The organism is Adhaeribacter swui (genome assembly GCF_014217805.1).
Taxonomy (GTDB): Bacteria; Bacteroidota; Bacteroidia; order Cytophagales; family Hymenobacteraceae; genus Adhaeribacter; species Adhaeribacter swui.
Genome location: NZ_CP055156.1, coordinates 692,059 through 922,744, shown reverse-complemented (window position 1 = coordinate 922,744; position 230,686 = coordinate 692,059). Strand labels below are relative to the sequence as shown.

Genomic DNA, 230,686 nt, shown 5'->3' with positions numbered 1-230,686 from the left:
GAAAAAGGCGAAGCCTTTACTAAAACCGTACCCGCCGAAACGTATTACAAAGGCCTTTGGAACACCATTACCAGCGAGTTTGTGGAGAAAGCCGATTTTATTAAGCTGCGTTCCATTAACATTGGCTACACCTTGCCGTCGGCGTTGCTCGCGAAAACGCCTTTCCAGTCGGCGAATATTTCGTTTGTGGGCCGGAACCTGCTTATTCTATACCGCGCCACCAAAAACATCGACCCGGAATCGAATTATAGCAGCGGTAATGCGCAAGGCCTCGAAAACTTTGGTTTGCCATCTACCCGCACCTACGGCATTAACTTAAGCGTGCGCTTATAAAAACAGATTTAGGTAATTACTTTATCCAAAATGATTTAGAAAAATATGAATAATATAAAACGTAAAATAGCTGCTTTTACTTTTAAAACCGGCTTTTTAGCAGTTTTCTTCTTAACCTCCTGCGATAAAGGTTTCGAAGAAATGAACATTAACCCGAACTCCTTTACCGAGCCGGCCATTGAACCTTTGTTTACCAATAGTATTATCCGCACCGTGGGCACCGGTACCGCCGACCGTAACCGGACGAATATTAAATATGCATCGGGTATTATGCAGTACCACGCTACGCTGCAAAATTTTTGGTATGGCGAAAAAGGCATTGTAAACGCCCAAACCGGTAATTTCTTCGAAACGGTTTATACTTCGCATTTGCGGGAACTGATGATTGTAATCCGGGAAACAGAAGGCAATCCGGAATTGGTAAATCAAAATGCCATTGCTAAAATCTGGAAAGTATATGCCTTGCACCGGGTTACCGATGCGTACGGCGATGTACCTTATAAACAAGCCGCCGGCGCGCCCGAAGGTATTTATAAACCCGCCTACGATAAGCAATCGGAGATTTACCCGTGGATGCTGCAGGATCTGGAAGCGGCTTTAAACCAGATGGATGCTGCTAAACCTACTTTTGGCGCGGCCGATGTTATTTACTCCGGTAATGTGCCCAAATGGAAAGCCTTTGGTTATTCTTTAATGCTGCGTTTAGCCATGCGCTTAACCAAAGTAGACCCGGCTCTGGCGCAAACCTGGGCGCAGAAAGCCATAGCCGGTGGCGTGATGCAAAGCAATGCCGATATTGCCAAACTGGTGCATATTTCGGCTAATGAAAACACCTGGAACTGGGATGCCCGCGAATTAAAAAGAGAAAGCTTACCCGAAGGCAACCAAGGCCTGGGTTTAGTAAAAATGGGTAAAACTTTCCTGGATTTACTGCAGGCCAATCAAGACCCGCGCATACCGTTTTACATGACTTTGTGGGAAGGCAACATCGACGCCAAACAAGGCCAGGTGATAACGCAAACTACCGCTGCCGAACTGCAAAAAGCGTTGCCCAATGGTTACGATCCAAACACGATTAGTACGGTTATTCCGAACTGGAAAAACGAATTGCTGCGCGAATACTCCGAACCCAATACGGCTACGGTGGCTAACTTTTCGGCGCCTTCCATTATCCTGAGCTATTCCGAGGTAGAATTTTTATTAGCTGAGGCGGCCCTACGCGGTTGGGAAACCGGCAACGCCCAAGACCATTACCATAAAGCTATCCGTGCCAATATGGAGTCGTCTACTTTATACCCGAATAGCAGCGTGGCCAATGTAGCCATTACTCCCGCCGAAATTGATACCTACATTGCAGCGCACCCGTTAACCAGCGGCATGCCCGAAATGATGGAGCAAATTCACACGCAGTTTTACCTGGCGCACTACATGTACCTCGACTTTTTTGAAGCCTGGTCGAACTGGCGCCGCACCGGAATTCCGGCTTTGCAACCGATTAATTACCCGCTTAATGCCACCGGCGGTACTCCGTTACGGCGCTTAATGTATTCGTTTGAAGAAAAATCTTTGAATGCAGCCAGTGTAGAAAATGCCATCCAGAACCAAGGCCCCGATTTATATACTACCCGCGTTTGGTGGGACAAGGAATAACCAGGCAAGTAGCTTTCCGGATTAAAGAAAGCGTTTTAATCAAATTTTTAAAAATTTTCTGTTTCGCTAAAATTTAAAAAAGTAGCATTATGAAAGATAACCGCAGAAATTTTATCAAGAAAAGTGCTTACCTGGCGGCCGCCTTGTCTATAGGCAGTACAGCCTCGACTATGGTTAACCCGCTGGTGACCAAAGAAAAACCAAATAAATTAAAAGCCTTTGCCCGGGATGCCGGAATGAAATTCGCTTTGGCCATGAGCCCCGATTCGCCGCGGGTACCATTTGCCAAGCAAATAGATGTGATGCATGCGGTTTCGGGGATTATTCGAAATCCTAACCTAAAACCCTGGGACCCGGAAGCCATTAAAGCCACCAAAGCCGCTTGGGATAAAGAAGGCATAAAATGGACCGTGGTAGAAGGACCGCCTTCCTTGGGCGAACAAACCAAATTAGCATTATCGGGCCGGGATGAAGAAATTTCCAACTTCATCACCTTTATGAAAAACCTGAAGCAATACGGCGGCGTGGATGTGATCTGCTATAACTGGATGCCGGTAATTAGCTGGGCGCGTACCACCATGGACCGGCCGGGCCGGGGAGGAGCTTTGGTCACTTCTTTCGATAACGATGATATTAAAAACAGACCGGTCACGCAGTATGGCCAGGTTTCGAAAGAAGCCATGTGGAAGAATTTAGAGTATTTTCTGAAAGCCGTGGTGCCCGAAGCCGAGAAAATAGGCATGAACTTGTCGCTGCACCCCGACGACCCGCAGGTACACAGCATTCAGGGTATTTCCCGGATTATGAATACCGTAGAAAATTTCGACCGCATGCTCAAAATCATGCCCAGCAAATACAGCGGTTTAACCATGTGCCAGGGTAATTTTTCCTTAATGGGAGCCGATATTCCAGCCCTGATTAGAAGATGGGGCAAAGCCGGTAAAATTAATTTTGCGCACTTCCGGAATGTGCAGGATTTAAGCGGCGTATTGCCCAGTACTAAATTTACCGAAACTTTTCACGACGAGGGCCAGATTGATATGCACGCCGCCATGCAAGCCTACTACGACATTGGTTTTAAAGGAACCATTCGCCCGGACCACGTGCCTACCATGCACGGCGAAGAAAATACCCGCCCCGGTTACATGACTTTAGGTACTTTATACGCCATTGGTTACATGCGCGGTTTAGCCGAATCCGTTGCCAAAGCAAACGCCAAAGCTTGATTTTTTTAAGGTTCATCTGATTTAATCCCCAGCATACCGGGTGCTTTTACCCAAAAGTACCCGGTATGCTTCTTTCGTTCATTTTCTCACCTATTAAAATGATTAAACATGAAAGATAACCGTCGCGATTTTTTAAAAAAAAGTACCGCTTTAGCTGCGCTTTCAGTGGTAGGCCTAAGCGGCTGCAGCTCTTCCGGCAAAGAACCTGCTGAAAATGGTAGGGCAGTTCTTACCGGCAGCGCCAATAATACCAAAGGTGCCGAATGGCCCATTAAAATAGGGGAGAACCAGCCCCGGTTAACGTTAGGGGTTTCCAGTAAGGCTACGGTAGCGCAAATGCGGCAGATTAAACAATTAGGCGTGGATTACGTGCTGATGGGCGGGCCACCTATTCCCTGGACCGTGGAAAGCCTCCGGGAAATAATGGATCGTTTTAAAGACGAAGGTTTAACCGTAATAAACATGATGATTGGGGAACACCCCAATGCCATTTACGGGCGGGAAGGCCGCGACGAAGAAATTAAAAAAATCCAGGATTCGTTAGTAGCCGCGGGTCAGGCGGGTTTACCGGTGGTAGAATATAACTTTTACGCCCACCGGCTCCTGGAAGGCTACTACGAAGAAAAAGCCCGGGGCGGGGCCAGCAATACCAGTTTTGATTACGAAAAAGGTAAAAACTTACCCACCGATCCCAAATTAGGTACGCCGCAAACCGCCGAAATGCTCTGGAATAATTTAACTTATTTTCTGAAAGCCATTATTCCGGTGGCCGAAAAAGCTGGCGTGCGCATGGCTTTGCACCCCAACGATCCGCCTATTCCGGTTAGTCACGGGCACGACCAGATTATGGCCACCTTTAAAGACTGGCAACGACTTTTGGAAATTGTAGATAGTCCTGCTAACGGTATGACCTTCGATTGCGGCGTTACCCGCGAAATGGGCGAAGACCCGCTAGAAGTGCTGCGCTATTTAGGTTCCCGGGACCGGATTAACCACATGCACTACCGCAATGTTACGGTAGAGAAGCCCTACGTAAAATATTCCGAAGTTTTTATCGACGAAGGCCAGGTAAATATGTTCGCGGTAATGCAGGAAGTATTTAACCTCGGTTATAAATTTGGTATTTATCCCGAACATCCCCGCGCGTTGGATTACGACCGGGAACACCCTGGCGGTATTAAAAGTATGTACCCGGGCGGCGGCGGGTACGCTGCCGAAGCCTATAATGTAGCCTATACCAAAGCCATGATGCAAGCCGTGGTTTCGCTAAAAGAAACGGGGGTAAATGCCTGAGTTATATCTGGATTTAGGTTGATAAATTGCCTTGTTTTTAGTAAAATGCGGGATTAAACAAGTAAATAATGCAAAAGTTACCCCTGATTTAACCAGCAGCCAGGTTTACGAACGCCTGAAATTTATTTTTAAAATTTTTAAATTATTGAGTTATGAAAGACAATCGTAGGGATTTTATTAAAAAAAGTGCTTCCCTGGCTGCCGCCTTTTCAATGGGTGGCTTGGGTACGGCGGTAGCTAATGCGGGCTTAGAAAAAGCAAAAGCGAATGTAGTTTTAAACTCCATGGCCAAAGATGCCGGCATGGAAATGAGTACCGCTTATTTTTCGGGCATTGAGGCTAATCGGCAACTAATAGAATTGGCGAAGCAAATGGATGCCTTGGGCGCCGTAGCCGGCATCGATAGCCGCATTACTGGCTTAACCGACGTAAAACCCTACGAGTATAAGGCCATTGCCGCCGTAAAAGAAGCCTGGAAAAAAGTAGGTTTAAATTATACCGTAGTAGAAGGGCCGCCTTCGCTCGGCGAAAAAACCAAATTGGGGCTGGCTGGCCGCGACGAAGAAATTGCCAACTTCATCACGTTTATGAAAAATTTAAAAAAAGCGGGCGTAAACGTTATTTGCTACAACTGGATGCCGGTAATTAGCTGGGCCCGTACACAAATGGACCGGCCGGCGCGGGGTGGCGCTTTGGTTACCGCTTTTGATTACGACGATATTAAGAATAAACCTTTGACCAAATACGGCGAAGTTACTAAAGAAACCATGTGGAAGAACCTGGAATATTTCCTGAAAGCCGTAGTTCCCGAAGCCGAAAAAATAGAAATGAAGCTGGCTTTGCACCCCGATGACCCGCAGGTGCACAGCATCCAGGGCATTTCCAGGATTATGAACACCGTAGAAAGCTTTGATCGCATGTTAAAAATTATGCCGAGCGATTTTAACGGTGTTACCCTATGTCAGGGTAATTTTGCCTTAATGGGCACCGATACTCCATCGTTGGTGCGGCGCTGGGGCAAAGCGGGTAAAATTCATTTTGTGCATTTCCGGAACGTGCAAGACTTAAGCGGTAAACTGCCCAGCACTAAATTCACCGAAACTTTCCACGACGAAGGCCAGATTGATATGTACGAATCCATGAAGGCGTACTACGAAATTGGCTTTAAAGGCGCTATTCGTCCGGACCACGTACCCACCATGGCCGGCGAACAAAATACCCATCCGGGATATATGACCTTGGGCAATTTGTTTGCTATCGGCTACATGCGCGGCTTAATGGAATCGGTGGTAAAAGGTGCTCGCAAATCGTAATCTGTAATTATTTTCTGCTGAAGAAATTGGCAGATGGCGTAAAATTTAAAAAATAGCTTCAGAATACAAAGTAGTATATGGCCGGACAGGTTTCTGAAGCTATTTTTTAAATTTTTACTTTTTGGCATGTGCTGATAAATGTCTGTAAGTAAGTTGTTTATCAGAAAAGTTAATCTAAACCCATGTTTCTCCGTAAATACAGCTAAAAAAAGGTAACATGGCCGAGAGTAAATTAACGCAAGACGAATTTTTAGCCTTAGTGCTGCAAAACGTACCCAAGGAGCAACAAGCCGATTGGCTTAATAATAACAGCGTGCAATCAGCGCCAGCGCTGGCCGATGGGTGGGAGATTGTGCCAAAAGACCGGAACTTGCCTAATTACCGTAACCTCGACGATTTTCAGGATTACGAACATGCCCGGGAAATTGAGTAAATTCCCGCCGTTATATCCATAACCAAACCCATGAGCAACGAATATTTTGCCATACCCGTTACTTACAAAGGCGAAGAACGCGACTTTACTACCCGGCTGTTAACTTCGGGCTATACCCATAAGTTAGAAGTAGAAATAGATGGCCACCTGGTTTCTTTTGAACCCGACGAAGACCAGAACTACCGCGCTGTTTTAAATGAAACGCAGTTAAACAAAAATTTAAAAATTGATATTGGCCTGCTTCAAGCCATTGCCCAGGTAATAGAATCTACCCTAAAATAAGATTAATTTTGCCGTGTTGTACAAAGCTTTTTAAATCAAGAAAGCCGTATTGACCTGCCTGTTCTCTAAATAATTTTTCCTCTTGTTTTTATTGTTTAGGTATTTAATAAATTGATTTGTTTTAAGTTAACTAACAGCTTATTTGTAATATAAATCTGTGTTTTAGGATATGTCTGGCCGGTAGCAATTGATACATTATTTAAATATTAAAATTTGTATATAATTGAGAATATGTAAGTTAAAACATGGTAAAAATTATTGTTAAATTAAGATTGGGATTGTATATTATTATCTAAAATTACAGGAACTATCCATTTGCAAACAAGTGTTTCGCATTTTTATAAACTTTGTTTAAAATTGTACTAAACAATTAAGTTAATCTAAGTATTAGAATTTATAAAGGTCTGTATCATGTTTGCAAATACCTTCCAACAAACTAAAGAATTAGCAAAATCTGCCCTGCAATCGCCGGTTTACGTGAGCGGGGATCAATTACAAAATTTATTTCCGGCCGACCCTGCTACCGATGTAAGCCGTTTGTTAGCCTTCGGGTTAATTGGTCACCGACCACTGGAACGCACAACCGAAGATAAACTAAGCTATTTTTGCAACCAAAACGGCATTACTTTCCGGGCTTACCACGAAAACAAACATTTCGTTATTTTTAAGCCCCAGCCGGTAAACGCCTAATTTTATTGGTATAAAACAAAAAGTGGTTCCACGATCTAAGCATTGTGGAACCACTTTTTATTTTGTAATGCCCCAACTCTATTGTTTAGTTTCTATCCCTAAACAGGCTTTGATCATCTAAATACTTCTAGTTAACGTTTCAGACAAAATTACCTCCTAGAAATTCCAAAAGGAACAGCAAGAAAATTTACCACCCCTGCCCCTCCTAAAATAGGCGGGGAGCTTTACTACCTTTAATTATATCCTTAGTCTGTCCTCGTACTTATAGATCTATAAAGCCGTAGCTAAGTGTGACTGACACCAGTTTGGCTGTTGAGGGCCTTCTAAGGTTCCGGTGGGGCGTTAAGCCACATTCCGCAGCGGAGCGAGGAAAGGAAGCTTAGACCGCCCGAGAGAGCCAAACGAGGCCCGCCGGCCATGAGGCAATCTCAGCCCGTTCCAATAAGATGGAACCTGGGCATGGAGACTTGAAAAGGCTCCAAAGAAAAAACTTACTCTAACATCTTAACTTAATTTCCCAAATTTTGCATTAATCTACTTATTCCCTAAATACTAAAAGGCAATTCACCGATACAAAAATCCTATTTACCGATACATGATTGTAGCCGGTACCTGGTTTACGCACATTTGTATAACCAAAAAGTAAACCCATTAATGTAATTGTAATATGGAAAGAAAAAGCTTTTTAAAGAGTTTGCTCCTCGGCACTATTGCTACCCCCGTGGTATTATCAGCCTGCGATAAAGATTCTGATACCGTCACCCCATCTACCGATACCAGCGGCACCGGTACGGGCACCGGCACAGATTCCGGCAGTTGCACGGTAGCCCCTTCCGAAACCGAAGGACCTTTTCCTACTAAAAGCCCGGCTTCTTACGTGCGCAGCGATATTACCGATGGCCGCACCGGTTACAAGCTAACAGCTAAAATTACCATCGGCAACGTGAATAACGGTTGTGCTGGTTTGGCCAACGCCATTGTGGATATCTGGCACTGCGACGCCGAAGGCAATTACTCGGAGTACGGCGGTACCGGCATGCAATCCACGAACCTGCAATCGGTGCATTTTTTACGGGGCCGGCAGGTAACCGATGCCAACGGACTGGTAACCTTTACTACTATTTTCCCGGGCTGGTACAACGGTAGGGCTACCCACATTCACGTGCACATTTATAACGCCAGCGGCACCTCGCTAAAGGTAACCCAAATTGCTTTTCCGGAAGGTAGCAACAGCGCGTTGGTGGCCGTAAACGGCTACAAAAAAGGGCTGAGTGGCTATACCTACAACGCCAAAGACAACGTGTTCAGCGACGATACAGCCGGAGTAGAAATTGCCACCGTAACCGGCAACACCACGGATGGTTTTGAACTAGCCATTAAACTGAACGTAGCCGCTTAAAATTTAAAAAAATTTAAAAAAAAGAAGACGCTGAAGTTTTGCCTTTAGCGTCTTACTAAATTTTTAAGATGCCGAACCGCTTAATTACTTTATGTTACCGGAAAATAGTAGATGCGAATTCCACTAAACCCTGGGAAAAGCTGGTTTTTGAGGATAGTTACACCGAATTTAAAATGCAGGCGCAACTGTATAACCAGGAAAAAAAGTATCGTAGCTTTGCCGAGTTGAAACAACACGTGCCGGGAGCGGATAAATTGCATTTTCTGGTGAGTGCCGCCGTACTGGGTTACCTGCAGCAATTAAATAATATGGTGCCCGATATCCTGAACAACCTGGGGCAACATTTCCTCAAATTTGATCAATTTCAATTTCAAATTATTAACTCCGATATATTGGATAAAAGCAAGCACCAGGTGGCCATTAAATTTTACTCTCAACCACTGATCTGGCACGATACCTTAAATCAATATTTGTTGGTATCCGAATCAGCTAATAGTGGCGAACCAGCGCTTACGCATTTATTGGCCATTCAACCTTATTTAAGTATTTATTCTTTGCAAACCCAAGCCAGCCAAAATCATGAAACAAACCCCGGGTAAAATATACCTCGCCGACCAGCGGGGGCAACTAAGCACGCATCAGTTTCAACGGTATAGTACTTTTAACTTTGGTACTTTTTACCAGGAACATAAAACGCCCTTGGGCGATTTGTGCGTGGTAAACGAAGAATTAGTTGCCCGAGGGCACCACGTAGATTTGCCTGTAGACCATTCGGCGTATGTGCTTATTATTCCCCTCACGGGAGCCGTTCGGGTAGGCACCTTGTTGAATAGCGACGTAATGGTAGAGGCCGGTGAGGTGCTGGTAATTTCGGCCGCAGCTAATAGTACCATCGAGGTGCAAAATTTATTTCCGGCAGATACCATTCAATTTTTACACCTCCAGATCCAAGCCCAGGAGCCGCTTCTTGCCCCCTCCGTGCAACGGATAGCCTTTAACCTGAATGAATTTAATAATCCTTTAGTAAAAATTATTTCTGCGAATAAAGCAGAAGCAACGTATCCGTTCTCGTTGAACTTAGGGCGATTTGCTGGTCGCCAGGAAGTAATTTACCTCTTACCAGATCAAATGTCGCTTTTCTTTGCTTTTGTAATTGCCGGGGCTTTTGAGGTAGAAGGCCGTTTACTCCACGAAAAAGATGGCTTAGCTTTATGGAATACCACCGAAGTAGAACTGGAAGCTCTCAGTAATAATGCCTTGCTTTTAGTTTTAGAACTAGACAGTAGAAAACTCCATTCTTAGTGTAAAAACGGTAATTTTTTTAAAAATTTACCTAAGAAACCTTCTGGTTCCAGTCTTGAATAAAACTGATGTAAGAATCGCTGATGGGTAACTCTTTGCCGGAAGTAAGCTGTGCTTTGCGGCTCTGAATGGCCGTAACTTTGGCCAGGGGTACGATAAAACTCCGATGAATTCTTTTAAATTGTGTGCTGGGTAACTTTTCCAGCACCTTTTTCATGGAAAGCAAAGTAAGAATAGGCTTAGCGTTCGTCACGTGAATTTTGATGTAATCCTCCAGGCTTTCGATGTATTCTATGTCGCGCAGGTTTATCTTTATCAGGCGATACTCTGAACTCACGTACAAGCTTTCTTCGAGGTTCGCTTTGGCCTGGTTCTTATACTCCATAAAGTCCAGGGCTTTGTTTACGGCTTTCAAAAACAAGTCAAATGCAATGGGTTTTAACAAATAATCAATTGCCTCCAGTTGAAAGCCTTCGTAGGCAAAGTTTTTATAAGCGGTAGTAAAAATAACGAGCGGTTTTTTCTCCAGCGAGCGCACCAAATCAATGCCTGTGATATCAGGCATATTAATATCTACGAACAAAATATCGATGGCAGTGGTCCGCAAAAATTCAGATGCCGCTATGGCATCGTCGAAAGTTTGCACCAAAGTTAAAGCTGGTATTTTGGCCACGTAAGCCGAGATAACATCCAGAGCCAAAGGCTCATCATCTACGGCGACACATCTTACAAGCGCGTTTTTCACGGTAAATTTTTAAATTTTTACGATTATAGCTCTTAGTTCCTAAGTGTTAAACCGGTAAGGTAAGTAATAAGGTAAAAAGCTGGTTTTCGGTGGATATGGTCAGTGCGTGGTTGTTGGGATACAGGTGTTGCAGCCGTTCGCGGGTATTAGAAATACCAATGCCGGTCCGTTCTAAAGTTGTTTGGTGCGGGAAAATAGGGTTCTGGCAGTAAAAAGTAATTTTTTGCTCTTCTATCTGCAAGCGAATAATAAGGTGCGATGCCTCCCGGTTGCTGATGCCGTACTTAAAAACATTTTCGATGAAGGGAATAAAGATAAGCGGGGCTATTTTTTTATTTTCGAGGTTGCCGGCAACCGAAAAATCTACTTGTACTTTTTTGCTTAAGCGCAGTTGTTGCAAAGCAATGTAATCCTGCAAACTGGCCACTTCCGCTGATAAAGCTACGTAGTCGGCAGTTACTTCGTCGGTTAAATACCGCATTAAGTTCGATAATTTAAGAATAGCATTGGCGGTGTTTTCGTTTTGGGTTATGGCGAGCGAGTAAATACTATTTAAAATATTAAACAGGAAGTGCGGATTAATTTGCGCTTTCAGAAACGAAAGTTCGGCCTTTGCTTTTTCAGCTTCAGCCAGCAGAGCGCGTTGTTGCGTAGCGCGGAGTCGTCGGGTAACTTCTATGGCCAGGCTAAGCGCCACAATCATGATAAATAAAAAAATACTCACGATATCTACCCGCATCTGGCCTCCACGCGGTGGGCCCATGCGTCGGCCTGGGCCGTTAAACGGCGGAGCGGCCCGACGATCTGGGGGTGGACCGGGTCTTAAGCCATCCGGTTCCCGGTTTGGGTTGCGGTTAAGATCGGCGGTGCGGCTAATTTTGGTAATTAAAGTATCGAAAGGTTTTAAGAAATAGACCCCGGTTAAGAGCAGTAACAGAATGCTACCGTAGGCCACATACTTTTTCCGGAGGAAAAAACGCGGTAACAGAACATACCCGTGCAAGTAAAAAAGCAGGATGTAACAACCATAAAATAACCAGTAAGGTCCGGTTTTAAGAATATCCGTGAATAGCTCCGATTCGGACCGCTGATTTATAAAAAGCACCGGGATGCTAAAAAAGAACAGCCAGCAAATAGCATGGGTAAAAAAGGTAAAGGCCTTAGAGCGAAACATAAACAAAGAAACTAATTTCCGAAGCAACCTTTATTTATTTGCCGGTAATTCCGGTAAATGTATCGACGAACGCCTGATATGTAGTGCTTGGTAAATTTACTGGTAATAACCACTTGTACATCAAGTTATAAAATGTTTCGGCTGCTACTTTAAATCGATTAGGTCTTGCCAGGATGACTAGAGGAGTAGAACTGCCAACAGAATAACAACAAATAAAGCCGCCTTCCGGATGATTTTTAAGATAAAGATTTATCCGGAAGGCGGCTTTATTTGTTGTTATTCCTAGATCATTTCTCTGGGGTAAACTCTTTTACGGCTTCGCTTAAGTCGTAAACGGGTTGATTTTTAATTTTGCGGGTGATAATAGAAGCTCCGGCCGCGGAGCGGTAGCCACCAGCGCAATGAACCATAATGGGCTTATCGGTGGGGATTTCGTTTATCCGTTCGCGCAGTTCCGGCAAAGGGATGGGCAAAGCAGCCGGGAACAGTTTGCCTTCTTTTAGTTCGTTGTGGTTCCGGATATCAATAATGGTATACGCCTCCGGATTATTTTTAAAATTTTCTAAATCGGTTATATCGGATTTTTCAATTTGATTGTCGGGGGCAATCAGGCCGCCTTTAATATTGCGTTCGTACCCAATTTTAGCAGTTTTAGCGATTACCTGCTCCAAGGCTTCTTCCGAATCGGCTACTAAATAAAACTTTTCCTGCGGGCCCACTACGGCTCCCAGCCAGGTTTCAAATTTTAAGGCGTCCTGCAGGTTAATAGCATCGGGTAAATGGCCCTGTTTAAATTGTTTCTCGGGGCGCGTATCAATAATTAAGGTGTTTTTATCTAAAGCGCAATGCGGCGGTAAATAAGGCACCTGCGAAACACTATGCCGGAAAGTAGGCGCTCCGTGTTTATTCAGGTCAACAGCAAACGGGAAATATTTGGGTACAAAAGGTTGGTCGGCGAGCAAATATTTTAAAAAATCTTCTTCCGACATGGGCTGCAAAGCCGGATTGGTCTTTTTTTCGGTTCCAATAGAGCTTTGCTTGGCTTCGCTCATGCCTTTACCGCACAAAGAGCCCGCACCATGGGCAGGGTATACGGTAACGGTATCGGGCAAAGGCATTATTTTTTCGCGGGTAGAGTAATACATTTGCCGGGCCAGCTCTTCGCGTTTAGCGGTAATGCTGCCGGCGGTTTCCCGCAAGTCGGGCCGGCCTACATCACCGATAAACAACGTGTCGCCGGAAAAAAGAGCTACTGGTTGTTCATTTTCGTCTTTTACCAGCACCGAAATACTATCGGGCGAATGCCCCGGTGTGTTGATAGCGTGCAAAGTTACCTCGCCAATCCGGATGCTATCGCCTTCGTCAAAAGCTTGGTACGGGTAAGCAGCGCCGGTGAGTTTGCTGGCGTAAATGGTAGCTTCTTTGGTTTGCGCAATTTCCTGGTGGCTGCTCACAAAATCGGCGTGCGGGTGCGTTTCAATTACGGCCATCAGACAGGCATCGTGCAGGTTGGCATACTCATAATAAGGCTGCGGATTACGGGCCGGATCTATTACGGCCATTTGGCCTTCGCTGCTGATAATGTAGGAGAAATGAGCTAACCCTTTATCCTCAAATTGCTCTATTTTCATATAGTATCCGGTTAAATTACCAGCCGCAAGTTACGAATTAAGAAAATAACTTGCCGAACAAGCTTTTTTGTTCTTCTATTTTAAAGCCGGCTTGTTTTACCTTTTCTATTACTTCGGGGGCGGTAACGGCTTCGCCTTTCACGGTTAAAATTTTTTCGGGGTTAGCGGTATCTACTTCCCAGGTAGTTGGTTGGGGCAAGGTATCCAGAAAAGGTTTGGCGGTGGCTACACAATTACTGCAGTTAATATTGGTTTTAAATTTTAAAGTTTTCATGATTTTTACTGATTCTTAAATTTTACACTACAAAAATAAAGCGTAACAGCCTGCTTGTGTTACAAGGTTTTTACGGAATTGTGTAAAATTTTATCGGATAAACCGGCTAATTGCTTTTAATCACAAAACGCTATTTTAAAAAATTTTAAAAATAGCGTTTTGTGTTGCCGCGTAAGTTGCTGTTTAATGGCTTTTTGCTGGTTTTTATTGATGACTTACCTACAAAATAGCCTGATGGAGACATGTAGGGTCAAAGTTTTAAACAATATATAATAATTATTATATATTGTTTAATTAATGTAAAAAATGCTTCTAAATTTGCATCTCTGAAATACGAAGCAAATTGAAAGCAAACATAAAAAGGCGAGAACCAAAAACCGATATTCTGCGCGCCATAGCTATTACGTGTATCATTTTAGGCCATAGTAAACCCAACAGCATTATATTGGAGATAAGAAACTTTAATGTGGTATTAATGATGCTGTTGCTGGGCAATTCTTTTTACCTCAGCAGCCAGAAAAAGAATTTCTCTTATCTGGACTATGTAAAAAAGCGTTTCCAACGGTTAGTAGTGCCCGCCTGGATGTTTCTTACTTTCTTTTTCTGCTTTTTCTATCTTGTTTCTGTTATCGCGGAAGACAAGTATTATTTCAGCTTTTCTAAGATTATTACTTCTTATAGTTTAACCAGTGGCATTGGCTATGTCTGGATAATTAAAGTATCTTTTCTGGTAGCTATCCTGAGTCCGTTTATTTTAAAATTAAGCAATAAGGTAAAAAGCAATTTCTGGTATTATTTACTGCTTGTGGCCGGTTACGGGGTTTACGCTTTGCTATTGTTTATCCACGACCAGTTACATGGGTTTTACAGTGCTTTAAATAATATTAACCATTATTTAGATGGTGCAGTGCGAACCTTGTTTACCGAGTTTATATTTTACGGCTTAAGTTACAGCTTAATTGCCGCCTTTGGGGTACGGTTGTCCCGTTTAAGTCGTCGCGAAATTGCCGGCGCCTGTCTGCTGTTCCTGGGTATTTTTTTGTTGCTTGGTTACCAGAACAATCACCTGGCTGTTCAGGCATTTAAATATCCGCCGCAGTTGTATTACATCTCGTACGGCGTTTTTGTGAGTTTACTGCTTTACCAACTCTTGGATTATTCAGTTTTTAAAAATTTATTTAATAACCAACTGGTTTTGTTTCTTTCTAAAACTTCGGCCTGGGTTTATTTTTGGCACATTGTTTTTGTATACGTTCTAAGTTTATTCCGGAAATCGTTGCCCGTTGTTATTGCCGAAACAAGCCTGGGCCGGTTTTTATTTATTATGATATCGGCGGTGGTAGTAGCTTTTATTCATCAGCGGCTAAAGGCCGGATTTAAAACTTACGATAATAAAGGAGACATACCAGTTATACCGCCCATATCCCAAACCAGCCACGTTTAAGCCTATTTAAAATAAAAAACCTGCGCCATCCCCGGAAGAGCAGATTTCTGTTAAATCTATCTTGTAATATAGTAACGCAGATACCCGGGATAGCTTTAAGGGTAAATTTTTAAATTTTTACAATTTGCACCATTAGGTTGCCTTGGGCATTTACTACCGCTTTAATAGAAGTAGGGGTAAGGTAAATATTATCGGGGGTAAACGAGCGGATCGTGCCTTTTAATAAGATATTGTCATTTAGGTGTGCCGATTGGTCCAGGGATTTTTGCAATAAAGTACGGGCTTGCTCTAGTTGCGTTTTTACCGGAAAATTTATCTGCTCTTCCAGGTTATGAATAAACCGGCCTTTTGCCAGCCAACTGGCCGTTTTTAGCAATTGATCTTTGGTTTTTAAATCGTAATCTACCTCCCTTATCCGGATACTGCTGGTTTGGGCATCGTAATACGGGATGGCTTTTAAAAATACCTGTCCCACAATTTTCTTGGTAAACAAACCGGTTTTAGCCTGACCATTTACATCCAGCATTACTACTAATTTGTCGCCGCTACCGCTAATTTCGGCATTGTTCACGGTAATTTGCTGCTTGCCGTTTTCAAATTTAAAAGTTTGGCCAGTTACCTGCTCTTTTAACAATTGCGTGGCATGGGCAAAAGGCACTTCGCCAATTAAACCAATCTGCACATTATCCGTCAGGCGGTTATCCGTAATAAGTTTAGGCAATGTGGGGTTTACTTTTACCTGGGGTTTGCCGTTGGTTACTGTTTCGATAAAAGAATTAAAGCCAATGCGCAGATTCAATACGCCATTGGCGGCTTGCAGCGGTGAAATGCGAATATCCTGCGGAGTAACGGTTAGCCAGGCATTATAGGTTTTATCCAGTTGAATCGGTTCCTGTAATTTCAGCCAGGCTTCCTGCACGTATTGCCGGATGTTTAGCCGGTTCTGAATTTCCTGGTCCAGCATCCCAGATAACCGACCCATCTGATCCTGTATAGCGGGTTCTACAAAACGGGCTAATCCAATTTGCAATGGGCCAATGGTTAAAGTAGGTTTAGTAGCACCCCAATCAAAATTACTGGTAGTGGTGGTTTTAACTTTATAATCTTGGGTAAACGAGAGTAAACTTTCGGTTTTTACTACTACATCAAACTCGGTGCTTTCAGTTTTATCAATTTTGGGGCATATTTTACAGGGTTCCCATTTCCAGCGTCCTTTAGCAAAAATATGCAGCGGTACGGTAAAGTAAATCTTGTTTTGCTCGGCTCGGATACCTAGTTTACCGATTTTGCTTACGGTAACCGCCAGATTATCATCATCCAGGTTATCGTCTTTGTATAAGATGCCGGTTAGTTCCTGGTTCAGTTTATTTTCCAGGCTGGCTGCCTGAAAAGAAACGGGTACCGTAATGGTAGAAATTTTCCGTTCAAAAGCTGGCGCAGCAGCTACGGGCTGGTTCGGAGCGGAGGCATTAATAGTGGTAGTTTTCTGGCAACTGGCAAAAAGGAGAATGCCAGCAATAAAAGCAAATAACCGGTTATATAGATTAATGGAAGAAAGCATAAATTTTTAAAAAAACGCCCTAAAATTAAGAATGAACTAAAGTAATGCAGGCGAAATTAAAGCTGTAACGTGTATAAGTGGCGGATAGTTTATTATCAACCAGTTTGTGCCGGGGTAGAAAGAAATAAACCAGGGTAATAGCTCAATAAGGTATGAAGAAAAGATTAATTTTAAACCAACTACCTGCATTTATTGATACTGAAGCTGTTTAGGATCCTAAAATCGAATAATTAAAAGTGCCAATTAGAAGCATGCAGGAGTAGTATTTTGTTGCTAAATCCCGTTTTGGTGATGGAGAAATCCCCAATGACGAAGGTTGCCTCTGGTTTTATAAAGGCTAAACAGGTTCACAGTATAAAGTAATTTTATAAACGAAAACTTAGTTTTGTTATAATTGCGAATATTGCTATAACAGTAATAAGTGTTAATTAGACAATTCCCAGGATACAGTTCGGATGGGAGCTTTACGTAAAGCCAATGCTAGTTCTTCTTCTGATTGAAATTGTAGTTGGGCCAAGTAAGAGGCCTCTACCATTATTGTAAAATGGCTCTGGGTAAATGGCCAGGGAGTTACCTTAATTTGGCCATTTTGTAATTGGCATACATCATAACGTTGCCCATCAGGACCAATGCTAATTTCCAGGACGCGTTCTGCTTCGGGTAGTTCCCGGCGGCACAATATTAAAGATAAGCGATCGCACCATTGCATTAAATTATAAGCTTTTTGCGCTTCTTTTTTGGTTACCTTCAAAGCTTTTCGCCATGCAGCCTGATTTTGCGTTTGTTTGTCCAGGAAAGCATCGGTATTGGAGTTTTGCCCGCGTAATCCATTATATAAAAAAGACAGGTGCATGGAGGTAAGTAAAGAGCGCCATTGCCCCTGAAACCGGGCTTCTTCCATTACCTGTTGCGCTTGTTCCAGCGAAAAAGGCAACATAGTAAAATTAGCCGGCGCTCCAGCCGCGGTTAAACCTATCTTACCTGCCCAGTAGCGTTGGCCGTCGTCGTGCTGGGCAATTGCAGCTAACGTGTCTACCCACCGCGTGGGCCGATCTAATTTGCGCCAGTTAAAAGCAATTTCGGCCGCTAATAAAGCGTGGGCCTGCTGGTAAATAATTTCCCAACCTTCTTTAACCAGGTTTACAATCATAGTAAAATAAGTAAATACGGGTTATTTACCTGATTAATGCCCCGAAAGTTTTAACTGCTTTATAAAATAGTTAATGTTAAGCAGTAATTGCAAAATTTTGCCTTAGCGCCACGATAAAGTTTAAAATAAGCAAATATAGATCAATATAAATTCATACTTAAATTTATGTATCAACATTTATATAATTTATTATTTATCAATTGTTTATGATTTTTTTTTAAAATTTTGAGTAAAAAGTAAGCTGGATAAAAGCGTTTTTTTACTAAAGTAATTACGTGTTAAAGCTTGCTTAAAGGTTAAAGCAAGTAGGATGTACGCATACTAGTTAGTATACTTATTGAAAATGATATAAGTTATTTTGACACTTATTAAAATTATTAAAATGATTAAATGATGGTATTGAAATTATGCTATTTTTTTAGGGCTGTATTGTATCTGTTCCAAAATTGGAGTACGTTTATTCCGGCTATTCCCGCTTGTTTCGGGTTAGTAAATTATTGCCTAATGCATAGCATTTATTTGTTTTTACCTACACTTTAACTATTTAAATTATGCAACAACTATTACTAAGGAACCTGAAGTATTTTATTCTGCTTCAAATTTTGTTACTCTCTTTTTCGGACTCCTGGGCACAAGGGTTCACTGTAAAGGGGAGAATAACTGGCGACGATGGGGAAGGATTACCTGGCGTAACTGTGTTATTAAAAGGAACTTCTACGGGGGCCACTACCGATCCGGAGGGTAATTATTCTTTGGGTTTACCAAGTGGGGCTGGTACTTTAGTTATATCTTTTATTGGTTTTCAAACTCAAGAAGTAGCGGTAAATAATCGTGCTTCCATTAATATTTCTTTAAAACCTGATACTAAAGCTTTAGACGAAGTAGTAGTAGTAGGATACGGTACTCAAAAGAAAGAAACGGTTACGGGGTCTGTGGCCACAGTTAAAGGTGCTGAACTGGTAAAATCACCAGCGCTTAACGTTTCCAATTCTATTGCTGGCCGGATGCCGGGTGTAATTGCGGTAAACAGAAGTGGTGAGCCTGGTTATGATGGGTCCGCTATCCGGATTCGGGGTTCAAATACCTTAGGTAATAACGATGCTCTGGTTGTTATTGATGGTGTACCCGCACGTCAAGGCGGTATCGAGCGCTTAAACCCAGCTGATATCGAAAATATATCGGTATTAAAAGATGCTTCGGCCGCTATTTATGGTGCCCGGGCCGCGAATGGGGTAATTTTGGTTACCACAAAACGTGGTAAAACCGGTAAACCAGAGCTTTCTTATTCTTTTAACCAAGGCTGGTCGCAGCCTGCTATTATTCCTAAGCTAACTGATGCTGCCCAATTTGCTGAATTAAGAAATGAACTGGAAATTTTTAACTTACCCGTTGGGGAATGGCAAGCCGCTTCGGAAGCATTCCGGCAAAATGGCAGCTATACCCGGGCTAATGGTTCTACCATTAATGCCCCATTCAAACCAGACGATTTTCAGAAATTCCGGGATGGTTCTGACCCCTGGGGGCATCCCAATACAGATTGGTACAAAGCCACTTTAAAGTCGTGGTCACCACAATCGCGGCATAATATGCAACTAAACGGTGGTACCGATAATCTGAAATATCTGGCTTCAATAGGATACCAGAACCAGGATGCTTTCTATAGAAACTCGGCTACCGGTTACAAGCAATATGATATGCGGGTAAACCTGGATGCGAAGGTTAACAAATATATATCGGCACAAGTGGGCGTATTAGGCCGTCAGGAAAACCGGGAGTTCCCGACTAAACCAGCAAGTACTATTTTCCGGATGCAAATGCGGGGCAACCCAACCCAACCGGCATACTGGCCTAATGGCTTACCTGGCCCAGATATTGAAAACGGAGAAAACCCGGTAACCATTACTACTAACCAAACTGGTTACGACCGCGATACCCGTTATTATTTCCAGAGCAACGGACAAATTGAAATTACCAATCCCTGGATTGCCGGTCTAAAATTAACGGCCAATGCGGCTATTGATAAATACATCCAGCGTACAAAAAGATGGGAAACACCATGGACTTTGTATACCCGGGGCAGCGGTTTTGAAGCTGACGGTGTAACGCCTAAGCTGGTAGCAGGTAAACGGGGGCCAGCCGAACCAAGATTGCGGTTAGGTAATGAAGACCAGTTAAATATTTTATTGGGTACTTTGTTATCCTACGATCGTACCATCGGGAATCATACCTTTACTTTACTGGCTGGTGCTAACCGCGAAACCATCAACAATGATAATTTCTATGCTTTCCGCCGGTTCTTTATTTCGCCCGCTATAGATCAATTATTTGCCGGTGGTGCTCCGGAGCAGGATAACGGCGGTAGTGCCTGGGAAAGAGCCCGGATGAATTATTTTGGCCGGGTTGCCTATAATTATAAAGAAAAATACTTAGCAGAGTTCTTGTGGCGTTACGACGGTTCTTACATGTTCCCCGAAAATACGCGTTATGGATTCTTCCCTGGGGTAATGTTAGGCTGGCAGATTTCTGAAGAAGATTTCTGGAAAAATAACATACAGGCAGTTAATTATTTAAAATTACGTGGTTCATGGGGCCAAATGGGTAACGACCAGATTTATTATAATGGTACTTTACAAGAGTATCAGTATTTGGGTACTTACGGCTTTGGTGAATACATTATTAATAACCAGCGGCAAAAAACCTTAATCGAAAGCCGCGTACCAAACAACACAGTAACCTGGGAGGTAGCTAACAACTCTAATATTGGTTTAGAAGGTCAGTTACTTAATGGAAAAATATTCTTCGAAATTGATGCATTCCTAAATAAGCGTACTAATATTTTGTGGCAAAGAAATGCTTCTATCCCACAAACTACGGGTATGACTTTACCTGCCGAAAACATTGGAAAAGTAAATAACAAAGGCTGGGATCTAAGAATTGGTTATAATGGCCAAGTTGGTGAGTTCCGTTACAATGTTGCGGTAAACGGGGGCTATGCTAAAAACGAAATTAAATTCTGGGATGAAGCACCAGGTGCACCAGATTGGCAAAGATCTACCGGAGCGCCCATGAATACCAACCTGTACTACCAATATGATGGCGTGTTTAAAGACCAGGCTGATATTGATGCAACTACGGCTGTTTTGGATTACTCCGCTATTACAGGTACGCTTCGCCCCGGCGACATGAAATACAAAGACTATAATAACGACAAAGTAATAAATCCGGATGATCGGGTACGGATTGATAAAAACAATACTCCTCGGTTCCAGGGTGGTTTAAATATTGGAGCTAATTTTAAAAATTTCGATTTAACTATCTTATTCCAGGGGGCAGCTGGTGCTCTGTTGCCTATTAGCACCGGCGAAATGGGAAGTATAGGTAATTACCTGCAGGATATTTACGAAAATCGTTGGACAGTAGCCAATCCAAGCAGCGAGCATCCACGCATTGCTGACCGGGGTAACCAATACTACTCCAGCGGTAATACCTACTGGTTGCGGAATAACGATTATCTCCGTTTGAAAAACCTGGAATTGGGCTATACTTTACCTACAAGCTTCGGCAACAAAATTGGAATTGGTAGCTTACGGGTATATGTAAATGGCTTAAACCTGTTAACCTTTACTAAGTTAGAAGGCTTTGATCCGGAATCAGACAACTCACTTGGTCAGTATTATCCACAATCCAGAATTCTTAATACTGGGGTTTCAGTTAGTTTCTAATAATTGTTTAAAAGAAAAATGAATAATAAAATAAAAAATATTTCTCTAAGCCTTATTACTGCTGTATTTCTAGTAACTGGCTGTGATGACGACTTTGTGAATACTAAACCTTTAGGGGAAGTGCAAGCCTCAGAAACCTGGAAAGATCCGGCACTTGCTGAAGCCTTTATTACCGAAATTTATAATGGTTTAGGGCAGGGTGGTTTTGATGAACAAATGATGGCTTCTTTAACCGATGAAGCTATTTTTACCCACCCCGGTCGTGGTATTAACACGATTACAGAATCCCGCTCCAACCCAGCTGATATTGGCTGGATGAATGGAACCCGTGATTGGGATGATTTATACCGGCGAATCCGGGCTTGTAATTTAGCCTTGGAAAATTTGGCAACCCCTCAGTTTGATAACCCGTCTTTGGCTGACCGTTTAAGGGGAGAAACAAAATTTATGCGGGCGTATTATTACCATCAGTTAGTTCGGTACTATGGTGGTGTGCCTATTGTAGCGGAAGCATATGAGTTAGGCCAGCCAGATTATACCATTGCCCGGAACACGTTTGAAGAGTGTGTTAATTTTATAGTAAAAGATGCCGAAGAAGCAGCTCAGCTTTTACAAGGTAAAAACATGGTAAAAGGCCGGGCTACCCAAGCAGCGGCATTGGCGCTGAAGTCCCGCATATTAACTTATGCCGCTAGTGATTTGTATGACGCTTCAACGGCTAAATCTAAATCCAGTGTAATTTCTGCCTTCCAGAATGCGGCATTATTGGGTTATGTAAGCGGTGACCGGATGGAGCGTTGGCAAAAAGCCCGGGATGCTGCCAAAGCAGTATTGGATTTACCAGGTTATGGTTATGAGCTAAACTTAACCGCTCCGGTATCTCCCGCTCAGGGAACCGAAAACTATAAAATTATTGCCATGGGTGGTGGTAGCGCCACCGTGCCTAAAGGTGGTGAAAGAGAAATATTGTTTGGTCGGTATTATATCAATGCCCGCGATGAAGCCGGAGGCTGGGTAGGTCGGAATAACGGACCGAATGGTTACCATAACTGGGCGGGTAATACTCCTACCCAAAACCTGGTAGACGATTATGAAATGATGGATGGAACGCCATTTAACTGGTCTGATCCAGCTAAAGCGAGTGCTCCTTATCAAAACCGCGATCCGCGTTTTTATGCTACCATTTTGTACGATGGAGCTAATTGGAAACCACGTACCCCGGATGTACAAGCTAAAGACCCGAACAATCAAATTCAGACTGGCCAGTATCAGATTGGCAGTGCCAGTAATCCGGTGTCTTATTTTGGCCTCGATACCCGCAATAGTTCGGTAGAAGATTGGAACGGAACCCGGACTGGCTATTACATGCAAAAATTTGTTGATCCAAACCCGGCTATTCAGGATCAAAACACCCGTCAGGAAATTCCATGGCCTTTCTTCCGGTATACAGAGGCCTTATTAAATTATGTGGAAGCTTGCATTGAATTGGGTCAGGAAGACGAGGCAAGAACCTGGTTAAACAAAGTTCGTTTTCGGGCTGGTATGCCGGCTGTAACGGAATCAGGCGATGCCTTAAGACAACGGTATCGTAATGAGCGTGAAATAGAACTGGTTTACGAAGAGCATCGCTTCTCAGATGCCCGCCGCTGGATGATTGCTCCAGAAACATTGGGTCAAAAAGTAGGTATTATTAGTATAACCGGTACCTTAAAACCTGGCAAATCCGTTGATGTATACAAGTATGATCCGGAGACTTACAACTATACTTACCGTCCGTTAACTATTGATCCCGGTATCGAAAACCGGCAATGGCAGGATAAAATGTATTTCTTCCCTATTCATCGCGATGAAATGAACCGGAATGATAAATTAGTTCAGAACCCAGGTTATTAAGAATTTGTTTTTTTTGTAAATTTAAAATCTATGCTGGTCCCAACCGGCATAGATTTTTTTCTTTATATCCCAGCTATTTTAATTTTAAAAAATTGTTGCCATCTAAGTTTGCTTTTTTTGTTATACTACTAACTATGCTGGTATTTGCTTGCCAGCCAGATTCTTCCAAAAAAGCTACAAGCAGGGTGCCCGACCCGGTAACTGCTCCATTATTTACCCTTTTACCGCCCGAAAAAACCGGGGTAACTTTTGCCAATACCCTCACCGAAGGCTTAAACACCAACGTGCTGATGTATGAATATTTTTACAACGGGGGCGGCGTGGCTGTAGGGATATTAACAACGATGGTTTGCAGGATCTGTATTTTACCAGTAACATGGGCTCCAACCGGCTCTACTTAAATAAAGGTAATATGCAGTTCTCGGATATTACTTTACCGGCAGGTGTTACGGGCCGTGAAGGCCCTTGGAAAACCGGCGTTACCATGGTAGACATTAATGGTGATAACCTGTTAGATATTTTTGTTTGCTATTCGGGTAACGTACGTCCAGAAAAGCGTGTAAACCAATTTTTTATCAATCAAGGGCCAGATGCCAATGGTGTTCCACGGTTTACTGATCAGGCTGCGCAATTAGGACTTACAAACCCAGCTTACACTACCAATGCTTCTTTTTTTGATTACGACCGTGATGGCGACTTGGATATGTTTCTGCTGAACCATAATCCCAAACCTTCGCCAGTGCTGGATGAAGTGTTAACTGCCGCCACTTTAAAAGAAGTAAATACCGAAATTGGAGTCCGGCTTTTGCGGAATGATGCAGGCCAATTTATAGATATAACCGAAAATGCCGGCATACAAAGTTCGGCTCTGACGTATGGCTTAGGCGCCGGTATTTCTGATTTAAACAACGACGGTTGGTTAGATATTTATATATCCAACGATTACACCATACCCGATTTTCTTTATATCAACAACCAGAACGGTACCTTCCGGAACCAATTACAGGAAAGTGTCGGCCACACTTCACAATCATCTATGGGTAACGAGATAGCCGACATTAATAACGATGCATTCCCCGATATATTTAGCCTAGATATGTTACCGGAAGATAACCAGCGGCAAAAACTTTTGTTTGCTCCGGATAACTACGAAAAGTTTGACCTGAATTTGCGCTCTGGTTTTTATTACCAGTATATGCGGAATATGCTGCAGGTAAACAATGGCGATGGTACCTTTAGTGAAATTGGCCAGTTGGCTGGTGTCTCTAATACGGATTGGAGCTGGGCGCCATTACTGGCCGATTACGATAACGATGGCTGGAAAGACTTATATATTACCAATGGCATTTTGCGGGATTTTACAAACATGGATTTTGTAAAGTTTACGGATAGCTATGCCCAACAAAAAGGTGGTTCTTTAAAACGCAATGACTTACTGGACTTGGTACATCAAATGCCAGCCTCCAATGTAACAAACTATGCGTACAAAAATAATGGAAATTTAAGCTTTAAAGATACAAGTGCCTCTTGGGGCTTAAAGCAGGCCTCAAGCAGCAACGGTGCCGCCTACGCCGACCTGGATAACGACGGAGACTTGGACCTGATAGTTAATAACATAAACCAACCAGCTTTTATTTATCAAAATCAGGCCGACCAGCAATTTAAAAACCAATATTTGCAGATTAAACTACAAGGTGCCAGTAAAAATACCCTGGGCTTGGGTACCAAAATAACTCTTTATAGCAAAGGGAAACAGCAATACCTGGAGCAAATGCCTACCCGCGGATATCAATCGAGCGTTTCGCCGGTATTGCACTTCGGTTTAGGTTCCGCCACCGTGATAGATTCTTTACAAATACGTTGGCTTAGTGGGAAGCAACAAGTGTTGCGGCAGGTACAAGCCAATCAATTGCTTACTTTAAAAGAGCAGGATGCTAAAATTTTAAAAAATCCCATTATTAAGAAATCAGTGCCTGTTTTTTCGGAAGTAAAAGCGCCGGTAGCTTTTGCCCACCAAAAACAAAATACCAACGATTTTAAACGCCAACCTTTGTTGGTAAGCCCCTTGTCGTTTGCCGGACCTTGCCTGGTAAAAGCCGATGTAAACCAAGATGGCCTGGAAGATGTGTACGCCGGTGGTAGCGGAGGGCAGGCTGGAGTATTATACCTGCAGCAAAAAGGCGGTAAATTTATTTCCAAAACCAACCCGGCTTTTGCCGCCGACAAAGCCCACGAAGACGTAGACGCCTTGTTTTTTGATGCCAACGGCGATTCGAAGCTGGATTTATACGTGTGCAGCGGTGGCTACGGTAATTTTATGCCCGATGATCCTTTACTGCAGGACCGGATTTATTTAGGCGATGGAAAAGGAAATTTTTTAAAAAATGCCGAAGCTTTGCCCGCCATGCTAACCAGTACCAGTTGCGTGCGCGCTACTGATATAAACCGCGATGGCTACGTAGACTTGTTTGTGGGTGGCCGGGTTATTCCGGGCCGCTACCCCGAAGCACCGCGCAGCTACGTGTTGCTAAACAATGGTAAAGGCAAATTCACCGACCAAACCGCCGCGGTTGCACCAGCGCTACAAAAAATTGGGATGGTAACCGATGCCGCTTGGCAAGATTTAAATAATGATAAAACCCCCGAACTCATACTAGTAGGCGAGTGGATGCCGGTAACAGTGTTTAGTATGAACAAGGGTAAATTGCAGGAATCGACTAAAACGTATTTTAATAAAGCTTACCGGGGCTGGTGGAATAAAATTTACATCAGCGATTTTAACCGCGACAATAAACCCGACTTAGTACTGGGCAACGCCGGTTTAAATTCTCAGTGTAAAGTTTCGGATAAGCAACCCGCCGATCTGTTTTACAAAGATTTCGACGATAATGGCTCCGTAGACCCGATTTTGTGTTTTTACATGCAGGGCAAAAGTTACCCTTACGTGAGCCGCGACGAATTACTGGAACAAATGAGCATCATGCGTACTCGTTTTCCGGATTATAAAAGCTATGCCAACACTACCTTAAAAGATATTTTTAAACCCGAAGAACTGGAGGGCGCCCAAAAACTTTCCGCTAATTACCTAAATACAGCTTATTTTCAAATGGGTAATGCGGGCAAATTCGTAGAAAAGTCCCTTCCGGTACAGGCGCAGTTTTCGCCGGTTCATGCCATTGCCGCCTTAGATTATAACCAGGATGGTCATTTAGATTTGCTTTTGGGGGGCAACAGCAACCAGGCTCGTTTACGTTTTGGTAAATCCGACGCCAACTACGGTACCCTGCTGCAAGGAAACAGCCAGGGCACTTTTACCTACGTGCCGCAACTGCAATCAGGCTTGCAAGTAAAAGGCGATGTGCGGTGCATTCTACCTGTGAATCAGTTTATTTTATTTGGCCGGAATCAGCAACCAGTAGTAGCCTATAAAAAGACACGGACGAAATAAAGACACGGACGAAATAAAATGTAATGGATTGCATTTAAATACAACATTAATTAAAGTAAAGGCCGGAACACATCTCCGGCCTTTACTTTTGGTTTATCTTAATTTTTACTTCGGTACGGATTATAGCTTAAGGAAATTTTTTAATTTTTGGCTGCTGGTAAACAATTCCGAAATCAGCTATGTATCGCATAATAAACTTGAAATTTTAAAAATTTACCAGTAATACTGCTGCTGTTCGCCGAAAATAATTTACTCCCATCCTTTCTTCTGCTCATTAATTCTGGCGATTCAAAGAAAATTTTTGCTGGTATAATTCGTTCTTAAACAGCTAATAAGCTAGTAAAAGCAATACTTCTGATCCGGTGTGATTTTTGCAATGCAACCATTGCGGCCGATAAGAGGTCTTATAAAAAAGTTCTTTAGTAATTAGATGAAGAAGTTTATGCGTTGGCTTTTAAATATGGTTTTTGTTATATTATTACTGATTACAGCGGCTTTTACGGCTCGGTACATTAAAGCCGAAACATTTCCGGCGAGTAAGCAAGTTTCGTGGCGATCCGCCACTCCCGATATTAGTACCAGATAATTTACATAAAACAAAAAGCGGGCTTAAAGGCCCGCTTTTTGTTTTTTAAGGTTTTCCAACATGTCCTGCGTCATGCGGGCTAAATCGTAACTGGGGCGCCAATTCCAATCTTGTTGCGCCGCTGAGTCATCAATCGATTCGGGCCAGGAAGCCGCAATTTGCTGCCGGTAATCCGGTTTGTACGTAATTTTAAAATCCGGAATGTGTTTTTGAATAGAAGCTGCTATTTCGGCGGGCGAAAAGCTCATGGCGGTTAAGTTATACGACGAACGGACCTTAATATTCTCCGTAGGAGCGTGCATTACCTCCAGCGTAGCTTTTAAAGCATCGGGCATGTACATCATGGGCAAATACGTGTTTTCGGCCAAATAACATTCAAAAGGCGCATCTTCTAAAGCTTTGTGGTAAATATCCACGGCGTAATCGGTGGTACCGCCGCCCGGCAGCGCTTTGTAACCGATCAAGCCGGGATAGCGCAAACTGCGGATGTCTAGATTATAGCGGGTAGCGTAGTATTCGCAGAAGCGTTCGCCGGTTAGTTTACTAATGCCGTACACGGTGTTTGGGTCCATGATGGTGTGCTGGGGCGTGTGCTGCCGCGGGGTACCGGGCCCGAAAACCGCGATAGAACTAGGCCAGTATACTCTCTGGATGCCTTTCTCCAGTGTTAAATCCAGAATATTTTCCAAACCTTTCATGTTTACTTTCCAGGTAAACTTGGGGCGTTTTTCGCCGGTAGCCGATAACACCGCCGCTAAATGGTAGATTTGCGTAAACTCGTGTTTATAAGCTAAATCGGCTAAATGATGGCGGTCGAGCACATCCAGAATTTCAAAAGGCCCCGATTCGGCCAACTCTTTTTGTTTGGGTACGGCAATGTCGGCTGCAATGACCTGAGCCTCGCCGTAAATCTTTCGTAATTCTAAAGTAAGTTCGGAACCTAACTGGCCGCAGGCGCCAGTAACCAGAATTTTATCTTTCGTGGGAGTCATGGTTTATTTGGAATCAGGGGGCTTTGGTGCAGCAAAACTGATCGCTAAAGCCGGGGTCAAAGTTAGGCGGGATTTAATATCTTTGCAAAAAGTAAAACCACAGGTATGATTTTGCCGGTGTGCTCAGTTTCGTGGGTAAAGGCTGGCATGAAGCTGATTTTTTAAAATTTTTACTTTTTTGAACTTCTATTTCTGTAGCATATGACCTTTGAGGAAGACCTGACCAAACGACGAATAAACGTAGCCGCTTTTGCTGCCGGCGACCCGGAAAGATATGCCGCCTGGCGGATGCTGTACGAGCAGGTTCACCCCAATACTTTTTATACTTCCGTAAAAATGGTGATTAACGAGGTGCGCCGGCAATTTTGGTTAGCCGAAGTGCCTAAGCCGGCGGTAGCTACTGCTCCAGCAGCGGCTAAATCGGTCGTACGCCGGGCGACCGGAACGGTACCCAGCACGGCTTCGGCTATTCCGGATGAGCCTTCGCTGAGCGTAGATCGTACCCCGGAGCCCGCACCGCGTACCCGGCCGGTAATTCGTAAGCCTACGGCACCTCCAGCCACTGCATCCGACGAAACAAAACCAGAACCACAAACTCCAGTAACTGCTACGGAAAAAGAGGTCAGTAACCCGGAAACGCCTAAACCTGGTCGTGCCCGCCCGGTATTTAAGCGACCAACTACGGAACCTACTAATGCGGCCGATGATAGTAAACCAATACCGCAAACAGAACCACCCGTAAACCCGGCAACCACGAGCCCGACAGTACAACCAGCTAAGCCACCGCGGCCCCGGCCAGTTTTCCGCAAGCCCACTGCTCCGGAAAACGACACGACCAACCCCCATACAGCCGAGCAGAGTCCCGCGGAAACAAAAGCTACGTCCTTACCCGAACCCAGTAATGTAAATCCAGCGGAAACTCCCAAACCTCCGCGTCCGCGACCTGTATTTAAGCGGCCTGCCTCCGCAACTACGCCTGAGCCGGAGCAAACCGCTGCTACGCCGGAAGCACCCGTTAACCCGGTAACAGATTCCGTAAGTACCCCGGAAGAAAATCCAGTTGAAGCCATTCCGGATGCTCCCAAGCCACCTCGGCCACGGCCTGTTTTTAAACGGCCCATTAGCACGGCTACAACGGAGCCAGCCAAAGAACCAAGTGCTGAACCCGAAGGTTTAGTTGAAAATAACTCCACTGAAGTACAGCCGGAAAAAACAACTGAGTTATCACCGGAACCGGTAAAACCACCAAGGCCACGGCCGATATTTAAGCGACCAGGCACCACCGCGCCAGCACAAAACGCAGCAGAACCAACTCCGGAACCATCGGTAGACAATACGGCCGAAAGTGCTCTTGTGCCGGATACGCCTAAGTTTCCGCGGCCACGGCCGGTTATGAAGCGGCCGGTAGCTTCTCCGGAATCACCAACTCCGGAACCCGCACCAGAGAGCTTGCCAGAAGCCAGGCAGCCGGATCAGGAAGTAAAAAATTTAAAAAAAGATGCACCAGAGCCGGCTGATACGGAAGCTGGTAGTCTGGTAACTCCTGCAGAGGATGTTCCGGAGGTGCCTGTACCACCGAAAACGCCTCGGCCTCGACCAATTTTTAAACGGCCAACAAAGCCAGATGCGCCAGAAAATACAAATAGCAATATTCCTTCACCAGAATAGTTAGATGTAGGAGCAAGATGCTTGAAAACTTATTTTAATTAAGATAGGTGCTAAATTCGAGATATTACTCAGAGCACTATTACAGAATAGTAATCTTATTAAATAACTTAAATCTATGGTCCGTGGACTAACGACTAACTAATATGTACGAAACCTTAAAACCTGATTTGGAGCAGCAGCTCGCTGAAATAGAAGAAGCTGGTTTATATAAAAAAGAACGCATTATAACCACGCCCCAGGGAGCCGTTATTCAAACTACCGAAGGCAAAGAAGTTTTAAATTTTTGCGCGAATAATTATTTGGGCTTGTCGTCGCACCCCGTTGTGATTGAAGCCGCTAAGCGCACCATCGATACGCACGGTTATGGTTTATCGTCGGTGCGGTTTATCTGCGGTACCCAGGATATTCACAAAGAGCTGGAAAAGAAACTAGCGGAGTTTTTGGGTACCGAAGATACCATTTTGTACGCCGCCGCCTTTGATGCCAACGGGGGCGTGTTTGAACCGCTTCTGGGCGAAGATTCTGCCATTATCTCGGATGCACTAAACCATGCTTCAATTATCGACGGGGTACGTTTGTGCAAGGCGCAGCGCTTCCGTTATAATCACAACGATATGGCCGATCTGGAAGCTAAATTGCAGGAAGCGCAAGGTGCCAAACACCGCATTATTGTAACGGATGGTTCTTTTTCGATGGATGGTACCATTGCGCAACTCGATAAGATCTGTGACCTCGCCGACCAGTATAAAGCTTTGGTGATGGTAGACGAAAGCCACTCATCGGGCTTTATTGGCAAAACCGGCCGCGGTACGCACGAGTACCGGAATGTAATGGGGCGCATTGATATTATTACCGGTACTTTAGGCAAAGCCTTGGGCGGCGCCATGGGCGGTTTTACCTCGGGGCGCAAAGAAATTATTCAGATGCTGCGGCAGCGGTCGCGGCCATATTTGTTTTCTAACTCACTGATGCCGGCCATTGTGGGGGCTTCTATCGCGGTACTCGATATGCTTTCCGAAACTACCGAACTGCGCGATAAACTGGAATGGAATACCAAATACTTCCGCGACAACATGACGGCCGCTGGTTTTGATATACGCCCCGGCGAACACCCCATTGTGCCTATTATGCTGTACGAAGCTAAACTGGCGCAGGAGTTTGCCGCTCGTTTATTAGATAAAGGCATTTACGTGATTGGTTTTTACTACCCGGTAGTGCCCCAGGGCAATGCCCGCATCCGGGTACAATTATCGGCCTCCCATAACCAGGAACACCTGGATAAAGCCATTCGGGCCTTTACCGAAGTAGGGCGCGAACTGGGCGTATTAAAGTAAGCCTACCTCGTACATTTAGAATAGAAAAAGCCACTCCTTACCGAAGTGGTTTTTTTGTTATTTCCCTTTTAATGCTTCTACCGCCGCTATTTTCCTTATTTTGGTAGTTCCGGAAATCTGAATTTTTAAAAACTTAGTTTTTCGGAGCCACTCAGTAAAAAAAATAATTTCAAAAATAAAGCATTGCTAAAATTAAAATGTAATTTACTCACGTGTAATTACTTCCGGATTTAAAACTGCGTTTATGGTGCCGGACCATGCCACCTACGCGCTACCTATTCCTTAAAACTAATTTTTTGCCTTTACCTTTTTAGAAGATGTTTCAGCTTTGTTACCGATAAGCTTAGCTCATATCGGTTAGCAGTTTGCCTTCTAACGCGTTGCTCTTTCTGGTTTAAACTATATTTTTCACCTAAATGCTAAGGCTATGCGCTCCAAAATCACACTCCTTTTTAGTAGTTTATTGCTGTTAATGGGTACTACCGGGTGCCAGGAATTTTTCGACATTGTGGAGGACCTAAAACCGATGCCTCCCAAGTCCCGGATTTTTGTAACCGGTTTAACCGCTCCTTTGGGCCTGGAGAGCGATGCCACCGGGCAGTTATGGGTAACGGAAGCGGGCACCGGCACCGAAAACGACGGGGAGCTTGCTTTTATTAACCAGCAAGGAGTGGTGTATCCGGTAGTGCAGGGCTTTACCTCGCTGGCGAGCCCCGAAGGCGCTATTTTTGGTTTAAACCATTTGCTTTTGAAAGATAATGTATTGTACATGCTGCATGGCGTGGAAGGCCGGCTGTATAAGTTGGATATTTCTGATTATAAACCCGGCAATAAGCCCCGCCAAGCGGCCGAGCTGGAGTACGAAGATGTAGGATCTTGGGTGAAAAAGCACCTGAAAACAGATGAAACCGATATTTTTAACTTAACCGTAGGTCCGGAAGGAGATCTGTTTATTGCCGATGCGGCCGCTAACGCTATTATTCGGCGGGATAGTAAAACTAAAAAATTAAGCGTATTTGCCACCATTCCGCCCATCGATAATCCCGAGGGAGAGCCCGCCCAGGTAGAAGCCGTACCTACCGGCATTACTTTCGACGGCGAAAAGTTTTTGGTTTGTACTTTTACCGGTTATCCGTACCCAGCCAAACAAGCCGTTATTTATCAGATTGACTTAGCCGGAAATACTTCGGTATACCAAAGCGGCTTGTCTATTTTAACCGACATGGAATTAGGAGTTGATCAAAAACCAGTAGTATTGGAATACGGCACCTGGACCGGTGAGACATTCGTCCCTCATTCGGGCCGGATGGTATTATCTACTTCCGGCAAGAATATTCCCTTGTTAAATAATTTAAACTTCCCGAATTCCATCGAGAAGAGCGGCCCGAAAACTTTTTACATCGCCGAGACTTTCGACGGTACGATTGAAAAAGTTAATTTTTAAAATTTTTGCTTCTAACCGGACTGTTTGCCGGGGACTTAAAAGGGCAAGCCGTACTTTTCGAGGTACGGCTTGCTTCCGTATTTGCTTTTTATACTCTCTGCTGGAGTGGTCGAAATTCAGGCATTTACTTCCATAGCAAGTTCGGAATTAAGGGGAACATCTACCTAAACCAGTTCTGGGTTGCAATCCAGAAAAGTAAAATATCTTTGCTGGACGGAGCGTACAAGTTCTGGGTTTAATTGTTCTTCCGGATTAAATAATTGCCAATCCAAAGTTATTTTCTGTTTTTTTATTATTGGTTTCCAGGTACCTACTACTTTGCCGTTTAACACCACAATGGGTTTAAAAATACCATTACCCGTAATGGCTTCTTTAGCGCGCGATAAATCCAGCGCTGCCGTGCGATCTTTGTAGCTCACCATAAACTCATCGAAAGCAGGAAGTAGATACAAGCTTTCGGAGGTAGAATTTAAAAATCCGGCTTGTTCTCCGAACCAATAAGTCTGACCCGCCATAGTTTCGGAAAGCAGATAGGTTTTGGCTCCTTCTAAGCCTAAGCGGGCATCTGTTAAATTTAAGCCGCTCCACCAGGCAAAATCGGGTAATGTGGCCGGACCGTGGCTGGTAAAGTAACGCCTGGCTAGTTCCGCTAAAGCTTCGGGGCGGGTAAACGTTTGGGAACCGGGTGGAACTTTCTCGTCCAGGAGGGCATAGGTAAACTGTTTGTTGCGCCGGGCGCCGTTACACACCAAACCTTCTATCTCCGCCTGAAACATGATGTGCGAGCTACGCAGTTCATCTGTCCGGATACCGGCTTGTTGTAAAATAAGCATGAGCTCCGGCCGGCTAAGTTCTTGTTGGTTGGCCAAAGCTTGGGTGAGTAAATCAAAAATTTTTAAAAAAAGCGGCGTATCCAGTTCTAATTTCCGGTTATAACCAGCTGCTATTCTTTTTAAATGCGGAGCCGTAAGTTCGAGCATCCACCGGATATCGCTTGCCGCTACCAAATGCCAGGTAGGTCGTAAAATATGCGTCCGGATAATGTGGCCGTTATTCAGTGCGGCTTCTATTTGCTCATTGGTGCTGCCGGGCAGCCGCAGTCCCACTGCCCATTTAGCCATGTTATAATCCTGAGCCTGCACCGCCCCCAACCAATGCACCATTTCCGAAGGAGTGGTAAAATTGGTGTTGGTTATTTGTTGATTCTGAAGTCGGAGCGGGGCAATGTCGGAGAGGTGCATACACTAATTTAAAATTGGGGGTTGGTTACCTTTACACTTTATTTGAATAAATCAGTAGTTCCGTATTTTGGTCGTTGTCTATGCGCCGGGAAATAAGCTGTAGGCCTAGTTTTTCGAGAATGCGTCGCGAAGCCAGATTAACTTCGGTGGTAATACCGTAAACAATTTGCAGACCTAATTGAGTTTTGCCGTATTCCATTATGGCCGTGGCAGCTTCCAGGGTATAGCCTTTGCCTTCGTAGGTCGGTAAAATGGCGTAGCCAATATCCACCGAATCCAGGTAATCTCTTTTTAAAAATCCGCAAATTCCAATGGGCTCGTTGGTGGGTTTTAAGAGTACTTTATACAAGCCAAAGCCTTTCTCCTGATAGCTTTTTATTAACGAGTTGCGGATGTAGTTTTCGGCGTCCTGCACGGTTTTTATGCCCCGGTCGCCGATAAATTGTAGCCAATTACGGCTGTTCAGCAGCGCAAAGAAAAATTCTTTGTCGGTGAGAGCAGCCGGGGCAATTGTTAATCTTTCGGTTTCCAGAATAACCATTTTTTTATTGGCTTATAATAGCAGTTAAATGGATAAATTTAAAAAACTGATGGCTAATTACGTTTATTTTAATTTTTGGCAAAGTCACGTACAGCTTGAAAAAGAACTGGCGGATTAATGGGTGCTTTAGCTATAAAGTAAGATTAACTATCTAATTCTAAGTTAATCCGGTCCGTTTCTATTAACTGCTTTAGTTCTTCTTCTTTGGGCAGGTATAAAGCGGTATTTACTCGCAAAGAGCTGCTCGTTTTCGGCCAGTACCGAGTATTTTACAATGGTTTCGTCTTTTTCCGTACACAAAATAATACCAATCGTGGGGTTATCGCCTTCGCTGCGTTTCAGGTCGTTGTACATGCGCACATACATATCCATCTACCCAATGGCGGCATGCGTGAGCTTGTCGGTTTTCAGATCAATCAGCACAAAGCATTTAAGGTAATAGTTGTAGAAAACCAGATCAATGTAAAAATCAGACGTATCGGTTACCATATGTTGTTGCCGGGCTACAAAGGCGAAACCTTTACCTAACTCCATTAAAAATTGCTGCAAATGATTAATAAGGGCTGTTTCTATTTTGTTTTCGCTTACAGCCGTATGGTTAGGCAATCCTAGAAACTCAAAAATGTACGGATCTTTAATAAAGTTTCGGGTTTCAACGGATTTATCGTCCGTTTGCGGCATTTCGAGTAGGCGACCTAAGTACTGGCTTTCGATGTTACGTTGTAAGGTGCGCGTATTCCAGTTTCCTTCTATGGCATACTGCACGTATTGTTTCCGAAGACTTTGACTTTCAATGCGACTTAAGATGCGGTAATGCGTCCAGCTTAATTCGTGACGCAGTGCGTCACGAATTGGAAAAGCCAAATAAAACTGACGGATATTCCGTAAGTTACTTTCGTCATAACCTTTGCCAAATTCGAGGGTAAGCTGCCGCGAAAGATTCTTGAGTGTTTCTTTGCCGTAGGTAGCTTTGGCCCGGCCTTGCTGCTCGTCCTCTACAATCAGTTGACCAATTTGCCAATACATCTGCAGCAGAATGGAATTACTGTTTCTAAAAGCCAGGTTTTTAGCCTGAATAATAATTTCTTTTACCGCAGTTAACAGTTCCTTGCCTGTTTGGATGGTACTCATGTTATATTTTTTAATTATTGCGCTAAATACCAACGAAAAGTTATTATTAGCTGAACCAGCCAATAATTAGATTAATAATAGCAAATACAAATAATACGAAGGGTAGAAAATTAAAAACTACGCCACCGGTACCGATTTTTCGCCGGCAGGAGCGGCCGTAGATTTAGGCTCGATGTCGAAGAGGAAGTGGTTGAGTTTAGAGCGTAAATCGGCTGCGGCCAGGTTGCGGTACACCTCGCCATTACGCACCAACGAAATTTGCCCGGTTTCTTCCGATACCACCAGTACCACGCTGTCGGTTACTTCGCTTAGGCCAATGGCGGCCCGGTGCCGCAAACCCATGGAAGCCGGCACGTCGTTGTTTTCGGTTACGGGTAAAATGCAGCGGGCTGCTTTAATACGGTTATTAGCTATAATAACGGCCCCATCGTGCAGCGGACTGGTTTTATTAAAAATAGAAAGTATTAGCCGTTTCGATACCACGGCATCAATCAAGTCGCCGGAGTCGGCGTAAAATTTAAGCTCAGAACTGCGGGCAAATACAATTAAAGCACCGGTATTTTTACCCGCCAACGATTTGGCCGCTTCGATAAAAGGGGTAAGATTGATGCGATTTTCACTTTCAGTTTTACGCCACGGAAAGCCCAGGAAAAAATTATCTTTATTCAGCGGTGAGCTTTTGCCAATCATCATCAGGAAACGCCGGATTTCCTGCTGAAACAGAATAATCATGGCCAGCACCCCTACGCCCATAAACTGCCCCAGAATAATGGTCAGCAACTCCATGCCGGCGGCTTTTACCACCAGGTACAACAAATAAACTGAAAGCAAGCCCACAAATATTTTTAAGGCTACGCTGCCGGTAAGCACCTTGTATAATTGATACAGCAATACCGTTACCAGCAAGATATCAGCAATATCGAGCCAGTTTATTTCCAAAAATCCGATGGTAAATAACGGTATCAAATCAAGTTTCAGGTTACAGGTTGCAAGTTACAGGTTGATTTTTTTAAATTTTTAAATTTTAGCCGGTTTTCAATCAAAAAATTAGGTAACGTCTATTTTTAATATTTATTTCTAAATTATATCGTCAGTTCTTTATTTTTAAAATTTGCTCAGTTGTAAAACATTTAAAAATCGCGGCTACATGCCAGTACACCAGCTAATCAATAAATGAGTTGCCAAACTAGAATTTGCAACTTTCAACTACAACTTAATACCTGAAACTTGCAACCTGTAACCTTCAACTTCACTCAACCTGCAACTTTACTTATCAGTTTTATGGTTTGCACGGCTTCTTTTACATCGTGTACCCGCAAAATACTTGCTCCTTGTAACAAGGCAATAGTGTTCAGGGCAATAGTGCCCGGCAAGGCTTCCGAGGCTTCAATGCCCAGGGTTTTATACGTCATCGATTTGCGCGACAAACCCACCAAAACCGGCAACTCCAGTAAATCCAAATCGGCCAAAGAGCGCAGCAAAGCAAAGTTTTGCTCGGTATTTTTAGCGAAGCCAAAGCCTGGGTCTATAATAATATCTACTACGCCGGCAGCCCGGAGTTGCGCTATTTTCTGCTCAAAATAGGTAACCAGTTCTACTATTAAATTATCGTAGTGGGTTAACTGTTTCATGGTTTGCGGCGTGCCGCGCATGTGCATTAAAATGTACGGCACCTTTAATTCAGCCGCTTTCGCAAACATGTTTTCGTCCAGGGTACCGCCCGAAATATCGTTGATGATCGAAGCTCCCGCTTGAACTGATGCTTCGGCTACCTCGGCCCGGAACGTATCTATCGACAGAATAGTACCCGGAAACGCTTTCCGGATAGCTTCAATGGCCGGTATAACGCGCGCTTTTTCTTCTTCCGCCGAGATATCCGTAGCGCCCGGTCTGGAGGAATAACCGCCAATGTCCAGAATGGTTGCCCCATCAGCCAACATTTTTTCGGCTTGCGCTACTATCTGTTCCAGGGTAGTGTAGCGGCTGCCCTCGTAAAAAGAATCGGGGGTTACGTTTAAAATCCCCATTACTACGGGGGTAGCCAGCGAGAGGATTTTTCCGTGGCAGTTGAGTGTACTCTTTTTGTAAAAAAACGTATCTTTCGCCTTCAAACCGGGATATCTGTTTACGAATCCTCTAAAATAAGCCTAAAAAGTTGATTAATCAAACGCTGTCGGAATATAAACGGGTAATACGGGCCTGCCACGAAATATTTATTAAAAAAACTGTTGACTACGGTACGGCTTGGCGCATTTTGCGCTTGCCTTCTATTACCGACCAGATTTTCATCAAAGCCCAGCGCATCCGTTCCATCCAGGAAAAAGGCGTGCAGAAAATTGCCGAAGATATTACCTCGGAGTTTGTGGGCATTATTAACTACTGCGTAATTGCTTTAATGCAAATGGACTTAGCCGGCGAAACACAACTGGAAATTCCGGCCCCGCAGGTAGCTGAATCGTATAATGCGCACATCAATAAAAACATTGAACTGCTCCTGGCTAAAAACCACGATTACGGCGAAGCCTGGCGCGATATGCGGGTGTCGTCGATTACCGATATTATTCTGATGAAGCTGTACCGCACCAAACAAATAGAAGATAACCAAGGCCACACCTTAATTTCGGAAGGGGTAGAAGCCAATTACCGCGACATGATTAACTATGCCGTTTTTGCACTTATTAAACTAGATTTTGCTGCCGATGAAAGTAATTAGCAAGTTAAGCTGGCTTTTTGTGGGCGGGCTATTCATTTTTTCGGGGTTAATTAAAATTAACGACCCGGTAGGTACCGCTATTAAGCTCGAAGAATATTTTGAAGTTTTCGCCACCGATTTTGCCTCGTTTTTTTTAATTTTTAAACCGTACGCGCTCTACTTATCTATTCTGCTGAGCGCTTTGGAGATAATTTTGGGCGTAGCCTTGCTGCTGCGCTGGCGCTTGCGGCAAATTCTGGTAAGCTTACTCGTGCTGATGGTTTTCTTTACCTTCCTGACGTTTTATTCGGCGTATTTTAACAAAGTAACCGACTGCGGCTGTTTCGGCGATGCCATTAAATTAACGCCCTGGCAGTCGTTCTCGAAGGATATTATTCTGCTCATTTTAATCTTTATTTTGCTGGCTACCCGCCGGTATTTACCCGAAACCAAAGCCAAGATTGCCGGAGTACTTGTGGCCGTTACGGCACTCATTTCGTTTGGTATTGGCATTTACGCGTACAACCACGAGCCCTTTGTTGATTTTCGGGCGTACAAAGTAGGCAACAACATTCCGGCTTTGATGAAACCATCGGCTCCGCTGCGCTACAAATACATTATGGCAAAAAACGGCGAAGAAAAAGAATTTACCAATTATCCTACCGACTCGACCTGGAAATTTAAAAAAATGGTGCCGCTTAACCCCCAGGATGGCCCTAAAATCACGGACTTCAACATCTGGAACGACGAAGGCGATTTTACCCAGGAAGTATTTAACGGCAATAAGTTAGTTATTCTGGTGCAAGACGTTAGTAAAGCCGATCAAAAGGTATTTACGCAAATAAACCAATTAGTCGCGGCAGCCGAGAAATCAAGCAAAAACATTAAACCCGTAGTGATTACGGCCAGCAGTAGCCAGGATTACGACGTCTTCCGGCACGAAACCAATTTAAGTGCCCCGTATTACTTCGGCGATGCTACCGTTTTAAAAACCATGATGCGTTCTAATCCTGGAATCATGCTTTTTAAAAACGGACAAGTAGTAGGAAAGTGGCATTACAACGATACGCCGGATATTAACACCGTAGAGCAGCTTTTATGAGTTTGCTGCGCTTCGTGGGGCAAAGACTGTTACACGGCCTGCTGATTATGGTGGGCGTAGTAGTAACAGTCTTTTTTTTGTTTAACGTTTTGCCCGGCGACCCAGTATCTATGTTGGCCGGGCAGCGCAACGACATTGCCACCCGCGAAGCCATTATCTCGGATTTAGGTTTAGATAAACCTTTACCGGCGCAATTACTCTATTACCTCAACGATGTTTCGCCGGTTTCTATCCACCCGGATACACCGGATAACCAGCAGAAATACCACTACCAACGCTTATTTACCCTAAACAACAAAGCAATAGTGCTTAAAGCGCCATATCTGCGGCGTTCGTTCCAAAGTAATAAACCGGTTACCGCTATTTTGCTGGACCATTTGGTGGGTACTTTGTGGCTGGCCGGAGCCGCTATGTTGCTGGCAACCGTGCTAGGTATTTTCCTGGGCATGGTAGCGGCACTTAAACCACATAGTTTTCTGGATCATGCCTTGGTAACCACTTCGGTGCTGGGTATTTCGGTGCCCTCATTTGTGGCGGCTATTGTTATTGCCATGACGTTCGGTTTTTACTGGAGCAGTTTTACCGGATTGAGTTTAACCGGCCAACTCTACGAAATAGATGCTTTTACCGGAAGGCACCTGGTGTGGCAAAATTTAATTTTACCCGCTTTTGCTTTAGGCATTCGGCCCTTGGCGGTAATTATGCAGCTTACCCGCGCTTCCATGATCGAAGTTTTGTCGCAGGATTTCATCCGGACGGCACGAGCCAAAGGTTTATCGTACCGGCGGGTAATCTGGCAGCATGCCTTTAAAAATGCTTTAAATCCGGTTATTACGGCCGTATCGGGTTGGTTGGCTTCGCTCATGGCGGGTGCTTTTTTTATTGAGTATATTTTTAACTGGAAAGGCTTGGGTTCCGTAACCTTGCACGCCGTCGAGAACTTGGATTTTCCGGTAGTAATTGGGGCTACTTTGCTCGTTGCCTTTTTATTTGTGCTGATTAATATTCTGGTGGATTTGCTGTATGCTTTTGTCGATCCACGGGTTAAGTTGTAGGGTTGTGTAACGCCAGTTTATTATCGTTCGCACACTATGGCGCGGATTTACTTCCGTGACTTTCGAATAATCAACTTAGCTTAAAAAGTTCTCGTTCGCATAGCCGCTGTACTAGCTCTGATTGCTAGTTGAAGTTGTTTCATTGCTCGCTTCTTGTTCTCTTTGTCTTGATACAAAAAGAACCAAAAAAATCAAGACGCTAAAAACTCGCTGACCGCTCGAACAGTTTAGCGTCACCTTTTGCACCCGGCTATTGTTGTTTGTTGCATGGCCGGCTCATAAAAATTTAATTTCTTAAAATTTTGTCATTCAGCAGGAACCTTGTTGGCTACGAAGCAGCTACATTGAAATTAAAGTAGTGTACCCTTATAGGAAAGTTGAATTTTAAATTTTTCTAAATTTCAGCCTTGTAAAACAGTAAAAAACGACTAGCTAGCAAACTAAAAAAACGGCTAAGAATAAATGACACCAGTTTGGCTATTGAGGGCCTTCTAAGGTTCCGGTGTGGCATAGCCACATTCCGCAGACGCAGTCGAGGAAAGGAAACTTAGACCGCCCGAAAGAGCCAAACGAGGCCTGCCGGCCATGAGGCAAACTGGTTACTTATCAAGCTAGGTAGCACCTGAGCATGGAGACTGGAACAGACTCCAAAGAAAAACTTTAAAAATCTAATTATTTATACCATCCAGCCCCCACCTAACAGTTAAAGAATAAGCTACTTAACCCTAAGAACTAAAACTAATGCCGTTCTTTCTGGCATGCTACAGAAAGTCTTAATACTTTTGTTGCAGTATTTAACTTTTTTGTGTGACGGATAATCGTATTTATTTGGTTGGCATGCCGGGTTCGGGCAAAACCACACTGGGCCGCCAACTGGCTACGCACCTGCAGTTGCCTTTTATTGACCTCGATCATTACATCGAGCGGAAAGAAGGAAAAAGTGTGCGGAAAATTTTTGAAAAAACCGGGGAATCGTGGTTTCGGAAAACCGAAGCCCTGGCGCTGCGGCAAGCTACCGAAGAATACGACCAGGCCATTATTGCTACCGGGGGCGGCACGCCGTGCTTCGAAGGCAATATGGATTACATTAACCGGCATGGCATTAGCGTGTACATTGAAGTACCCATTACCGAAATATTATCCCGGATGAAAGCCGAAGGAATTGCGGTACGTCCGTTGTTGGCGGGCAAGACCGATGCGCAGCTACATCAGTTTTTTTCTGAAACATTAAGCCATCGTAAACAGTTTTATACGAAAGCTACCATTACCTATGCCAGTTTAAATCCCAGCGCCCACGAATTATGCCAGTTAATAGACCAATGGCTGGTTAAAAAATAATACCCATGCAACTTTAATTAAGTAAACCTAATCTTTATTTTAGCAGTAGTTTAATCAATTGTTTAAAACAAGTTTATAACAGATGAAACCAAATCATAAAGGCACGGCACAAATTTTTAAAAATCCTGTTCTGGAGAAATTTACCCGTACGCATATTGCTGTACCCATTGCTATTTTTATAGTTATTGCCGCCGGCTTAATTTATTACGGATTAATGCACGGCTTTATTACGGTATTATCGGCTTTAGGGCTTTTCTTTGTGGGTTGGTTTATGTTCACGTTCGTGGAGTATATGGCACACCGGCACTTGTTTCACATGGATACCGATACCGAAATGAAGAAAAACATCCAGTATACCTTCCATGGCAATCACCATGATTATCCGAAAGATAAGTCGCGATTGGCTATGCCGCCCATCGTGAGTTTATTTCTGGCTTCGTTTTTCTTTTTTGTGTTCAAACTAATTTTTGGCTCAGCGGTGTTTGGTATTTTGTCCGGATTTTTGTTTGGTTATGCCATTTACTTGTTTGTGCATTACGCGGTACATGCCTACGCGCCACCCAAGAATTTTTTAAAAATCCTATGGATTCACCACAGCATTCACCACTACAAACACGACGATAAAGCGTACGGCGTATCGTCGCCATTGTGGGATTGGATTTTGGGTACCATGCCTCCCGAGAAATCGAAATAATTTAAAAATTTAGTTACTAATAAAAAAAAGCTCCTGCATAGGAGCTTTTTTTTATTAACCAGAAGTACAAATAATAATTTCTTACATACGCGGACCACGCATTTTACGCACGAGCCACAGCACAAAAAATACAATTAAAATAATCCCGATAAAGGCCGTCCACATACCGGCTTTAAAAATGTCGCCGATAACTTCGCAACTGGTTACGGTTAGGGCCAGAAATACCAGCAATATCGAGAAATAGTATCTGAAGCTTTTCATAGTTTTAGTAATAAGAGTGTAAGTAAAAAATAAACCCGGAAACTTAGTGTAGTAACTAAACTTACCGGTATATAGGTGTGATACTATGAATAGCAAAAAAGGTTGGGTTAATTTAAGGGAGCGCCCAAAAGTTTATTTTTCGAGGTGCGCTGCTAAGCGGTTATTACAGTCAGGTTTACTTTTAAGTAGAATAAAAACAAAGGCATACCGCTTACAAGCTTACGTCAGGATAATTTTTAAAATAAGCCTGTTTTTAATAAGCCGCAAATTGCTCGTCGGGAAAACACCAAAGCCAGCGTTCGCCGGGCTCCCCGGAGCTGATAACCGGATGTTCGGTGGCCCGGTAATGTTTAGACGCGTGTTGGTTGGGCGAGTCGTCGCAGCAATGCACTTTGCCGCAGGTTTGGCAAACCCGTAAATGCACCCAGGTGGAGTTGGTTTTCACGCATTCTTCGCAATAATTCTTATCAGCCGGTTTTATCTCGTCCAGGGCTTGCAGGTGGGAGCAAAGTTTGGTTTTCATAGGTTCGTGCTGTTTGCGTGTATTGTATTTTCCGGAAAGCTAAAAATTTAAAAAATTTAATTCGCTGAAAAAAATTAAGGCAGTTGCAAGTCGAAATTAATTTCGCGCATACATTTAAAATGTCCCTGCGGACATTTACGATAACCAATTTTAGAGCAAGGCCGGCAATACAGGTTGGGCCGTTCCCATACTTCAAACTCTGTTTTATAGGGGTACATGCCAAACTCCGGCACCGTATTGCCCCAAATCGAGTAAATCTTCTTTTTAAAAGCCGCCGCAATGTGCATTAAACCTGTATCGTGGCTAAAAACCGCAATAGCCTGCTTTACCAGCGACGCCGATTGATTTAAGTTATACTGGCCGCAGGCGTTGTAAATGGTTGTTTGTTGCTCGTTACTGATTGGTTGGTTTTGGAAGTAGTTGGTGATTTCGGCGGCTACGGGTTGGTCTTCTTTGCCGCCTAACAAAATAATGGGCGCATTTATTTTCGCGCAAAGTTCGATGATGCGTTCGGTGGGCAGCCTTTTGGTGTAATGTTGCGCCCCAATGGCAAACGCGTAATAGCCGTTTTGGTGCGTGGCTGGTAAACTGCTTAACGCTACTTCATCTTGCACCGGAATAAAATAATCGAGTCCCTGGCCGTCATTAACTACACCTAAATCAGCGGCAGCGGCCAAATATCGGTCTACAATGTGTACGTCCGGCAGTTTATTTACTTTAAAGCGTACCAAGAGCCATTTTTTTAAATTTAATTTATGGAAGCTTTTGTTGGGTACGCCCAATTTAAATTTAATAACGCTGGTGCGCAGGTTGCGGTGCAGGTCCACGATGTAATCAAATTGCTCGGCTTGCAGTTCTTTAATAAAGTCGTTCAGGTTATCGCGCAAATAATGCACCCGGTCGATGTAGGGATTCGATTCTACTATACTCCGGAAGTTGTACTTGGTAGCATAGTGGATTTGAGCCGCGGGCAATTGCTGCTTTAAGGCGCGCACTACCGGTGTAGTAAGCACAATATCGCCGATAGAAGAAAACCGCAGAACTAGTATTTTCTTCATTTAATTGCCGCAAGCGCTTTTATCCGGCGCTCTTCAAAATACTTACTTACTTTTTCTAAAGGCCAGGCATTAAAAGTCATTTCTTTGGTAAGGCCCCCTTTGCGGGCTACCTGCACGCCGTAATGCATGTCGTGGTAACCGGCGGTGCTATGGGCATCCGGGTTAATGCTTAGCAAAACGCCCTGGCTTAAGGCGTATTCTACCCAGCGCCAATCTAAATCCAAGCGCCACGGGTTGGCATTTATTTCAATAATTACCTTGTAAAAAGCGCAGGCATCAATCACGGTTTTGTAGTCGATGGGATATCCTTCGCGTTGCAGAAGCAATCGGCCGGTAGGGTGGCCCAAAATAGTTGTAAACGGATTTTGAATAGCACCCAGCAAACGCTCAGTAGCCTTTTTCTCTTCCATTTTTAAATTACTATGAATCGAGGCAACCACGAAATCAAAACTACTCAGCACCTCGTCGTTGTAGTCCAGGGAGCCATCGGCCAGAATGTCGGCTTCAATGCCTTTAAAAATTTTAAATGGCGCTAATTCGCGGTTTAAAGAATCTATTTCGCGGTGTTGTTCTTTTACCCGGTGCTCTATCAGGCCATTGGCGTAAAATGCCGCTTTGGAATGGTCGCAGATGCCTACGTACTGGTAACCATGGTCGCGGCAATAAGTGGCCATGGTGGCTAAGGTATTGGCGCCATCGCTGTACGTGGTGTGGTTGTGCAAAATGCCTTGTAAGTCATCGTCGGTAATTAAAACGGGCAGCCGGTTTTCGCGGGCCAGTTCAATTTCCTGGGTGCCTTCGCGCATTTCGGGCTCAATGTATGCCAAGCCGGCTTTTTCGTAAATTTCCTGTTCCGAAGTAAATACTTGCTGATTTGCTAATTGCAGTAAACTAGCCGAATCGTTGTAAGTAGCGTTTAAGTGAGCGGGAGCGCCGGAATAAATAAATAAATTATTGTAAAACGAGGCCGGCACCACCGTTTTTATTTCTACCTGCACGCCGGTTTGCGTTTCGTGGCCGCGCCAAGTAAAGGGGCCGGATTTCTCTAGGTCGGGTTGTAACTCCGGGCGTTGTGCTAACAATGCGGGTATTTGCAAGGGCTGATCGGTGCCTACTACAAATTGCATGGTTTGTATGATTTCCAGCCGCCGCCGCACTTCGCCGGCTGCCGCTACCAGGTCGGTATTTAAGTTATTTTTTAAAAAAGTAACTAGTTCTTCGGTGTATTTTTCTACGGTAGCGTAGTGTACTTTACCCTTGCTCGACTCGGAATAAAGTAAAGCGTTTTTGATAGTTTCCTGGGTTTTGGCCCCGAAACCTTTAAGGGCGGCAATCTGGTTGTTTTCGCAGGCTTGCAGCAAATCTTCGGTAGTTTCTACGCCCAGTTCTTTCCAGATGGCGCGTATTTTCTTGGGGCCAATGCCTTTAATCTGCAGCATGTTTACCACACCGGGCGGGGTTGCGGCCAGCAAAGCATCCAGTTCCGGAAAACTACCAGTTTGGTTTAATTCAAAAATTTTACTCGCAATGGATTTGCCGATACCTTCCAGATGTTCCAGTTCGGCCACTTTTAAACTTGCCAGCGGCACTTCTAACCGTTCCAGGTTAGCCACGGCATTGCTGTAGGTGCGAATTTTAAAAGGGTTTTCGTCGTGTAGCTCCAGCAACGAAACCGCTAAACGGAAGCTCCGGATGATATCTTTATTTTTCAAGGCGACCAATTTTTTTACAAAGATACACTTTTCTGGAAGCAGCGGCGGCCGAAATTCAGGCAATTTGGTTAGACTTTACCCAGCCGGACCTACTGGACTTGCGGTGTTTTACTAAATTAAAAGAAATAAAATTATCTTTGGTGCGGCAATTTTTATTCTAAAATTTAAAAAATACATGCAGTACTGGCTCGTAAAATCAGAACCGGAGGCTTATTCCTGGGCCGATTTAGTAAAAGATGGTAAAACTTCCTGGACTGGCGTGCGCAACTACCAGGCCCGTAACAATATAACGCAAATGAAAACCGGCGACCTGGTTTTGTTTTACCATAGCGTATCCGAAAAAGCCGTGGTGGGGGTAGCCCAGGTAGACCGCGAAGCTTACCAAGACCCCACTACCGACGATGCCCGCTGGCAAACCGTAGACCTGGTGCCCAGCCAGGATTTTAAAAAACCGGTAACTCTGGATCAAATTAAAAAAGACGAACGGCTCGAAAACATTGCTTTGCTGCGCCAATCACGCTTATCGGTAATGCCCCTTAAACCCGAAGAATACGATATAATTCTAAGCTTGGGTAATTAAGTAGTTAATCGTTTTTAGTTGTTCGTTGTTGGGTTTGTAAATATTTGACTTTTAGAGATTTGTCTTTAAGTGTATGGCTGCTTAATTTTGGCTAAAAATCTGTTTAGCAATCTAAAATGTAATAATAAAAGGTACCAATTAGAAGCATTTAGGAGTAGTATTTTGTGGAGCTATCCCGTTTTGGTGGTGCAGACACCCCCAAAGGCGAAGGTTGCCTCTTTTTTATAAATACTAAACAGCTTCTAAATCTTAAAACAATAAATTAATAATTTAAAGAATAGCCGGTAAGCTATTGCGGAAGCCTGATTTGATTAGGCAATAAGCTATTTTAAAGAGATAAATTTTTAATTTTTAAAATTTTTTAACCTGGTTCGGCTTGCTTCTGTAAAGTGGAACCAGGTTTTTCTTTGCCTTAACAATGCTATTGGTAATTTTCTCAGGTAAGTTGTACCGGCGGTAAATATTTTTTCAAACTAACCTGCACTCGTTGCATAAGTGCCGTATAAGTCATAGATTAAATATTGTTTTCTAAATCGCGTCTCACTACGTCCAAGTAATAGGGGTTTTAATGTTGCAAACTAGGTGGTTTTTACTAGTCGTTTTTTGGATTTTTCAGTCTTACATTGCTTATAGCCAGGAGCCGGTTCAGCCAAGCCGCGTGGAGTTTGAAGCTAGCACTTCGGATTCGCACTTCGAAGTGTATCCTTTACAAGACAGCACCTTGTTTGTGTACGCGCACGATTACTCGGGTTTAAGTACCCGCGAAAAGTTTGTTTTTTCGCGCTTCGATCAAAATTTAAATAAAATCTGGTCCGGCGAAATTCCCATTCAGGACGATTACTCGCTGCAACACATTTACGCCGACCGGAATTACGTTTACCTGCTTTTTCTTACGTACCGGCCCTGGGAATTCGTTTTTTTAAAAATTAATAATTTAAACGCATCGTACTCCGAAGTTACCTACGATTTGCGCGACTACGATTTACCCGCCGATTTAAAAATTGACCGGTTTAAAGTGCTGGACAACAATGCATATTTTATTGCCTACGATCTGCGGCATTTAATTGTGCTGAACCTGGATTTACAAACCGACCAGATTAAAACCATTCCGGCGCTGTACGATAAACCCGATGCACTCGCCACTTTTAACGCCGATACTGCTACGCAACGCGCTGAGTTTGTATTATCCGAATCCAATGGCAAAATTGGGCGGCTCCAGGTAAAACGGTTTTCGCCGGAAGGTAATTTGCACAGCATTAAAATTCTGCAATCTAAACTAAACCGCAGTTTAATTACCGGCCAGTTAAGCCCCGGCGATAGTATTGCCAAAACCTTAGTGGGCACTTATTCGCTGCGCGACATGCGGTACGCGCAGGGCATTTTTACCAGCCAACTGTTCAACGACCAAACCGACATTATTTATTACGATTTTAAAAATTTCCGGCATTTCTTCGATTACATGCGCAAAGGCCGCCGCGAGCGCCTTTACCGCAAAGCGGCTCGCTTTAAAGCCAAGGATAAAGATTTCCGGTTGCGCTACCGTATTTTGTTGCACGACATTATTTACTACGACAAAGGCATGTTGCTGGTGGCCGAAGCATATTACCCGCAGTACAGCAGTTCCAGCACCTACAGTTACGGCTTAGCGCCTTTGGCCCGGGTGTTCGATGGTTACCGGTATACGCATACTATTGCCTGCGCTTTTGATAAAGAAGGAAAGTTAATCTGGGATAACAGCTTTACCCTGAAAGACGCCATGCAGGAAAATTTGGTCGAAAATACCCAACTTATCCGGAGTGGCGATAAAATTATTATGGCCTACAGCGACGAGAAAAGCATCCGCTACAAAATCATCCACCAAGACAGCGTTACCCAAGACAATAGCAAAGTAGCCGTACAACCTAACGACCCCACCGAAAAAGTAACCGAAGCCGAAAAAACCGGATTGCTATCGTGGTACAATAACGTTTTTATTGCCTACGGTTACCAGCGCGTTCGTCCGGTAGGAGGCCCCGCCCGCAATGTATTTTATTTGAATAAGGTGGTGTTTAAATAGTCCATAGTCTATGGTCAATAGTCCATGGTCCATTGAATTTTTTAGTTTAATGGGTTGTGTTTCTAACTTAAAGGGAATGAACGATTTCTATAGTAGACAGACCAACTGGGGTTACATCTTATTAAGTATAAGTTCTATAATTTTGGCAGAAACAATTTTTGGTTTTGCTTGGGATGGTAGTTATGATAAATCTACTTTAAAGTTGTTTGCCGGGATCGTTTTCGGGATAAATGCTTTGAACAGCTATTTCTTTTTTAAAAATTTAGCTAATGGAAATAAGAATATCAGAAGCGGATTTGCTGGAGGAATAACTGTAATAGTGGTTGTTTTTGCTCTATTATTAAGTTTCGTTATGTTGTTTCTTTAATTACAAAGTTGATTGTAAGTTAAGGCTATAATTTACTAACCATCCTTCTCTGCTAAAATGCAAAAACTAATTTTTAATCCGTGGACTATGGCCTATCGACCGTGGACTAAGAAAATTTCTGTGGACGATGGACTGTGGTCTATCGACTAATTACCTATCTTTGTCCGATATCTCTGGTTGAAATGCAGAAAAGATTAATCGTTAGTAATCAGTTGCTCGAAATTATGCTGGAACGCCTGGCGCAGCAATTGATCGAAAACCATCATGATTTTTCGAATTCAGTTATCCTGGGTTTGCAGCCCCGGGGCGTATTTGTGGCAGAGCGCCTGCAACAAACCTTGCAACGCATTATTGGCAAACCCGTTCGTACTGGTCGCCTGGATATCACCTTTCACCGCGATGATTTCCGCCGCCGCGAAAGTCCGCTCACGGCCAACGCTACCCAAATTGATTTTATTATTGAAAACCAGCAAGTTATTCTGGTAGACGATGTGTTGTATACCGGCCGCTCGGTGCGCGCCGCCCTCGATGCTATGATTGCTTATGGCCGGCCGCAGAAAGTAGAACTGCTGGTACTCATCGACCGGCGCTACAGTCGCGATTTACCCATCGAGGCCACCTACGTAGGGCAATCTGTAAACTCCTTATCATCGCAAAGGGTACTGGTGGAGTGGCGTTCTGCCGAAACAACCGAAGATAACATTTGGCTCATTACCAAAACCGAAGAAAAGTAATCCATGCAAGCACTCAGCGTTAGGCATCTTTTAGGAATTAAAAACATTACCCCCGCCGATATTCAATTGATTTTTGAAACGGCGGATAATTTTAAAGAAGTTCTTAACCGCCCTATTAAAAAAGTACCTTCGCTCCGCGATATTACCATTGCTAACGTTTTTTTTGAAAATTCTACCCGCACCCGGCTGTCGTTTGAGCTGGCCCAAAAACGCTTATCTGCCGACATCGTTAATTTTTCGGCGAGCGGCAGTTCGGTAAAAAAAGGCGAAACCTTGCTGGATACGGTCAACAACATTCTGGCTATGAAGGTGGATATGATTGTGATGCGCCACGCTAGCGCCGGCGCCCCGCATTTTTTATCCAAACACATAAAAGCCAATATTGTAAATGCTGGCGACGGTACCCACGAGCATCCTACGCAAGCTTTACTCGACGCCTTCTCTATCCGGGAGCGTTTAGGCGATGTGGCCGGAAAAAAAGTAGCTATTATCGGCGACATTCTGCATTCGCGGGTAGCGCTTTCCAATATTTTTGCTTTACAAAAGTTAGGCGCCGAAGTAATGGTATGCGGTCCGGTTACTTTATTGCCCCGCTACATCAGCGCTTTAGGCGTAAAAGTAGAATTAAACGTGCGTAAAGCCTTGGAGTGGTGCGATGTAGCCAACGTATTGCGCATTCAACTGGAGCGGCAGCAAATGAAATATTTTCCTTCGTTGCGCGAATACACCTTGTACTACGGCATTAACAAAAAACTGCTCGATAGCCTGGATAAAGAAATTGTAATTATGCACCCAGGGCCCATTAACCGGGGCGTAGAACTAAGCAGCGATGCTGCTGATTCCAAGCAAGCTATCATTCTTAACCAAGTAGAAAATGGCGTTGCTATCCGGATGGCGGTTCTGTATTTATTGGCTTCGCAGGTTTAAAGGAGAAGTTAATCTGTATTTAAAACTAAAATATTTAGTATTTAAAGTAACTTAATTTAAAATATGCTAGTATATTTAGCAAATAATAGCCTTTATTTGCTAAATACGCATGCAGATACTTACTACTTATTTCCCGACTAGTCACTCTACATCGGCACCCGTGCGGCTTTACGAACACACGGTACCCGCTGGTTTCCCTTCCCCGGCTGCCGATTTTACCGAACGGACTTTAGATTTAAACGAGTATATCGTAAAACGCCCGAGTGCTACTTTTTTTGTAAAAGTAATGGGCGACTCCATGCAAAATGCCGGCATGTACGATGGCGATATTATTGTGGTAGATAAATCCTTAAGGGCGGTAAATGGTAATATTGTATTGGCCATGGTACAAGGCGAGTTTACCGTAAAGCGACTGCAACACGAGGGGAAAAGAGTATTCTTATGGCCCGAAAACGCGAAGTATCAGCCTCTGGAGATAACTCCCGAGATGGATTTTATGGTGTGGGGCGTAGTTATTCACGTATTGCATAAACTATACGGCCATGATCGCGCTGATTGATTGCAACAACTTTTTTGTATCGTGCGAGCGGGTGTTTGAGCCTTGGCTCAATGGCAAACCGGTGGTAGTGTTATCGAATAACGATGGCTGCATTATTTCGCGGTCGCAGGAAGCGAAGGATTTAGGCATTAAAATGGGCGAACCTTTATTTAAAGCAAAACCGCTGATTGAGTGCGAAGGCGTGCGGGTATTTTCGTCTAACTTTATGCTCTACGGCGACATGTCGCGGCGGGTAATGCAAATTTTAAAAACGTTTGGCGAAGTAGAAGTTTACTCCATCGACGAAGCCTTCGTGAACTTGGATCATGTTCCAACTGCTGATTTAGAGAAAAAGGCAATTTCCATCCGGGAAACCATTTGGCAATACTTAAACCTGCCGGTTTGCGTTGGCATAGCTCCTACTAAAACGTTAGCAAAAGTAGCCAATCATTTAGCTAAGAAAAATGCCGCTTATAACGGGATAGCTTTGCTCGATACTCCGGAAAAGCAAGCTGCTACCCGCCGGCATTTAGCCGTTGAAAATATTTGGGGAATAGGCCGGCGATACGCCGTTAAATTACACCAGCACCAGGTTTACACCGCGGCTGATCTGGTAGACCGCAGCGCCGCTTGGGTATACCGGCACTTGGGTGGGGTAGTAGGGGTGCGTCTCCGGCAGGAATTATTGGGTAATCCGTGCCAGGAACTGGATTTAACCGAAGACCCATCGCGCAAGAATATTGCCTGCACCCGCTCTTTTTCGCGATACATTACCACCCTCGACGAATTGCAGGAAGCCGTGGCCACGTACACCACCCGCGCGGCCGAAAAATTACGACTGCAACGTAGCGCCGCCAAAGCCATTACGGTATTCATTCGGACTAATAAATTTTCGGTGCACGCGCCGCAGTACCACCGGGCTACTACTATCGCTTTGCCCATGGCGTCTGCCGATACGGGTGAGTTAATCCGGTACGCGTTGCAGGGTTTGCGGCAGATATTTCAAAATGGATATGCGTATAAAAAAGCCGGGGTTATTTTATCGGAATTTACGCCGGAAAGTCAACTGCAAACCAACTTGTTTGATACCACCGACCGGGATAAAAGTAAAAAGCTAATGATGGCCCTGGATAAACTAAACGCCAAAATGGGTAAAAACGAGTGGGCCGAAAATGTAATTAGTTACGCTGCCGGGGGTACGGATAAAAATTGGAAAATGACTCTTTCTCAAAAAAGCGACCGATATTCTACGCACTGGAAAGAAATTTTAAAAGTTAAAATCTGATAATGAGATCGGCTGTGAAAAGGATAGCTATGATAATAAAATTTAAAATTTTTGATTAACTCAAACCTTAAAATTTAGAGACGGTTCGCCTTCTTTTTACCGGTAAGCAAGAATTACTTTTTGGGGTTTGCTTTAACTAACTCCCGGATAGGCGTTTCGCCGACCAGAACATCTTTTAAAACGGCGCTGCCATTTTTAATACTTACCAGGGCATAAGTTATTTGGGTGGTGTCGTTCTGTAGTTGCTGGTATAATTTCTCCGCATCGGCCGCCTTCGATTCTTCCATGTAATAACGATCAAACGGAAAGTCAATAACTGCTTGTTGGGGTTTATCTTCCGTTACATAACGCACCGTGGTTTTAAAATACGCTTCGGTGGTAGCAGGTTCCTTTTTAGAAATAGCTTTTATGCTAGCAAAACCGGCCTGATCGGTAATTACCGAAACGTAAGCAGTTTCGCCGGGTAACCAATTTTCATTTTTTAGAATTTTAACGGTGTTTCCGGCAAAGTTTAACGTAATGTATTTTCCCCGGAAAGGATCGTAGGGATCAACAGGAGCGGTTTTAAATTTAAATTCTTTACCGGTGGCTAACACTTTTTCCTGATCCAGAATCATTTTGGCCGGAACGTACACCTGAACTAACGCAACCAGCATAAAGGTGGAAATCAGCAGTTTTTTAGAATTCATGGTTTTTTCTCTTTTTAAGTAGCCCGTAATTGGCCAGGAAAAACCCGAGGCCTACCGAAACAAACAAAATACCTCTGATAACAAAACTCAAGTCGGTGTCGAAAAAACGGCAAATGACTAAAGCGGAAATTAACAGCAAACCCAGGTTAAGTAACCCTAAATGATTTTGCCGGGCCCCGTCTTTAACAATTAATACGCCAATCAATAAAATATAAATATTAACGAGCACCACTGCCACCGGCGAGAAAAGCCCCAGCAAAAACAGGAATATAAAAAGTAAAAACGCAGGTGCTATGGGCTGTAAGCGGCTTATTGGTTTGTTTTTTAGGTAAGCGTAAAAAAGTCCGGTAGCTGCTAAGGAGGTTAAAACGGAGGCGTAAAATTCGGGGGCGTTAATTAGTTGGTTAACCGAAAAAGCTTGTTTTATTAAACTTTCCCAAAACCAATTAAAGCTTAAGGCGAGTAATAACGCCACCGTACCCAATGCACCGATAACCTTATAGCCGTTGTTTTTTAGTTTTTGCGTTTTTAAAAAAATTAAATTTCCGAAAAGGTAAAAAGCACCGAAAAGGCTGAAATAAGCGATAAACAATAATTCATCGGCTTTTTGGGCCACCGTTCCCAAAGCAACAGTTACTGATGCCGGAATGAGCCAATGATGAAAAATAATGAAATTGCCCGTGGGTTTGCGCCGGTATAATTGGTAATAATGGGACAGAATGCCCATCAGCAGAAGCCAATACAAATAAGGCGGCGGGGACTTGTAAGACCAGTAACCTAGTTCGGCGGCATAATAGGTAATACCACAAATATACAGTAACGAAACCACCGAAGACGGCATGATATACACCAAAGGCAGCCCCAGCAGCATCCAGGTGAGTAAGAATGTGCCCGTGCCACCCGGAATGTTATAAATCTGGCTTACCAACGCTATGCTGGCACCCACCGCCAGAAACAAAAAAGTAGCCGCACTTTCGCGGTATGCCGTACCCACCTGTTTCTTAATAAGCCCATACCCGCAAAGTACTTGCCCTATCAGCAGCGGTAAAAAAGCCAGCAAAGTTTTGGTTATCCGGGAAAGTTCGTCCCAGTTGTGCGCCAGAATTAAAATAATGCCCAGCCCGATTAACAAAGCTCCCAAAATACCAAAAACAACCAGCAGAGGGTTGGCCGATGAAGTGTTTTTGCTTTTATAATAATCCCGTATCCGGTCGGCTGTTTCGGGCGTAATTACTTCGGCATCCAGCAGTTCGGGTAAGTCTTTGAGTAGGCGCATTATTTTTTAAATTTTTACTTATCCTGGCAGAAGGTAACCAGAGTAAAACGCGCTTAATTTAAAAAATGTATAGCAATATAAGTATATAAAGTGCTTGTATTAGCTACTTCAATAAAAATTATTCTGCAGTTAAATGCCCCAAAACCTTGATTTTTAAAATTTTAAAATTCTGACACCCGCTGATATGCTTAGAGACTACTTACGCCAACTCTACGCATCACAGATGAGAAATCCTGAAATTAGCTCTTATAGCTGTTTAACTTGCTCTACTTTTTGCTATTATAACTCTTTTTCTTTAAAATAGGATTAGGATCCAGGACAACTAAACAGGCTTAACAAATTAATATTAGAAATAACTTCTATGAAGAAATTTAGCGTCGTCCTTATTCTTGCTTTGGGGTTTCTTTCCTTTACCATGCCTGATACTTGGATTAGTACTTCCGGTGATTCAACATTTCAAGTAAGCGCTAAAAGTCTTTTCAATGGCAAAGATCTAACCGGCTGGCACGTGGATGTACCCCAATTAGATAAAGATACGAAGGCTAGAAACCCGTTTGTTGTACGTAATGGTTACTTGGTTAGTCTGGGAACACCGGAAGGGCACCTTATTACGGATGCTATCTACCAAAACTACCGGCTCGAACTAGAATATCGGTTTACCGCTAAACCAGGTAACTGCGGAGCTTTGGTGCATGTGTCTACTCCCAGGGCGCTTTACGAGATGTTTCCTAAATCCATTGAGGTACAGATGATGCACCAGAATGCGGGCGATTTCTGGTGTATTCAGGAAGACATAACGGTACCGGATATGGAAAAGCGCCGGGGACCAAAGAAAGATTGGGGCGTAAACGGCGATAAACTGCGGCGCATTCCCAATTTAACAGATGGTTCTGAAAAGCCTTTGGGCCAATGGAATGCCTTAACGATCGAATGTCTGAACAGGGAGATAAAAGTATGGGTGAATCAGGACTTAGTTAATCATGGTTACAATGCGACCGCCCAACAAGGCCAGATTGCCCTGCAGGCAGAAGGCTCCGAGGTGGAATTTAGAAAAGTACTACTAACTCCCATCACTAAACTTAGCGAATAAAAAAGCTTACAAGCCCAGTAACAGTAGTCGAGTTCCAAGTAATGGCTACAAGCAGTGATTCTCGGTTTCGCTAATATATAAAGAGCAAAAAAACTACTACAAACAAAAAAGCTGCGCCAGCTTATTCGCCACGCAGCTTTTAATTTTTTAAATTTTTAAGACACCGTACCGCCGTTTTTCACTACTGCCGAAGGCTGTACAAAGGCCAAGGAACCATCAGCATTTTCGGCCATCAGAATCATGCCTTGGCTTTGGATGCCTTTGATTTCGCGGGGAGCTAAGTTTACCAGTACCGCTACCTGCTGCCCAATAATGGCTTCCGGGATAAAATACTCGGCAATGCCGCTTACAATGGTGCGTTGATCGATGCCGGTATCAATTTTTAATTTGAGCAGTTTTTTGGTCTTGGCTACTTTCTCGGCTTCCAGGATGGTACCGATGCGGATGTCCATTCTGGAAAAATCATCGAACGTAATGTTTTCTTTGGCTGGGGCGGCTAACGAGTTGGCGAGTAAATTAGCTTGTTTGGTATCCAGTAATTTCTGCACCTGGGCTTCTACCGTAGCATCTTCTATTTTCTCGAACAACAGTTTGGCTTCGCCCAGCGGATGGCCCGGAATGATAAACTCGGCCATGCCGGCTTCGTACCATTTGCCCAAATGAATGTTGAGCATATCGGCCAGTTTTTGCGCCGACGTAGGTAAAAACGGCTCCACCAAAATGCTTAAAGAACCGGCAATTTGCAGGGCAATGTTTAAGATGGTTTTTACCCGGGCTTCGTCGGTTTTAATGAGTTTCCATGGTTCGGTATCAGCGAGGTACTTATTGCCTAAACGTGCCAGGTTCATTACTTCCTGTAAGGCCTCTTTAAAACGGTATTGCTCCAGGGCTGCCGCTACTTTATCCGGGTAGGTTTCAAACTGGCTTAAAACTTCGCGGTCAAAATCGGTTAAAGCATTTTTCTCCGGAACCTGACCGTTAAAGTATTTGTGGGTAAGCACCAGTGCCCGGTTCACAAAATTGCCGAAAATAGCCAGCAGTTCGTTATTGTTGCGGGCCTGAAAATCTTTCCAGGTAAAATCGTTGTCTTTGTTTTCGGGCGCGTTGGCACACAAAACGTAGCGCAGCACATCGGCTTTACCCGGAAAATCCTGCAGGTATTCGTGCAGCCACACGGCCCAGTTGCGCGACGTAGAGATCTTATCGCCTTCTAAATTTAAAAATTCGTTAGCGGGTACATTGTCGGGTAAAATATAGTCGCCGTGTGCTTTGAGCATTACCGGGAAAATAATGCAATGGAACACAATATTATCTTTGCCAATAAAATGCACCAGTTTGGTTTCCGGATCTTGCCAGTAGGTTTTCCAATCCGGGGTTAAATCTTTGGTAGCCGAAATATAGCCAATGGGCGCATCGAACCATACGTATAAAACTTTGCCCTGCGCTTCTTCTAAAGGAACCGGTACGCCCCAATCTAAATCGCGGGTAACGGCGCGGGGTTGCAAACCGCCATCGATCCAGGATTTACACTGGCCGTACACGTTGGTTTTCCAGTCGTTTTTGTGGCCCTCTACAATCCATTCGCGCAACCAGTCTTCGTATCCATCCAGGGGCAAATACCAGTGTTTGGTTTCTTTAAGCACCGGCTGCTCGCCGCTCAGCATACTTTTAGGGTTAATTAGCTCCGTCGGGCTTAAGGAAGAACCGCATTTCTCACATTGGTCGCCGTAAGCATTTTCGTTGCCACAACGCGGGCACGTACCCACAATGTAACGGTCGGCCAAAAATTGCTGGCTTTTTTCGTCGAAGTACTGCTGCGAAGTTTTTTCTTCGAATACGCCTTTTTCGTATAGGTTGGTAAAAAAGCCGGAGGCGGTTTCGTGGTGCGTTGTGTTGGAAGTGCGGGAATAAATATCGAAGGAAATATTAAACTCGGCGAACGAATTTTTAATTATTTCGTGGTATTTATCTACGATTTGCTGCGGCGTAATACCTTCTTTTTGCGCCCGGATGGTAATGGGCACACCGTGTTCGTCGGAGCCACATACAAATTTTACGTCGGCACCTTTCGAACGCAAATAGCGCACGTAAATATCGGCGGGAATATATACCCCGGCTAAGTGGCCAATGTGCACCGGCCCATTGGCGTAAGGTAAAGCGGCGGTTACGGTATATCGTTTATATTCTGTATTCATTTTTTCGGGGGTTGGGGTGCAAATATAGAAAATTGCTTCGTGATTACGTGGAAGCTACACCGGAACCAAAACAAAAGCCAGTTCCCGGGGTATAATTAGTTGCAGAATTTTAAAAAATTAACAATAATTTAATATCTGATAAGCTGCTTTTTAAGTATAAATTAATGCGATATTACGTGGCTTAACTTTGCGGTAAGGCTACGTATTTTAAAAATAATTTAAGCGCTTTAACTATTATGAAAAAAACGGATAAGAAGAAATCAAGTAAGAAAAAAACAACGGCCAGCAAGAATAAAAAACTGCCCTCGAAAGAATTACAACGTGACTTTAACAAGCGCATGAAAGCTTTGGTGCGCGACGTTAAAAAAGAAACGCAAGCCACCATTAAAAATGTATTGAAAGAAGCTAAACGCAAAATTCACGAAGGTTCGGAGTTTGTGATGAATGATGTGTTAAATTCGATTGTATCTACGGTAGAAAATGCAGAAGAAGCCGTAATGGGTAAAAAAGAGCAGAAAGCTAGCAAAAAAGAAAAAGCGAAAGGTGCTGAAAATACTACCGAGAATAAAGTTAACGATGCTGCTCCGGAATCCGAAACCGCTACTGCTCCCGTTGCCGCGGAAGTAAAACCCGCTCCGGTTCGCTCAACCCGTTCGGCCAGTAAAGCAAGCGCTGCCCCAACTTCTAAAAAGCCAGCTACATCCCGGGCCAGCAAACCGGCCGCAGTACCAGTAGTGGCACCCACCGCCGCAGAAGCAACAACTCCGGAATAATTTAGAAATGTTCTTGTTGCAGCTAAATTTTTAAATTTTATCGTTTTTCCGTCGGTAAATACCGGCATTGCTGGTTACCGGCGGAAAAACGAAATTCTTGAGCTATTTAACCGGATGAAACTGCGTAATATCCAGGGTGCCGTCGCAGAAAGAATATTCGTGGGCAATGTTGGAGCAAACCACTACCAGCCGATTTTTTCGGTTTTCGGTTACGTGCTCGAGGTACCAGTTAATGCCTGTCTGGTCTAAATTAGTGGTGGGTTCATCGAGGAGCAAAAGGGGAGCATCGGTGTAAATGGCCAAACCTAGTTTTAAGCGCTGTTTCATGCCCGACGAAAAATCCTTCACGAATTTATGCCGCGCTTTCTCCAGGTACATGCGCTCAATTAATTGGTTGGGGGTAAGTTGGCGGAGTGGTTTAAATCGGGTATGAAACTGCAATAATTCTGTTAAAGTAAATTCCTCTACTAACTCCAGGTAGGGCGCCGAAAAAGAAAGATACCGGTAAATTTCGTCTACGGGTATTGCCTGTGAATTATTTTGGTACGCAATAGAACCTTCGCTGGGGAGTATACTGCCCGATAAGGTATTCATAAAGGTGGATTTTCCGGAGCCATTGTACCCCAAAATAGCATAGGCTTTACCAGAAACAAATTCGTAGGAAAGGTGCCGAAAAATCCAGTCGTAATTATAGCGTTTGCCAAGCTTGGTCAGCTTAATCTGCATCTTTTTGCGAGTAACCCCGGATAACGCCCCTCTCCGAAGTCCGGAAGAAATTAATGATTTCGTCGCGTTCGTCGCTGGGTACCATTTCTAACTCAATTTTATCTAAAGCCGCCGCATAGTTTAACCCACTTAGGAATATGATGCGGTAAATCTGCTGAATTTCGTTAATTTGTTCATTGGTATAACCCCGCCGACGTAAACCAACTGAATTAATACCAGCATAAGAAAGCGGTTCGCGAGCGGCTTTTATAAAAGGAGGAACATCCTTCCGGACCAAAGAACCACCACCTACCATGGTATGGGCACCAATTTTTACAAATTGCTGCACGGCCGTGGTACCACCAATAAATACAAAATCCTGTACTTCAATGTGGCCGGCTAATTGCACTGAATTAGCAACAATTACATTATTACCAATAATGCAATCATGGGCTACGTGCACATAGGCCATAATTAAACAGTTATTGCCTATGTTGGTGGTGTTTTTATCTAAGGCTGTACCCCGGTTAATGGTAACACATTCCCGGATAACGGAATTGTCGCCTATATATACGGTGCTGGGCTCGCCTTTATATTTTAAATCCTGAGGTGCAGCAGATATAACACAACCCGGGTATAATTTGCAGTTTTTGCCAATGCGGGCACCCTCCATAATAGTAACGTTGGGGCCTACCCAGGTGCCTTCTCCAATTTCTACATTTTTATATATGGTTGAAAATGGCTCTACTACTACATTTTGGGCAATTTTGGCTTCCGGGTGAATATAGGCTAATGGTTGATTCATTCTTTCTGTTAAATTAAAAATTATGAATTAAAAATTAGAAATTATATAGCCAGGATAATTGCAACGTTGCTGTCTGGCCATTTTTAATAAGAATTAGTTAATCAAAAAGAATGCTAGTTGCATTATCTGAAATTTCTAATTCATAATTTCTAATTCATAATTCTTTTACACCCCTTCCTTCCGGACGATGCTCGCCGACATTTCGGCTTCCATTACTACTTTACCGTTTACAAAAGCTTTGCCTTCCATTTTGGCAATACCCCGTTTAATAGGTGCCAAAAGCCAGCATTTAAAAATAATGGTATCGCCCGGAATAACTTTGCGCCGGAAGCGGCACTTGTCTACTCCCATAAAATACGTCCAGTAATTTTCCGGATCAGGTACGGTGCTTAATACCAAAATACCGCCGGTTTGGGCCATGGCTTCAATTTGAATAACTCCTGGTAAAACCGGGTTACCCGGAAAGTGGCCTTGAAAGAACGGTTCGTTCAGCGTAATATTTTTCACCCCGATCACAGTATTTTCGTCGAGGTAAATAATTTTATCAATCAGCAGGAATGGGTAGCGGTGCGGTAAAGTTTGGCTGATTTTATTAATGTCCATTACGGGTTCCTTGGTAGGATCGTAGGTGGGCACGTTTTGAATAGCCGCTTCCTGCATTTGTTTTTTAATTTTTTTGGCAAAAGCTACGTTGGCGGCGTGGCCCGGACGAGCCGCTAAAATCTGGCCTTTTAAGGGCCGGCCTACTAAGGCTAAATCGCCAATTAAATCGAGCAGTTTGTGGCGGGCCGGTTCGTTTTTATAACGCAATTCTACGTTATTTAAAATTCCTTCTTTTTTTACCGCTACTTTGGGTTTATTTAAAAGCGTGGCCAGGTTGGATAGTTCTTCTTCGGTAACTACCCGGTCTACTACCACAATGGCGTTGGCTAAATCGCCGCCTTTAATTAAATTTTGCTTGTAAAGGGCTTCCAGTTCGTGCAAAAAACAAAAAGTACGGCTGGAGGCAATCTGATCCCGGAACTGTTCAATATCAGTAATAGAAGCATGTTGGCTGCCGAGCACCGGGGAATTATAATCCACCATAACGGTTACGCGGTAATCATTTAGGGGCAAGGCCGCTAATTCTACTTCGCGTTCGCTGTCTTTGTAATGAATACCCTGCGGAATTTCAAAATAGTTGCGCAGCGCGTTTTGTTCTTCCAGGCCGGCTGCTTCCAGAGCATGAATAAATTCAATAGAAGATCCATCCATAATGGGTGGTTCCGGACCATCCAGTTGAATGAGCACATTATCAATTTGCAGACCTACCACGGCTGCCAGCGTATGCTCCACGGTGTTTACCCGCGCGCCATTTTGTTCAATGGTAGTGCCCCGGGATAAATCTACCACATTATCTACGTCGGCGGCCACAATGGGCTGGCCCGGCAGATCAACGCGTTGGAATTTGTATCCATGATTTACCGGCGCCGGTAAAAAAGTCATGTTGGCCATTACGCCCGTGTGCAAGCCAATGCCCGATACTGTAACCGGCGACTTAATGGTGTGTTGTTTATCGTTCATTTACAAAGTACGCGTAACGTTTTTAATGAGACGTATAACGTTATAATTAATTGAAGTTCAGTTAAAATGCAACTGTTACTGGCGTGTATTACCCGGTTATTTCTTTACTTAAAAGCCGCGCTGCAAGTTAAATTTTTTCTTTGAGTTCGTTTAATTGTTTTTCTAATTCGGGCAAGCGCCGCAATACAGCCAGAGCACGTAAGTTTTGTTTATAATCAAAAGCCGGCGAACCCTGAATAAAAGTACCTTCTTCTTTTACCGATTTAGAAACGCCGGATTGGGCGCCGATGGTTGTTTTATTGGCTATGGCTATATGCCCCACAATGCCTACCTGCCCGGCAATAACGCAATTATCCCCGATTTTGCTGGAGCCGGAAATGCCGGATTGTGCTGCTATAACGGTATTTCGGCCTACTTCTACGTTATGAGCCAGCATTACCAGGTTATCGATTTTAGTGCCTTCGCGCACTACGGTAGAGCCCATGGTAGCGCAATCGATGGTAGTGTTGGCGCCAATGTTTACTCTATCTTCCAGAATTACATTGCCTAATTGCGGAATATCGCGGTAGGTACCATCTTTCTGGGGCGCAAAACCAAAACCCGGACTGCCAATAACCGCTCCCGCATGAATAATACAATCGTTGCCAATCACACAATCGGCGTAAATTTTAGCGCCGGCAAAAATAGTGGTGTTGTTGCCAATAGTAACATTATCGCCCACATAGGCTTGCGGGTAAATGCGTACATTATCGCCGATGCGGCAGTTATGGCCAATATACGAAAACGCGCCCCGGTAATGAGCTTCGCCAATAATAACGTTTTCGCCTATAAAACTAGGGCTTTCTACGCCCTGCATTAAACGGCCTTTTAATTTCTGATATTCTTCCAGCAGTTGCGTAAAACTCAAATACGGATCTTCTACCCGGATGAGGGCCGCCTGGGTTGGTAGCTTTAACTCTAGTTGATGCGATACAATTACCGCTGTAGCTGCTGTGGTATATAAGAAATGTTCATATTTTAAGTTCGACAAAAAAGCCAGAGAGCCTTCCCGGGCTTCTTCAATTTTTTCCAGTTTATATACGGAAGCTGCTGCATTGCCTTCTACTGTTCCTCCCAATAACTCAGCTATTTGTCCGACGGTAAATTTCATGGCTCAAAAATAATAAAGAATTTAATTAAAGTGCCATTTCTTTAAGGTTGGCGGGTTAATATTGTTGCTAATTGAACAGATATCAGCTGGTAAATTGGATTAATATGCGGTATGTGGTTCATTATTAGGTAATTATTTTTGCAAGCTGTAAAATCTTGTCTGTTGAGCCAGATGTTATTCTTTTGGAAGATAAAAACGAAAAAGAAAGCCGGATTTAGCTTGGCAACAAGGTTTTTATTTAAAGATTTAAAATAAGACTTAGGATTTGCACTAGCGCAGCAAATTAAAAAGCCACCATTTTTTAAAAAAAGGGCCGCCGCACCCCTGATCTTAATCAGGTTTGGGCAAAGTTGCCGATGTTTGGCGGGGATAAAAGCATTTTGTTCGTAAAGTAAGTTTTATAACCTTTTTGCTTTTTAGGGGAGTAAACGCCTTTGGCTTTAAGCTTAAAATAACAAAAATTTAAAAAATTTAGCTTCAGGCTGCCATTGGCTACAAAACCATCCAGAAGCGCATTGATATCCCGGGAAAGCGGGTTGGCTATGGTGCCCGTGTAAATAAATGGTATCGAACCGGGTTTACCTTACGTTCCGGAAATTCCCTAAATTAATATAATCAGAAAACCAGCGCCAGCGCTGGGTTAATTATGCTTTTGGGGAGTAGCAACTTAGCCAGAAATGTAAAAAAATTAAAAAGGACCAGTTGCTTGCAACTGGTCCTTTTTAATGATAGGAAAGTTTTTAAGATTAACCTTTTTTTAAATATTGCGCGGCTTCTTTCGCAAAATAAGTCAGGATGATATCGGCTCCCGCCCGTTTCATGCTCATTAAGCATTCCATCATGGCTTTTTGACCGTCAATCCATCCATTTTGGGCAGCGGCTTTTACCATAGCGTATTCGCCGCTTACGTTATAGGCCGCAATGGGCAAATGCGAGTTATCGCGGAGTAATTTAATTACATCCAGGTAAGCCAGGGCGGGCTTTACCATTAAGTAATCGGCTCCTTCGGCGGTATCTAGTTCAGCTTCCAATAAAGCTTCGCGGCTGTTAGCGGGATTCATCTGGTAGGTTTTTTTATCGCCAAACTTTGGCGCCGAAGCTAAAGCATCGCGGAACGGGCCGTAAAAAGCGCCGGCGTATTTAGCGGTATAGCTCATGATGGCTACATTCTGAAACCCGTTCTGATCGAGCTTTTCCCGGATAAAACCTACCCGCCCATCCATCATATCGGAGGGCGCAATAATGTCGGCGCCGGCGCGGGCTTGTTCCAGGGCCATTTTACCAAGAATTTCTAGTGTCGCATCGTTCAGGATTTCGCCGTTGTCTACAATGCCATCGTGCCCATCCGAAGAGTAAGGGTCCATGGCTACATCGGTTACCAGTACTACCTCCGGAAAATTCTTTTTTACTTCCCGGATAAACGAAGGAAACAAGCCTTCGGGGTTAAAGCTTTCGGTAGCAAAACGGTCTTTTTGACTTTCGGGAATGTTAGGGAAAGGGGCAAAAGCTTTTACGCCTAAGTCTACGCAAGCCGCAATTTCATCGAGCATCCGGTCGGTAGAATAGCGTGCAATGCCCGGCATGGAGGTAATTTCTTCTTTTTTGTTTTCGCCCTCCAGTACAAAAATAGGATATATAAAATCGTGAACGGTAAGGTTATTCTCCTGCACCAAATTCCGGATTACCTCGGTTCTCCGGTTACGGCGCGGACGTCTGGTTAAGTTCATGGGGTAAAATTTAAAATTTTTAAAATTTCGGTTTTAATTAACCGCCTACTTATACCACAAAGTTTAGACTTGTGCCGTTCCCTTGCAAGTAAATAACTTAATTCTTTTGATTGCTAACAAGCCGTATCTTTATAGCCTTAATTTTATTTCTCGGAGTCAGAATAAATGTTAGCTGTTTTGGCGATGGTAATATCTGGTTAGTTGCCAAACGGAACAAAACAAAAAAAGCCAGCTATGCTGGCTTTAAGTAAATTTTTAAATTTTAATATTCTAGCCTGGCAGTTTTTCTCCTTCTTTAAAGAAATTATTCAGGATAGCTATTACCTGGGGCATTTCCAGGGGTTCATCAAAAGCTTCTGAAGCGGCATTGGCACTTACTAGGTTCGCAATATTTACGGTAGCTTGCGTGGTAGTTTCTTCGCCGTCGTAAATAGGTTGCGTAAACTCAGGTAGGTTGCCCCTGTCTTTTAAGGTAATCCAGGGTTTGTTGTTTTCTAAGTTTTGGCCGTCGCCGCGCAGGCGGCGGAAATAAGCTGCGTGCCGGGCTTCTGCCGAATGGATTTGCAAAGCCGTTTGCAAAATGGCGTCGTTGGCCATGATGGCGGGTTTAGGCGCCTGGCCTTTATACGCCCGAATGCCGGTGTCTTCGAAAGCTTGGCCCAAGGCTAAAATAGTTGGATAATCCGCAAACGGATCGTTTATTTTGCCGCCAGCAGTATAATCTAACCGCGATTCTGCTATAACAACGGGAGTGCCACCTAAATCCTGAATGGCTTTTTTTAGCGTTTCTACGTGCCCTAACTCATTGTCCCGGATAATGGTTAAGCCTGTTTTAAATTCGGCGGGCAGGTTGGGGCTATTGGCATCTAATACCTTGCTGTAATAAGTAGAGTCGGTTAGCTCGGCCGTTAAAGCAAAGTTTAGAATGGCAATAATATCGGCATTGTTGCTGGTTTGGCCATACGCTTTATTAAATACCGCGCCAAAAGCTACTGGTACCGCGGCCGCAGCCAATTTCTTACCAAAACCACTCATGTGTTTAAATACTTGCCGACGGCTATCGAAGCGTTCGTATACCTCCGGATCTACTTTTTCAATTTCTGAAAATATATTAAAAATATTCATGATGTTTTATCTTAATTAACTGGTTGGCAAACTACTGGCATTTATATCATTTTTGATGAAAGGCTTCGCTAAGGCCAGCACTTCGTTTGGCATTAAGGCTAAGTCTAAACCTTTATCGTTTATAATATTTTCGTCGCCGGGTTTAGGTGAAGCTCCTCCCCGGGCGGCAAACGTGTTTTGTTTCAGCATCTCCCGGATTTCGGCCGCGTGGCGGGCTTCTACCGAAACAATTTTACCGGCTAAAGCCAGGTTGGTGGCCATAGTTAATAGTTTGCCGGCTCCGTTATAGGCCGCTACGCCTACGTCTTCAAAAGTGCGGGCCGCCATTAAAACAACATTCCGATCAGCCATGTTTACCAAAGAAAAATCGGGGGTTAAAGCCGGAATAGCGGCGTTTCCGAGTACCGATTTAAAAAAGTCGCGGTGAGCTACTTCGTGGTCGCGGATATCGGTTAATACTGCTCGTTCGGTAGCATTAGTAAAAGTAGTATTAAACGTCGTGCTCTTCACCAACATATCGTAAAACGCCGCTTCTAATTGCTCCAGCGCGTAAGCATAATTTAAAATTCCGGTATCGCCGGAGCCCAGGTTAACTGCCGGTATTTCGTTCGGGTTAGGAGGCGGGGTTGGGGGCTGATACACTACGCCGTTAAATTTGCCATCGTCGTCGTCGTTGCAACCAGAAAGAATAAGCGCCGATAAAGCTGCTCCCGCACCAGCGTATTTTATAAAAGATCTTCTTTGTAAAGGAGAAGATATATCAAGGGTATTATCCGCTTTTTTGTCTCGCGGATTTATAATTTTTGACATATTTTAACAATAAAGATTAAACTACAATTAATAAAATTAAAATGTTGATGCGCGCTAATCTTTAAAGGCCTTTAAGAGTGCTTTGGCATTTGGATTTGCTTACGGGTTCCTGTAAAAAAAGGATTTTAACGTAACTGCAATAGCAGTAATTATACGGACAAGGTAAATACAGGGTAAATAGAATTATACCTTAATTTAGTGGATTGTTTTTCTTATTGTATTGAATAAAAATAAGATGGAGCAAGAATAATATTTGCAAAATTTCCGTATAAATACTTGATTCACTGACTTGGGATGTTGAGTGTGATTTGTATTTTTATTATAAAGCCGCATAAAACAATTTTAGCATGCAAATGTTTGGCATTTCATTAAAAATATAACGGGTTTTATTGTATAGGCTAATAGTTATTCTTGTATTTTAATGAGTTGATCCGGCTGATGCGCTTAATTCCTGGAATAAGAATTTAGAGTAGGCAAGTCAAAAAGTAAGGTATTGACTGGAGATGTTACCCACCAGAATTTTAAATTTTTAAAATTCTGGTAAAAGGCGCTAGCTGGTTAAACTATAAACCAACCGGAATGACGACTCCGCCACTTAATAAAGTGGCTTTAAGTGTTCTGCTTTTAAGCCAGAATTTTAAAAATAACTCCGGGAGCTATGCAACATAAGCCAATAATAGTACTACGAACCAGGCAAAGTTAGTGCTTACTAAACTTAAGAAATATGGCGCGTGCGAGTACGGGTAAATGAATTACGGGTAAATGAATTTGGTGCGGTAAACCTAAAAAGCAGCAATTGTTTTTTGAATAATGTTGCAGCATTCGTGTAGTTGGTTTTCGGTAATTACAAGGGGTGGCGCAAACCGGATAATGTCGCCGTGGGTAGGTTTAGCCAATAAACCATTTTCTTTTAAAGCTAAACATACATCCCAGGCGGTACGGCCATCCAGCGTGGGTTTAATAACAAGGGCGTTGAGCAAACCTTTGCCGCGCACCAATTGCACCACTTCCGGATATTGTTGCTGAATTTGCCGCATGCGTTCCCGAAAAATTTCTCCCAGTTTAAAAGCATTTTCAATTAAGTTTTCTTCTTGCATTACTTCCAAAGCGGCCACAGCTACGGCACAGGCTAAAGGGTTGCCGCCATACGTAGAACCATGCTGTCCTGGTTTCAGGCACAACATAATAGCATCATCGGCCAGCACCGCCGAAACCGGTAATACGCCCCCCGACAAAGCTTTGCCCAGAATCAACACATCCGGACGAATGTTTTCGTAATCCGAAGCCAATAATTTTCCGGTGCGGCCAATCCCTGTCTGAATTTCATCGGCCATAAACAACACCCGGTATCTTTCGCAAAGCGCTTTGGCCTGGCTTAAATATCCTTTGGAGGGCACGTATACGCCGGCTTCTCCTTGGATTGGCTCTACCAGAAAACCGCATACGTGCGGATTTTGCAAGGCTTCTTCCAAGGCAGCTAAATCATCGTAAGGCACCACTTTATAACCAGGCATAAAAGGGCCAAACCCACTGGTGGAATCGGGGTCGGTAGAAAACGAAATAATACCGGTGGTACGGCCATGAAAGTTATGTTCCACCACCACTATTTCGGCCTGGTACCGGGGAATGCCTTTTTCTTCGTAGCCCCATTTACGGGCTAGTTTAATGGCCGTTTCCACCGCTTCGGCGCCCGAGTTCATGAGTAAAGCTTTTTCAAAACCAAAATAGTCGCAAATGTATTTCTCGCATTCTCCCAGTTTGTCGTTGTAAAATGCCCGGGAGGTAAGAGTAAGCACCTGCGCTTGCTCCGTTAAAGCCTGAATAATTTTAGGATGGCAATGCCCTTGGTTTACCGCGCTATAAGCCGACAAAAAATCGAAATATGGTTTGCCTTCTACGTCCCACAAATACACGCCTTGCCCACGTGCCAATACCACCGGCAGCGGGTGATAGTTATGCGCACCGTATTTTTCTTCGAGGTCGATGGCTTGTTGGCTGGAGGTAATGCGGGTGGTATTCATAGGCGAAACTTTCATAATGGTACATCTGCTTTAAACTAACAGGTACGGACATTGCTGCTTAACAGGTTAAAATTACCGACAACTCTTGGTTAAATCAAAAGCAGGATATAACCAGGAACGTGTACCTTTGCCCCGTAAATTTAAAATTTTTAAAATTTTTGAAGCCTGACAAATTACCGTCTTTAGAACCCGGCGATTTTTATTTTAATGAGCAAGGCTATATGGTATTTACCGCTGCCTATCATTTAAAGCGGGGCTTTTGCTGTAAAAACGGCTGTAAACATTGCCCTTATGGTTTTAAAAAAAAGAGTAAGTAAAAGCCGGTTATAGAAGCGTTGTTATACTGTTTTAACCAACTTTGTATTGGCGATTTAAGGATGAGAAGTTGGTGGCAAAAGCAATTTTTTAAATTTATTTATTTCTGAGGTTTGATATTCTGCTATTTTTTCGGATATTTGCGTCCCTTTTAAGATAAACGATTTAGATAAAGATAAAAATGGCCAGAGTTTGTGACTTAACCGGAAAAAGACCACAGGTTGGTAATAACGTATCACACGCTAATAATAAAACCAAGCGTAAGTTTTACCCTAATTTACAGAAAAAGAAATTTTACGTACCGGAAGAAGATGCCTGGATCACTTTAAAAGTATCTACCTCGGCTATCCGTACCATCAATAAAAATGGTATCTCTGCGGTACTGAAAAAAGCAGTAGCCGACGGTTATATCGTTTACTAGTTTTTTACATCAATGCGGGCCATCCGGCTTCTCCTGCTGTTAGCAGGAATTAACTGGGGTGTTGTTGCTTGGGCGCAACCCGTAGTTACTCCGGAGAAACCTACTGATTTTCTAGATAAAAATTTTCACCGGCAACGGAGAGAGCTGCTTATTAAACAATTGCCAGCTCACTCCGTTGCTGTTTTTTTTGCCAATCCGGTGCGAAATCGCGCCAATGATGTGGATTATCATTACCATCAGGATCCGGATTTCTATTATTTAACTGGTTACCGCGAACCCAACGCGGTTTTGTTGTTGTTTGCCCAGGAACAAAACATTGCTGGTAAACCCACCCGCGAAGTAATTTTTGTGCAGCCCCGCGACCCCAAGCAAGAACAATGGAATGGCAAACGGCTCGGGGAAAAAGGTGTCATGGAGGAGCTGGGTTTTCATTCTGTTCTGCTGAATGCGGCTTTCGCTAACTTTAAGCTGGAGCCTGCGGCTTTTACCGGCGGCATTTTAACAAAAGAATTACCAGAAGATGTTCGTGATGATGTGCGCGACCAAGCTGATTTATTTAGCTTAATTCAACAGTTTAAACAAAAGGTGCAGTATCCAGGCAATAAAATGGTAAATAACACCATTGTACCCATGCTCCTGACGCGCATGCGGGAAGTAAAAACCCTGGAAGAATTAAAATTACTGCGAAAAGCCATTGCTATTTCGGCAGTAGGGCAGCAAGAAGTAATGAAGGCTATGCGCCCGGCTATGTCGGAAACCGAAGTACAGGGAATACACGAATTTGTGTACAAAAAATATGGCGCGAAATACGAAGGCTATCCGTCTATTGTGGGAGCGGGTAACAATGCCTGCGTGTTGCATTACATCGAAAATGATAAGCCGCAACTAGGTAATAATAGCTTAGCGTTAATGGATTTAGGCGCCGAATACCACGGTTATACCGCCGATGTAACGCGTACTATACCCGCCTCTGGTACTTTTAACATGGAGCAAAAGCAACTTTACCAATTGGTATTGGAAGCACAACAAGCCGGTTTCGAGCAATGTCGGGTGGGTAATGTTTTTGCTGCGCCGCACCAGGCGACACAGCGGGTTATTGCCCAAGGCTTAAAAAAGTTAGGAATAATTAAAAAAGAAGAAGATGCCTTGTTGTATTTTCCGCACGGTACATCGCATTATTTAGGCTTGGACGTGCACGATCCGGGTACCTACGGTCCGCTGCAAACCAATACGGTAATTACCGTGGAGCCGGGCATTTACATACCCGAAGGTAGCCCTTGTAACAAAAAGTGGTGGGGCATTGGTATCCGCATTGAAGACGATATCTTAATAACCGAAAATGGTTGGGAAAACTTATCAGTGGCTGCCCCCCGCACCATTTCGGATATCGAAGCTTTAATGGCTAAACCCAGTGCCCTCGATGATTTTATTCTTCCTGAACTAAAGTAAATAGCAGTGACGAGTAGTTATACCTTAATCCAATGAAGCTGTTTACTCGTGGCTTACTTTCTTGGTGGCAAAGGAGCTAATCTGCCTTACAATATTCCGGAAACCAGCATACAGCACAATATCGGTAAACATTTCAAATTCTTTTTTGTAGCCGGCTACTAAGCCAATCTTTTTAGATTTATACGTGTTGGTAGCCGACCAGGGCATCCAGCCAACGTTGCGCTTGTGCTTTTGCATGTACAGGTTAATGGCCAGTTCTACCTGGTAGCGATTTACTTCCTGGTTAAAAACCTTCAATAAGTCTTTTTTCTTTACAATCCGTTCGCCCGATAACAAGATATCTCCTCGGTCGAATTTAACGAACCAGGGCGCATTAATGCGCCGCAGAATAAGCATATCCAGATTATGTAAAGTGATTGCTTGAATAGCTTTTTCTATTTCAGATTTGTCAATGTCGCGCAGGTCGGCGTCCATTAACAAAATGTTTTCGTGCTTGGCTACTTGTAAGCCATGCCGGATGGCCGCCGCTTTGCCTTGGTTATAAGGCAACCTAATAAGCTCTACCGATGGCCAGTAATCCGAAATAATATCGGCGGTATCATCTTCAGAGCCATCGTCAACGCAAATAATCTGCGTGATATTTTTAATTTGTGTAACAACTTCCAAAACCTGAAAAACCCGAAATTCTTCGTTGTAAAAAGGGATAATACAAGTAGTTTGGGTGGTTGCGTGCATAATGAGTAAGCAGTTGAGTCGGTAAAGTTAAAGTTTATTATTAATTTAAAATTGTCAAGAAATTCAGTAATTAATCCAAATACGGAAAATGCAATAAAATGGGTGCCGTGGTTAAATAAAGTTGCCCCGGAATTTAAATTATTTAAAATAAAGCCTACTTTTTCTGCTGAATAGACTATAATAGTAGCCTTTTTCTATTTTGCGGATACAAGTAAAGCGGCTGTACTTGGTAAGCCCAGGAACAATCCTCTGGCCTGCATAGCATATCGGATTTTAAGCGTGCGAGTTTAAAAAATACCTTTAAAACAACATTATTTGTTAGTAATACGGAATGCTTTAGAAGGGCGACAGAAAGTTATTCGTATTTTTACGGAGAGGGCCGCCAGGAACTTGCCCGAATTATCTAAATTTTTAATAATTAGAGCTTGTAATTTAAAGTTAAACCGACTAAATTTGCAGTCCTAATTCAAAATACAGTTGAGATGGCTAAAAAAGGAAACCGCGTACAAGTAATAATGGAATGCACCGAGCAAAAGAACTCCGGCGTTCCGGGTACTTCTAGATATATTACTACCAAAAATCGTAAAAACACACCGGAGCGGTTAGAATTAAAAAAATTCAACCCGAACCTGAGAAAAGTTACTGTACACAAAGAAATTAAATAATCATGGCTAAGAAAGTAGTTGCGACCCTTAAGACCTCCACTGGTAAAGATTGGGCTAAAGTTATTAAAGCAGTAAAATCACCTAAAACCGGTGCTTATACTTTTAGAGAAGAAATGGTGCCTGTAGATAAAGTACAGGAGTTTTTAGCCGCTAAATAATTGCGGTTATTGCTTTAACATAATACCAGGAAGTCCCACAGTCGTTGTCGGGACTTTTTCTGTTTATAATTACTCAGAATATATTACGTTTATCGTTCAGAAGGAATAACCACTATGGGACTTTTTGACTTCTTTAGTAAAGAAAAAAAGGAATCGCTGGATAAAGGCTTAGAAAAAACCAAAACCAGCTTTTTCGATCAACTCAGTAAAGCCGTTGTTGGGAAATCGAAAGTAGACGAAGAAGTACTGGACGATTTAGAAGATACGCTGGTGCACTCGGATGTAGGGGTGCAAACCACTATTAAAATTATTAAGCGTATCGAAGACCGGGTGGCCCGGGATAAATACGTGGGCACTTCGGAGCTGGACCGGATTCTGCGCGAAGAAATTGCGGCATTACTCGAAGAAAATAATTCCGGTAAAGCTACTGCCGAGTTTGTACTGCCCGCAAACATTAAACCTTACGTAATTATGGTAGTGGGCGTAAACGGCGTTGGTAAAACCACTACCATTGGAAAACTGGCGGCGCAGTTTCATAAAGCCGGCAAAAAAGTAGTGCTGGGCGCAGCCGATACTTTCCGGGCCGCCGCGGTTGATCAATTAATTATTTGGGGCGAACGGGTAGGGGTGCCGGTAATTTCGCACGGCATGAACACCGATCCGGCTTCGGTAGCTTTTGACGCCGTAAAGAAAGGCGTAGAAATGGATGCTGATGTGGTAATTATTGATACGGCTGGTCGGTTACATAATAAGGTAGGCTTAATGAACGAGCTTTCTAAAATTAAGCGCGTTATGCAGAAGTTTATTGAGCAAGCCCCGCACGAAGTATTGTTGGTGCTTGATGGCAGTACCGGCCAAAACGCTGTAATTCAAGCCCGCGAATTTACTAAAGCTACCGATGTAACTGCTTTAGCCATTACCAAATTAGATGGTACGGCCAAAGGTGGCGTAGTAATTGGGATTTCGGATGAATTTAAAATTCCGGTGAAATACATTGGGGTAGGCGAAAAAATTGATGACTTGCAGGTTTTTGATAAGTACGAATTTGTAGATTCCCTGTTCTCTAAATAAAAATTTAAAAAATGCGGCCATTATCATAACTGGTTTTAAGTTAAGAGTAGAGGTAGCGTAGAGAGCAGTTGCAAAATCAATAGTATTTTAAAAATTAGCTTTTTAGCAATTCATTATAATACTTGTTCAATGAGGTTATTAGTTAATCAAGGTTTATTAGCCTTGGGTTATCTCTTGCTTTAAAAACAACCTAGTGCTTGTGGGGCTAATACAGGCCCATGTACCAATAGCAACAAATTTTTTTAAATTTTTTCTTTTTTACGGATTAACACTAGATACCCTCTTTTTAACTGCCCCAAAATAACGGGAGTGTTTAGTTTTCTAAACTAATCGTACCTTTGCAAACCGTTTTAAAACGAACCATTCTAATTAAAAGACGGTTTTCGTTTTACATTATTCAAGCACATTCCTATTCGTGAAAGTAAGAACATTAAAAAAAGATAAGGTAAACGTTATTACGCTGGGTTGCTCTAAAAACCTGGTGGATTCAGAAGTATTGATGGGGCAGTTGCGCAGCAACGATTTTGCCGTAACCCACGAAAGCGAGAAGAACGATGCCAACATTGTTATTATAAATACCTGCGGCTTTATTGATAATGCCAAGCAGGAATCCATTGATACCATTCTGCAATACGCCGACGAGAAAGAAGCCGGTAATATTGAAAAATTATACGTAACCGGTTGTTTGTCGCAGCGCTATAAAGATTCTTTGGAAGCCGAAATTCCGCAGGTAGATGCGTATTTTGGTACCCTGGAAATGCCGCAGTTGCTCAAAACCCTACAAGCCGATTACAAACACGAACTGGTAGGCGAACGCCTGTTGACGACCCCAAAACATTACGCTTATTTTAAAATTGCGGAAGGCTGTAACCGGCCTTGTTCTTTCTGCGCCATCCCGCTCATGCGCGGCAAACACGTAGACCGCCCCATCGAAGATTTAGTGAAAGAGGCCAATCGGTTAGCTTCTATGGGCACGAAAGAGCTTATTTTAATTGCCCAGGATTTAACTTACTACGGTTTGCAACATTACGGCGAACGCAAGCTAGCCGACTTACTACGTAATTTATCGGATGTGCCCGGTATTGAGTGGATTAGAATGCAATATGCTTACCCTTCGCAGTTCCCGATGGAGGCTTTGGATGTAATGGCGGAGCGGGCTAATATCTGCAAATACCTGGATATGCCTTTGCAACATATTTCGGATAACATGCTGAAAACCATGCGTCGGGGCATTAGCAAACGCCGTACGGTGGAGTTAGTAGATACTATCCGGCAACGGGTACCCGATATTGCTTTACGCACTACTTTAATTGCGGGCCATCCCGGCGAAACGCAGCAGGATTTTGAAGAATTGTACGATTTTGTAGAAAAAACGCGTTTCGACCGGTTGGGTATCTTCACGTACTCGCACGAAGAAAATACGCATTCGCACACCTTAGGCGATACCGTGCCAGACGAGGTAAAACAAGAACGCGCCGATGCCATTATGGAATTGCAGCAAGGTATTTCGCTGGAACTAAACGACGCGCGCGTGGGGCAAACCTACAAAGTGTTATTCGACCGGAAAGAAAGCGGTTACTATGTGGGCCGTACCCAGTACGACTCGCCGGAAGTAGACAACGAAGTGCTGGTACCCGCCAGCAACCAGTACATCCGGATTGGTGATTTTGCCCCAGTTAAAATTGTAAGCTGCACCGACTTTGACTTGTATGGCGAAGTAGTACCCGAAGCTACCCCTGTAAATAAGATGCAACTAACGCACTAAAAGCCTATATAGATAAATAAAATTTAAAAAAGACGCTAACAAGGCGTCTTTTTTCATATAGCTCAAAAAAATAATTCCTTAATAAAAAACGGCAAGTAAACGCAACCGACACCAGTTTGGCTCCTTGGGTTTCGGTGCCGCAGGCATTCCGCAGACGAAGTCGAGGAAAGGTGAAAGTAGAAATAGCAGCATTTCCTCCCCTGTTTTTAGGGGAGGTGCCACAGGGGGAGGGGTTAACGAGGACCGTCGGCCACGAGGCAAAACTTGAAGCCAGCCAGTTAGATAGCACCAATGCCTGTAGACGGGAACTGGCTCCAAGTAAGTAAAGTTAAATAAGCTTTACCTTTATTCTTAAAATTTACAATTACAATAGTTTTTGATCGCTTATGAAAGCCGATGATGGTTCCGGCTTATGGCCGGAGTAAAGTCAGAGGCTTTACCTTGTAGGTAGACACAAGTTAGAAAACTTGCGCCAGAATAGAAGATAAATAGTTAATCCTAAGTTTTTGAAACATGTGCCGTAGTCAACAGTGATGCTGCGCTAAACACGGGCGCCCTTTCAATGGGTAAATTTTTCCAGCATGTAACTGGTTTCACCAGAAAACACGTTAGCATATAAAATAACTATTTGGGAGGATTTTTGTTACTCTACTTTAAATTATCAAAACTTACCTAAAGTAGCGTTAAAACTGTTTTCCGTTAAAATACCTACCAAACTAATAAAATAACATGTTACTTTGCGATTCGGCGCCAGCCGACCACCAAAATTGCCTCCGAATGAAAATTTCGCAAATAGATTACAGTGCCACTCATGCTTTTTCGTCGCTCGTAATTGATTATTTACAGCAAAATTCCAAGTTAGCTCCTTTCTATCATCGTTTTCCGACACCCGAAAACCTGAAAGAACAACTAGCCGAAAAGCAGTTTACGCCGGAGCAACGGATCTTACTTTGTCAGGAACTGGAAAGCCAATACGCTTCTTTGCCTGAACTACCGGCTAACGTCCGGAAGAACCTGGATTTACTGCAACAGCCAAATACCTATACCATTACTACCGGTCACCAATTAAGTTTATTTACCGGGCCGCTGTATTTTATTTATAAAATTATCAGCGCTATAAAAACGGCCGAGCAGCTGCAAGAACAGTATCCCGATTACAACTTTGTGCCGGTTTACTGGATGGCCACCGAAGACCACGACTTTGCTGAGATTAACCACTTTAGTTTATTTGGGAAGCCGTACGCCTGGGAAACCGACCAGAAAGGTGCCGTAGGTCGATTTAAAACCGATTCTATTTTTTCGTTAATCGAATCGTTACCCGAAAACTATCCGGTTTTTGAAAAAGCGTACACCGAGTTTGATACTTTGTCGGCAGCTACCCGTTTTCTGGCGAATGAGTTATTTGGCGCGTATGGTTTAATCAGCATCGATGCCGATGCTCCAGCCCTGAAACAAGCCTTAAAGCCGGTTATTAAAAACGAGTTAACGGATCAAATCGCGTACAAATTAGTAAATGCTACCAACGAGAAATTAGCCGCTGCGGGTTATAAAACGCAAGTAACCCCGCGCGAAATTAACTTGTTTTACCTGGATAATGGCGTACGCGAACGGCTGGTTTTGGAAGCAGATCATTACCGCATTTTAAATACCGATTTAACTTTTACCCGCGACGAAATTTTAAATTTAGCTGAAACGGAACCGGAAAAATTTAGCCCCAACGTAATTTTACGTCCGCTTTACGAAGAAATATTGCTGCCTAATTTGTGTTACATTGGTGGTGGCGCCGAGATTGCGTACTGGTTTCAGTTAAAAGATTTATTTGACTATTATCAGGTACCATTTCCGGCTTTAATGTTGCGCAATTCGGGGTTATACATTGCCAAGAACCACGTAAACCGCATGCAGAAATTAGGGCTGCAAGCCACCGATTTGTTTAAAGATTTGCCTACGCTTAAAAAACAAGTTACCGCGGCTTACCAAGACGAAGGTTTGCACCTGAACGAAGAGAAAAAACAAGTAGAAGCCGCCTTTGCGCAAGTAGAAAAATTAGCCGCTGCTATTGATCCCACGTTAACTAAAACCGTGGCGGCCGAAGCGCAAAAAGCCTTTAATGCTTTAACCGTGCTGGAAAAGAAAATTGTAAAAGCTAACGACACCAAGTACGAAACCATCTATAACCAGCTTACTGCCTTAAAAGATAAGTTATTTCCGAATGGTACCTTGCAGGAACGCATCGATAACTTACTGACGTACCAGACCAACAATCCGGATTTTATTCAGCAGTTGTACGAGGCTTTTGAGCCTTTTGCCGCCAAGTTTACCATTCTGGAAGAAGAGTAAAAATGCTAAAAGCCGCTTTGCGCTTACAAATGCTGCAAAAACGCCAAGGTTATTTGCCCACCGAGGTAGATCGGCGCAGCCAGCAGATTTGTGAGCAATTTTTTAAATTTTTTCTGGTTAAAGACCTGCGGGTAGTCCACGTTTTTTTACCGATTGCGGCTAAAAACGAAGTAAATACCTGGTTCATTATCCGGCAGTTACAAGCTGATTTTTCCGGGATTAAGATTGCGGTACCAATTGCCGATGTAACTAATAATGCCCTGTCACATTACTTACTTAGCCCGGATACTAAGCTGGTAATTAATAAATGGGGCATTCCGGAACCAGTAAATGCCACCCCAATAGCGGAAGCAGCTATAGATGTGGTATTAGTGCCTTTACTGGCTTTTGATGAACAAGGCCACCGCGTGGGTTATGGCAAAGGGTATTACGACCGTTTTTTAAATATTTGCCGTCCGGATACGCTTACTATTGGCTTATCTTTAGAAGAACAACCCGTGCCGTTTATCCAGGATTTATACAAAGGCGATAGCGCTTTACAGTTTGTAGTAACGCCATCTAGTGTTTACCAATTTAAGTAAATAAGCGCCACTAACTCGGTTAATAACAAATTTCCGTTAAAAGTCGAGAGATGAAACTGGATCAAATTTTTAAATATTTAACTTTTGTGATTGTATCGGGTACAATGCAGTAAAACTAATCTCTGATAATGAATAATATAACCTTGTTTTACGTCTACGATGCCTTATGTGGTTGGTGCTACGGGTTTGGGCCGGTAATAGAAAAGTTGCACCAGAACTACGCTGATAAGATAGATTTTCAGGTATTAAGCGGGGGCATGATAACTGGTGGCCGGGTTGGGCCGCTTACGCATATGGCTGCTTACATTAAACAAGCCAGCCCGAGAGTAACGGAACTAACCGGAGTACCTTTTACGGAAGCTTACTTAAATGGGGTGCTGGAAGATAGTACGTATATTGGTGATTCTACGCCGCCTGCTATTGCATTAAGTATTTTAAAAGAAGCTCAACCTGATATGCAGGTAACTTTTGCCCGGGGTATCCAGAAACTTATGTTTCAGGAAGGTAAAAAAATTAACGAAGCTCCGGCTTATTTAAACTTAGCGGAACAAGCCGGCATGTCGGCAACTGATTTTACGCAGAAGTTTGCGGACCCAACTTATTTAGCCAAAGCGCAAGAAGAATTTGCCCTGGTGCAGAATTGGGGTATTTCGGGCTTCCCGGCGGTAGTTGTGCAAAAACAAGATCAGTTGTATTTAGTGGCTAACGGCTTTGTGCCTTACGCAAAATTAGCAGCTACTATCGATAAAGTACTGGCTTAAAATTTAAAAATTTAAAAAAACGAAAACATTGTACCAACATTTGTTGTATATACAAATATTGGTAATATCTTTGGCTCATTCTTATCACTAGTAACCAGTCGTTTTGAAACTCGAAGAAGAAATAAAACAGAAAAGCTTTAAATCGCCGTACCACCGGATGATGGTAAACATTATGTTTACGGGCAACTTTCTGCAAAAACGACTGCTCTGCATGATGCGCGAATTTAACATTTCGCCGCAACAGCATAATGTATTAAGTATTCTGCGTGGCCAACATCCCAATCCGTGTTCGCTGGGCGATATTCAGGAACGTATGCTCGACCGCATGAGCAATGCCACCCGTTTGGTAGATAAGCTGCTCGAAAAAGATTTGGTAGTGCGTTGCCAATGCCCTAATAACCGGCGCAAAATAGAAATAACCATTACCAATGCCGGATTAAACTTATTAAGCCAAATCGAAGCTAAAGTGCCGTCTTTTGAAGAACTGTTTCCGGCTATTAGCCCCGAAGAAGCTACTACGCTGGCGCAGTTACTGGATAAATCGCGGGAATAAAAAAATTTAAATAAAAACTTGTATATACAATTATTGTAGTAACATAAATTTAAAAATCGGTAATAAAAACATGGAAAATCAACCACTTTTAACTCCTTATCAATTAGGAAATTTATCTTTAAAAAACCGGGTAGTAATGGCTCCCATGACCCGGAGCCGGGCCGATAACCCCGACAACGCGGCTACCGAATTAACCGCCCAGTATTACCGGCAACGGGCTTCGGCGGGTTTAATTATTACCGAAGGTACCCAGGTAAGTCCGCAGGGCGTGGGTTATATTAACACCCCAGGTATTTACTCCGAAGCCCAGGTAAAAGGCTGGCAATTAGTAACCGAAGCGGTGCACGCCAAAGAAGGTAAAATATTTGCCCAATTGTGGCACGTAGGCCGCATCTCGCATCCCGATTTTCATAACGGTGCGTTACCGGTAGCGCCTTCGGCCATTAACCCGAACGATAAAGCATTTACCCCGCTGGGCTTTAAAGATACCGTAACCCCGCGCGCCCTGGAAACCCACGAAGTACAAGCCATTGTGCAGGATTTTAAAAAAGCCGCCGCTAACGCCGTACAAGCCAATTTTGATGGAGTAGAACTGCACGCCAGCAACGGTTATTTATTTCACCAGTTTTTTAGTAAAGTATCTAACCAGCGCACCGACCAGTATGGCGGCTCCATCGAAAACCGGGCGCGTTTCTTGTTCGAAACCCTGGACGCTGTAAAAGAAGTAATCGACTTAAGCCGGGTAGGGGTGCGGCTAAACCCATCGTTGCACGGCATGAGCGGCATTACTGTGGACGAAGAAACGATCCCGACTTTCGAGTACATTGTAAAACGCTTAAACGACTATAATTTAGCCTACGTGCATTTATCGGAGCCGTTTACTCCCGTAGAAGGCGTGCCTTATGCTGTAACCGAAATAGCCAAGCATTTCCGGCCTTTGTATAACGGAACCCTGATTATTAACAAAGGCTTTAACCAGGAAACCGGTAACCAGATTATCGCGGATGGTTTAGCGGATTTAGTAGCATTTGGGGTGCCCTTTATTGCTAATCCGGATTTGCCGGAGCGTTTCGCTCAGAACGCCGGCTTAAATACTCCGGATAAAAATACGTTTTACGCGGGTGGCGTTAACGGTTACGTCGATTACCCGGCGTTAACCGAAGTAGCAGTTAATTGATTTTTGTTTTTGTTTTATGTTCCCAGCCGGCCGGATTTTCCGCCGGCTTTTTTCTTAAATTCTTAAAGTTAAAAACCAGTTTTGCGTCTTACAGTTAAACAATCCTAATCTTTAAAAGTATTAAGATGAATAAATTGTATAAAGGCTAAATTTTAAAAATTTAAAAAATCAAAAAAATGAAATACAACTTATTAGGTAATACGGGCGTGCTGGTATCGGAACTATGTTTTGGTACCATGACTTTCGGCGGACAAGGTCACTGGGAAGCCATTGGCCGGCAAACCCAGGACGAAGCCAACCAGCTCTTAAAAACGGCGGTAGATGCGGGCATTAATTTTATTGATACCGCCAACGTGTATTCTTTCGGGCAGTCGGAGCAATTGCTGGGGGAGGGGTTAAAGCAAGCCGGCTTGTCGCGGAACGAGTTGTTTATTGCTACCAAGGTGCGGGGCCGGATGGCTGCTGGCGTAAATCAGCTTGGCTTATCGCGCTACCACATTATGCAATCCGTAGATGAAAGTTTGCAGCGTTTGCAAATGAACCACATTGATTTGTTGTATGTGCACGGGGTAGATGCGGCTACGTCGGTGGAGCAAGTGGTACATACGCTGCACGATGTGGTAACCAGCGGCAAGGTGCGGTACGTGGGCGTGTGTAACTGGCCGGCCTGGCTGGTAATGAAAGCTTTGGGTATCGCTAAAAAACACGGCTGGCACGAGTTTGTAGCTATGCAGTATTTTTACGCCGCCGCTAACCGCGATGTAGAACAAGAGCTAATTCCGCTGGCCCAGGAAGAACAGTTAGGTTTTATGCCCTGGAGCCCCTTGGCGGGAGGTTTCTTATCCGGTAAATTTACCCGCAACCAAACCAATACCGGCGGCCAGTCGCGGCGCGATACCTTTGATTTTCCGGTGATTGATAAAGAAAAAGCCTACGATATTATTGATGTTTTAATTCGTTTGGGCGAAAATTATAACGTGTCGGCCGCTGAAATTGCTTTGGCCTGGGTGCGCCAGCAACAAGGCGTTACCAGCACCATTATCGGGGCCAAAACGTCGGAACAACTGGCTTCCAACATTCACTCTACCACTTTCGATTTATCAACGGCGGAGTTAGAAGAATTAAACGCCGTTAGCCAACCGGAAAAAAGATACCCGGGCTGGATGGTAGAGCGGCAAATGGGCGACCGGTTACCCGCCCCCGATAAAAAACAAAAAATTTAAAAAAAGAAGGTCCAGAGTAATTCTCCGGACCTTCTTTTTTAATAACCAAACCAAATCTGGCTACTTACTTATTATCAACTTTATCAAGGTTAATTATTAAAAATAAAATTATTAACCCAACAAAAGTCTAATATCTAGTGTCTAGTGTCTAGTGTCTAGCGTCTAACTCAAGGATTAGTCGACCACATGCCGGCTTCTTTAATAAATACCCGGCGGTTTAGTTTTAGTTGGGCAATTACCAGTTCGGCCAAATCTTCGGGTTGCATTACTTTTTCGGGGTTGCCGTCGGTGAGTTTGTTGGCAATGGCTAATTCGGTGGCTACCGTGCTGGGCGTTAAAGCACTTACCCGGATATTATGTTTCCGGACTTCCTGCATCAGCGATTCGGTTAAACCCATTACCCCAAATTTAGACGCGCTGTAGGCACTGGTAACGGCCGCTCCCCGCTGGCCCGCCGTCGACGAAATATTAATGATATCGCCGGTTTGGCGTTCAATCATGTCGGGCAATACGGCGCGGGTCATGTAATACACGCCCAGCAAGTTTACTTTAATAATGTTTTCCCATTCGGTGGGATCCATTTCCAGGAATTTGGCGAAAGTACCGGTGCCCGCATTGTTAATAAGAATATCTACCGCGCCTAAGTTTTTCTTTATCTGGGCGGCGGCGGCTTCTACCGCGGTTCTGTTGGCTACATCGGCGGTAACTACCGAGGTTTTAACGCCTAAGCCTTGCATTTCGTTAGCTACTTTTTGTAATTGGCTGGAGTTGCGGGCTAATAATCCCACGTGTACCCCTTCTTTGGCTAAAGCAATGGCAATGGCCCGGCCAATGCCTTTTCCGGCGCCGGTAACTAAAGCAATTTTACCTTTTAATGACTCCATATTTTAGGTATTTAGTTTAAAGCTTGTGCTAAATAAGTAAAGTAAATAAATATTGTTTCCTGCTAACAACACCACGAAAACATTGTTTGATTATTATGGAATTAAGGTGATTTTTTAAATTTTAATAATACAGAAACGAAACTGTTGTTAAAAGAAAAAAGATAAATTACTTTATTGCCGGTATTACGTACCACCTGAAAAAAGTTTAAATTTTAAAATAACGTGAGTTCGAGATAAGTACTCAATTACATTTTCACTATGGCGCGGATTTACTTCCGTGACTTGTATTTAGGTTTTTTATTTCCATTTAAGTAATCATGAAAGAATTCAAGGAATTCCAGAAGAATTTAACCAGTAGGCAGCCGATTAGATCCTTCTGGAATTCTTTGAATTTTGCAGGATGACGAAGATGAGGCTGAATGGCTTATCTCGAACTCACGTTAAAATAACTTAAAATCGCCTATGCCATTACCGCGTTTAGAAATTAACTATTGTACCCAATGCCGTTGGTTGCTGCGGGCTGCCTGGCTTGCCCAGGAAGTTTTAACCACCTTTGAGCTCGAAATGGGCGAAGTGGCCCTGGTCCCGGGCACGGGCGGCGTGTTAGATATCCGGCTGAACGGCGAATTAATTTTCTCGCGCAAAGAAGCCGGCCGTTTCCCGGAAGCCAAAGAATTAAAGCAGCTTATCCGCGATATTATAGCCCCGGATAAACCTTTGGGCCACAGCGACCGCAAGTAAAAACAAGCGCTAGCTAGGTTAAACTTTGCAGCCCAGCCAATTTTTTTAAATTTTGCTTATTCTTTAGCGTCGTTTACTTCAATCCAATGGCCGTCGGGGTCCTGGAAATAAACTTGCTTTACGCCGTCGGTGCGCAGGGTGTATTCCTGGGGTTTGCCTACCCAGTTCTCGAATTTAACGTTGGCTTTATTTAAACGCCCGATAAAATCTTCTACCGAAGCTACGCTAAAGCATAAATGTTCGCCTTTATCGTAAACCGTTTTACGGGCTTTGCCCTGAATTAAATGTAAATGTGATTTTTCGCCGACGGTAAACCAGGTATGCAAACCATCATGAAACGGCTCGGGTATTTGTTGCAGTTGCAAAAAGTTTTCGTAAAAGCTGGTCGATTTTTTTAAGTCGTTTACGTGCAGCGCAATGTGGTTTAAACGGGTTGGCGCATTACTGGCTACCGAAGTAGAATTGGTTTGGGCCTGAGCTGCGGTAAAATTTAAAAAAAGCAAACCGGCCAGGCAAAAACAGAATAAAGATTTCATGATAAATTTTTTAAAAATGGTGATGGACGACGAAGATAAAAAATTATTATTCTGAAACCGGGAAAGCCGGATTAAATTAAATTGGATTTAAAAAGAATATGGCCCATCGGGTATTTGCTCTTTCATTTGTAATAAAGATTAGTAACTTAGCGTTAATTAATTTGTTCAATAAAAACCCTGGTAAGTACCACCAGGTAGTTTTTGGCCCGTACAATTGCTCGGTTTATGGACGTTTTAAATCAGCAGTATAAATGGATGCAAAGCGCCCGCGCCGTCTTGTTTAGTTATATTGATACCTTAACGATTGCGCATTTTACAGAAGAATTACCTGGTTACGGCCATAACAGCATCCGGAGTGTGCTGGTGCATACGGCCAATACCTACCAGTTTTTGTTAGGCAGTTTTGCCCAAGGTAAAGAATTGCCGATCATAAAACCGTTAATGGTAACCCATATAAGCGAAGTGCGGCGTATCTTTCGCGAGGTAAACGAACTAACCGAGGCGTTTATCGGGCAGTTTCAGGATAAGTGGCTGAATCCGGTTACCGGCGAAATACCCTGGCGCAAAACTACCCTGGAAACTACGCCGCTGGCCCTTTTTACGCACGTAATTACCCACGAATGCCACCACAAAGGGCAGGTAGTTTCGATGAGCCGGCAACTTGGGTACACGCCACCCGATACAGATTTACTCCGGTTGTAAAGTATCTTTGCGCTGGTTAAATTTAAATAGTAAAACAGTGTTAGTCTAAAATTAAAAATTTAATAGTTATGGGAAAAGCACAAGATGCCAAAAAGGAAGTAAAGAAAAAGCCTGCTAAAACCGAAAAAGAAAAAAAAGCGGCCAAGCTGGAGAAAAAGAATAAACCAAAATATGATTAAGGTTTGCCTTCTGCTTTTAAATGCCAGTAAGCCAGTTGCTAAAAAATACCTGGCTTTTTCTTTATCTGTAAACAGTCCTACCTGCGCTTGCCGGTAGGACTTTTATTTTACCGGGGAATATTCGTTAATTTCTCTATTTTTAAAGTATACGCTATTGCAAAATGTCTATTTCTACTAACCAATATTTAAAAATTTTCTGGGTTACGTTAGGGGCCGTTTTTTTTAATTTTTATTCTGCCCAAAGCCAACCTACCGCTCTGGAGCCGCAAAAGCTGGTGGCTAACTGGGAAATAAATGAGAATAATTATCAGAATAAAGCGCAGTTTTTATCTACGCTTACTTTAACCAATAAATCTGCCGGGGCTTTGCCCGCCGCCGGCTGGAAAATCTATTTCAACTTTAACCGCTCTATAATTCCGGGTTCGGTGCGGGGCACCGTAAACATCCGGCACCTCAACGGCGATTTATTTGAAATTTCGCCCCGGCCCGATTTCCGGATTATGGTTACCGGTAATACCACGCGCATTTCTTTTATAACCGGTGGCGCCGCCCTGAACATTACCGATGCACCCACAGGTTTTTATTTTGTTTGGGATAACAACCCCCGCCAGGGTTTAGCTATGGCGCCGGTAACCGTAACCGTGCCCACCCAAGCCGAACAAAGTTTACCCGGCGCGGGCAACGGCCCCACCATTACGCTGGCCACCCCCGAGTCTATTTTTCAGCAAAATAAAAATACCGAAGACATTGTCGCGAATAAATTGCCCCAGGTTTTCCCGACACCGGCTACTTACCGTGAAACCGGGGCCGAGTTTGTTTTAACCCCGGAAGTGCCCATTATTACGCCCAACGATTATTTCCCGGAGGCCGAAATGCTGGCCAACGATTTGGCGGCCGTTTTTGGTAAAAAATTAACCTACCGCAATTCCGGCGAAGGCAAGGCCATTCGCTTAATTAAAAAAGAAGATTTTGGCCCGGAAGCGTATGAGTTGCGCGTAACTCCCCAGGAAATTGTAATTAACGCCTCGGCACCGGCGGGTATGTTTTACGGACTGCAATCTTTAAAAACCATGTTGCCCCCAACTGCCCTGGACGGTAAACAAAAAAGTGTTACACTAAGAGGCGTAGAAATTACGGATTCGCCGCGTTTTGGGCACCGGGCCGTAATGCTGGATGTAGCCCGTAATTTTCAGCCAAAAAGCCAAATTTTAAAAATTTTAGATTTAATGGCCTTGTATAAGCTCAATGTGTTGCATTTTCACTTGAACGACGACGAAGGCTGGCGCCTGGAAATTAAACCGTTACCGGAACTTACCGAAGTAGGCTCCAAACGCGCGCATACCCTCGATAGCCGCGATAACCTGCCGCCTTCCTACGGTTCAGGTCCGGTAAGTAACGGTCCTCCCGGTTCTGGTTTTTACACCCGCGCCGATTTTGTGCAAATTTTAAAATACGCCCGCGACCGCAACATTAAAGTAATTCCGGAAATTGAAACCCCGGGCCATGCACGCGCTGCTATTAAAGCCATGGATGCCCGGTACACGCGCCTGCTGGGTGCCGGCCAAAAAGAAGCCGCTGAAAAATACTTGCTCCGCGATGTAAGCGATAAATCAGAATACCGCTCTGTGCAAAACTGGAACGATAACGTGATCAACGTAGCATTGCCGTCGGTGTATAATTTTATGGAAACCGTGGTAGACGAGGTGCGCGATATGTACCAAGAGGCCGGCGCTACCTTGCAAACCATCCATTTTGGCGGCGACGAAGTGCCTAACGGCGTTTGGGTAAAATCGCCGGTGGTGCAAAAATTAATGCAGGAAGATGATCGGTTTACCTCCGTGGATGATATGTGGTATTTTTATTTCGAGAAAGTAAACGATATTTTAAAAACCCGCAATTTATACCTGTCGGGGTGGGAAGAAGTAGCCATGCGCAAAACCGAAATCGATGGTCAGAAGCACTACATTCCGAATCCCGGTTTGGTTAACGAAAACATTCACGTGGATGTCTGGAACAATGTGCTGGGCGGCGGGGCCGAAGATTTAGCTTACCGGTTGGCTAATGCGGGGTACAAGGTAGTGCTTTCTAATGTTACTAATTTATACATGGATATGGCCTATAATCCCACGTTTGAAGAAACGGGATTTTACTGGGGCAGCTACGTAGACGTGGACAAGCCATTCCGCTTTATTCCGTTTAACTACTACAAAAACACCAAAACCGATAAGTTTGGTAAACCTCTGCCAAAAAACTTATTTACCGGCAAAGAACGCCTTACTGAGTTCGGTAAGAATAACATTGTGGGTATTCAGGGCTTGCTCTGGGCCGAAACCATTATTAGTCCGGAACGCATGGAATACATGTTGCTGCCTAAATTACTGGGTCTAGCCGAACGCGCCTGGGCTCCAGAACCCGAGTGGGCGATAGAAAAAGATTCGGTAAAAAGCGAAACGCAGTACCAGCAAGCCTGGTCGCAGTTTGCCAATGTGCTAGGTAAGCGGGAACTGCCCCGCCTGGACCGGTACAGCAGTGGTTACCGCTACCGCTTGCCTTTACCCGGGGCCGTGGTGCAAAATGGTAAAGTAACCGCTAACGTGCAACTGCCCGGTTTAACTATCCGCTACACCGCCGATGGTACCGAGCCCACCATAAAAAGCAAAGTATACACCGGTCCTATTACCGAAACCGGCGCCATTAAACTCCGCACTTTCGATAGTACGGGTAGGGGCGGTAAAACCGTGCGAGTGGTTAATTTGTAAATTTAAAAAAATTAACTTTTGCGGAAGTAAGAATAGAAGAACTGGCCTAGGTCAGTTCTTTTTTATTATATTATGTTTTAAATTCTATTTCAAGCTAATTCTGCGTAAATGATTGTTAAAACCTATCAATTGTAATTTTTCGTATTCTGGAATTTAAGTACATTTACAGAAAGCGCAAGAGCATGGACTTACAAGCAAGGAAAATACATTTTGTACAAGAATTTTTGAGACTGAACAATGAAAGTATTATCTCTAAGTTTGAGCAAATACTGCATTCGGAGAAAAAAAAGATGTATTCTGAAAATTTTTCTCCCATGTCTCTTTCTGATTTTAACCAAATAATTGAAAATTCAGAAGAAGATGCTGCAAATGGGAGAGTAAAAGAGATTCATGAATTGGATAAGGATATTGACTCATGGACTTAAAAGTTCTATGGACAAACACAGCCAGTGAGCAATTAGAAGACGTATTTGATTATTTTAAAATAACGACAAACCTTACCGTTGCGAGAAAGATTGTCAAAGGAATTTTAAAGAAAACAAACTCTTTATCAAAGCATCCAAGAAAAGGACAGCGAGAACCATTACTTGCTAATAGACCAAAAGAATACAGGTATCTTGTTGAAGGCAATTACAAAATAATCTATTGGATTGATTTAACAACCATTTACGTTTCAGCAGTTTTTGATACACGGCAAAACCCCGAAAAGATCAACAAAACGGAATGAAAGGTTTTTGCTTAATAGTCCATAAATAAGCTTCGAGTTAACGAATCTCTTTAGGCAATTTGGTGCAACTAATCTCTGACGTTTTCCATAATTTATCATTCGCCAATCTTTGATTAAATATCCAAAAACAGGTAGAAATCGCTTTCATGAACATCACCTGAAACAAAAGCTACATGTTAACCTAACTATAAATGGTTTAGATTATTACTTTGAAGAGTAAAAATCAAACCTCCTAAGAAGCCTTAAACGGGTTGTAGATTTTACCCCGCTATCCGTAAGAAATTTGCCAAGAGAAATCTGTTGTTGAAATAACCCGGATGCAACTAATTTCTGTTTTAAAGTATCTTATTATCAGACAACCTTCTAGAACTTTATGCAACGGATAACTTTATTATTATTGGCCTTGGTATTGACTACCGCCTGCGAAAAAGAAGATATACAAACTTCCAAGACTAGCCAAAATGAAGATGCATCAACGGTAACCTTAGTGGGAAAATGGGAGTGGGTTCGTTCGGATGGCGGAATCGCTGCCCATATTCACGAAACTCCCAAATCAACCGGGCAAACAATTGTTCTGGAGTTTAAAGAGAATAATCAATATGTTAAGTACGTGAATGGAAATATTAAATCTCAGGGAACATATTCTCTAAGTACCAGAAAATGTATTCATACACAAGAGGAGAAACAAGTAATAAGTACTCCTGACGAAATGGATATGATGATTGAGAAGATGGATAATAATAGCTTGGAGCTTTCAGATGAGAACTCTGATGGGATAGGAAGTCAGTACAAGAGAAAGTAAATACTTACTCCCCGTAATGGATCAGATTGCGGGCCATGCCGTTGAAGATAAAATAATGGAAAGGTAAAACAGAGTACCAATACAAGCGGCCTAGCAAGCCTTTGGGCCGGAAAGTGGCCGTTTGCACTAGGTGGTTTTGCTCTTCTTTTTTTAAAATTTTAAATTCCAGCCAGGCTTCGCCGGGTAATTTCATTTCGGCGTAGAGGAGCAAGCGTTTTTCCTGTTTATCGGCGTAGAGTACCCGCCAGAAATCGAGGGCATCTCCGGCGTTAATGGTGGCGTAATTGGTGCGACCCCGCCGCAAACCAACCCCGCCAAAAAGCTTATCTATAAACCCGCGTAGCCGCCACAAACTATTCAGGTAATACCAGCCTTGCAAACCGCCAATTCGGAAGATATTGTTGACCACGGCTTCCGGGGAGCGGGTAAAAACAAAATCGCGGCGATCTTTAAAGCAGCCTTCTTCAGGCACCTGAATAAACTCCGAAACTTTTAAAGGAGCTTCGCTCCCAGCAAAAGAATCTTTCCAACTAGAGGCTACTTCGTTTTGGCCAATGCGGGTAAAAGCCAGTTCAACTGCTTCTTGGTAGGTCATGAGTGGCAACGGTACAATGTCGGTAATGCCCAGGTTGCGACACACTACTTCGTTTTTCATGGAATCTACCAGGCTGCGAGCCAATGCAAAAGACGTAGCCGTAACAAAATACAGCCAGTACGACGACAACTTCGGCGAAAGCACTGGTACCGAGATTATCCAACGCTTTAAACCGCGCACCTCGGCAAAAATCGCCAGCATTTGTTTGTAGGTTAAAATTTCGGCACCGCCAATATCAAATACCATATTATAAGTTTCCGGTTTGTCTATTACCCCCGCCAAATATTCCATCACATTACGGATACCAATGGGCTGGCACCGCGATTGCAGCCATTTAGGTGCAATCATAACGGGGAGTTTTTCTACCAAATCCCGGATAATTTCGAAAGACGCACTGCCCGAACCGATAATTATCGCGGCGCGTAACACCGTAACCGGAATGTTGGAAGTAGCGAGAATTTCTTCGACGTGTTTGCGCGAATGCAAATGCCGCGATAGTTCGGCATCGTTCGCAATGCCTCCCAGGTAAATAATTTGTCGGCAGTTAGTGGTTTTAATGTAATCGGTAAAGTGCTGCGCCGTTTTTTCTTCCAGGTCATTAAAATGCCTGTACGAGGTGCTCATCGAATGAATCAGGTAAAAAGCAATATCAATGTCGGTGGGGAGTTGTTGCAGGCTGGCCGGGTTCAAAAAATCTGCTTCCTGAATGTGAATGTTGGCCTGCAAGCTTTCTGGCACTGTAAAGCGGTTTTGGTCGCGCACGGTACCGTATACCTTATAGCCCAAACTTACCAGGTAATAAATCAGTCGCTTGCCAATATAGCCCGTGGCACCGGTTACCAACACTTTCATAAAATCTTAACCTGTAAGCAGGTAAATAGTTTTAAGCGGCAGGGGCGGGTAGCTTGATTGTTTCGGAATTTAATGGCAGAAGCTACGTTCGTAGTTCAAGTAATAAACAAGTTTTAGTGGCAAGCTGTGTTATTGGCGTACAGTTAAAGCTATTTCATTATTATTTAAGGTATTCGCTATTAAATAAAACCAAATAGGTACATACAAGGTAAGCAAATAGGTAAGCCACCGTTGGGAATTATTTTCAAGGAAAACACCCCCAAACCTTAAATAAATCAAGTATGTCTCCCCGGAAAATAAATATTTTAAAAATGATGAATCTATTAGGTAAAAATACGTATAGATGAAAAAATAAAATTAAGTATAAGTACTGTTTTAAATTAAAATTTTATGTTAATTAATTATCTTTCTAAAAAATTATTGGGTGTCGGGTTAGTGGTTTTCTTACTACTTGGTGCTGGACAGGTTAGCGCGCAGGAAAATAATCCGGGGCCTAAGTTTGGAATTAAAGGAGGTTTAAACTTTTCGCAATTGTACGTAGATCAGCCTACTGTCGAAGACGAAAACATGAAGGTAGGCTACCATTTCGGGGTATTTGGCAAAGTGCCGATTACCAGTTTCTTAGCCATTCAGCCAGAGGTGCTTTACTCCAGTGTGGGTTCCAAAATTACTTACGGTGGTTCTGATTTCGAGAATTTGGTAGGCATTGAACCTGGTGAAATTCGTTTTAACTTAAACTACGTTCAGGTACCAATTGCATTGGCAGTTAACATTGGCCCATTAAACGTACATGCCGGCCCTTATCTGGCTTATCTGGCTTCTGCTAAAATCAGAGATTTAAAAACTTCGGATTTAAACCCCAATGATGTAAAAGAATTGAACCGCGACGATTTTAATAGCTTCGATTACGGGGCTGTAATTGGCGTTGGGTTTGATGTACGGGGGCTTACCTTGGGCGCTCGTTATAACTATGGCTTGCGCGAAGTGGGTAAGAGTGGTTTAGCCGGTAGTTTAACTAACGACTCTAAAAATTCTGCTGCACAGATTTATATCGGTTTCGGGTTATAATTCTGGGATTTACAGATGTAGCAAACCTTGCTTTCACTCAGGGAGCAAGGTTTTTTTATGCCTCTAAAGTTTTTTATACAAGCTTATGAAAGTGAAATTTTATTTATTACTGCTTCTTTTTGTAGGAAGCAGCTCTGCGTTTGCGCAGTATAAAACGGTGTTGTTTAACTACGAACGCGCTTATTTCGACGATGGTCAGCCTCTGCCGGCCGAAACTAAGTTTATTATTACTGGCGAAGCCAGTGCAACCAGCGATATTATTGAAGTAAAAATTTATCATTCGTCTAATACCGATAAAGTGCCTTTTTATCAAAATACCTGGGAGAGGAAACCTATGAACCCTACTGCCACCTTTGCGCTACCGGTAAACCAGCCTTTGCGCGGAAACGAAGAGTATACATTTTTAATAAATTATTACGCACAAATTTCTGCGGAGCAACAGCAGCAAGTGGTTAATCAGATAAACGCCGCCTTAAGTGCTTACATTGATCAGTCGTACCAGGTAGAACGTTCCGGTATTGTAATTTTACAACACCCCAAAACCATGCGTAGCGACTTAAACGCCATTGTAAACCAAGGTTTGTCGCTGCATCGCAATCTGATTAACTATACTTTTCCGGGATTTTCTGATTTGGTTTTTTTTAAACTAAAGCAATTGAGTGAGTTAAACTTGCAGAAAGCCCGCTTTAATGTTTTTAGTAAAGAAGATGACAATGCTAAATCGATGAAACTGCGGTACGCTCAAGAGCAAATTGCGGCCTTAAAAACTTTGATAAACCAGGAAGTAGCCCAATACGGAGGCGTGCAGTTGTATGCCCTTATGGATAGTAAAAAAGTTACGGACTACAGTACAGAAAAAACCAAAAATGCTCTTGCGCTTAATGTAGGTTACGGCGGGGTTTATTATTCCGGCTCTTTCGATGATTTGGCCTACGATGCCGCTCCGTACGCAGGCATATCCATTCCGTTCGGCAAGGAGCCATTTGCTTCGCCTTTTATGGCGCGTACTAGTATCTCGACCGGCGTATTTTTAAAAAATTTAGATTTTGGCCCCAATAACGAAGCTACCGGACCCATAGTGCGTCGCCCGGTTTATCTGGCTTTAGGCTACCGGATTTTACCTTTTATTCGTTTAAATGCCGGTGCCACTGTATTGCAAAAAAAACTTAACAGCAGCACCAACAATGATTTAAACCTGGATAAGGTATACATCCGGCCATTTGTAGGATTAAGCATGGAAGTTAATTTGTGGTTAAACTTAAACCGGTAATCATGAAAAAGCTTCTGCTATTTTGGCTATTGGTTTTAGGGGGCTTAAAGAGCTATGCGCAGCACGATTTATATAATTGGCATGTAAAAGCGTATGCAGGTTTAGGGCATTACTTTAACCCCGACCTGAAAACAATTGACTACCTGCAACCCGATGAAAACTTTTGGTACCGCCTCGAAATTGGTCATAGTTTAGGTAAATCTTTTGGTTTATCTGCGAATGCATCCATGGGAAAGATCCGGGGATTAGCCCCGCTAGGTGGTTATTTTACCGCCGATTCCCGCATGACTGCCCTACGACTTTATTTTTATACCGATAATGGTTGGTTGTTAAAAGAAAATGCGCTGGTAGCACCTTATGTATTTGGTGGCTATGGTTTGAGTACTTTAAAAGATGCTCCCACAAATGACAAGTACCAGCAAGCCTTACCTTTTGGATTAGGCTTTAAATTTCGGATCGCTGACCGCTGGCAACTCGATCTGCAAACCGAAGCCGTTTATCATACTACCGCTTCTGCCAACGACATCATCGCGCGGCAGAATAAGTATAATAACAGCTTTTTGTATACTGGAGTAGCTTTGGCTTATAATTTTGGCTTTAAGCCGTCGAGTTTTAAAGCGGCTCGTTTCTACTCCAGCTTTCAGCAACCTTTACCACCAGAAACGGCTACTACTGCTAGATCGGTATTAACCAACTCCACTATAACTCCCCTGGCTCCCCTGCCAATCGATTCAGTGGCTCCAACAACAGGGGTAAATCAAATAGTTGATACTACTATTAGCAAGCTCCAAACCCGTACAACAACGTTAGATTCGCCGGATTTCCGCTCAGCCGTTCCCCGTTTGGTGGTAATTCGCGATACTGTTAAAGTGAGAGATAATAGCTATGGTGCAATCCCCGACACATCTAGCACTACCACCTTCAGAAGACAAATACAGGATAGTATCACTAATGTAAACCAAAAGCGCTTAGCAGCACAGACCAAGGCAAGAAGCCATGATTCGGTACTAACCGCCGCGCAAAGAAAAGTTGTTGCCGATAGAGCAAAAGCCCTAAATGACCGGGATAGAGCTTTAGCGGAGTACGACCAGCGTACCCGTCGCGCTAATGCATTACGACAAGCAGAATTAGACCGGTCGCGGGAATCATTAAACCGGACTTCGGCTTACCGTACCAATCCCAGACCTGCTCCGGTTTATCAAACCCCTTCTCCGGTGTACAATAACAGTCGTACTCCGGTAGTTCCCGTAAACCCGAGCGCCACCGTATTGCTCGATAACGACCGAAAAGACTTAGACGAAGTAAACCGGAAAAATCTGCAATTACGCTACGCCTATGATTCTTTAAATGCCCTACGTAGCCGCGATACCGCCCAAAATGCACAAGTTAGAAGGCAAAATTCCGTGGCCTATAATAATTTAAATAGCCAATTAATGCGGTATATGCAAGACCAGGCTACCTTAAATGATAGTTTACGACAAAGATTAAATCTTTATGAAAACCAGTTAAGACGTTCTCCGAAACTAGTGGCCCCAGTGCCAGCTACTAATAATGTAACTACCTCTGGTTCTGATTTACCAGGGCGCGAAATCAAATTTGATTCTACTATATTCTTTAATAAAAATAGCAATCAGATTTTGCCCTTAAATTTTAATAATTTGCTTGGGTGTGCCACTTACTTAAAAGCGAACCCTAACCAAAAAATTCAGCTTACGGGCTACGCTGATAAATCGGGGAAACCAGAATATAACTTAATATTGAGCCGCCGAAGAGTAGAAGCCGTTTCGGAGTTTTTGCAATACCGCGGCATCGACAAAGAGCGAATTCTCATGCAGTATTTTGGCGAAGAAAACTCCACTGACCCGGTAGTAACCCTGGATCGAAAAGTAATACTGCGGATTTTAAACTAAATTTTAAATTTTTTTAACAGGGAGTTAACCAGGTGGCGCAACGGTTAACTCCCTGTTTTATTTGTATGTTTATGAATGGTAAACCGCAGTCTATTAACGATAACCCACAGTTAGGATCCTTATTTATTCATGCTAAAAAGAAAAATTTTAAATTTTTGGATAGCAGTTTTAAGGCTGATTTAATCCAGAGGTTTTTATACTTGAAATACTGATTGAAGCCAACTGCAAGAAATGGTACTGTTGTTGTATAGGTAATATGCTATATAATATACGTTAAATTTAAATTTCTTGTAATTAGTTTATGAAAACAAACTTACTCCGAGTAATAGGATTATGGTTGTTGCTTTTTTTGCCTTTCCAAATATGGGCGCAGGGTATTGATTCCGCCGCTTTTCAACACGAGCAAATTAAAGAATCTTTTACTTACCAAACCGGAAAGATAACCCTGGGCGATGGCTTAGCTATTTTACAAGTGCCGAAAGGCTATAAATTTTTAGATGCCGCGCAAAGTCAATACGTTATTAATCAACTGTGGGGCAACCCGCCGGATAGTTCTACGCTCGGCATGCTTTTCCCGGAAAAAGATACGCCGCTTACCGAAAACTCTTACGCCGTGCATATTAGCTACTCCGAAGAAGGCTACATTGAAGACGATGACGCCAAAGACCTGGATTATGCTAATTTGCTGAAAGGGATGCAGCAAGATACCCGCGATTTAAACTCGGAGCGGGTTCTGGCGGGTTACCCGGTAGTAGAGTTAATTGGGTGGGCCAGTAAACCTTTTTACGATGCCTCGCAGCATAAACTGCACTGGGCTAAAGAAATTAAATTTGGCGACGAAGAAGCCAACACCTTAAATTATAATGTGCGGGTTTTAGGCCGAAAAGGGTATTTATTATTAAATGTAATTGCGCCCATGCAGGTTTTACCGGTGGTAAAACAAAGTATTCCGGATATGCTCCGGGCCATAAATTTTACCGAAGGCAACCAGTACAACAATTTTAACCCCGATATTGATGAAGTGGCTAAATATGGTATTGGCGGTTTAATTGCGGGCAAGGTGCTGGCTAAAGCAGGTTTTTTTGCATTTATTTTAAAATTCTGGAAAGTTTTGGCCGCCGTGGCTATGGGCGCTTTTTACTACTTTAAGCAAAAATTTAAAAACAAAAAAGAAGCGGTACCGGCCTTGGTAGTGGTTAACCAGGCTAATCTGGAATCTGTACCGCCAGGTTTATGATTTTTTAAAAATTTTACTTAAACACAAAGCCCGAATACACGTATTCGGGCTTTGTGTTTAAGTGCAACATTGTTTATTCATTTATTCAGGATTTTGAAACTCCGATGGAGCCAGGAAATTTTAGAAATTTTATTTTCAGCAATTTCTAAATACATTATGCTTTTCCATTTATTTTATTCATTTTTCTGAATTAAATCCGGACAAAGTTTAATACTTTAATTGCCTTTAAATACTATGAAAAATAAACTTGTATTAGCGCCTTTAATGGCGGCTTTTTGCTTGGTTTGCTTTGGTTTTTACCATAAAATGGCAGCCCAGTGGAAAACAGTAACTCCCGAAAACTTACCTTTACCGCGTCACGAAAATGCTTTTGCCCGGGTAGGCGATGCTTTTTTTCTGTTGGGTGGCCGGCAGATTAAGCCCGTAGAACGGTACGATGTAAAAACTAACCGTTGGGAAAAGCGGGCTACCCCGCCTTTGGAAATGAGCCATTTTCAGGCCGTTACGTTTAAAGACGAAATATACGTAGTAGGTGCTTTTACGGGCGGTTACCCCCACGAAACGCCCATTCCGCGCATGTACATTTATAACCCCAAGCAAGATAAATGGCGCGAAGGACCCGAAATTCCAGCAGATCGCTGGCGGGGCTCGGCAGGAGTAACGGTTTATAATAATAAAATTTACGTGGTTTGCGGCATCACCGACGGACACTGGGACGGCCAGGTAAGCTGGTTCGATGAATACAACCCCGCTACCAACACCTGGCGCAAAATGCCCGATGCACCCCGCACCCGCGATCACGTTTCGGTGGCTGTAGCCGATAACCAGTTAGTAGTAGCGGGCGGTCGCCGGTCAACGGCCCGCGTGGATTCAGTGCTAAACACTACCATTGCCCAGGTAGATGTATTCGATTTTAAAACCAATAAATGGCGTACCGCGCCGGCTTCTCAAAACATCCCAACGCAACGGGCAGGTTCTACCGCGGTGCCCCTGGGTAGCAAAGTAATTATTATCGGCGGCGAAAGTCCGCAGTTGGTATCGCACAACGAAACCGAAGCTTTTGATGTGAAAACAAATACCTGGCAAAAACTAGCCCCGATGCAAACCGGTCGGCACGGCACCCAAGCTGTAGTTTATAAAAACAAAGTGTATATCGCGGCTGGTTCAGGCAACCACGGCGGCGGTCCCGAGTTAAACTCCCTGGAAGTAATGGAATAAAGTTATTCTTTATACAACAGTTGAAGTTCGTACGAACCAATCTGAATTTTATAATTAATCTGGATTTTTAAAAATTTAAAATTTTACAAGCCACCCATGCAACAAATAGCTTCAGCCAGGTGCAAAGAACGACGCTAAACTGTTCGAGCGTTCAGCGAGTTTTTAGCGTCTTGCGTTTTTTGGTTCTTTTTGTGTCAAGACAAAAAGAACAGAACCTCAGCTATGAAACAACTTCACTCAGCAATCAGAGCTAAAGCCGTAGCTATGCGAACGAGAACTTTTTAAGTTAACTTGATTCGAAAGTCACGGAAGTAAATCCGCGCCAAATTTGGGAGCCATAGTAAGGGTATTTTCTGATTTGGCTAACTTAGTTAGAAAGTCAAGGAAGTAAATCCGCATTATCCTGTGGAGGCGTAATTTTTTAAATTTTTAGATTATCCAGAATAAAGTATGATATCTAATATGTAGATAAGAGTGTCTTAAATACTACTATGAAAGAATATATTCTTGCCTTCGACCAGGGTACCACCAGTTCGCGAGCTATTGTATTTAACCGGCAGGGCAAAATAGTGTCACTGGCTCAAAAAGAGTTTACGCAAATTTATCCGCAACCCGGATGGGTAGAGCACGATGCCAGCGAAATCTGGTCTACGCAGGTGGGGGTGGCAGCCGAAGCCATGTCGAAAGCCAACCTGCTGGCTACCGATGTAGCTGCCATTGGCATTACCAACCAACGCGAAACTACTGTAATCTGGGACCGGGAAAGCGGTAAAGTAATTTACAACGCCATTGTTTGGCAAGACCGGCGCACCGCCGATTTTTGCGACGAACTCAAACAACGCGGTTACGAAGAATTAATCCGCGAAAAAACCGGGCTTGTAATTGACGCGTATTTCTCGGCCACTAAAATCTACTGGCTCCTGGAAAACGTACCTGGCGCCCGCGAAAAAGCCGAAGCAGGGCAACTCGCTTTTGGTACCATCGATTCCTGGCTCATCTGGAATTTAACGGGTCGGCAAGTACACGTAACTGATGTAACCAACGCTTCCCGCACCTTACTTTACAATATCCATACCCTTACCTGGGACGAAGAATTGCTGGATTTATTCCGGATTCCGGCCAGTATGTTGCCCGAAGTTAAATCGTCGAGCGAAGTAGTAGGCGAAACCAGCGCGGCTTTGTTTGCTACCCGCATTCCTATTGCGGGTATTGCTGGCGATCAACAGGCGGCTTTGTTCGGGCAAATGTGTACACAACCGGGTATGGTAAAAAACACCTACGGCACTGGCTGTTTTATGCTCATGAACATCGGCGAAAAGCCTATCATTTCTACGCATAAACTGGTAACTACCATTGCCTGGAAAATAAACGGAAAAGTACATTACGCTTTAGAAGGGAGCATTTTTATTGCCGGGGCCGTGGTGCAGTGGCTTCGTGATGGGCTGGGGCTTATTTCTTCTTCTGCCGAGATAGAAAACTTAGCAGGTAAAGTAAGCAGCAGCGAAGGCGTATATCTAGTGCCGGCCTTTGCCGGATTAGGCGCTCCGCACTGGAACCAGCACGCCCGTGGCACTATTGTGGGAATGACCCGCGGTACCACCAACGCGCATTTGGCCCGCGCTGCCCTGGAGAGCATTGCGTACCAAACCCGAGAAGTGCTTAAAGCCATGGAAGCCGATGCTGACATGCAAATTGCCGAGCTGCGGGTAGATGGAGGAGCTACCGTAAACAACCTGTTATTGCAGTTTCAGGCTAATATTTTAGATGCCCGGGTGGTGCGCCCGGAAGTAACCGAAGTTACGGCCATTGGCGCGGCTTACCTGGCAGGTTTAGCTACCGGCTATTGGTCTAGTTTAGAAGAAATTCAGCAGCAATGGCAGATAGAACGCAGTTTTGCGCCGGAAGAAAATTTTACCTCCGAAGAGCTAATTAAAGGCTGGAACCGGGCCGTAAAAGCAGCCAAAGTTTGGGCCGATGGCTAAAAGTTTTGCTGCTGCAAGAATTACCGGTGCTTCACGGGTTTATTAGGCGCTTGCTTTAAACCTGTTGCCAGATTTTTAAATTTTTGCATTTGGGGCAATATCAAAAGAAAAATTTTAAAATATTTATCAAAGACATCCACTATAAAACACTTGTAAAACATGACTCCCTTCACGGCTGAATTTATCGGCACCTTGTTTGTTATCTTACTGGGCGACGGTGTGGTAGCCAATGTACTTTTAAAAGGCACCAAAGGTCATAATAGTGGTTGGTTGGTAATAACAACTGGCTGGGCCTTAGCGGTTTTTGCCGGGGTAGTAATTGCAGCGCCGTACAGTGGGGCGCACTTAAACCCGGCCGTAACGTTAGCGCTTGCCATTGCCGGTAAGTTTAGCTGGGACCAGGTAGGCATGTTTATTTTGGCGCAAATGCTAGGCGCTATGGTGGGCGCTTTGCTGGTTTGGTTGCTCTACAAAAGGCACTTCGACGATACCGAAGACCCGCTGCTGCAGTTAGCCGTGTTTAGTACCAGTCCGGCTATCCGGCATCCGTGGGCCAATTTGTTTAGCGAAGCAGTAGGTACTTTTGTGTTGATATTCGTGATTTTTTACGTTACTAACCCCGAGCTGGGCACCGATAAAACACCTATTGGGATGGGCTCGTTAGGGGCTATTCCGGTGGCTTTTTTGGTGTGGGGTATTGGCCTGAGTTTAGGCGGACCAACGGGGTATGCCATTAATCCGGCCCGCGATTTTGGCCCCCGTTTAGTGCATGCCGTTATTCCTTTAAAAAATAAATGTGCCAGCGATTGGCATTACGCCTGGGTACCCGTAGCGGGCCCCATGTTAGGTGCTGCTATAGCCGCAATAATATACCTGCAATTGCAATAAATTTTAAAAAAAGTATTTAAACGAGCCAGCTAAAACATAGCTGGCTTTTTTTATGGTAGGGCGGTAGGTAGTTGGCATAACCAGCAGCCAAGGAATGCCATTAAAGCTAACCCGTATGCTTTGCAGATTTTTAAATTCTTACATAAGGCAAAAATAATATGTAGGAATAAAGAAAAAAGGAAAACCAAATACTAAATAAATTAGTTAAATAACTTTGAAATGAGGAAAAAAAAGTGATTTTTGCCAAATAAATTAGTATAAAACGCCGTATACATTTAGCTAAACAGGTTGTTGTAACATGAGAATTAAGAAAACCCGGGAAAATCCTTCCACTAATTGGCGCGAGAAAATAGTTATAGGCATTAAAGCCATCGCCTTTTTAAGCGCTTTGTTCGAGTTAATTAAAGGAATCTTTCTGTTTTTGAAAGATATGGGTGTGTTTTAAATGCATGCGCCGGCAATTTTTTAAAATTGCCGCTCATTTGTATTGATTAACTAATTAAATTAGTAAAATAGTAGAGGTTACCTGTTATATTTGTTATACTGCATTACCACCAACTTCTACTGGTGGTTGTTATACTATGCGACTAGTTAATAAGCCGCTAATAGGCAGGCTGTTTTATAAAATACCTTAATTTCTAGTTGCGGCGTATTGTTGTAAATCAACGGGGGCAAAAGAAGTAAATACGCTTTCCGGCAGTTTATCAAAAACCTGAATATCGGTGATTTGCCGCTCGCCCCGGTCGCCGGATAGTTTAATAGAACCGTAGGTCTGGTAATTTTTCCAGGGAATGATAAAGTTAGGTTCGGATTGATTGGCTTCCTGGAAATAAGCCCATTGGGTAACTAAATGGCTGTTTTTATCCACGTAAACCTTGTAGGCGTTATTAGGAGTAGTCCCCACTTCTTTAAAAGTAAGCCGCAGTACATCGGCTGCTTCGCCGGCTTGGGTGGTATCTTCGCCCAGGTACTTTAGCGTTAAGCCCGAGTCTTTTAATTTAAAAGGCATAAACACCCAGTAAGAATCATTAATCCAATCTTTTTTACCTTGGTCCAGGTACTTAGCCAAAGAATCGGGTTGGGTTACTTCAGCTCCTTGCCGGAATACTTTGCCTTTGCCATCATTAATGTTTACCAGCACTTTAGTATCATCTTTTAAATAATCTATGCGTACCTGGCCGGTATATTTATCCCAGATTAATTTGCGGTTACCGAAGAAGTTCCAGGCTACATAATGCGTGGCATCCCAGTTTTTACGGCCTCCCTGGGCCGCCATAACCTGGTCTGCAATTTCAATGGCTTTCGGGTCGGAGCCAGCCGCATCGAAGCCCGCCATCGGTGGATTTTCTGCTTTGGAGTTATCGGTAGCATTTTGTTGGCAACTGCCGAGGCTCAATAAAGCGCCAATAAATAAAAGCCAAACGAAACTTGGTAGCGTTTTCATAATCAGGTTAAAGAAAACAGGGTTAAAACAGATCTTATAAAATTTATTGAGTACCCGTAGTAAGGTACCGGAATTTTGTTATTAAGTGCTTAATATTAATATGATCCAAGAAAAAACGGATTGCTGATCAATTTAAATGATTGAACCGGGATGTACTTTAGGCACATTAACCTTTACGCCCAGGAAATTTTAAATTTTGCTGAACTTTAAAAAAACAGTTTAAGGTAAATAAACTGCTGCAAATTAAGATTTAATTAATCACTTCCATTTTTTTCGATAAATAATTCCGGTTCCGGCAAGCCAACCCAGCATTAACCAGTTATTTAGTACCGAGCTGTACCAGGCGGCACCACCAAACCAGGCCAAAGTATTGGTAATTAATACGGCTACCAAAAACAAATAAGGCAAAAGCAGTAATGAAGAATTTAACCTACCCGCCGACAGTTGTAATTTTTGCACTAATTGGGTGGTGTATCTTTTTACCATGATTGCTAGGGTTCTTATTGTTTCCTACACTTTATTGCTTGTTGCTGAAGCAGATAAATTTAAAAATAAAAGTTTCTCCGGCAAATTAGTGGCTTAACTATTATAGTATTTCCCGCACTTTTTAAAAATTCCATTTAAAGCTTTCGTTATCTGGCTTTGCTGTAGTAGCTACGTGAAACTACGCAATTTGGTAAATCAAGTATTTACGTAAGTCTGCTGCCCCCTTGTAGGCTACATTTGTACAATCAAACAATGCCCGGATAAACTCTCTAACTATAAAATAGAAAATCAATCCAAATGAAAAATTTTAAAAAAATATTTTCCACGTTACTGCTCAGCAGTTTAGTAGCCTTTGGTATGAGCAGTTGCGACCCGGACGAAAACACGCCCGAGCCCGGCACCAATAATCCCGAAAACCCCGACGAAGTAATTCAAACGCCTTATACGTCCATTCCGAATGAGTTGGTGGGAACCTGGTACGCCGACCATAACGCGAAGCCACTAACCGTTAATTGGGAGCAAGGCACCTTTCAGGGGGAGCAAGGCTTTCGCGAATTTCGTACCATGGTATTCACCAAAGACGGTAAGAACGCCATTGAATACACTTCCGAAATATTTAATATGGGTGATGAGGTAAAGCAATATTTGTTTAAACGCGTAGGTACGCTGGAGTACAAAACCAATCCGAACTCGTTAACTTTTCATGTGCAATCGGGCAAGGTGCGGTATTTTAGTAATAAGTTTACCGGCTACAAAGAATCGGATATGGTACTAAAAGATTGGCCGACGTACTTTAGCGTATTGCTTAACCCGCAAGCATCTTCTTACGCTTCGGCTACCAACTACTTAACTGCCAAAAGAACCGATGGCGCCAACCAATACTCCGTACGTTACATTAAAGTAGATAACAATAACCCCGGTGGCGGAACCACCGATCCGGATGATTTATACGCCAACCCACCGGCTAACGGAACTTACGTTAAAATTGAAAACAAATACTACCCAACCGTTACAATTGGCAATCTGGAGTGGATGTCGGTAAATTACGCCGGTGCCGGGGGCATGAATAACTCTGAAAAGCCGCACTACGGTACATTTTACAGAAGCATGGATTTAAAAGACATTCCGGTGCCGGCAGGCTGGCGCATCCCCACCAAACAAGATTATATTAAATTGCTGCAATCGCAAGGTTTAAAACTGAATGATTGGGAATCGACGGACGGCGAAGATTTACAGTCGAAAAAACTACTGGGGCAATTAATGGCTACTAAGGGCTGGTTAAAGCAAGACGGTTACGCTAACAATAAATCGGGGTTTAATGCTGTGCCTGCCAATTACATGGCGCAAAATGCCAGCCCTAACGGCGAAGGTGCTAACTGCTTTCTTTGGACTTCCAGTCAGGACGAAAATGAAAACCCGGTAGCTTTTAAAATTATTCAGCTCCCCAGCGATACCTACGCCGCTTTTTCAGCTTTTCCGGTGGGCTATTACCCGCCACATTTACCACTACGGTTAGTAAGAAATAAGTAAGCGCAGTAGTTAACGTTGTAATAAAATCTGTTCTATAAAGTAAAAGTACCCGGTTTGTAACTACACGAACCGGGGACTTTTACTTTATAATCTATTTAATCCGTAAGGAATTATTCGGTTAGTTAAGATAAATTTTAAAACGGTAAAAAGAGAAAATTTTAAAATTTAGAGCCAGGAGCTACCTCTGTTTGTAAGTTTTAACCGGAAAAGCAGCCAACTAATAAGTTTAAGTAGTTAGTAAATCTCGGAAAGGTCGATCATTTTTAAGTAAGGATCCAGATCATCGCTGTTTTTAAAACTTCTGATGGAATTTATTTCATTATCGGCGAGGCGATACCAGATTTCTACAAAAAATTTACCCATCGAGTACAAGCACACATTGCAATTACTACTGTACCGGACCGCTAAAAAGTTACCTTGGTTCCAGATGAGATTGGTTTTTTGCTGCAGATTGTTTTGGTTAAAGTCCGATAATTCCATAATTACATATAAAAAAGCAAATATAGTAAACTTTGTTTTTTAAGTAAACACCAGCAATGTATTATTCCGTTATTTTAAGCGTACTTGGTAACAAAAAAAATTAAAAAATAAATCTTAGTGTTTCCATAAACGCAGGCCTAACCGGTACTCAATAACATCTGCTTTTATAAAATCGTGTAATTTTAAGCCGGCTGCTACGTAAATATTATGCGTAAGCGGGTAGCGCATTTCTAAACGTTGGTAAAAAGCAGCATCCGATTTATAAGGCCGGTAAGCGTACCAACCCAGGTAAGTGCCAAAACCTAATTTACCAATGGTTAATTCGTGGCCAAAGTTCAGGGCAACTCTTTTAATATCCGGCGTGGTACCCGGCTTTACCCTGGGGTCCCAGTTGCGGCGCGGAAACAACGATGGATCATAGAAACCTTCCAGGCCCACCAATAAAGTACTTTTGGGATTAATTTGCTGCATGGCTCCCACGGCAACTGATTTTACTACATAGGTAGCCGTATCAAAATCGTTGCGTTGTTTTACGCCCACACTGCCGCTCATAATAAAAGATAATTTGTGCCCGGGCATGGGCCAGGGTTGTACCAGCGGTTCAAAAGCGGCTTGGCTGTGGTAATTAAGCCCTAAAGTGAGCGTGCCAATGTTTATACCCAGGTTGGGTTTAGAATTGCCGCCGTTGGAATAATGGTTGATACCCGCCGCTGCCACCACCGAAAATTGCGGACTAATCCGGCGTTCAAATTCGGTTCTGAGTTGAATGACGGCGTTTAAAGGGCTACTTATAACATTATTGGTTGCGTTTATTTTCCGGTCGAAGTGGTTGCTGAAATAAGCCAATCCGGTGCCAATGCGTACGCTAATGGTGTATTGCGGGCCTTGGTGCACATATTTATTCAGGTAAATGCTGGCTGCTAGCGATTTACCCAAGCTAGGTTCCCGGTAATCAAACGCGATGAGCGAAATGCCCAGCCGGGGATACCTGTAAAGCTGGTGCCAAAACTTAGTGCCGGTAGTTTGCGATTGCAGGTTTAATTCAATGCCCTGGGGCTGTACTCCCCGCAAGTGCCGGATTTTAGCGCTATGCACCAACACCTGACCTCCCTGGTAAGTTACCCCTATACTTATTGGATTTTGATTCTGTGCCCAGCCAACCCGGCAGATGAGTAAACCAACAATAAAAAGAAAACTAATTCTGACTTTCATTAACGAAAAACCCACCTTGGCAATTTGGCATAAAATTAGCAGTTAATTTTAAAAAATATCCTCTCTTCTGTTAAGCTTGTCCGGTACACGAGCTGTGGAAATTTCTTTTACCTTCCTGCGTATAAATTACTTAAGTGCAAATTAGGCAAGTTGGTTATTGTTAAAAAATATCAATAAAAAACATTTTTTTATCCTAGAATGCAACATTTTATTTTATCTGCGTATACCATCCATAAAACATTATATAAATTAAATACAATATTTTTTTAACATTACCCAAGTTAATTGATTAAACTAAATTTTATTACTATGAAAAAGATTGCATTTTTACTATTTACTGCTTTAACTTTATCGTTTGCGTCGCAAGCGCAGATAGGAGTTAAATTAGGTGCTAACCTGTCTAATCTGGCAGGTGACTTACAAGATGAAGATAACTTCCAGAATAAATTAGGCTTTGTAGGTGGTATTACTTACAACATTCCTTTATCCAGCGATAACTTCGTTTCAATTCAGCCAGAATTATTGTATTCGCAGAAAGGTTACAAGCGTTCAGATTTTACTACTACCAATGCTGCTACAGGCCAGCAATTACGGTACGAAGGCAAAGTAAATTACAGCTACCTGGATTTACCTATCTTGTTAAAAATTAATGCCGGTCCGGTATTTTTCGAAGCAGGCCCTCAGTTTTCTTACTTGTTAAGCATTAAAGATAACACCGAAGTAACCGATGTGGCTAGCGGTATTGATTTTGAATCTTATAACCGAATCGATAAAGATCCTTTAGCTGAATTTGAAGTAGGTTACGCCGCTGGAGTAGGTGTTCAGATTCCGTTAGGTTTAACCCTGAATGTACGTTATAATGGTAGCGTAAGTGCTTTAGCCAAAGACGATAATCGCGACGAATTAGCCAATGGTCGTCACTCAGTTTATCAGGCAACTCTTGGTTTTAAATTACCAATGGGTAATAAATAAGCTAAATTTTTAATAATTTAATTAAAAAGCCGCTGGGTACATTACCCAGCGGCTTTTTTTATTCTTGTTGCGTGTTTATTTAAATAAGCGCCGGTCTGAGCCTATATCTTTTATTGATTTGTACTCATTTCGGAGTAGTATTTATAGAAATATGGGATGGTTTCGATGCCTTTTAAGAAGTTAAAAACGCCGTAGTGCTCGTTCGGGGAGTGGATGGCATCTGAGTCTAGGCCAAAGCCCATGAGTACCGTATCAATGCCTAACTCGGATTTAAACATAGCCACAATCGGAATGCTGCCGCCGCTACGTACCGGAATTGGTTTTTTGCCGAAGGTTTGCTCAAAGGCTTTACTGGCCGCCTGGTAAGCAATGGAGTTGGTAGGCGTTACTACGGGTTCGCCGCCGTGGTGCGGAGTTACAGTTACGGTTACACTTTTGGGCGCAATGGCTAATAAATGTTTTTTAAATTTTTCGGTTATTTCTTCAGATGTTTGATTGGGTACCAGGCGCATCGAAATTTTAGCCGAAGCTTTTGAAGCAATTACCGTTTTAGCCCCTTCGCCGGTATAGCCGCCCCAAATGCCGTTTACGTCCAAAGTAGGCCGGATAGAGTTACGCTCCATGGTAGAATAACCTGCTTCGCCGTGCACATCGCCTAAGTTTAAGGCGCTTTTATATTCTTCTATATTAAAAGGTGCTTTGGCCATTTCGGCGCGTTCTTCAGAGCTTAATTCTTGCACGTTGTCGTAGAATCCCGGAATGGTAATGTGGTTGTTCTCGTCGTGCAAAGAAGCAATCATCTGGCACAAAATATTAATTGGGTTGGCTACCGCACCGCCGTACAAACCCGAATGTAAATCGCGACTAGGGCCGGTAACTTCCACTTCTACGTAACTCAAGCCCCGCAAACCCGAGGTAATGGACGGGATATCGTTGGCGATAATGCCGGTGTCCGAAATAACAATAACATCGGCTTGTAAACGCGCTTTATTTTCTTGAACAAAAATGCTTAAATTATTAGAGCCTACTTCTTCTTCGCCTTCCAGCATAAATTTAACGTTGCAAGGCAATTGGTTTTCCTGCATCATAATTTCAAAGGCTTTCAGGTGCATGTACAACTGGCCTTTATCGTCGCAGGCGCCCCGGGCATAAATTTTACCGTCTTTAATTACGGGTTCAAACGGCGGAGAATGCCATAATTCATAAGGGTCGGCGGGTTGTACATCGTAGTGCCCGTAAACCAAAACGGTAGGCAGTTCGGGGTTTATTAACTTTTCGCCATACACGATGGGGTAGCCGGCTGTCGGGCAAATTTCTACGTTATCAGCGCCGGCATCGCGGAGTTTTTGCGCCAGAAAATCGGCCGCCCGTAACACATCGCCCTGAAATGCAGGATCAGCACTTACGGAAGGAATACGGAGTAAATCCAGAAGCTCCGAGATAAACCGGTCTTTATTAGCTTCAATGTATGCGTTTGGATTCATAAGTTATGATAAAATGCGATTTAAGATTTACGCGTGGTAGTCAATTGAAAAAGAGATTTTAAAATAAATATTGTTTGGTTTAGGCTAATGTAAACGAGTTGCCTTTATAATTAATAATTTAAAAAATTTGCTAATTTGCTTCCTCAGGTAAAAAGCTAGAACTCCAGAAATACTTCAGGAGCTACATTCTAGAAAACAAAAAAAATTAAAATCTATGGCTGTTTTATAAAGGGAAACAATCTGCCGTGAACTAGCTTTCTGTGTTAATTTTTTAAATTTTTTAATTTCCCCGATTTCAGGAGCGTTTCCCGAATAACGTAATGGGTACTTTGCTTTCTACGCCGTTAACCAAGCGATTAATATTTTTGCGGTGCGTGTACACGACTAAACCGGCCAATAAAAAGGCAAAAATGGTAAGCACCGGTTTATCCGGGTGAAAATCCGGAATTAAGATTAGCAGCAACGGAAAAGCCAGCGCCCCAATCATGGAACCCAACGATACGTATTTAAAGAGTAGCAGCACCACAATAAAAATTCCAATGCAAATAAGGGCGGCCTGGGGCTGAATAGCCAGTACCATACCCAGTAAGGTTGCTACCCCTTTACCGCCTTTAAAGCCAACATATACCGGAAACACGTGCCCGATTACCGCCAGAATACCGAAAGCTAATTGATAATAAATTAAATTTTCCGGAGAAATAGCCTGCACTTGCACCAACACGTGGGCTAAAGAAGTGGCGGCCCATCCTTTTAACACATCAAAAAGTAATACAAAGGTGCCGGGCTTTTTACCTAAAACCCGGAAAGTATTGGTAGCACCTCCGTTTTTGCTGCCATGCTCCCGCACATCAATCCCGTAGAATTTTTTACCTACCCATACGGCAGTAGCAATAGAGCCAATTAAGTAAGCAGCAATTAAAAGTCCGATAATCCAGAATATTTCCATAGTCTTAATAAAGAAGCGTATTTTATCTTTTTACGGCAACAAGCCCCAACAAGATAACAAAAGTACCAAAACAAGGTGTAGTTTACTAAGAAGAATACTTTTGATACGAATCCAATTAATGTATTAAGACAGGTTAGTTGCAAGACAGGATTCCAGAATTTACTTATTCCGAGATAATTACTACAAGCTGCAAATACCGGAAAGCTGCAATAAAAAAGGCAGTAAGTTTACTGCCTTTTTTAAATTTTTAAAATGGTGGTTAATTCAAGTCAATGTCCGGTAAGGCATCGTTATCGGTGTTTTTTTCTTTTTTCTTTTTCTTCGGTTTTTCCTGTGGTGCTTCGGCTGGGGCGTTGTTATCTTCGTTTACCGGTGCAACTTTTTCCTTCGATTTCTTTTTAGCGGGTTGCGGCTCTTCCGGGGCTTCTTCCATTTCGGCAGCCGGGTCGGCTAAATCGCTGGTTGCCTTTTTCGCTTTTTTGACTTTTTTAGTTGGTTTGGCTTCCCCTTCTTCTATAAAATCATTGCTCGGTTCTACTTCGTCGGCCGCAACTGGCGCCAGGCCCAGGTAAGTTTTCCGGAAATAATTTACAAATTCCGTTTTCTCGAGTGCCTCGCCCGCTGTTACATTAGATGAACGTTTAGAAGCGATAATACCATTTACCTTATCATCCGACGATGCTACCGTAATTACATTATCGGCGTAACTGATATAGTACCACAACGAAGGAATCGGTTCCAGGTAAATCGTTACAATGTCGCTCTCGGGGCCGCGTTTCACTTCCAGGTAACCAGGAATTTGCGCATTAATGTCTTTCTTTAAAATGTTCGATAAAGCTAGTTTTCCTTTGCTGTGCCAGGCCTGGGTGGTATCGGACCAGTATAAAGGTACGTTGTTAAACACTAAACTACGCACTAATTTGGATGAGGCGGCAGGTAGCGGCACGTGACCTGCAGCGGTTTTTGCTATATACTCTTGTACGCCTTTGTTGCCAATAAATTCGGCTAATTGGTAGCGCAATTCGGTACTGTTCGCATCTACCGCTTCAGGAGCGCCGCCGTTATTATCCGCAATAGCGTTAGCCATAGCACCCAAGGCCGATTCCGGAATAGCCAAATCAAAAACCATAAAAGCATTAAACTGGTACCGGTTCTGATTAATTTTTGCCTTAATGGCGCCCGCAGAAGTAAGTCCGAGCGTTTTATTTGACTGAATCAAATTAAACTTGCCTTCGTAACGGGCCTCGGAAGTAGCGTCGTTGTAAGTCATTAGGTTGCCTTCATAGGCGCCCGCATCAGCTTGCTTGGCTTTACCTAACATGTACTGCTTATTGGCTTTGTCAAAAGTAAGAACTCCATTAATGGTAAATACATCTAAATCCGCTTCGTCTACTTTTTTAGAACCAAAGGTTGGGTACAATTTACCGCTATTGCTGGAAATATGCAGGCCCGTGATGCTAGCGCCTTCTTCGGTGTTTTTGTTATTTTCCAGGTTGATTTTTACTTCTTTCGGATTTACGTCGGAGGCAATGTAAGGTACCCATTCCGAAGCACCGGCTTCTTTGGCAAAGCCTATTTTAATAAAGCCATTAAAATCCAGGTATTCTTTGTTGGATTGTAAGGTAGCGCTGCCTTTAAATTGCACGTTTGGCGCAATAAAAAACTTGTCTTCTTCTTTAATCTGGGCTACCGCCGAGGTGTACGGACTGGTATCGAAAGTAGCTGCTTTCCGGCGCTTTTTACCCAGAAAACGCATGGGGCCTGCACCCGCCTCGTTGCTGGCGAGTAAATCACTGCTGGCGCTATCAGTCGGAGTTTTAGGCGTTTCTTTGGATGTTTGCGCTTCTTTTCCGGCTTTTAATTGTTTGCGCGATTTTTTTGGAGTGGCGTCCGCTATTTCTTCCGTAACATTTGCCACCGGACCAGCACCCGTAGAATCGGATTTAACCTCAGTGGGTTTATCCGCAGATTTTTTAATTTTGTTTATTCCTGCTTTTTGCAGCCAGCTTTTTTTAGCAACCGGGGCTGGGGCTTGCGGATTTTCTTTGGCCTCGGCAGCCGCAATTAACTCAGCGGCAGAATACTGTTTCGGTTTTACTTCCGGTATTACTTCTTCGGCTTTCATGTGGTGCATGGCAAAATCACCGAATTGTAACTTAAAGGTTTCGGAACCCGCATTCACATAATCCATGGTGGCTTTACCGCGGTATTCTGTCCGGGAAATAACATCAATCTCTCCTTGGTACAGTTTATGAAACTTATTAACCGTATCAATAACCGTAGCCTGTTTAAAAGGCCGTAAATCGGATTTATCGTTTACAAATACTTGTCCGCTATCCGGTAAAATATGGGCATCCGCCGAAGCAATGTAAGGTACACCGCCAATTTGCAGGGTTTGTTTAGTAATGTCGTACGTGCCGGAAGCTGCATTAAATTTTAAATTTCCATGTTCCGGGTTGGTCGAAATAAAATAAGCTTTGTCGGCGGTAACCCCTTTGGGTTGGTTTAAGGTTACCAGCTTCTTTTTAAAATCGTATTTACCGCCGCTGAGCGAAGTTTTAAACTGAGCAAAAGGAAAGGAGGTACTGGCAAAACCAGCTTTTTCGGGAGAGAAGCTAGCGTAGCCTTCTTTTAAATTATATTCCAGCTTTACGTCTTTGGCCTGCATTACCGGCTTATCGGGCGTTTTGGATTTGGCCTCAAAGGTGGCATGATTACCTGTAAAACTATTACGACTAAAATGTAATTCCGGCGAAATGATTTTGGTATCGACTCCTTCCAGTTCCCCATCACCGGCAAAACCTTTTGGGGTTACAATGGCAATGCCCCGGTATTTAAATTTATCACCGTACATGGCAATAGCATCGGTGGTGGTACTGATATTCATCGTATCACGTTTGGGTAGCCATTCCAGGGCGTATTGTTTAAAATTAGCCTGCATAAAATAAGCATCGCCAATGGTGCTTTCGGCCACGGTAGCTTTGGTGCCTAGCGTTAAAGTTTTATCCAGGTAAAAGGTAAAAGCGTTAGATTGTAAGGTGGTGGTTAAGTATTTAAGCTCGCCGGCACCTTGCAAACCTTTAAAACTCATGGTTAGCTTATTGTAATACTTGCCCTTGCCTCCGTACACTTCAAGGCCGTTCTTGGGGATTTCGTATTCAAAACCAAGCGATTGATCCGGCATAATGCCGAGCGTTGTATTAAAATCCGGGAAGATTCCGCCCGAGTGAAACCTGCCTTTAAAGCCAATGGTGTTTGGGTTGGAGCTATTTAAACTATCCATTTTAAACGCCGGAATAGCAAAGTAAACCGTGGTATCGTAGGCTCCTCCCAGAATTTCGGGTTTGTTAAAGTAAACGTAAGAAGGCGAAGACGCATCGAAGGTAGGATAGCCGCCTAATTTCTTTTGCCCCGATTTATTATCGGGCCGGTTTAAGTATAATTTGCCGCTAGACTTGCTGGACGCATTAGCCAAGTATTGTTCCCGTACTTTATCGTCGCCTTTCATACTTTTTACCTTACTCCGGGTAGCAAAAGCAATGGTGTCGATTTTGGCCATATCTACGTAAAAGCCGTTGTAATCAAAAGTAAACTGCTTGCCTACAAACCGGAAATAAGAAGCGTATACCTTGCCGTTAAACAATATATTGCGGTTTTGTAAAACGCGCACCTGGTTGCTGTCGGGTTTGGCGTAAACAGCGCCGGAGTCGCCGGTAAAGTAAAACTTTTCTACACCCCGGATTAACAGCTCATTTTTATTTAAGTTGATGGTGGCATTTTTTCCGCTGGGTGCTAAAGAACTTAAAGTAATGTAATCGTAATCTTTCTTTTCGCGGGAAGAACTCACGTAATGCCAAGCTTTGGGTTTAATGGTAACTAATCCAGTTGCATTGTTGTAATCAATAAAGGCTTGCCGCTGTAAAGCAGTCATGGCTCCCCGGATAATGGATTCTTTCATCTTTACATCCCGGGCCAGATCCGAAGCGTAAAATTGATTGGTTTTTTGCCGGGCCGCAAAACTCACCGCTACTTTTAAGGGGTGGAAATCGGCGGTTCCCTGAATGGCCATCCACCGGTCCAGGGTAAAATATTCTTTAGAATCAAAGCGGGCTGGTACCTGATTTTTGGCATTTATAATCGAAAAATTAATCTGCGGCGTGGTGATATCCCAGGAAAGCATTTCGGCGGATATTTCCATCTGGTGGTACGAATCGAAAAATAAAGATTTTTTAAAATCCCCCGCTTCGCTGATTAAAGTTAATAAGTGTTTCTTGGGCGCGTATTTCAAACGCATAGCCGGATGGCTGATAGAATCTTTTCCGCGGTACAAAACTACGGAAGCAATTTCGGTTGAAATTAAAGAGTCGGAGAGGGAGTAATTGGCCGCCGAAGCTTTAAACTTCTTTTTGCCTTCGTGCTCCACAATAATGTTCGATAAGCTCCTGTCTAAAGCCCCCGTCATAATTTTTTTGCCCGCTAAAGTAATACCCCCCACGTAGGTAATCCCCTGACCGATACTTTTTAACCGGGCATTGTTGGTGTAAGAGATAAACTTGGGATAGCCACTATCGGCACCTTTAGCGGCTTTTACACTGCGGTATTCCCAAATGCCATCCACGGGTTTTTCGAGTACGGCCGGGTAAGTTAACGTTACTTTTTCGGCTTTTAAACCGGGCTTGGTTATATCAAAATGAAAACCCTGGAACTCCGCCGAAGCGGTATTGCTGCCATCCGTCCATTCGTAACGGCCTTGATTTGCCACCAAGGTTTGGCGGGTAAGTAAAATAGCACCACTTACCTTCTTCAGCGTCAAAGAGTCGTGCGGCGTCGCAAATTTTAAATCAGTGTTTTGTAAAACTAACACCGCACCCGTAACTGGAATGGTGTAGGCGGGAATTGGTTTAACGGGTTCTTCTACTTTCTTGGCGGGCTCAGCTTTTTTAGCAGGAGTTTTTACCGTACTTTTCTTTGTAGTGGTAGTTTTCTTGGCGGGCGCTTTCTTAACGGGTTTAGATGCTCTGCTCCAAAAATCATCTTCTTCGGTAGTAGAAACCGGAAAGTTATCTGGCGGCGCTTGCATCGGCGGTAAATCATTTACGATGGGTGCCGGAGTAACTTCAATGGGACTGATATCTGGTAAAGCCGCTTGTATTTCTTTGGTGGAAAGCTGCGCACCTGGCCGGTATTCAAAGGAAAAAGAGCCGTTTTGGGCTAACAGGTTGCTGTAACCGGATTTAAAAATATATTTATTACTTAGGAACAAATACGAAGTAGCCAGAAAGTTTTCAAATCCTTTTACTTCGTCTTTCTCCAACGATTCCCCGGCAACCTGCAGAAACTCATCCAGCTTAGCGCCACTTAGTTTTTGAATGGTAACCCCACTGACCAACGCGCCATAAAAATTTTCAAAATGCGGACGGGCTTTTAGCTTTTTCTGCTGCATCTTTTGCGAAATGTCCATGATTTTGGCCTGCTGGGCAGTAGTGAGCGTATTAGCCGACCATACTTGTTCTAACTGCGCTGTTACTTTCAGGGCTGCCTCGTTACGGGTAGGTGCCATTAAGTTTTTTACCTGAGCGGTAAATTGAGCCGGATCTTGAAATAGCTTTGCGTTTTGTGCTTTTAAGGGAAAATAAGCAACAACCAGTATAAAAGTAAGGAGTAGATATAAGTGCTTCATGCTAATAAAAGATCATAATCAGAGGCGTTTACGAAATACCGCCGAAACCCAATTGTTTTTGGTGCGCACGGAGGTAAACTCTAAGTTTGCTGTTTGGGCTTTATCCTGAATTAAATCTAAATCTTCGGTGTAAAACCCGCTTATTACCAAAAAGCCGCCTGGTTGGAGCTTAGCAGAATAAGCTGGAATATCGTCGAGCAATACATTGCGGTTAATATTAGCGAGTACCAAGTCGTAAGGTTCATCGGCGGCAATTTGCTGAACATCGCCCAGGCGTACTTCAATACCGGAGCAATTATTAATTTCAGCATTCTCACGGGCATTTTCTACGGTCCAATCTTCAATATCAATGGCCACAATGCTGGCCGCGCCCAATTTACAAGCCATAATTGCCAGAATGCCGGTGCCGCAACCCATATCTAAAACCCGCTTGCCTAGATGGTTGATGGTAAGCTGGTTTTCAATCATAAGGGTGGTGGTTTCGTGGTGCCCGGTACCGAAAGACATTTTAGGATTGATAATAATATCGTACTGCACGTTTTCGGGTTGCGGATGAAAAGAAGCCCGCACGGAACAAACATTACCAATTAGCAAAGGCTCAAAGTTTTTTTCCCACTCGGCGTTCCAGTTTTGCTTTTCTATTTTTTGGGTAACATAAGCCAGTTGGCCATCCTGGTTGTAGCGCTCTAAAACCGAGATAACATCGGCTTCTGAAAAAATATCTTCGGTGGTGTAGGCAGCTATGCCTTCTTCGGTTTCCATAAAAGTGTCGTAACCGTACTGACTCAATTCAGCGGTTAGGATATCAACTAATTCGGTAGGTGCTGTAATGGAAACTTGTACAAAATCCATAAAAGATATTTTAGCAGGAAGAGTTAAATGAAAATTTTTAAATTATTGATTATAAAACCTTTTAACGTGGGAATGTTCTGTTTTAAGGTGTAATTTTTAAATTTTATTCTCGGCAGCCCGCAAATGAACGGGACTTAGTGTAGTAAATAGAAAAATCGGCGAAAGCCCGGTTAGTGGTTAAAAACAAAACATGATCGGCAAAGTCGTAACCCGAAGCCGGATACCACAGGCCGGGATTATCGGCAAAAAGTTTGTTCTCTTCCTTAAAAACCACCAGGTTGGCAAAAGCTTCTTCGGGTTCCAGGTAAACCGTATAACGAGCCAATCTTTTGTACTTAGGGTCAGAAGTAAGAAAAACCGACCCATAGATGTTGCAAAATTCCGGATTGCGGCTTACCGGATTAATAGTAATTTCTGAAGCGTTGGCCCGAGGATTTATAGCCGCCGGATGCCACAGAAATGAAAATAAAGACAACAATAAACTAACCAACATAGGTCTAAATTAAAGAGAAGTACTGCTTAAACCAAAAAAAATGCCCAGGCGTTCAAGCCCGGGCATTGCTATTGCTAAAAATATACCAATTGTACTATTTAAATTAGAAAGATTTAACAATGTCGGTAAAATCGCGGGATTTTAAAGAAGCTCCGCCAATTAAACCGCCGTCTACATCGGCCTGAGAGAACAGCTCGCGAGCGTTGCTGGGGTTAGCGCTGCCGCCGTATAAAATAGTAGTGTCCAGAGCGGCCTGAGCATCGTAATGGCGGGCAATTTGCTCCCGGATAAAGGCGTGTACTTCCTGGGCTTGCGTGCTGGTGGCGGTTTTACCGGTACCAATGGCCCAAACGGGTTCGTATGCAATTACAACTTGGGCAAATTCTTCGTTGCTTAAATGAAAAAGGCCTTCTTTCAACTGGGTTTCGATCACCTGAAAAGTCAAATCCTGCTCGCGTTGCTCCAGTGATTCGCCCACGCAAAAAATAGGTTTCAGGCCGTGTTTTAAAGCCGCTTTTACTTTGGCTTCCAGTAATTGGTTGTCTTCTTGGAAATATTGCCGGCGCTCGCTGTGGCCCAAAATAACGTATTCTACGCCTACGGATTTTAACATAGCTGCCGAAACTTCGCCGGTATAAGCGCCGCTCTCGTTTTGGTGACAGTTTTGCGCGCCTAGTTTTACTTTTTCGCTGCCGGCCAAAGCTTTACCAATAGCGGCTAAAAACGGAAATGGCGGACAAACCACCACAATGGCGTCGTTATTTACCTCGTCCTGCACCATATTGGTAATTTCGGATACCAACGCCAGACCTTCGTCTTGGGTTTTGTTCATCTTCCAGTTACCGGCTACTATTTTCTTTCTCATATTTTGTTTTCGTGGTTAGTTGCTAGTTGTTCGATTCGCCCGTAAGATTACGGATTTTGTAGGGAATTTTCTAAATCCAGTACCTCGATTATCAAAATTGCCGTTAAAATTTATATTTATGAAAAAGAGATTTAGATCAGAATAAAGCCAATTTTAAAACCTAAACCTATGTGTAGCCGGGTAAATGTGCCTTCGTGTTTATCTACGGGTTCAATGTAAAAATCAACCGGCGGATCATACTCCCGGAGTTCGGCACTAACTGGCTGGTGCTCTATCTTAATCCGTCGTAATCCCGGACCTGCAAACACATCCAGTACTAATTTTTTAGCTACTACCCGCTCTAAACCTACTTTTAAGCAAAAGCCCAGCATACGCCGGTTTACTTCGGAGTAATCGTAATGATACGCTTCTTCGTCTTTTAAAAGCCAATCATCTTTTTTGCGGTATTCTTCGGGGCTGTAAAAAACTTCAGCGCTTAAGTAAGGTTTGGTGTTTTGGCCCGCGCTTACCCAGGTTGCCGGCATAAAGTATTTGGCTTCGGCCCGAATTTTAAAAAATTGGTGTTGTTCGTATTGTAAATCCGGGTTGGTATAAATCTGTTTAGTTAAACTTTTAAAAGGCAAGCCATAATCCACGGAAAAACCGAGTTTGTTTTTTAGCGTGGCCTGCAATCCAACCTGAATAGCTGCTGCCCTAGGGTCGAGGATGGTTAACGGCGATAAACGAATTTGAAGGCTGGTATTTTTAGATTCTTGGGCAGTAGCTTGGTGCGATAGTAAAGCTGTTAAAATAAGCAGAAGTAAAGCCTGGTACAAATTGGTTTTCATGTGCTAAAATTGGAGCAGAATATGAGATTAAAAATTCAAAAATCAGTAATTAAGCCCAGTTTAAGATTAAGTAGAAAACCGTAATTTTAAATTAATTTATAAAAGAAAGAGCTGAGAAACACGATATTGCTCCGCAGCTCTTTTGGTAAATTTTAAAAATTTTAAATTTTAAATCAGTTTCTCCCGCAGGTAATCGGCGGTGGCATTATTTTCCAGTTTAATCATGTCTTCGGGTGTTCCTTCGAACAACAAGTAACCGCCGTTCGTGCCGCCTTCCGGGCCCATGTCTATGATCCAGTCGGCACACTTCACGATATCCATGTTATGCTCAATGATCACCACGGAATTACCTTTGTCGATGAGCGCGTTAATGGCCGTGAGTAGTTTATTAATGTCGTGGAAATGCAAACCAGTAGACGGCTCGTCGAAAATAAACAAGATGCCCTCGGAGTGGGTGGTAGCGCCTTTGGTGAGGAACGAAGCTAATTTTACCCGTTGCGCTTCGCCACCCGATAAGGTATTGGAGGACTGACCCAAGCGAATGTAACCTAAACCTACATCATCGAGCGGTTTTAACTTTTCGATAATCTTGGGTTGTTCTTTAAAGAAATCAATGCTGTCGGCAATAGTCATGTCGAGCACTTCGGCAATGTTCTGGTCTTTGTACTTTACTTCCAGAATATCCTGCTTAAATTTCTGGCCGTGACACGCTTCGCAGGTCAGGTAAATATCCGCCATAAACTGCATCTCAATTTTTACCTGGCCTTCGCCCTGGCACACTTCGCAGCGGCCGCCCTCAATGTTAAACGAAAAATGCGACGGTTTAAAGCCCCGCGCTTTGGCTAAGGGCTGATCGGCATATAAAGTCCGGATGGCATCGTAAGCTTTCACGTAAGTAACCGGGTTAGAGCGCGACGATTTACCAATCGGGTTCTGGTCTACAAACTCCACGTGCGAAATTTTACTGTAACTGCCTTGTATTTTATCGAATTTACCGGTAGCATCGGAGTGCCCGCCAAATACTTTGGCTAAGGCCGGGTGCAGAATCCGTTTAATTAAGGTTGATTTGCCGGAGCCACTCACGCCGGTAACTACCGTCATCACATCCAGCGGGAACTTAACCGTTACATTTTTTAAATTATTTTCGCGGGCACCTACTATTTCAATGGCATTGCGCCATTGCCGGCGGCGCGTAGGTACTTCTACCTGCCGTTTGCCGCTTAAATACTGCGCGGTATAGGTTTCCGCGGATTGCAACATTTCGGGATAAGTGCCCTGGAACATAAGATTACCGCCTCCCGAACCAGCTTCCGGACCAATATCAATTATCTGGTCGGCAATTTCCATCATTTTTTCTTCGTGCTCCACCACAATTACGGTATTGCCAATCTGCTGCAAGGAGCGTAATACGCCAATTAGTTGTTCGGCATCGCGGGGGTGCAAACCAATGCTGGGCTCATCCAGAATATACATAGAACCCACCAGTGCACTACCCAAGGAAGTAGCCAGATTAATGCGTTGCGATTCGCCACCCGATAGGGTAGAGGATAAGCGGTTTAAGGTAAGATAACCCAAACCAACGCGCACTAAATAACTCAAGCGATTGGTAATTTCAATAGCTAAGCGATCCGCTATCTTTAGTTCATGCTCCGTAAGTTCTAAATTTTTAAAAAAATCGAGTACGCCGGTAACCGGTTTCAACAATAAATCGGTGATGCTAACGCCGTTTATTTTCACGTAACTGGCATCTTTCCGCAAACGCGTACCACGGCAATCGGGGCAAGTAGTACGGCCCCGGTAACGGCTTAGCATTACCCGGTACTGAATTTTATGCGTTTGCGCTTGCACGTGGGCAAAAAAAGCATCCAGGCCGTCGAAGTATTTGTTGCCGGTCCAGAGCAGTTGCTTTTGTTCTTCGGTGAGTTCGTTATATGGCCGATGAATAGGAAAATCGAAGCGGATGCCGTTTTTTACCAAAGGTACCTGCCATTCGCTCATTTTTTCGGTGCGCCATGGGGCAATCGCGCCTTCGTACACGCTCAAGGTTTTATCCGGAATTACCAGGTCTTCGTCAATCCCGAGTACATTGCCAAAACCTTCGCAACGCTGGCAGGCGCCGTAGGGGTTATTAAACGAGAAAAAGTTAACCGATGGCTCTTCGAAAGCCATACCGTCCAGTTCAAATTTATCGGAGAAAACCCGTTTTTGGTCGTTGTAAATCACGTGGCATTCGCCGTGGCCCTCGAAAAAAGCCGTTTGCACCGAGTCGGAAATCCGGAATTGTAAATCTTCGTCGTCTTTGCGTAAAACGGCCCGGTCTACCAGAATGTATATGTCACCGGAAATATCAGCAGCCTCAGAACTGATTACGTCTTCGATAAATAAGACCTGGTCGTTGTTGTAAATCCGAGAATAGCCTTTTTGCAAAAGTAAGTCCAGTTCTTTGGTTAGTTTGCGGTCGGGTTGCACTTGCAAGGGCGCTAAGATTACTACCCGGCTGCCTTCCTCGAGGTTAAAGATAAAATCCACTACATCGGCCACGTTGTCTTTGCGCACCTGTTGGCCCGAAACCGGCGAGAAGGTTTTGCCAATGCGGGCGTACAATAATTTTAAGTAATCGTAGATTTCGGTGCTGGTGCCTACCGTGGAGCGGTTATTTTTAATGCTTACTTTTTGCTCAATGGCAATGGCCGGACTAATGCCCCGGATGTAATCTACGTCGGGCTTGTCCATGCGGCCCAAAAACTGGCGGGCATACGAACTTAAGCTCTCTACGTACATACGCTGCCCTTCGGCGTAGAGCGTATCAAAAGCGAGCGACGATTTACCGGAACCGGATAAACCGGTTACCACAATAAATTGATTACGTGGTAAGGCTACGCTTAAATTTTTTAAATTATGAACCCGCGCGCCCTTGATAATAATGTACTTTTTAGGATCAAGCGCGTCGATGTCGGGTTGTTCGGTGGTTGCTGTTATCATAAATTAGAAAAACCGTAACCAATAAGTACGGTTATATAGAACAAAAAAGCACGGCAAATAATTGCCTTTTTAGTAAAACGCAAAAGTACACATACGCAAGCGGATAAAGAAAGACAATGCTATTATTCTGGACCATATGGAAAAGCAAAACTACTAACAGGCAGGTAGATGTAGTAGCTTGCGGCAGGTACTGGGTTTTGTTTGCAACTACCAGGTATTTTTAACGTAAATTTTACTTTGTTCTTAAACTAACAATATAATATACCATCATGGGAAAAGGAGATGTAAAATCGAAAAAAGGTAAAATTTCCAAAGGAAGCTTTGGTAACAGCCGGCCGCGTAAAGCCACAAAAGATACCAAAAAAGAACCCGGCGTAGTAGGGAAACTGGTAGAAAAAGTAAAAGATTTAGTAAAGTAAAATCACGGATTTTTCCGGATTTTGCGGATTACACGAATTTTTATTCGCCGATTTATCTGCATTTGTATGCTAAATAGCCATCCTGTTCTTGGGATGGCTATTTTAGATTTGAGTTTTTTAGAACCTGATTTCTGCTACTTGTTGATCAGGCCTTTTTTAAATTTTAAATTTATAGCTGCGTAATCCGTAAAATCCGTTTAAGCCGCGATTTACAGACTCAATTTCCGCAATTTATCGGCTTTTAGGGCAGTAACTCCTACTACCAATAAAGTCATGCAGCCGCCAAATACCACCGAAGGCACTACACCCACTAACTTCGCCACAAAGCCCGATTCGAAGGAACCAATCTCGTTGGAGGAGCCCACAAAAATATTATTCACCGACGATACCCGGCCTTTCATGTGCTCCGGGGTAAGCGTTTGCATAAGCGTAGACCGAATAATAACGCTAATGGAATCGAACATGCCGCTTAGCCCTAACAAGAGCACCGAAAAGTAAAAATTGGTTGACAACCCGAACAAGATAATGCAAATACCAAAGCAAGCTACGCAGATTAACATTTTTCTGCCGGCGTTTATTTTCATGGGGTAATGCGTTAAATACGCGGCCATTAACACGGAGCCAATAGCAGGTGCCGCCCGCAGAAAACCTAAACCCTGTGGCCCGGTATGCAGAATTTCGGAAGAAAAAATGGGCAATAAGGCCACCGCCCCGCCAAATAAAACGGCAAACAAATCCAGCGAAATAGCGCTTAAAATAATCTGGTTATTAAACACAAAGCGCAAACCCGAGAGTAAGCTTTCTTTAATGGGCAAGCGTTCGGTGTTTGGGGGTAATGGCTTTGCGCCAATCAAAAAATAAAACACAAAAGCCAGAATAGTTAAACCAACATCGGCAGCGTAGGCCATCTCCACGCCGAAAAAGCCATAGAGTAAGCCGCCCACCGCCGGCCCCGCCACCGATGCGCCTTGCCAGGTAGTACTGGACCAACTTACCGCATTAATGTACCAGGTTTTATCGGGCAAGAGCTGCGGCATAAACGAGAAAGTGGCCGGCCCCATAAAACCCCGGGCAAGGCCGCTCAGGAAAATAACCGAGTAAATAGGCAAAGTGCCGAGCTGCAATAAGTTATTTTTTAAATTTATAGAATACAGCAATAAGCCCGTAGAGCAGATTAACAGCACCGCCACACAACTAACAATAATTTTTTTACGGCTGGTGGTATCGGCTACGTGGCCGGCATACAAGGCTACCACAATGGAAGGAATGGCTTCGGTTAAACCAATTAAGCCTAAAGCTAAGGGGTCTTGGGTGAGGTCGTAGATTTGCCAGCCCACAATTACCGCTTGTATCTGCAAAGCTAAAGTTAAACACAAACGAGCTACTACATACAACCGGAACTCCGGCAACCGTAACACGGCATATGGGTCGCGCTTCAGGTTTTTTTCTTCTATCGACATGAACTTATTTTCGGATTGGCAAAGCTACAGGTTCAACCACAAATTTGCTGCTTTGTGGCTAATGGGCATAAATTTTTAAAATTTTACTGATGTTACGTATGCCACCAGAAAAGGACAGGTTATATAAAAAATTAATCTGAATTTGTTATTTCTTCTGAACTCTCTCGCGTAGGCCATTGTCTTTTATATATCTGTAATTGTTAAAAGCCAAGATAAATTTGTAATCTTCTGCTGGCTTGTTCCGCCCTGTAATTATAAGTACTGTTTGGTTTATTGTAATTTGATATTGTAAAATGATTGTTTCTGAAACTCCTGATTTTTTTCAAATTGCCTGCGATGCTCAAACCAGAATTGCCGAGTTGCAGTGGGACCGGTATACCGATTCTAAAACGTACCAGGATAATTACCGGTTGTTGGTGCAGGTGATGAAAGCAGAGGAGCTAAACTGTGCTTTGTTAGATGTGCGGGAGCGGGGAGAAGTGCCTTATACCGACCAGGTTTGGGTATGCCAGAAAATTTTTCCGGCCATGCTCACCGAACTAAATGGCCAGGTAAAACTGGCTTACATTTTAAATGCCGATCATTTTATTTCGCTTCAATCAGAGTCGCCAAATGGCGAAATGGAAACGTTTGGTGATTTACTTAAAATTCAGTTTTTTGTAGATGAAAGGGCGGCCCGCCGCTGGTTACAATCTATTTAGCAGGCGCAAATTTTTTAAATTTCAGAAATTTTGATAAACCGATTTTACCCCTTTAACCAAGCGCTTTTAAATTGCATATATAGTTTTAAGCTAACTAAGCTGCGAATCTGATTCTATCATTCATAACATAAGCTTGCTTATAACCTGTGGCGCGAAGTTTATTTTATCTGATTGCCGGTAGGTTAGAAATAAGCTTTTTTAAAAATCTGTTTACCTTTGCCTCCCATTTTTATTTTTGCCCGTGAAACCTGATAAATATTACTCCGCTGGTATTGCTTCTTTTGTTATCTGGGGATTTATAGTTTTTCCGTTGCGCGCCGTTGCTAATTTCCCGAGCGGACAAATCCTTTACTTCCGGGTTCTATTCGCCATGCTGGGATTATCGGTAATAACTTTTTTGTTCCGGCGCGATAGCTTAAAAGAAACCTGGCGCGAGTTTCAGGCCGCAACCCGGCGTAACAAGCAACGCTTAGGACTGTTAACCATCCTGGGTGGCTTGTTATTAATGGTTAATTGGTTGGTATTTATTTACGTAATCAACCACATCGATATCCAGACTGGTTCTTTTTCGTACTTGCTCTGCCCAATTTTAACGGCTTTGCTGGGGTATGTTATTTTAAAAGAAAAGCTGCGAACCAACCAGTGGCTAGCCATTGGCATCAGTATTTTAAGTTGCTGTTTGATTGGTACCGGAGCATTTACTAATCTGTTTTATTCTTTGCTCGTGGCCTTGAGCTACGCGTTTTTCTTAATTACCCAACGGGCTTTAAAACAATACGATAAGTTGGTGCTGCTTACCGTGCAACTCCTAATTGTGTTTGCCTGTATGGGACCGTTTTATTCGTTTTTTAAAGGCGATGTACCCGATGTTCCCTTGACCGCCAATTTCTACACTTCGGTTATGGTGTTGAGTTTCTTGTTTACCATTTTGCCCTTATTCCTGAACATGTATGCCCTGAAGGAATTAAAATCCGGTACAATTGGCATACTCATGTACATCAACCCGATTATCAATTTCTTAATCGCATTTCTGTACTTTCACGAAAAAACCAGCTCTGAAAAGGCAGTTGCTTACGGGTTAATTTTTGTATCGGTGATTATTTACAACCTGCCCTCCCGGCAAAAACCGGCCAAAGTAATAACCCAGATGGTGGCTAAATAAAATTTTACGCACCGTGTTTTGGTTAAAGTTGCTGATTGAAAAGGTGAATGTGCTATATCCGGAACGCCGGAATTTTTAAATTTTTAAATTCTGCCTGCTTTAGCTGCAACCTTTTACCTGCATTATAACTCTTTGGAGTAAGCCCGTCTTAAAATGAAATAAAGATGAAATCTGTTCTGTTAGCTTTATCTATACTTGCGGTTCTTACCCGGTGCGCGAAAGAAGAATTAACTTCTGCGGGGCAAAGTAGCTTAAGCCAGGAAGTAGAAATTGCTTTGAACGAAACCTTGGATTTACCTGAATCGGCTAAAGGAAACGACACCCCTAAAGTACGGGTACACCTGGCCGAAATAAACGATAGCCGCTGCCCCATGAATGTGAATTGCATCCGATACGGTTCGGCGGTAGTCCGGTTGTGGCTGGAAATAGACAAGGACAAATCGCCCATTGCGGCCTTGGTAATCGGCGAAGCTTTACCCTCTGATACCCGTAAACTGCGCAACCGCACGGCCGATACGACTTTGGTAACCGTAGCGAATACCCAATACCAGATAATTTTAAAAAATGTATCGCCGTACCCGTGTTCCGGTTGCCCCGACCAGGAGCCGAAAAGTGCCCAAATAATTGTAACCGCCCAATAAAAAAGCCTGAATTACTTCAGGCCCCTTGCAGCAGAATCTACGTTTTCTACGTTAGGCTCACCGAGCTGATTCGCCTGACTGGCATTTTCGGCGGTGTCGCCGATTGGCGCCGGCCGCGGTTCATTTAAATTCGACGAATCACCCACAATAGCTTCGGAGGTTCCGGCATCTCCGGCCGGATAATCTTCGCGTGGATTTTTATTGTCGGAAGAGCAACTTGCCAGTAAAGCAAAAGCACCCGCCAGCAGCAAGTTATTCCGGGTATTTCTAAAAAAAGTCATTTTCATAGTTTTATTCTGACCAATGGTTTGCAGTGAGTAAACGAGGTAAACTCCTAAAAAGTTGGGTTCTGTTTTTTTCTTCGTTTTAGCTAACGCAGGGCTTATCCAGAAAAAAGATTTATTAAAAATTGCTTTCCAGATAATCCGGCAAACGCGCACCAGCAAGATTACCTGTCTAAATCTGCGGAGCAAAATTTAAAAATCTACTTTTTCGTTAAATACCAAAACCTAACCGTAAGCCAGAACCCACTTTTTCGCGGCTTTGGAAACCGGTAAAGAAATCGACGCGCAAAATTTTAAAAATATGCTCTACGCCAACACCTAACTCTAGGTAATGCTTGGCTTTAGGTGTGTGTAAATAATTAAGAGTTACTACTTCCTGCCATTTGAGTTTCCGGAATAAAGGAATCTTATTAAAAATGAAACCATTAAAATCGTGGGTAAAGTAGCCTTCCAGGTAGCTGTTTTGGGTGCTGTAGCGGTAATAATCTAATAGCTGAAATCCCCCGAAAGCGCCGGCGTAAAGAATGCGGTTACCGGCAAAATGCTTGTAATCCATCAGCCACAAACGCTTGCTGTTTAAAAAAGTACCCACCTGAAAAGAATAACTCGTTGCGCCCACCAAACCTAAATCTAACTCATCGCTCACGTTCAGCGACACCCGGTCGAAGTTTACGTCGCTACCCAAAATCTTCGAAAACCCTTTGGTATAGTTAATCCGGAAGGTGGGGTATTTGGAGCCCATAATCCATTTCTCGTCGGGGCGATTAATGTACTTCTGGCCGGGCCGGAGTTGTAAGGTTACGCTGCCCACCAATGCCTGTTTGCGGCTAAAAGAAGCATCGGTTAGTTCAGCATTTATGGGCACGTTGGGCGTAAATTGCTTATTGGTGTAATCTTTAAAAGTAAAATCCGAAGCATTCTGCAGTTGCTGCCGGTCGGCATATTCCAGGCTGGTGGTTAAGTAAATTCCGTTTTGTATTTCGATGTTGTGCCTAACGAGTAGGTTAGTTTTTTGGTAAATTTTTAAAAAATTTTGTTCGTAGAGCAAAGTGTATACTGTATTCCAAAAGGGAGCAATAGGGTCGTTGTTATTGTATTGCGCTATAAAATGACCGGCTTCGGCGGTAATTTGCGCAAAACGGTGCGGATTGTAATAGTAATTGGTTAGCAGCTTGCCGTATAATTTTTTGCTGGCAAAACCGTAACGCAGGGTAGGAGCAATGGTTAAGCCTTTGTTCGTCTCTTCCTCACCTTTCCGGTAGCGTACGCCCAGGTTTAACACGGTTCCTTCTACGGTATTGTATTGCAGAATAGAGTTGCTATTGAGTACGGCCAGCAAAGGATCGACGGAGATGCTGTAATGACGGAAAGAATTGCGGTACCGGTAACCTGATAAAAAAATGTTGCCCACTTCAAATTTATTATTGCGTTTATCCACCGAATCACGGTATGGTTTTGATTCCTGAATTTGCTGCAAACTGTCTTTGCTCACGTAATCTTTTTGTTCTTCCGCGGTGAGCGGTATCGGCCGGATATCGTCCCAATAAGCGGTATCGCGTTTGTTGGCGTTGGGCTCTACCCGCATCAGCTCATTTTTAGGATGAATAAAAGTGGTAGTGGAATCTAAATTGGCTAGTTTCTGCTTCGCTAATTTTTTTAATTTTCTCTTTTTGATGATGAGCGGTTCCGGCTCAACCGGAGCCGGCACATTAGCGATAGCAGCAGGTGGGGCAACTACGGGCTTGCTGTAAGCCGGTACTACCTTGTATTTAGAATATACGGTAGTAAAAAAGCCATTGCCTTTAAAACCAAACGAATCGAATTGTACGGTTAATTTTTGCGAGAACAACATCCAGATGCCGTCTTGTACCGGGCCAAAAACCTGATCGATGCGCAAGGTGTCGGCGTACTCAATTTGTGATTTTTGCGTGAGTTTTAAACTGGTACTGTGCAGGCGGTAACTATCATCTTGTATGTAAACATACCCGCTGAAAGCCGGATCGTTGGCCCGGATGGGTGTTACTTTAATTTTGTTAATAGTTTGTCCGTTTTCTACGGATGTGCCAATGAGTTTGTAGCGGTAAAACAAAAAAGCATTATTGGCCAGCGGCGAAATAAAAGCCCTTTCGCTCAGTCCCGGAATGCGCAGCAAATTGTCGTAAAAATTAAAATTTACCCTCGAAGCCCAGTTAAACGAAAAGCCTTTAGTGTCGCCGCTTACCTTACTCGAGAGCATGCGTTCATGGGTTTTGTTGGGCTGCCGGAAATTTACTTCCGATACGGTTTCGGATAAATACACAATGCCGGGCTTTACTTCGTCTACTTTAATGCCCATTACCCGGTTAGGTACTTTTAGTAATCGGCCCAAACCTTTGGTGTAAACCCGGCAACTATAAGCGGCAACTTCGTTCTGGTGGTATTTGCGGCGGGCAATGGCGGCCTGCATAATCGCGTAAGCGGGGTCTTTATCGCTAGCCCGCACCACTACTTCGTTTAGATTGTATACATCGGGTTGCAGCGTTACGTTATGTTCTACCGGCTCCGTGGAGATTTCTACAGTATCTACCCGCGCTTTGTAGCCCACGTATTGGTACACAACCTGGTAGGTGCCGGGAACTAACGTTAGCTGATAATAGCCTTGTTCGTTGGTGGTGGTGCCTACGGTAGAATTTTTAACGTATACGTTCGCGTAAGCCAAGCCAGCTCCTTGCGCATCGGTAACCCGGCCTTTAAACAAACCCGCTTCTGCCAACGGGCTGAGAAAAATAATAAAATTTAAAAAAAGTAGTAACCGGAGCCGCATGCACTTAAAAGTCGGGTGTACGATAATATAAAACGATAGATGTATTTTAGCGGAAGAGCGTTGCCTTAGATTGTTTTTGTTTCGAAGCCACTAGCAATTACCTTTACCAACCACAAGGCCTGACCCTATAAATTGTATCTTTAGCTTAAACTTAAAAATTGCTGTGGAGTTATCGGTTGTTATACCTGTTTACAACGAAGCCGCTAATGTATTAGTGCTTTACCAACGTTTACAACAGGTTATGCAGCCTTTAGCTATTTCGTACGAATTAATATTTGTGAACGATGGCAGTACCGATCAATCTTTAACTTTAATTAAAGAACTATCCCGGCAAAACCCTTGGGTGCGCTATATTGATTTCAGTCGCAACTTTGGGCAGCAAATCGCCATTAGCGCGGGTCTGGATAAAGCCCGGGGCAATGCAGTAGTTATTCTGGACGGCGATTTACAGGACCCACCGGAACTAATTCCGGCTTTGTACGCGCAATGGCAGCAAGGCCACGAGGTGGTATACGCCCGCCGCAAAACCCGGGCCGGCGAAAGTTTTTTAAAAAAATCAACTGCCCGCTTTTTTTACCGCTTACTTACCCGCATTACCCGCACGCCCCTGCCGGTAGATGCCGGCGATTTCCGCATTATCAGCCGCAAAGTAGTAAATACGCTCAAGCAAATGCCGGAGCAGCAAAAGTTTATCCGGGGCCAGATTGCCTGGATTGGTTTTCCGCAAACCTTTCTGGAGTACGACCGACCTGAACGCTACCAGGGCCAAAGCGGCTATTCTTACTCCAAAATGATTCGATTGGCGCTCGATGGTATTACGTCTTATTCTAACTTGCCTTTAAAAATGGCAACAGTAAGTGGTTTTGTGGTATCGGGCATTGCTTTTCTGGTGATGTTATACACGCTGTATTCCCGTTTTATCACCCGCGATTACGTACCCGGCTGGTCGTCGCTGATGGTGAGTGTTTTGTTTTTGGGTGGTGTGCAGCTTATTTCAATTGGTATTATTGGCGAGTACATTAGTCGCTTAAGCCAAAACGTACGAAACCGCCCGTTGTATATTGTTAACGAATCGAATATTCCGGAAGAGTCTGTTTTGTAATATGCACGAAGCCGGTAATCTTTAAATTTTATGGCTCCCTGCTTTGGGTAAGGAGGGGTTAGGGGTGGGTAATAAAAAGTAATTTTTTTATTTCTACTTGAAGTTTTCTTCCAGCTCCTACCTTGCTCAGGTTCCCTATACCACTGGCGCAAGTTTTCAAACTTGGGCCTTTCTATAAAGTAAATTCTGTGACTTTACTCCGGCCAAAAGCCGGAACCATGAACTGCTTTAATAATCTGCTAAAAAGTAAATTTTAAAAATTTAGTATTCTATCTTACTTACTTGGAGTCTGTTCCAGCCTCCAGGTACCGGTGCTATCTTGTTTGAACCGGCTGAGTTTGCCTCATGGCCGGCGGGCCTCGTTTGGCTCTTTCGGGCTGTCTAAGCTTCCTTTCCTCGACTCGTCTGCGGAATTCTGCTGTGCAGAACCGGAACCTTAGAAGGTCCTCATGGCTAAACTGGTGTCTTTGCTTGTAGATACCGCTTTTATTATTGTCACCGACATGTCACCGCAACAAATTGAAATTTTTAAAATTTTAATCTGTTTTCTGGCTGGCTTTGCGACCGCTTTTCTATCGTGTACCTAAACTGTTTACCGGTGTAATCTGTTTAAGATATGGGCCAAATAGTCAACTGTATTGGCTCCTGTCTTTCTATTTAGAAAGAAAATCAGTGCGGTTTTCTTTGATTGTACTTAGCTTTAGATTTTAAAATTAAACCAAAATACCTTGCAGGAACCCCGGAAAAAGAAAACCTATACCGTAAAAGAAGCTTTAATAAAAGCGGCTGCTTATTGCGCTTACCAGGAACGCACCCAGCAGGAAGTCCGGAATAAGTTATATTCGTACGGTCTGGAATTTGAGGAGGTAGAAGAAACGATTATTCGGTTGTGTGCCGAAAAACTGATTGACGAAGAACGTTATGCCAAATCGTATGTGCGCGGAAAATGCAACTTAAAGCGCTGGGGGCGCCGGAAAATTATGTTGGGTTTGAAAGCGCAACAAATTTCAGATTACTGCATCCGGCAAGGAATGAAAGAAATTGACCCGGAAATTTATTGGCAAAACTTAGTCTATCTCACCGAAAAGAAAAACCGCACCGAGAAAGAAGGTAACGCTGCTTTACGCCGACACAAACTTACGCAGTTTTTAATGAGTAAAGGCTACGAAAACGATTTGATCCAGGATGCTTTACAAGAAGTATTACGAGATAAGTAATAGGCTTAATCTGCGGGAATTTTTAAATTTTTAAAATTCTGATAATTTAAAAAAGGGGTGTTTGGGCGGGGTTGGATTAATGAAGGTATTACCTTTTCGGTAAAACAGGCGGTGCTTTGGTGGTATGCTGGTGCTCCAGAATAATTTGTTTGCCGGTTAAACTTTCCAGTAAGGGTTTCAGAATTTTATCGGCGTTTACGGCCGTTTGCTGCAAAATACCGGAATTTAAAGCTGATTGACGCACGTGTTTTTCCGCAAATTTATACCCTTCGTCTACTAATTCGGCATCCTGAAAGTAGGTGTTCTGCATCGCAAATACTTTAGACTTATTATGGTCTACTTTAAAATAACAAATTTGGGGTTCGGGCAATTTTACGGTAATTACTGAATCGTTGGTAAATGCAATATCCTGGGCGGTAACCTGGCGCAAATCAATGCAACCCACGGCTTCGCCGGCCACAATTAACACGCTTTTAGAATTTGGTAGCCACTGCGAAAACTCTTTTTCGTACTCCACTACATCTTTAAAATTATAGCGCACCAGTTCCAGGTTGCCTAAATCATCAATTTTCTCCAGAATAGTATTGTGCGTTATTTTTACGGGGGCTTTATCGGGAGTAAAAGACGTTCCTAATCTTCGCCAGACGAAAAAGCCGATAATGAGTATTAATATCCAGAGAATAGAGCGCTTAAGAAGGTAACGGAGCATTAATAATTAGTTAACAGGAGTATAGATTTGCATCAAATGTATACTAAACCAACGAAAGAAGTTTAATTTCATTTTAAATTAAGACTTTACGTTTATGCAAGTGCCCCGGTAAGCCGACAAAATTCTAAAGATAAAATCGGTAACAGTACCAGGATAAACAGACAGGAGAATGCGAGAGATAGGTGGTAAATGACTGGTATTCTGGCGTTAAAATATTTATGCTTAGCTCTTTGGGGCAGTTTTTAAAAAATTAATGAGGCCTACTTTATTTTTCCGCTTAGGACGGCAACGGCAAACAGGCAGTAAGGTATTACTGGTAATTTTCTTTTTGCTTAGTCAGTTATTTCTTTTTTTTAAATACCAGGGTGTTGCCTTTTCCGGCGATTCATATGGTTACTTAACTTATGCAAAAGCCATCACTACCGGCCAGTTTCCCGATAATCATTATTCGCGCTACATGGGGTATTCGCTTTTTTTAGCGGTATTCCTTGGTTTAAATATAAGTCTGAAAGGTGTGGTTCTGGTTCAGGTTCTTTTATCGGGCTTGGCCGCCGGGGCTTTGTATAAAACCATTCGGGTACTTGCGCCCGCCAGGTTTTATGCCGCATTTTTAGGTACCGCTCTTTTTATTTTATGGCCGGGCCTGCTCACCTGGAATTTTTTTATTCTAACTGATTCGCTGTTTACCTCATTTGTTATTTTTTCGCTTTACTGCGTAGTGCACCTCAGAAACGGGAAAGGCCATTGGCAGGCCATATTCGTTATCATTTTTACTTGTATTATCCGGCCAAATGGCTTTATAGTTTTAACGGGTTATTTGTGCTACTTATTCTCTTATTTTTTTCTCCTTCAAAACAGCGCGCAGCAACGTTTATTATACTTTTTAATGGGTTTGGGTATGGTGTTCCTGGGGGTTGTTGTTATTAACCAGTTTTTATTAACTCATTTCGATTTTATAAAAACGTACCAGGATGGTCAGGTAATATTTAACAGCCATTATTATCAATTCAAAAAAACAGAATTAAACCTGCCGGTAGCTCAGCTATCACCCTTGCATCGCGTACTGGTTTTTGTACGGGACAATCCGGTCTATTTTTTAAAAATGTCTGTTACCAGGTGCTTGCTGTTTTTTCTGCATATAAAGCCGTATTACTCTTTTTGGCATAACGGGCTAATTATACTGGTTCTCTACCCGATGTACTTTTTTTGGGTGGTTGCGCTTAAAGTGGGGCAAATTAAAAGGCCGGTTAAATTATTTGTTTGTACCGTTTTTTTGCAGCAAGCTTTTATTGTTACGGTAACCAGCGAAGATTGGGATGCGCGCTTTTTAATGAGTGTAATTAGTTATGTTTTCGTGTTTGGCGCCATTGGTTTACACCAGTTTATTTTTAAAAATGTGGCAGATTAAAGAACGATACCTAAACGCTCGGCAAAGCCAGCCAGCCCTTGCAAGCCGCCGGTATGAATAGCAGTAATAGTGCAGCCGGCCTTAAAGTAATCTTGGCGAATTAAATCGTAAATGCCATACAACATTTTGCCCGTGTAAACAGGCTCGAGTTGAACATGGTGGTTTTCTTTAAAAACTTGAATAAAAGTTATTAACTCCGGCTTTACCTTAGCGTAACCACCAAAATGATAATCGGTTTGTAACTGCCAGTTCTGGTACTCCTGTCCGCTATATTCTTTAACTAAAGCAGTCACGTCCGTTTTTAAAAATTCCCCGCCTTTCAGTGCCGGAATACCAATTACCTGAGCGTACCCGTTTAAACCCGCAATAATCCCGGATAATGTGCCCCCAGTACCTGCCGCGCAGCAGATATAATCAAACGGGATATTTATATCCGTAACAATTTCAGTGCAGCCTTTTACCGCCAGTAAGTTGGTTCCGCCTTCGGGTAAAATGTAAGCGTTAGGGTACTGTTTTTTTAAATTTCCCTGAAAAGCCGGATCTTGTTTTTGCCGGTACGTAGTCCGGTCGATATAATGTAATTGCATGCCGCAGTTTTGCGCAAACTGGAGCGTTGAATTAAGCGGTTCATGGGCTTCACCGCGAATAAAGCCGATGGTTTTAAAATTATACTCCTGACCAGCAGCGGCTACAGCCACAATGTGGTTAGAGTAAGCGCCACCAAAAGTAAGTAAAGTATCTTTCTGGTGATTTTTGGCCTCTATTAAGTTGTATTTCAGTTTCCGCCACTTATTCCCCGAAATGTGCGGATGCAGCAAATCTTCCCGCTTTAAGTACAAGGTAATTTGTTTCTCTTGTAAGAGCGGTTCTGAGATAAGTTGGAGGGGAGCGGCAGACGGTATCAAAATAACTTTTCTAAATAGCGAAAAGAAAATAATTTAAAAAACAATGTCCTTCAGAAAGAAACTATCTTGCTACATAGCTCCCTGCTGAAGGACAAATAAAAAGAGATGTATAAAAACTATCTGCCTGATTCTTTTATTTCTTCTTCTTTACCGGATTTTACAGCGTAAAAAATACCGCCCACGATAATTAATACCATTAAAATAGAAGAAATAAGCGAGCCGGTATTGCCTAAGCTGTACGAGGCCGGTTCAAACTTAAATTCTACGGTGTGTTTACCGGCTGGTACCGGCATGGCCCGCAACACATAATTGGCCCGGATATGTTCTACTGGTTTGCCATCGAGGTACGCTTGCCAGCCTTCGGGATAATAAATTTCTGAGAAAACAATCAGGCCAGCTTGCGCCGCCGAAACGTTGTATTTTAAATCGTTGGGTTCATAACTGGTGAGCGTAACCGTAGAGCCCGCCGCATTATATTCTGTTTGCTTCACCGGGAACTTAGAAACATCCACTACAGCTTCGGTAGCCGGGTCAAAATCTTTTAAGGCGGCTAATTCTTCGTCGGGGCTGTTTACTTTGGTTATTTTCTGCACGAACCAGGCGTTGCCTAAAGCCTGCGGATTGCGCTGCACCGGTTGTTGCTGGTCGCCGGTAATGAAGTACCGGGTGTTGAGCATGTTTAAAACCTTGATATTATTCTGAGCAATATGATGCTCGATAATATCGGCGTAGCGCCGCAGTTTGGCCCCGTGATAGCCCCCAATGGATTTATGGAAATAAGAAGTACGCGCTTCGTTAAACGGATCGCCCAGGTTAAGCACCCGGTAACTTAAATCCTTGTCTTGTAGAATTGCCTGATCGGCCGGAGTTGGTTCGAAATGCGTTTCGGTTAAATTCGTTTGAAAATTGTCGTTGTTTAGGTAACGTTTATCTACGGTCCAGAGGTCAATCAGAATTAAAAAAGTAATTATTAAAACTGCCGAAGTAACCGCTAATTTATTGCGTAAATAAAAGTACAAAGCTCCTGCCGCTAGAACGATAAAAATCAGGGAACGAATGGCGTCGCCACGCATCATACCCGCCCGGTCGGCACGTACGGCGTTAATAAGCCAGGCTTGTTGCAAGGTGCGTTCATCGTTGGGGTTCGAGAAACTACCCATACCCGCCAGCAGAAACACCAGTAAGCAAATACCGCCCGTAATAGCCGCCGCGTACAATAAATTTTTCTGCGGTTCTTTTACATCGCCTTTATACAAAAAGCGATACAAGGCAAAAATCCCGAGCAAAGGCATGGTAATCTGGGCGATTACTAAAGTCATGGATACAGCCCGGAATTTATTATAAGCCGGGAAGTAATCGAACATGAAATAATTAAAGGCCGGAAAGTTTTTGCCCCACGACAGCACAATGGATAAAATGGTGCCCGCTAATAGCCAGTAACGAAGACGTTTTTCAACGACGAATAGCCCGAGCACAAATAAAAAACACACAATGGCACCCACGTAAACCGGACCGCTGGTACCCGGCTGATCACCCCAGTACAACGGAAAACTTTTTAAATACTCTTCTACCTGCACTTCCGGAATGCCGTTCTGGATCATTGCTTTAGCGGTTTCGGAATTTTTACTTAAGGAACCTACGCTGGCCCCACCGTAGAAATTAGGTACCAATAAAGTCATGGTTTCGCCTACGCCGTAGCTCCAGTTAAACGCATAATCCCGATCCAAACCAGTTGATTGGTTGTTACCACTATTCGGTGCTTTCAACTCAGATTTACCGCGAATGGAATATTTGGTGTACTCGGCGGTAGTATACAAGCGGCCAAAACTTACTCCAGCTGCAATAATGGCGCAAATGCCTAATACCACAACGCGTTTAAAAAAGTCGGGCAACCAACCATTTTTAATGGCATCAATCAAATAAACAATCCCAAAAATAAGTACCAGCAACAGCAAATAATAGGTTATCTGCATGTGGTTGGAACGGATGTGCATGGCTAAACCAAAAGTAAATAATGCCGCACCCAGCCACAAATGCCGATTACCTTTCCGGAAGGCGTAGAGCAAACCGGCCAGCGCCAGCGGAATGTAAGCAATGGCCAACGATTTGGTATTATGCCCCGCCGCCAGAATAACCAGGTTATACGACGTAAAAGTCATGGCAAACGACCCGGCAATAGCCAGCCAGGTACTCATGCCCATTACTACAAACAAAATGTAAGCACAAACCAGCGTTAAAAAAATGTTAGCGGCCACCGCCGGCATGCCTAGGGTTAAAGCATTATGAAAAATATAAGAAAGGTCGCCGGGGAAACGCGTGGTAATCAGGTAGGCGGGCATGCCGCTGAACATAGAGTTGGTCCAGAGCGGTTCTTGGCCGTTGTGTTTATCGCGGTAATCCTGAATTTCTTTGGAGCCGCCCTTGGATTGCAGAATGTCGTTCTGCACCAAACTTTTGTTTTCGAATAAAATAGGCGCCACATAAGCAGCAGTTAAACCCAGAAATAACAGCACCGCAAGTACGTGCGGCAATACATTTTTTTTAAAATTAAATGGCTGCCGCTGATGAATGGGGCTTGTTACCACGGTTGACTTGGCGTTATTCGAAACGGCTTGGTTTTTCATTGAGTTTACTAGTTTGCAGGCTTAACACCCAACTAAATTTTATTCAAAAAGAAAGGTAGGCAATTATTTTACTTCTTCATAGTCTATGTATTCGCCGCCTTTAAAATCGCCGCCGTTGGGTTTTGCTTTGTTTTCCTGCGGTACGTAGTCAATATTAATTTTTCCTTCCGGTGCCCGGTGTTGTTGCTGAAAAGGCTCTTGCTGAAAAGGGGGTTGACCAAAGGTAGCCGTAAAACCGCCTTTGCGCATGGTACGTTTTACAAAAGCTTGTAACACCCATTTAATAATGTAAGGCATTAAAAGCCGTAACAGAAAAAAAAGAACTATTAAGGTTATAAAAAATTTCATGATGCTAGAGAATTTTTAAAATAAAAATCACCGTGATGATGCGCCAGTTTGTGGGCATCGGCACAGTGGACTAACGTTTGCGTAGCAGATAAAATATACGGCTGGTAACCTAAATTTTGCAATAAGGCTATTACTCCCTCGCGGTTTTCCGTGCCATTTAACTCGGTTTGAATTAATGGCTTAAACTTTTGCAACGTTTCTTGCAGGTGGCTGAAAACCTGATATTCAAATCCTTCTACATCGCATTTAACAAAATCGAGGCGGTTTAAGTTGCGGAACAGCTCGTCGGGTACTTTCATTTCTACCTCGTAAAGGCGGGCATATTTTTCATCGGCCGAGGAAGTAACTTTGGTCATGCCGTGGTGCAGCAAGCCGTCGCGCTCGGGCGTTCCCATCTGGATGCGGGTATTTTCGCCGCCCAAAGCGTAGGGAAGAAGTTCCAGATTAGCTACGCCGCTGGCTTTTACGTTGTCGCGCCAGATTTTCTGAAACATGGGAACTGGTTCTACTGCCAATACCTTGCCCTGTGGCCCCGCTTGTTTCGATAAAAAAGTAGAATAATAGCCCAGGTTAGCGCCAATATCGAGGCAATAGAAACCCGGCCGAATGATTTTTTTCAAAAAAAATAGTTCCGGATATTTTTTAGCCAGCCATCCCGCACCTACTAATTGCAGATAAATTTTGCTTACCAGCCGAATATAGCTCTCAAAACCGAGCAGTTTTACTAATAGTTTGCGGAGTGCTTTCACGCAGGCAAAGGTAAAAAGAAAATTTAACCTGAGGTTTTAAATTGCAATCATACTGGCGTTTTAGCAAGAAAGCTACCGCTAGTTAACGTGAGTTCGAGCTAAGAAAAGAACCAAATAAAAAGAAAGCCTTCTTCTATTTCCGTCATCCCGGAGGGATCCAATCAATTACCTGCTGGTTAGATCCCTCCGGGATGACGGAAATAAACAGCAAATAACCACATAATTATAGTTTCAGCGTTTTTCTGAGTACTCCTACCGGCTGCTTGAATAAGAAATTGTTTATGTCGAACTCACGTTATTTAGATTATACTTAATTATCTATTTGGAGCAAACAAAAACGGCAGCTTTGATAAGCTGCCGTTTTTAATTTTTTTTAAATTTTATTTACTCAAGTATAAATTCCGTTCGGCGTATACATTGGTAAAGTAATCGTCCTGCAAGTCATCGATAAAGTAGATGGCTTCGCCGGTAGATTTCATTTCGGGGCCGAGTTCTTTGTTTACTTCCGGGAATTTACTGTGCGAGAATACTGGTACTTTAATGGCGTATCCTTTTTTAACCGGTTTAAAGTTAAAGTCTTTCACCTTCTTTTCACCCAGCATTACTTTAGTAGCGTAGTTCACGTACGGTTCCTGGTACGCTTTGGCAATAAACGGCACCGTGCGGCTAGCCCGGGGGTTTGCTTCAATTACATAAACGGTTTCGTTTTTAATCGCAAACTGAATATTAATCAAGCCAACGGTACGTAAGGCCAAGGCAATTTTCTTGGTATGCTCTTCAATCTGGCGAATAACGTTTTCGCTTAAATCAAAAGGCGGCAGCACCGCGTAAGAATCGCCGGAGTGAATACCTGCCGGTTCAATGTGTTCCATTATCCCGATGATGTATACATCTTCGCCGTCGCAGATAGCATCGGCTTCGGCTTCAATGGCCCGGTCGAGGAAGTGGTCGAGCAGAACTTTATTACCCGGGTTGTCTTTTACAATATCTACTACCTGAGCTTCGAGTTCTTTCTCGTTAATTACAATTTTCATGCTTTGGCCGCCCAACACGTAACTTGGCCGAACCAACAGCGGGAATTTTAATTCTTTGCAAACTACCAGCGCCTCATCGGCACTTTGCACCGAGGCAAAAGGTGGATACGGAATGTTATTTTCTTTGAGTAAGGTAGAAAACGCGCCGCGGTCTTCGGCTAAATCCAAAGCTTCGAAGGAAGTACCTAAAATTTTAATGCCGTACCGTTCCAGCTTTTCGGCTAGTTTTAAAGCGGTTTGGCCACCTAACTGCACAATTACACCCACGGGCTTTTCGTGCAGAATAATATCGTAAATATGCTCCCAGAAAACCGGCTCGAAGTACAGTTTATCCGAAATATCAAAATCCGTGGAAACCGTTTCGGGGTTGCAGTTAATCATGATGGTTTCGTAGCCACATTCTTTAGCCGCTAATACCCCGTGTACGCACGAATAATCAAATTCTATCCCTTGGCCAATGCGGTTCGGACCCGAACCTAGTACTACAATTTTCTTCTTGTCGCTTACTACGCTCTCGTTTTCGCCCTCAAAAGTAGAGTAGTAATAAGGCGTTTTGGCTTCAAATTCGGCGGCGCAGGTATCTACCAGTTTAAATACCCGCTTAATGCCCAACTCAGTGCGCTTGGCATGTACTTCACTTTCCAGGCAGTTGAGCAAGTAGGCAATCTGGCGGTCGGCGTAGCCTTGTTGTTTGGCTTTCCGGAAAAGATCTACCGGCAAAGTATCCAGGGTATACTTGCGCAGTTGTTTTTCTACGTAATCCAGTTCTTCGATCTGGTGCAAAAACCACGGATCTATTTTGGTGATTTTCTGGATAGTAGAAGTTGGAATGCCAAAGCGCATGGCATCTTTCACGCTAAATAACCGGTTCCAGCTGGCGTAAGTCATACTCTCAATCAGCTGGTCGTAGTTGGTCATTTCTTTGCCGTCGGCGCCAATACCGTTCCGCTTAATTTCCAAACTCTGACAAGCTTTCTGCAGGGCTTCCTGGAAAGTACGACCAATGCCCATTACTTCACCCACCGATTTCATTTGCAAGCCCAACTGCTTGTTGGCGCCTTTAAATTTATCAAAGTTCCAACGCGGTATTTTTACAATCACGTAATCCAAAGCCGGTTCAAAGAAAGCCGAAGTGGTTTTGGTAATCGCGTTCTTTAATTCATCGAGGTTATAACCAATGGCTAATTTAGCGGCGATTTTGGCAATTGGATAACCGGTAGCCTTAGAGGCCAGCGCCGAAGAGCGGCTCACGCGTGGATTAATTTCAATAGCAATAATATCGTCGTTTTCGGGATTTACGGCAAACTGCACGTTACAGCCACCAGCAAACTGACCAATACCGTTCATCATTTTAATGGCCAAATCGCGCATTCTCTGATAAACCGTATCCGGCAAAGTCATGGCGGGAGCTACCGTAATCGAATCGCCGGTATGAATGCCCATCGGATCGAAGTTTTCGATAGAGCAGATAATAATAATATTTTGGTTATTATCGCGGAGTAGTTCCAACTCATATTCTTTCCAGCCCAAAATACTTTGCTCCACTAATACTTCGTGGATGGGCGAGGCGTGCAAGCCGCGGTTTAAGGCTTTATCGAAATCGGATGGGTCGTTCACAAAACCACCCCCGGTACCGCCTAAGGTAAACGAAGGCCGGATTACTAACGGGAACCCAATTTCCTGCGCAATTTCTTTCCCTTCCAGAAAGGAGGTGGCTGTATTGCCTTTGCAAACGTTTACGCCCAGTTCGAGCATTTTTAACCGGAATTTTTCCCGGTCTTCGGTAGTTTCAATGGCTTTTATATCCACACCAATAATGCGTACACCGTATTTTTTCCAAATACCGGCGTTTTCGCAATCAATGGCCAGGTTCAGGGCCGTTTGGCCTCCCATGGTGGGTAGTACGGCATCAATTTTATGCTTTTGCAGAATTTCGATAATGTACTTTTTTTCCAGTGGCTTCAGGTAAACATTGTCGGCGGTAACACTATCCGTCATAATCGTTGCCGGATTAGAATTAATGAGTGTTACTTCAATGCCTTCTTCGCGCAGGGAGCGGGCGGCCTGGGTGCCAGAGTAATCAAATTCGGCGGCCTGACCAATTATAATGGGACCGCTACCAATAATCAAAACGGACTTAATGCTGGTATCTCGGGGCATGTGCTGTAAGTATAAATTGCGCAAAGGTAGGCAAAAACTTAAAAGTAGAAAGGCAAAATTTAGATTAAGTCACTAAATCGGGTAATAAATACAAATGGTTCAGTCAGGAGTAGGTTTAAGCGTAAAATTTTAAAAATTTTTAAAAATTTACTTTTATTCCTGTCTAATGGTTTAAAGCGAGCGGCAGGGTATTTTTAAAATTTAACCAAGATAGCTTTTTAAAGAGAATTTAATTAGTGGTATAAAGATGCCGTAGTAAAATTTTGAATTTTAGCAAAAAAGTAGTTCCCGGCCTTAAGCGAATAGTTGCAGTAAATTCATCTTTCTGTTTGCCGTTCGCGTACAACGGTAAACTTATTTTACCAGATAAATAAGAACAGTAATTAAGTAAAACGTATGACAACAAGCAATAAATCATGGCTTTGGGCTACCGCTGGGGTGGGCGCTATTTTAGCTATCCGGGCTTTGGCCAGGGAACAAAATAAATATTCTTTCCGGGATAAAGTAGTAGTTATTACCGGCGGTTCGCGCGGTTTGGGTTTGGTGTTGGCCCGGCAGTTAGCGGCCGAAGGCGCCCGGTTAGCCATTTGCTCCCGCACCGAAGATCAACTAAAAAGAGCAGAACAAGAGCTAACGCAAAAAGGAGCCGAAGTACTGGCGTTACCCTGCGATGTAACCAACCGCGTACAGGCAGAGCAGTTTATCCAACGAGTAATAAAATACTACGGGCGCATTGATGTGCTTATAAACAATGCGGGCATTATACAGGCGGGGCCTCTGGCCGATATGACCTTAACCGATTTTGAAGAAGCCATTAATACCCACTTCTGGGCGCCGCTTTATACCATGTGGGCTACCGTGCCGCACATGAAAGAACGCAGTCAAGGTCGGATTGTAAATATTGCATCCGTGGGGGGTAAAGTAAGTATACCGCATCTGGTGCCCTATAGTGCCAGTAAGTTTGCCTTAGTGGGATTATCAAACGGGTTCCGGCAGGAGTTAAAGAAAGACGGTATTTTGGTAACTACCGTAAATCCAGGCTTAACCCGCACCGGCAGCAACTTAAACATTAAGGTGAAAGGACAGTCTGAAAAAGAATACGCCTGGTTTACCACCGCCGGCGCCAGTTTGTTAATATCATCGAGTGTTGAGAAAACGGCGGGTAAGATTATAAATGCCTGTCGTTATGGCGAAGCCGAAGTATTAACGAATGTACCCGCTAAAATATTAGCACTGGCCAATCAGGTATTGCCCGAGTTAACCTCGGATGCCTTAAGCTTAACGAACAAAGTACTGCCCGCCGAAAATGGAAATGAAACCAACACACGTGGTTTTGAAAATGAATCTGATTTAATTCCGGACCACTTGCAGGAAAGAGGCAGGCGAGCGGCCCGGGAGAACAATGAGATGTAATTGCCCGAGATGATGTAAAGCTGCTTAGCAGCGATAATGAATAGGCTTTGTGTTTCTCTAAAAGAAAAAGGCGCTAAGTATAATAACTTAGCGCCTTTTTTAAGAGCAGAATTTTTAAATTTTAAAAATTCTAAGTTTCTATCGGGTAAATTATTCCAGGTTAATGGAATCAAAGGTAGCTTCTGATTCTTGACCAGCAGCATTGCGTACCTGTACTTTAATCCATTTGGGACCTGTACCCGCAGATAGTACCCAGTTTTTGGTAGTTGCTACTGGCTCCCAGGTTCCCCAAATATCATCGTCATTATCATCGTAGAAGCGCATTTCGGTAGCACCAGTAGCATTTATGTTTAAAGTAACACTTGCCGAATTGGTAGCAACCGCATCGTTGTTTATGGTTAAAGCTACTGTTGGCGGAACGGTTTCGGTTGGAGGCGTTACCTGATCAATTACCTGAAAATTTACGGTTAAGGGAACATTGGCCGTACCAGTACCATTAATACCAGCGTAAGCAGTTGATACGAGCGAGTAAGTTCCGGCCACGGGTGTCCAGGTTAAGTATTTTCCGCCGCTATCGCCAAATACCGAATAAGGCGCACTAGATTGCATGGAATTACTTACTTGAGCGCCTGATAAGCTAAATACAATACTGCCAATAGTTTTGCTGGAAGTAGCAAGAATGTTTAAATTCCGGGTAGGTAATTTAGCTAAGTCCAGGATGGCGCCATTTGTAAGTGGCTGAATAGGCAAATGGGTATCGGCGTTCATTAAAGTTAAGGTTAATGGCTGCGAAGTGTCCGGTTTTTCAACGGGAGGAGGAGAAACAACATTAGAGGCTTTAGGTGCTACGTCGTTATAAGTGGCTTTGCTATCACCAATCCGGACATCGTCAAAATAGATTACCCGTTTAGAACCTTTGCTCCAGTTTCTTTTGTATACCCCCATTTTAAAATGTGGGTTTACGGCATCGTTGTAAGTGTTTGGGCCAGTATAATCTACTACCTTGTTGCCATTCATCCACAACCGCAACTGCCCGTCTGCTTTATAAGAATATTTAATATTATACACAAAGTCGAGCCATTTATCTTTAACCACCGGACCTAAATCGTATCTTACCCGGCCATCTGGGGTAGTATTAAATCTTTTGGCAGAATAATTTATGGTTAATACAAACCGACCTTTTAAAACTGATAAAGATATGGGCGGTACCCGCGTGCCATCTCCACTATCGGTGGTGCCATGAAATTGCGTAATTATTTCCCAGGCGTCTGAATCGGTTTCGTTTTGCCAGGTATCGCTGGGCAAGTACAAACTCAGGCCGTACCAACCGGTAGAAGGAGTGGGTTGACCGTAATATATTTCGGAACGTACTGCGCTTTTGTCGTTTCTTAATTCTAAACGAACGGCTTGCGAGTTGTTTTTTGATAAAGAAGTGGTAACGCCAAAACCGTAAGTAGAATAAACCTGGCGGCCAAAAATTTTACTTAAACTAGGATCAAAGCTTTCTTCTGCTAATAAATTCTTTCTGCTGGCATCAATGGAAGTAATATAGGTAGCATCAGATACAGTGGTTACTGCGGGAGCTACCGATTTTGGTTCCACTAACTCTTCTTGCTCACAAGACATTGTAAATAAAGATAAGAACGAAAGGCCCAGTAGAGTTTTTAGTTTCATTGAATTGTTATATTATTTTGATCTAATTAAAAAGCTGTATAAGTAGTTTGTTATTTTGGATAGATGGTGCCCGGTATTTAATTAGGATGAGCGGAATAAGATATTTTTAATTGGTATTATTTTAAAAAAATATAATTAAATTTAGTATGTGTGTTTGCTTTAGTTTTAATTTCTGATACAAAGATAGAGGCTGAGAATTTAAGCACGAAATTTAATCGCGTTATATTTATATTATTAATACTTAAAAATTTAAAAAGTTATATTATAAAGTTTTTTTCAAAAATATTGGCTTTAAAACTGCATAATTAGACGCCTTTTTTTATTTATGGTTTTATGTGGTTGATTTGTATTAATTAGGTTTTAAGTAAATATTAAATATTGCATTTATGTATTTTGCTATAAAATGGAAGGAGTGCTTTAAAGATTATTTACTAGGAAAATGTATGTTTTGCTGCCTTTAATTTGTACAGTATGGTGGTTGTTTTTTGTACAAGTAAGGAAGCTAAATGAACGAGAAAAACACGATGGTTTTTTAATTAACTTAAGTTGCGAGGTACTAAGTTAGTTGATTCAAGGTATAAGCAAAGATGAAGAGGATGATCTTGAGCAGAAAACCTTTCGCGGTTACAGCATGAATCTTTTTGGGAAAGAAATTAGTGATACCCGAGAAGGTGGTTTCAATTTGTTTCCGGTAGTAGGTTTTCAAAAAAGCGGTATAGGGTTGATCTTTTCTTTTGCTATTGGCTTTTCGACAGACATGAAACTGAATGTGTTCACATTCGGCTAATAGGTCTTCTATTTCATAGCAGTTGTAAGCGCTGTCGGCATATAACTGACTATTTTCCGGCAGATCTACCGGCATAGCCTTAAAAGCCGTGATATCAGCAAAGGAGCCCGCATGAATATAAAACTGCACGGGCAGTCCGGCTTCGGTGGTGATTACTTGCACCTTAAAGCCATAGAAATACTGTCTTTTGCTCGTGTTCTTGCCCCGATAAACTTCCTGCTGTAAAAGGTGACAGCGCCCAATCCGTACGTTATGACAAACCGCAGCAGGAAAAGAATCGATCATATACCGACAAGTAGTATTCAGTTGCTTTAAGGTTTGGCCTAAAGCGGTAAACAATGCCAGGAGTTGTTCTTGTAAGCCATGCAAGCGCCGGCTAAAACCTGATTTATCGATCATCTGCACTCCCTGGTGTTCTTGCATGTACCTACAAGATTGCCATAGAAATAGCGCGCCGCCAATAAAGCGGTGGTGAGTAGTTCGGCATCGGAAAGTTTACAATGCGCATCTTCTTTTCTACCAGTAATACGAAAAAAGTCGTCTATAAAGCAGTATATTGCTATCGTCTGTTCTTGCATGGCTTGTACTTTTTAAAGTGTGGTAACTCTAAAACGTATTTTAACCTTTGCTCGAACAGACTTTTTTATAGCTCGCAACTTGAGTTAATTAGCATTCAGGAGCCAGAAAAGATAATGCTGGTATTATTTTTTTAGTAATAATACCAGCTAGTAAATGCCAATTGCACTAAGTAGATTTTAAAAAAATAACCCGATAGATTGCAATGCCTATCGGGTTAAAGGAGTGTTGTTAAAAATTAATATAAAGGCTTAGTTGCCAGCACCGTTGCTTTGTCCGCCGCTTTTTACATCATCGTTTTGGATACCGCGTTTTTTGCGGGCAATACCGCCTTGGAGCTTCCCGAACCGGTAATTAAACGAAAGATTAAACCGCCGCATAACATAATACGACTCCTGTACTTGGTAAAATTGCAAGTCCTGAATTTCGTTGCGCCACCGGCGGTTTTTCTGAAATGGGCTGCTGATGGAAAAATTAACGCTGCCTTTTTCGCCTTTAAATAGTTGTTTGTTTACCGAAAAAGAATGATAAGCATAAGAAGCCGAAGTTCCTTGTAACATAATGCGCGGCGAGTTTACGCCAAGGTTAGCGCTGAAGCGCCAGCCTTTATCCAGGCGGTAACTGGCATAACCAAAAACGTTAGCGGTAAAACCAGTATTCTCTACGGGCTTACCTTGCAGTATGCTGCTTAGCTGCACATAATTGGTACTGCCGTTAATGTTCACATTTAGCCTTTTCGTAATATTTACATTGCCGTTCAGTGAAATGCCTACCGTATGGTTTTTACCAATGTTACCAAAAGTAGTAATGGCCGTATCGCCGTTTAACGTGGTAAATTGCTGAATAGACTCGTTGGTGAAATTGTAAAATAAGCTGCCGTTAATGGAAGAACCTTTTACAAAAGTGCTGTAAGATACATCAAACGCGTGGTTGGTAGCCGGTTGCAAGTTGGGGTTACCATAGGAAATATTGCGCGGGTCTATCTGGTTCCGGTACGGGTTTAAGAACCACAAGCCGGGCCGTTCAATGCGTTGGGTGTAAGAAGCTTTAACCGAAGTGGTACCTTTTAGTTGCCGCGACAGCGCAATGCTTGGTATTAAATTAAAATAATCCTGCTTCACTACCTCATCCGATGATTTAAAATTAGCGTTGATCTGGGTTTCCTCCAGGCGGCTACCAATTTTTAACCCCCACTTATCTTTTTTTAAACTCAACGAAGTATAAGCCGCATAGATATCCTGCTGGTACTCGAAACTGTTGGTTTGCGCCGGATCTATGATGTAGGACTGGGTGCTTTCGTCGAGGTTGGAGTAATAGTAATCGCTTTGGCTGTTGCGTAAAATAGATTTTACTCCTACTTCCAGGGTTTGCTTTTTAATAGGTTGCACGTAATCAGCCTGGAAGGTTTGCTCGTTGGTTTTGCCTTTATTTTCGGTTTTGCTAATCCGGCCGTCCGTAAAGTTTTCTACGGGCACTAAACTAAAATCAGAAAAGCTGTCGTCGCCGTTTTGATTGTACTTGTAAGATAAAGTAAGGATTTGTTCTTTGTTGCGTTTAAAAGTTTTTTGATAATCCAGTCCCACGTCAAACCCGCGCCATTGCCCATTACCGTCATTTAAGCGATCGTACGCTTGTGTTAAGGTGTTGGTACTATTAAAATTCTGTACTTTTTGGGTTAAATCGTTGCTGTTCCGGCCCAGGTTAAAACCCAGGTTAGCCGTAAGTAAATTAAGTGTATCAATCTCGTAACTCAATTCCCCGCCAGCGTACTGGTAATCGCCTTGAAATTGGTTTTCGCCGGTCTGGATTAGCTGGTTATTAGCATTATCGCGCCGGAATAAATTGTTGCGGCCAGCCGGCGACTTGTAATCGTTAAAGAAATAATTACCGGTAGCTCCAAACTTTTTAACCTTGGCCGTAACGTAACCACCCACCTGGTAACTTTGGGGTTGACCGGCACCAATGTTCAGCGAGCCGTTGTAACCACCCATGGTTTTTTTGTGCGTAATAATATTAATGATGCCGCCTACACCTTCGGCCTCGTACTTGGATGGCGGATTGGTAATTACTTCAATGTTTTTAATGGAACTGGCCGGCATGCTTTTAAAAACATCTTTGGGGTTGCGCACAAACAACGACGAAGTTTTGCCATTTACCAGTACTCTATAGTTACTGTTACCTTTTAGTTCAATATTATCTTCGGCGTCTATGGTTATGAGGGGTACTTTCCGGAGCATATCCAAAGCCGTTAAAGTTTTGCTTTCCGGGTCAGCGTCTACGTCGTAGGTTATTTTATCAATATCTTGTTTAACCAGCGGGCGCTCCGTTACAATTTCAACTTCTTTTAACTGTTTCGAGGCCGAACTCATGTTTATTTTGCCAAGATCTACTACGGAGTTTGAGCTGGTAAATGGCGAAATGTTGATTTTCTTGTTTTGGTAACCCACAAATGCCAGTACCAGTTGGTAAGATTTTGCGGGCAAACCGCTTAATTCAAAAGAACCATTGTCGCGGGATAAAGTTGATTTTACCGGATCTTTCTTACCGGTTTCAAACAAGATAACCGTAACGTAACCCAGTGGCTCTTGCTTTAAAGAGTCCTGAATAATGCCTTTGATATTACCCGTTCCTACAGGAGCAACGGGAGTAGAATCTTGCGCCACAACATTAAACCAAGCACTGAAGCTCAGTAATAAAACCACTAAAATTTGTTTCATAGTACCAGAATATGGGTATTTTATATTATAAGCACGGTTAGGATGTCAGCAATACCATTAGGGTTTTAAAAACCATTTATAAAGGTTTTTAAATTTTGTTTGTTTGAGTAGGTGGTAACTAGAGCAAAACTAATAGTGGTAACTTAACCTTTGATAAATCTAGTGAGTTACAAGGCAAATAACCGGAGTCAGAAAAGACCCTAAGGTCAATATCTGATGAAATGTAATGGCATTAAAACAGAAAAGCTTTACCAAACCTGTGTAGTTACCCGAGAATTACACAGAAACCTATCTGCTTTCAGCAGGATAAAGGTAAAACTTACTCCTGCTACACGCGTTGGCAGCTTTGTAAAATGAAGTTTTAAAGCTATGTTATTTCGGTGGTGTTTACAAAATTATGGCCATAAAATGCAAGTTAAATTTGTATTAAGGTTTGCTAAAACCAAGAAGAATCTTCTCAATCACATTCGGAGCTAACCTGCCAAACAATTGTAAAGCCATGCGGCAACCCTTTTTTGTTCTTTAAACCATTATTTCTCTTAATTACTCGCACCATTCCTGATACAAAGTTTAATATTCAAGAATGGCTATTATATTTAGTGCGGCAAAAGCGTGCGGTTTACCTGCCGGGTACGTTACTTTAAAGAACCCTAGGTGCTGGGTACTGGCAGTGAGGTTTTATGTTTACTTATGAGGAAATTGCAGCAAACGCAAAATTTTAAAAAAAAAGAAAGTAGCCAAGCCGCTCTTTGGCAGTCGGAGCAATACGCGATATACCCCGACCGGGTGGTGCAACAGGAATTTACCGCTCAAGCGGTTTCAATAACCAAAATAACTTCAAACTACCACAGCCCGACGAATGAATTTTTAAATCCGCGTCTAATTTTTAAATTCTGCCTGAACGGCCAGGATAACGAAATGCCGTTTGGGGTCGATCATCAGTTTACTTGCTTGCCGCAGAACGGAACCTGCGAAACGCCCCTGATTACTTTTGGCGAACCCTTAAAAAATACGGCGGAACTACCAGTAAATTCTTTTCTGACCCCTAATACCAAATTAAAAATTCGCTTGGATTTACGCCCGGTACTCGCGGCTTTCGAAAGTCCAGGATTTTACACTTGTTTTAACGGCCACCGGATTTATAAAGCCGATTTTAAGAGTGTATTTGTGGCGGGTAATGTGGCTCCTTTAACCTGGGATTTTGATAAACTAGTGCATACCCCAGAGTTGGAGTTAAAAGAAATAAATAACAGCGGTATTTACGAAGTTACCTTGCTCCTGAATCCGGACCAGGAAGAGCAGGCTCTAACCAAAACTTGGCAACTATCCCGGGATGTAAGCAGTTATCCGCAGTACACATCCGATTATCCTTTGCTTAATGCGCTGTATAACCTGCATCTACAGGAAATGCTAAATGCCATTGAAGCCGATAATACGTTCCGGACCGGTCAGGAGTGGGCGGGGGTTTGGACCCGCGATATTAGCTACAGCATTATCTTGTCCATGGCTATGCTGCAGCCCCAGGTAGCTCAAAATAGCCTCTTGCAGAAAGTAACCTCCAGTAAACGTATTGTTCAGGATACCGGTACCGGCGGAGCTTACCCAATTTCTTCGGACCGGGTAGTATGGGTAATTGCCGCTTGGGAAATCTATAAGGCTAACCAGGATAGGGCGTGGTTGCAAGAAGTTTATTTGATAAGTAAAAACTCGCTGGAAGATGATTTAAAAAATACGTTTAATCCAGAATCCGGATTATTTCGGGGAGAGTCTTCTTTCCTGGACTGGCGGGAGCAATCGTATCCGGCCTGGATGCAACCCGCCGATATTTACGAATCAGAATGCCTGGGCACCAACGCGGTTTTTTACCGTGCCTTGGTTATTTTGGCGCAAATGGCCGACTTACTGCATGAGCAGCCCGCCGCCCGGAAGTACCAGCAAATTGCCGAAAATTTAAAAAATAGCATTAACCAGCACTTATGGCTCCCCGAAAAAGGATATTACGCGCAATACCGGTATGGCCGACATTTTAAAATAATATCGCCTAGGGCCGAGGCGCTCGGCGAAGCCTTGTGCGTACTCTTTAACGTAGCTAATCTGGCACAGCAACAAACGCTGGTAGCTAATACCCCAGTAACGGCTTTTGGTATTTCTTGCATTTACCCGCAAACACCCCATATTTCGCCGTATCATAATAACGGAATTTGGCCATTTGTGCAAGCTTACTGGTTGCTGGCTTGCGCCAAAGCTGGTAACGAGCAAGCGCTTGCCGAGAGTATGGCGGCTTTTATCCGGCCGGCAGCATTGTTTTTGACCAACAAAGAAAACTTTGTGGCCAGCAATGGCGATTTTGCCGGTACCCAAATTAACTCCGATAACATGCTCTGGAGCTTGGCCGGTAGCCTGAGTATGGTTTATCAGGTAATTTTCGGGATAACTTTTAAATCAAACGAGCTGCTTTTTAAACCAATAATCCCGGAAATTTTTAAAGGAAAACACCAGCTTACTAACTTTAAATACCTGAATGCTACACTGGATATTGATGTAGAAGGTTTCGGGAATAAAATAAAAACCATTACCCTCGACGGCAAACCGCTAACCAATGCCACAATCCCGGCCAATTTAACCGGTAAGCACCTGATAAAAATAGAATTGGCCAACAACCAGTTCGCCGAAAAAGAAATAAACAAAGTACCCTTTGATTTTTCGCCGGCAACGCCTGTTGTAGCTTATCATGCTGGCATTTTATCCTGGCAAAAAGTAGAAGGCGCTGTTTTATACGCGGTATTGCAGAATGGCCAAATTTTTAAAAAAACTACCGATTGGCAAGTACCTGTGCCAGTTAAGGCTTACGCCGAATATCAGGTAATTGCCCATGATGCCCAAGGCCACGAATCTTTTGCCAGCGAACCTTTTATAGTTGCCCCCGAAGAAGTTACCCAGATTTACCAACTGGAGCAAAAAACTTTTCTACCGGAATTAGATTGCTCGGGTTTTTCGGGCAGCGGCTTTGCAGAGATAAGTACCCAGGAAAATAAAAATTTAAAAATAGCAGTTACCGCGCCGGAAACCGGAGTATATGCTCTGGATTTCCGGTACGCGAATGGCGAAGGCCCCATCAACACCAGTAACAAATGCGCTTTCCGTACCCTTAAAAAAGACGAACTGCAGGTAGGTACCCTTGTTTTTCCGCAGCGGGGTTTTCATCATTGGTCGGATTGGGGCTATTCGAATGCTGTAAAAGTAAAATTAGATAAAGGAACGCACCAGTTGGCGCTAACTCTCGACGAAGTTAATCGAAACATGCACGGCGAAGTAAACCGGGCTATATTGGATTACCTCCGGGTTATTAAAATGTCAGATTAACCGGCTCCAAAGAACAGCATTAAAGTCTAATTCTTTCTATTTAGTATTATTAGCGCAATGCCATAATTTATGCTTAACTTACCGGAACAGAATTACTTAAGCTAAGTTGTAACTTGTTTATTTAAACCAGGATGTTGTATGCAGCGCATTAACGCGATTGATTTTGCAAGAGGACTCGTGATGATAATTATGGCCCTGGATCATACGCGGGAACTGTTGCACATAACCTCGCAAACGCAAAGCCCTACCGATTTAAATACCACTACGGCTGCCTTGTTTTTTACCCGCTGGATTACCCATTTCTGCGCGCCTGTTTTTGTGTTTCTGGCGGGTACGTCGGCCTATCTTTCGCGGCAACGAATCAGGAATGTAGCGCTTAGCCGGCGTTTTTTGCTTAGTCGGGGTATTTGGCTAGTGGTGCTGGAGTGTACCGTGGTTTCGTTCGGTATTTGGTTCGATTTGCAGTTCCGGACCTTGTTGCTGCAGGTTATCGCGGTTATCGGGCTTAGTTTTATCATTCTGGCTTTATTGCTTCGGTTATCGAGTAAAACAATCGGGCTTATCGGGTTAATGATTATTCTGGGGCATAATTTACTGGATTACCTGCCCCTGAATAACAACTCGGCGGTAGTACAATTAATCATGCCTTTGTTCCGCTCGGCCGTTTTTCCGGTTACTCCGCAGTTTACGATTGTATTGGCGTACCCGCTGGTACCGTGGTTAGGAATTATGCTGGCTGGGTTTGGCGCCGGGCCCTTGTTTAGTTTACCGGTAGCTACCCGAAAAGCCATTTTTTTAAAAATTTGCCTGGCAACTTTCAGTTTTTTTCTGCTGCTGCGGTTTAGCAATTTCTACGGCGATCCAGCAACTTGGTCCGGTCAAAAAAACAGCATTTTTACGTTTCTTTCTTTTATTAACGTTACCAAATATCCGCCTTCGCTGCTCTTTACCTGCCTAACCTTAAGTGTACTATTTTTAGTTCTGGCTTTTGCGGAAGACCTTAAAGGAAAGCTGGTGAAAATTATTACCATATACGGGCGGGTGCCTTTATTTTACTACATCCTGCACTGGTACTTGCTGCACACCATTATGCTGGTTGTGGTTTTTTTGCAAGGTTACCAGTGGGCCGATTTAAAGTTCGGCGTTTTTCAGTTTGGGCGCCCTGAGCAGCCAAGCGGGGTGGGTTTAGGCGCTACCTACCTGATTTGGTTTAGCGTGGTCGTGGTGTTGTATCCGTTTTGTAACTGGTTTCAAAAGTACAAAGCCAGCCACCCGCAAAAGCAATGGCTGCGTTTTTTGTAATTTTCGTGTTCTAATTTGGTAAGCTGATAGGTTTAAAATTACATTTAACAAGGCAAATCCATCATTTAAAATAACGAGATCGGTTTTTTAAAAAAGTATTTATTTTGTACTTTAAAATTAAAAAATTGGTTTCCCTACCTCTTGTTTCCTGGTTAATGGCGTATAAATACAGATGGATTGTAGAGAAGAACAAATACAAGCACTTAGCCCAGCTTTTTTCTCCGCTATCGTAGAGAACTCCAGTGATTTAATTTCGGTGGTGGATAGTTCCGGAACCTATAAGTACGTAGGGCAATCTATTCGGCGACACCTGGGGTATTGCCCCGAAGAGCTAATTGGTACCAACGCGTACCATTATTTACATCCGCATGATATTTCGTTAGTGATGCAAGCGTTGGCATTTGCTACAGCCGAAAAAAGTGTGCAAGCGGCTCCGTTCCGGTTTCGCAATAAAAATGGCGAGTGGCGTTGGCTGGATTGCCATTTCTCTAACATGCTGCATGATAAAAACATTAAAGGCATTGTAACTAATTCTCGGGACATAACCGAACAACGGAAAGCCCAGTTAAACGAAGAAAAAGCGCAGGTTTACTACAAATCCTTATTTCAAGACTATCCGGATGCTTTAATTTTACTCGATAAAAGTGGCCGGATTGTTAAGGCTAATCTTCTTTTTTATCATATGTCAGGCTATTCGGCTGAGGAAACTATTGGGGCGTTTTATTATAAATATATTCCGGAGGCTTTTTGGCCTTTGGCGTCTTCAGCTATCCAACAAGTACTTAAAGGCGAAATTAAAACCCTTGAACTGCAGTTTTTTAAAAAAGATGGCAGTCTGCTGGATTTGCAAATTACCGGAGTTCCAATTTTATTAAAAGGTAACCTGGAAGGTATCCAGTGTGTGATAAAAGATATAACCGCCAAGAAAAAAGCCGAAGCGCAGTTAGAACTGCTGTCGTTGGTAGCCGATAAAACCACCAACGGCGTTATTATTACAGATAATTACGAGAATATTGAATGGGTAAATAACAGCTTTACCCGACTCACCGGCTATACTTTTGAGGAAGTAATTGGCAAAAAGCCCGGGAATTTTCTTACGGGTTCTTTAACTAACCCCGAAACCATGGCGCAAATTCAGGAAAAAATAAGGAAGGCCGAACCGATTGCCGTGGAAATTTTAAATTATAAAAAAAATGGGGAAGAGTTGTGGGTAGCCATGGAAATAAATCCGATTTTTAACGAAGCCGGACAACCCGAAAAGTTTGTAGCCACCCAGGTAGATATTACCAGCAAAAAAAAGGCAGAGCTGGAAATGCGCCAGCTTACCAAAGACTTATTCGACCACAACCGCGATTTAAAGCAATTTACCTACATTGTATCGCACAACTTACGGGCTCCTGTTGCTACTGCCCTTGGTCTGGCCAACCTTTTAACCATGGTCGATAAAGACCATGAAGTATTTGATACTTCGTTAAAAAATCTACAAATAACGGTAGAGCAATTAAACACCATCTTAAAAGATTTAAACGCTATTTTATCTATCCGCGACAATCAAAACGCCGCTGCCAAAGAAAAATTTAGCATCGAAGAGGTGTACCAGCAAGCGGTAGCTAACCTGCAGGATTCGCTTAATCAACACCAAGGAAAAGTTTCGTTTTGTTTAGAAGGCGATTGTAACTTAATTTCTAAAAAAGCTTATTTGTATAGTATATTTTACAATTTGCTTTCCAATGCTATTAAATACCGGTCAGCCGAGCGCCCGCTGCAAATACAGGTTACTTACCGCAATTACCCAGGTTCTGGCACCGAAATAGTGGTAGCCGATAATGGCTCCGGGTTAGATTTAAATAAAATTGGCGAAAATATTTTTAAACTTTATAAAAGGTTTCACCGGAATGTAGAAGGCCGGGGCATGGGTTTATTTTTGGTTAAAACCCACGTAGAAGCTTTAGGCGGACACATCGGAATAAATAGTCAGGTAAATGAAGGAACCAGGTTTATCATAAACTTACCATAATGGGCCGGAAAACTTTTTTGGTGGATGATGATGCCATTAGTGCTTTGTTAACCAAACACTTGTTAAAAATGCATCAGTTTACTGGCGAAATCATTACTTTTCATCAGCCCGAAGATGCGTTAAACAGTATTATTGATAGTATAACCAACGAGTTGCCAGCTTTGCTATTACTGGATTTAAACATGCCGTTTTTAAGTGGCTGGCAGTTTCTGGATGCTTTAGCCCCGTATCAGCAAACTTTAATAACTGCCTGTAAAATTTATATTCTCACTTCTTCCCTGGAATATGCCGACGAGCTAAAAAGCAAAGAATATCCTTTAGTAACCGGTTTTATTCAGAAACCCATCCGGTCGGAGGATATTCAAAATATTCAAAACGAATTAAATAAAGGCTAACCTTGTTCCGGGTAACCTAAAAATTGAAAATTTTAAAAAAATAGAGTTATAACCAGAAAGCAGACCCTCAGGGTCTGCTTTCTGGTAAAGCATCGATAGCGCGATTGCTTGGTTAAATCTTATTTTACTTAAGGATAATTATTGGTGGTTTCTTCGGAGTAAGTAGTGTAATCCGATGGTTTGTCGTCGAGCGTATCCAGGAAATGGTTCTGGTTTTTACGCCGACTAATGGCAAAAGCGGCCATACCGGCTAAAGCAACCAAACCGGCGGTTATTAACGCTTTAGGTACCGCCGGGTTATTAACGGGCGGCGGTAATTTTACTACGCCGCGTTCATCGGTAATGGCGGGTTCGTTTACATACCGACCCATGGCGGGCACAGCTAGTTGATCAAAATAATGTACTAATTCATCGAGTTCAAACAACATTGTTTCGCCGTGCATGGGCATGCCGTGGCCACCCACTACGGTTTCCGGGCGTAAATCTGCCAAGAGTTCCACTGAGTTTCGGGCCGCAACCCAATCGCTGGTATAATACGCCGGAGGGCCGTGTACTTCTTTTTTATCCGTTACCACCGCAATTGCTGATTCGGGTTCGCGGGTACTAAAGGCATCGCCCACAATTAAAGTACGGTCGCTTTCGCGGAACAAGGAAATGTGGCCTGCCGTGTGGCCTGGGGTATGCAGCCACTGCCAACCGGTTAAACCCGGCACCGATCCATCGCTGGGTAAAGGTTGTACTTGCCCGGTTACGTCAATTGGTTTTTTAGGGTATAGCCAGGCCATGTACGCCATCGCGCCGCCACCTACGCTTGGGTCGGGTGGGGGGTAGGCCGATAAGCCGGTTAAATAAGGCATCTCTAAGGGATGTGCGTAAATTGGTACTTGCCATTCAGCGGCCAGTTCCTTTAAAGCCCCCACGTGGTCGAAGTGGCCATGCGTGAGTATAATGGCTGTAGGCTTACTACCTTTACCGTACAAACCTTCGGCAATGTGCTTTATTTTACCCGCCGAACCGTACAAACCCGCATCTACCAATACCCAGGAGCCATCTGGGTTACTTACTAAAAATAAATTAACGAACACAATTTTAATTCCCGTTACTCCGGGCGCCACCGCAAAATGATTTTTATCGGGGGTGGTTTTACCTGCCGTGTTTTCCATGTTTATTGGGGTTTAACTGTCTTCGCGGCCGGCGATACTTTCTTCGTTACCCTGGTCGTGCGTAGTGTTTTCGTCGCCATCTGTCGATTTAGCGCCCTGGCCACCCTGGCCGTGTTCTGAGTAATCTTTGCCGCCTTCTTCTTCGTGCGTTTTCGTGTTCTGGCCCGATGGGTCCTGCGAGGATATAAAGGTTTCGTTTTTATCAGGGGTGTTTTGCTCGTTATTTTCCATGAGGTCGATTGTTAAAGTGAAACAAAAACACCGGCAGCTTGGCCGGAACCTTCTTTACGGACTTTTTAGCATTTAGGATAATTTGGCTCTAAATTTTTGTAAGCGGGCAACAAGTAAATTTTTTAAAATTCTTGATTTCCGATGAGCGATAACCTAAGCGTAAGTACTCTGTTGCGTTTAATACGGATTTCACTTGTTCCGGCTAAAGTATTTACTGCCAGCGTTAACCAATCTTTATGAGCCTAGTAAAAAAGACTTCATCTTACTATTATTTAAAAATGGCAGCAACATACCAAAATCTAAATAAACAATTTATAGATGGCCAATGGCGCGATGGCAGCGAAAATGACCAACTAGATAACCTGAACCCGTTTGATGATTCGGTAATTAATTCCTTTAAAAGCGCCAGCACCCAGGATGTAGACGAAGCTTTTCGGGTAGCTAAAGAACGGTCAAAAACCTGGAGCCAGAGCAACCCGCTCGAACGTAGGCAAATCTTATTAAAAGCCGTCGAAATTTTTCAGGAACGTAAAGAAGAAGCTATTGAGTGGCTCGTGAAAGAAGCCGGCAGTACGGTATTAAAAGCCCAGATTGAATTCCAAAATACCTGCGACATGCTGTTGGAGGCTTCGGGTTACCCTAGCCGGATGCACGGCATGATTATTCCTTCGGGTATCAGTGGCAAAGAAAGTTACGTGTACCGCAAAGCTTTGGGGGTGGTGGCTTTAATCAGCCCCTGGAACTTTCCACTGTATTTATCGATGCGTACCATTGCGCCGGCGCTGGCAGTGGGCAACACCGTAGTGGTGAAACCCGCTTCGCAATCGCCGGTTACCGGGGGTACTTTTACGGCCAAAGTTTTGGAAGAAGCCGGTTTGCCGGCCGGAGTTTTAAACGTGGTAGTGGGTAAGTCCAGCGTTATCGGCGATTATTTTACTGGTCACCCGGCGAGCCGCTTAATTTCGTTTACCGGTTCTACGCCCGTGGGCAAAGGCATTGGCAAAATTGGCGGCGAAGGCTTAAAAAAACTAGCGTTGGAACTGGGCGGCAACAACGCTTTTATTATTCTGGACGATGCCGATATAAACCGGGCTGTAGATTCGGTGGTTTTTGGGCGGTTTTTGCACCAGGGACAAATTTGCATGTCCACGAACCGCATTTTGATTCACGAAAGTATCGCGGCAGAGTTTACCCAAAAGCTGGTAGTAAAAACTAAAACCTTAAAATACGGCAACCCCGCTGAACCAGATACTTTTATAGGGCCTTTGATTGATAACAAATCTGTAAAACGCGTTTTAGATTTAATTGACCGATCGGTAAAAGCGGGCGCTAAGGTGGAAATAGGTGGCACCGCCGAAGGCAATGTAGTATTACCTACCATTTTAACCAACGTTAATAAAGATAGCCCCATCTTTCAGGAAGAAGTTTTTGGCCCGGCAGCCGGTATTATCACGTTTAAAGACGATGAAGAAGCCATTGCGTTAGCCAACGGTACCGATTTTGGTTTAAGCGGTGCCCTGCATACCCGCGACTTGCAACGGGGCATTCAGTTAGCGAAACGCGTAGAAACCGGCATGATTCACATCAACGATCAATCGGTGAACGATGAACCCAGTACCCCCTTCGGCGGCGAAAAAGATTCCGGCGTTGGTCGGTTTGGCAACGGCTTTATCCTGGACGAAATGACTACCGTGCAATGGATCAGTGTGCAGGTTACTCCGCGCGAGTATCCGATTTAGATTTTAGACACTAGACACTAGATACTGGACATTAGACTTTAGACACTAGATTCTTTAAAAGTGGCCTTTAACCTTTACATACATAAAGACTAAAGGCCACTTTTTTATAATTAACCTGATTTGATAATTTCTGAAAATGAAAAAATTTAAAAAATGCCTTTTTATTTGGCTTTAAATCGCTTGCTAGGCTTTGCTGCATTACACATAGGAATATGTGTGTAAACTGCGCCTTTATTATAATATTATTTACCTGAACAAAAAGCAGCGTTAAGAGTTAAAAGCTTATATCTTATTCTTTTACAGTTCCTTTTTGTCTATCACTAAACACCTATTAAGAACTATGAGTCAAGTAAAATTAGCGGTTATTTATTACAGCGCTACCGGTACCAATTACCAACTGGCCCAATGGGCTGCCGAAGGAGGGCAACAAGCCGGTGCCGAAACCAAAGTTTTAAAAGTAAAAGAACTGGCACCTGCCGAAAACATTGCGCAAAATCCGGCATGGCAAGCGCACATCGAAGCTACTAAAGACGTACCGCAAGTTTCGTTAAATGATTTGGAGTGGGCCGACGCCATTATTTTTAGTATGCCGACGCGTTACGGAAATTTGCCCGCGCAATTAAAAGAGTTCTTAGATTCTACCGGTGGTTTGTGGAGCCAGGGAAAACTAGCCAACAAAGTAGTAAGCGGCATGACTTCGGCGCAAAACCCGCACGGTGGTCAGGAATCTACCTTGCTGGCTTTATACAACACCATGTACCACTGGGGCGCTATTGTTGCAGCTCCGGGCTACACCGATGCCGTACTTTTTGCCGCCGGCGGTAACCCGTACGGTACCAGCGTAGCCGTGGACCGGGAAGGCATGAAAACCGATGTGCGCGAAGCCGTAATCCACCAGGCTCAAAGAACAGTAACCGTAGCGGGTTGGGTAAAACAAGGCTTAAATGCGTAAATTTTTAAAAATTATTCTTCTGGCGCGTTCCGGAAGAATAATTTTACTGGTTGCGTTAATTTAGTTAGCCGCACAGCAAGCTAACTCGCTTGCAATCTGATAAATTAAAAAATTTCTAAGAAGCGTTCAGTGAAGGCACTGCCCCAGGCGGTCGGAAAGTATTATTTTTATAAAGCCGGTGCTCGTTCCATACTGCCACACTGCCGCCGTTTGTGTCTTCACAAACGGTTTACAAATCACAGCTAAATCTCTCCTCTAAATTCTTTTTAAAACTTCTGTTAGCTTAACCATCAATTTAAAAAAGCGCTTTGTCTTACAACTCTACCTGTTTAATTAAATTCAAAACCTGCTAATTAAGTCCATCTGACTGCCATAATTAGAGAAAGATTTTATATAATTACAGTAAGATTGATTTTTCTCTAGTTCTATGTTTAAAAAAGTAAAATTAACCATTTTGGGGTGCGCTTTATTAGCCTTACCCATACAGATAAACGCCCAAAAGCCGGATACTACTACCAAACTCGTGGAAAAAGTTACCCGGAAAGGCAGCGAATTAGTGATTCCGTTTGAAAAGTACGTATTGCCCAATGGCCTTACCTTGGTGGTGCACGAAGACCACTCCGACCCGATTGTGCACGTAGATGTGACCTACCACGTAGGTTCGGCGCGCGAAGAAGTAGGTAAATCGGGTTTCGCGCATTTTTTTGAACACATGATGTTTCAGGGCTCGGATAACGTAGCCGACGAGGAACATTTTAAATTGGTGAGTCAGGCGGGCGGTACTTTAAACGGTACTACCAATCGCGACCGTACCAACTATTTCGAAACCATTCCGAGCAATCAGCTCGAAACAGCACTCTGGCTCGAAGCCGACCGGATGGGCTTTTTGCTAGATGCCGTTACTCAGAAAAAATTTGAAATTCAACGGGCAACTGTTAAAAACGAGCGGGGCCAAAATTACGATAACCGGCCTTACGGCTTAGTGGGCGAAACTACTGTCCGGGCTTTATATCCGTATGGGCACCCGTATTCCTGGCTCACGATTGGCTACATCGAAGATTTAAACCGGGTAAACGTAGACGACCTGAAAAACTTTTTCCTGCGTTGGTATGGCCCTAATAATGCTACCGTTACCGTGGGCGGCGACGTAAATCCGCAGGAAGTAGTAAAAATGGCAGAAAAATACTTCGGCTCCATTCCGCGGGGGCCGGAAGTTAAAAACATGAAATTGCCAGCCGTTAGTTTGCCCCAGGACCGGTACGTTTCTTACGAAGACAATGTGCGGTTCCCGCTGTTGCAAATGGTTTATCCTACCGTACCTAACCGCCATCCCGACGAAGCGCCGCTGGATTGCCTGGCCGAAATTTTAGGCGGCGGCAAAAACTCCATTCTATACAAAAATTTAATAAAAGCCGAAAAAGCCGTGCAGGCCAATGCCGGTCACCCGGCTACGGAGCTTTCCGGGGAGTTTACCCTACAGGTGCTGCCTTTCCCGGGCCAAACCCTGGCCGACATGGAAAAAATTGTGCGGGCGTCGCTAGAAGAATTTGAAAAAACCGGTGTTACCGACGATGCGATTACCCGCTTTAAAGCTAAATACGAGTCCGATATTATCAATAGCCTGGAAAGCGTATCGGGGAAAGTGTCGCGGTTAGCTTCCAGCCAAACATTTACCGGTAACCCCAACGACCTGCCGAAAGAATACAAGCGGTACATGGCCGTAACCAAAGCCGATGTTATGCGCGTATTTAATCAATACATTAAAAACAAACACGCCGTAATTTTAAGTGTAGTTCCCAAAGGCCAATCGCAGGCCGTAGCTAAAGCTGATAATTATAAACCGTCTAATACAGGCTATAAAGCGCCGGCCAACGAGTACGCCGGTTTAAAATACGTAAAACCTAAAGATAACTTCGATCGCAGCAAGCGCCCGGGTTCTGGTAAAAACCCTGTCGTAACGGTTCCTCCTTTTTACCGCGCTAACCTGGCAAACGGCATTAAAGTAATTGGTACCGAAAACAAAGAAGTGCCGATGGTAACGCTTTTATTTAGCGTACAAGGCGGGCATAAACTATCAGCTAAAGATCCGTCGCGGGCGGGTATTGCTTCGTTAACTGCGGCCATGCTCAACGAGTCTTCCGAAAAGTATACCGCCGAAGAACTGAGCAGTGAACTGGAAAAACTAGGCAGCACCATTTCTATTTCAGGTGGTACCGAGTCCATTAACGTTTCGGTAGAGTCGCAGGTGAAAAACCTGGACGCGACCATTGCTTTACTCGAAGAACGGATGCTGCATCCGCGCTTTGATGCCGCTGATTTTGACCGTTTAAAAAAACAACGTTTAGAGCAAATTGCCAACCAAGCTACTCAGCCCACGGTTATTGCGGATAACGTATATAACAAACTGCTTTACGGGGAAAGCAATATTCTGGCAATTCCTACGCTAGGCACGGCCACCACCGTAAAAAACATTACCCTGGAAGATGTGAAAAAATTCTACCAGGATAATTTTTCGCCGTCGGTTACCAACTTGGTTATTGTGGGCGATATTAATCAGCAGAATATGATGCCTAAACTGGCATTTTTAAATAAATGGCCAGCCAAACCGGTAACTATGCCGGCATTGCCACCCGCGCCCGCCGTTGATAAAACCAAAGTATTTATCGTGGATAAAGAAAAAGCAGCCCAGTCCGAAATCCGGATTGGTTATTTGGCTTTGCCTTTTGATGCTACCGGCGAATACTACAAATCTGGTTTAATGAATTACACCTTGGGTGGTAACTTTAACAGCCGTATCAATTTAAATTTGCGCGAAGATAAAGGCTATACCTACGGCGCTCGTTCGGCTTACTCGGGTACCGAACTGGTAGGGCCATTTACTGCCCAGGCGGGTGTACGGGCCAACGTATCGGATAGTGCGGTAGTGGAATTTATCAAAGAAATTAAAAATTTCCGCGACCAGGGTATTCAAGACGATGAACTGGCTTTCCTGAAAAGTTCGGTAGGCCAGCGCGATGCCCTGAAGTACGAAACTCCTTACCAGAAAGCGTTATTTTTAAATAATATCGTGAAATACAACCTGGAAGCCGACTTTGTGAAAAAACAAAACGAAATCCTGCAGAACATCACCAAAGACGAAATTAACGCATTAGCCAAGAAAAACCTGCCGCTGGAAAAAATGAGCATTATGCTTGTAGGCGATAAAGCCTTGATTAAACCCGGGCTGGAAAAATTAGGCTACGAAATAGTAGAATTAGATACCGAGGGTAACCCGGCCAAAGAAGCTGTAGCGCCGTCGGCTCCCGCTGCACCGGCTCAAAGCCTACCCGCCGAGAAAAGCAAAAAAGCGCCATCCAAACCGCGCAAGCCCCGTCCGGAAATCAGAACTTCATAAATTTTTAAAAATTTACCACAAAAAGCCCTTGCAGCCGCAAGGGCTTTTTGTTTTTAACCGCTTCCTAATTTTTAAATTTATTAAGATTTTGCTCAGCTTAGAAATCTATAGGATTTAAGCAGTTACTCGTAGTGCGGCTTTGCGGCTCAACTGTTTATATTTGCACGCTTTTATAATTTACTATGAAAAAAGAACTAGCCGTGGCTACCTGGAACCGGAAAGAACATTTCCAGTTTTTCTCCCGTTTCGAAGAGCCTTTTTTTAGTTTAGTAACTAACGTAGATGCCACCGCCGCTTATAAAAAAGTGAAAACCGTAGGCGGGTCGTTTTACTTGTATTACTTATACCAATCTTTGGCAGCCGTTAACACCATCGAAAATTTCCGGTACCGGATAGAAGAAGATAAAGTATTCTGCTACGATACCATTCATGCCTCGCCCACGGTTTTGCGCGACGATACTACTTTTGGGTTTTCTTTTTTTGAGTTTCAAGCAGATTTTAAAAATTTTGCGGAAGGGGCAAACCGGGCAATCGAAAAGATAAAAGCCTTATCGGGCTTGGGCTTAAACGAAAACACCGGGCGCTTAGATGTAATTCATTATTCCGCTATTCCCTGGGTTAGTTTTACCAGTTTATCGCATGCGCGCAGTTTTACTTACAAAGACAGCGTACCCAAAATAACCTTTGGTAAATACTTTTGGGAACAAGATAAGCTTTGGCTACCCGTTTCGTTAACCGTGCACCATGGTTTAATGGACGGGTACCATGTTGGCGAATTTTTTAAAAAATTTCAGGATTTGTTAAACGAGTAAGCTAAAAATGAAAAATATAAAAGTTATTGGCTTAGATGCCGATGATACCCTGTGGGTAAACGAACCTATTTTTACCGTTACGCACGAGCGGTTCCGGGAAATAATAGGCAAATACGTGGGCGCCGAAAACCTGGACGAAAAGCTTTATGGCTACGAAATCCGGAACCTGAAAATTTTTGGCTACGGCATTAAAGGCTTTATTTTATCGATGATCGAAACCGCCATTGAATTATCCGGTGGTAAAATATCCGGTGCCGAGGTGCAGCAGATTATCAACCTGGGTAAGGTGATGCTCGATCATCCGGTAGAACTATTGCCTGGCGTAGAAGAAACCTTGCAGCTTTTACAGCCCGATTATACTTTAATGCTGCTTACCAAAGGCGATTTGTTTGACCAGGAAAGTAAAATTGCCCGCTCCGGTCTGGCTGAATATTTTGATCACGTGGAAATTTTAAGCGAAAAAGACGAAGCTACTTACCAACGCGTATTAAAACGGAACAATATTGCCGTGGATGAATTTTTAATGGTGGGCAATTCTTTAAAATCCGACATTCTGCCTATTTGCAATTTGGGTGCCCGGGCCATATACATTCCCTTCCATACCACCTGGATTCACGAAGTAGTAACGGTCGACGCCTCGGCCAACCTGGCCTACCACGAACTGCCCGATATTAGCTTATTGCCAGCATATCTGCAGCAGCAAAGCGTGTAAATCCTAGGTTAATTAGTTGAAATTGCCCAATTTACGGAAGCATATAAAAGATAAAGCTTTCCTGAAAACAGCTTGGGGGCACATGAAGCAAATAACTAGTAAACGGCATTTTTTAAATTTTTACTTATCCATAATATTTACGGTACTTCTTACTGGCGGCTTTGGTATCTTCTTTTTACTTGATTTTATTGAAACATACCAAAGCCGTGCTTTAAAATCCAAAGAGCAGCTCTTGCCATTTTTTATTTTCTGGCTTTTATTTTTGGCAGTTTATACAATTCCCAGAATTTATAAAAATGTACCTTCAATAGCTCTGGATACCGAAAAGATTACATTTAAGTCCTTTGGACAAGTAGAGACTTATTTCTTCAAAGATTTAGTTGCTATGGAATTAACTGGGAAAAAGCCGTTCCCTTACTTGTATGATTTCCCGATGGAAGGTGCTCAATTAACTTTTAAAACAGGAAAGGTGAAATATATTTTCGATGGGATGTACTCGAATGCTTCATTGATTAAATTGTATTTGCAAGAAGCGGTGCTCGGTGAAAAAGTTAATCCTGACACTTTGCTCAATCAAGATAGTTCTATTCTGGAAGATGAAAATTTTACCTATTTTAAAGGTAACCAGTTTACCAGCTTGTCTGGAATATTGCTGTGGGTACCTATAATTGTTTTTGCATCTATCCCGTTAAGAAATTTAACTGCTCCATCTGAGGCTTTTCTAATTCCTTTAGCATTCATGTTATTCTGGTTTCTGCCATTTTCCTGGATGATGCACTATTTTGGTTTATCAGACAACCATTTAATTATCAGGAATCATACAAGGCCTTGGGTTAACCGCCGGTATTACTTGCCAAATATAAGAGAAGTGGTTTTTGAGCAAGAAGGAAAAAGACCATACAGCCTACGCGTGATTACCCAGGATTTTAAAAGTAAACTGTATCCGGCCGGTACTTTACGAGTGAAACATTGGCTGAGCTTAAAAAGCGAGCTGGAGAAAAACAATATACCTGTCCGGAATGAGTGCGTGCCGGATGATGCTTATCCACTTTTATAAAAAAAACCGCTTTTACTTACTTTTCCTGTTCTTGCTTCTTTTCAAAAGCTTTGCCGGCCTGGGTTACTAGTTGTTGGGCTTTCTTGGCTCCGTAGCGGCCGACTACTACAAAATCAGCTTGGCGCATTACGTTGTAAGATTTAAAAAAATGCTCTATTTCTTCCAACAACCGCTTGTCTACATCTTTTATATCCTGAATGTGCTGGTGCGTGCGCGAAATTGCCGAAACAGCTAACAACCGATCGTTGCGTACGGTATTTCCTTCTTCGGTTTGGTCGGCGGCAATAACACCCACTAGCCGGGCGGGCACCAAACAGCCGGGGCTCACGGGCTCATCCATTAACACCAGCACATCTACCGGGTCGCCGTCTTCGCCATGGGTGCGGGGCAAAAAGCCGAAATCATACGGGAAACTTGCGCCCACCGGTAAAACGCCTTTAAGTTTAATTAACCCCAATTTTTCATCGTAAGCCATTTTGTTGCGGCTGCCTTTCGGCGTTTCGATAATAACATTGTAGTAGTTATTTTCCGCGTCGAAAAACGGAATCTGATCCAGTGCTACTGCCATAATAAGGTAAGCTTAAAGTAAAGAATGCAAGAAAAATCTAACGCAAACCAGTTAGGCCAAGATTACAGAAATTAAAATTTTTAAAAAATATCCGTGTTAATGCGGTGGCTGGTTGGTAGTTTTTCTGGTTACCCGAAGTTTATCCGGCTAAATACGGTTTGTGCCATTTAAACCAGACTTACTTTAACATCCGGAAAATTGCTTCGTAGTATTTTAAATAAACTAAAAAGCTGGTAATCATGGAAAAAGAGGATTTGTTAAACGAGATCAACAATCAGTTTTTTACTTACCTGGCCAACGACTTCGGCCTGACGCACCCTTCGCACCGGCTCGAAAAATGGTACGAGTTGAGCTTCGATGATTTTAAACAAGAACTGATTAACCGCGATATTTCCTTCGACGATACGACTATTTCGGACTGGGAAGAATATTTTACTTTGCAGCAGGAAAAAGTAAAACAACTACAGCAACAAGCATAAAAACAAAACCCGCTGGTGTTGGGCCAGCGGGTTTTGTTTAAAAAATTTAAAAAACGTTTACGGAAATATTCCCAAGGATAAATAGCTTACCGCAATTTTTTCGGTAGCGCTGTAAAAGGCGGCCGTGCGTAAATCCGATACGGTGGGGTGCTGGCGCATGACTTCCCGCATTTCGTGATACGCCGAAATCATGGTGTCTTCTAAACCCGACCGTACCAAAGTAATTTCATCGGCTCCCCGGATAATCAATTGTCTTTCTTTGGTAGAAATGCTTTTGCCCGTGGAAGTTTCAATGGTATCAATAATTCGTCTTAAACTGGCTTCTTCGGCGCGTTTACCCATGCGGCCAAACCGTACGTTCGATAAGTTTTTCAGCCACTCAAAGTAAGAAACGGTTACCCCGCCAGCGTTTAAATACAAATCCGGCAGAATGTAAATATTACGTTTTAATAAAATTTGTTCGGCGGGTTGCGTTACTGGCCCGTTGGCACCTTCGGCAATAATGCGGGCTTTAATGCGTTCGGCATTGTTTTCGTCGATCTGGTTTTCGAGGGCGGCCGGCAGCAAAATATCGCAGTCGTATTCGAGTAAATCCAACGACTGTTCTACGTTGGTAGCGCCGGGATAATTTAAAATAGAGCCCGATTCTTTGCGGTGATTAAAAACAGCTTCTACGTCTAAGCCATTGGGGTTGTAAATACCGCCCTCGCGCTCGGCAATACCCGTAATTATAACGCCATCTTGCTGGCAAAACGTGGCCGCATGGTAACCTACATTACCCAAGCCTTGCAAAATCAAACGTTTACCGGATAAGCCCGGCGAAACTTTTAACTGTTCCAGAATTTCGGTGTCTTGTAAAGCTTCGCGTAAGCCAAAGTAAATACCTAAACCGGTTGCTTCGGTCCGGCCCCTGATACCGCCTTGCCCCACCGGTTTACCCGTAACGCAGCCTAGTGCGTTGGTTTCGCCGTATTTAAAAGTATGATAGGTATCGGCAATCCAGGCCATTTCGCGGCTGCCGGTACCGTAATCCGGTGCGGGTACGTCCATGCCGGGGCCTATTAAGTTTTTCTTGATAAGTTCGCTCGCAAACCGGCGGGTTACTTTTTCGAGTACTTCTACTGGCGTGGTACGCGGGTTTATTTTAACGCCGCCTTTGGCGCCACCAAACGGCACATCTACCAGGGCGCATTTAAAAGTCATTAAAGTAGCCAGGGCAATTACTTCGTCTTCGTCAACGTGCATGCTGTACCGGATACCGCCTTTGGTGGGCAGTTTGTGGTGACTATGCTGCGCCCGGATTCCCTCAATTACTTCTACTTTGCCGTCTACTTCTACCGGAAAGTTAACTTTGTAAACACTGTTGCATATTTTAATTTGTTCCAGAATGCCGGGTGGTAAGGTAGAATGCCGGGCCGCTTCGTCGAAATAATGATGAACACTGGTTAAGAATTGCTTTCCCTGAGATTCCTGGTAGATCATAGTTGTGGATAAGGGTTGAACGAATAATTGTTTATGTAAAACGAACAGAACCCGCAGATTGTTTGACCGAATAACTTGCTTCGGCAAGGTAGCTTTTTAAAATATAGTAAATCAAAGAGTTAAGTTTAGTTCTGTGATCTGGTAAATTTAAAAATTTTAAAAAACGGGTTCCTATAAAGCTGCATTTTTTAAATTATTAAAACAGAACCGCACCTGAAATAAGAAAATTTCGGCAAAATGGTTTGGGTAATTTCTGCAGGAGTTTTACAGATTGCCTTATTTCTTAAAAAAAATAGCCTCAACTTAAGTGCCAGGAAAAAGGGAACGGTTGTTAAAATGTGGATTAGTCGGGTTTATCCACGAGTTATCCACATTGTTAATGGTATTTTATGGAGTGTTACTGGACTTTTTAGTCCCGAAAAGCCAGTAGAATTGACCGGTTTGTGGAAAAATTTTCTTGCAAACTTATTACCTGTTCTGGCTATTACTGGCATCCGGAATTAAAGTGAACATCAAGTATGCCGCCTGTTTTTAGGTTGTGCTTTAGCTTATGTTACATTCATCAGAAAACGGGAAAATTGAAAAAAGGATAAAATTAGTTTTGAGCATCTTATCCTTATTCGTTTTAATGCCTACTAATTTCTCTTGAAATCATTATCTTAAAAGAAATTTTAAAATTTTAGTAAAGCGAGGCAACCATCCTGTAAAACCTTTCGTGCTGGGGGCGCAAAACAGAAGTACGTGGCTGAAAATAGTTTTGAAGAAATTCGACTCCTGATAAAGGGCTGCTTACAGCAGGACCGGGAAGCACAGCGCAAGTTGTATCGGTACTTCTATGGGTATGCGATGAGTATTTGCGTGCGTTATTCTAAGAGTAATGAAGAAGCCCGCGAAGTGCTCAATGATGGGTTTATGAAAGTATTCACTAAAATTGAAAAATACGATACAGAAAAATCTTTTAAAGGATGGTTGCGGCGCGTAATGATTAATACGGCTCTGGATAATTACCGCCACAACTACAAACATTACCACCACCGTGATTTAGAAGAAGCCGACCAGGAAACTACCACCGAAAACATTACGAATCAGCTAAGCCACGCCGATTTGATGCAGTTGGTGCAACGGTTGTCGCCGGGTTACCGGGCTGTGTTTAACCTGTACGCCATTGATGGATATACCCACGAAGAAATATCGGAATTACTGGGCATATCGGTGGGTACTTCTAAGTCAAACTTGTCGAAGGCGCGCGTTAATTTGCAAGCCATGCTAAAAAAAAGTCAACCGGATGAATTCAAGAAATATGCCTGAGGAAGAAGAACTGGACCATATGTTCCGGCAGGCTGCAGATTCATTCGAGCCGGAATTTGACCCGGAGGCCTGGCGGGAAATGGAGCAAAAGCTGGATGCTGCCAACCAGCGCCCTGCAGTTTTGGGTACCTGGACCAAAAGAATGTTGCTGGCCTTGCTGTTATTGGTGAGTGGCGTAACGGTGTATTATTTTACTACCCGCGAACCAGCCTCAACTAGTATGCCGATGAATGCTACCCGGAACAATGCGCCGGTTGTTACCAAAACGCCGGAGCCAACTACTCCCGAAACTTTGGTGCCAGGATATAAGGAGCCGTTGTCTGCCAAAAAACTGGCTGATAAAACACCAACTACTAATTTGCCGGAGGCAGCGGAGCAAACAAATCAACCAACGCGTTTGCTCCAACGGCCCCATAATTTAGCTGTAAAAACTTTACCAAAAGCCGGTAGCAATAGCCGGGCGGGTAATAATGGGTTTACTAACAACCAAACTAAACAAAACCAGCTAACCGTTCCGGTAATTACAAATACAGATCCGGCCGGCACAAAGGATTTTTTAAAAAATAGTGCTGTTGCTGGAGCCAATACACCCAGTACCGCGCTTAATAATAAAATAGGCGAACAAACAAACAATCCCGCACAAACCGAAAACCCAGCAATTTTGCCAGGAGCAAATAAGAATACAATAGATTCAACGGCAATTCAAACGGAACTGCCTGCCGCTTTAATGCCGGCTGATAAAGTAACGCTAGTAGATTCAACTCAGGCTAATCCGACCGCAGAAGTTGATTCGGCTCTTAAAAATGTACCAACAACTTTTATGAGTAAAGTAAGCGTAAGCCTGGTATTCGGACCTGATTTTAGCACCGTGGGTTTTGTAAAGCCCGAAAAAGCCAGTACCAACGTGGGCGTTTTGTTGAGTTACCACTTCAGTAAGCGCTGGGCAATATCTACTGGGGCGGTACGCGCCCGCAAGGTTTACGGCGCTAAACCCGAGGATTACCATCCGGGAGCCAATTATTGGCCGCCCGGTGCGCATTTGCCAACTAGTATAAATGCTGTTTGTAAGGTGTTGGATATTCCAATTAATGTACGTTACGCGGTAGTTGCTTTGCCGCGGCAATCTATTTATGTGCAAACGGGTTTATCCAGCTACATTATGCTGCACGAAGACTACCGTTACGATTACTGGAATTACGGTAAGCCCTATAGCAAACACTGGATTGTATCGAACCAGAATCGGCATTTTTTTCAGGTGCTTAATTTATCGCTGGGGTACAGTAAACAAATTAGACCGGGCATTTCGGTAGGAGCGGAGCCTTTCGTAAAAATCCCACTATCCGGAGTGGGCGCGGGTAAAGTAAACTTAACCAGCCTGGGGGCTTTTTTCTCGCTGGGTTACCGGTTTCGCTAATTAAAAATAATATCAACAACTTTTCTATTTTATAAGTCGGCATAAAAAAGAGAAGGTCTATATATACATTAAATAACGGGCTGCTACAGCTCTGATCTAACCATTAACTTTAAATTAAACTACAATGAACCATTTAACATGGCGACTGGCCTTGCTTTGCTTATTAAATCTGGGTTTACTAGCTGGTTGCGCCAGCGATAACGAAGAAGATTTAAACCCACAGCCAAATGCTTGTGATACGTCGGCGGTTACTTTTTCCGGAACTGTGAATGCTATCCTGCAAAACAATGGGTGTAAAAATTGCCATGCAGCATCGGCTGGCTCCGGGGGCGTAGTATTAGATTCTTACGCCGAAGTAAAAAAACGGGCCGATGATGGGCGTTTATTAGGTGCCATATCGCATGCGTCGGGGTATGCTCCCATGCCACTGGGCGGCACTAAATTATCTGACTGCGACATTGCCAAAGTTAAAAAATGGATAGATAACGGAGCGCCTAATAATTAAGCTGGTACTTGTTTGTAATAGTCAAAGCTTAAAGGTTACGTGCAACCAGCATAGCTTAAGGATTCGTGAATTTTTAAAATTTTACAAAAAACTACGCCGAAGCTGGGGTGCTGCCTGGGGCTACAATTTCGATCGAAAACAACAATCCGATCAATCCTGGTAATAACCGAATACTTAAAAATTATTTTTCACATTTCTCAAACTAGTTACCCATGAAAGTTTTCCTGTTACTACTCGGGCTGCTAGTGCTGGGCAGTGGTGAAGGAGCGGCTCAAAGCCGTTACTTCACCCGGACCGGGCACATCTGGTTTTTTTCCGAAACACCCATCGAAAACATCGAAGCTCATAATAAGGCCGTTTCCTCTTTTATTTCTTTTGATACCGGAGAACTGGTTTTCTCGGTTCCTATGAAAAGTTTTGAATTCCGGAAAGCGTTAATGCAGGAGCATTTCAACGAAAATTACGTGGAGTCTGATAAGTTTCCGAAAGGCACTTTTAAAGGCAATATCGCTAATATTCAAAGTGTAGATTTTAAAAAAGATGGCGTGTACCCAGTAAAAGTAAGCGGTACGCTCACCATCCACGGCGTATCCCGACCCGTTACCGCAGATGGTACTTTAGATGTAAAAGGCAACCGCATTGGCGCCAAATCTACCTTTACCATTACGCCCCAAGAGTATAATATTGAAATTCCGCTACTGGTTCGGGCGCACGTGGCCAAAATAATTCAAATAAACGTGGATTTGCAGTACGATCCTTATGTAGCCAAACAATAACCCCAAACGAGCTGTTCTATGCGTCAGATAAATTACCTGTTTCTTGTTTTTGTTTTTTGTAATGTATTGGTAGGTGCGCGGCCGGCTTTGGCCCAGGACGATGATTTAATGAAACTGGCCGAAGCGGCCGACAGCACTAACCGCCCGCAAAATTTTACCACTGCTACTTTTAAAGGAACCCGGGTTATTACCGGCCATTCGGTGCAAACCAATGCCCAAAAGGAACTGGTTTTTTTAATTTCGCACCGGTTTGGTACCCTTAACAGCGGCGCTTATGAATTTTTTGGGCTCGATAATTCGGTAATCCGGCTAGCTTTAGAATACGGCCTAACGGATAATTTAAACGTGGGAGTAGGCCGCAGTTCTTACGAAAAAACCTTCGATGGATTTATAAAATACCGTTTTCTCCGGCAGCAGGACGGCGGCTGGAGTCGCCCGGTTACGGCCGTTCTTTTTGGCAGCACCGCGCTAAACTCTTTACGCCCCTCTAATCCGGAACAAGATATTATGTTTAAATCGCGGCTTACTTATACGGCCCAGTTGTTAATTGCCCGTAAGTTTAACCAGAACTTATCGTTGCAGTTAACCCCCACCTGGATACACCGCAACCTGGTGCCTACCCGCCAGGACGAAAACGATGTATACGCCCTGGGTATTTCGGGCCGGCATAAATTAACCAAACGTACTTCTTTTAACGCCGAGTACTTTTACCTATTGCCCGGCCACACCGCCGATAACTATACCAACGCGCTTTCGCTGAGTTTTGATATTGAAACCGGCGGCCACGTTTTTCAATTACTGTTTAGCAACTCCATTGGCATGATTGAGAAAAACCTGATTACCAACAATACCGGCGAGTGGGGACAAGGCGATATCTACTTTGGCTTTAATATTTCGCGCGTTTTTGATCTGGATAAGAACCGCAAAATGGGCGGTAAAAAGTATTAATATATGTAGTATAGTAGTAGTTGTTGGAGCCTTTACAAGCCTCCAGGCTGCGGTTTTACGGTTGTTATGGGTAGAGCGCTTTGCTAACTCTGATTACAAATTATTTTTAGGAAAATATAAAAGAAAAGAAGCTGTTTAGCCTAGTATAGAAATAGAGGCAACCTTCGCCTTTGGGGGGGGGCTTCACCGCCAAAACGGAATAGCTCTACAAAATACTACTTGCTTCTAGTTGGTACCTTTAATTATTCAATTCTAGAATGCTAAACAGATTCTAATAGGGCTATACGATCTGATATTATAATTTTAAAATTATACCCAACAAGAAAGGCTAACCTGAAATTTAGGTTATCCTTTCTTGTTGTTACATCTCAGAAAAGAAAAATTTAAAAAATCTGCTTATTCAATTAATGGTTTGGTAAATCCTACCCAATGCCTTTGGTTACGGCTTTCATTTTGTTCAGGGCGGTTTGCGCTACTAGCAATGGATCCTGAGCGTAGTAATTCTTATTAAACACTTCAAACGAAATAATTAAAGGCCGTTCCGGCGTACGTACCGATTCTAGTATTTTCCGGATAGGTGCTGCTCCGTCGCCGGTATAAATGCGGTCGGCATCGGTGATGGTAGCGGGTTGGGCGCTCGCCTGATAGTCGTTTACGTGAAATACTTCAATCGCTGGTTTTCCTACGAACGGCAAACTATCCAGGCTGGAACCTCCTTTAAATAAATGATAAACATCGAGTAAAACCCGGGCGCCGGGGTGGCCACTTTCTATAGCCACGTACATTACTTCGCTCAGCTTATTTAAGTTTTTCGAGAAACCCCAAAGCTCCAATTGGGGCATTACCGTGGTTTTCTCGCCTAATTCCACGATAGTCCGGAACCGCTCGGCGGCTTTTCTTAAATCTAACCCCGGGGTGTTGGTAGCGCCAGCCGGTGGGGCGGCGGTACGCCGGCAACCTAGTTGCGCCAGCATGTCCATTTCTCGTTTTAATTGTTCTACCCCTTTGGCTCTTTCGGCATCATCGTCCACGATCCATTGGGCAAAGCCTATGGCATTTTCTACTTTTAAACCCAAGTCATCCAATCTTTTCTTCGCATCTTTTAGGGTGTGGCCTTCTTTTAGGTAAGCTTCCAAAGTATCCATCCAAATTTCTACCGACCGGAAACCAGCTTTAGAGGCTACCTCTAATTCTTTCACGAAACCTAGTTTATGGCCTTTAATGGTACTTAAGTTGAGGCAGTAGGTAAACGGAGCCGGAGCTGCTGGTTTGGCTTGAGCCCAGCTTGGCAAAGCAGACAAGCCCACAGAAGTACCTAGTAATTTTAAAGTATCGCGACGCGAGAAAGAAGATGTAGCCATAAGGTTGGTTTAAATTGCAACCTCTAATTTATGCTACTGTGCGTAAATTGCAAACTTTACTGGAATCAGATATAAGTTAAATTTTAATTAATCTGTAAAGGATTTTAAGGTAGCAGGCCAAAGGGTTTTATTCTTCTGAGGAGAGAAAAGAGAAATTTTAAAAATTTAATTGAAGTGCGATTAAAAAAACATATACAAAAGAAAACCAGCTAAAAAATTAACTGGTTATTTCTTTTGCAACGAAAAATTATTCTTAGGTAATAAACGCGACATTTGATTTTTAATTTGGCTAAGCAACTGAGGGTCGCGTTCGCGCCGGCTCAGGTAATTTAAAACCGTGATAAACGATTCGCGTTCCTGCCATTTCAAAGCATTTACATCCATGCCTTGCAACTGATACAAATAATCTACAACCATAGTGGTACAAATAAGTAACGGTATATACGCTTTTTAGAATAATAGTTACAATTACTTAAAGTAGAAGTCTAGTTTAAGTATATTAAATATATTATATGTTTAATCGGAACAATGCTTTACTGAAGTTAAGAAATCTGGCGATTAGATACTAATATTTTGAGGTAAAATCCGTGTTTATTCCTAAAAAATAAGTATTTACTTTAAAAATTTACTAAGCGATGAGCAATTTTAAGTAATTTTTGTTTAGGTGCTTGCTTGCCGACGTTAAATCTTTGTTAAATTAAGTAGTTAAAAATAATTAGGGCGCTACATCTACCAGTGACTATTAACAAAATCCAAAAATTTGTAATTTGTACCGGTTTGCTGCGGCATTAAAAAGGTTTTATAGATTGAGATAACCGGAGCTAAAAATGTTTGCTGGATTTTATTATGCTATTCCCATTTAAATCAAACTTAAACCTCGAAATTCGTGCATTTGATTTTGCCGGTAATTACTTTTTAAGCTGCGTAAAACGGGAACATTTTACTTTCCGAATGACTAAAATTTAAAAAACTAAACCTCACCAAAATTGTTCTTTAACCTAAACTAAAAATTATGATTATTAAGTATCTTTTTGCGCTTTTACTTACTTTTTCGTTTTTCGGGGTACAAGCGCAACGGCCTGCACCAGACCAGCTCGCAACCAAAAAAGGCCCCGTTATTATACAACCTGTTTTGCATGGTTCGGTGGTATTTACCTGGGATAAAAAAACAATTTACGTAGACCCTTACGGCGGAGCAGCGGCATTTACCGGCTTGGCTGCCCCAGATTTAATTTTAATTACCGACATTCACGGCGACCACACAGACTTAAAAACTTTGGAAAGTATTAATACCAGCAAGGCGAAGTTTATTGCCCCGGCCGCCGTGGCCGAAATGCTGCCTGAGGCGCTTAAATCTAAGGTTACCGTTATGAAAAATGGCGACCAATCTATTCAGTTAGGTATTGGTATTACGGCAGTGCCTATGTATAATTTGCCCGAAACCACCGATTCCCGGCACCCGAAAGGGCGGGGCAACGGCTATGTTTTAAATATGGGCGGTAAAAATATTTACCTATCCGGCGATACAGAAGATGTGCCGGAAATGCGGGCGCTTAAAAACATAGACGCGGCTTTCGTGTGCATGAACTTGCCCTTTACCATGGATGTAGACCAAGCCGCTCAGGGGGTTCTGGCCTTTAAACCCAAAGTAGTTTACCCGTACCACTACCGCGGACAAAATGGCTTAAGCGACGTAGAAAATTTTAAAAAATTGGTAAACGCCGGAAACAACCAAATAGAAGTACGCCTCCGCAATTGGTACCCGACCAATTAATTTAGTTGCGCAGAATGTAAAAATTTAAAAAAATGGCTGGTTGATCTTGAATTAAACCCTGAAAGACAAATCTATTTGTATTCTGGTTAAATTGCTGGCTTAATGTGTTTTTGTTTAATAGCCCTAAAATGCCGGATAATTATTGTGTATTAAAAGCATGCCTTGGCTTAATAAAGAATGTAACATAAAGCTTAGATTAAATAAGGTTGCCTATTAATTTCGCAACCTAACCGGGGGGTAAATTGTTTATTTTGTAGCTCGCGCGGACTTAATTTTAAAAATTATGAGTAACACCGATAAAAATACCAATTATAATAAGCTCACTCCCGAAGAAGAGCGAGTATTGTTATATAAAGGCACCGAAATGCCTTTTACCGGAAAATTTTACAAGCACAAACAACCCGGTACTTACATTTGCCGCCGGTGCAACGCGCCGCTTTACCGCTCGGCAGATAAGTTTGATTCGCATTGTGGCTGGCCTAGCTTCGACGATGAAATTCCGGGAGCCGTAGAGCGGGTTTTGGATGCCGATGGCTACCGCGTAGAAATTGTATGTGCTAATTGCAAAGCCCACTTGGGGCACGTGTTCGAGGGCGAACGGTTTACGCCTAAAAATACCCGGCACTGTGTAAATTCCGTTTCCATGGATTTTATTCCGGAAGAACAATAATTAAATACAAACTGATGTAAAAAAGGATGGCCTCAACCGGCCATCCTTTTTTATTGTCAAATTGAAACGGATGAATGTTGGGGGTTGTTGTGTTATTGCTTTGATATACAGATGTTTGTAATAATAAAGTTCTAAAATCCGGCATCCGGAATCTATTATCTTATGGCTTCTATTTCTTCCGGATTTTTAAAAAATTAAAAATTATGCACAAGAAAATTCCACAAGCAGAGTTATGCAGTTGATTAATTATGGCTACAGTTCCGCAAAAAATTAAATATCCGATAGAGCCATTTAATCGTACTGTTTCTTAAAATAAAGCGCCTATGACCGTTCCAAATCCTAACTTTGGTATTACCAAAAGCACATCTGTTATCCCGTCTCCGGAAGAATTTAAAAACTTATTGCCTCGGGTAGTACTGCGCCCCAATACGTACTTGCTGCTCGACGGCGAATGGAAGTTTTGCTACGATCCGGATGATAAAGGTTTAAGTGAAAACTGGCATTTAGGGCAGCACTGCAACACTACCGCCCAATGGCCGGGCAGCGTAGAAATGCATTTAGCCGCCGCTAAAGGTTTAAAAGACCCGGTTACCTGGCAAGACAAAGTAGTAGTATGGTACGAACGGGAATTTCCACGGCCAGAGCTTAACGGCGAAACAACCCCTTCTATGTTTCAGATTACCTTTGGGGCTTGTGGTTACGAAACCCGGGTATGGCTCAACGGCCGGTTGCTGCGCACCATCGAAGGCGAAGATGTGCACTATGGCGAATATACCTCTTTTTCCTACGAAATTGAAGAAACCGATTTGCAACCTGTTAACCGACTTAACGTCCGGATTGCCGATACCATGGATGCCGAAATTCCCCGGGGAAAGCAAGAGTCGCACGTGTATAAGCGCGGTGGCATCTGGTATCAAACCAACACAGGGGCCGTTCGTAGCGTGTGGATAGAAACCGTAGAGCGTAACCGGCTGCGGTCGCGCATCGGCGTAATCAGCGAAGTAGAAGACCGGCTGGTGCGGTTTAACTTAACCACGCGCATCCACGATCCGGGAGAGTATACCATCCGGTTAAAAATTTATCCCACCGAAAAAAATGCGGAACCACTGGCTACTTCTGACTTTAAATTATACTTAGAGGCGGGCCAGAAAGAACAACGCGTAGTAATAGAAGTGCCCGATGCTAAATTATGGTCGCCGGAATCGCCTAACTTATACTGCGTGGTAGCGCAACTAATTGATGCCAACGGTTACGAAGCGGAAATTGAAGCACAGTTTGGCTTAAGAAAAATAGAAGCTCGGGGGCGTTACGTTTATTTAAACAACGAACAAATTTACCTCGATGGCATTTTGTACCAACCTGGCACGGCCACTTACGAAGAAATGCACCGGCACTTTTACGCCATGAAAGCTTTAGGCTGTAACCTGGTGCGGGTACACATTGCCGGGGTAGACCCGCGTATTTATAACCTTGCCGACGAAATCGGTTTATTGTTGTGGGTAGAAGTGCCCAGTCCGCATAGTTCTACTGCCCTGAGCCGCCAAAATCACCGGGCCGAATTGCTGCGCATGCTGGCCTTACTGGAAACCAACCCTTCGGTAATTATCTGGAGTTTATACAACGAAGATTGGGGTGCCCAGGATATTGCTACTAACCCCGAAACCCGGCAGTATATTATCGATATGTATCATTATTTTATGATCAAGCACCCGCAGTACTTGGTGGTAGATAACGATGGCTGGCATCATATTTCCTGGGAAGGTAAGCTTAAATCTGATTTGCTCACGGCTCACTTATATACCCCGGAGCTGGATCGTTGGAAAGAGTTGCTCGACCGGCTAACCAATGGCGAGATGGAAGGTGTGGCCGCTTTCCCGTTGGTGGTGGGCGATCCGTTTTTCTATCGCCGGCAAGTGCCTTTGGTGGTAAGCGAATGGGGCGGTTTTGGCTTTCCGGACTACGGTGGCCCCAAAGATGCCGAAGAACGAACCGAGCGCATCCGGCAATTTAAAACCGAGTTGCGCCGCCGACCCATTGCGGGCGATGTGTATACCCAGGCTACCAACATCGAATACGAACGCAACGGCTTAATTGATGCGCATACCGGGGAATTAAGCGTACCGCCAGGCTTATTATTATCGGCTTTTACTTTGCCGGAAAATGATACAACCGAAATAAAGAAAGCAGGCGCAAACAACCAGTAAACGAAAGCAACAAAAAGCTACCGCATTAGATTAGAAACGCCGAAATGGTTTCTTTATAATATTTAAAATTTAAAAAATAATGGGCTGGTGTAGTAGTGTTAATAAAAAGTAAGAGGATGTTGTTTTTGTTATTAAGGTATGTCTTGTTATAATTAAAAATTTTAAAATAAATTGCAGTAAATTATTTGATGGTTAGATAGACGGTTTTTTGCAAAAGTATAATAATAAGTATCAGCGTTTGAGCCAGTAGTAAATGGCGCTTAAGTAGAATAGTTTTTGTAATTATTAGTTTAATAATTGCGGCATAGCGGCAAGAAAATAATAGAAAATGAAAAACCCTTTTGGTGTAACCAAAAGGGTTTAAATGTAACCAATAAGTTTTCCAGGAAGAATGTTAAGCAGCGGATTTTATGTTTTTAAAGCTTTCAACCGGCCCAAAATTAGCCTGTTGAATGGTTTTGCCTCTTTTGGTTAAGTGAATTTCCACTGGAGCCATTAACTTGGTAATATCTGAGCTAACAACTTTGTTGTAAAATTCCGAGGCTTCTTGCGAAGCGCCTTTGCCAAAAGAATGGCGGGATTGATTTTTGTTTACGGGCATTCCTGGAATAATCTGGTAATTGGTGCAAACTACTTCGTAAGAAGGTAAAAATGGATTGATAACTTTGCGTAGTAACTTCTTCATGGAATGGTTATATTATTTTTTTAATATTTTTATTTATATTGTTATGTCTGCTTGTTTAACTGCCTTGTAAAATTACAAATTTTGTTTCTGCTCGCAATAGCTAGGTTTTACTAATCACTTAATTTAAAAAGTAACTTACCTAGATACTTTGATAATATAAGATAAGTGCAAAATAGATGCCAGGCTGCGAAGAAAATAACTGATTGAAGTATTGAATGCCCTACTTTTTTAGATTTTTTAAACTTTTAAAACTTTAGCGCTTTGTTTACGCTACAAGTAACTGACATTATCAAGAACAAGAAAAACGCTACCTTATATGAGCCAGATGCATGAAAACCCCAGTAATATACCCAGCCCCGATATCGAGAAAGAAGGAGAAAATGTAACCGGTGGTACCGAAGGAAACCAACAGGAAACCACGGAAAATACCGCTGATAACCAGGAAACAGATAAAGAAGAATACACGCCCGCTACCGAAACTACCAAAGAAGAAATGACGGGTTATAATGAGTTGCCCGATCAGGAAAAAGTTGGTGGCGAGTAAGAATTTAGTAAGCTTTTGAGTTGCTTGCTATGCTGCTGCCGGACAGGGCTAAAGCTTTAGGATTTAGGTTCCTTTAGCGCTTGCCTGGCCCTTAACCTGAATTTTAAAATAAAGCCCGGATAAGATACCTTTTGTCTTGTCCGGGCTTTATTTTAAAAATTGCCTTATTTATTTCTTTTAAGCTAGCACCAGAGCTAAAATACAAAAGGCATCTATTACCAGTAAAGCAGCGCTTATATCGGACCGTTTACCAACGGCTAGTTTTAAGATTGTCCAGGAAAGAAAGCCCCAGATAATGCCTTGTGTTACGGAATAAGTAAACGGAATTAACACCATTGCCAGAAAAGCCGGGATGGCTTCATCTAGTTGTTGCCAGTTAATTTTGGTTACCGGCCGGATCATGAAAACACCAACCAATACTAAAGCCGGTGCCGTAGCAATAGCCGGAATAACCGCTAATAGCGGGGCTAAGAACAAGAACGGTAAAAACAATAATCCGCCCACCACTGCGGTTAAACCGGTGCGGCCGCCTGCCTCAATCCCTACAGCCGACTCAATGTAAGCCGTACCCGGGCTGGAGCCCACCAGTCCGGCCAGAGTAGTGGCTACAGCATCGGTTAGCAAGGCGCGTTCTACGTACCGCGGATCCCCGTTTTCGTCTAGTAAATTAGCTGCTTCGGCCAGACCCACGAGCGTAGAAAGGCTATCGAACAAATCTGTAAATACAAAAGAAAAAATTACCGGCACGGCGGCCCATTTTAAAGAATTAACTAAATCTAAGCGCAACAGTAAGCTAAAATCAGGAGCGGCAAAAATTTCTTTTACGTTTACCAGTACTGCGTCCGGACTGCCCCACCAGCGCCCGATGGGATAAGCCGCCAGGGTAGTAAATAAAATACCAAGTAAAATAGCGCCCGGTACTTTCCGGGTAACCAGCAGTGCCGTTAAGAATAAGCCCGCTAAAAAAGTAAGTAAAGTTTCGTTTAAGGGGCTTACCCCGATAATGGTACCGGGGCTGGATACAATAAACTTGGCATTGGAAAAACCAATTAAGGTAATAAACAAACCAATGCCCGCCGCAATGGCGTACCGCAAAGGTTTAGGAATGGCTTTAATAATTAAAGTACGAATATTAAAAACCGAAAGTAACAGAAACACAATGCCCGACCAGAATACGGCGCCTAAAGCTACCGGCCAGGGTACGTGCATGCCCAGTACCGCCGAAAAAGTAAAAAACGCATTTAAGCCCATGCCTGGCGCTACTAACACAGGGTTGCGGGCAAAAAGGCCCATCATGCAACTACTGAAAAAGCAAACCAATACGGTAGCTGTAAGAACTCCGGCAAACGGCATACCCGCTTGGCTTAAAATTGTGGGATTTACCACTATTATGTAAGAAGTAGCTAAAAAAGAAGATACTCCCGCAATGATTTCTGTGGATAAAGTAGTGTTATTTTGGGCTAAGTGGAAAGAGTAGCGCATTGCCAAAAGGTTTAACTTTTTGTTTGTACAGCTTCGTAGGCGATAAAGATAAGTTTTCCTTTTACAAGTGCAGCAATGAATTAAAAGGTAAAATGTAAGCGATCATAAATAACAAACGCCTCCTATAAGGAAGCGTTTGTTTAAATATAATTATTTAAGAATTACTTACTTATTCTTTTTCCCCTTTACGGGAGCATTTGCATTAATAATAACAACATTGCCAGCACTTCGCTTTTTTTGTTGGCCTGGAGCAAACGCTTTAGCAGATTGATGACCATAAACTTTTTTGGCTTGGCCGGAAGGTAAAGATTTGTTCTGATTGGAACCCGGATAATGTGCAATGGTAGTTTTACAACTAAGTGCCAGTGTGCTAATTACCAGTAATAAAAAAGTTTTAATTAAAAGTTTTGGAAACATGCGATTATAAAAAGTTAATAATTGATTTTACTATCTGTATAAGCAATTTAAAAAATGCAATTCTGATGCCATTAAATAGTATAAGGCCTATGTTTGCTTGTTTTAATAGTTCTAAATTCATTTTTGAAGAACCCTGAGCTTTTTGGTTTTGCAGATATCTATTACTTGCTTGCCTTAGTTTTTTAAAAATTTAAAAAAGCTTTTAGAAGCTACTTAAAGCAAACAAGCATTAAAACGAAACAGCCAGCTACTCTAAGAGCAGCCGGCTGTTTGATGTAGATAGTAATAAAGCCCTACCTCGTTAAAAGTACTTTACGATAAGTTACCTGTGTAGCCGTTTGGAGGCGTATAAAATACAAGCCAGCAGTTATGTTGGGTGTTGGTTGCCAAGGCAATTCATACGTTTTACCAGCTAGGGCGCGACCCTGAAATAAATTCGCAATGGGTTGGCCTTGTTGATCGTAAACCTGCAAGCTTACATTTTGCGTGTGCGGGACTTTAAATTTTAAAGTCAGCTTATCCGGAAAGGGGTTTGGAAATGCAGTTAGTAATATCTCGGGTGCTAAAGATGGTGCCACAGAAAGCTCAATACCTACGCCTGTAGCCGCTAATTTTACCATCCAATAATCGGTATTTCCCCAACCCGGCTGAGTTTTATCGCCACTTACGCCGGAAGTAGATCGCCCGCCTAAAATCAGGCCGCCATCCTGGGTTAATAAGGTAGTCCGAAGCTCATCGAAACCGTTACCACCAAAACGATAATTCCAGAGGGCAGTGCCAGTGCTATCGGTTTTCAGGAGCCAATAATCACTGTTGCCCCGGCTGTTCTGCGTTTTATCACCAGACCTGCCAGAAAAAGAGGTACCACCCAATACAAATCCGCCATCACGGGTAATAGCCAGGGAGCGTAATTCTTCTCTGCTTCGGCCGCCAAAAGTTTTATCCCAGATTTTATCACCGTTACCATCTATTTTAATTAACCAGTAATCCTGGTCGCCGCGGCTGGGCTGCGTTTTGTGGCCGCTGGTTCCGGAGCTACTTTGGCCAGCCAGCAAGAAGCGTCCGCCGGGAAGGTTGGATAAGGCAAAAAGATTGTCCTGATCGGAGCCGCCAAAGCGTTTGTTCCAGATGGGGGCACCAGTGCTATTTACTTTTATTACCCAATAATCTGAGCTTCCTTGGCTGGCCTGGCCTTTATCCCCGGTTTTGCCGGAGTTAGAGGTACCACCTAACACATAGCCGCCGTCTGGGCTCAGGAGTATATCTTCCAGAAAATCGTTGGCGCTGCCCCCATAACGCCGGTCCCATATTTTCTGGCCTTGATCGTTAATTTGTAAGAGCCAGAAATCCTGCCCGCCTTGGTTTGGCTGGCTAATGTCGCCGGTTGCCGGCGAGTTGCTGATACCTCCTAGCAGGTAATCGCCGGAGGGCAAGGCTTTTACTTTGCGTAAATCTTCAAAACCAGAACCGCCATAGGTGTGGTCCCAGATAATATCGCCTTTATAATTTACCTGGATAACCCAAAAGTCCCGGCTGCCTTTGTTGGCTTCGGTTTTGTCGCCGCTAATTCCCGATTCCGAACTGCCGCCTAATAAATACCGGCCATCCGGAATTTCGAGTAAGGTATTTAAATAATCGTTGCTACTGCCGCCATAGGTTCTTTCCCAGAGTTTATTCCCTTTATCATCGGTTTTTACTACCCAGTAATCGTATCCTCCTTGGCTAGCCTGAGATTTGTCGCCGGTATTATTTGAGAGGGTGTAGCCTCCAAGCAAATAGCCGCCATCTACGGTTTGAATTACCTGCGTTAAATTGTCGTTATCGGTGCCCCCAAAGCGTTGGTTCCAGGTAATTAAATTGGGTTCTACATCTTCTCTTACTTTAAGCACCCAATAATCAATTTCGCCTTTTATCCCGTCGGTTTTATCAATGCCGTTACTACGTGCCGAATAGCCTCCCAGTAAATAGTTGCCGTCGGTGGTAAGCGTTAATTTGGTAAGAAAATCGTAGCCGCTGCCCCCGTAAGGACTATCCCATACGAAAGTACCGGTACTATTTAATTTTACTAACCGGTAATCGTCGGCCCGGCTGTTGCCTTGGCTATCTGGGGAGTAAAAACCATTGGTGCCCAGCAAGTAACCACCATCCGGAGTAGCTATTACGTCTTCCAGTTCTTTACCGGCCTGTAAAAAACTGCTTATATTTTTTTCGTAGAGCTGGGTTCCGGATTCGTTAATTTTTAATAAATAATTGCTGCCGGCAAATAGATAGTTGCGGTCGGGGGTAGTTACAAAAGATTTTAACGGCGAATTAAAAGGCCGGTAATAAGTTTTATTCCATTGCAACTCCCCGTCGGCGGTTATTTTTAAAGCGTTAAAATTCCGGGTTTGTACCGTAAACCGGATGCCATCTTTTTGATAAACCACCGAATCAACTTCGCCGGCTAATAAATAACCGCCATCGGTGGTAGTAACTACATTAACAAGGTATTCCAGGTTGCTGCTGCCAAACGTTTTATCCCACTGCACGGTACCGGCGCTATCTAGCTTTACTACCCAATAATCATTGTTGTTATTGCCGGCTTGCGTTTTATTGCCGCCCACGCCAGAGTTAGAATTGCCCGCCAGCAGATAGCCTCCATCGGCGGTGGCGATCATGGCTTTTAATTGATCGTAATTATTGCTGCCGAGCGTTTTGTCCCAAATTTTATTGCCGGCGCTATCTAGTTTTACAACCCAATAATCGTATCCGCCTTTACTGTTTTCACTTTTAGCGTTGCCGGCTGGAGAATCCGAAATTCCTCCAACTAAATAACCGCCATCGGGAGTGGTAATTATTCCAGACAGTTCTTCCTGGCCAGAGCCCCCGATAACCTGATCCCACTGTTTGGTGCCGGAAGCGTTAATTTTTACCAGCCAGTAATCAAATTTACCAATCTGGGGCTGCGTTTTGTCTAAACCGACTTCAGCATTGGATTTGCCCCCAATTATCTGGCCACCATCTGGCGTGTTAATGATGGCGGTTAGTTGCGAACGGCCGTAGCTAGTAGCAGTAGAAGTATCCTGATTGGCTCCTCCACCATACGTTTTTTCCCAAATAATACTTTGAGCTACTAAGGGCGCGGTTGAACTTAAAAAAAAGAAAAGCAGGAAACATAACTTAAACCCGTAAGTGGGAGAGAGGCGAAACAAAGATTTGCCCGCAGGGTATCTGTTTTTCATAATATGGTTTACCAGTTTAATCACTAAAAAAAAATATAGAACCAAATATTTTACTATTTGCACTAAACCCGATGTTAATTAAAACCAGGTTTTAAAAGTAACTAAGCAATAAATTCAGGAGAAAGCAGATAGAAATATATTGAGTGCAATATAGTACTATTTTCAGGAGAAATCTTATGCAATAGGTATTATCATTACTTTATATTCGTTAAACAGGAACAAACATACCCAGTTTTTTCTGGGAAGAAAATAGAGGTAACTACGATAAATAATTAAACTTAGATTGCGCCTGCCCAGCTAAAATTCAAAACGATAAAATGGAATTGCCAGGAAAAAGAAATGACAGAAAAGGTAAACAAAGATAAAAATGCGTAAGCGGTGCCAGACAATCTACCATCTATGGCCCGCAGAAAAGTTAATTTTTAAAAATACCAGCAAAGTATCAGGCCAAAAATCAAAAGAGATTGATTCTTAAGCCAATAAGGGAAGACTCGTAATAATTAATAGAATTGATTACCTGGCTGGAGTAAATTTTTAAAATTTTTTATTTCCAGGGATGTTATAGAAGCGCGTAAACGAAAATAGGTAACAAATAAATGAAAGCCGCAACTTAAATGGCCATGGCGTGCAGGCTCTCGTAAACCAAACTGTTTAACTCAATCATTACCTTGGCGCCTTGTAGCAGTTCCCGGAATTGCAACACATCGGTTAAGGTTAATACAAAGCAACGTTCGGAGCGGTGCGGCATTAAAATTACCACATCGGCAGTACGCTCGGTATTCTGGGCCATTTCGTTTATGTTAATGGCTTCGAGCTGTTTTTTAAGCAATTTAAAATCAGAAAACGTGAAAGGGGAAATTCCGCCGGCAAATTCAACCCAATAACAGTTGCGACGATTGCACTGGTAAACAGCGCCTTGTGTAGTCCGGAATATTTCTATTAAACAAGTTTTCGTACCCATATTTTAAATAAACAGTCGGGCGTAAAGCAACCGATTATGCAAATGTATAACCTGTTTAGAATTAGTCCAAATAAATACAGAATAATCTTTTATTTTCTGGTTAAGCGGGATTGTATAGTAATGGTGCAATATTTTTAAAATGCCGGCACAATGGAATAAATAGCTATGGTGCTGACTATAAGTGCTTAAAAGGCAATAATTTATTTAGATTAAATCTGTATTTGGCAAAAAGTAGTAAGCAGCAAAACTATTTTTAAAATATTCAGTTAAATTTAAGTCAGGAACTTAATAAGGTGCCTGAATTTTTTATGAAATTATAATATCATGAAAGACTTACTAAGACTTAGAACATCACTTTCCGAAGAAATAGAACAGCTTTTAAACGAGCAAATTAAAGTAGAAGCCCATTCTTCTGCTGTTTACCTGGCCATGTCGTCGTGGTGCAATCGTAATGGTTTTGATTACAGCGCCGGCTATTTTCAGAAACAATCAGGCGAAGAGCGGGAACACATGCTAAAGCTGTTTAATTTTGTGAACGATATGGGCGGACAAGCCATTTCGCCGGAAGTAGTTAACATTCCGCAGGATTTCGAATCGTTCCGTACGGTTTTTGAACAAGCTTTGCAGCAGGAAATTTACGTTACGCAGCAGTTTAATCGCATGGCCGACGCTTGCTTCCGGAGCAAAGATTTTATGACTTTCCAGTTTATTCAGTGGTTCTTGCAAGAGCAGATTGAAGAAGAATACGTAGCCCGTCGTGCCTTAGAATTATTTGAAGTTATTGGCGAAGAAGGTACCGGCCGTTACGAAATAGATAAAGCCGTACCAAAAATTAAGTACGATAATTAAGCAAAATTATCAGTAAACAAAAAGGCTGTTCTTTCATAAAAGGGCAGCCTTTTTTAATTTTTTAAAATTTTGCTTTTTTTAAAATTAGGCTTGTCCGCTTTTCATACTAATGCCCGTTGTTTTTTAAATAAGCCCATGGCAAACCGCAAACTGAACCAGGCCGCTGGTATTTTTGGTATGGGTTTTTTCGATTATGTTTTGGCGGTGGGTATTTACCGTGTGAAAACTGATAAATAACTTATCGGCAATAAACTTACTGTTGTAACCCTCGGCAATTAGCCGTACAATTTCTTTTTCCCGTTTACTCAACATTACCTGAGGCTTTAAGTATGCATCGTCGGAGGAACAAAAAAAGCAGGTATCATCTTCGGTGCAGGTAATAGATACAATACTATCGTCGGTTTTTTTCCAGTGCGTAATATCCGATACGGCGCCGAGCAGGTGGGTAATGTTTCCTTTCCGGTCGAGTTGCAAAATGGAATTTTGTTCCAGAACCCGAACTACACTGCCGTCGGGCTTTACAATGCGGTAGTCGCCGTTAAATTTGTAGTTTTGGCGTTGGGCTGGCGGTACAGCCAGTAAAAAATCCCAGATAATATTAGCCAGTTTAGCAGCTTTAGGTAAATCGCGGGGGTGCATAATCTGCGAAATAAAAGGCACGCCTTGCCCCAAAAACTGCTGAACATCGTAACCCACTAGTTGTTTTACGTTGCTGCTGATAAAGGGGAACCGGAGCGTGCGCAAATCAATAATCCAGGTTACACAAGCCCCCATATTTAAAAAAGTTTGCAAGAGGGGATTACTCTGAATAAAATCGTCGTAATTAATCCGGACATCATCGTACGATTGGCTTTTCCATTTTTGCAGCAATTCCTGAAAAGTGTCCGAAACCGGGTGTTCATCGAAGGCAGGATTACCCCAATACTTATTCGTTAAAGTTTTCATCGATAAAAGCAGAAGATAAGTACTTTACAAATAAAAGCTGTAAAAGCGTGCTCAACGTATTTAGCAGAAATACCGCGAGCGTACACCGGGCACCGAAAAACCACCGGAAAAAGTGAAGCAGAATATAAAACTTAAAGCAATAATACGGTTAAAAACAGTATACTACTTAGCTTTACTAATAACACCTGAAAAGTAATGGACACTAGTTGCCAATAATGCCGACAACTTAAACTTAGAGTAAACCGAACCCCTTAGAAAGTTAGGGGGGGCAGTAAATTAACTTTTATAAAATGGTATGCTGCTGAGGTTCAATATACTAAAAAATATGTAATAACAGTTTAATCGGGGTAAAATATCTTTCTGGGGCAGTTAAAGTATAAATAAAAACAGGTTACCCCTGACCTGGAATTTAAAAAAGCGAGGCTAAAGGGGCTGTTTTAGCGGGGCAAAGAGGAACCCGGCGCCGGGTTAGCGGGCGATTGCAGATATTGTTTAAACAGTTGCGGAACCTGGTACTCGGCTACGTTATGCAACCATACATTTTGCGGCTGAAAGCTGAGTACCGGCGCAAATTTGCAGCGATCGGTACAATCGGTTTTAATAATTTCTACGGTATCCTTTAAACCAGCGCTTTTTGCCTGATCCCGGAAAAGTTTGCATAGTTCTTTGCCACCCTGTTTTTTACACTTGCTTCCGGTGCAAATATAAATTACTTGGGTAGGTATTTTAAAAGGTTTACTCATTGAAAAATTAAATAAGCTCATGCTGGTTAAAAACTAAGAAGCAGCTGTTTTATAACTGAATTTTTAAAATTTTGTTGCTTCGGAGGCTGTAATAAACCTCGGTTTATCTTATAGAACTCAAAAGAAGAAAAAGGGTTTATCTGAATTATTTAAAAAACGTACCAATAAAGCAATAAAATAACGCATATATTTTCTAACGATTTTTCCGCAGAAATTTTCTTAAAACCGGCTGCTGAGCCCGGCGCGTAAGGCTAAGTTTTTTGCGTTTTGTTTAATTCTGGTTTTTATGGAGCAAGAGTTATTGGCAGCTAAAATTTTTTAAAAAATTACTTTTTACGAACATACATTTTTTATAGTACATGATACAAACCAGTAAACACCGCGATTTTTATCCGGAATTTATTTTTCAGGTTTCGCGCAGCGGTGGTCCGGGTGGGCAAAATGTAAACAAAGTTTCTTCTAAAGTCGAATTGCGTTTTTCCATTGCTGAGTCGGCGCTTCTTACGCCGGAAGAAAAAACAGTGCTGCAAGAAAAACTAGCCAACAGGATAACCAATGAGGGTTATCTACAGATTATCTGCCAAACCGAGCGTAGCCAATTAGCCAACAAAGAAGCCTGCGTTAAAAAGTTTTACGAGTTATTACAAAAAGCTTTTACCCGCTTAAAGCCTCGCAAAGCCACAAAACCCAGTAAGGCTATAAAAGAACAACGATTGCAAAGTAAAAAGCACCAGTCCGAAAAAAAGGCTACGCGCCTGAAGTTAAAACCCGGCGATGTATAAATTTAAGTCTTACTTCAATCTGCTTCCGGAAAGAATTTTTAAAAATTTACGTTTACGACACTGCTTTTTTATGTAGCTTACTGTGGCGGTAACTGTAGCTAAAGTAAATAATTAAGCCCAAAGCCAGCCATAATAAAAAACGGCTCCAGTTGGTAATACCCAATTCCGTCATCAGGTATAAATTAGTGAGCAGGCCCAGCACCGGAATTAACGACAAGTTTTTGGTGAAGGCGTAGTAAACTAAGATCAGGCAAACCAGTAAAAAGCCGTACATCGGTAAGCGATGTTTCACAACTTCCCAACCTGCATTGGTCCCATCGCTTAAACTAAAAAATTGCTTTACTCCCGTTGGGTTAAAATACAAGGCCAGCACTACACCTAATAACAAGAGCACGGGCAGCACAAACTTAGAATTGTAATAAGGAACCCGAAAACCTCTGGTACCGGCGGGCCGCTCCTGGTTTTGATCGATGAGTAAAACCCCGCCGCAAACCAGCACAAACGCGAACAAAGTACCAATACTGGTTAAATCAGTAACTTCGGTCAGGTTCATAAACAAAGCCGGAATACCTACCGCCATACCCGATACAATGGTAGCAAAGTAAGGTGTTTTAAACTTCGGGTGAATTTTAGAAAAAGCTCCGGGTAAAAGCCCGTCACGGCTCATCGACATCCAGATACGGGGCTGCCCGATTTGGAACACCAATAATACGCTGGTCATGGCCACTACTGCGCTAAAAGCCACAATGCCCGAAATAATATTTAAATCTAACCGCTCAAAAACGTAAGCCAAAGGGTCGCCAATGCCCAGTTCGGTGTAGGGTACCATACCGGTTAAAACCAACGTAATAGTTACGTACAAAAGCGTACAGATAATTAAAGCGTAGATCATGGCTTTGGGCAAATCGCGCTGTGGGTCTTTACATTCTTCGGCGGTAGTAGAGATGGCATCGAACCCGATGTAAGCAAAAAATACCGCCGAAACGCCTTTTAGAACACCACTAATACCATTAGGTGCAAACGGACTCCAATTGGCCGGTTGCACGTAAAAGGCTCCCACTACAATTACCATTAATATTACCAGTAACTTAAGCAATACTAACAAATTAGCCGTTTGCTTTGATTCTTTAATACCCACATAAACCAGGTAGGTAATAATAATCGTAATGAACAAAGCCGGAATATCGGCAATCACGCGTAGGGAGCCCAGCATGGGTGCTTGCTGCCAGGCGGCATAAGCATCTTGCACGGTAGGCGTAGCATCGGCTATTGTTTTGCCTTGGGCCAGTAACTCTAGGGCCGCCGTGTGTCCTCGGGCCGCCGACAGGTAATCCATGGTAAGATACATAGGAACATGTATACCAAAGCCGCTTATAAAAGAAGTTAAATAATCTGACCACGAAATAGCTACCGCAATATTACCAATGCAATATTCCATTAATAAATCCCAGCCAATAATCCAGGCTACTACCTCCCCAAAAGAAGTATACGCGTAGGTATAGGCGCTGCCCGAAACTGGCACCGTAGAAGCAAACTGCGCGTAACACATTGCCGAAAAAGCGCAGGCAATAGCCGTAAACACAAATAAAAGCGAAACAGCCGGGCCGCCGGCCGCGCTGGCATTGCCAATGGTGCTAAAAATACCGGCCCCAATTACGGCCGCTATGCCCAAAGATGTTAAATCGCGTAAGGTAAGATTGCGGACTAAACCGCCAGTGGTATGTAAAGCTTCTGTTCGGTCAAATTCCGCCACAATAGAAGCAATATCTTTTTTACGGAAAAGATTTTTTAAATTCATAAGAAGTAAGTATGGGCGAAAATTACGAAATATTTAGGTAGCAGCGGTAAAACTATTATCTTGTCAAATAACTAAATGGTATTTTTAAATTTTTTACTTAGGCTATTCCGTATGATTGCTGCTGATATTTTCAAAAAGCTCCGCCTGTTTGCTAACCAGAAAAAATTAATTGTAAATGCCCCAACGGAATTCTTAAAATTGCTGGCCGATGTGGCTTTTGACACGCACACAGATCCGTTAAAAACGGGTACTTACGATTTTATCACGGTATTTGGGGTAAATCAGGAAGAGCTAAGCCAAGGCCTGCAAGCAGTGTCGGTGGCGGGTATTTACGATTGCCTGTTTTGGGCCTGCTACCCAAAAGGTACCGGAAAAATTAAAAGCGATTTAAAAAGAGAAGTGGTTTGGGGTTTAGTAGACCAACATGGGCTCCAGTGTGTTTCGCAAATTGCCATCAACGAAACCTGGTCGGCGTTGCGGGCCCGGCCTGCCGAGGCGGTAGGCACCTAACCGTTATTTACCTGCTCTTGTTTTTTTTATTAAAAAGCACCCTTTCAGCAAAGTAATCAACTTTTCTGTTAAACAACATTTATTAGCTACTTACTACCTACTGGGTAAATACTTAACATTCGCGTAAATACCCAAATTTTAAAAATACCGAACAAGCAAGCGTTTGAAATTTTATATAAACCTAAACCGAATTATTTTAATAGTTCCTGGTGTTAAGCAAATATTACTCTACAGGAACTGGCTGAATTGTTGGATTTTAAAGAAATATTTTTCTCTGTTCTGGTTTGCTCGCCGAACAACTAACTTAATATCTGAAATTTTAAAAATTTAAAAAATTAACTGCCGGGCCAGATGAATAAAGAATTGTGCCAAAACGCCCTTGCTCGCTTAACGGCCCTGCTGATTACCGATGCCGACGGAAACATAGCAGAAGTAAACGATTATTTCTGTGAACTGTCGCAGTACGCCCCCGACGAATTAATCGGGCAGAATATCCGCTTTATTTCCTTAGACTTTTCGTTCATCCCGTCTGGAGCAAGTAGTCCGGTGTGGCGGGGTGAGCTTAAAATAAAAAGAAAAGATGAAAGTTGGGGCTGGCTATGTACCGCAGTAACCGCCCTTACCGATGCAACCGGCCAGGTAGTGGGTTTTTTAAGTAGCAGTTTGGATATAAGCGCGCAAAAAGCTGAAGAAGTACAGATGCTGCAGCAAATTCAGAAGAACAATTTTATGATTGAACATCACGCCGACGCTTACGTGAGTGTGGATGCTGGTTGGTTGATAACTACCTGTAACAATAAAATGGCTCAAATTTTGGGCATGACTCCCAAAGAAAGTGTGGACCTTTATTTTCTGGACTTGTTTTTGGCTGGCACCAATGCCCACGATAAATGCGAAAATTTAAAACAAGCTTTAGACAACCAAGAGCCGGCTACTTTCGATGTGTTCTGTCCGGGGCGTAAAGTTTGGTTCGAAGTAAACGTTTATCCCGATGGTGAGGGTGTATCTTTGTCGTTTCGGGATATTACCGAAAATAAGCTGGCCGATGAAAAAATTAAAAAATCGGAGCAACAACTACGGGCTATTTTGCAGAGCACCGTATCGGCTTTCTTTTTTCTGGACCCCGATATGCGCGTGATTAGTTTTAACGAATGGGCCCGCCAGAACGTTAAGCGCATGTTTAACCAGGATTTACAGGAAGGCGATGATATCCGGATGTATAGTTTTGATTCCAATGCTCAGGCAATTACTGATTCTTTTCAGAAAGCACTGGAAGGCAAACCGGTTGAAATAGAACGGAAAATTTGGGTGAATGGCACTGTAGAGTGGTACTGGATGACCTACTTTCCTGTTTTTGGGGAAGATGGCGAGATAATCGGGGTGGTGCTAAACGCGGCTAGTATTAATAATCTTAAATTTTTCGAAAGCGAAACCCTCCGAATGAACGAACGGTTTCAGTTGGCAGCAAAAGCTACCAACGACGCTCTTTATGACTGGAACATTGAGCAAAATATGGTGCACTGGTACGAAGCTTTTTATAAGATGTTTGGCTATTCATTGCACGAAGTAGAAAGTACCTTAGATTGGTGGGCTGATCGCATTCATCCGGAAGAAAAAGAACTTGTTGTAAATAGCTTAAACCAAGCCCTCGGGGATAAACAAATAAACTGGAGTGCCGAGTACCGTTTTTTATGCCGCAATAATACCTATAAGTACGTTTTTGAACGGGCCTATATTGTTTATTCTGAAACGGGGGTACCTATCCGGATGATTGGCGCCCTGCAAGACATTCAGCGGGGCAAAGAGCATGAGCTAAAGATTAAACAACAAAACGAACAACTGCGCGAAATTGCTTTTTCGCAGTCGCACGAGGTACGGCGCCCGGTGGCCAATATTTTAGGTTTACTTAAATGCCTGAACAAAGATGATTTTGGCCCGCAAAACCAACAAGTATTGCATTTTCTGGAACAAACTGCCGGCGAGTTAGATGTTGTAATCCGTAAAATTGTAACTAAAACGTATTACACGTAGCACCGGGTTAGCGGTTTAGCATTACCCGGAACATGGTGCCTTTGCCTAATTCCGACCACTTTACGTACAACCGGCCCTGGTGGTAGTTTTCGATGATACGCTTCGCTAAAGCCAAGCCCAAACCCCAGCCGCGTTTTTTGGTAGTATAGCCCGGTAAAAAAACATCTTTTAGCTTACTTTTGGGAATACCCTTGCCGGTGTCTTTAATATCAATGGCTACGTTGCTTTTATTTTTACCAGCAAAAGATAACCGCACGTCAATGCTGCCTTTGCCCTCCATGGCATCAATGGCGTTTTTACAAATATTTTCTATTACCCATTCAAATAACGGAATATTTACTTTTGCCGGGGTATCGGCCGGGAAATCGGCGCTGACGGTAAAATCTACTTTTTTAGAAACGCGGTTTTTTAAATAACTAATAGCATTTTCGGTTACCCGTAAAATATTCTCGTCTTTTAAAGCGGGCACTGAGCCAATGTTACTGAACCGTTCCGTTATAATTTCCAGTCGGCGCACGTCTTTCCCTAATTCTTCCACAATAGGCTCGTTCTGAAAAGTAGGGCTGGCTTTTAAATATTCGTACCAGGCCATTAACGAAGAAAGGGGAGTGCCTAGCTGGTGCGCGGTTTCTTTGGCCAAACCAACCCAAACCCGGTTTTGCTCGGCTTTGCGCGAGTAACTAAAAGCAAAATAAGCCATTAAAGAAAAACACGCAATTACCGTGAGTTGCACGTACGGATAATAGCGCAACTGCGAAAGAACCACCGAATCTTTGTAAAAAATATAGCTTTTGGTATTACCGCCATAGTCTACCGGAATAGGGCTGTGTTGCTCTTTCATAATCTGGAGCTCGCGGCGCAGCAATTCTTGTTTGCGTTCTTCGGTAATATTTTTAGAAAATGGTATATTCCGCGATGATTGCACATTTAACTGGGCATCGGTTAAAATTACCGGTATGGTTTTATTGGCTTCAATTATTTCGGAATAAATAAAAACCATGTTTTCATCCGATTTGGTATCAATGGTAAATTGCAAGCCTCTGGCGTACAGGCCAATAAGTTGCTTTTCGCGCTCCGATAATTTGCTTACCAGAATATTGCTGTAAATTACCGAAATTGCCCCTATCAGTAAGGCAATTACAACGATTACTAATTTTAATCTGGTTTTTTTGGAATAAATTGGCAGCATTATTTGTTGATATTTCAGCCTCCTTTATAATTAGCTAATAACTAACAATAAAGCAGGGGCGATTTATAAACGAAAGTTACCAGAAAAACAGATGCCTGCTAATAAAAAAAATATTTACCCAAGGCAACGGTTAGTACCTGTAATAACGTTACAATTTAAAATCGTTATAAATAAACTGGGTTTTTGAACACATCGTTTTTATTTTTATAAACCGTAATGTAATTTTGCGCGCTAGTTCTTACCTCCATTATGCTTCAAAACTTTAAAGCAGTAACGTTATCGTATAAAAAGGCACCGTTGGATATCCGCGAGCTGATTGCTTTAGACGAGAATTCTTGTAAGCAATTCCTGGAAACCCTGAAAGACTACATTCAGGCTTCTGATCTGCTCATTTTATCTACCTGTAACCGTACCGAGATTTATTACACTGCTGACTCGGATTACAGTGCCGAAATTGTCAAGCTTTTAGGTGTTACCAAAGGCATGACCAACATAGCTCAATACCTCGATTACTTTACTATCATTAATAGCCATGCCGATGCCGTACAACATCTCTTTGAGGTGGCTATGGGCTTGGATGCCCAGGTAGTCGGCGATATTCAAATTTCTAATCAGGTAAAGCAGGCCTACCAATGGTCGGCCGATAAAGGTACCGCCGGGCCATTCTTGCACCGGTTGTTGCATACCATTTTCTTTACCAACAAGCGCGTCGTGCAGGAAACTTCTTTCCGCGATGGGGCTGCTTCTACTTCGTACGCCGCTATTGAGTTAGTAGAAGAATTAACCGCCGATATTGCTAATCCTAAAATACTGGTGGTAGGTTTAGGCGAAATTGGTGCGGATGTTTGCCGGAATTTAAAAGAATCGCCTTCCTTTACCGATATAACTATTACCAATCGCACCGAGGCAAAAGCCCGCTTGTTAGCCGATGAATGTCAGTTACCGGTATTGCCCTTCGAAGATATTGTACAAGGTTTGAAAGAGGCCGATGTTATTATTTCTTCTATCTCCCGCGACTTGCCGTTTTTTACCACCGAAATGGTAAAACGCTTAAATGTGTTATCCTATAAGTTTTTTATTGATTTAGCGGTACCCCGGAGCATCGAAGCCGAAGTAGAAAATATTCCTGGTGTGTTGGTATACAACATCGATACCATTCAGAATAAGGCATCCAAAGCATTGGAATTACGTTTAGCTGCTATTCCGAAAGTGCGGGAAATTATTGCCGAATCGATTGAGCAATTTAATGACTGGTCGAAAGAAATGATGGTTTCGCCAACCATTCATAAATTAAAAAATGCTTTAGAATCTATCCGGCAAGAAGAAATGGCGCGCCATTTAAAAAAGCTTAGCCCCGAAGAAAGCCGTCGCGTAGATGAAATTACAAAATCAATGATGCAGAAGATTATAAAGCTGCCGGTGTTGCAATTAAAAGCTGCCTGTAAACGTGGCGAAGCCGAAACATTAATTGATGTATTAAACGATTTATTTGATTTAGAAAAACAACCCGCTGATCAGAGTCAGCACTAAGTATAATAAAGTTACCTATAAAACAAAAGCGGCCTGAATGAACCAGGCCGCTTTTGTTTTATAGGAAGTTGAAAAAGTAATTGTATTCAGACACATCTATTTACCTGCCCGCATCTTTATTTTTAAAAAAAGCTACGTACTTACTCGTATTGTTTTAAGGAGCCGTTGCAACTAGTTTTACACCTGTAAAAGTAAAATACTTAAACAAATTGGTGGAGTAACTCTATTTACGTGGTTTGATAGATTGGTTAGTAGCTATTAGTTTTTTATCTAAAACCTACCTTAAAGGTTAAGGTATACCTTGTTTTTAAAAATTTTAACTCAGAAAAGTTTAAATTTTAATTTGTATAATGCACATTGTAAGAAATTTATATATTTGAAGAAAACCTAATAAAATAAAGTAACTGCCTATGTAACAGCCCTAACTATACCAAACCCGACGCTTCTTCTATTTTAACCAGTAACACCGTAATTCTTGAATCGGTTACTGTTTGCACAACCTAATCTAACCTTTTTTATAGTACTTTTTAAGGCCTCTTTTCAGAAGCACCAGATGCCTTTATGTATTTTTTTAAAAATTAAACATTTAAACCAGATTAATTCTATCCTATCCTATGAAATTGAGATTTTTATTCATCAACCTAATTGCGGTTCTGTTATTATCTGCTTGTGCCCGCGAAACGTATTATTTTCCTAAAGTAGGCGATCCTTACGGCAGTCACTATAAAAAAACGGTGCCGGTAACTCCGGCAACTGAAAACAGCGAAAATGTAGTAACCGCTGACGAATTGCTAGCTCAGCCAACTCCGGAGAAACCAGTTAAAGAAGAAACAGCCTTAACGGCTTCTACCAGCCGCGTAATTACGGCTACCAAAGCTAAAGCGCAGCCTCTTAAAACCTACACCGGCGAAAAAATAACCAAAGCAGCCCAATTAAAAGCAGCTCTAAAAGTTAAAAAAGAAGTTAAAGCAATAGTTAAAGCGGCCGAGAAAAAAGAAAAAGCAGCAGAACCTGCCGCCGCTGCTGAAAGCGGAAAAAGCCAGTTAATTGCGGCTATCTTGGCGTTTTTTGTGGGTGCGCTGGGTATTCACCGTTTTTATTTAGGCTATACGGGTATTGGTATTGCCCAGTTATTAACTTTAGGTGGTTGCGGTATCTGGGCCCTGATCGATCTTATCCGGATTTTAATGGGTGATTTAAAACCGAAGGATGGCGATTATTCCGAGAAGATTAATGATCTTTAATTTTATCTAGAATGTTAAGGTACGTTAAAATCGCGGGTTATATAGTGGTGCCGGTTGTCTTGTTGCTTTTGCCTGCCGACCAGTTTGATACCGGTACATCGCTTTGTTTAAGCAAGCTATTGTTAAATAAGGCGTGTTATGGTTGTGGTATGGCCCGGGCCATTATGCACCTCATTCATTTTGATTTTAGCGCCGCGTTTAGCTATAATAAATTATCGTTTATTGTTTTTCCGTTACTGGCTTATTTATGGGGGCAATCTTTTTTTAAAGAAGTAGCCCGGGTCCGGTAAGTAAAAACCGATTTGAATAAAATAAAAAAGGATTGCATTACGCAATCCTTTTTTATTTTAAGCTAGTAGTTTAACTAAATATCGGTGCAGCATTCTTCCAGGCAATCAATAACATCAATCAGCTTCGGAATAGACAGCGAGTAATAGATTTTAGTGCCTACTTTAAACGAAGACAAAACGCCTTTATCTTTTAAAGTAATTAAGTGCTGAGAAGCAATGGCCTGCGGTAAATCTAAATATTTATAAATTTCCGTAACCGTCATTTTCTCCTCTTTCCCTAAAAGATCAACTATCGCAAGGCGCTTCGGATGAGCTAACACCTTGAGCATCGAGGCGGCTTTGTCTATTTTTTTAGACTCCACTCTCGACAATAAATTTCTCATACTCATGATTAAAAAATTAAAACAAGTTCCTACATACAACACACAATTTTACACATCAATGGGATTCAAGTGCAATGAACACGAGCGCCATAATACGTTTCGTATTTACAAAAAAAGGCTACCTTTAACGTATGAATACTTACCATGTTATTGGGCTCATGTCGGGCACCTCTCTGGATGGAGTCGACTTAGCATACTGCATATTTACGAAAAAAAATCAAAATTGGATATATAAAATATATTATACTGCTACTTTACCATATACTTTTTTTTGGAAACAGCGTTTAAATGCTCTGATGGACGTTTCTGCCGAAAAATTTATTTTGGCTGATCACCAGTACGGAACGTATTTGGGGCACGCAGTAAGGGAGTTCGTTACTAAAAACGGGTTAACCCCCGACTTTATTGCCTCGCATGGGCATACCATTTTTCATCAACCCGATCAGCACATTACGCATCAATTAGGGCATGGCGCTTACCTGGCGGCCGCTGCCCAACTACCCGTAGTCTGCGATTTCCGGACGCTCGATATTGCCTTGGGGGGGCAAGGAGCGCCCCTGGTTCCTATTGGCGACCAGCTCCTGTTTAGCGATTATGATTGTTGCTTAAACCTAGGCGGGATTGCCAACATATCGGTACCTGGTGCCACGGGGCGCATTGCCTTTGATACGGGTGCCTGTAACATGTTATTAAACGCCTTGGCCAGCCAGATTAACTTACCTTTTGATGAAGATGGCCGCTTAGCCCGCCAGGGAAAAGTACAAACCGCTTTGTTAAACCAGTTAAATAGTTCGGCTTATTTTAAGGCGCCTTATCCCAAATCGTTGGGTAAAGAATGGGTAGACGCAAACACGTTACATTATTTACTGGCCGCGGATTGTTCTGTACCAGATAAGTTACAAACGGCCACCCACCACATTGCCTATCATGTTGCCGCTAGTATTAAAAAGGTTTTACCCGAAACTGGTTCGCGCCGGGTTTTAGCTACGGGTGGGGGCGCATTTAACATTTATTTAATCGAGCTGATTCAAAAAGCATTAGGCCCGGATTTTACGGTGGTAGTGCCGGATCCAGAATTGGTAAGTTTTAAGGAGGCTTTAATTTTTGCTTTTTTGGGAGTACTTCGGTGGCGCCAGGAACCAAACTGTTTAAGCAGCGTAACCGGAGCGCCGCACGACAACATAGGAGGGGCTATTTACTGGGGCAGCCGAAATCCTAAAGTGTAATATTTTTTAATTTTTTGCTTTTGTTAAGGGTGTTTTTAGAATCTGTTTCGCATTCAAAAATTTAGAAATTAAAGGTACTAACTGAAAGCGAGTAGTATTTTGTGGAGCTATCCCGTTTTGGTGGTGGAGACACCCCCAAAGGCGAAGGTTGGCTCTAGTTTTAGTTGCCTCTAGTTTTATAAAGGCTATACAGCTTCTTATTGGTAAGCAGCTACTAGCAACAATTTGGGAAGTAAATTTTTAAATTTTTCGGAATTGCTTATCGATCCAATTAAACAAAAAATCCAGCCGGTTTACACTAGCTGGATTTTTTGTTTATGTTAAAACGAACTATTATCTCGCTTGGGCTAAGGCTTTCTTTTTAGTTTTCTTCTTTTCTTTCCGTAGCCGGTTAATCCATAATATAACCCCCGTAATTGGGAAGGTAAAGCCCGCTAAGCAGGAAATAAAAGCAATGATGCGGCCGGGTAAACCGGCAATGGAACCCACGTGTACCGGGTAAAAAGTGCTTCGCACTCGTTGTCCTAAGTTTTTATCCTCAAATGCTACCTGCCCTAGTTTGTTACCGGAGTACTGATCCAAAAACAACTGACTGGTGGCGCGCTCGTGGGCCGCATCGGCCGGCATCACCATAACTGTAAAGGCAGCTTCTGCTTCGCGCGGACTGCTCAACTGGTAAAACTCGGCATTAGGTATTTGTTGCTGGGCAGTGACAAAAGCCTGATCAAACGAAATGGTTTTGGCTCCTTCCTGTACCTGCGAAATGGGGGGGTCGGGTTGTTCTTTAGTAGAGTTAGTGAGCGTATAAATACCATCATTAAACCACTCAAACGACCAGGCCAAACCAGTAAAAGCAAATACAAATAAAAAGATAGCGGTATAAAAACCAATAACAATGTGCCAATCGTGGTTGATGCGTTTCCAGCCGGCGTTCCACTTTAAGGTGAGGCGTTGCTTCAGAATTTTTTTGTTTTTGGGCCACCACAAAATAATACCGGTAATTAAAATAAACAAAAACACCACGGTGCTTACGCCCACAATCAGTTTACCGGGTTCTTGTACTAACAGCCAACGGTGCAACTCAAACATATTCCGGAAAAAAGCATTTTTTTGCGTAGAGGTAGCAATTAACTCTCCGGTGTAGGGGTTCATGAAAGCCACATTGCCGGGCCGACCGCCACCGCCTTTACCACCTTTACCATGACCGCCCTTTTCACCTTTACCGGCTTTTTCATTACCTTCTTTGCCTGCTGCTTTCGCTTTTTGCTCTTTGTTTTCCCGGCCTTTGTGTTCCCCTTTACCCGCTTCTTTGTTGCCGGGTTTTTCATCGGAGTAGCTTAGTTCTACGGTACGGGCAGGGTCGCTGTAAACTTTTACGCCGGCTACTTTTACACCCGGTTTTGCCTGGTTAAAATTGGCCAGTAATTGTTCGAGGGGTACGCGCTGGGTGCCGGGAGTTACTTTATAACGGTCCGGGTAAATGGCTTGCATCATTTCTTTCTCAAAAACCATAGCTGCTCCCGTAAAGCAAACTAAGCCAATAACCAGTCCGCAGGCCAGGCTCAGGTATAAGTGGATAGACCGAAAGAAGTTTTTCATTTGTTTAAGTTTGTTATAATGTCAGCGAAACAGCCAAGCCTACTAACACTAGTAGGCTTGGCTGTTTTAAAATTTTTAAAATTTAATTAAAACCGGAACGATACAGTTGTTACAAACTGGCGTGGTGGTATCGGATTCACGCTGTAGTTCTCGTGTACATAATAGTTGAGTTCGTTGGTAATGTTGGATATCTTACCCAAAATAGAGAACTGCTTGATTTGGTAACCTAGGCTTACATCCAAAGTAGTAAAACCATCTACCGGAATCAGGCGGCTGTAACCTGCTGGTAAACCATTAGCTTCGGGGTAGCCTACGGTGTTGTTCCAGCCAGCATTACGCTTACCAGTATAAAACCCGGATACACCTACTTTTAACCCTTTTAAAGCTGTATTCTGAAGGGTATAGAACAACGTGGCATTAGCGGTGTGTGCCGGGTTACTTACCAACCGTTCGCCTTCGATGTAGCTACCAGTTAAGCCCGAAGTTTTAGTATAGCGCATAAAGTTGTAGCTATAGCCTGCTAAAAAGTTTAAACCTTGGGTAATATTACCGCTTAAATCCAGTTCAGCCCCATCGCTGGTAGTTTGACCAGTTAATTCTTTGATATTTGTATCGGTGTTTACCGTAACGCCATCGGCCAGAAATTGCGCTTGCTGAGCCAGGTTGTTATTAATAATGCGGTACAAAGTAAAATTCGCTGATAATTTATCGTTGAAAAAGTCATTCTTAATACCCACCTCGTATTGGTCGATGATAGAAGGAGCCAGGTTTTGATTGAAAACATCCCGGCCGGTATTAGGCGTAAAGTTGTTGGAGTAGCTGGCGAATAAGGCCGTATTAGCAACTGGTTGGTAAACAAGGCCTACCCGCGGCGAAAAAGCCCGGTCGTAGCGGTCTGTGACTGTTGGGTTAGGCGTTTGGGCATCCGTAGCTACGTCGTAGGTTTTAGCGGCCACTGTTTTTTGGTACGACCACCGCAAACCAGCTAAAACTTTAAATTTTTCTGAAATTTCAATTAAATCCTGAACATAAGCCCCAAAACGGTAAGTAGGTGCTTCGGTGCGGGTAGTGTTGGTAGCTAGTGGTTCATCGGTGCGGGCAACAAATTTAGTTGGATTTAAAAGATTGATGGTGTCATACACGCCGCCTTTGCCCAAAGAAGCTATGTTAAAGGCGTTCGAAGTATTTAAGTATCTTTCAGCATCAGTACCTACTAATAATTTGTGCTCTATAGCGCCGGTGTTAAAGCTACCGGTTAAGTTAACTTGGCCGGTATAGTAATCTTCGGCAGTTTTAGACCGGGTTAATTTACGGCCCCAATCTCCTTTAGCATTGGCCTGGATACGTTCGGTAGAGAAATAATCGCGGTCGAAGGTTTGATTGGAACCCATAACGCTTAGTTTCCAGGCGTTGCTAAGTTTGTGGTTGATATTTACAGAAGTAGTACGTTGCTCCATTTCGTTATAAGCCCAGGGGGTATTAAAATAGCTGGACCGGGAAATAGAAGTAGGAATTCTACCATCTAAAGAGCCAATACCAAAATCCGGAGTTAAATCGGCTTTTAAGTAGTCGCCTTGCACTAAAATTTCGGTTTTAGCGCCTAGTTTATAAAGTAAAGAAGGATTTACGTATAATCTTTTAGATTCTACGCTCTTGCGATAGCTCTCAGCGCTTTCGTAGGTACCAATAACCCGGAAGGCTAAGTTTTTAGAGATCGGGCCGTATACGTCGGCAATGGGCTTCCAGAGGTTATAGCTGCCGGCCCGCAGCGAAACTTCGCCGCCGTATTCAAATTTTGGTTGTTTGGTAACCATGTTTATCACCGCGCCGCCGCTTACGTTACCGTACAGCAAAGCCGCGCTGCCTTTTAGAACTTCTACTTTTTCCAGGGTGCTGGCTTCCGGAATAGCGCCGGTATTTACGCGGGCCCCGTTTTTCATGATGTTGTTAGCGCCTAAGTTATAACCCCGGGCAAAGAACGTTTCGGAAGTGGTGCCGCGGGTAGTACCCAAACTAACGCCGTTTACGTTCCGGATTACTTCACTTAACTTAGAAGCTTGCTGGTCGGCAATTACCTGGCTGTTTACAATGGTAACACTTTGGGGTAAGTCCAAGGGAGCAATGGCAATTTTGCCCACTGTAACGGGAGTTTTGTTTTTGCTTCGGGTAGCAGTTACCATTACCTCGTTTAATTGCTGCGAGCTTTTAGGTAATGTAAACTCCACGGAACTGGTCTCGTTGGTGGTAACGGCAATTCGAATTTCCTGCGCCTCTAAACCAATAAAAGTTGCTACTAAGGTGTATTCGCCTTCTTTTAAATTCTTAATGTGAAACTTTCCATCTTCGGACGAAACAGCTCCTTTGTTGGTGCCTTTAATAAACACGTTTACAAAGCCAACAGGGTTGCCATCCGTAGAACGAACAATTCCTTTAACAGAACCGGTAGCTATGTTTTCACTTGCAAGGGCAAAATCTTGGGCAACAGCAGGAGAAAAATTAAAAGAAGAAAGAAGAAGAACAAATGCGCCTAATCGAAGAGACTTTTTAGAAAGATACGCGTGACCCATGGAGTATAGCAGTGAGTTTATTAAGATTAATTCTAAACTGATGCAAAGCAACTAGTAATTTAGAATCAATCCAAATAAAATTTAAATTTATTTTAATGCATAAGGAACTAAAATTGGTAATGCCCAAAAAGATGGTTTAAAACAAAGGTGTAGACTAGGTAAAAATTTAAAAAATATCTATACTGGAGTTAAGCTGTTATTTTCGGTCAGCTATAAAAAATTTAAAGATATGTATACCCACCAAAAAAGAATAGTTAGTGCCGGTAAACCTTTAATTGAAACTGGGAAAGCCATTATTTTTATTCATGGCCGCGGGGCTTCGGCCGAAAGCATCTTATCTTTAAAAGATTACCTGGAAGTAGATGCGTTTTCGCTTTTTGCGCCACAGGCTACGAACAACAGTTGGTACCCGTACAGCTTTATGGCCCCGGAGGAGCAAAATCAACCCGCTTTAGATTCGGCTTTAGAAATATTACAAGAACTGCTGACTAGTATTGTAAACCAGGGGGTAAGCAGTGAAAACGTGTATTTGCTGGGTTTTTCGCAGGGAGCTTGCCTAACCGCCGAATTTGCCACGCGCCATGCGCAACGCTACGGCGGATTACTCATTTTTACGGGCGGCTTAATCGGGCAACAGGTAAATACCAGCCGCTATGCCGGCGATTTTGCCGGTACCCCGGTATTAATAACCACCGGCGACCCCGACCCGCACGTACCCGTGAGCCGCGTAAACGAAACGATAAAAATTATTGAAGAAAAAGGGGCGCTGATAACTTCTAAAATTTATCCGCGGCGGCCGCATACGATTTTGCCGGAAGAAATGGAATTAGCAAAAGCTATTTTGCATAGTAATCAATCTAAGTAGTTTTATGATACTGGCGTTAAAGTGCAAAAATAAACCCGGTAGATGTTTAAAATCTGCCGGGTTAATTTTGCACTTTAAAAAAGTAAAAATTTAAAAAATTTAATTTTCGCTATCTAAAGGTCCTTTGGTTACTTTCTTGGCTTGGCGCAAACGATAGTTCAGGGTTAGATTAACTTGCCGTAAACGGCCCTGCGAATTGCTTTCGGTATAAAAGTTATCCCCCGCAAAAGTAGACCGGAACCGACGCGAGTTAAAAACATCAATTACGTTGAGCGTAAGGGTACCATTATTTTTTAAAATATCGCGGCTTAACGCTAAATCTAAAGCGGCTAAACCTTTTTGTTTGCCTTGAGGCATTTGTTGTGGCGCCTGGTAATTACCGCGTAATTGAAAATCGGTGTTTTTCCAGAGCGTAAACCGCGACGTTTTCCGGATGAACCAGCTATAGGTATCGCTTTGAAAATCTTCACTTAAATTTTTGCCGTCAATTACTGCCCGGAAAAAGTTAAAACTGCCGTCTATTTTCCACCAATCAAAAGGCGTGTACGACAAAGCAAACTCGGCCCCGTAAGAATCCTCAGTCGCCAGGTTTTCGGGCAGGGTAGTGGAATAGCCTTGCTCATCTACCCGCCGGATGCGCAGAATTTTATCGATGGTATAGCGATAGTAGATGGAAGAACTAAACGAACCTTTATCGAAGTACTTTACGTGCCCTAATTCGTACGCATCGGTAAATTCCGGATTCAAATCGGGATTACCGCTGAAAAAGTTACGGTTATCACTAAAGGTCATAAACGGGCTTAGATCGTTGTACTGCGGGCGGCGTACCCGGCGGCTATAACTTAATTGCAAGGCATTTTGCTTGGGTAAGTCGTAGGTCAGGTGCACGCTCGGGAACAGGTTCGCGTAGCTGCGGTCGTTTACCTGGTTGGTTTTTTTAAGGGTAGTCGTTACGCCGGTCCACTCGGCCCGGAGACCAGCCTGGTAGGTAAACTTTCCCGATTTGTTCCCCATAATACCATACAGCGCATTGATATTTTCTTCGTACAAAAAGTTGTTGGTTAAACTATCCAGTGGGTTCCAAGGGCCATCGGCAATTTGTTCGGTTACCGAAAAGTTGTTGGTCATGTCGCGGGAACTGCTGCGCAAGCCGGCTTCCAGCTTTCCGTCTTTCCCAAAAGGCTGCACATAATCAATCTGGGCCAATAACTGCTTTTCGGTTTCGTCGTTGAGCGATCGTTGCAGGATAAAAGGTACCGTAGATGGGTTGCCATCGGGGTTTAAAGTTTCTTGCCCGTAATACTGATCTGATTTCTCCCAGTTGTCCAGAAAGCGTAAGTCTACGTTCAGTTCGTGCCCTTCGCGGGTAAAACTTCTTTTGTAACTCAAAGCATATTCCGAGTTTGGTTCGGTTTCGGTTTCGTCTTGGGTCCGGTTGGTAATGCTTTGTAGATTGTTGGTATTCGACAGATAATCCAGGTATTTAATGTCTGAATAACGTTTGCCTTTGCTGAGGCGGTAGGTATAAGCGGCTGTTAAAACATTCTTCGGATCAAAGAAATAATCCAGCCCTGCCCGGGCGCTGTTGTTTAAGCCTTTTAATTTACTTTCGGAACGCTGGCGGGTAATAAAAGTAGAATCGTTGCGGTACACCTCTTGGTACAAAGAACTGCGGCCAGGTGCGTTGCGGTAAGAGGCCGTATAATTCACGAAAAAATTTAAATTTTTGCGCCGGTAGTTCACATTGGCACCCAGCCCGAAATTATCAGGGTTACCGGTTATTAGATCAAAAGAGCCGTTAATGCCTTCTTGCCGTTCTTTCTTCAGTACAATGTTAATAATACCGCCCATGCCTTCGGCTTCGTAGCGGGCCGAGGGATTGGTGATTACTTCCACGCGTTCGATGCTGCTGCCTTGAAGCTGTTGCAAACCGCTCCCACCTTTAAAACTTACCAATCCCGACGGTTTGCCATCAATCAAAATCCGGACGCTGCCACTGCCTCGTAAACTTACGTTGCCATCGCCGTCTACTGCTACCGAGGGTACGTTGTTTAAAATATCAGCGGCCGTACCACCCTGGTTAGCTAAATCTTTGCCTACGTTAAATACTTTTTTATCCAAGGCTAACTCCATCTGGCTGCGCTCGCCTTGTACCACTACTTCTTGCAGCATTTCGGCGCTGGTTTTAATGGTTAAAGCACCCAAGTCTACATCTTGCGCTACCACTCGCACGTTCGGCACCAGCCGCTCGCGGTAAGAAACCATACTGATTTTTAAATAATAATTCCCAGATTTAGCAGTCAAGGCAAATTTACCAGCTTCATCCGCCGACATGCCCGTTACCAGAGTAGAATCTGCGGATCGGTATAAACCCACGCTGCTAAACGGAACGGGCGCTTTCTGCCCATCCAGCACGGTACCTCGCACAAAAAAGGATCCATCCACAGGCGCCTGTGCCATTGCCGGGCCAGCAAGCAGCAGCAAGAACAAGCGGTAATTTTTTTTAATTAGAGTAAAAAATGGAATCATAAGGTAAAAGTAGATTTTAGGCAATTAAAGTTTTATAAATGTGGCGCAAGACTTTGAAGCAATTCTGAAGTTTTTACCAGAATTTAACTTTAGCGGAAAAATAAGAGGTAATTGGGGTTTGAATTGCGCAAAATAATGGTTGCACCGGATTAAACCTATACGCAGGGCTATCGGCATTAGAAAAATTTAAAAAATCTTACGTTTATGGTAATTGGCCTAAATGGACTGAGCTGGAAAAAATAATTCTTTGGAGACTTTTCAAGTCTCCGGACACAGGTTCCATCTAATATGAAAAGGCTGAGTTTGCCTCGTGGCCGGCGGGCCTCGTTTGGCTCTTTCGGGCTGGTCTAAGCTTGCTTTCCTCGTTCCTCGGAATTCTGCTGCGCAGAACCACAACCTTAGAAGGCCCTCCTGAGCCAAACTGTTGTCAGTTTTTCTTAGCCGCTGCTTTTCTGACTCGTATAGTTTAGATGGGGAAATGTAGAAATTATATTTACTATCTTCATCAGATACTAGAAGCAACAAAAATGAGCTTTCTAGTTCTGTTTTCTTCGTTCTTTATTTTGGTGAAAGTTGGTAGTAGCAGTCGCTAAAAGTAAACGACATCAGTTTGGCTGTGGAGCACCTGCTAGGGTTCCGGTTTTGCGCAGCAAAATTCCGCAGACGGAGTCGAGGAAAGGAAGGGTAGCAAGTGCGGAAGAGCCAAACGGGGCCCGCCGGCCATGAGGCAAACAGGTTACTTGTCAAACTAGATAGCACCTGAGCATGGAGACGGGAACCGGCTCTAAAGTAAAGCCGTAGTCAAAGCTCTTCCTATCAAAAGCTACTCAACAAAGGTTTTTGGTAAAATAAAAAGGGTGGCACTTTTCAGCACCACCCTTTCTAAAATCTATTTTTTAAAAATTATTCTTCTTTCCGCTCGTACCGTTTCCGATCGTTTTCGTCGAGGTAAATTTTCCGCATCCGGATACTCTTGGGTGTTACTTCCAGATACTCATCTTTCTGGATGTATTCCATGGCTTCTTCCAGGGAGAACTGGATTTTTGGTACAATCCGTACGTTGTTATCAGAACCGGAAGCCCGCATGTTAGTCAGCTGCTTGCCTTTCTGGATGTTCACAGTTAAGTCGTTGCCGCGGCTGTGCTCGCCAATTACCTGGCCCATGTACACATCTTCGCCGGGTTCTACGAAAAACACGCCCCGATCCTGTAATTTATCAATAGAATAAGCCGTGCCCGGTCCATTTTCCATCGCGATCAAAGAACCGTTAATCCGGCCCGGAATAGCACCTTTGTAAGGCTCGTAGCTCTGGAAGCGGTGGTTCATAATCGCCTCACCAGCCGTAGCAGTTAATACGTTGTTACGCAAGCCAATTAAACCCCGCGCCGGAATGTTAAACTCCAGGTGCTGCAAGTCGCCTTTCGGCTCCATAATGGTTAACTCGCCTTTGCGTTGCGTTACCAATTCAATTACTTTACCCGAGGTTTCTTCCGGCACGTCTACTACCAAGTGTTCAATCGGCTCGTGGCGCTGTCCGTCGATTTCTTTAAATAATACCTGCGGCTGACCTACCTGTAATTCGTAACCTTCGCGGCGCATGGTTTCAATTAAAACAGATAAGTGCAGAATACCCCGGCCATAAACCAGGAACGTATCTTCTTTATCGGTTTCTTCTACCCGTAAAGCCAGGTTCTTCTCCGTTTCTTTAAATAAACGGTCGCGCAAGTGACGAGAGGTAACAAATTTACCTTCTTTCCCAAAGAACGGGGAGTTGTTAATGGTAAACAACATGTTCATGGTTGGCTCGTCGATGGAAATCCGCTCTAGTGGTTCCGGATTTTCAAAATCGGCTAAGGTATCGCCAATATCAAAGCCTTCGATACCGGTTACGGCGCAAATTTCGCCGGACGAAACCGACTCTACTTTTACTTTGCCTAAACCTTCGAAAACGTGTAATTCTTTAATTTTTACCTTTTTAATGCTGCCATCGCGCTTGCATAAGCTCATGTTCGCACCTTCTTTTAAAGTACCGCGGTGTACCCGGCCAATAGCAATCCGGCCCACAAATGAGGAGTAATCTAAAGAAGTAATTTGCATTTGCGGTGTACCTTCGCGGGTAGGAGCCGGCGGAATTACTTCAATAATCGCATCCAGCAGCGGCGTGATGTCGTTGGTTTTTTCTTTCCAGTCGCGGCTCATCCAGCCTTGTTTCGAAGAACCGTACAGGGTTACAAAGTCTAACTGGTCTTCGGTAGCATCCAGGTTAAACATTAAATCAAATACCTGTTCGTGTACTTCGTCGGGGCGACAGTTTTCTTTATCTACCTTATTTACTACCACAATCGGTTTTAAACCCAACTGAATAGCCTTGCTCAATACAAAACGGGTTTGGGGCATGGCGCCTTCAAAAGCATCCACCAACAGCAATACGCCGTCGGCCATCTTTAAAACACGTTCTACTTCCCCGCCAAAGTCGGCGTGACCCGGAGTATCGATAATGTTGATTTTTACATCTTTGTAACGCACCGACACGTTTTTCGAAACAATGGTAATACCACGTTCACGTTCCAGATCGTTATTATCCAGAATCAGGTCGTCGAATTGCTGGTGTGCGTCAAATATTTTAGAGGCATGAATAATTTTGTCGACGAGCGTGGTTTTGCCGTGGTCAACGTGCGCGATAATCGCGATATTTCTGATACTTTGCATCGGTAATTTTATTGAAGCCGCAAAGGTACGGATTTTTAAATGAAATATGAAGGTTGCTGAATTTTAAGTTTCTAATTAACAAAATGATAATTTATCCGGTTCCGTTTAGAAGCGCTTGAATCAATCCGGAAGGTTAATTTTTTGCGTATATTTATATAAATAACCGGTTAATGATGTAGGCAGGAGGGAAGCGCAAATTAAATCTTATTCTGAAAACCAGTTTTTAATTAACTTGTTATTAACCAGGATTTTAAAAATTTAAAAAATGAAAGCATTTATATATGGCATTGCCGCACTTTTACTATCGGTAACAGCATGCGCCCAACATACCGAAAAAGCACCCTTGGGCGAAACTACCGCCGAATCGGGGCAGGCACCGGTACCTACCCAAAAAGTAAATAATTTAAATATAGCCGGTCAGCCCGCCAAAATTGTAAAGACCGATGCCGAATGGAAAGCTATTTTAACGCCCGAACAATATTACGTAATGCGTGAAAAAGGCACCGAGCGGGCATTTAGCGGGAAATACAACCACAACGTAGACAAAGGAATTTACAAATGCGCGGCCTGCGGTTTGGAATTATTTTCTTCCGAAACCAAGTTTGATTCCGGAACTGGCTGGCCTAGTTTCTATAAGCCGCTAAATAATAAAAATGTAAAAGAAAAGCGAGATACCAGCGATGGCATGGTGCGCACCGAAGTTTTATGTAACCGTTGCAACGGCCACCTCGGTCACGTATTCGATGACGGCCCCAAACCAACTGGCTTGCGTTACTGCCTCAACTCCGTTTCGCTGGCATTCGAGAAAAAGTAGGTTAGTCCATGGTCGACAGTCCACGGAAGTAGGTAATTAGTTTATTAGATGAATACTTACTAGGGCAATAAAAATTTTAAAAAGCACCTGTTATAAGCGGGTGCTTTTGTTTTTTAGTTTGGCCGGAAAAATATACGAATACCTCCCATAACTACCCTGCTTGAAATTTCTGTGAACTATAGAACGTCGACTATCGACTAAATAAACAATTCCGTTCCGGTGCGCGTACATCCAAGTCAGAACAAAGAAAATTTAAAAAATGGATAATTTAACTTCCCCTACCAATAACATCGAAAATACCACGAACCTGATTATGCAGGCTTTCCGGCATTTTAAAATTCAGGCCAACGAGGTACTAACCTACGAGCAGTTAATTCCTTACCTGGAAAAGCACGATGAGCACAATCATTTTAAAGACGTACAGCGCGACGCCGAGTATCATTTAATGAAAGAAGCACACGCTACTCCGGATGCTTCAGGTTTGCGCTTAACGCCTTTGGGTTATAACACATTGCAGGATAATAAATAAATTTATGCTGAGCACAACCAGTAACCCAAGCCCATTAACTACTAGTCGGATAAAGATTGTTTTTCAACTGGCTATAGCTGGCGTGGTAAGTTGCTGGTTGGCCGCTTGCAGTTCGGCGCGCGAAACCAGCGAAACTACCGATGAACCCATTGAAGTAGTTACCCAGCCGGGCACCATCCAAACGGACGAGCAACGCCAGCAAATTTACAATAACGCGGCGGGCGGTAACCCCAATCAACTACCCAAACCCAACCTGAACGATCGGGCCAGCGAAGTAAACCGCAAACGGAACATCGAAGATAACAGCACCGATAAACCGGCCATGACTCCCAATGAAGTACGGTCGCAGGAAATTATTCCCCGGACAGATACGATCCCCCGAACTCCCTAAATTTAAAAATTTTAAAAATTTTACAATTAAGTGCCCCAGGGATATAGTTCTGGTGGCTGGCGCGTGTCGCGGTAGTTATGGAGCGGATGTACGGCTTCGGTTTCGTCGATAAACAGGAAAGCATCGTAACGCTCCGGAATCCGGGAAGGTACGTAGTTGCCAAATGCTTCGAACTCGGGGTTATATACCACGCCAATAGCCCGGTGGCCAATGGGTTTTTGTAATTCTTCGAGCTTCCGTAATTCCTGGGTTAGCAAAAGTTTATCGCCGGGGCCAGCGTTATGTAAATGCGCTTCCCAACTTTTAGGCTTAGCGCGCGGTACTTCCATTTTTTGCATGGGAGCGCCCCATTGCCGACCCGCCATTACCGTACCCCAGTACGATCCAAAACCTACCAGAAAAGCATTTTCGCGGCCGTGTTCTTCCCGTACTAATTGGCCAATGTTTACCATACCGCTCCGGGCCATGTCGGTGGCACGGGCGTCGCCGATGTGTGTGTTGTGTTCCCAGATAATGGCTTTGGCATCCGGACCGTGTAAGGTCATCAGGCGATTCAGGGTTTCCATCATGTGGCGGTCGCGCACGTTCCAGGAACTGCCGCCGCCCCGGATCATGGCCCGGTAGTATTTTTCGGCATTTACGGCTACTAAGGCGTTTTGCTCTGCACCAAAGTTCGCTTCGCGGTCGCCAGAAAATTGCGGCGCGTTAGCAGTAATTTTTTGCAGCATTTCCAGTACTTCGTTTTCGCAGCCCTTATCCACAAAAGCAATGGCTTCGGCGTAAGCCTGCGGATCGTCGCCGAATGGCTCAAAACAACGAAAGGCTTTTTTAGCCGCTTCTACTGTGGTGCCGTCATTTTGCTCCAAATACTGCACAATCTGCTCCAGCGAATCCCAGAGACTGTACACATCCAGGCCGTAGAAACCGGCTTTTTTATCTATTGGTTGATTTTGGTTATGTTCCCGCAGCCATTCTACCAAAGCGGCTACTTCCCAGTTACCCCACATCCAGGTGGGCCAGCGGGTAAAATTTTTTAAAACATCCTGTACCGTAGTGCCCGCCTCAGGGTAGCCTTTTACAAACCGGTTCACCTGGTAGCAGTCCGGCCAGTCGCCTTCTACCGCAATGAAATCAAAATTTTTCTCGGTAATCAGCCGGCGCGAGATGGCCGTGCGCCAGGTATAATATTCGGAAGTGCCGTGCGATGCTTCGCCCAATAAAACAAAACGGGCATCGCCAATGGCATCCATCAGCACATCCAGACTTTGGGTATTTTCGAGCGGGTAATACGGGAGTTTGCTTTCTGCCATGGTACAACCGGTTTAAAATAAAGTAGGATAATTTTACCGGCTTTATAAGCAATTAGTTGTAGTAATACAGATAAATTTATGGCTTATTACACCTTAAGTAAATGGCTTTATTTTCTGGAAATTAATACAGGGAGAGGTATGAAATTAAAAAAGTATAACTTTTCGCTTTAGAACTGGTAGCTTAAGCCAATGTTCAGAAAACTGGCACCAACTAATTAAATAATCTCCTGTTCAATACAACTTTATAAATCGTAATTTATGATTGAATTAAGACCGGCGGAATTTTTGGATTACTCTGCCATTGCTCTCCTGCACGCCGCTAGCTGGCAGAAAACCTATCGGGGTATATATAGTGATAAGTTTCTGGACGAAAAAGTTGAAAAAGATCGGTTAGAACTTTGGTACCACAGACTTAACTCTCCTGCTATTGGCCAGCAAATTACTATAGCCTCACAGGATAACACTATGGTTGGTTTTTCATGTATTTACCTGGATGATGATTTAACCTATGGTACATTACTCGACAATTTGCACGTTGCAGCAAATTATCAGAAATCAGGTATTGGCAAATTATTGGTAAAAAACTGTGCAAAATTGATTTTGGAAAATAGTAAAAACCCAACCATGTATTTATGGGTATTTGAGGCGAACCAAAATGCAAGGCGGGTTTATGAGCGACTTGGTGGGGTAAATATGCAAATAATCGAAAAGCAAAATGAGGATGGAACAAAAGCAATAATATGCCGGTACGTTTGGGAAGACGTTACCTCACTCATTTAAAAAACTTTACCTAAGAGGTACTTTGTAAAAGGGGAACGGAATATCTGATAATTATAAATTAATAAGAATAAGGGAGGTTATTATGACAAGTAGCGATTAGAATGTCCGGCCTTCACAAAGCACCTAAATCACCCCCTAAAATTAAAAAGCTTCTGAAAACAAAAGCCTCCCGGATAACAGGAGGCTTTTAGTAAAATTAAAAAAATTAATCGAGTTTACGATTTGGCTTGTTTGGAGAATACGCGTTTTAATAAGTCGGTGGTACGGGCCACCGGGTTTTCGCGAATGTTGGCTTCTTCCTGGGCTACGAGTAAAAATAAACCGTCCATGGCTTTTTTGGTGGCGTAATCGTTCAGGTTGGGATTAACTTTTTGCACCAGCGGAATCGCGTTGTAGGCGTTCATCACATCGGTGTAATACTTGGTAGCGTAGGTTTTATCCAGCGATTTTTGAATGTGCGGGGCAAAAGCACGGTATAATTCATCAGAAGTGGTACGGCGTAAAAATTGAGTGGCCGCATCTTTCTCGCCAGTTAAAATATTCCAGACATCTTGAAAAGTTAATTTTCGAATAGCGCCCAAGAAAATAGGTTTAGCGGTTTGGGCGGCATCTTCGGCGGCGCGGTTCAGCGATAATACAAAATTATCTACCTGGCTACCTAAGCCCACGCTGCGTAAAGTGGTTTCTACGCGCTTAACATCTTCCGGAAACGGAATGCGTATTAACTGATTGCCAAAATAACCGTCTTGTTGCGAAGCCTGGGTAGCACCTTTGGCAATGCCTTGCGTTAAAGCTTCTTTTAAGCCACTGGCTACTTCTTCGGAAGTAAGGGGTTTATTTTTGTTTAAGGCTTCGTTAATCTGACCCGCACTAGGCAGGTTAACTAGTTGGCCGGAGCAGTTAAAAGAAAAAATCGCGACAAATAACAAAAGGTATACGGAAGTGGTTTTCATGCGGAAAATTATATTAACGTTACATTAAAGCTCAATAAAACCGATAAATGCAGAAATTGAACCAAACTCCTAACATTGTACTGGCCGAAATAATTACTATTGGAGACGAAATTTTATACGGCCAGGTTGTAGATACTAATTCGGCGTTTATGGGCACCGAGTTAGGTAAAATCGGCATAAAGGTAAAACAAATTACGTCGGTGTCGGATGATGCGGCGCATATTGTGCAGGCTTTAGATGCGGCACGTACCCGGGCCGATGTTATTTTAATTACCGGCGGATTGGGTCCTACCAAAGACGATTTAACCAAAACCACGCTGGCTGCTTACTTTAACGTAGGCTTAAAACTGGACGAACAATCGCTGGCCGACGTAACAGAAATTTTTAAAAAATACGGCCGCGAGCTAACCGAATTAAACCGGCAACAAGCTTTTTTACCCGAAAATTGCTTACCTGTTCGCAACATCTTGGGCACCGCGCCGGGCATGTGGTTCGAGGTAGATAATAAGATTATGGTATCAATGCCGGGCGTGCCTTTCGAGATGAAAACCATGATGACCGATATTGTACTGCCCCGGTTGCAACAGCATTTTGGTTTGCCAAAAATCAACCATAAAGTAATCATGACCATTGGTATTGGCGAGTCGTTTCTGGCCGAAAAAATTGCGTCCTGGGAAGATCAATTACCACCGCATATTAAACTGGCTTATCTGCCCAAGTTAGGAAGCGTACGTTTGCGCCTTACTGGTCTGGATACCGGCACCGACGACCTGGAAACCGAAATGCAGGCCGAAGTAGACAAATTAAGTGAGCTGATTCCGGAGTACATATTTGCCTACGGCGAAGTAAGTTTACCCGAAGCTATTAGCAATTTATTAAAAGAACATTACCTGACTATTGCTACCGCCGAAAGTTGCACGGGTGGCATGGTGGCGCAAAAACTAACCAGCATTCCGGGGTCGTCGGCGTATTTTAAAGGCGGTATTGTGGCCTACGACAATGCTGTAAAAGTGGAACAACTAGGCGTTTCGGAAGCTACCCTGGAAACCTTTGGCGCCGTAAGCGAAGAAACCGTGAGCGAAATGGCGCAAAACGTACGGCAGCTTTTAAAAACCGATATTGGCATTGCTACCAGCGGCATTGCCGGACCTATCGGCGGTACCCCGGAAAAGCCGGTTGGCACCATTTGGATTGCCTACACCGATGCGCACCAAACCGTAGCTAAAAAATTGAATTTCAACCGTACCCGCGAATTAAATATGGAGTTTACGACCATGAACGTGCTGAACCTGGTGCGGCAAAGTTTACCGGAAGCATTTCGAATCGGGTAATTTTTTCTAACTTTGACCGGCAAAAAGGCTGATTTTTTAAAATTTTCTTATTTCGGAGTTGCTTCAAAAACTACACTTGGCTGGTTTTACCGGAGATAAATAATTTAAAAATCAAGCTTAAATTGCCTTTTTAATGCGCAACACTCCAATCTAAAATTATGGCACTGGTAGAAATGGTAATGCCCAAAATGGGCGAAAGTATCATGGAAGGAACGGTACTACGCTGGTTAAAACAAGTAGGCGATCGCATCGAAGAAGATGAATCGGTACTGGAGGTAGCCACCGATAAAGTAGACACGGAAGTACCCGCCATTCAGGGAGGAATTTTAACTAAAATTTTAGCGAACGAAGGCGACATTATTCCGGTAGGCCAGGCCATTGCTTTAATTGAAACCAGCGGGGATGGTTCGGCTCCAACGAGCGACCCAGCCACTGAACCAACGCTTAGTGAACCGGAGCCAACTGCTACCCCAATTGCCGCTAGTAGCCCAACACCAACGGTTGCAGCACCGGCTGAAGTTGCCTCAATACCAACTAAACCAAAACAGGTTTTTGAAGGCCGTTTTTACTCGCCCCTGGTGATGAACATTGCCCGGGAAGAAAACATCAGCATGGCCGAACTGGAACAAATTCCGGGTACGGGCAACGAAGGCCGGGTAACCAAAAAAGATATTCTGGAATACCTGGAACATCGCCACGAAGCCCAGGATAATAAGGCTGCTGCAGAAGCCACTCCTGTTTCAACTTCTGCTCCCGAAGTTTTGCAACCAGCGCCTGCGCCAGAACCCATTGTTGCACCGGCTCAACCAGCCGTATCGGTGAGTGGCGATGTAGAGATAATTGAAATGGACCGCATGCGCAAATTGATTGCCCAGCGCATGTTAGAAAGCAAACGCATTTCGCCGCATGTTACTTCTTTCGTGGAAGCTGACGTAACCAATATTGTGATGTGGCGCAACAAAATGAAAGATGCCTATCAAAAACGCGAAGGCGAAAACCTGACTTTCACGCCCATTTTCATCGAAGCAGTTGCTAAAGCCATTAAAGATTTCCCGATGATTAACATTTCTGTGGATGGTGACCGTATTATCCGAAAACGTGACATTAACATTGGGATGGCCGTAGCTTTGCCGAGCGGCAATTTAATTGTACCGGTAATTAAAAACGCCGACCAGATGAACCTGAACGGCATCACCAAAAAAGTAAACGATTTAGCGAACCGCGCCCGCAACAACAAGTTAACCCCCGATGATTTATCGGATGGCACTTACACCTTAACCAACGTAGGTTCTTTTGGTAACGTGTTAGGTACACCCATTATCATGCAGCCGCAGGTTGCCATTATGGCCGTAGGCGCTATCAAGAAGAAGCCAGCGGTAATCGAAACCCCACAAGGTGATTTAATCGGTATCCGGCACTTCATGTTCTTATCGCACTCCTACGACCACCGCGTAGTAGATGGCTCGCTAGGCGGTATGTTCGTGAAACGCGTTTCGGATTATTTAGAAAACTTCGACCTGGATACAAAAATTTAAAAATTTAAAAAATACCATTATAAAAGCCTGGCGTTAAGCTGGGCTTTTTTGTGCCTTACTTTTCGTGATCTTTAACATCACCAATGTCAAATGGGGCGGGACTTGGGGCTGATGAATAATGAAAACTATCTGGCAACTATCTGGCGCAAGTGTTAAGTAAAGCGTCACTTGTGCCTAAAGACGTAAGTCAGTCTCCCGACTGACGTTTGTAGTGTTTATGATAAAATCAGAATTAATATGAATGCTAGTGCGAACTGGTAATTTGTATTTTTTTAAATTTTACTCATATCCGAGCCGCATAAGCACATACTACTCAGAAGTTCTATTTTGCCAGTCGGGAGACTGGCATTTGTCTGTAAGTCACAAGTCTCGCTCCGCTAAGACTTGCGCCAGGGCTGGTGAGCTGGTCTGGTTCATGAGTTTTTTAAAATTTCCTCCATCAGCAAACAGTAGCTAAAAGCGACTGATACCAGTTTGGCTATTGAGGGCCTTCTAAGGTTCCGGTGTGGCAAAGCCACATTCCGCAGACGGAGTCGAGGAAAGGAAGCTTAGACCGCCCGAGAGAGCCAAACGAGGCCCGCCGGCCATGAGGCAAAACTTGAAATCTCAAACTAGATAGCACCAAAACATGGAGGCTTGAAAAGGCTCCAAAGATAAGCATTCCCTTAAACTTCCTTTATCCACTCCCGGACATACTGTCCATTCGTGGACAATTTACAAGCTCTTTAAAACAATCAAACTACTCATAATCAGTAATTTAACTTTATTGGCATCTACTTTGGAAATATATACGCAGGTCGTTAACATTTCTAAAAATGGACAGAGAAATTGCTCCGGAAAAACTCCGGAAAAGTAAGTTAAAAAACTACAGCAAACTAGCCGGCATATTAGTACTAGTAGCCGCGGGTTTGCTCGCCTTCCGGTTTGCCCTGCGCACTTCCGAAAACCGTTCCAGCTTGCGCACCTCCCTGGTTACCCAAGGCCCAATCGAAGCCTCGTTAAATGCTACTGGGGTACTGGTACCGGAAAACGAAGCGGTAGTAACCAGTCCTATCCAGGCGCGGTTGGAGGCGGTATTGCACCACGCCGGCGAAAAAATAAACGCCAATCAATCTATTCTGCAACTCGATAAAGAATATACCAAACTGGCTTACCGCAAACTGCAGGACGAACAACAACTCAATCAAAACGAAACCAGCAAGCTGCAATTAAAACTCACCAAAGAAGTAAGCGAGTTGCAATCGCGGTACAACATTAAACAAATGCAGGTAAAGCGGCTGCAAGCAGCTCTTAGCGACGAGAAATACTTACTTTCTATTGGCGGGGGCACTGAAGAAAACGTGCGGCAAGCCGAAATGAACTTGAAAGTTGCACAATTGGAAGCCGACCAACTCGCTGCGCAAATCCGGCAGCAGCAACAAGCTAATTCCGCCGACCTGAAAGATGTGGGTTTTGAAATGAGCATCCAGGAACGCAACCTGCAGGAAATGCAGCGCAAACTCGACCAGGCTGATATAAAATCTCCTATTAGCGGCGTACTAACCTTTGTAAATGAAGAAATAGGCGCTACGGTTAATCCCGGCGATGCCCTGGTGCGGGTGGCCGATTTAAGCAGCTTTAAAGTAAAAGCCACCATCGCCGATTCATACGCCGACCAGTTGCAACCAGGCGGTCCCGTTACCGTGCGCCTGAACGATACCGACCTGAAAGGCACGATTGCCACTATCCGGCCGGCGGTAGAAAACAACCAGGTTACCTTCTTCGTGCAGTTAGACCAGAAAAATCATCCGCAGTTACGCTCTAATTTAAAGGTTGAAGTTTTTGTGATTACTTCTTTTAAAAACCAAGCCATGCGGGTGAAAAATGGACCTTTCTTTACCGGTGCCCGCGACCAGAAAGTATTCGTGATTAAAGGAAATAAAGCCATTGCCCGCACCGTTCAAATTGGCTTAAGCAATTTTGATTGGGTAGAACTGCTGGGCGTGCAGCCCGGCGAAGAAGTTATTATCTCCGACACGAAAGAGTTTCAGCACCTGGATGAGTTTACCATTACCAACGATTAACCCTCTTATTAGCCAGAATTATGAAAAAATTAATACTATTTTTCCTGCTGCTAATAGGCTATCATGGTGCCCAGGCGCAGGATTCCAGCCAGGTAGTTACCCTGGAACAAATAATTGCCCAGGCGCAAAATAACTCGCTTACCTTTCGTCAGGCCGAAACTAACCGGGAAACCAGTTATTGGCAATGGCGCACGTATCTGGCCGATTACAAACCTACGCTAAGTTTAGCCGGCACTTTACCCGATTTCAGCCGCAGCATTAACCCCGTAACGCAGCCCGACGGTACTACCGATTTTAAACAAGTAAGCCTCAATAATTCTCAGCTTAATTTAGGAGTTACTCAATCCATTGGTTTAACCGGCGGGCAAATATTTGTAAATTCTCAATTGCAGCGCTTCGACGATTTTAATGCGGGAGCCACCCGCTACAACAGCAATCCGGCTTTAATTGGTTTTTCGCAGCCTTTGTTCCGATTTAATAAACTAGGTTGGGCTCGCAAAATTGAACCCTTACGCTACGCCGAATCGCAGAAAAAATTTGTGGAAGACCGCGAAGCCATTGCCCAGGACGTTACTAAATTATACTTCGATTTATTATTGCAACAGGTAAACCAAAGCATTGCCACAAAAAACCGCACCAACACCGAAGACATTATCCGGATTGCCGAAGAAAAATTTAAACTAGGTAAAATTTCAAAAAACGATGTGCTGCAACTGCGCCTGAGTTTACTAAATTCCCAAATTGCGCAAGCTGAAGCCGATTTAGCCGTAAAAAATGCCACGCTGGCCCTAAACAGTTACTTAGGCGAGCCGGCTACCAAACCAATATTGCTGACCGTACCCGGAGAGTTGCCTCTCTTACAAGTAACCGAAAATCAGGCGTTGGAGCAAGCCAGGCAAAACCGGAAAGAAAGCTTGGCTTTTAAACGTGCGTTGTTGCAAGCCGAGCGCAACCTGGCCGAAGCCCGACAATCGAACGGTTTTAATGCTACCATGTTTGCTACTTTTGGCTTAACCAACCAGGCCAACACTTTAATGGCTTCTTATGGTAATCCCGAAAATCAGCAACAAGTACGGATAGGTTTTGAACTGCCCATTATGGATGGCGGCAAACAAAAATCCTTACGTAAAACGGCTCAGGCCAATTTAAAATTAACCCAGTACGCCGTAGAGCAAGACCAGTTAGAATTTGAGCAAAACATCCGGACGCAGGTAAACCAGTTCGAAATGCTAAAAACCCGGGTAGCCATTACTGCCGAAGCCGACCAGATTGCCCAAAGCCGTTACGATATTGCCAAAGCCACTTACGTAATCGGCCGCATCAGCATCACGGATTTAAATATTGCCCTCGGCGAAAAAGACCAGGCCAAACGCGCTTACATTTCGTCGCTGCGCGATTTCTGGACCGCCTTTTACAACTTAAGAACGTTTACCTTATACGATTTCGAAAAAAATATACCGCTAACGCCAGAACCATGAACCACTTTAAATTAGACCCAATTGCTACTAACGACGCTTTGGTAGCCGAAGCTCCCAGCATGATTACCCTCACCGATATAGAGAAGGTTTATCAAACCAAAACCATTGAAACGGTAGCCTTGCACAACATTAACATCAGCATCCGGAAAGGCGAATTTGCCTCGATTATGGGGCCATCGGGTTGCGGTAAAAGTACCTTGCTCAACATTATGGGCTTACTAGACGAGCCTACCCGCGGCACCGTTTCCATCGACGGCTCGCCGGTTCGCTCTTTCTCCGACCAGGCTTTGGCCCGCTTACGCAATCAGAAAATTGGTTTTGTTTTCCAGAGTTATCATTTAATTAACGATTTATCGGTGACCGATAACGTGGAATTACCGTTGTTGTACCGCAGCATGTCGGGTTCGGAACGGCGGAAACGGGCCATTGAAGCCTTGCACAAAGTAGGTTTAAGCGCCCGTACCAGCCATTATCCCAACCAGCTTTCGGGTGGTCAGCGCCAGCGGGTAGCCATTGCCCGAGCTTTGGCCGGTCAGCCGGAAATTATTTTGGCCGACGAACCTACCGGTAACCTCGACTCTGTGATGGGCAACGAAATTATGGACATTCTGCTGCGCCTGAACCAGGAAGAAGGCACCACCATCGTCATGGTTACCCACGACGAACTCATGGCCAAGAAAACCGAACGCCTCATCCGCTTATTCGACGGCAGTCAGGTTCTTTAGTTGCAGGTTACAGGTTGCAAGTTGCAGGTATTCCACTAGCTGAAGCTAGTGGCAATTAATAGGGAAGATTTTACTCCCGATTATTTGATTTTTTATCCGGTTGCATCCAGTAGCAATGAATTGACTCCATTTTTAAATGGAGGACTAAATAAAAATTTCGACAATTAATCAAAACAGAAAAGCCATGGTCTGTGGACTGTGGACTATCGACTAAAACATAAAACCATGAAAAAGCTTCTTTTACTTTTTGTTCTAGTGCCATTCTTCAGCTTCGGACAAACAACAGCTACTAAAACTACCAATGCTGCTACAGTAGCTCAGGAAACAGCAATTCCTGCTAATATTTTAAAAAAATACGCGGGCGTGTACGAATTAAATAAAGATTTTCAGGTAACCATTTCTGTGGAGCAGGATAAATTATTTGCTCTGGCACCCGGCGACCAGGAAAAATCAGAATTCACCCCCGAAACCAATACCAAGTTTTACATGAAAGGCACCCCGGCCAAAATTGAATTTGTAGAAGAAAACGGCCAACTGTACTTACTGGTTAACATGCAAGGTGGCCTGAAACTAAAGAAAATTAGTTAATGCTTTCCAAAGCAGTTTAACTCATAACTCATAACTTTTAACTCTAAACTCCCTGAATTGTGTTAAAAAATTATTTAAAAATAGCCTGGAAAGTACTGCTGCGTCGCAAGTTCTTTACTTTCATCAGCCTGTTTGGGATCAGTTTCACGTTGATGATACTGATGGTAGCTACTGCTATGGTAGACCACCTAACCGGCTCGCATACTCCCGAAACGCGTCTGGACCGCACCATTTTCGTCAATTTTAACAAGATGACGAGCCAAGACAAAGGCTCGATGATGAACGCGATTCCCAGTTATTATTACCTGCAACATTACGTAATACCCATGAAAACGCCGGAAAAAATAGCCATTGGCAGCACCTTTAGAGGCGTAAACAGTTACGTAAACAACAAGCGGCTTTCCCTGGATTTAAAATACACCGATGCCAATTTCTGGGAAATCCTGGAATTTAATTTTCTGGAAGGCAAAGCCTTTAACCAGCAAAATTTAAAAAATGCCGATAAGCTAGCCGTTATTACCGAGTATACCCGCAACCAGTATTTTGGCGCGAATGTGCCGGCCGTGGGCAAATACATTGTAGTGGATGGCGTTCGTTACCAAGTTTGCGGGGTAGTAGAAGATGTACCTATTTCCCGGTTTAATTCCTATGCCCATGTTTGGGTGCCGCTCACCACGGCAAATATTAATAAAGGCGATACCAGCTTTTTCGGCGATTATATGGCCATTATTCTGGCCCGGAAACCATCCGATATTTCAAAAATCCAGGCCGAGTACCAGCACATTGTAAGACAAATAAAAGTACCCGATCCTAAAAATTTCAATAGATTTAGCAGCTATGCCGAAGGGGTTCTGGAAGGAATGGTAGTGCGGCAATTATTCGGTGACCGCTACGGCGACGATTCCGGAATGGGTAAATTTATTGCGGTAGTTACCCTTATTGTGTTGCTGTTTATGCTGATGCCGACCATTAATCTGGTAAATATCAACGTGAGCCGCATCCTGGAGCGATCCTCAGAAATTGGTGTACGCAAAGCTTTTGGGGCCTCATCGCGCACGTTAATCGGGCAGTTTCTGGTCGAAAATATATTCCTGACTTTATTAGGCGGCTTGTTAGGGTTTTTACTTTCTGCCTTGGCCCTGCAACTCATCAGCAACAGCGGTATTATTCCTTATGCGCAATTAACGCTTAACTGGCGGGTTTTCGGCATCGGAATGGGCCTGAGTTTATTATTTGGTTTATTGTCCGGAGTAATTCCGGCTTACAAAATGTCAAAATTACAAGCCGTAGAGGCACTGAAAGGAGGCAAGTTATGATTCGCCATTTATTTACCTTAATCTGGAACCGGAAGAAAAGTAACTTCCTGATGATAACCGAAATTTTCTTCTCGTTTATTGTATTGTTCGGCGTGCTAAGTCTGGCTTTCTATTACATTAATAATTATAACAAGCCTTTAGGTTTTCAGTACGATAAAGTGTGGGTAATGACCATGCGCTGGAACCAGGAGAAACCACAGGAAGTAAAAGAAATTCAGGGCCGTTTGCAGCAGCAATTCAAATCTAACCCCGAAGTAGCAGGAGTAGCTTTAGCCAGTGCCAATGTACCGTATACCATGCAGCAAATGAGCGGCGGTTTCCAACATAATACCCATTCCGTGCAATCTGACTTTTTTCAGGTGGATAAAGATTTTGCGGCAGTGATGCAGTTAAAACTAAAAGATGGGCGCTGGTTTAACGACCAGGATCAAAATTCAACATACAATAATATTGTAATTACCCAGTCTCTCCGCGAGGCGGTGTTTAAAAATGAGCCGGTAATCGGGAAAGTTGTAGCAGGCATGTCCGGCGATAATAAAAACCCTAAAAATAAAATTGTAGGAGTGGCAGAAGCTTACAAGCAAAAAGGCGAATACTCCGAAGATAAACCCGGCTTTTTTGAATACAAGGATTTAGAAAATGCGGCTGATTCTACGTTTGCTCCCTTCAACTCGGTACTCATTCAAGTAAAGCCCGGCGTAACCAGTGCTTTCGAAGAAAAACTAATGAAACAAGGCAGCCAGATTGCCAAAGGCTGGACCCTGGAAATTAAATCCATGAACGAAATGCGGGCTTCGCACAACAAAATAACCTTAGTTCCGCTGATTATTTTCTCGGTAATATGCGGTTTTTTAATTATTAATGTGGCTTTGGGTTTATTCGGCGTGTTGTGGTACAATATCAACCGTCGTATTTCCGAGATTGGTTTGCGCCGCGCCATTGGTGCCGCTTCGGGTCAGGTTTACCGGCAGTTCATCGGGGAAGTTTTGGTACTCGCTACATTTGGGGTATTAGTCGGAATACTAGTAGCCGCTCAGTTTCCGTTGCTCCAGGTTTTTGGCGTGCAAACGGGCGTTTACGTAGCTGCCTTGGGTGTAGCCGTAGTCATTATCTACGCCCTGGCTGCTGCCTGCGCGGCTTACCCCAGTCTGCAAGCCGCCAAAATTGCTCCCGCAACTGCCTTGCACGAAGAGTAAGTTTCGTTATTCGTTGCTGGTTGTTCGTTGTTCGATGATAGACCACGGTTTATCGACTATAGTCGGGAGTTTGTGTAAATCGTCTGTCTTATGCGTTTACCACCCCCAGCCCCTCCTAAAACAGGAGGGGAGCTTGGCGGGGCACTATTCAATGGGGAATGAATCAAAGGGAGATTGAAGAGAAACAGTAGCTAAAAGCAAAGATACCAGTTTAGCCATGAGGACCTTTTAGCGTTCCGGTGCCGACGCAGGAGGCATGGCGCAGTGCAACGAGCCAAGGTTCGCTAAACCGTCCGAACTGGCTAAACGAGGCCTGCCGGCCACGAGGCAAACTGGTTACTTATCAAATATGATGGAACCTGTACCTGGAGACGGGAACCGGCTCCAAGTAAGTACCATTGAAAAACGAAAAATTTTAAAAATTCTTCTGTGCATCATCCCCCTACCCCCTTTAATGGGGGACAACGTCCTAAAACATCAACCTAAACTTGGAATAAAAACCGGCATTAGGTTTACACTGAAAATTTAGTAATTTTAAAATATTGGCGGAATCCGCCTGCATTTGTATGATTCTGATTATTGATGATGATGTTGCCGTCCGGACTTCGCTGGGTTTGCTGTTAAAGCAAGCCAAGTACCAGACGGTTACTGCCGCCGGAGCCAAAAGCGCTTTGTACGTGCTGCACCAATCCCAACCCATCGACCTGATTATTCTGGATATGAATTTTTCGATGGATACATCCGGGCGGGATGGTTTGGAATTACTCGGGCAAATTAAAGAACTTAACCCCAAAATTCCGGTTATTTTAACTACCGGCTGGGGTTCTATTGCGTTGGCCGTAGAAGGTATGAAAGCCGGGGCTTTCGATTTTATTTCTAAACCTTGGAACAACGAACATTTGCTGCAAACCATTCATACGGCGTTGCACTTAAACAAAACCACTCCGGAACCGGATAATAGCAATCTCAACCGCAAGCAGTTAAACCAACAATACCAGTTTGCCAATATTATCGGTGAAGATCCGGCTTTGATTCAGATTTTGCGGCAAATTGGCCAGATTAGCGCTACCGATGCGTCGGTGCTGATTGAAGGCGAAAGTGGGACGGGCAAAGAACTCATTGCCGAAGCCATTCACCAAAACAGTTTACGCAAAAACCAGAATTTTGTAAAAGTAAACTTAGGCGGAATATCCAGCAGCTTGTTCGAAAGCGAAATGTTTGGTCATAAAAAAGGTGCTTTTACTGATGCCAAAGGCGATCGCGTGGGCCGTTTTGAACTCGCCAACAAAGGCAGCATTTTCCTGGACGAAATAGGCGAATTGGATTTAAGCAGCCAGGTAAAACTTTTACGGGTGTTACAAGACCGTACTTACGAAGTGCTCGGCGACAGCAAACCCCGCCAGCTGGATATCCGGGTAATTTGCGCCACCAACCGCGACCTGGCCGAAATGGTAGCGCAGGGCAAGTTCCGGGAAGATTTATTTTACCGCATTAATTTGATCACCGTTAAGCTACCAGCTCTGCGCGAACGGCCCCAGGATATACCCTTGTTAGTAAAGCATTTCTTGCAGAATTTACAAAAAACGTATAACCGGCCCAGTCTGCAAATATCCGAAACCGCCTTGCATTATCTGGCGCAGCAGCCTTTGCCGGGCAATATCCGTGAACTTAAGAACCTGGTAGAGCGCACCGTATTGGTTTCCGGAAAAGATTATTTAGATATTTCGGATTTCCAGAGCCAGCAACCAAAAAATTTAAAAAAAGCGGAAAATCAGGTAATGACGGGTTTGGGCATGATGACTCTGGAAGAAATGGAAGCCGTTTTAATTCGCCAATCCATGGAACAGCACAAAGGTAACATTAGTAAGGTAGCCAAATCGCTGGGTTTAAGCCGGGGCGCCTTGTACCGGCGTCTCGAAAAATTTGACATCCCTTATGACGCTGCGGACTAGGTTTATTTTGTTTGCGGTTCTCATTCACGTGGTAATGGCCCTTATTGCGGCCCGCTTACTCACCACCGATAAAGTCTGGTTTGTGGCAACCGAGGCGCTGATTATTGTTTCTATTTTTGTTACAGCTTCTATTTACCGTTCTTTTGTCCGGCCTTTAGATATCGTGTCGGCGGGTATTGAATCTATCCGGAGCAAAGATTTTACGGTGAAATTTTTGCCGGTTGGTCAGCGCGAAGTAGACCAGTTGGTAGAAGTGTACAACACCATGATCGACCAGTTACGGTTGGAGCGTACCTTGCAAGCCGAAAAGCATTTTTTACTCGAGCAATTACTGCTGGCTTCTCCCTCGGGGATTATCCTGCTGGACTTCGACGAGAACATCGAGAATATAAATCCTTCGGCATCGCGGTGGTTAAATGTGAGCTTGGCTGATTGTAAAGGAAAACCGCTTTGGGTTTTACCCAACCAGTGGGGCACCGATTTAGCGGGTTTAATTGAGGGGGATCCTAAAGTTTTTAATGTAAACGGCATCCGGCTGTTTAAAGCCCAGAAATCGCATTTCGTAGATAGAGGGTTTCCGCATTATTTTATACTGATTGAAGAATTGACGGAGGAATTGCTCCGGCAGGAGAAAGTGGCCTACGAGAAAATTATCCGGATGATGTCGCATGAAGTAAATAATTCTATTGGCGCCATTAACTCTATTTTGCAAAGTTTTAAATATTATTCGCCGCAACTGGAAACCGACTTGCAGCCCGATTATGAAAATGCGCTGCAGGTTTGCATCGACCGGAATACGCAACTCGCCAAATTCATGGGTAAGTTTGCGGGTTTGGTTCGCCTGCCTTTGCCCCATAAACAAACCCTAGATTTGCACGCCCTGCTCCAGCATGCCTACTATTTAATGCGCCCCATTGCCGAAGAACGCCACATTGCCTGGATATGGGACTTAGCGCCCGAACCTATTTCCATTCAGGCCGACGAACAGCAACTAGAGCAAATAATCATTAACATTATTAAAAACGCTTTCGAGGCCATGGAGCAAGATGGGCAGCTTACCATTAAAACCATCGCGCAACCCCCAACTTTACTCATCGAGGACAACGGACCCGGTATTCCTCCAGAAGTTCGTCAGCAGTTATTTTCCCCGTTTTTTAGTACTAAAAAGAACGGCCAGGGCATTGGTTTAATGCTGATCCGCGACATTCTCATGAACCACGGCTTCCCGTTTTCTCTGGAAACCGTAGCAGACCATCGTACGGTTTTTACTATTCGATTTAGTTAAAATTATCTTCTTGGTAATAAGGAAGGTTGCTAAAAAATAACAGGCTTACTTTTTTAAATTTTTACTTTTCTGAGAGCATGTTTAATCTTAATAATTAGAATAAACACGCTATTGGAATTACAGTTTGGATGATTTTACTTTATTCAAAAGTTCCTCGAATACGCATCTTCCGGAAATGCAAAAATTTAAAAAACGGCTAGTTATGAGTTTTAAAGTAGAAAACTTTCTTTAGATTTTAGATTAACCCAACAAATTCCCTGAACCTCATATTTAAGTGATACCGTACGGTTATTTAGCGATTTAATCTGAATTTGCGCTCTATCTATTTTAGCCGACTATGAAAAACCTGATTTTTATTCTATTAATTGCTTTTGGATTGTTTTTGGCACTTTTTTTCTACCGCAAGTACGCGTTGGCGGAAAGTGAACTAACTCTGGCCAACCAACGCATCCTGGATCGGGACCGCATTATTTACAATAACGAAAAGCGGATGGAGGCTCTGAAAAATGAAACAACTGGAAAAGCTAATACTCCCGCAATAGGAACCGGAACTTCTGGCTTAGCTACTTTAAGCCCCGAGGAGTTAAATAGTTTACGCGAAAAAGGTTTAGCAGACCCGGAAGCCAACTTACGGAATGATTTAATTAGTAAGCAGGAAATTTTACTACCCAAAGGTTCTTTAAGCGGCACCATGGCTATCCGGGAAGTACGTATTGTAAACGACCATTACGCGCTAGCTTATTACGAAGATGGCCACAACGGAGGACATTTATTGCTCCGCTTCACCGTAGAGCCAGATAAACGGATAACCTGGAAAGTGCTGGATCGTTATCAATAAACGATAGCGAAGGAAACCCGAAATTTTAAAAACCATTTAATGCGGTCAATATTTTTAAAATTTTCGGTAAAATAATATGTGCCAATTACTATTCGAGTATTGTTATGCGTAGAGTTCGCGAAAGCGGTCTCTACGCATTTTGGGACAGCCAATCTCTGATTGGCGTTTGTCAGAATGCATTGTTACGCCAATCAGAGATTGGCCGCACGAAAGTACTTAGAGCGCTGCGCTAACTCTAAGCACAACGAGGGGAAAAGTAGGAGAAAGTGTATTAAAAAAAGCCTTACTTGGTTTGGTTATTTAGGTAAGGCTTTTTTAATTTTTATAAAATTAAGAATTAGGCGATAGCAGCTAAACTTTCTTCCAAAGCCTGAATCTTGGCTTCGGCATCAGCTTTTTTCTGGCGTTCTTTTTCCAGTACGGCTTCCGGTGCGCCGCTCACAAAACGTTCGTTACTCAACTTCTTATCTACTGAAATTAAAAATCCTTTAGTGTATTCGAGTTCTTTTTGCAGACGTTCGCGCTCGGCGGCTACGTCCACGTTGCCTTCCATCGGAATAAAAAACTCGCTGGCGCCTTGTACAAAGCTAATCGCGTTTTCTAAAGCGTTTTCTACGAAGTTTATTTCTGAGATATTCGCTAATTTCTGGATGATTAGTTGAAACTCGTTAATTAAACCCGTGTCCGCTGTTTTTACCGACAAGGCCAGGGCTTTGGTGTTCGGGATATTTTTTGAATTCCGGACGTTGCGGATGCCTGCCACCACTTCCATGGCTTTATCCATATTTTGAATAATTTCGGTTTCTACGGCTTTTACTTCTGGCCAGCAAGCCACAATGATGTAATCTTTGGCCTGGCGTTCACGGAGTTCGTGCCACAGTTCTTCCGTGATAAATGGCGTAAAGGGGTGCAGCAGCTTCATTAAATTTTCAAAAAAAGTAATGGTGCGCTCGTAGGTCTCGCCATCAATGGGTTGCTGGTAGGCCGGTTTAATCATTTCAAGGTACTGCGAACAGAAATCGTCCCAAACCAGTTTGTAAACCGTAAGTAAAGCATCCGAAATCCGGAACTTATCAAAATGATCTTCCAGTTGGATAACTGCCTCGTTAAACTTGGCTTCGAACCACTTAATGGCTAGTTCGTTGGGGTATGGTAAATCAGGGTTTACTTCCCAGCCTTTAATTAACCGGAAAGCATTCCAGATTTTATTGCTGAAATTACGGCCTTGCTCACATAGTTTTTCGTCGAAGGGCAAATCGTTACCGGCCGGAGAACTGAATAACATACCGGTGCGCACGCCATCAGCGCCGTATTTTTCAATCAGGCCCAGCGGGTCGGGCGAATTACCCAGCGATTTCGACATTTTCCGGCCAATGCTGTCGCGCACAATACCGGTTAAATACACGTTCCGGAAAGGCATTTCGCGGCGGTATTCAAAACCCGCCATAATCATACGAGCCACCCAGAAAAACAGAATTTCGGGAGCCGTTACCAGGTCGTTCGTCGGGTAGTAATATTGAATATCCGGGTTATCGGGGTCTTTAAAACCATCGAACACCGAAATGGGCCACAACCACGATGAGAACCAGGTATCCAGCACGTCTTCGTCTTGCCGCAAATCTTGGATGGTTAAGTTTTCGTTGTTAGTTTGTTGCCTGGCCTGGGTTAAAGCTTCTTCGGCGTTAATGGCTACTACAAACGTACCATCGGGCAGGTAATAAGCCGGAATTTGTTGTCCCCACCATAATTGCCGCGAAATGTTCCAGTCGCGGATGTTTTCCATCCAGGACCGGTACATATTTTTAAATTTGGGCGGATGCAGCTTGATGTCATCCTCCATTACGGCCTTTAAAGCAGGTTCCGCTAATTTTTCCATGCGGCAAAACCATTGCATGGATAATTTAGGTTCGATAACCGCATCGGTACGCTCCGAGAAACCCACGTTGTTGGTAATATCTTCGCTCTTTACCAACTGGCCGGCCGCTTCAATATCTTTTACAATTTTCTTGCGCACCACAAACCGGTCTTCGCCGATGTACAATTGAGCAAATTCGTTTAAAGTACCGTTATCGTTTAAAATATCAATGCTGGGCAAGTTGTGCCGGTTTCCCAGTTCGTAGTCGTTGATGTCATGGGCCGGGGTAACTTTTAAAGCGCCGGTACCAAATTCCATATCTACGTACGCATCCTGGATAATCGGAATAGCCCGGTTAATGAGGGGCACCAAGGCTTTTTTACCTTTTAAATGCTGATAGCGCGCATCGTTGGGGTTTACGCAGATAGCCGTATCCCCCAGAATAGTTTCGGGGCGGGTAGTGGCAATGGTAATATAGTTCTCCGGTTCGCCTTCTATTTGGTAATTAACGTAATACAGTTTGGAGTTTACCTGCTTGTGAATAACCTCTTCGTCCGAAAC

The 230,686-nt window shown here is 43.3% G+C and carries 192 protein-coding genes and 2 pseudogenes (2 of these 194 running past the window's edge); 116 read left to right on the top strand and 78 right to left on the bottom strand.

The window, feature by feature from the left end:
- The 11 genes from HUW51_RS05015 to HUW51_RS04965 form a co-directional block, all read left to right on the top strand.
- Positions 1 to 333, top strand: the 3' portion of a protein-coding gene (locus tag HUW51_RS05015; protein ID WP_185272900.1) for a SusC/RagA family TonB-linked outer membrane protein. The gene continues 2,136 nt to the left of window position 1, outside the view; only the last 333 of its 2,469 coding nucleotides appear in the window; the start codon falls outside the window, past its left edge; its stop codon occupies positions 331 to 333.
- Positions 334 to 378: 45 nt separating this feature from the next.
- Entirely contained in the window at positions 379 to 1,983 is a 1,605-nt protein-coding gene (locus tag HUW51_RS05010) for a SusD/RagB family nutrient-binding outer membrane lipoprotein (RefSeq protein WP_185272899.1), read from the top strand.
- An 89-nt stretch (positions 1,984 to 2,072) separates the two neighbouring features.
- Positions 2,073 to 3,209: a mannonate dehydratase gene (locus HUW51_RS05005; RefSeq protein ID WP_185272898.1), complete on the top strand. Its 1,137-nt coding sequence runs from the start codon at positions 2,073 to 2,075 to the stop codon at positions 3,207 to 3,209.
- A gap of 108 nt (positions 3,210 to 3,317) precedes the next feature.
- Positions 3,318 to 4,502, top strand: a complete 1,185-nt coding sequence (locus HUW51_RS05000; RefSeq protein ID WP_185272897.1) for a mannonate dehydratase — start codon at positions 3,318 to 3,320, stop codon at positions 4,500 to 4,502.
- Between the two features lie 152 nt (positions 4,503 to 4,654).
- Positions 4,655 to 5,815 carry a mannonate dehydratase gene (locus tag HUW51_RS04995; RefSeq protein WP_185272896.1) on the top strand — a complete coding sequence of 387 codons (1,161 nt, stop codon included), beginning with the start codon at positions 4,655 to 4,657 and terminating at the stop codon, positions 5,813 to 5,815.
- A 217-nt stretch (positions 5,816 to 6,032) separates the two neighbouring features.
- A complete protein-coding gene (locus HUW51_RS04990) occupies positions 6,033 to 6,248 on the top strand; it encodes a hypothetical protein (protein WP_185272895.1) in 216 nt (71 codons plus the stop codon).
- 30 nt (positions 6,249 to 6,278) lie between these two features.
- A complete protein-coding gene (locus tag HUW51_RS04985) occupies positions 6,279 to 6,530 on the top strand; it encodes a hypothetical protein (RefSeq protein WP_185272894.1) in 252 nt (83 codons plus the stop codon).
- A 411-nt stretch (positions 6,531 to 6,941) separates the two neighbouring features.
- Positions 6,942 to 7,220 (top strand): hypothetical protein, encoded by a 279-nt coding sequence (locus tag HUW51_RS04980; RefSeq protein WP_185272893.1) that lies wholly within the window; start codon positions 6,942 to 6,944, stop codon positions 7,218 to 7,220.
- A 667-nt stretch (positions 7,221 to 7,887) separates the two neighbouring features.
- Positions 7,888 to 8,619, top strand: a complete 732-nt coding sequence (locus HUW51_RS04975; RefSeq protein ID WP_185272892.1) for a dioxygenase family protein — start codon at positions 7,888 to 7,890, stop codon at positions 8,617 to 8,619.
- A 68-nt stretch (positions 8,620 to 8,687) separates the two neighbouring features.
- Complete coding sequence (locus HUW51_RS04970) at positions 8,688 to 9,218, top strand: hypothetical protein (protein ID WP_185272891.1); 531 nt, start codon at positions 8,688 to 8,690, stop codon at positions 9,216 to 9,218.
- Positions 9,199 to 9,921: a pirin family protein gene (locus HUW51_RS04965; protein WP_185272890.1), complete on the top strand. Its 723-nt coding sequence runs from the start codon at positions 9,199 to 9,201 to the stop codon at positions 9,919 to 9,921. Before HUW51_RS04970 ends, HUW51_RS04965 begins: the two co-directional genes overlap by 20 nt.
- A gap of 31 nt (positions 9,922 to 9,952) precedes the next feature.
- Here HUW51_RS04965 and HUW51_RS04960 read toward each other — a convergent pair whose 3' ends face one another.
- The 4 genes from HUW51_RS04960 to HUW51_RS04945 form a co-directional block, all read right to left on the bottom strand.
- Positions 9,953 to 10,666 (bottom strand): LytR/AlgR family response regulator transcription factor, encoded by a 714-nt coding sequence (locus HUW51_RS04960; RefSeq protein WP_185272889.1) that lies wholly within the window; start codon positions 10,664 to 10,666, stop codon positions 9,953 to 9,955.
- A 46-nt stretch (positions 10,667 to 10,712) separates the two neighbouring features.
- Positions 10,713 to 11,840: a sensor histidine kinase gene (locus tag HUW51_RS04955; protein WP_185272888.1), complete on the bottom strand. Its 1,128-nt coding sequence runs from the start codon at positions 11,838 to 11,840 to the stop codon at positions 10,713 to 10,715.
- A 287-nt stretch (positions 11,841 to 12,127) separates the two neighbouring features.
- Entirely contained in the window at positions 12,128 to 13,471 is a 1,344-nt protein-coding gene (locus HUW51_RS04950; protein ID WP_185272887.1) for a rhodanese-like domain-containing protein, read from the bottom strand.
- 37 nt (positions 13,472 to 13,508) lie between these two features.
- The gene (locus HUW51_RS04945) at positions 13,509 to 13,745 is read right to left on the bottom strand and encodes a heavy-metal-associated domain-containing protein (RefSeq protein ID WP_185272886.1); all 237 of its coding nucleotides are present in this window, start codon (positions 13,743 to 13,745) and stop codon (positions 13,509 to 13,511) included.
- Positions 13,746 to 14,088: 343 nt separating this feature from the next.
- Between HUW51_RS04945 and HUW51_RS04940 the strand changes: the two genes are divergently transcribed.
- Positions 14,089 to 15,189, top strand: a complete 1,101-nt coding sequence (locus HUW51_RS04940) for an acyltransferase family protein (RefSeq protein WP_185272885.1) — start codon at positions 14,089 to 14,091, stop codon at positions 15,187 to 15,189.
- Between the two features lie 109 nt (positions 15,190 to 15,298).
- On the opposite strand, the gene HUW51_RS04935 is transcribed toward HUW51_RS04940, so the two are convergent.
- Both HUW51_RS04935 and HUW51_RS04930 read right to left on the bottom strand, forming a co-directional pair.
- A complete protein-coding gene (locus HUW51_RS04935) occupies positions 15,299 to 16,750 on the bottom strand; it encodes a DUF4403 family protein (protein WP_185272884.1) in 1,452 nt (483 codons plus the stop codon).
- Positions 16,751 to 17,174: 424 nt separating this feature from the next.
- Complete coding sequence (locus tag HUW51_RS04930) at positions 17,175 to 17,900, bottom strand: DUF3891 family protein (protein WP_185272883.1); 726 nt, start codon at positions 17,898 to 17,900, stop codon at positions 17,175 to 17,177.
- A gap of 551 nt (positions 17,901 to 18,451) precedes the next feature.
- Between HUW51_RS04930 and HUW51_RS04925 the strand changes: the two genes are divergently transcribed.
- From HUW51_RS04925 to HUW51_RS04915, 4 genes are all read left to right on the top strand, one after another.
- Complete coding sequence (locus tag HUW51_RS04925) at positions 18,452 to 21,622, top strand: SusC/RagA family TonB-linked outer membrane protein (RefSeq protein WP_185272882.1); 3,171 nt, start codon at positions 18,452 to 18,454, stop codon at positions 21,620 to 21,622.
- An 18-nt stretch (positions 21,623 to 21,640) separates the two neighbouring features.
- On the top strand, positions 21,641 to 23,515 hold the full coding sequence (locus tag HUW51_RS04920; protein ID WP_185272881.1) for a RagB/SusD family nutrient uptake outer membrane protein: 1,875 nt from the start codon (positions 21,641 to 21,643) through the stop codon (positions 23,513 to 23,515).
- Positions 23,516 to 23,649: 134 nt separating this feature from the next.
- The gene (locus HUW51_RS24830; protein WP_317175616.1) at positions 23,650 to 23,916 is read left to right on the top strand and encodes a hypothetical protein; all 267 of its coding nucleotides are present in this window, start codon (positions 23,650 to 23,652) and stop codon (positions 23,914 to 23,916) included.
- Positions 23,892 to 26,963, top strand: coding sequence for a VCBS repeat-containing protein (locus HUW51_RS04915; RefSeq protein WP_317175627.1), 3,072 nt, complete (start codon positions 23,892 to 23,894; stop codon positions 26,961 to 26,963). Before HUW51_RS24830 ends, HUW51_RS04915 begins: the two co-directional genes overlap by 25 nt.
- A gap of 609 nt (positions 26,964 to 27,572) precedes the next feature.
- Here HUW51_RS04915 and HUW51_RS04910 read toward each other — a convergent pair.
- On the bottom strand, positions 27,573 to 28,541 hold the full coding sequence (locus HUW51_RS04910; protein ID WP_185272880.1) for an NAD-dependent epimerase/dehydratase family protein: 969 nt from the start codon (positions 28,539 to 28,541) through the stop codon (positions 27,573 to 27,575).
- A gap of 201 nt (positions 28,542 to 28,742) precedes the next feature.
- Between HUW51_RS04910 and HUW51_RS04905 the strand changes: the two genes are divergently transcribed.
- The 3 genes from HUW51_RS04905 to HUW51_RS04895 all read left to right on the top strand — a co-directional run bounded on the left by HUW51_RS04905 (position 28,743) and on the right by HUW51_RS04895 (position 32,987).
- On the top strand, positions 28,743 to 30,209 hold the full coding sequence (locus HUW51_RS04905; RefSeq protein ID WP_185272879.1) for a hypothetical protein: 1,467 nt from the start codon (positions 28,743 to 28,745) through the stop codon (positions 30,207 to 30,209).
- Positions 30,210 to 30,352: 143 nt separating this feature from the next.
- Complete coding sequence (gene kbl, locus HUW51_RS04900) at positions 30,353 to 31,543, top strand: glycine C-acetyltransferase (RefSeq protein WP_185272878.1); 1,191 nt, start codon at positions 30,353 to 30,355, stop codon at positions 31,541 to 31,543.
- Positions 31,544 to 31,970: 427 nt separating this feature from the next.
- Positions 31,971 to 32,987 carry a ScyD/ScyE family protein gene (locus tag HUW51_RS04895; RefSeq protein WP_185272877.1) on the top strand — a complete coding sequence of 339 codons (1,017 nt, stop codon included), beginning with the start codon at positions 31,971 to 31,973 and terminating at the stop codon, positions 32,985 to 32,987.
- 164 nt (positions 32,988 to 33,151) lie between these two features.
- Here the strand turns inward: HUW51_RS04895 and HUW51_RS04890 are convergent, their stop codons facing one another.
- From HUW51_RS04890 to folP, 5 genes and pseudogenes are all read right to left on the bottom strand, one after another.
- Entirely contained in the window at positions 33,152 to 34,228 is a 1,077-nt protein-coding gene (locus HUW51_RS04890) for a winged helix DNA-binding domain-containing protein (RefSeq protein ID WP_185272876.1), read from the bottom strand.
- A 31-nt stretch (positions 34,229 to 34,259) separates the two neighbouring features.
- Positions 34,260 to 34,769, bottom strand: coding sequence for a GNAT family N-acetyltransferase (locus HUW51_RS04885; protein ID WP_185272875.1), 510 nt, complete (start codon positions 34,767 to 34,769; stop codon positions 34,260 to 34,262).
- A 162-nt stretch (positions 34,770 to 34,931) separates the two neighbouring features.
- Positions 34,932 to 35,900 (bottom strand): annotated as a pseudogene (locus tag HUW51_RS04880) (PDDEXK nuclease domain-containing protein).
- Between the two features lie 117 nt (positions 35,901 to 36,017).
- Positions 36,018 to 36,866 (bottom strand): diadenylate cyclase CdaA, encoded by an 849-nt coding sequence (cdaA, locus tag HUW51_RS04875; RefSeq protein ID WP_185272874.1) that lies wholly within the window; start codon positions 36,864 to 36,866, stop codon positions 36,018 to 36,020.
- Between the two features lie 287 nt (positions 36,867 to 37,153).
- Positions 37,154 to 38,011: a dihydropteroate synthase gene (folP, locus tag HUW51_RS04870; protein ID WP_185272873.1), complete on the bottom strand. Its 858-nt coding sequence runs from the start codon at positions 38,009 to 38,011 to the stop codon at positions 37,154 to 37,156.
- A gap of 44 nt (positions 38,012 to 38,055) precedes the next feature.
- Between folP and HUW51_RS04865 the strand changes: the two genes are divergently transcribed.
- From HUW51_RS04865 to HUW51_RS04845, 5 genes are all read left to right on the top strand, one after another.
- On the top strand, positions 38,056 to 38,613 hold the full coding sequence (locus tag HUW51_RS04865; protein WP_185272872.1) for a DUF1599 domain-containing protein: 558 nt from the start codon (positions 38,056 to 38,058) through the stop codon (positions 38,611 to 38,613).
- Positions 38,600 to 39,694: a BT_3928 family protein gene (locus HUW51_RS04860; protein WP_185272871.1), complete on the top strand. Its 1,095-nt coding sequence runs from the start codon at positions 38,600 to 38,602 to the stop codon at positions 39,692 to 39,694. The genes HUW51_RS04865 and HUW51_RS04860 overlap by 14 nt, the downstream gene beginning before the upstream one ends.
- A 2-nt stretch (positions 39,695 to 39,696) precedes the next feature.
- Positions 39,697 to 40,749: an ABC transporter permease gene (locus HUW51_RS04855; protein WP_185274428.1), complete on the top strand. Its 1,053-nt coding sequence runs from the start codon at positions 39,697 to 39,699 to the stop codon at positions 40,747 to 40,749.
- Between the two features lie 807 nt (positions 40,750 to 41,556).
- Complete coding sequence (locus HUW51_RS04850; protein WP_185272870.1) at positions 41,557 to 42,087, top strand: shikimate kinase; 531 nt, start codon at positions 41,557 to 41,559, stop codon at positions 42,085 to 42,087.
- 82 nt (positions 42,088 to 42,169) lie between these two features.
- Complete coding sequence (locus HUW51_RS04845) at positions 42,170 to 42,781, top strand: sterol desaturase family protein (protein WP_185272869.1); 612 nt, start codon at positions 42,170 to 42,172, stop codon at positions 42,779 to 42,781.
- An 81-nt stretch (positions 42,782 to 42,862) separates the two neighbouring features.
- Here HUW51_RS04845 and HUW51_RS04840 read toward each other — a convergent pair whose 3' ends face one another.
- The 4 genes from HUW51_RS04840 to polX form a co-directional block, all read right to left on the bottom strand.
- The gene (locus tag HUW51_RS04840; RefSeq protein WP_185272868.1) at positions 42,863 to 43,042 is read right to left on the bottom strand and encodes a hypothetical protein; all 180 of its coding nucleotides are present in this window, start codon (positions 43,040 to 43,042) and stop codon (positions 42,863 to 42,865) included.
- Between the two features lie 253 nt (positions 43,043 to 43,295).
- The gene (locus HUW51_RS04835; RefSeq protein WP_185272867.1) at positions 43,296 to 43,565 is read right to left on the bottom strand and encodes a UBP-type zinc finger domain-containing protein; all 270 of its coding nucleotides are present in this window, start codon (positions 43,563 to 43,565) and stop codon (positions 43,296 to 43,298) included.
- A 74-nt stretch (positions 43,566 to 43,639) separates the two neighbouring features.
- A complete protein-coding gene (locus HUW51_RS04830) occupies positions 43,640 to 44,623 on the bottom strand; it encodes a glycosyltransferase family 9 protein (RefSeq protein ID WP_185272866.1) in 984 nt (327 codons plus the stop codon).
- A complete protein-coding gene (gene polX, locus HUW51_RS04825; protein ID WP_185272865.1) occupies positions 44,620 to 46,335 on the bottom strand; it encodes a DNA polymerase/3'-5' exonuclease PolX in 1,716 nt (571 codons plus the stop codon). Before polX ends, HUW51_RS04830 begins: the two co-directional genes overlap by 4 nt.
- 175 nt (positions 46,336 to 46,510) lie before the next feature.
- Between polX and HUW51_RS04820 the strand changes: the two genes are divergently transcribed.
- From HUW51_RS04820 to HUW51_RS04790, 7 genes are all read left to right on the top strand, one after another.
- Entirely contained in the window at positions 46,511 to 46,915 is a 405-nt protein-coding gene (locus HUW51_RS04820) for an EVE domain-containing protein (RefSeq protein ID WP_185272864.1), read from the top strand.
- 568 nt (positions 46,916 to 47,483) lie between these two features.
- A complete protein-coding gene (locus HUW51_RS04815) occupies positions 47,484 to 48,971 on the top strand; it encodes a hypothetical protein (protein WP_185272863.1) in 1,488 nt (495 codons plus the stop codon).
- A gap of 76 nt (positions 48,972 to 49,047) precedes the next feature.
- Complete coding sequence (locus HUW51_RS04810) at positions 49,048 to 49,338, top strand: hypothetical protein (protein ID WP_185272862.1); 291 nt, start codon at positions 49,048 to 49,050, stop codon at positions 49,336 to 49,338.
- A gap of 182 nt (positions 49,339 to 49,520) precedes the next feature.
- Entirely contained in the window at positions 49,521 to 50,072 is a 552-nt protein-coding gene (pyrR, locus tag HUW51_RS04805) for a bifunctional pyr operon transcriptional regulator/uracil phosphoribosyltransferase PyrR (RefSeq protein ID WP_185272861.1), read from the top strand.
- Positions 50,073 to 50,075: 3 nt separating this feature from the next.
- Positions 50,076 to 50,999 (top strand): aspartate carbamoyltransferase catalytic subunit, encoded by a 924-nt coding sequence (locus HUW51_RS04800; protein WP_185272860.1) that lies wholly within the window; start codon positions 50,076 to 50,078, stop codon positions 50,997 to 50,999.
- 109 nt (positions 51,000 to 51,108) lie between these two features.
- Positions 51,109 to 51,558, top strand: coding sequence for a LexA family protein (locus tag HUW51_RS04795; protein WP_185272859.1), 450 nt, complete (start codon positions 51,109 to 51,111; stop codon positions 51,556 to 51,558).
- Positions 51,542 to 52,822 (top strand): Y-family DNA polymerase, encoded by a 1,281-nt coding sequence (locus HUW51_RS04790; RefSeq protein ID WP_185272858.1) that lies wholly within the window; start codon positions 51,542 to 51,544, stop codon positions 52,820 to 52,822. Before HUW51_RS04795 ends, HUW51_RS04790 begins: the two co-directional genes overlap by 17 nt.
- Positions 52,823 to 52,935: 113 nt before the next feature.
- Here HUW51_RS04790 and HUW51_RS04785 read toward each other — a convergent pair whose 3' ends face one another.
- Together HUW51_RS04785 and HUW51_RS04780 are read right to left on the bottom strand one after the other, a co-directional pair.
- Positions 52,936 to 53,511 carry a GDYXXLXY domain-containing protein gene (locus HUW51_RS04785; RefSeq protein WP_185272857.1) on the bottom strand — a complete coding sequence of 192 codons (576 nt, stop codon included), beginning with the start codon at positions 53,509 to 53,511 and terminating at the stop codon, positions 52,936 to 52,938.
- Complete coding sequence (locus HUW51_RS04780; RefSeq protein WP_185272856.1) at positions 53,501 to 54,787, bottom strand: DUF2157 domain-containing protein; 1,287 nt, start codon at positions 54,785 to 54,787, stop codon at positions 53,501 to 53,503. Before HUW51_RS04780 ends, HUW51_RS04785 begins: the two co-directional genes overlap by 11 nt.
- A 415-nt stretch (positions 54,788 to 55,202) precedes the next feature.
- On the opposite strand from HUW51_RS04780, the gene HUW51_RS04775 reads away from it, so the two are divergent.
- Positions 55,203 to 55,877, top strand: coding sequence for a 3-keto-disaccharide hydrolase (locus tag HUW51_RS04775; RefSeq protein WP_185272855.1), 675 nt, complete (start codon positions 55,203 to 55,205; stop codon positions 55,875 to 55,877).
- Between the two features lie 155 nt (positions 55,878 to 56,032).
- On the opposite strand, the gene metG is transcribed toward HUW51_RS04775, so the two are convergent.
- Complete coding sequence (metG, locus tag HUW51_RS04770) at positions 56,033 to 58,072, bottom strand: methionine--tRNA ligase (RefSeq protein WP_185272854.1); 2,040 nt, start codon at positions 58,070 to 58,072, stop codon at positions 56,033 to 56,035.
- A gap of 236 nt (positions 58,073 to 58,308) precedes the next feature.
- Here metG and HUW51_RS04765 point away from each other — a divergent pair, with 236 nt between their 5' ends.
- A complete protein-coding gene (locus HUW51_RS04765) occupies positions 58,309 to 58,845 on the top strand; it encodes a hypothetical protein (RefSeq protein ID WP_185272853.1) in 537 nt (178 codons plus the stop codon).
- Positions 58,846 to 58,947: 102 nt separating this feature from the next.
- Here the strand turns inward: HUW51_RS04765 and HUW51_RS04760 are convergent, their stop codons facing one another.
- The 8 genes from HUW51_RS04760 to rocD form a co-directional block, all read right to left on the bottom strand.
- On the bottom strand, positions 58,948 to 59,571 hold the full coding sequence (locus HUW51_RS04760) for an ABC transporter ATP-binding protein (protein ID WP_185272852.1): 624 nt from the start codon (positions 59,569 to 59,571) through the stop codon (positions 58,948 to 58,950).
- Complete coding sequence (gene lpxA / locus HUW51_RS04755; RefSeq protein WP_185272851.1) at positions 59,561 to 60,355, bottom strand: acyl-ACP--UDP-N-acetylglucosamine O-acyltransferase; 795 nt, start codon at positions 60,353 to 60,355, stop codon at positions 59,561 to 59,563. Before lpxA ends, HUW51_RS04760 begins: the two co-directional genes overlap by 11 nt.
- A 165-nt stretch (positions 60,356 to 60,520) precedes the next feature.
- The gene (locus HUW51_RS04750) at positions 60,521 to 61,918 is read right to left on the bottom strand and encodes a bifunctional UDP-3-O-[3-hydroxymyristoyl] N-acetylglucosamine deacetylase/3-hydroxyacyl-ACP dehydratase (RefSeq protein ID WP_185272850.1); all 1,398 of its coding nucleotides are present in this window, start codon (positions 61,916 to 61,918) and stop codon (positions 60,521 to 60,523) included.
- A 127-nt stretch (positions 61,919 to 62,045) separates the two neighbouring features.
- Positions 62,046 to 63,068 (bottom strand): UDP-3-O-(3-hydroxymyristoyl)glucosamine N-acyltransferase, encoded by a 1,023-nt coding sequence (gene lpxD / locus HUW51_RS04745; RefSeq protein ID WP_185272849.1) that lies wholly within the window; start codon positions 63,066 to 63,068, stop codon positions 62,046 to 62,048.
- A 746-nt stretch (positions 63,069 to 63,814) separates the two neighbouring features.
- The gene (gene hemB / locus HUW51_RS04740; RefSeq protein ID WP_185272848.1) at positions 63,815 to 64,795 is read right to left on the bottom strand and encodes a porphobilinogen synthase; all 981 of its coding nucleotides are present in this window, start codon (positions 64,793 to 64,795) and stop codon (positions 63,815 to 63,817) included.
- A 270-nt stretch (positions 64,796 to 65,065) separates the two neighbouring features.
- Positions 65,066 to 65,920 carry a ferritin-like domain-containing protein gene (locus tag HUW51_RS04735; protein WP_185272847.1) on the bottom strand — a complete coding sequence of 285 codons (855 nt, stop codon included), beginning with the start codon at positions 65,918 to 65,920 and terminating at the stop codon, positions 65,066 to 65,068.
- 15 nt (positions 65,921 to 65,935) lie between these two features.
- Complete coding sequence (locus HUW51_RS04730) at positions 65,936 to 66,730, bottom strand: ferritin-like domain-containing protein (RefSeq protein WP_185272846.1); 795 nt, start codon at positions 66,728 to 66,730, stop codon at positions 65,936 to 65,938.
- Between the two features lie 782 nt (positions 66,731 to 67,512).
- Positions 67,513 to 68,751 carry an ornithine--oxo-acid transaminase gene (gene rocD, locus HUW51_RS04725; protein WP_185274427.1) on the bottom strand — a complete coding sequence of 413 codons (1,239 nt, stop codon included), beginning with the start codon at positions 68,749 to 68,751 and terminating at the stop codon, positions 67,513 to 67,515.
- A gap of 158 nt (positions 68,752 to 68,909) precedes the next feature.
- On the opposite strand from rocD, the gene HUW51_RS04720 reads away from it, so the two are divergent.
- The 3 genes from HUW51_RS04720 to HUW51_RS04710 all read left to right on the top strand — a co-directional run bounded on the left by HUW51_RS04720 (position 68,910) and on the right by HUW51_RS04710 (position 70,936).
- A complete protein-coding gene (locus HUW51_RS04720) occupies positions 68,910 to 69,068 on the top strand; it encodes a DUF5522 domain-containing protein (RefSeq protein ID WP_185272845.1) in 159 nt (52 codons plus the stop codon).
- 179 nt (positions 69,069 to 69,247) lie between these two features.
- Positions 69,248 to 69,487 carry a 50S ribosomal protein L28 gene (gene rpmB / locus HUW51_RS04715; protein ID WP_106932218.1) on the top strand — a complete coding sequence of 80 codons (240 nt, stop codon included), beginning with the start codon at positions 69,248 to 69,250 and terminating at the stop codon, positions 69,485 to 69,487.
- Positions 69,488 to 69,499: 12 nt separating this feature from the next.
- Positions 69,500 to 70,936: an aminopeptidase P N-terminal domain-containing protein gene (locus HUW51_RS04710; protein WP_185272844.1), complete on the top strand. Its 1,437-nt coding sequence runs from the start codon at positions 69,500 to 69,502 to the stop codon at positions 70,934 to 70,936.
- Positions 70,937 to 70,978: 42 nt separating this feature from the next.
- Here the strand turns inward: HUW51_RS04710 and HUW51_RS04705 are convergent, their stop codons facing one another.
- Positions 70,979 to 71,671 carry a glycosyltransferase family 2 protein gene (locus HUW51_RS04705; RefSeq protein WP_185272843.1) on the bottom strand — a complete coding sequence of 231 codons (693 nt, stop codon included), beginning with the start codon at positions 71,669 to 71,671 and terminating at the stop codon, positions 70,979 to 70,981.
- Between the two features lie 482 nt (positions 71,672 to 72,153).
- Between HUW51_RS04705 and rpmG the strand changes: the two genes are divergently transcribed.
- The 10 genes from rpmG to HUW51_RS04655 all read left to right on the top strand — a co-directional run bounded on the left by rpmG (position 72,154) and on the right by HUW51_RS04655 (position 81,965).
- Positions 72,154 to 72,336, top strand: a complete 183-nt coding sequence (rpmG, locus tag HUW51_RS04700; RefSeq protein WP_185272842.1) for a 50S ribosomal protein L33 — start codon at positions 72,154 to 72,156, stop codon at positions 72,334 to 72,336.
- A 2-nt stretch (positions 72,337 to 72,338) separates the two neighbouring features.
- A complete protein-coding gene (locus HUW51_RS04695) occupies positions 72,339 to 72,494 on the top strand; it encodes a DUF4295 domain-containing protein (RefSeq protein ID WP_106932222.1) in 156 nt (51 codons plus the stop codon).
- Positions 72,495 to 72,608: 114 nt separating this feature from the next.
- Positions 72,609 to 73,565 carry a signal recognition particle-docking protein FtsY gene (ftsY, locus tag HUW51_RS04690; protein ID WP_185272841.1) on the top strand — a complete coding sequence of 319 codons (957 nt, stop codon included), beginning with the start codon at positions 72,609 to 72,611 and terminating at the stop codon, positions 73,563 to 73,565.
- Positions 73,566 to 73,980: 415 nt separating this feature from the next.
- Entirely contained in the window at positions 73,981 to 75,330 is a 1,350-nt protein-coding gene (gene rimO, locus HUW51_RS04685; RefSeq protein ID WP_185272840.1) for a 30S ribosomal protein S12 methylthiotransferase RimO, read from the top strand.
- Between the two features lie 777 nt (positions 75,331 to 76,107).
- On the top strand, positions 76,108 to 77,670 hold the full coding sequence (gene bshC, locus HUW51_RS04680; RefSeq protein ID WP_185272839.1) for a bacillithiol biosynthesis cysteine-adding enzyme BshC: 1,563 nt from the start codon (positions 76,108 to 76,110) through the stop codon (positions 77,668 to 77,670).
- Positions 77,671 to 77,672: 2 nt separating this feature from the next.
- Positions 77,673 to 78,251 (top strand): 5-formyltetrahydrofolate cyclo-ligase, encoded by a 579-nt coding sequence (locus tag HUW51_RS04675; protein ID WP_185272838.1) that lies wholly within the window; start codon positions 77,673 to 77,675, stop codon positions 78,249 to 78,251.
- A gap of 128 nt (positions 78,252 to 78,379) precedes the next feature.
- Complete coding sequence (locus HUW51_RS04670; RefSeq protein ID WP_185272837.1) at positions 78,380 to 79,012, top strand: DsbA family protein; 633 nt, start codon at positions 78,380 to 78,382, stop codon at positions 79,010 to 79,012.
- 103 nt (positions 79,013 to 79,115) lie between these two features.
- A complete protein-coding gene (locus HUW51_RS04665) occupies positions 79,116 to 79,565 on the top strand; it encodes a MarR family winged helix-turn-helix transcriptional regulator (RefSeq protein WP_185272836.1) in 450 nt (149 codons plus the stop codon).
- Positions 79,566 to 79,635: 70 nt separating this feature from the next.
- A complete protein-coding gene (locus HUW51_RS04660; RefSeq protein WP_185272835.1) occupies positions 79,636 to 80,742 on the top strand; it encodes an alkene reductase in 1,107 nt (368 codons plus the stop codon).
- A 176-nt stretch (positions 80,743 to 80,918) separates the two neighbouring features.
- Positions 80,919 to 81,965: an aldo/keto reductase gene (locus tag HUW51_RS04655; protein ID WP_185272834.1), complete on the top strand. Its 1,047-nt coding sequence runs from the start codon at positions 80,919 to 80,921 to the stop codon at positions 81,963 to 81,965.
- 167 nt (positions 81,966 to 82,132) lie between these two features.
- On the opposite strand, the gene HUW51_RS04650 is transcribed toward HUW51_RS04655, so the two are convergent.
- Positions 82,133 to 82,849 (bottom strand): 3-ketoacyl-ACP reductase, encoded by a 717-nt coding sequence (locus tag HUW51_RS04650; RefSeq protein ID WP_185272833.1) that lies wholly within the window; start codon positions 82,847 to 82,849, stop codon positions 82,133 to 82,135.
- 462 nt (positions 82,850 to 83,311) lie between these two features.
- On the opposite strand from HUW51_RS04650, the gene HUW51_RS04645 reads away from it, so the two are divergent.
- Complete coding sequence (locus HUW51_RS04645) at positions 83,312 to 83,590, top strand: SelT/SelW/SelH family protein (protein WP_185272832.1); 279 nt, start codon at positions 83,312 to 83,314, stop codon at positions 83,588 to 83,590.
- 56 nt (positions 83,591 to 83,646) lie between these two features.
- Here the strand turns inward: HUW51_RS04645 and HUW51_RS04640 are convergent, their stop codons facing one another.
- Positions 83,647 to 84,126 (bottom strand): VOC family protein, encoded by a 480-nt coding sequence (locus HUW51_RS04640; RefSeq protein WP_185272831.1) that lies wholly within the window; start codon positions 84,124 to 84,126, stop codon positions 83,647 to 83,649.
- 225 nt (positions 84,127 to 84,351) lie between these two features.
- On the opposite strand from HUW51_RS04640, the gene HUW51_RS04635 reads away from it, so the two are divergent.
- The 5 genes from HUW51_RS04635 to HUW51_RS04615 all read left to right on the top strand — a co-directional run bounded on the left by HUW51_RS04635 (position 84,352) and on the right by HUW51_RS04615 (position 89,295).
- Positions 84,352 to 84,828 (top strand): DinB family protein, encoded by a 477-nt coding sequence (locus HUW51_RS04635; RefSeq protein ID WP_185272830.1) that lies wholly within the window; start codon positions 84,352 to 84,354, stop codon positions 84,826 to 84,828.
- 340 nt (positions 84,829 to 85,168) lie between these two features.
- Positions 85,169 to 87,766, top strand: a complete 2,598-nt coding sequence (locus tag HUW51_RS04630) for a family 20 glycosylhydrolase (protein WP_185272829.1) — start codon at positions 85,169 to 85,171, stop codon at positions 87,764 to 87,766.
- A gap of 182 nt (positions 87,767 to 87,948) precedes the next feature.
- Positions 87,949 to 88,191 (top strand): hypothetical protein, encoded by a 243-nt coding sequence (locus HUW51_RS04625; RefSeq protein ID WP_185272828.1) that lies wholly within the window; start codon positions 87,949 to 87,951, stop codon positions 88,189 to 88,191.
- Positions 88,182 to 88,493 carry a type II toxin-antitoxin system RelE/ParE family toxin gene (locus tag HUW51_RS04620; protein ID WP_185272827.1) on the top strand — a complete coding sequence of 104 codons (312 nt, stop codon included), beginning with the start codon at positions 88,182 to 88,184 and terminating at the stop codon, positions 88,491 to 88,493. Before HUW51_RS04625 ends, HUW51_RS04620 begins: the two co-directional genes overlap by 10 nt.
- Positions 88,494 to 88,866: 373 nt before the next feature.
- On the top strand, positions 88,867 to 89,295 hold the full coding sequence (locus HUW51_RS04615) for a hypothetical protein (protein WP_185272826.1): 429 nt from the start codon (positions 88,867 to 88,869) through the stop codon (positions 89,293 to 89,295).
- Between the two features lie 4 nt (positions 89,296 to 89,299).
- On the opposite strand, the gene HUW51_RS04610 is transcribed toward HUW51_RS04615, so the two are convergent.
- Positions 89,300 to 90,742 carry an SDR family oxidoreductase gene (locus HUW51_RS04610; RefSeq protein WP_185272825.1) on the bottom strand — a complete coding sequence of 481 codons (1,443 nt, stop codon included), beginning with the start codon at positions 90,740 to 90,742 and terminating at the stop codon, positions 89,300 to 89,302.
- Between the two features lie 390 nt (positions 90,743 to 91,132).
- On the opposite strand from HUW51_RS04610, the gene HUW51_RS04605 reads away from it, so the two are divergent.
- From HUW51_RS04605 to HUW51_RS04570, 8 genes are all read left to right on the top strand, one after another.
- Positions 91,133 to 91,810, top strand: coding sequence for a porin family protein (locus HUW51_RS04605; protein ID WP_185272824.1), 678 nt, complete (start codon positions 91,133 to 91,135; stop codon positions 91,808 to 91,810).
- Positions 91,811 to 91,895: 85 nt separating this feature from the next.
- A complete protein-coding gene (locus tag HUW51_RS04600) occupies positions 91,896 to 93,080 on the top strand; it encodes a hypothetical protein (RefSeq protein WP_185272823.1) in 1,185 nt (394 codons plus the stop codon).
- Positions 93,081 to 93,082: 2 nt separating this feature from the next.
- Positions 93,083 to 94,990: an OmpA family protein gene (locus HUW51_RS04595; RefSeq protein ID WP_185272822.1), complete on the top strand. Its 1,908-nt coding sequence runs from the start codon at positions 93,083 to 93,085 to the stop codon at positions 94,988 to 94,990.
- 301 nt (positions 94,991 to 95,291) lie between these two features.
- Complete coding sequence (locus HUW51_RS04590; RefSeq protein WP_185272821.1) at positions 95,292 to 96,227, top strand: DUF2167 domain-containing protein; 936 nt, start codon at positions 95,292 to 95,294, stop codon at positions 96,225 to 96,227.
- A gap of 264 nt (positions 96,228 to 96,491) precedes the next feature.
- Positions 96,492 to 97,445, top strand: coding sequence for a Kelch repeat-containing protein (locus tag HUW51_RS04585; RefSeq protein WP_449369436.1), 954 nt, complete (start codon positions 96,492 to 96,494; stop codon positions 97,443 to 97,445).
- A gap of 491 nt (positions 97,446 to 97,936) precedes the next feature.
- Positions 97,937 to 99,427: a glycerol kinase GlpK gene (gene glpK, locus HUW51_RS04580; RefSeq protein ID WP_185272819.1), complete on the top strand. Its 1,491-nt coding sequence runs from the start codon at positions 97,937 to 97,939 to the stop codon at positions 99,425 to 99,427.
- Positions 99,428 to 99,586: 159 nt separating this feature from the next.
- A complete protein-coding gene (locus HUW51_RS04575; RefSeq protein WP_185272818.1) occupies positions 99,587 to 100,315 on the top strand; it encodes an MIP/aquaporin family protein in 729 nt (242 codons plus the stop codon).
- A 298-nt stretch (positions 100,316 to 100,613) separates the two neighbouring features.
- Positions 100,614 to 100,760, top strand: coding sequence for a hypothetical protein (locus tag HUW51_RS04570; RefSeq protein WP_185272817.1), 147 nt, complete (start codon positions 100,614 to 100,616; stop codon positions 100,758 to 100,760).
- A 186-nt stretch (positions 100,761 to 100,946) separates the two neighbouring features.
- Here the strand turns inward: HUW51_RS04570 and HUW51_RS04565 are convergent, their stop codons facing one another.
- Complete coding sequence (locus tag HUW51_RS04565; RefSeq protein ID WP_185272816.1) at positions 100,947 to 101,759, bottom strand: hypothetical protein; 813 nt, start codon at positions 101,757 to 101,759, stop codon at positions 100,947 to 100,949.
- 258 nt (positions 101,760 to 102,017) lie between these two features.
- Positions 102,018 to 102,245 carry a hypothetical protein gene (locus tag HUW51_RS04560; RefSeq protein ID WP_185272815.1) on the bottom strand — a complete coding sequence of 76 codons (228 nt, stop codon included), beginning with the start codon at positions 102,243 to 102,245 and terminating at the stop codon, positions 102,018 to 102,020.
- A 297-nt stretch (positions 102,246 to 102,542) separates the two neighbouring features.
- Here HUW51_RS04560 and HUW51_RS04555 point away from each other — a divergent pair, with 297 nt between their 5' ends.
- The gene (locus tag HUW51_RS04555) at positions 102,543 to 103,775 is read left to right on the top strand and encodes an FISUMP domain-containing protein (protein WP_185272814.1); all 1,233 of its coding nucleotides are present in this window, start codon (positions 102,543 to 102,545) and stop codon (positions 103,773 to 103,775) included.
- Between the two features lie 234 nt (positions 103,776 to 104,009).
- On the opposite strand, the gene HUW51_RS04550 is transcribed toward HUW51_RS04555, so the two are convergent.
- Positions 104,010 to 104,255: a hypothetical protein gene (locus HUW51_RS04550; protein ID WP_185272813.1), complete on the bottom strand. Its 246-nt coding sequence runs from the start codon at positions 104,253 to 104,255 to the stop codon at positions 104,010 to 104,012.
- A gap of 114 nt (positions 104,256 to 104,369) precedes the next feature.
- Positions 104,370 to 105,467, bottom strand: a complete 1,098-nt coding sequence (locus tag HUW51_RS04545; RefSeq protein ID WP_185272812.1) for an acyloxyacyl hydrolase — start codon at positions 105,465 to 105,467, stop codon at positions 104,370 to 104,372.
- Positions 105,468 to 105,776: 309 nt separating this feature from the next.
- Between HUW51_RS04545 and HUW51_RS04540 the strand changes: the two genes are divergently transcribed.
- The gene (locus tag HUW51_RS04540) at positions 105,777 to 106,439 is read left to right on the top strand and encodes a porin family protein (RefSeq protein WP_185272811.1); all 663 of its coding nucleotides are present in this window, start codon (positions 105,777 to 105,779) and stop codon (positions 106,437 to 106,439) included.
- Between the two features lie 110 nt (positions 106,440 to 106,549).
- Here HUW51_RS04540 and HUW51_RS04535 read toward each other — a convergent pair whose 3' ends face one another.
- The 8 genes from HUW51_RS04535 to uvrA all read right to left on the bottom strand — a co-directional run bounded on the left by HUW51_RS04535 (position 106,550) and on the right by uvrA (position 120,568).
- Positions 106,550 to 107,923: a dipeptidase gene (locus HUW51_RS04535; protein ID WP_185272810.1), complete on the bottom strand. Its 1,374-nt coding sequence runs from the start codon at positions 107,921 to 107,923 to the stop codon at positions 106,550 to 106,552.
- Between the two features lie 295 nt (positions 107,924 to 108,218).
- Positions 108,219 to 108,869 carry a glycerol-3-phosphate 1-O-acyltransferase PlsY gene (gene plsY / locus HUW51_RS04530; protein WP_185272809.1) on the bottom strand — a complete coding sequence of 217 codons (651 nt, stop codon included), beginning with the start codon at positions 108,867 to 108,869 and terminating at the stop codon, positions 108,219 to 108,221.
- Between the two features lie 259 nt (positions 108,870 to 109,128).
- Positions 109,129 to 114,549, bottom strand: a complete 5,421-nt coding sequence (locus tag HUW51_RS04525; protein ID WP_185272808.1) for a hypothetical protein — start codon at positions 114,547 to 114,549, stop codon at positions 109,129 to 109,131.
- An 18-nt stretch (positions 114,550 to 114,567) separates the two neighbouring features.
- Positions 114,568 to 115,401, bottom strand: a complete 834-nt coding sequence (prmA, locus tag HUW51_RS04520; protein ID WP_185272807.1) for a 50S ribosomal protein L11 methyltransferase — start codon at positions 115,399 to 115,401, stop codon at positions 114,568 to 114,570.
- A gap of 103 nt (positions 115,402 to 115,504) precedes the next feature.
- Entirely contained in the window at positions 115,505 to 115,894 is a 390-nt protein-coding gene (locus tag HUW51_RS04515) for a DUF6150 family protein (protein WP_228466931.1), read from the bottom strand.
- A 103-nt stretch (positions 115,895 to 115,997) separates the two neighbouring features.
- A complete protein-coding gene (tpiA, locus tag HUW51_RS04510) occupies positions 115,998 to 116,759 on the bottom strand; it encodes a triose-phosphate isomerase (RefSeq protein ID WP_185272806.1) in 762 nt (253 codons plus the stop codon).
- Positions 116,760 to 116,890: 131 nt separating this feature from the next.
- Complete coding sequence (locus HUW51_RS04505; RefSeq protein ID WP_185272805.1) at positions 116,891 to 117,586, bottom strand: hypothetical protein; 696 nt, start codon at positions 117,584 to 117,586, stop codon at positions 116,891 to 116,893.
- 168 nt (positions 117,587 to 117,754) lie between these two features.
- Positions 117,755 to 120,568 (bottom strand): excinuclease ABC subunit UvrA, encoded by a 2,814-nt coding sequence (gene uvrA / locus HUW51_RS04500; protein WP_185272804.1) that lies wholly within the window; start codon positions 120,566 to 120,568, stop codon positions 117,755 to 117,757.
- Positions 120,569 to 120,837: 269 nt separating this feature from the next.
- Here uvrA and HUW51_RS04495 point away from each other — a divergent pair, with 269 nt between their 5' ends.
- Positions 120,838 to 120,987, top strand: coding sequence for a 30S ribosomal protein THX (locus HUW51_RS04495; protein ID WP_185272803.1), 150 nt, complete (start codon positions 120,838 to 120,840; stop codon positions 120,985 to 120,987).
- A gap of 209 nt (positions 120,988 to 121,196) precedes the next feature.
- Here HUW51_RS04495 and HUW51_RS04490 read toward each other — a convergent pair whose 3' ends face one another.
- Positions 121,197 to 122,447 (bottom strand): MFS transporter, encoded by a 1,251-nt coding sequence (locus HUW51_RS04490; RefSeq protein ID WP_185272802.1) that lies wholly within the window; start codon positions 122,445 to 122,447, stop codon positions 121,197 to 121,199.
- Between the two features lie 293 nt (positions 122,448 to 122,740).
- On the opposite strand from HUW51_RS04490, the gene HUW51_RS04485 reads away from it, so the two are divergent.
- The 3 genes from HUW51_RS04485 to HUW51_RS04475 all read left to right on the top strand — a co-directional run bounded on the left by HUW51_RS04485 (position 122,741) and on the right by HUW51_RS04475 (position 124,951).
- Entirely contained in the window at positions 122,741 to 123,148 is a 408-nt protein-coding gene (locus HUW51_RS04485) for a hypothetical protein (RefSeq protein WP_185272801.1), read from the top strand.
- 241 nt (positions 123,149 to 123,389) lie between these two features.
- The gene (locus HUW51_RS04480) at positions 123,390 to 124,310 is read left to right on the top strand and encodes an EamA family transporter (RefSeq protein WP_228466930.1); all 921 of its coding nucleotides are present in this window, start codon (positions 123,390 to 123,392) and stop codon (positions 124,308 to 124,310) included.
- Between the two features lie 164 nt (positions 124,311 to 124,474).
- Positions 124,475 to 124,951 (top strand): hypothetical protein, encoded by a 477-nt coding sequence (locus HUW51_RS04475; RefSeq protein ID WP_185272799.1) that lies wholly within the window; start codon positions 124,475 to 124,477, stop codon positions 124,949 to 124,951.
- Between the two features lie 11 nt (positions 124,952 to 124,962).
- Here the strand turns inward: HUW51_RS04475 and HUW51_RS04470 are convergent, their stop codons facing one another.
- Both HUW51_RS04470 and HUW51_RS04465 read right to left on the bottom strand, forming a co-directional pair.
- Positions 124,963 to 125,424: a hypothetical protein gene (locus tag HUW51_RS04470; protein ID WP_185272798.1), complete on the bottom strand. Its 462-nt coding sequence runs from the start codon at positions 125,422 to 125,424 to the stop codon at positions 124,963 to 124,965.
- A 22-nt stretch (positions 125,425 to 125,446) separates the two neighbouring features.
- Positions 125,447 to 128,038, bottom strand: coding sequence for a DUF5686 and carboxypeptidase regulatory-like domain-containing protein (locus HUW51_RS04465; protein ID WP_185272797.1), 2,592 nt, complete (start codon positions 128,036 to 128,038; stop codon positions 125,447 to 125,449).
- Positions 128,039 to 128,201: 163 nt separating this feature from the next.
- Here HUW51_RS04465 and HUW51_RS04460 point away from each other — a divergent pair, with 163 nt between their 5' ends.
- From HUW51_RS04460 to HUW51_RS04450, 3 genes are all read left to right on the top strand, one after another.
- A complete protein-coding gene (locus HUW51_RS04460; protein ID WP_185272796.1) occupies positions 128,202 to 129,140 on the top strand; it encodes a glycosyltransferase family 2 protein in 939 nt (312 codons plus the stop codon).
- Between the two features lie 449 nt (positions 129,141 to 129,589).
- Positions 129,590 to 129,727: a hypothetical protein gene (locus HUW51_RS04455; protein WP_185272795.1), complete on the top strand. Its 138-nt coding sequence runs from the start codon at positions 129,590 to 129,592 to the stop codon at positions 129,725 to 129,727.
- A 141-nt stretch (positions 129,728 to 129,868) separates the two neighbouring features.
- Entirely contained in the window at positions 129,869 to 130,357 is a 489-nt protein-coding gene (locus tag HUW51_RS04450) for a regulatory protein RecX (RefSeq protein WP_185272794.1), read from the top strand.
- A gap of 88 nt (positions 130,358 to 130,445) precedes the next feature.
- Here HUW51_RS04450 and HUW51_RS04445 read toward each other — a convergent pair whose 3' ends face one another.
- Positions 130,446 to 131,066: a DUF4230 domain-containing protein gene (locus HUW51_RS04445; protein WP_185272793.1), complete on the bottom strand. Its 621-nt coding sequence runs from the start codon at positions 131,064 to 131,066 to the stop codon at positions 130,446 to 130,448.
- 253 nt (positions 131,067 to 131,319) lie between these two features.
- Here HUW51_RS04445 and HUW51_RS04440 point away from each other — a divergent pair, with 253 nt between their 5' ends.
- On the top strand, positions 131,320 to 132,474 hold the full coding sequence (locus HUW51_RS04440) for a hypothetical protein (protein ID WP_185272792.1): 1,155 nt from the start codon (positions 131,320 to 131,322) through the stop codon (positions 132,472 to 132,474).
- Here the strand turns inward: HUW51_RS04440 and HUW51_RS04435 are convergent.
- The 5 genes from HUW51_RS04435 to carB all read right to left on the bottom strand — a co-directional run bounded on the left by HUW51_RS04435 (position 132,471) and on the right by carB (position 140,294).
- The gene (locus HUW51_RS04435) at positions 132,471 to 133,379 is read right to left on the bottom strand and encodes a 1-aminocyclopropane-1-carboxylate deaminase/D-cysteine desulfhydrase (RefSeq protein ID WP_317175614.1); all 909 of its coding nucleotides are present in this window, start codon (positions 133,377 to 133,379) and stop codon (positions 132,471 to 132,473) included. The genes HUW51_RS04440 and HUW51_RS04435 overlap by 4 nt on opposite strands.
- 116 nt (positions 133,380 to 133,495) lie before the next feature.
- Positions 133,496 to 136,003 carry a YfhO family protein gene (locus tag HUW51_RS04430; protein WP_185272791.1) on the bottom strand — a complete coding sequence of 836 codons (2,508 nt, stop codon included), beginning with the start codon at positions 136,001 to 136,003 and terminating at the stop codon, positions 133,496 to 133,498.
- Between the two features lie 63 nt (positions 136,004 to 136,066).
- Positions 136,067 to 136,351: a DUF4834 family protein gene (locus HUW51_RS04425; RefSeq protein ID WP_185272790.1), complete on the bottom strand. Its 285-nt coding sequence runs from the start codon at positions 136,349 to 136,351 to the stop codon at positions 136,067 to 136,069.
- Positions 136,348 to 136,971: an FkbM family methyltransferase gene (locus HUW51_RS04420; protein WP_185272789.1), complete on the bottom strand. Its 624-nt coding sequence runs from the start codon at positions 136,969 to 136,971 to the stop codon at positions 136,348 to 136,350. Before HUW51_RS04420 ends, HUW51_RS04425 begins: the two co-directional genes overlap by 4 nt.
- 509 nt (positions 136,972 to 137,480) lie before the next feature.
- On the bottom strand, positions 137,481 to 140,294 hold the full coding sequence (gene carB, locus HUW51_RS04415; protein WP_185272788.1) for a carbamoyl-phosphate synthase large subunit: 2,814 nt from the start codon (positions 140,292 to 140,294) through the stop codon (positions 137,481 to 137,483).
- Positions 140,295 to 140,690: 396 nt separating this feature from the next.
- Here carB and HUW51_RS04410 point away from each other — a divergent pair, with 396 nt between their 5' ends.
- Positions 140,691 to 141,707 carry an SDR family NAD(P)-dependent oxidoreductase gene (locus HUW51_RS04410; RefSeq protein WP_185272787.1) on the top strand — a complete coding sequence of 339 codons (1,017 nt, stop codon included), beginning with the start codon at positions 140,691 to 140,693 and terminating at the stop codon, positions 141,705 to 141,707.
- Between the two features lie 150 nt (positions 141,708 to 141,857).
- Here the strand turns inward: HUW51_RS04410 and HUW51_RS04405 are convergent, their stop codons facing one another.
- The 3 genes and pseudogenes from HUW51_RS04405 to HUW51_RS04395 all read right to left on the bottom strand — a co-directional run bounded on the left by HUW51_RS04405 (position 141,858) and on the right by HUW51_RS04395 (position 147,461).
- Entirely contained in the window at positions 141,858 to 143,381 is a 1,524-nt protein-coding gene (locus HUW51_RS04405) for a polysaccharide lyase (RefSeq protein WP_185272786.1), read from the bottom strand.
- 556 nt (positions 143,382 to 143,937) lie between these two features.
- Positions 143,938 to 144,746: pseudogene (locus HUW51_RS04400) on the bottom strand (IS982 family transposase).
- A gap of 249 nt (positions 144,747 to 144,995) precedes the next feature.
- A complete protein-coding gene (locus tag HUW51_RS04395) occupies positions 144,996 to 147,461 on the bottom strand; it encodes an outer membrane beta-barrel family protein (RefSeq protein WP_185272785.1) in 2,466 nt (821 codons plus the stop codon).
- A 690-nt stretch (positions 147,462 to 148,151) separates the two neighbouring features.
- Between HUW51_RS04395 and HUW51_RS04390 the strand changes: the two genes are divergently transcribed.
- From HUW51_RS04390 to HUW51_RS04375, 4 genes are all read left to right on the top strand, one after another.
- The gene (locus HUW51_RS04390; protein WP_185272784.1) at positions 148,152 to 150,824 is read left to right on the top strand and encodes an alpha-L-rhamnosidase-related protein; all 2,673 of its coding nucleotides are present in this window, start codon (positions 148,152 to 148,154) and stop codon (positions 150,822 to 150,824) included.
- 138 nt (positions 150,825 to 150,962) lie between these two features.
- The gene (locus tag HUW51_RS04385; RefSeq protein ID WP_185272783.1) at positions 150,963 to 152,126 is read left to right on the top strand and encodes a DUF1624 domain-containing protein; all 1,164 of its coding nucleotides are present in this window, start codon (positions 150,963 to 150,965) and stop codon (positions 152,124 to 152,126) included.
- A gap of 172 nt (positions 152,127 to 152,298) precedes the next feature.
- Positions 152,299 to 154,143 (top strand): PAS domain-containing sensor histidine kinase, encoded by a 1,845-nt coding sequence (locus HUW51_RS04380; protein WP_185272782.1) that lies wholly within the window; start codon positions 152,299 to 152,301, stop codon positions 154,141 to 154,143.
- Positions 154,143 to 154,538 carry a response regulator gene (locus tag HUW51_RS04375; RefSeq protein WP_185272781.1) on the top strand — a complete coding sequence of 132 codons (396 nt, stop codon included), beginning with the start codon at positions 154,143 to 154,145 and terminating at the stop codon, positions 154,536 to 154,538. The genes HUW51_RS04380 and HUW51_RS04375 overlap by 1 nt, the downstream gene beginning before the upstream one ends.
- Before the next feature lie 128 nt (positions 154,539 to 154,666).
- Here the strand turns inward: HUW51_RS04375 and HUW51_RS04370 are convergent, their stop codons facing one another.
- Entirely contained in the window at positions 154,667 to 155,701 is a 1,035-nt protein-coding gene (locus tag HUW51_RS04370) for an MBL fold metallo-hydrolase (RefSeq protein ID WP_185272780.1), read from the bottom strand.
- 12 nt (positions 155,702 to 155,713) lie between these two features.
- Complete coding sequence (locus HUW51_RS04365; RefSeq protein ID WP_185272779.1) at positions 155,714 to 155,932, bottom strand: hypothetical protein; 219 nt, start codon at positions 155,930 to 155,932, stop codon at positions 155,714 to 155,716.
- Positions 155,933 to 156,210: 278 nt separating this feature from the next.
- Here HUW51_RS04365 and HUW51_RS04360 point away from each other — a divergent pair, with 278 nt between their 5' ends.
- From HUW51_RS04360 to HUW51_RS04335, 6 genes are all read left to right on the top strand, one after another.
- The gene (locus tag HUW51_RS04360; RefSeq protein ID WP_185272778.1) at positions 156,211 to 157,671 is read left to right on the top strand and encodes an aldehyde dehydrogenase family protein; all 1,461 of its coding nucleotides are present in this window, start codon (positions 156,211 to 156,213) and stop codon (positions 157,669 to 157,671) included.
- Between the two features lie 340 nt (positions 157,672 to 158,011).
- Positions 158,012 to 158,623, top strand: coding sequence for an NAD(P)H:quinone oxidoreductase (wrbA, locus tag HUW51_RS04355; RefSeq protein ID WP_185272777.1), 612 nt, complete (start codon positions 158,012 to 158,014; stop codon positions 158,621 to 158,623).
- Positions 158,624 to 159,050: 427 nt separating this feature from the next.
- On the top strand, positions 159,051 to 162,017 hold the full coding sequence (locus HUW51_RS04350) for a M16 family metallopeptidase (RefSeq protein WP_185272776.1): 2,967 nt from the start codon (positions 159,051 to 159,053) through the stop codon (positions 162,015 to 162,017).
- Positions 162,018 to 162,199: 182 nt separating this feature from the next.
- Positions 162,200 to 162,829: a chloramphenicol acetyltransferase gene (locus tag HUW51_RS04345; protein ID WP_185272775.1), complete on the top strand. Its 630-nt coding sequence runs from the start codon at positions 162,200 to 162,202 to the stop codon at positions 162,827 to 162,829.
- A gap of 7 nt (positions 162,830 to 162,836) precedes the next feature.
- Positions 162,837 to 163,541 carry an HAD family hydrolase gene (locus HUW51_RS04340; protein ID WP_185272774.1) on the top strand — a complete coding sequence of 235 codons (705 nt, stop codon included), beginning with the start codon at positions 162,837 to 162,839 and terminating at the stop codon, positions 163,539 to 163,541.
- Between the two features lie 82 nt (positions 163,542 to 163,623).
- Positions 163,624 to 164,598, top strand: coding sequence for a hypothetical protein (locus tag HUW51_RS04335; protein ID WP_185272773.1), 975 nt, complete (start codon positions 163,624 to 163,626; stop codon positions 164,596 to 164,598).
- 16 nt (positions 164,599 to 164,614) lie between these two features.
- Here the strand turns inward: HUW51_RS04335 and HUW51_RS04330 are convergent, their stop codons facing one another.
- Entirely contained in the window at positions 164,615 to 165,166 is a 552-nt protein-coding gene (locus HUW51_RS04330) for an inorganic diphosphatase (RefSeq protein WP_185272772.1), read from the bottom strand.
- A gap of 239 nt (positions 165,167 to 165,405) precedes the next feature.
- Here HUW51_RS04330 and HUW51_RS04325 point away from each other — a divergent pair, with 239 nt between their 5' ends.
- Positions 165,406 to 165,645, top strand: a complete 240-nt coding sequence (locus tag HUW51_RS04325; protein ID WP_185272771.1) for a hypothetical protein — start codon at positions 165,406 to 165,408, stop codon at positions 165,643 to 165,645.
- 57 nt (positions 165,646 to 165,702) lie between these two features.
- On the opposite strand, the gene HUW51_RS04320 is transcribed toward HUW51_RS04325, so the two are convergent.
- Positions 165,703 to 167,127 (bottom strand): Glu/Leu/Phe/Val family dehydrogenase, encoded by a 1,425-nt coding sequence (locus tag HUW51_RS04320; protein WP_185272770.1) that lies wholly within the window; start codon positions 167,125 to 167,127, stop codon positions 165,703 to 165,705.
- A gap of 237 nt (positions 167,128 to 167,364) precedes the next feature.
- Between HUW51_RS04320 and HUW51_RS04315 the strand changes: the two genes are divergently transcribed.
- From HUW51_RS04315 to HUW51_RS04290, 6 genes are all read left to right on the top strand, one after another.
- On the top strand, positions 167,365 to 167,631 hold the full coding sequence (locus HUW51_RS04315; RefSeq protein ID WP_185272769.1) for a hypothetical protein: 267 nt from the start codon (positions 167,365 to 167,367) through the stop codon (positions 167,629 to 167,631).
- 237 nt (positions 167,632 to 167,868) lie between these two features.
- Positions 167,869 to 168,435, top strand: a complete 567-nt coding sequence (locus HUW51_RS04310; protein ID WP_185272768.1) for an RNA polymerase sigma factor — start codon at positions 167,869 to 167,871, stop codon at positions 168,433 to 168,435.
- Positions 168,413 to 169,849, top strand: a complete 1,437-nt coding sequence (locus HUW51_RS04305) for a hypothetical protein (protein ID WP_185272767.1) — start codon at positions 168,413 to 168,415, stop codon at positions 169,847 to 169,849. The genes HUW51_RS04310 and HUW51_RS04305 overlap by 23 nt, the downstream gene beginning before the upstream one ends.
- A gap of 124 nt (positions 169,850 to 169,973) precedes the next feature.
- Positions 169,974 to 170,354 carry a hypothetical protein gene (locus HUW51_RS04300; protein WP_185272766.1) on the top strand — a complete coding sequence of 127 codons (381 nt, stop codon included), beginning with the start codon at positions 169,974 to 169,976 and terminating at the stop codon, positions 170,352 to 170,354.
- Between the two features lie 212 nt (positions 170,355 to 170,566).
- A complete protein-coding gene (locus HUW51_RS04295) occupies positions 170,567 to 171,130 on the top strand; it encodes a YceI family protein (protein WP_185272765.1) in 564 nt (187 codons plus the stop codon).
- Between the two features lie 18 nt (positions 171,131 to 171,148).
- Positions 171,149 to 172,078 (top strand): DUF5777 family beta-barrel protein, encoded by a 930-nt coding sequence (locus HUW51_RS04290; protein WP_185272764.1) that lies wholly within the window; start codon positions 171,149 to 171,151, stop codon positions 172,076 to 172,078.
- A 422-nt stretch (positions 172,079 to 172,500) separates the two neighbouring features.
- On the opposite strand, the gene HUW51_RS04285 is transcribed toward HUW51_RS04290, so the two are convergent.
- The gene (locus tag HUW51_RS04285) at positions 172,501 to 173,439 is read right to left on the bottom strand and encodes a sugar phosphate isomerase/epimerase family protein (protein ID WP_185272763.1); all 939 of its coding nucleotides are present in this window, start codon (positions 173,437 to 173,439) and stop codon (positions 172,501 to 172,503) included.
- Between the two features lie 225 nt (positions 173,440 to 173,664).
- The gene (locus tag HUW51_RS04280) at positions 173,665 to 173,856 is read right to left on the bottom strand and encodes a hypothetical protein (RefSeq protein ID WP_185272762.1); all 192 of its coding nucleotides are present in this window, start codon (positions 173,854 to 173,856) and stop codon (positions 173,665 to 173,667) included.
- Positions 173,857 to 174,457: 601 nt separating this feature from the next.
- Between HUW51_RS04280 and HUW51_RS04275 the strand changes: the two genes are divergently transcribed.
- The 3 genes from HUW51_RS04275 to HUW51_RS04265 all read left to right on the top strand — a co-directional run bounded on the left by HUW51_RS04275 (position 174,458) and on the right by HUW51_RS04265 (position 178,087).
- On the top strand, positions 174,458 to 175,213 hold the full coding sequence (locus HUW51_RS04275; protein WP_394353953.1) for an MBL fold metallo-hydrolase: 756 nt from the start codon (positions 174,458 to 174,460) through the stop codon (positions 175,211 to 175,213).
- 283 nt (positions 175,214 to 175,496) lie between these two features.
- Entirely contained in the window at positions 175,497 to 175,883 is a 387-nt protein-coding gene (locus HUW51_RS04270) for a methionine-R-sulfoxide reductase (protein WP_185272760.1), read from the top strand.
- Between the two features lie 323 nt (positions 175,884 to 176,206).
- The gene (locus HUW51_RS04265) at positions 176,207 to 178,087 is read left to right on the top strand and encodes a glycoside hydrolase family 2 protein (protein ID WP_185272759.1); all 1,881 of its coding nucleotides are present in this window, start codon (positions 176,207 to 176,209) and stop codon (positions 178,085 to 178,087) included.
- A gap of 394 nt (positions 178,088 to 178,481) precedes the next feature.
- Here the strand turns inward: HUW51_RS04265 and HUW51_RS04260 are convergent, their stop codons facing one another.
- The gene (locus HUW51_RS04260; RefSeq protein WP_185272758.1) at positions 178,482 to 178,772 is read right to left on the bottom strand and encodes a hypothetical protein; all 291 of its coding nucleotides are present in this window, start codon (positions 178,770 to 178,772) and stop codon (positions 178,482 to 178,484) included.
- 316 nt (positions 178,773 to 179,088) lie between these two features.
- On the opposite strand from HUW51_RS04260, the gene HUW51_RS04255 reads away from it, so the two are divergent.
- On the top strand, positions 179,089 to 179,316 hold the full coding sequence (locus HUW51_RS04255; protein WP_185272757.1) for a hypothetical protein: 228 nt from the start codon (positions 179,089 to 179,091) through the stop codon (positions 179,314 to 179,316).
- Between the two features lie 177 nt (positions 179,317 to 179,493).
- On the opposite strand, the gene HUW51_RS04250 is transcribed toward HUW51_RS04255, so the two are convergent.
- The 4 genes from HUW51_RS04250 to HUW51_RS04235 all read right to left on the bottom strand — a co-directional run bounded on the left by HUW51_RS04250 (position 179,494) and on the right by HUW51_RS04235 (position 185,397).
- Complete coding sequence (locus HUW51_RS04250; RefSeq protein WP_185272756.1) at positions 179,494 to 180,798, bottom strand: NCS2 family permease; 1,305 nt, start codon at positions 180,796 to 180,798, stop codon at positions 179,494 to 179,496.
- 165 nt (positions 180,799 to 180,963) lie between these two features.
- Complete coding sequence (locus HUW51_RS04245) at positions 180,964 to 181,215, bottom strand: hypothetical protein (protein WP_185272755.1); 252 nt, start codon at positions 181,213 to 181,215, stop codon at positions 180,964 to 180,966.
- 293 nt (positions 181,216 to 181,508) lie between these two features.
- The gene (locus tag HUW51_RS04240; RefSeq protein ID WP_185272754.1) at positions 181,509 to 184,436 is read right to left on the bottom strand and encodes a T9SS type A sorting domain-containing protein; all 2,928 of its coding nucleotides are present in this window, start codon (positions 184,434 to 184,436) and stop codon (positions 181,509 to 181,511) included.
- Between the two features lie 610 nt (positions 184,437 to 185,046).
- A complete protein-coding gene (locus tag HUW51_RS04235; protein WP_185272753.1) occupies positions 185,047 to 185,397 on the bottom strand; it encodes a hypothetical protein in 351 nt (116 codons plus the stop codon).
- A 324-nt stretch (positions 185,398 to 185,721) separates the two neighbouring features.
- Between HUW51_RS04235 and HUW51_RS04230 the strand changes: the two genes are divergently transcribed.
- The gene (locus HUW51_RS04230; RefSeq protein ID WP_185272752.1) at positions 185,722 to 186,246 is read left to right on the top strand and encodes a ferritin; all 525 of its coding nucleotides are present in this window, start codon (positions 185,722 to 185,724) and stop codon (positions 186,244 to 186,246) included.
- A gap of 123 nt (positions 186,247 to 186,369) precedes the next feature.
- On the opposite strand, the gene HUW51_RS04225 is transcribed toward HUW51_RS04230, so the two are convergent.
- Entirely contained in the window at positions 186,370 to 187,191 is an 822-nt protein-coding gene (locus HUW51_RS04225) for a LuxR C-terminal-related transcriptional regulator (protein ID WP_185272751.1), read from the bottom strand.
- A gap of 437 nt (positions 187,192 to 187,628) precedes the next feature.
- On the bottom strand, positions 187,629 to 187,934 hold the full coding sequence (locus HUW51_RS04220) for a (2Fe-2S) ferredoxin domain-containing protein (RefSeq protein ID WP_185272750.1): 306 nt from the start codon (positions 187,932 to 187,934) through the stop codon (positions 187,629 to 187,631).
- A gap of 359 nt (positions 187,935 to 188,293) precedes the next feature.
- On the opposite strand from HUW51_RS04220, the gene arfB reads away from it, so the two are divergent.
- On the top strand, positions 188,294 to 188,716 hold the full coding sequence (gene arfB / locus HUW51_RS04215) for an alternative ribosome rescue aminoacyl-tRNA hydrolase ArfB (RefSeq protein WP_185272749.1): 423 nt from the start codon (positions 188,294 to 188,296) through the stop codon (positions 188,714 to 188,716).
- A 52-nt stretch (positions 188,717 to 188,768) separates the two neighbouring features.
- Here the strand turns inward: arfB and HUW51_RS04210 are convergent, their stop codons facing one another.
- A complete protein-coding gene (locus tag HUW51_RS04210) occupies positions 188,769 to 190,514 on the bottom strand; it encodes an amino acid permease (RefSeq protein WP_185272748.1) in 1,746 nt (581 codons plus the stop codon).
- A gap of 111 nt (positions 190,515 to 190,625) precedes the next feature.
- Between HUW51_RS04210 and HUW51_RS04205 the strand changes: the two genes are divergently transcribed.
- Both HUW51_RS04205 and HUW51_RS04200 read left to right on the top strand, forming a co-directional pair.
- Complete coding sequence (locus HUW51_RS04205; protein WP_185272747.1) at positions 190,626 to 191,024, top strand: hypothetical protein; 399 nt, start codon at positions 190,626 to 190,628, stop codon at positions 191,022 to 191,024.
- Between the two features lie 351 nt (positions 191,025 to 191,375).
- Entirely contained in the window at positions 191,376 to 193,055 is a 1,680-nt protein-coding gene (locus HUW51_RS04200) for a PAS domain-containing protein (protein ID WP_185272746.1), read from the top strand.
- 7 nt (positions 193,056 to 193,062) lie between these two features.
- On the opposite strand, the gene HUW51_RS04195 is transcribed toward HUW51_RS04200, so the two are convergent.
- Positions 193,063 to 194,244: a sensor histidine kinase gene (locus HUW51_RS04195; protein WP_185272745.1), complete on the bottom strand. Its 1,182-nt coding sequence runs from the start codon at positions 194,242 to 194,244 to the stop codon at positions 193,063 to 193,065.
- Between the two features lie 249 nt (positions 194,245 to 194,493).
- Between HUW51_RS04195 and hemA the strand changes: the two genes are divergently transcribed.
- From hemA to HUW51_RS04180, 3 genes are all read left to right on the top strand, one after another.
- Entirely contained in the window at positions 194,494 to 195,774 is a 1,281-nt protein-coding gene (gene hemA, locus HUW51_RS04190; RefSeq protein WP_185272744.1) for a glutamyl-tRNA reductase, read from the top strand.
- A gap of 614 nt (positions 195,775 to 196,388) precedes the next feature.
- A complete protein-coding gene (locus tag HUW51_RS04185; RefSeq protein WP_185272743.1) occupies positions 196,389 to 197,018 on the top strand; it encodes a TM2 domain-containing protein in 630 nt (209 codons plus the stop codon).
- 11 nt (positions 197,019 to 197,029) lie between these two features.
- On the top strand, positions 197,030 to 197,308 hold the full coding sequence (locus HUW51_RS04180; protein ID WP_185272742.1) for a DUF2752 domain-containing protein: 279 nt from the start codon (positions 197,030 to 197,032) through the stop codon (positions 197,306 to 197,308).
- Between the two features lie 74 nt (positions 197,309 to 197,382).
- On the opposite strand, the gene HUW51_RS04175 is transcribed toward HUW51_RS04180, so the two are convergent.
- Complete coding sequence (locus HUW51_RS04175) at positions 197,383 to 197,697, bottom strand: ArsR/SmtB family transcription factor (protein WP_228466929.1); 315 nt, start codon at positions 197,695 to 197,697, stop codon at positions 197,383 to 197,385.
- Between the two features lie 125 nt (positions 197,698 to 197,822).
- On the opposite strand from HUW51_RS04175, the gene HUW51_RS04170 reads away from it, so the two are divergent.
- A complete protein-coding gene (locus HUW51_RS04170; protein WP_185272741.1) occupies positions 197,823 to 198,917 on the top strand; it encodes an anhydro-N-acetylmuramic acid kinase in 1,095 nt (364 codons plus the stop codon).
- A 333-nt stretch (positions 198,918 to 199,250) separates the two neighbouring features.
- Here HUW51_RS04170 and HUW51_RS04165 read toward each other — a convergent pair whose 3' ends face one another.
- Entirely contained in the window at positions 199,251 to 200,516 is a 1,266-nt protein-coding gene (locus HUW51_RS04165; protein WP_185272740.1) for a PepSY-associated TM helix domain-containing protein, read from the bottom strand.
- A gap of 86 nt (positions 200,517 to 200,602) precedes the next feature.
- On the bottom strand, positions 200,603 to 203,083 hold the full coding sequence (locus HUW51_RS04160; RefSeq protein WP_185272739.1) for a TonB-dependent receptor: 2,481 nt from the start codon (positions 203,081 to 203,083) through the stop codon (positions 200,603 to 200,605).
- 229 nt (positions 203,084 to 203,312) lie between these two features.
- Between HUW51_RS04160 and HUW51_RS04155 the strand changes: the two genes are divergently transcribed.
- Entirely contained in the window at positions 203,313 to 203,948 is a 636-nt protein-coding gene (locus HUW51_RS04155) for an alpha/beta hydrolase (protein ID WP_185272738.1), read from the top strand.
- 99 nt (positions 203,949 to 204,047) lie between these two features.
- Here HUW51_RS04155 and HUW51_RS04150 read toward each other — a convergent pair whose 3' ends face one another.
- Together HUW51_RS04150 and typA are read right to left on the bottom strand one after the other, a co-directional pair.
- Positions 204,048 to 206,477 carry an outer membrane beta-barrel family protein gene (locus tag HUW51_RS04150; protein WP_185272737.1) on the bottom strand — a complete coding sequence of 810 codons (2,430 nt, stop codon included), beginning with the start codon at positions 206,475 to 206,477 and terminating at the stop codon, positions 204,048 to 204,050.
- A 903-nt stretch (positions 206,478 to 207,380) separates the two neighbouring features.
- Complete coding sequence (gene typA, locus HUW51_RS04145) at positions 207,381 to 209,186, bottom strand: translational GTPase TypA (RefSeq protein WP_185272736.1); 1,806 nt, start codon at positions 209,184 to 209,186, stop codon at positions 207,381 to 207,383.
- A 265-nt stretch (positions 209,187 to 209,451) separates the two neighbouring features.
- On the opposite strand from typA, the gene msrB reads away from it, so the two are divergent.
- The 3 genes from msrB to HUW51_RS04130 all read left to right on the top strand — a co-directional run bounded on the left by msrB (position 209,452) and on the right by HUW51_RS04130 (position 210,920).
- The gene (gene msrB, locus HUW51_RS04140) at positions 209,452 to 210,000 is read left to right on the top strand and encodes a peptide-methionine (R)-S-oxide reductase MsrB (protein WP_185272735.1); all 549 of its coding nucleotides are present in this window, start codon (positions 209,452 to 209,454) and stop codon (positions 209,998 to 210,000) included.
- Between the two features lie 259 nt (positions 210,001 to 210,259).
- Positions 210,260 to 210,529, top strand: coding sequence for a hypothetical protein (locus tag HUW51_RS04135; RefSeq protein WP_185272734.1), 270 nt, complete (start codon positions 210,260 to 210,262; stop codon positions 210,527 to 210,529).
- Between the two features lie 4 nt (positions 210,530 to 210,533).
- The gene (locus HUW51_RS04130; protein WP_185272733.1) at positions 210,534 to 210,920 is read left to right on the top strand and encodes a hypothetical protein; all 387 of its coding nucleotides are present in this window, start codon (positions 210,534 to 210,536) and stop codon (positions 210,918 to 210,920) included.
- 26 nt (positions 210,921 to 210,946) lie between these two features.
- Here the strand turns inward: HUW51_RS04130 and HUW51_RS04125 are convergent, their stop codons facing one another.
- Positions 210,947 to 212,230, bottom strand: a complete 1,284-nt coding sequence (locus HUW51_RS04125; protein ID WP_185272732.1) for an erythromycin esterase family protein — start codon at positions 212,228 to 212,230, stop codon at positions 210,947 to 210,949.
- 258 nt (positions 212,231 to 212,488) lie between these two features.
- Between HUW51_RS04125 and HUW51_RS04120 the strand changes: the two genes are divergently transcribed.
- Positions 212,489 to 213,010, top strand: coding sequence for a GNAT family N-acetyltransferase (locus tag HUW51_RS04120; RefSeq protein ID WP_185272731.1), 522 nt, complete (start codon positions 212,489 to 212,491; stop codon positions 213,008 to 213,010).
- Positions 213,011 to 213,225: 215 nt separating this feature from the next.
- On the opposite strand, the gene HUW51_RS04115 is transcribed toward HUW51_RS04120, so the two are convergent.
- Positions 213,226 to 213,963, bottom strand: a complete 738-nt coding sequence (locus HUW51_RS04115; RefSeq protein WP_185272730.1) for a DUF4197 domain-containing protein — start codon at positions 213,961 to 213,963, stop codon at positions 213,226 to 213,228.
- 47 nt (positions 213,964 to 214,010) lie between these two features.
- On the opposite strand from HUW51_RS04115, the gene HUW51_RS04110 reads away from it, so the two are divergent.
- The 11 genes from HUW51_RS04110 to HUW51_RS04060 all read left to right on the top strand — a co-directional run bounded on the left by HUW51_RS04110 (position 214,011) and on the right by HUW51_RS04060 (position 228,270).
- Positions 214,011 to 215,294, top strand: a complete 1,284-nt coding sequence (locus HUW51_RS04110) for a competence/damage-inducible protein A (RefSeq protein WP_185272729.1) — start codon at positions 214,011 to 214,013, stop codon at positions 215,292 to 215,294.
- A 158-nt stretch (positions 215,295 to 215,452) separates the two neighbouring features.
- Positions 215,453 to 216,829 (top strand): dihydrolipoamide acetyltransferase family protein, encoded by a 1,377-nt coding sequence (locus tag HUW51_RS04105; RefSeq protein WP_185272728.1) that lies wholly within the window; start codon positions 215,453 to 215,455, stop codon positions 216,827 to 216,829.
- 815 nt (positions 216,830 to 217,644) lie between these two features.
- Positions 217,645 to 218,892: an efflux RND transporter periplasmic adaptor subunit gene (locus tag HUW51_RS04100; RefSeq protein WP_185272727.1), complete on the top strand. Its 1,248-nt coding sequence runs from the start codon at positions 217,645 to 217,647 to the stop codon at positions 218,890 to 218,892.
- 20 nt (positions 218,893 to 218,912) lie between these two features.
- On the top strand, positions 218,913 to 220,370 hold the full coding sequence (locus HUW51_RS04095; RefSeq protein ID WP_185272726.1) for a TolC family protein: 1,458 nt from the start codon (positions 218,913 to 218,915) through the stop codon (positions 220,368 to 220,370).
- 59 nt (positions 220,371 to 220,429) lie between these two features.
- The gene (locus tag HUW51_RS04090) at positions 220,430 to 221,095 is read left to right on the top strand and encodes an ABC transporter ATP-binding protein (RefSeq protein WP_185274424.1); all 666 of its coding nucleotides are present in this window, start codon (positions 220,430 to 220,432) and stop codon (positions 221,093 to 221,095) included.
- Between the two features lie 225 nt (positions 221,096 to 221,320).
- Positions 221,321 to 221,683, top strand: a complete 363-nt coding sequence (locus HUW51_RS04085; RefSeq protein WP_185272725.1) for a DUF3471 domain-containing protein — start codon at positions 221,321 to 221,323, stop codon at positions 221,681 to 221,683.
- A gap of 59 nt (positions 221,684 to 221,742) precedes the next feature.
- Complete coding sequence (locus HUW51_RS04080) at positions 221,743 to 222,999, top strand: ABC transporter permease (RefSeq protein WP_185272724.1); 1,257 nt, start codon at positions 221,743 to 221,745, stop codon at positions 222,997 to 222,999.
- Complete coding sequence (locus HUW51_RS04075) at positions 222,996 to 224,195, top strand: ABC transporter permease (RefSeq protein WP_185272723.1); 1,200 nt, start codon at positions 222,996 to 222,998, stop codon at positions 224,193 to 224,195. The genes HUW51_RS04080 and HUW51_RS04075 overlap by 4 nt, the downstream gene beginning before the upstream one ends.
- Positions 224,196 to 224,761: 566 nt before the next feature.
- The gene (locus HUW51_RS04070) at positions 224,762 to 226,147 is read left to right on the top strand and encodes a sigma-54-dependent transcriptional regulator (protein ID WP_185272722.1); all 1,386 of its coding nucleotides are present in this window, start codon (positions 224,762 to 224,764) and stop codon (positions 226,145 to 226,147) included.
- Entirely contained in the window at positions 226,131 to 227,432 is a 1,302-nt protein-coding gene (locus tag HUW51_RS04065) for a sensor histidine kinase (protein ID WP_185272721.1), read from the top strand. The genes HUW51_RS04070 and HUW51_RS04065 overlap by 17 nt, the downstream gene beginning before the upstream one ends.
- A gap of 337 nt (positions 227,433 to 227,769) precedes the next feature.
- Complete coding sequence (locus HUW51_RS04060; protein WP_185272720.1) at positions 227,770 to 228,270, top strand: hypothetical protein; 501 nt, start codon at positions 227,770 to 227,772, stop codon at positions 228,268 to 228,270.
- 337 nt (positions 228,271 to 228,607) lie between these two features.
- Here the strand turns inward: HUW51_RS04060 and HUW51_RS04055 are convergent, their stop codons facing one another.
- Positions 228,608 to 230,686, bottom strand: the 3' portion of a protein-coding gene (locus HUW51_RS04055; protein ID WP_185272719.1) for a valine--tRNA ligase. The gene runs 549 nt beyond the window's last position; only the last 2,079 of its 2,628 coding nucleotides appear in the window; its start codon lies off the right edge, out of view; it ends in the stop codon at positions 228,608 to 228,610.

Bases quoted from the DNA above. Each gene is read 5' to 3' on its own strand.
- HUW51_RS04465 (WP_185272797.1), bottom strand. From the start codon at position 128,038: ATGCGGCTCCGGTTACTACTTTTTTTAAATTTTATTATTTTTCTCAGC.
- HUW51_RS04365 (WP_185272779.1), bottom strand. From the start codon at position 155,932: ATGGAAAATAACGAGCAAAACACCCCTGATAAAAACGAAACCTTTATA.
- HUW51_RS04670 (WP_185272837.1), top strand. From the start codon at position 78,380: ATGAATAATATAACCTTGTTTTACGTCTACGATGCCTTATGTGGTTGG.
- HUW51_RS04640 (WP_185272831.1), bottom strand. From the start codon at position 84,126: ATGAAATCTTTATTCTGTTTTTGCCTGGCCGGTTTGCTTTTTTTAAAT.
- HUW51_RS04220 (WP_185272750.1), bottom strand. From the start codon at position 187,934: ATGAGTAAACCTTTTAAAATACCTACCCAAGTAATTTATATTTGCACC.
- HUW51_RS04240 (WP_185272754.1), bottom strand. From the start codon at position 184,436: ATGAAAAACAGATACCCTGCGGGCAAATCTTTGTTTCGCCTCTCTCCC.
- HUW51_RS04405 (WP_185272786.1), bottom strand. From the start codon at position 143,381: ATGAAACTAAAAACTCTACTGGGCCTTTCGTTCTTATCTTTATTTACA.
- kbl (WP_185272878.1), top strand. From the start codon at position 30,353: ATGTACGAAACCTTAAAACCTGATTTGGAGCAGCAGCTCGCTGAAATA.
- HUW51_RS04765 (WP_185272853.1), top strand. From the start codon at position 58,309: ATGAAAAAAACGGATAAGAAGAAATCAAGTAAGAAAAAAACAACGGCC.
- HUW51_RS04970 (WP_185272891.1), top strand. From the start codon at position 8,688: ATGCCGAACCGCTTAATTACTTTATGTTACCGGAAAATAGTAGATGCG.
- HUW51_RS04990 (WP_185272895.1), top strand. From the start codon at position 6,033: ATGGCCGAGAGTAAATTAACGCAAGACGAATTTTTAGCCTTAGTGCTG.
- hemA (WP_185272744.1), top strand. From the start codon at position 194,494: ATGCTTCAAAACTTTAAAGCAGTAACGTTATCGTATAAAAAGGCACCG.
- uvrA (WP_185272804.1), bottom strand. From the start codon at position 120,568: ATGATAACAGCAACCACCGAACAACCCGACATCGACGCGCTTGATCCT.
- HUW51_RS04175 (WP_228466929.1), bottom strand. From the start codon at position 197,697: ATGAGTATGAGAAATTTATTGTCGAGAGTGGAGTCTAAAAAAATAGAC.
- HUW51_RS04925 (WP_185272882.1), top strand. From the start codon at position 18,452: ATGCAACAACTATTACTAAGGAACCTGAAGTATTTTATTCTGCTTCAA.
- HUW51_RS05000 (WP_185272897.1), top strand. From the start codon at position 3,318: ATGAAAGATAACCGTCGCGATTTTTTAAAAAAAAGTACCGCTTTAGCT.
- HUW51_RS04090 (WP_185274424.1), top strand. From the start codon at position 220,430: ATGATTACCCTCACCGATATAGAGAAGGTTTATCAAACCAAAACCATT.
- HUW51_RS04205 (WP_185272747.1), top strand. From the start codon at position 190,626: ATGATTGCTGCTGATATTTTCAAAAAGCTCCGCCTGTTTGCTAACCAG.
- HUW51_RS04125 (WP_185272732.1), bottom strand. From the start codon at position 212,230: ATGGCAGAAAGCAAACTCCCGTATTACCCGCTCGAAAATACCCAAAGT.
- HUW51_RS04675 (WP_185272838.1), top strand. From the start codon at position 77,673: ATGCTAAAAGCCGCTTTGCGCTTACAAATGCTGCAAAAACGCCAAGGT.
- HUW51_RS04630 (WP_185272829.1), top strand. From the start codon at position 85,169: ATGTCTATTTCTACTAACCAATATTTAAAAATTTTCTGGGTTACGTTA.
- lpxA (WP_185272851.1), bottom strand. From the start codon at position 60,355: ATGAATCAACCATTAGCCTATATTCACCCGGAAGCCAAAATTGCCCAA.
- HUW51_RS04560 (WP_185272815.1), bottom strand. From the start codon at position 102,245: ATGGTAAAAAGATACACCACCCAATTAGTGCAAAAATTACAACTGTCG.
- pyrR (WP_185272861.1), top strand. From the start codon at position 49,521: ATGCAGAAAAGATTAATCGTTAGTAATCAGTTGCTCGAAATTATGCTG.
- wrbA (WP_185272777.1), top strand. From the start codon at position 158,012: ATGAGTCAAGTAAAATTAGCGGTTATTTATTACAGCGCTACCGGTACC.
- HUW51_RS04180 (WP_185272742.1), top strand. From the start codon at position 197,030: ATGTTAAGGTACGTTAAAATCGCGGGTTATATAGTGGTGCCGGTTGTC.
- HUW51_RS04385 (WP_185272783.1), top strand. From the start codon at position 150,963: ATGCAGCGCATTAACGCGATTGATTTTGCAAGAGGACTCGTGATGATA.
- HUW51_RS04905 (WP_185272879.1), top strand. From the start codon at position 28,743: ATGACCTTTGAGGAAGACCTGACCAAACGACGAATAAACGTAGCCGCT.
- HUW51_RS04790 (WP_185272858.1), top strand. From the start codon at position 51,542: ATGATCGCGCTGATTGATTGCAACAACTTTTTTGTATCGTGCGAGCGG.
- HUW51_RS04860 (WP_185272871.1), top strand. From the start codon at position 38,600: ATGAAAGTAATTAGCAAGTTAAGCTGGCTTTTTGTGGGCGGGCTATTC.
- HUW51_RS04265 (WP_185272759.1), top strand. From the start codon at position 176,207: ATGACCGTTCCAAATCCTAACTTTGGTATTACCAAAAGCACATCTGTT.
- HUW51_RS04425 (WP_185272790.1), bottom strand. From the start codon at position 136,351: ATGAAATTTTTTATAACCTTAATAGTTCTTTTTTTTCTGTTACGGCTT.
- HUW51_RS04200 (WP_185272746.1), top strand. From the start codon at position 191,376: ATGAATAAAGAATTGTGCCAAAACGCCCTTGCTCGCTTAACGGCCCTG.
- plsY (WP_185272809.1), bottom strand. From the start codon at position 108,869: ATGGAAATATTCTGGATTATCGGACTTTTAATTGCTGCTTACTTAATT.
- HUW51_RS04075 (WP_185272723.1), top strand. From the start codon at position 222,996: ATGATTCGCCATTTATTTACCTTAATCTGGAACCGGAAGAAAAGTAAC.
- HUW51_RS04955 (WP_185272888.1), bottom strand. From the start codon at position 11,840: ATGTTTCGCTCTAAGGCCTTTACCTTTTTTACCCATGCTATTTGCTGG.
- HUW51_RS04695 (WP_106932222.1), top strand. From the start codon at position 72,339: ATGGCTAAGAAAGTAGTTGCGACCCTTAAGACCTCCACTGGTAAAGAT.
- HUW51_RS04505 (WP_185272805.1), bottom strand. From the start codon at position 117,586: ATGAAAACCAATTTGTACCAGGCTTTACTTCTGCTTATTTTAACAGCT.
- HUW51_RS04230 (WP_185272752.1), top strand. From the start codon at position 185,722: ATGAAAGACTTACTAAGACTTAGAACATCACTTTCCGAAGAAATAGAA.
- rpmB (WP_106932218.1), top strand. From the start codon at position 69,248: ATGGCCAGAGTTTGTGACTTAACCGGAAAAAGACCACAGGTTGGTAAT.
- HUW51_RS04615 (WP_185272826.1), top strand. From the start codon at position 88,867: ATGCAACGGATAACTTTATTATTATTGGCCTTGGTATTGACTACCGCC.
- HUW51_RS04915 (WP_317175627.1), top strand. From the start codon at position 23,892: ATGGGCTCCAACCGGCTCTACTTAAATAAAGGTAATATGCAGTTCTCG.
- HUW51_RS04430 (WP_185272791.1), bottom strand. From the start codon at position 136,003: ATGAAAAACCAAGCCGTTTCGAATAACGCCAAGTCAACCGTGGTAACA.
- HUW51_RS04325 (WP_185272771.1), top strand. From the start codon at position 165,406: ATGGAAAAAGAGGATTTGTTAAACGAGATCAACAATCAGTTTTTTACT.
- lpxD (WP_185272849.1), bottom strand. From the start codon at position 63,068: ATGAAATTTACCGTCGGACAAATAGCTGAGTTATTGGGAGGAACAGTA.
- HUW51_RS04445 (WP_185272793.1), bottom strand. From the start codon at position 131,066: ATGCTCCGTTACCTTCTTAAGCGCTCTATTCTCTGGATATTAATACTC.
- HUW51_RS04600 (WP_185272823.1), top strand. From the start codon at position 91,896: ATGAAAGTGAAATTTTATTTATTACTGCTTCTTTTTGTAGGAAGCAGC.
- HUW51_RS04625 (WP_185272828.1), top strand. From the start codon at position 87,949: ATGGACTTACAAGCAAGGAAAATACATTTTGTACAAGAATTTTTGAGA.
- HUW51_RS04815 (WP_185272863.1), top strand. From the start codon at position 47,484: ATGTTGCAAACTAGGTGGTTTTTACTAGTCGTTTTTTGGATTTTTCAG.
- HUW51_RS04290 (WP_185272764.1), top strand. From the start codon at position 171,149: ATGCGTCAGATAAATTACCTGTTTCTTGTTTTTGTTTTTTGTAATGTA.
- tpiA (WP_185272806.1), bottom strand. From the start codon at position 116,759: ATGAGAAAGAAAATAGTAGCCGGTAACTGGAAGATGAACAAAACCCAA.
- HUW51_RS04475 (WP_185272799.1), top strand. From the start codon at position 124,475: ATGAAATCTGTTCTGTTAGCTTTATCTATACTTGCGGTTCTTACCCGG.
- glpK (WP_185272819.1), top strand. From the start codon at position 97,937: ATGAAAGAATATATTCTTGCCTTCGACCAGGGTACCACCAGTTCGCGA.
- HUW51_RS04280 (WP_185272762.1), bottom strand. From the start codon at position 173,856: ATGGTTGTAGATTATTTGTATCAGTTGCAAGGCATGGATGTAAATGCT.
- HUW51_RS04910 (WP_185272880.1), bottom strand. From the start codon at position 28,541: ATGACTCCCACGAAAGATAAAATTCTGGTTACTGGCGCCTGCGGCCAG.
- HUW51_RS04455 (WP_185272795.1), top strand. From the start codon at position 129,590: ATGGCTAAACTGGTGTCTTTGCTTGTAGATACCGCTTTTATTATTGTC.
- HUW51_RS04840 (WP_185272868.1), bottom strand. From the start codon at position 43,042: ATGAAAAGCTTCAGATACTATTTCTCGATATTGCTGGTATTTCTGGCC.
- HUW51_RS04545 (WP_185272812.1), bottom strand. From the start codon at position 105,467: ATGAAAGTCAGAATTAGTTTTCTTTTTATTGTTGGTTTACTCATCTGC.
- HUW51_RS04375 (WP_185272781.1), top strand. From the start codon at position 154,143: ATGGGCCGGAAAACTTTTTTGGTGGATGATGATGCCATTAGTGCTTTG.
- HUW51_RS04950 (WP_185272887.1), bottom strand. From the start codon at position 13,471: ATGAAAATAGAGCAATTTGAGGATAAAGGGTTAGCTCATTTCTCCTAC.
- HUW51_RS04100 (WP_185272727.1), top strand. From the start codon at position 217,645: ATGGACAGAGAAATTGCTCCGGAAAAACTCCGGAAAAGTAAGTTAAAA.
- HUW51_RS04070 (WP_185272722.1), top strand. From the start codon at position 224,762: ATGATTCTGATTATTGATGATGATGTTGCCGTCCGGACTTCGCTGGGT.
- HUW51_RS04795 (WP_185272859.1), top strand. From the start codon at position 51,109: ATGCAGATACTTACTACTTATTTCCCGACTAGTCACTCTACATCGGCA.
- arfB (WP_185272749.1), top strand. From the start codon at position 188,294: ATGATACAAACCAGTAAACACCGCGATTTTTATCCGGAATTTATTTTT.
- HUW51_RS04130 (WP_185272733.1), top strand. From the start codon at position 210,534: ATGCTGAGCACAACCAGTAACCCAAGCCCATTAACTACTAGTCGGATA.
- HUW51_RS04995 (WP_185272896.1), top strand. From the start codon at position 4,655: ATGAAAGACAATCGTAGGGATTTTATTAAAAAAAGTGCTTCCCTGGCT.
- HUW51_RS04135 (WP_185272734.1), top strand. From the start codon at position 210,260: ATGGATAATTTAACTTCCCCTACCAATAACATCGAAAATACCACGAAC.
- HUW51_RS04650 (WP_185272833.1), bottom strand. From the start codon at position 82,849: ATGGAGTCATTAAAAGGTAAAATTGCTTTAGTTACCGGCGCCGGAAAA.
- HUW51_RS04540 (WP_185272811.1), top strand. From the start codon at position 105,777: ATGAAAAAGATTGCATTTTTACTATTTACTGCTTTAACTTTATCGTTT.
- HUW51_RS04095 (WP_185272726.1), top strand. From the start codon at position 218,913: ATGAAAAAATTAATACTATTTTTCCTGCTGCTAATAGGCTATCATGGT.
- bshC (WP_185272839.1), top strand. From the start codon at position 76,108: ATGAAAATTTCGCAAATAGATTACAGTGCCACTCATGCTTTTTCGTCG.
- rocD (WP_185274427.1), bottom strand. From the start codon at position 68,751: ATGAATACCACCCGCATTACCTCCAGCCAACAAGCCATCGACCTCGAA.
- HUW51_RS04235 (WP_185272753.1), bottom strand. From the start codon at position 185,397: ATGGGTACGAAAACTTGTTTAATAGAAATATTCCGGACTACACAAGGC.
- HUW51_RS04750 (WP_185272850.1), bottom strand. From the start codon at position 61,918: ATGAACGATAAACAACACACCATTAAGTCGCCGGTTACAGTATCGGGC.
- HUW51_RS04835 (WP_185272867.1), bottom strand. From the start codon at position 43,565: ATGAAAACCAAACTTTGCTCCCACCTGCAAGCCCTGGACGAGATAAAA.
- HUW51_RS04320 (WP_185272770.1), bottom strand. From the start codon at position 167,127: ATGATCTACCAGGAATCTCAGGGAAAGCAATTCTTAACCAGTGTTCAT.
- HUW51_RS04515 (WP_228466931.1), bottom strand. From the start codon at position 115,894: ATGTTGGTTAGTTTATTGTTGTCTTTATTTTCATTTCTGTGGCATCCG.
- HUW51_RS04350 (WP_185272776.1), top strand. From the start codon at position 159,051: ATGTTTAAAAAAGTAAAATTAACCATTTTGGGGTGCGCTTTATTAGCC.
- HUW51_RS04490 (WP_185272802.1), bottom strand. From the start codon at position 122,447: ATGTCGATAGAAGAAAAAAACCTGAAGCGCGACCCATATGCCGTGTTA.
- HUW51_RS04150 (WP_185272737.1), bottom strand. From the start codon at position 206,477: ATGATTCCATTTTTTACTCTAATTAAAAAAAATTACCGCTTGTTCTTG.
- HUW51_RS04610 (WP_185272825.1), bottom strand. From the start codon at position 90,742: ATGAAAGTGTTGGTAACCGGTGCCACGGGCTATATTGGCAAGCGACTG.
- msrB (WP_185272735.1), top strand. From the start codon at position 209,452: ATGAAAGCATTTATATATGGCATTGCCGCACTTTTACTATCGGTAACA.
- HUW51_RS04780 (WP_185272856.1), bottom strand. From the start codon at position 54,787: ATGCGCCTACTCAAAGACTTACCCGAACTGCTGGATGCCGAAGTAATT.
- rpmG (WP_185272842.1), top strand. From the start codon at position 72,154: ATGGCTAAAAAAGGAAACCGCGTACAAGTAATAATGGAATGCACCGAG.
- HUW51_RS04555 (WP_185272814.1), top strand. From the start codon at position 102,543: ATGAAAAATTTTAAAAAAATATTTTCCACGTTACTGCTCAGCAGTTTA.
- HUW51_RS04340 (WP_185272774.1), top strand. From the start codon at position 162,837: ATGAAAAATATAAAAGTTATTGGCTTAGATGCCGATGATACCCTGTGG.
- HUW51_RS04820 (WP_185272864.1), top strand. From the start codon at position 46,511: ATGCAGTACTGGCTCGTAAAATCAGAACCGGAGGCTTATTCCTGGGCC.
- HUW51_RS04105 (WP_185272728.1), top strand. From the start codon at position 215,453: ATGGCACTGGTAGAAATGGTAATGCCCAAAATGGGCGAAAGTATCATG.
- metG (WP_185272854.1), bottom strand. From the start codon at position 58,072: ATGAATACAGAATATAAACGATATACCGTAACCGCCGCTTTACCTTAC.
- HUW51_RS05005 (WP_185272898.1), top strand. From the start codon at position 2,073: ATGAAAGATAACCGCAGAAATTTTATCAAGAAAAGTGCTTACCTGGCG.
- HUW51_RS04635 (WP_185272830.1), top strand. From the start codon at position 84,352: ATGGACGTTTTAAATCAGCAGTATAAATGGATGCAAAGCGCCCGCGCC.
- HUW51_RS04170 (WP_185272741.1), top strand. From the start codon at position 197,823: ATGAATACTTACCATGTTATTGGGCTCATGTCGGGCACCTCTCTGGAT.
- HUW51_RS04410 (WP_185272787.1), top strand. From the start codon at position 140,691: ATGACAACAAGCAATAAATCATGGCTTTGGGCTACCGCTGGGGTGGGC.
- HUW51_RS04065 (WP_185272721.1), top strand. From the start codon at position 226,131: ATGACGCTGCGGACTAGGTTTATTTTGTTTGCGGTTCTCATTCACGTG.
- HUW51_RS04390 (WP_185272784.1), top strand. From the start codon at position 148,152: ATGAGGAAATTGCAGCAAACGCAAAATTTTAAAAAAAAAGAAAGTAGC.
- HUW51_RS04195 (WP_185272745.1), bottom strand. From the start codon at position 194,244: ATGCTGCCAATTTATTCCAAAAAAACCAGATTAAAATTAGTAATCGTT.
- HUW51_RS04060 (WP_185272720.1), top strand. From the start codon at position 227,770: ATGAAAAACCTGATTTTTATTCTATTAATTGCTTTTGGATTGTTTTTG.
- HUW51_RS04885 (WP_185272875.1), bottom strand. From the start codon at position 34,769: ATGGTTATTCTGGAAACCGAAAGATTAACAATTGCCCCGGCTGCTCTC.
- HUW51_RS04570 (WP_185272817.1), top strand. From the start codon at position 100,614: ATGAGAATTAAGAAAACCCGGGAAAATCCTTCCACTAATTGGCGCGAG.
- HUW51_RS04245 (WP_185272755.1), bottom strand. From the start codon at position 181,215: ATGTTTCCAAAACTTTTAATTAAAACTTTTTTATTACTGGTAATTAGC.
- typA (WP_185272736.1), bottom strand. From the start codon at position 209,186: ATGCAAAGTATCAGAAATATCGCGATTATCGCGCACGTTGACCACGGC.
- HUW51_RS04705 (WP_185272843.1), bottom strand. From the start codon at position 71,671: ATGCACGCAACCACCCAAACTACTTGTATTATCCCTTTTTACAACGAA.
- HUW51_RS04260 (WP_185272758.1), bottom strand. From the start codon at position 178,772: ATGAAGAAGTTACTACGCAAAGTTATCAATCCATTTTTACCTTCTTAC.
- HUW51_RS04255 (WP_185272757.1), top strand. From the start codon at position 179,089: ATGAGCCAGATGCATGAAAACCCCAGTAATATACCCAGCCCCGATATC.
- HUW51_RS04945 (WP_185272886.1), bottom strand. From the start codon at position 13,745: ATGAAAACTTTAAAATTTAAAACCAATATTAACTGCAGTAATTGTGTA.
- HUW51_RS04710 (WP_185272844.1), top strand. From the start codon at position 69,500: ATGCGGGCCATCCGGCTTCTCCTGCTGTTAGCAGGAATTAACTGGGGT.
- HUW51_RS04155 (WP_185272738.1), top strand. From the start codon at position 203,313: ATGTATACCCACCAAAAAAGAATAGTTAGTGCCGGTAAACCTTTAATT.
- HUW51_RS04360 (WP_185272778.1), top strand. From the start codon at position 156,211: ATGGCAGCAACATACCAAAATCTAAATAAACAATTTATAGATGGCCAA.
- HUW51_RS04210 (WP_185272748.1), bottom strand. From the start codon at position 190,514: ATGAATTTAAAAAATCTTTTCCGTAAAAAAGATATTGCTTCTATTGTG.
- HUW51_RS04300 (WP_185272766.1), top strand. From the start codon at position 169,974: ATGAACCATTTAACATGGCGACTGGCCTTGCTTTGCTTATTAAATCTG.
- HUW51_RS04590 (WP_185272821.1), top strand. From the start codon at position 95,292: ATGAAAACAAACTTACTCCGAGTAATAGGATTATGGTTGTTGCTTTTT.
- HUW51_RS04525 (WP_185272808.1), bottom strand. From the start codon at position 114,549: ATGAAGCACTTATATCTACTCCTTACTTTTATACTGGTTGTTGCTTAT.
- HUW51_RS04975 (WP_185272892.1), top strand. From the start codon at position 7,888: ATGGAAAGAAAAAGCTTTTTAAAGAGTTTGCTCCTCGGCACTATTGCT.
- HUW51_RS04810 (WP_185272862.1), top strand. From the start codon at position 49,048: ATGAACGATTTCTATAGTAGACAGACCAACTGGGGTTACATCTTATTA.
- HUW51_RS04890 (WP_185272876.1), bottom strand. From the start codon at position 34,228: ATGCACCTCTCCGACATTGCCCCGCTCCGACTTCAGAATCAACAAATA.
- HUW51_RS04345 (WP_185272775.1), top strand. From the start codon at position 162,200: ATGAAAAAAGAACTAGCCGTGGCTACCTGGAACCGGAAAGAACATTTC.
- HUW51_RS04185 (WP_185272743.1), top strand. From the start codon at position 196,389: ATGAAATTGAGATTTTTATTCATCAACCTAATTGCGGTTCTGTTATTA.
- HUW51_RS04085 (WP_185272725.1), top strand. From the start codon at position 221,321: ATGAAAAAGCTTCTTTTACTTTTTGTTCTAGTGCCATTCTTCAGCTTC.
- HUW51_RS04295 (WP_185272765.1), top strand. From the start codon at position 170,567: ATGAAAGTTTTCCTGTTACTACTCGGGCTGCTAGTGCTGGGCAGTGGT.
- HUW51_RS04895 (WP_185272877.1), top strand. From the start codon at position 31,971: ATGCGCTCCAAAATCACACTCCTTTTTAGTAGTTTATTGCTGTTAATG.
- HUW51_RS04535 (WP_185272810.1), bottom strand. From the start codon at position 107,923: ATGAATCCAAACGCATACATTGAAGCTAATAAAGACCGGTTTATCTCG.
- HUW51_RS04730 (WP_185272846.1), bottom strand. From the start codon at position 66,730: ATGTCAAAAATTATAAATCCGCGAGACAAAAAAGCGGATAATACCCTT.
- HUW51_RS04920 (WP_185272881.1), top strand. From the start codon at position 21,641: ATGAATAATAAAATAAAAAATATTTCTCTAAGCCTTATTACTGCTGTA.
- HUW51_RS24830 (WP_317175616.1), top strand. From the start codon at position 23,650: ATGCTGGTATTTGCTTGCCAGCCAGATTCTTCCAAAAAAGCTACAAGC.
- HUW51_RS04305 (WP_185272767.1), top strand. From the start codon at position 168,413: ATGAATTCAAGAAATATGCCTGAGGAAGAAGAACTGGACCATATGTTC.
- HUW51_RS04495 (WP_185272803.1), top strand. From the start codon at position 120,838: ATGGGAAAAGGAGATGTAAAATCGAAAAAAGGTAAAATTTCCAAAGGA.
- HUW51_RS04585 (WP_449369436.1), top strand. From the start codon at position 96,492: ATGGCGGCTTTTTGCTTGGTTTGCTTTGGTTTTTACCATAAAATGGCA.
- HUW51_RS04550 (WP_185272813.1), bottom strand. From the start codon at position 104,255: ATGGAATTATCGGACTTTAACCAAAACAATCTGCAGCAAAAAACCAAT.
- HUW51_RS04785 (WP_185272857.1), bottom strand. From the start codon at position 53,511: ATGAATTCTAAAAAACTGCTGATTTCCACCTTTATGCTGGTTGCGTTA.
- HUW51_RS04440 (WP_185272792.1), top strand. From the start codon at position 131,320: ATGAGGCCTACTTTATTTTTCCGCTTAGGACGGCAACGGCAAACAGGC.
- HUW51_RS04965 (WP_185272890.1), top strand. From the start codon at position 9,199: ATGAAACAAACCCCGGGTAAAATATACCTCGCCGACCAGCGGGGGCAA.
- HUW51_RS04985 (WP_185272894.1), top strand. From the start codon at position 6,279: ATGAGCAACGAATATTTTGCCATACCCGTTACTTACAAAGGCGAAGAA.
- HUW51_RS04575 (WP_185272818.1), top strand. From the start codon at position 99,587: ATGACTCCCTTCACGGCTGAATTTATCGGCACCTTGTTTGTTATCTTA.
- HUW51_RS04800 (WP_185272860.1), top strand. From the start codon at position 50,076: ATGCAAGCACTCAGCGTTAGGCATCTTTTAGGAATTAAAAACATTACC.
- HUW51_RS04845 (WP_185272869.1), top strand. From the start codon at position 42,170: ATGAAACCAAATCATAAAGGCACGGCACAAATTTTTAAAAATCCTGTT.
- HUW51_RS04485 (WP_185272801.1), top strand. From the start codon at position 122,741: ATGATTGTTTCTGAAACTCCTGATTTTTTTCAAATTGCCTGCGATGCT.
- hemB (WP_185272848.1), bottom strand. From the start codon at position 64,795: ATGAACTTAACCAGACGTCCGCGCCGTAACCGGAGAACCGAGGTAATC.
- HUW51_RS04760 (WP_185272852.1), bottom strand. From the start codon at position 59,571: ATGCAGATTAAGCTGACCAAGCTTGGCAAACGCTATAATTACGACTGG.
- HUW51_RS04330 (WP_185272772.1), bottom strand. From the start codon at position 165,166: ATGGCAGTAGCACTGGATCAGATTCCGTTTTTCGACGCGGAAAATAAC.
- HUW51_RS04605 (WP_185272824.1), top strand. From the start codon at position 91,133: ATGTTAATTAATTATCTTTCTAAAAAATTATTGGGTGTCGGGTTAGTG.
- carB (WP_185272788.1), bottom strand. From the start codon at position 140,294: ATGCCCCGAGATACCAGCATTAAGTCCGTTTTGATTATTGGTAGCGGT.
- HUW51_RS05010 (WP_185272899.1), top strand. From the start codon at position 379: ATGAATAATATAAAACGTAAAATAGCTGCTTTTACTTTTAAAACCGGC.
- HUW51_RS04565 (WP_185272816.1), bottom strand. From the start codon at position 101,759: ATGAAAACGCTACCAAGTTTCGTTTGGCTTTTATTTATTGGCGCTTTA.
- HUW51_RS04660 (WP_185272835.1), top strand. From the start codon at position 79,636: ATGGAAAATCAACCACTTTTAACTCCTTATCAATTAGGAAATTTATCT.
- HUW51_RS04225 (WP_185272751.1), bottom strand. From the start codon at position 187,191: ATGAAAACTTTAACGAATAAGTATTGGGGTAATCCTGCCTTCGATGAA.
- HUW51_RS04250 (WP_185272756.1), bottom strand. From the start codon at position 180,798: ATGCGCTACTCTTTCCACTTAGCCCAAAATAACACTACTTTATCCACA.
- HUW51_RS04930 (WP_185272883.1), bottom strand. From the start codon at position 17,900: ATGATTGTAAACCTGGTTAAAGAAGGTTGGGAAATTATTTACCAGCAG.
- HUW51_RS04775 (WP_185272855.1), top strand. From the start codon at position 55,203: ATGCCTGATACTTGGATTAGTACTTCCGGTGATTCAACATTTCAAGTA.
- HUW51_RS04655 (WP_185272834.1), top strand. From the start codon at position 80,919: ATGAAATACAACTTATTAGGTAATACGGGCGTGCTGGTATCGGAACTA.
- HUW51_RS04285 (WP_185272763.1), bottom strand. From the start codon at position 173,439: ATGGCTACATCTTCTTTCTCGCGTCGCGATACTTTAAAATTACTAGGT.
- prmA (WP_185272807.1), bottom strand. From the start codon at position 115,401: ATGGATTTTGTACAAGTTTCCATTACAGCACCTACCGAATTAGTTGAT.
- HUW51_RS04620 (WP_185272827.1), top strand. From the start codon at position 88,182: ATGGACTTAAAAGTTCTATGGACAAACACAGCCAGTGAGCAATTAGAA.
- HUW51_RS04935 (WP_185272884.1), bottom strand. From the start codon at position 16,750: ATGCTTTCTTCCATTAATCTATATAACCGGTTATTTGCTTTTATTGCT.
- ftsY (WP_185272841.1), top strand. From the start codon at position 72,609: ATGGGACTTTTTGACTTCTTTAGTAAAGAAAAAAAGGAATCGCTGGAT.
- HUW51_RS04980 (WP_185272893.1), top strand. From the start codon at position 6,942: ATGTTTGCAAATACCTTCCAACAAACTAAAGAATTAGCAAAATCTGCC.
- HUW51_RS04595 (WP_185272822.1), top strand. From the start codon at position 93,083: ATGAAAAAGCTTCTGCTATTTTGGCTATTGGTTTTAGGGGGCTTAAAG.
- HUW51_RS04395 (WP_185272785.1), bottom strand. From the start codon at position 147,461: ATGAAACAAATTTTAGTGGTTTTATTACTGAGCTTCAGTGCTTGGTTT.
- HUW51_RS04270 (WP_185272760.1), top strand. From the start codon at position 175,497: ATGAGTAACACCGATAAAAATACCAATTATAATAAGCTCACTCCCGAA.
- HUW51_RS04370 (WP_185272780.1), bottom strand. From the start codon at position 155,701: ATGGAAAACACGGCAGGTAAAACCACCCCCGATAAAAATCATTTTGCG.
- HUW51_RS04830 (WP_185272866.1), bottom strand. From the start codon at position 44,623: ATGAAGAAAATACTAGTTCTGCGGTTTTCTTCTATCGGCGATATTGTG.
- HUW51_RS04315 (WP_185272769.1), top strand. From the start codon at position 167,365: ATGGTTTGGGTAATTTCTGCAGGAGTTTTACAGATTGCCTTATTTCTT.
- HUW51_RS04110 (WP_185272729.1), top strand. From the start codon at position 214,011: ATGCAGAAATTGAACCAAACTCCTAACATTGTACTGGCCGAAATAATT.
- HUW51_RS04115 (WP_185272730.1), bottom strand. From the start codon at position 213,963: ATGAAAACCACTTCCGTATACCTTTTGTTATTTGTCGCGATTTTTTCT.
- HUW51_RS04165 (WP_185272740.1), bottom strand. From the start codon at position 200,516: ATGAAAAACTTCTTTCGGTCTATCCACTTATACCTGAGCCTGGCCTGC.
- HUW51_RS04160 (WP_185272739.1), bottom strand. From the start codon at position 203,083: ATGGGTCACGCGTATCTTTCTAAAAAGTCTCTTCGATTAGGCGCATTT.
- HUW51_RS04735 (WP_185272847.1), bottom strand. From the start codon at position 65,920: ATGAATATTTTTAATATATTTTCAGAAATTGAAAAAGTAGATCCGGAG.
- HUW51_RS04645 (WP_185272832.1), top strand. From the start codon at position 83,312: ATGCCATTACCGCGTTTAGAAATTAACTATTGTACCCAATGCCGTTGG.
- HUW51_RS04120 (WP_185272731.1), top strand. From the start codon at position 212,489: ATGATTGAATTAAGACCGGCGGAATTTTTGGATTACTCTGCCATTGCT.
- HUW51_RS04335 (WP_185272773.1), top strand. From the start codon at position 163,624: ATGAAGCAAATAACTAGTAAACGGCATTTTTTAAATTTTTACTTATCC.
- HUW51_RS04380 (WP_185272782.1), top strand. From the start codon at position 152,299: ATGGATTGTAGAGAAGAACAAATACAAGCACTTAGCCCAGCTTTTTTC.